The following is a 225,085-nucleotide window of genomic DNA, read 5'->3' as shown; positions in this document are numbered from 1 at the left end:
CCGCATAACCTGGGCTATACCCTGGTGGGCGCGGCCATGCTGTGGATCGGCTGGTTTGGCTTCAACGCCGGTTCCGCCGCGGCGGCCAACGGCACCGCGGGCATGGCGATGCTGGTAACTCAAATCGCTACAGCAGCTGCGGCCCTGGGCTGGATGTTTGCCGAGTGGATCACCCACGGCAAGCCCAGCGCACTGGGTATCGCCTCGGGCGTGGTCGCCGGCCTCGTCGCCGTGACGCCAGCGGCGGGCACCGTGGGCCCGATGGGCGCCCTGGTGATTGGCCTGGTCGCCGGTGTGGTGTGCTTCTTCTGCGCGACCAGCCTCAAGCGCAAGCTGGGTTATGACGACTCCCTGGACGCTTTCGGCGTGCACGGTATCGGCGGCATCGTCGGTGCGATCCTTACCGGTGTGTTCGCTGCCCCGGCGCTGGGCGGCTTCGGCACCGTGACGGACATCGCAGCCCAAGTCTGGATCCAGTGCAAAGGTGTGGGCTTTACCGTGATCTACACGGCGATCGTGACCTACGTCATCCTCAAGGTGCTCGACATGGTCATGGGCCTGCGTGTCACCGAGGAAGAAGAGGCGGTTGGCCTCGACCTGGCGCAACATAACGAGCGCGGCTACAACTTGTAACCAGGCGAAAAAAACATGCCCGGCTTGCCGGGCATTTTTTTGCCTGGCGTTTGTCTGTGGCTAAAGGTGCATGGGTTTTTTATCGACTTTGTGATGGGATCCACACAGCACTTTTAAGGATGCAAATGTCTTACAGGCATGAAGGCGTATTCGGCACTTTGTTTTTTCCCAGAGCGCGCTAGAATGCGCGCCGATGGGCGGAGAACTGTATGTGGCAACAGACCCTGATTACCCTGCGGGCCAAGCCCCGGGGCTTTCACTTGGTAACGGACGAGTTGCTTGCCGGCTTGCCTGAATTGAAGGCGTGCCGTGTGGGCCTGTTGCATTTGTGGCTGCAGCACACCTCGGCCTCGTTGACCGTCAACGAGAATGCCGACCCGGCGGTTCGCCGTGACTTCGAGCGTTTTTTCAACCTGCTGGTGCCACAAGGTCGCGCAGGGTTTGAACATAACGACGAAGGTCCGGATGATCTGCCGGCGCACTTCAAGGCCAGTCTGCTGGGCTGCCAGCTGAGTTTGCCGGTCAAGGCCGGCCGCTTGGCGATAGGGACCTGGCAAGGTGTTTATCTGGGCGAGCACCGTGATCATGGCGGTGCTCGTAAAGTCCTCGCCACCTTGCACGGTGAAGGGGCATAAGCCACTGGTTATCTGGTGGATGTTGATTTTTTTCCGGCGACCTCGACAGAGGGTGAAGCTGGGCTATAACTAATCTGCTTTTCGCAAGTCATGAGGTAGAACATGAGCGACGATGATCTGGAACAAGACGACCTCGAAGTAGGCGATGAAGACGACACCGAAGAAGGTCTTGAAGTAGCGGCCGAAGACGTTGCTGAGGATGTCGATGACAGTGTTGGCGATGACGCGGCTCCCAAAGCCAAAGGCAAAGCCAAGGCGGCTGTTTCGGTAGACGAGTTGCCGAGCGTTGAAGCCAAGAACAAAGAGCGCGATGCCCTGGCCCGTGCGATGGAAGAATTCCTCGCTAAAGGCGGCAAAGTGCAGGAAGTCGAGGCCAACGTGGTGGCTGATCCACCGAAGAAGCCGGATAACAAGTACGGAAGCCGACCTATCTGAGGTCTGCCTCCTGCTTGTAAGAAAAAGCCCGCCGTCGCTGCGGGCTTTTTCATGCCTGCCATTTACCAGTTCGCTGCAATACCTTGTGGGAGCCGGCTTGCCTGCGATAGCGGTGTATCTGCGAGCCCTGTGTTGATTGGCCCACCGCTATCGCAGGCAAGCCAGCTCCCACATTGGGGGGCAGTGTTAACCCCAGCGACTCAGCAAGGGCGGCAACTCCGTCAGGCTGCGAATCTGCGCATCCGGGCGCTTGTCACCCTCCCAGGCCTTGCCCGTGGGGTTGAACCACACTGCCCGCAGTCCCGCCTGCTGCGCGCCGGCGATGTCATCCCCAGGATGATCGCCCACATGCACTGCCGCGCTGGCGTCCACACCGCCACGTTGCAGTGCTTCATGAAACAGCCGTGCGTCCGGCTTGGCGATGCCGATATCTTCAGCGCGCAGGGCAAAGTGAAAGTAGTCCGCCAGGCCCACACGCTGCACATCGGCATTGCCATTGGTGATCACGCCGAGCAGGAAGTGCTGGCGCAGCGCCTTGAGCATCGGCTCGGCTTCCGGAAACACGGTGAGTTGGTGGCGTGCGTGGATGAACGCTTCGAAGCAGACATCCGCCATCTCTGTGGCCTCAGGTTGGGGATAACCGGCCTCCTCGAACGCATGCATCAACACGCGGTGGCGCAGCAGGCTGATACGGTGTTTGAGTTCGGGATGACGCTGCAGCACCTGCTGGCGCAGGCTGGCAAAATGCTCAAGGGGCAGGTCGCCGACCTTGGACGCGTGGGTCGCCAGCCATTCACGCATCGACGCTTCGGCGCTGATGATGACAGGTACGTTGTCCCAGAGGGTGTCGTCCAGGTCGAAGGTGATCAGCTTGATACTCATGATTCGCCGCCCTTGATGCGTTTGGCCCGTGGATGGGCGCTGTCGTACACCGTTGCCAGGTGCTGGAAGTCGAGGTGGGTGTAGATTTGCGTGGTCTTGATATCCGAGTGCCCGAGCAGCTCCTGCACGGCGCGCAGGTCCTGGGAGGATTCGAGCAGGTGGCTGGCAAAGGAATGACGCAACATGTGCGGGTGCAGATTCTGCCCCAGCTCGCGCTCGCCGGCAGCTTTGACCCGCAGTTGAATCGCCCGCGGCCCCAGGCGCCGGCCTTGCTGGCTGACAAACACGGCATCGTCTGTCGGGTTGGTCAGAAGGCGTAGCGGCAGCCATAGCTGCAAGGCTTCGCGGGCTTTCCTGCCCACGGGCAGTACGCGCGTCTTGCTGCCTTTGCCGAGCACTTGCACCAGGCCATCGGCGAGGTCCAGTTGATCCAGGTTCAGGCCCGTCAACTCCGACAGGCGCAGGCCCGAGGAATAGAACAGCTCGAGGATTGCCTGGTCGCGATGGGCCAGGAAGTCATCCTCGACGGCACCGTCGAGCAATTGCAGGGCGCGGTCTGTGTCCAGGGTCTTGGGCAGGCGCCGTTCGCCTTTGGGCGGTGACAGGCCATTGGCCGGGTCGTGGTCGCACAGCCCTTCGCGATTGAGGTAGTGATAGAGGCCGCGCACCGCCGACAGCAGGCGAGACAGGCTGCGGGAAGATTGGCCCTGCTGGTGCAACCGGGCAATCAGGCTACGCAGGGCCTGGATGTCCAGAGCCTTCCAGCTGCTGACGTGCTGCTTTTCGCAATAGGCCAGGACCTTGTTCAAGTCCCGCCGATAAGCTTCCAGCGTGTGGGACGACACCTGGCGCTCATTGCGCAGGTGAGCGCAGTAAGCGTCCAGTTGCCGCTCCATGATCAGCGCACCGCGCGCAGGGTGGTGGTGTGGCGTGGCAGGACGCGGCCCAGCACTTCGGCGATATAGGTCAGGAACAACGTGCCCACCGAGCTTTTGTAGTGCGCCGGGTCGCGGCTGGCGATGGCCAGTACCCCGTGCAAGCCTTGATGGCTGAGGGCGATGACAGCCGTAGAGCCGATCTGCTTGCGCTGTTCGGCGCCAAACAGGAAGTCCAGCTCATGCTCGCGCAAGGTGCCGCTGACGGTCTTGCCTTCGGACAGCAGGCCGCCGATGGCCGTCTGCGCTTCGCCACCTGTGACCCAGCGGCCCACCGGCATCGGGTTGTCGCTGAACAGGATCAGGCTGACGAAGGGCACCTGGAAATCCTCACGCAGGCTGTCTTCCACGGCGATCACCGTTTCTTCCAGGCTGGTGGCATCCATCAGGGTCAGAATCAGGCGGCGGGTCTTGTCGAACAAGCGGTCGTTGTCGCGGGCCACGTCCATCAGATGCGAGAGCCGGTGGCGCATTTCAATATTACGCTCGCGCAGGATCTTCATCTGCCGCTCCACCAGCGATACGGTATCGCCGCGCTGGTGAGGGATGCGCAGGGCCGGCAGCAGTTCTTCGTGCTCGACGAAGAAGTCCGGGTTAGCCTCAAGGTACGCCGCGACAGCAGCGGCCTCCAGGCTTTCACTCGGAGTAGCGTGTGCGGGTACTTGAGGCTTATCGGTCATTAGCTTGGCTCACTCATAGACGGACCTGTCCTTCGTATACGCGCGAGGCCGGCCCGGTCATCATCACCGGGTGGCCAGGGCCTGCCCATTCGATGGACAAACGTCCGCCGGGCAGGTCGATCAACAGCGGCGAATCCATCCACCCCTGGCTGATCGCAGCCACGGCAGCGGCGCAAGCACCGGTGCCGCAAGCCTGGGTTTCGCCGACGCCGCGTTCCCATACGCGCAATTGCGCACGGTTGCGGTCGATCACCTGCAGGAAGCCCACATTGGCCCTTGCCGGAAAGCGCGGGTGATGTTCGATCTTCGGCCCCAGTTCGTGCACGGGGGCGTTATTGATGTCGGTGACCCGCAGCACTGCATGAGGGTTGCCCATGGACACGGCGGCGATGTCGACGGTCTTGCCGTCTACATCCAGTGCATAACTGGTGGCCTGCTCGCTGGCCTGGAACGGAATATCCGCCGGCACCAGGCGTGGGGCGCCCATGTTGACGCTGATCTGGCCATCGTTGCGGATGTCCAGTTCGATCACGCCGCCTTTGGTTTCGACGCGAATCTGGCGTTTGGCAGTCAGACGCTTGTCGAGCACAAAGCGCGCAAAGCAGCGCGCGCCGTTGCCGCACTGTTCCACTTCGGAACCGTCGGAGTTGAAGATCCGGTAGCGGAAATCCACCTCCGGGTTGCTCGGCGCCTCGACCAGCAGCAACTGGTCGAAACCGATCCCGGTGTGGCGATCACCCCACTGTTTGGCGTGCTTGGGCAGGATGTGCGCGTGCTGGCTGACCAGGTCGAGGACCATGAAATCATTACCCAGCCCGTGCATCTTGGTAAAACGCAGCAGCATGGCTTACTCCGGCAGCAGGCTTTCGCCAGCATACAACTCGGCTACCGTCTCGCGGCGACGCACTTCAAATGCTTGATCACCGTCCACCAGCACCTCGGCGGTACGCCCGCGGGTGTTGTAGTTGGAACTCATGACAAACCCGTAGGCACCGGCCGAATGCACGGCCAGCAGATCACCTTCCTCAAGCGCCAACTCACGATCCTTGGCGAGGAAGTCGCCGGTCTCGCAGATGGGCCCGACGATGTCATAGGCGCGGGCTTCGCTTGTGCGCGGCGTCACGGCGGTGACATCCATCCAGGCCTGGTACAGCGCCGGGCGGATCAGGTCGTTCATCGCCGCATCGACGATGGCGAAATCCTTGTGTTCGGTATGCTTGAGGTACTCGACCTGGGTCAGCAACACGCCAGCGTTGGCGACGATGTAGCGGCCCGGCTCGAACATCAGCGTCAGGTCGCGGCCTTCGATGCGTTCGCGCACGGCCTGGATATAGTCGGCAATCAGTGGCGGCTCTTCATCGCGATAACGCACGCCCACGCCACCACCGAGGTCGATGTGGTGCAGGTAGATGCCGCACTCGCCGAGGCGGTCGATCAAGGCCAGCAGGCGGTCGAGGGCATCCAGGAACGGTGGCAGGGTGGTCAGTTGCGAGCCGATATGGCAGTCGACGCCCAGCACTTCCAGGTTCGGCAGTTGGGCTGCGCGGATGTACACGTCCTCGGCGTCGGCGATGGCAATGCCGAACTTGTTCTCTTTGAGACCGGTGGAGATGTACGGGTGGGTGCCGGCGTCGACATCCGGGTTGACGCGCAGGGAGATCGGCGCGCGAACGCCCATTTCGGCGGCAACGACTTGCAGGCGCTCCAGTTCGTCGGTGGATTCGACGTTGAAGCAATGCACGCCGACTTCCAGGGCGCGGCGCATGTCTTCGCGGCTCTTGCCGACGCCGGAGAAGACGATTTTGTCCGCCTGGCCACCGGCGGCCAGTACGCGTTCCAGCTCGCCACGGGACACGATGTCAAAACCAGCGCCAAGACGCGCCAGGACATTGAGTACACCCAGGTTGGAGTTGGCCTTGACTGCGTAGCACACCAGGTGCGGCACGCCGTCGAGGGCGTCGGTGAACGAGCGGTATTGGGCTTCGATATGCGCACGCGAGTACACATAGGTCGGGGTGCCGAAGCGCTGGGCAATCGCGGACAAGGCCACGCCTTCCGCGAACAGCTCGCCGTCCCGGTAGTTAAAAGCGTCCATAAGTTTCCCTTAACTTAGTAGGTGTCGTGCTTATGGGCTTTTGACGGCTTTTGCGACGATTGCGCCTGTTCGTTTGGATCTTTGCTGTCATCCGGCAGGTACAACGGGCCTTTCTGGCCACAGGCACTAACGAGGCAAGCGACCGCGACGAGCGCAGCAAGGGAAGAGATCAGGCGCTTCATGGCGAAATCCTTGAATATGCATTAATTGCGCCCGAGTATACCGACCACCCGCCAGCTTGCCTATGCGCCGCAACACCCGTCCGGCGGGGGTTTGCCGAGACAGTAGGGAAGCAGGCTACGATGCCTGGGGATATTTCGTACCGTCATCCGTGATCAAATCAGTATCCTTTGCAATCGGCGAGGCTCGCCCGTATCGTGCGGCGCTTGAGCAAAACCAGACACTTTTGAGGTTGCCACAATGAGTTTGACCGAAGCCCGTTTTCACGACCTGGTGGATGCCACCCAGGAGAAGCTGGAAGATATTTTCGACGACAGCGACCTGGATGTGGATCTGGAAAACTCGGCCGGTGTGCTGACCGTCAAGTTCGAGACTGGCCCGCAATTGATCTTCAGTCGCCAGGAGCCTCTGCGTCAGCTGTGGCTGGCGGCGCGCTCCGGTGGCGTTCACTTCGACTACGATGAAGAAAGCGGCAAATGGCAGTGCGACAAGAGTGAAGAGTTGCTGGGTGAGATGCTCACCCGACTGGTCCAGGAATACACCGGCGTCGAGCTGGATTTCGACGAGGTCTGATGGTGAGTGAGCCTGCAACCGTACGCCCGCCCAAGCCGCTGTTTAGCAATGTCAGCCCGGCAGTGCCGTCACCTTGTATCAGTTTGTGTCGCCTGGACGAGCAGAAAGTCTGCCTGGGCTGCTTCCGCCACGTGGAAGACATCCGGGAATGGCGCTCTGCCGACGATGCGCGGCGCCGGGTGATCTGCGCCGAGGCTGAACAGCGCAAGGCGAGCGCCTGACGGCGTCTTGTTTATTTGTGTCGCTGTGGTAGTGTCCGGATACACCTCCATTCATCGAGGTCCGTGAGAACCCCGCCTTTTCCTGGCGGGGTTTTGCTTTTTTGTGCAGAAAAAAGGAGTCTGCCTGAATCATGACCACCGCACCGTCCATCATTCTTACCCGTCTTGACGTGCAGCGTCTGGAGCAACTGATCGACCGCTTGGGCGACGAGTTTCCCGGCGCCCGAGCGTTGCAAGCCGAACTCGACCGCGCCGAAGACGTGGTTGGTCACGATGAAGTGCCTGCGGGTGTCGTGACCATGAACTCCAGCGTGCATTGCCGTGAGCAAAGCAGCGGCAAGGACTATCACCTGACGCTGGTCTACCCCAAGCACGCGAACGCCGACGAAGGCAAGATTTCGATCATGGCACCCGTGGGCAGCGCATTGCTCGGCCTGCAAGTGGGCCAGCACATCGACTGGCCGGCGCCAGGCGGCAAGACCTTGAAGCTGGAATTGCTCAGCGTCGAAGGCCAGCCCAAAGATGGCGGCGCCTTCCCGCTCTAAACCTGATTCAAGGCCGCATTGAGTGACTGTTCCAGTTCGGCTTTATAGCGCAGGTACAGATTGCTTGGGCTTTGCACATCACCGAGCAGCCCCGACAGATCCAGATCAGTGATATAGCAGCGGTAACGCTCGGTTTCCCGACGTTGCCCGACGATCTCCCGGGCGACCACCGTAAACAGCTGGTCGCCAAATTCCAGTTCGCAAAACTCCCGCTGATTGCAGTACAGGGTGATCCCTACGTGGCCTGGCGTGCCTTTGCCGATAATGGCCTGCACGTCATAAAACGCCTTGTTGGCCGGGTCTTGCGGGGCCGGCCTTGGCTCAACGCCCCGCGCACGGCCGCTGCCCGATGGCAACAGTTGGTAATACAGGATCTGTATCTCGCCCGCGGGTTGCTGGGTGTCCAGGGACGATAGTGCTTCGCGGCGATACAGGATCGATTGCAAAAAGCGCTGCAACGGCGCCAACAGGCTTTGCTCATCATGAAATGGCAAGCGCTGTTGCCAGAGCGCGTTGAATTCGTCGAGCACGTAGACGTCGGCGAAGCCTTCATTAACGCGGTAGAACACCTGCACACATTCGGCTTGGCCCATGGGCAGCAGCAGCGCCAGGTCGTGGTCTTCCAAGGCCATGGCGTCCAGGTGCCACGGGTTATAGCTGACCAGCTCCTCGCTGAGGTAGGCGATCAGCGCGTCCTGGGTCGGCAGTGACACATGGGTGGCCTGGCCCGGTACCAGTTCCATGACGTGATAATGCTGCTGCACCTGGAGCAGGTAGCGATGATTGCCCTGGCCGAGCAGCAGATGCTGCGCGGTGTCGAATACCTCTTCCACCCGCTGGGCAATGAACTGTGCCCGGTTGTGACAAAAACAACGCACTCGCAGGCGTGGCAGATGGTTCGAGGGCAGTTGGTTGAGGTAGTCGCGCAGGCAGTCGAGCAGGGCGTGGGGGCCGTCATAGCGGCTGACCATCACTTCGTTCCAGCTGTTGAGCGTGACCTGGTCCAGGGTCAGCACCAGATTGTCGCGCACGCCGGCATAGCTCAGGGAGTCGGTGCGCTCTGTGGTCATCAGGATATTCAGGTCGCGATGATGTTTGAGCGGGTCAACCCCAACGTTGATCAACAGCAGCACCTCTTCCGGCACTGCCGGGCGCAGCAAGCGGCTCTCATCGACACTGGACAGGGGCAGGGCGATGGTCTGTTGCAGGCTGCCCAATAGGTTGAACAGCTCGAACTCGGTCATGTCGCTGGTGCCGGGGTGCAGCGCCAGGCGGGTGCTGCTGTCGATCACGCCGTTGCGATGGCACCAGGTGAGCATTTCCAGCAGGTCGCGGCTGCGTTTGATCGGGGCGAAGTGTTCCCACTCCAGAGCGGTAAGGTTGCCGTTATACAGGCCCCAATGGTGCTGGCCCGGCTCCTTGCGGTTGGGCGACTGCACCAGGGTCAAAGTGTCTTCGGCCAGGTCCGGGGCGATGCCGGGGTTGATGAACTCGACCTTGCCGGCCTTGCGCTCGAACGCCGCATACAAGCGGCGGCCCAGTACATTGAGTTCGCGTTTATTGACCGCGCTGGCGGTGTGTTCGCTGCGGGTGAACTGGGTGAGGAAGCGGTAGCTGTAGTTCAACTCATTGACCAGAGCACGGCGCTCGGAGGCGACCTGGCGCACTTTCCATTGGCTGCGGCTGTCCAGCAGGGCCAGTTGGCGCGTGTCCCAGCCCCACTCATGCGCCAGGCGTTCCAGCAGCTGCCGTTGCCAACCGGCGGTGCGCTGGCCGGCGCTGAGCTTGCGGTTGACCTTCAGGTACAGGCTGCGGCGCACCAGTTCCAGGCGCTCCAGCTCGTTGCGGGCCTTGAGGTATTCCTCGATGCGGCGGTAGACCATGATGTACGGGTCCAGCTCATCCAGGTCTACCTGATGGCTGAACACCGCCTGTTTGAAGCGCAGGCTCAGGCATTGCACCTTCGGGTGTTCGCTGGCGTAGACCTCGGTCAGCAGCAGCTTGAGCACCGATTTATAGGGCGACTCGATGCCCTTGAAGAGTTGCCACAGCCCGGCGCCAATAAACTCCCCCGGAGGAATATGAGCCAGATGGCCGAGGTCGAGGGTTTCATCGGCGCGGATGAAGCGCTTGGACACCAGGGCGTGAGTAAATTCGGCGTAGCGGTTTTCTTCGTAGACCGGTACCAGCCACCAGATGGGGGTGCGCCCGGCCAGCCAGATCGCGGTGCGATAGAACTCATCCAGCAGCAGGTAGTGCTGGGTGGTGCCGCAGTCGTCGGAACTCAGTGGCGTATCGCGATCACCCAACACAAAGCGCGTCGGGTCGATCAGGAAGAAATGCGCCTCGGCGCCCATGCTCAAGGCCCAGGTTTCCAGCAGTTGGCACTTTTTGCGCAGCTCGGCCAGCTCGGTCTCGCTCAGGTCGGGAGCGTGGCATACCCACACGTCCATATCGCTTTGATCGGCCTGCGCCAGCGTGCCAAGGCTGCCCATCAGGAACAAACCGTGGATCGGCGTAGGCGGGTTGCCATGGCGCGGTTTATAGGAGAACGAGCGGGTCAGGCGTTGGGCATCGGCCAAGGCCTGGGCGTCCGGTTCGAAATTCGACAGGCCAGCCGGTGTGTTACTGGAGACATAGCCCGGCAACAGCGGATGATTGACGTGGAAAAACAGCGGCAACAAAGCCAGCACGCTTTGCTGGCGTGGCGTCAGCCCCTCGACGGCCCGGGCCATGCGGCCTTGATTGAGGGTCATGAAACGCGCGCGCAGTTGGGTCAGCACCTTACGGTCGATGCCTTCGTCCAGATCGGGGCGGATTTCATGGGTGCGGGTCATGTCGAACTCGGTGGCTCGCAGCCCGACGCGGGCGGCCATGCAGGAGTTTACAGACAGTAGCGTAGGAGTTTTAGAGGGAAGTGGCTTTTTGGCGTCAGAATTTCGTATGCCGCGCAGCAACACCCGCGGAATCCGCAGGCGGCGGACTCCATGGGCGGTATCAAGTATCAGGCGGCTTCTTTGGTGTTGGCAGTGGTCAGGATGGTCAGCAGGGTTTGGGCTTGCTCGGCAGCGTCCCGGCCAAGGCTCGTCAGGTAGCCCCCGTCCGGTTGGTCAATCAGCCCTTTGGCATGGAGGCGCTTGGCAGCGGCGATGGCAGTAGGGGCGGCAGTCTGATGGACTTTCAAGCCTTCCTTGGTGCTGTCCAAGGGGAAGAGTACAAGGATTTCCAGTTCGGCAACCAACTCAGGGGTATACGACATAAGGACTCCAGACTTTCTAAAATTTATTAGAGGCTAGCAGGCCATAAGGTGAACGCACTTTGCCGAACTGTCCAGCGTGTTGCTGCGTGCCGGGGTTATTCCTTTTCCGGCGGCAGCTCGGGCAGTGCCCGCAGTGCCGTTTCATACCACTCGGTATTGAAGGCGCGGTCATCTTCGAGCATGGCGTCGATCTCGAACGCCAGCACGTGAGCCATCAGATTCAGGATATCTTCGCGCTCGTAACCCACCAGGGTCAGTTTGTTGAACGTAGCCTTGGCCGCTGGCGGGTTATCGCTCTCGATCTGGTTCTCGATGGCTTCGATCAGCGTGGTCTCGGTGAATTCTTCTTCGTCGTTGTCGATATCGGTCGGCTCGCTCATGGCAGGCTCCTCAAGGAAAGGGCGTCAGTCTACCCCCATTCAGGTGGGTGATGCTGCTGGTCAGGGTGCCCTCGAGGATCTATAACTCTTGCAGCCAACCCCACACCCGGCCTGGAGGCTTTGCGATGCTCAAGCTTTACGGATTTTCGGTCAGCAACTACTACAACATGGTCAAGCTGGCGCTATTGGAGAAAGGACTGCCCTTCGAAGAGGTGCCTTTTTATGCTGGGCAAACTCCCGAAGCCTTGGCGGTAAGCCCCCGCGGCAAAGTGCCGGTGCTGGGTGTGAAGCAGGGGTTCATCAACGAAACCAGCGTCATTCTCGAATACCTCGAACAGACCCAGGAAGGTCCGGCGCTGTTGCCCGCCGACCCGTTTGCGCGGGCTCAGGTGCTGGCGCTGTGCCGTGAGATCGAGCTGTACATCGAACTGCCTGCGCGGGCGTGTTTCGCCGAGGCTTTTTTCGGCATGGCGGTGCCGGAGGCGATCAAGGAGAAGTCCAGGGCCGAGCTGCTGCTTGGAGTAGGTACCTTAGGCCGGCACGGGAAGTTCGCGCCTTATGTGGCGGGGGAGAGCTTCACCCTTGCGGACCTGTATTTCATGTACAGCCTGAACCTGGCCTGCGGTGTGGGCGAGAAGCTGTTTGGGCTGGATCTGCTGGAGCCGTTGCCGAAGGCGAAAGCCTTGTTGGCGCGCCTGAATGGGATGCCCAATGCGCAGAAGGTAGAGGCGGACAGGCAGGCGGCGATGCCGGCATTCATGGCGATGATTGCGGCCAAGAAATAACCAATGTGGGAGGGGGCTTGCTCCCGAAGACGGTGGGTCAGCTAAGATTTTCTTGTCTGATACACCGTCTTCGGGAGCAAGCCCCCTCCCACAATTTTAGCGGCTGGCGAGCAATTGCTGGCCGCGCACGACCGCCGCCTTGACCTGTGCCGGCGCAGTGCCGCCCACATGATTACGGGCATTCACCGAGCCTTCCAGGGTCAGCACGGCAAACACATCCTGCTCGATCTGGTCGCTGAACTGGCGCAGTTCTTCCAGGCTCATTTCCGCCAAGTCCTTGCCGGTGTCCACACCGTACTTCACGGCGTGGCCGACAATTTCGTGGCAGTCACGGAACGGCAGGCCCCGGCGCACCAGGTAGTCCGCCAGGTCGGTCGCGGTAGAGAACCCGCGCAGGGCCGCTTCACGCATGATCGTATGCTTGGGCTTGATCGCCGGAATCATGTCGGCAAAGGCACGCAACGAGTCGCGCAGGGTATCGGCGGCGTCGAAGAGCGGTTCCTTGTCTTCCTGGTTGTCCTTGTTGTAGGCCAATGGTTGGCCTTTCATCAGGGTCAGCAGGCCCATCAGTGCACCAAATACACGGCCGCTCTTGCCACGCACCAACTCTGGCACGTCGGGATTTTTCTTTTGCGGCATGATCGAACTGCCGGTGCAGAAGCGGTCCGGCAGGTCTATGAACTGGAATTGCGCGCTGGTCCATAGCACCAGCTCTTCGGAGAAGCGCGACAGATGCATCATCGCGATGCTGGCGGCGGCGCAGAATTCGATGGCGAAGTCCCGGTCCGACACGCCGTCCAGGGAGTTGCCGCCCACGGCGTCAAAGCCCAGCAGCTGTGCGGTGTACTCACGGTCAATCGGGTAAGTGGTGCCGGCCAGTGCAGCGCTGCCCAGCGGCATGCGGTTGGCACGCTTGCGGCAATCGACCAGGCGCTCGTAGTCGCGGCTGAGCATTTCGAACCAGGCCAGCAGGTGGTGGCCGAAGGTCACAGGCTGTGCGGTCTGCAGGTGAGTGAAGCCGGGCATGATGGTGTCCGATTCACGCTCGGCCTGCTCCAGCAAACCTTTTTGCAGGCGGGTGATTTCGCCCAGGATCAGGTCGATCTCATCGCGCAGCCACAGGCGGATATCGGTGGCGACCTGATCGTTACGGCTGCGACCGGTGTGCAATTTTTTGCCGGTCACGCCGATGCGATCGGTCAGGCGTGCCTCGATGTTCATGTGCACGTCTTCCAGGTCGACGCGCCAGTCGAACGTCCCTGCCTCGATCTCACCGCGGATGGTGGTCAGGCCGTCGATGATGCTGTCACGCTCGGCGTCGGTCAGCACGCCGACCTTGGCCAGCATCGTGGCGTGGGCGATGGAGCCCATGATGTCGTGGCGGTACAGGCGTTGATCGAAGGTGACGGAGGCGGTGAAGCGCGCGACGAAGGCGTCGACGGGTTCACTGAAGCGGCCGCCCCAGGACTGGTTGGTCTTGTCGGTGCTCATGGATTCGCTCGTGATCTGCTTAAAAGAGGCATGAAGGTGTGCCGGCGATCATAACAGGGTTGCCCGTGGAGGCGGTGCTGCGGGTGATCGGCAATTTTATTTGTGTAAGAGATGGCTAAGTGCCTTGCCGCCGACCGCATCCGGGACGAGACTGGGGGCAGGTACTTATTGAAACGATATTTGACGATTGAGCAATGTCGCCTCAGTGAGCGTCTACAGTTGGACTGATAGTGTGTGAATGCACCAAAGTCGGGTGATGCGGTCATAACCAGACTATCCATTAAACAGGGGGGTATTCGGATTGTTTATCAGTGAACCCTACGACGATGCCCGAAGGCAGCGGGTCTTGGGCGCTATTGAACAGGTCCGGGTAAATTTGGGTGCCATTCTCAGGGCACTTTTTGCCGCTCGCGCTAGTCTTAGCGTGGATCGCTGTGACGTCAGTCACCGCACCTGTCTACGCTATCCTTGTGCGAGACTCACGCAGGAATCCAGCGCAATATGAATGTCCTGATCGTTGATGACGAACCCCAAGCCCGCGAGCGACTGAGCCGTCTGGTCAGTGAACTCGAGGGTTATACAGTCCTTGAACCGAGCGCCACCAGCGGCGAAGAGGCGTTGACGCTGATCGACAGCCACAAGCCGGATGTAGTGCTGCTCGATATCCGCATGCCGGGCTTTGATGGCCTGCAGGTCGCCGCCCGCTTGAGCGAACGCGAATCGCCGCCCGCCGTGGTGTTGTGTGCGGCGCAGGATGAGTTTTCTGCACAAGCGCTGGAAGACAGCGGTGTCAGTTTTCTCGTCAAGCCGGCCACTGCCGAAGCCTTGCTCAAAGCCTTGAAAAAAGCCGAGCGTCCCAGCCGCGCCCAACTGGCTGCCTTGACGCAACCGGCTGCGCAAAGTGGTAACGGGCCACGCAGCCATATCAGCGCACGTACCCGCAAGGGCATCGAGCTGATCCCACTCGGCCAGGTGGTTTACTTTATTGCCGATCACAAATACGTGACCTTGCGCCACGAGACCGGTGAAGTGTTGCTTGATGAACCGCTCAAGGCGCTTGAAGACGAGTTTGGCGAGCGTTTCGTGCGCATTCATCGCAACGCGCTGGTCGCCCGTGAACGCATCGAGCGCCTGCAGCGCACGCCCCTGGGGCACTTTCAGCTATTCCTGAAGGGGCTCAATGGCGATGCGTTGATCGTCAGCCGACGCCATGTCGCTGGCGTGCGCAAGATGATGCAGCAGCTTTAGCCCAAGGGTTGCGGCGCGGTCTGCATTCCTTATCCCGGTGCGACGTGGCCAGGGAGGCCCCGCACTTGCTGATTCAAATCAAAGCGTATTTGCCTGAGCTGTTATTATCCGCCGTATCTATTCAGTACGGATTGATCCATGTCCTCTCGCGAAATCCGCATCGCCACCCGTAAAAGCGCCTTGGCCTTGTGGCAGGCCGAATACGTCAAAGCACGCCTTGAACAGGCCCATCCCGGCCTCAAGGTCTCCCTGGTGCCCATGGTCAGTCGCGGCGACAAGCTGCTGGACTCGCCATTGTCGAAAATCGGCGGCAAGGGCCTGTTCGTCAAGGAGTTGGAAACTGCGCTGCTGGACAACGAAGCCGACATCGCCGTGCATTCGATGAAAGACGTGCCCATGGACTTCCCTGAAGGCCTGGGCCTTTTTTGTATCTGCGAGCGCGAAGACCCGCGCGACGCCTTCGTTTCCAACACCTTCGCGTCCCTGGACGAATTGCCGCTGGGCAGTATCGTTGGCACCTCCAGCCTGCGTCGCCAGGCCCAGTTGCTGACGCGGCGTCCCGACCTGCAGATCCGCTTTTTGCGTGGCAACGTCAACACGCGCCTGGCCAAGCTCGACGCCGGCGAATACGACGCGATCATCCTCGCCGCTGCCGGCTTGATCCGCCTGGGCTTTGAAGACCGCATCACCTCGGCCATCAGCGTCGAAGACAGCCTGCCCGCTGGCGGGCAGGGCGCAGTCGGAATCGAATGCCGCACCGCCGACAGCGAAATTCATGCGCTGCTAAAACCTCTCGATCACGCAGACACCGAAGTGCGCGTCACCGCCGAGCGTGCCTTGAACAAACACCTCAACGGTGGCTGCCAGGTGCCCATCGCCTGCTATGCCGTACTCGAGGGTGAGAACCTGTGGCTGCGTGGCCTGGTTGGTGATCCGGACGGCGGTAACCTGCTGACCGCCGAGGTACGTGGGCCGCAACGTGATGCCACGGCCTTGGGGATTCAGGTCGCCGAAGCGTTGCTGGAAAAAGGCGCGGGTACCATTTTGCAAAAAGTCTATGGCGAGGCCGGCCCGCAGTGACCGACTGGCGAGTGCTGCTGACGCGGCCTGCCGAGGAGTCGACGGCCCTGGCGGCGTTATTAGCCCAGAGCGGTATTCACAGCAACTGCCTGCCTTTGCTGGAGACTGAAGCCTTGCCGGTGACCGCAGAGCAACACGCGGTGTTCGGCGCGCTGCCGCGCTATCGCGCCGTCATCGTGGTGAGCAAGCCGGCTGCGCGCCTGGCGTTGCTGCGGTTGGGGGGCAGTGTGCCGCCAATGCCCTGGTTCAGTGTCGGCGCGGCCACGGCCCAGATATTGGCCGATCATGGCCTCAACGTTCACTTTCCCGCCACGGGCGATGACAGCGAGGCCTTGCTTGAACTGCCCGCCTTGCGCGAGGCTATTGCAGCGCCGGGTGCCCGGGTGTTGATCCTGCGCGGCGAGGGCGGGCGTGAGTTGCTGGCAGAGCGTTTACACGAGCAAGGTGCTAGTGTCGATTACCTGGAATTGTATCGGCGTTTTCTTCCGGTGTATGAGAAGGGCGCGTTGATGCAACGCATCCAGTTGGAACGCTTGAACGGCCTGGTGGTCAGCAGTGGGCAGGGTTTTTTACACCTGCACGCGTTAGCCGGCCCCGATTGGCCAGAGGTGGCACAGCTGCCGTTGTTCGTGCCCAGCCCGCGTGTATATGAAATGGCGCGGGCCGCGGGTGCAGAAAAAGTTGTGGATTGTCGCGGCGCGAGTGCCGCGGCTTTGTTAGTGGCGTTAGGGAGCTATCCCGTTCCCACTCTCTGATACGCAAAGGACGGATACGTGAGCGAAACAGCCTTGCCTAAAGATGAAGCTCAGCCCGCGCTTGATGCGCCGGTCGAGACACCGGTCAGCGCGCCACGCCGTGGCAATGGCCTGGCAGTCGTCGCCTTGCTGTTGGGCGCTGCGGGCGTAGCCGCCGGCGGCTGGGGGATCTGGCAGGTCCGTGCCCTGCAAGCCAGCAGCCAGCACCAACTGGGCCAGGTGCAGACCCTGGATGACCAGTCCCAGAGCCTCAAGCAAGGCCAGCAACAGCTGGCCGCCCGCCTGGCGCAGTTGCCGGGTGCGGATGAGCTGGAAGAGCGTCGCCGCCTGGTCACTCAGTTGCAGGGTGATCAGCAGCGTCTCAACCAGCGTCTGGAAACCGTGTTGGGTGCCAGCCGCAAGGACTGGCGCCTGGCAGAGGCCGAGCATCTGATCCGTCTGGCCAGCTTGCGTTTGTCCGCCTTGCAAGACATCAACAGCGCCCAGTCGCTGGTGCAGGGGGCCGACGAAATTCTTCGCGAGCAAAGTGACCCAGGGGCTTTCGCTGCACGGGAGCAATTGGCCAAGAGCCTGGCCGCGCTGCGCAGCACCGAGCAACCGGACCGTACCGGCCTGTACCTGCAATTGGCTGCCTTGCGTGACCAGGTGGTGCAACTGGCGGCGATTGCCCCGGAGTATCAGCTCACGGAGCCTGCTTCCCAGGGGCGTCCCACCAGCGATACGCAGAACCAGTTGAGCCAGTGGTGGGAGCAGATCTCCCGTTATTTCCGCATCGACTTCAACCCGGATGACAACATCCGTCCCTTATTGGCAGGCCAAGGCCTGAACCAAGTGCGGCTGGCCTTGAGCCTGGCGCTGGAGCAAGCCCAATGGGCTGCGCTTAACGGCGAGGCGGCGGTGTACAGCCGCTCGTTGGGAGAAGCGCGCAGCGTATTGCAGGACAACTTCAACCAGGACAACCCGCAGAGCAAGGCGATGCTGGCGCGTATTGCCGAGCTTGAGCCCAAGGCGGTGTCGGTGGTCACGCCTGACTTGGCTGCGAGCCTGGCTGCTGTGCAGGCGTACCTTGAACGCCGTCATCAGTCTGCCGACGAAGCCAAGGCTTCGGCTGGCAAACCGGCGACCCAGGAGTAGAGCTGATGAAGCGTTTCTATGTGATCCTGGTGCTCGCGATTGCGCTCGCGCTGGCCCTGGGTGTGGGCATTTCGAAACACACCGGCTACGTGTTGATTACTTATCCTCACCTGCTGCATTACGAATCAAGCCTGTGGGCGACATTGGTGGCGGTGTTCGCCATTGGCCTGGCGATTTACCTGATCCGCGTGTTATGGAGCCTGGTCAGCACATCCGGTGGCGTGGTCAACCCCTGGTCACGACGCAACCGCAGCCGTCGTGTGCAGATCGCTATCGAGCAAGGCCAGATGGACCTCGCCGAGGGCCGCTGGGCCAGCGCCGAACGCCACCTGCACCGCGCCGCCGAAGCAGAGCGCCAACCCCTGCTGTATTACATCGGTGCCGCCCGTGCGGCCAATGAACAGGGCCGTTATGAGGAATCCGACGGCTTGCTGGAGCGTGCGTTGGAACGCCAGCCCCAGGCCGAACTGGCCATTGCACTGAGCCATGCGCAGTTGCAGATGGACCGTGGCGATACGGAAGGCGCACTGGTCACCCTTCAGGCGATGCATGAGCGTCACCCGCACAACGCGCAAGTACTGCGACAGTTGCAACGTCTGCATCAGCAGCGTGGCGATTGGTCGTCTGTGATTCGCCTGCTGCCTGAGCTGCGCAAGGACAAAGTCTTGCCCGCCAATGAGCTGGCCGAGCTGGAGCGTCGCGCCTGGGGCGAGAACCTGAGTCTGGCGGCCCAGCGTGAAGAGCAAGGCGAAGCCGGGTTGCAGTCTCTGGAGCGCGCATGGGAGCAACTGACCGCAGCCCAGCGCCAACAGCCACAACTGGTATTGGCGTATGCCGACCAACTGCGTCGATTGGGCGCAGATGCCAAGGCCGAGGAAGTGCTGCGTGGCGCCCTTAAACGCGGTTATGACAGTCACCTGATCCGGTTGTATGGCCTGCTGCGCGGCAGTGATCCTGCGCGGCAACTGAAGTTTGCCGAAGGCTGGCTCAAGGACCATCCAGGCGATGCCAGCCTGCTGCTGACGCTGGGTCGTCTGTGCCTGCAAAACAGTCTGTGGGGCAAGGCGCGGGATTATCTGGAAAGCAGCCTGCAAGTACAGCGCAATCCCGAAGCCTGCGCCGAATTGGCTCGCCTGCTGGCCCAATTGGGCGATACCGAGCGCAGCAACCAGCTGTTTCAGGAGGGCTTGGGGTTGCTCGACAATCGTCTGCTGTCCTCGCCGCTGCCAGTGCCTGCGCGAGTTTGAAGTAGGAAAGGGTGGATGGGTTGGCTAGGACCGATCTGACACCCAACCCTTCAAACCCTGCAACCCCTCGGCTTAACTGGCTTTGTTACTAATTCCTACTTGTCTTGGCTGATTTTCCTCGGGCCCGTGGCGGGATGTCCTTATGTTTTCGAGGAAAAGTCCGCTCTAGGGCGTATTGAAAGGGGTCGGGCCTTTCCTCTACCGTAGCGACCTATCTCTTGCAGTGCGGATAAACAATGTCTCTGGCCCCTTTACGCTCTTTGTTTTTCCTGGCGTTCATGGCGGGTGCGCTGACGTTGGGCGCGTCTTACTACCTTCAATACGGTGCGCTGCTACGACCTTGTTTTCTATGCCAGGTACAACGCCTGTTCCTCGCCTCTTTTGCCTTGATCAACCTGATTGCCGCGCTTCACAAACCTGGGCGTTCCGGCCTTTGTCTTTATGGGTTGGCGAGCATGGGCTGTGCGTTGCTGGGCGCCATCACCGCAGGCCGGCAAGTCCTGTTGCAGAACAGGCCGGCAAGCCAGGTGGGGGATTGCTGGCCCAGCCTGCAGGACATGCTTGAAAACCTGTCTGTCTGGCAGGCAATGCGCTCGGTGTTCAATGGCACGGTCGATTGCGTTGAAATCAACTGGACGCTGTTTGACTTGAGCCTGCCTGAGTGGAGCCTGCTGTTTTTTGTGGCGATGCTGATCCTGGGGTTCATGCAGGTGTCACGGCTGTTGTTCGGCAGGCATTTGCGCCTCGCAACACCTTGAAAACGAGACTCAGATTGTAGGAGCGGATTAAACACTTGTATGAACATTCTCTCCTGCGTACCTTGAAGCCATAGTCATGCGGGCATAATCTGGCCCGCACGCGTTATCCAAACCGCTTGTCAGACGCGGCCTTGTCCGTCTGCTGCTTCATCCTTGAAGTGTTGCGCAGGTACAGAGCTGCGGCGCCCCAATAGGGAAGAGAGATCATCATGTTGGAAAGTTGTCAGAATGCTCAGGAACGCTGGGGTGGGGTGCACAAGCTGATCGACAGCTGGTTGAAGGCACGTCACGAACTGGTTCGGGCCTTTGATGCTCTCGGCGCCAAGCCCGAAGCGTTGGGCGAGAATCGCAAGCCGTTGCAGGAGTTCTGTGAGGTGTTGGTGGACTACGTGTCTGCCGGCCATTTCGGCGTCTACGAGCAACTGACCAAGGAGGCCGAAGCCTTCGATGATCAGCGTGGCCTGGAGTTGGCTGAGACGCTTTATCCGCGCATCGATGTGATCACTGAAAAGCTGCTGGCGTTCACCGACCTGTGTGATGCCGGGAAATGTGTCGCGGAAAAATTCAAAGAGTTGGGGGCGCTGTTGCATGAGCGTTTCGAGCTGGAAGATTGCTTGATCGAAGTGCTGCACAACGCTCATAAGGAAGAACCCGCCACCCAGGCTTGAAGCTGGTGGCGAGGTAAGAAAAACGGTGCGCATGTCGCACCGTTTTTTTATGGGTCAGTGGCGAGTGCCGATTAGTTCGATCTCGAACACCAGCGGCGTATAGGGGGGGATCAACTCACCTGCGCCGTCTGCGCCATAGGCCTGGGCTGAAGGAATCACCAGACGCCATTTCGCACCCACCGGCATCTGTTGTAATGCACTGCTCCAACCGCTGATCACGCTGTTGAGGCGAAACCATTGCGGTTGCGTACTTTTGTCGAAGACAGTTCCATCAGGCAGTCGGCCCACGTATTTAACCTGCACTTCATCGCTGGCCAACGGCTTGTTGCCAGTGCCGGGTGTCAGCTCGGTGAGCAGGATCCCATCGGCCAACTGACGAACGCCGGCTGCGGCTTTTTCCCTTGAGAGAAATTGCTGCTCGGCAGCGAGTGCTTTTTCGCTTTGAGGTCGTTGGGCGTCGGCGGCGTTCTGCGTTTCGTGCTGCGCGAGGATCTGTTCGATGCGCACGTTATCCAGCGCCAGTGGCTTGCCTTGGTAGGCTTGCTTGAGTCCGTCGAGCAGGGCCTGTATCTGCAGGTCGGGGACTTCCTGGCGCAACCGTTCGCCAAGGCTTGCGCCCAGGCTATAGGCAAGATCGTGCGGGGTTGCGGCGGTGGTGTTTGACGAGGGTTGCTCGCTTGCATCGGCCACGCAGATCGCCAAGCCGAACACTAGAAAAAGGTAACGCGACATGGGCATTCTCCCGGCGAAAGTGCGACGGATTATGCCAGTGCGAGTGCGTAAAAAGTGGCACGGTTTTCCGTTATATCGATAAGAATTTTCGCACGTTGCAACGCAACGCAAAGGATACTGTCAACATGCCCTAGCGGCGGTAAGAGCAGAGGGCTAGTATGAGCCGCACCCACGTCAGCCAGGAGGTAAACCATGTCGGCCAAACAGAAGCCTGTAAATACCCCGTTGCACTTGCTCCAACAACTTTCGGGCAGCCTGCTCGAACATCTGGAAAGCGCGTGCTCCCAAGCCTTGGCTGATGCAGAAAAGCTGCTCGCCAAACTGGAAAAGCAACGCGGTAAAGCGCAAGAAAAGCTGCACAAATCCCGCACCAAACTGCAAGACGCCGCCACTGCCGGCAAGTCCAAGGCACAAGCCAAAGCCAAAGGCGCGGTCAAAGAACTTGAAGAGCTGCTGGATGCTCTCAAGGATCGCCAAGCCGAAACCCGCAGCTACATTTCCCAACTCAAAAAAGACGCTCAAGAAAGCCTGAAACTGGCCCAAGGTGTTGGCCGTGTGAAGGAAGCCGTAGCTAAAGCACTGGGTGCTCGTACGCCTGCAAAAGTAGCCGCCAAGCCAACTGCTAAAACTGCTGCCAAGCCAGCCGCTAAAACCGCTGCTGCCAAACCAGCCGCGAAGCCAGCTGCTAAAACTGCTGTCGCCAAACCAGCTGCCAAGCCAGTCGCTAAAACCGCTGCTGCCAAACCAGCCGCGAAGCCAACTGCTAGAACTGCTGCTGCCAAACCAGCTGCCAAGCCAGTCGCTAAAACCGCTGCTGCCAAACCAGCCGCGAAGCCAGCTGCTAAAACTGCTGCTGCCAAACCAGCTGCCAAGCCAGTCGCTAAAACCGCTGCTGCCAAACCAGCCGCGAAGCCAGCTGCTAAAACTGCTGCTGCCAAACCAGCTGCCAAGCCAGTCGCTAAAACCGCTGCTGCCAAACCAGCCGCGAAGCCAGCTGCTAAAACTGCTGCCGCCAAACCAGCTGCCAAGCCAGTCGCTAAAACCGCTGCTGCCAAACCAGCCGCGAAGCCAGCCGCTAAACCTGCTGCTGCCAAACCAGCTGCCAAGCCAGTCGCTAAAACCGCTGCTGCCAAACCAGCCGCGAAGCCAGCCGCTAAAACCGCTGCTGTCAAACCGGCTGCCAAGCCAGCCGCTAAACCTGCGGCTGCTAAACCAGCCGTGAAGCCAGCCGCCAAGCCAGCGCCCGCAAAGCCAGCCGCTCCAGCAGCACCCACTGCCACCCCGGCAGCAGCCACCGCTCCAACTGCATCGGCCAGCAGCACCCCTGCACCGGTAGCGCCAAGCACCACCCCAACCAGCGCTTCCTAAGTGTTGGTGGCCATGACGCGCAATTGCAGCAGCGCGTCGTGGTCAAGGTTGGCGGCTTCGGTCGCCAGGCCTTCAAGCCAGTCTTGCTGATCCACCACCTCATTGATCGGCCATGTCTGCGCCAGCGCTTCCAAGCGCGCCAGCAACGTTCTTTCGGCCTCCAGCTCCAGTGTCTTGATCTGCTCGCGTAGCGATGCCAATTGCGCATCCTGCTGGGCCAAGGCTCGCCATTGCACGCGCACTTGTCGTAGCGGTTCGACTACCTGCACCCGCCACGGATGAGCCATCCGTTGCAGTGCCTGAACGCGTTCGGGCTTGTACGCCACACCTCGTTGCTCCAGCCAAGCACCACACAACAACAGGCACACGTCTGCCCCTTGCTCCTGCAAGCGCAGGCACGCGGCCTCCACGCCTGGACGGGCATAGGTCGAAAGGGCAAAGCTCCACAGGTCAGCGCACATATTCACACCCAAGCCAGCGGCCAACGAAGCTGGTAGACTCCGCCGCCATTATGATCCGACTTCAAAGCCTAACATTACAGCGTGGCCCGCAACGTCTTCTTGAAGACGCCGAGCTGACCCTGCACGCCGGTCACAAAGCCGGCCTGATCGGTGCCAACGGCGCCGGCAAATCCACGTTGTTCGCCCTGTTGCTGGGGGAGCTGACCCCGGATTCCGGGGACTGCCTGCTGCCTGCCGACTGGCGCATTGCCCATATGCGCCAGGAGATCGACACCCTGGACCGTATCGCCATCGACTACGTGCTCGATGGCGACCTGCGCCTGCGCCAGGTGCAACACGACCTGGCTGAGGCCGAAAAAGCCCAGGACGGTGCCGCCCAGGCGCGCCTGCACTCGGAGCTGGACAGCGCCGACGGCTACACGGCCGACGCTCGCGCTCGCAAGATGCTCGCTGGCCTTGGGTTTACCAACGAACAGATGGACCGCCCGGTCGCCGACTTCTCCGGTGGCTGGCGCATGCGCCTGAACCTGGCTCAAGCGCTGATGTGCCCCTCTGACCTGCTGCTGCTCGACGAACCGACCAACCACTTGGACCTCGATGCGATCCTGTGGCTGGAAGATTTCCTCAAGAGTTACCAGGGCACCTTGCTGCTGATCTCCCACGACCGGGATTTCCTCGACGCCGTGGTCGATAACATCGCCCATGTCGAACAGAAGAAAATCACCCTTTACCGTGGCGGCTATACCGCGTTCGAACGCGCCCGCGCCGAACGCCTGGCCCAGCAGCAACAGGCCTTTGAAAAGCAACAGGCGCAACGTGCGCACATGGAAAGCTACATCGCAAGGTTCAAGGCCCAGGCTACCAAGGCCCGCCAGGCCCAGAGCCGGATCAAGGCCCTGGAACGCATGGAAGAGCTGTCGGCGGCCCACGTCGATTCGCCGTTCGACTTTGTCTTCCGTGAGTCGGTGAAGATCTCCAGCCCGCTGTTGGACCTCTCGGACGCTCGCCTTGGCTATGGCGACAAAACCATCCTTGAGAAGGTCAAGCTGCAGCTCACGCCGGGCGCACGCATCGGTTTGCTCGGCCCGAACGGCGCAGGCAAGTCGACACTGATCAAGAACCTTTCGGGTGAGCTTGAGCCGCTGGCCGGTCGCCTCACTCGTGGCGAGAACACGGTGGTGGGTTACTTCGCCCAGCATCAACTGGACTCGCTGGACGCCAAGGCAAGCCCGTTGTTGCACCTGCAACGCCTGGCGCCGACCGAGCGCGAGCAGACCCTGCGCGACTTCCTTGGCGGTTTCGACTTCCGTGGCGCGCGCATTGACGAACCTGTGCTGAATTTCTCCGGTGGCGAAAAAGCCCGACTGGCCCTGGCCCTGATCGCGTGGGATCGCCCGAACCTGTTGCTGCTCGACGAGCCGACCAACCACTTGGACCTGGAAATGCGCCTGGCGCTGACCATGGCCCTGCAGGAGTTCAGCGGTGCGGTATTGGTGGTGTCTCACGACCGTCACCTGCTCAAGAGCACCACCGACAACTTCCTGCTGGTGGCCGACGGTAAGGTCGAAGAGTTCGATGGCGACCTGGACGACTACGCGCGCTGGCTGACGGAGTACCGCCTGCGCAATGCGCCGGCCAGCAACACGCCGGTCAACCCGGACAAGACCGACAAGAAAGCCCAGCGCCAGGCCGCCGCCGCGCTGCGCCAGCAGTTGGCGCCGCACAAGCGTGAGGCCGACAAGCTGGAAGCCGAACTGGGCAAGGTGCATGAGCGCCTGGCCAAGATCGAAGCCAGCCTGGGCGACAGCGCCGTGTACGAGGCGGCGCGCAAGGACGAGCTGCGTGACCTGCTGGCCGAACAGGCCAAGCTCAAGGTGCGCGAGGGGCAGTTGGAGGAAACCTGGATGGAGGCCCTCGAATTGCTCGAAACCCTGCAAGCGGAGCTGGAGGCGCTGTCCTGATGGAGGCGTTGCAATTACCGGTACCGGTGCAATGGATCGAACCCATCTGGATCGGCGTGCAAATCCTGCTGATCCTGCTGGCTGGCTACCTGGCTCAGCGCTTCGTCGCAAAAGGCCTTACGCGCCTGGGTGAGCGCTACCCGTTCCCGCCGCAATTGCTGATGCCCCTGCGGGGCGGCTTGCGCTGGCTGATCATGGGCAGTGCGCTGATCTTTGTGCTGGGCCGCCTGGGTGTGTCTGCCACGGTGTTGTGGACGGCCCTGTCAGGCTTTGTCGCGGTGGCGGCCGTGGCGTTCTTCGCCATGTGGTCGGTGCTGTCCAACTTGCTGTGCGCGATCCTGATCTTTACCGTCGGGCCGTTTCGCCTGGGTGATATCGTCGAGCTGGTGGACACCGTCGACAAGCCGGGCGTGAAGGGCCGGGTCGTGGCGATCAACTTGCTCTACACCACGCTGATCGAAGTCGAGGAAGCCGGGACCAACAGCGCGATGGTGCAGGTGCCCAATAGTCTGTTCTTCCAGCGTTCGGTGCGACGTTGGCCCGGGTCTGGCACTAATATCCTGTAGGCGCGAGCAAGCTCGCTCCTACAGAAATCTATAGCCAGCCTTTGGTCGCTGGAGTTAGCTTAAGGCACAACCGCTAACTCCCTTACGAGGTGTGCAATGGCTCTCGATACATGGCTGGCCTTTTTCCTGGCCAGTTGGATCATCTCCCTTTCTCCTGGCGCCGGTGCCATCGCCTCGATGTCCAGCGGCCTGCAATACGGTTTTGTGCGTGGCTACTGGAACGCCATCGGTCTGCAACTGGGCCTGGCGATGCAGATTGCGGTGGTCGCCGGTGGTTTGGGTGCCATTCTGGCGGCCTCGTCTACTGCGTTCTATGCGATCAAATGGTTTGGCGTGGCCTACCTCGTGTATCTGGCCATCAAACAATGGCGTGCCCTGCCCATGGACATGACCGATGACGCCGCCGTGCGCCCGATCGGCAAACCGATGGCGATGATGTTCCGCGGCTTCCTGGTTAACGCCAGCAATCCCAAGGCGCTGGTGTTCATGCTGGCGGTGCTGCCGCAGTTCGTGAACCCGCAGGCGCCGTTGTTGATCCAGTACCTGATCCTCGGTGCCACTATGATCAGCGTCGATATGATCGTGATGGCGGGCTACACAGGGTTGGCGTCGAAAGTCTTGCGCCTGTTGCGTACGCCCAAACAACAGAAACGCGTAAACCGCACCTTTGCTGGCTTGTTTGTCGGCGCTGCCGGTTTCCTGGCGAGCCTGCATCGCGCCACGGCCTGACCAAGCGACTGGCTCAAAAATGTGGGAGCGGGCTTGCTCGCGAATACGGTATCAGTCAAAGAAAATAGTGACTGAAGCACCGCGTTCGCGAGCAAGCCCGCTCCCACATTGGTTTTAGGGTGATATGAAATAACACCTTGAGTCGAATCCATTAAAGCTCAACAATAGTGTTACTTCGTATTTCCACTTGAGATTCATTCATGACCGCCCCTTTCCGCTTTCTCGCCTGGCTGCTGTTGCCGGCGTTGCTGTCGTGCAGCTTCAATCTGTTGGCCGCGACCGCCGAGGGCGCGCCGCAAGCCCTGCATTTGCTGGACTACATTGGCGCCGACTACCCACCCACGGTGGAGGCGGGCAAGGTGGTGGATGACTCGGAATACCGTGAACAAGTGGAATTTCTCGGGGTGTTGCAGGGGCTGGTGGCGGATTTGCCAGACAAACCCGAGCGCGCCGAGCTGATAAAGGGCGTTGATGAACTGCTGGCCGCGGTCACTGCCCACCAGGATGGCGCAAGCGTTGCCCGCCAGGCCCGCCAATTGGGTGCCAAGCTGGCCGTGGCGTATGAAGTCAGCCAGGCCCCGGCCATCACGCCGGACCCGACGCGCGGCGCGCCGCTCTACGCCCAGCATTGTTCGGTGTGCCACGGCACAGCAGGGGCCGGCGATGGCCCCGCAGGCATGGGCATGACGCCACCACCCGCTAACCTGCGCGATGCCACGCGCCTGGATCGCCTGAGCCTCTACGCGATCTACAACACCCTCGGCCTGGGCGTGGAGGGCACCGACATGCCGTCGTTCGCTGACCAATTGGACGACCGCCAGCGCTGGGACCTGGCAACCTATATCGCCGGCTTCACGGCCGACCCGGCCGCCGCCAAAGGCGAGCAGACATTCAACCTTGCCGACCTGGCCCGACAGACCCCCAATGAAGTGCTCGCCGCTGACGGCCCTGGCGCTGCCGCGACGTTCCGCGCCCAGCGTGCCCAACCGCCGCAGGTTCAGCGTGGCCCTGCGCAGTTGCTCGACTACACCGCCGCCACCCTGGACAAGAGCCTCGCGGCCTTCCGCAACGGCGACCATGAGCAGGCTTACGATCTGTCCGTCGCGGCCTATCTGGAAGGCTTCGAACTGGTGGAAAGCTCCCTGGATAACGTCGATGCCAATGTGCGCAAAGACACCGAGAAGGCCCTGATGGCCTATCGGCAATCGTTGCAGGACGGCTTGCCTATCGAGCAGGTGCAGCAGCGCTTGGACTTGGCCAAAGGCAAACTCACTGAATCGGCCGGTTTGCTGGGCGGCGATGGCCTGAGCTGGTCGTTGAGCTATATCTCCGGCTTGCTGATCCTGCTGCGCGAAGGCCTGGAAGCGATTCTGGTGCTGGCAGCGATCCTCGCCTTTCTGCGTAACACCGGCCAGCAATCGGCGGTGCGCAGCGTCAACGTCGGCTGGGGCCTGGCGCTGTTGGCAGGCTTGGGTACCTGGGCTTTGGCGGCCTATGTCATTGACGTCAGCGGTGCCCAGCGTGAGTTGCTTGAAGGCTGCACGGCGTTGTTTGCCAGTGTGATGGTGCTGTGGCTCGGCGTGTGGATGCACGACCGGCGTCACGCGGCAGCCTGGCAGGACTACATCAAGAGTAGCCTGGTGGGCGGCGGTGGGCGTTTCGGTTTTGCCGTGCTGGCGTTCTTCTCGGTGTACCGCGAACTGTTCGAAGTCATCCTGTTCTACGAAACCCTGTGGCTGCAAGCCGGCCCTGCCGGGCACAACGCGGTGCTGGCCGGTGGTGCCACGGCGTTGGTGCTGCTGGTGGGCCTGGCCTGGGTGATCCTGCGCGGTTCGGCGAAGTTGCCCCTGGCGCTGTTCTTCGGCATCAACGCCGCGCTGCTGTGTGCGCTGTCGGTGGTGTTTGCCGGGCACGGTGTGAAAGCCTTGCAGGAAGCAGGCATCTTCGGCACGCGGCCGGTGGCGTTCTTTGACTTCGACTGGCTGGGCATCCACGCCGATGCGTACTCGTTGGGGGCACAGGCCGTGGCGATCCTGGCGATTGTGGTGTTGTATGGCCGTAGCCGCCTGACCGAAAAGCGCCGGGCGGCGGCGTAGCATGCGCGTGTGGATCGACGCCGACGCCTGCCCTCGGGCGGCCAAGGACCAAGTGGTGAAGTTCGCCCTCAAGCGCCAGTTTGAGGTAGTGCTGGTGGCAGGGCAAAGCCAGATCAAACCGAGCTTTGCCTGTGTGAAGCTGATCGTGGTGCCCAGCGGGCCGGATGCCGCCGATGATTACCTGGTGGAGCACGCCGTGCCCGGCGAACTGGTGATTTGCAGCGACGTGCCCTTGGCCGACCGCCTGGTGAAGAAGGGCGTGACGGCCCTTGACCCGCGTGGCAAGGAATTCAGCCCAGCGAACATGAGCGAGAGGTTGGCGGTGCGTAACCTGTTTACCGACCTGCGCGAGCAAGGCCAGATGGGCGGCGGCCCACCGCCCCACAGCGAAAAGGACAAGCAGGCGTTTGCCAATGCGCTGGACCGAATCCTTACCCGCTTGATGAAACCACTGTAGGAGCGAGCAAGCTCGCTCCTACAGAAAGAGGGCGTCAGTCGTTCTCGTGAGTCAACTCCAACACCCGATCCACCAGCTTGTTGATGCCTGACGCCACCTCGCTGATGTTCTTGCCCAGCATGTAGGCCGGCGTACTCACCAGCTTGCGCGCCTGGTCTTCGACGATGTCCTCCACGCTGCATTCGAGGTGGGTGGCGCCCATCTTGTCCAGGACTGCCGCGGTGTCGGCATCGTTGCCGATGGTACAGGTCACGCCAGGGCCGTAGATCTTGGCGGCCAGGGCCGGCGAAATGCAGATCAACCCCACCGGCTTGCCCGCTTCGGCAAAGGCTTCAGCCAGTGCCAGCACCTGGGGGTTGATGCTGCAACCGGCGCCTTCCACGGCAAAGTTCGACAGGTTCTTGGCCGCACCAAACCCGCCCGGCACGATCAGCGCGTCAAAGTCTGCGGCGTTGGCTTGGCCAATATCCTTCACGGCGCCGCGGGCAATGCGCGCCGATTCCACCAGCACATTGCGCGACTCGGGCATTTCTTCGCCCGTGAGGTGGTTGATCACGTGCAACTGCGCAACGTCGGGTGCAAAGCATTCCACTTGAGCGCCGCGCTGGTCCAGGCGCAGCAGGGTGATCACGCTTTCATGGATCTCTGCGCCGTCGTACACGCCACAGCCGGAAAGGATCACTGCAATCTTTTTGCTCATGGGCATTTCTCCTGATTCATGGCGTTAAATGTCTACTAATTTGTAACCTGTTGCCAATGGGATCTCACGTCGCTGCACCTAATCTTGATGTAACAAAAATAGACCGGACTAGCCCATGGACTTCGTGCCTTACGCAGTACCGTTTTTTATCGCCCTGATTGTGGTGGAGTTGCTGGCCGACCGTTGGCGCGGCGCGCGCAACTACCGAGTGGCGGATGCCATCAACAGCCTCAGCACCGGTGTGCTGTCCACCACCACCGGCTTGCTCACCAAGGGTGTGGGCCTGCTGACCTACGCCTTCGCCCTCAAGCACCTGGCGTTGTTCGAGTTGCCGACCCAGAGCGTCTGGACCTGGGTATTCGCTTTTGTGTTTTATGATTTCTGCTACTACTGGCTGCACCGCATGGGGCATGAACGCAACATCCTGTGGGCCGCGCATTCGGTGCATCACCAGAGCGAGGACTACAACCTCAGCACTGCCTTGCGCCAGACCAGCACCGGTTTCCTGCTGAGTTGGATCTTCTACTTGCCCCTGGCGGTGGTTGGTGTGCCGCTGGTGGTGTTTATCAGCGTAGCGTCGCTCAACCTGCTGTATCAATTCTGGGTCCATACACGCCATGTTCCCAAGCTCGGCTGGGTCGAATGGTTTTTCGTCACACCGTCCAATCATCGGGCCCACCATGCACAGAACGCTCTCTACATGGATCGCAACTACGGCGGGGTGTTCATTATTTGGGACCGGCTGTTCGGCACCTTCCAAGAGGAAGACGATAACGAGCCGGTGATTTTCGGCGTAACCACACCCCTGGCCAGTTGGAATCCGCTGTGGGCCAACCTGCAGTTTTATGCGCAGCTCTGGAGCGACGCCAGGCGTACTGAGCGTTGGTGGGACAAGCTGCGCATCTGGTTCATGCGCACCGGTTGGCGGCCGGCGGACGTCAAGGCCAAGTACCCGATGGCCAAGCCGGACCTGAGCCAGTTCCGCAAATTCGAGGTGCCGCTGGACGTGCGCCACCAGGTCTACATCGCCTTGCAGTTTGCGGCTTATGTGGGGTTTGGCAGCTATCTGATGAATGTGGGTGAGGGCTCGCCCACCTCGGCGCTGGTCCTCGGTTGGGGCGCGATGGCACTGGGATTGTTTATCCTGGGGGTTGCGCTGGAGAATCGCCCATGGGCACTGAAGGCCGAGCTGGCGCGCCTGGTGCTGAATGTTCCCTTGGTATGGCTGGCGCCGCTGGCAGGGTTGTGGCCCGCCAGCAACCTGGGCTGGCTGGGCCTGGCGAGCTACAGCCTGCTCAGCCTCATCGGCCTCTACTGTTGCAGAAGCCGGCTTACTCGGTGGGTGTCTTAGGCGTTTCGATCGGGGCTGGCTCGTTAGCCAGCCGAGCCTTGGCCTCGGCACAGGCTTGGCGGGCGATGCGGGCATTCTTGAAGCGACGGCGCAGCCACAGGCCAAAGCCCAGCACCAGCAAGGCGCCCAGTACCCACAGCTCGTATTTCTTGACGCTGCCGAGCATCCCTTCCAGCACCGCGCCAAAGTGGTAGGCCGCCGCCCCCAGTGCCGCGGCCCAGATCGCCGCGCCAATACCGTTGAGGACCAGGTAGCGCAACGGTGGGTAGCCGGACAGGCCAATCGCCACGGGCATCACCGTGCGCAAGCCGTAGACGAAGCGGAAACTCAATACCCAGATATCCGGATGCTTGCGGATATGTTCCAGCGCCTTGTCGCCCATCAATTGCCAGCGCGGCTTGCGCGCCAGCAACTTGCGGCCGTGCTTGCGCCCCATGTAGTACCAGAGCTGGTCGCCGGCGTAGCTGCCAAAAAAGGCAACGACCACCACCAGGTTGATATCCATGTAGCCACGGAACGCCAGGAAGCCTGCGAGTACAAGGATGGTCTCGCCTTCGAAGAACGTGCCGAGAAAGAGGGCAAAGTAGCCGAAGTCATGCAGAAATTGTTGAAGCATGGTCTAGGGTGCTGGCGAAATGAACGCGCAGCCTACGCCTTCACGAAGATTCATGAAAGTATCGAGATGTGTCACGAAGTGAACAATTCCTATGCAAATGACGAATGGGACTACAGGTCGCGTCGATAAGCACAACTGTCATTCATTCGTCATAATGGCCGCTTATAACTGCAACGCTCGCCCGTAAACACGGGCTCAGGAGTCTGTCGTGAGCTTTACCCCTGCCAATCGCCTGTTCCCTGCCACCCGTCTGCGTCGCAATCGTCGTGATGATTTTTCTCGTCGCCTGGTACGTGAAAATGTACTGACCACGAATGATCTGATCCTGCCGGTTTTCGTGCTCGACGGCGAAAATCGCCGGGAAGCGGTGGCGTCGATGCCGGGTGTGGAGCGTCTGACCATTGATTTGTTGCTTGAAGAAGCGGCGAATTGGGTCGAGTTGGGCATTCCGGCGCTGGCGCTGTTTCCGGTGACCCCGGCGGAACTCAAGTCCCTGGACGCCGCTGAAGCCTGGAACCCCGACGGGATTGCCCAGCGCGCCACCCGTGCCTTGCGCGAGCGCTTCCCGGAGCTTGGGGTGATCACTGACGTGGCCCTGGACCCGTTCACCACCCACGGCCAGGATGGCATTCTTGACGAAGACGGTTATGTGCAGAACGACATCACCGTCGATGCACTGGTCAAGCAGGCGTTATCACACGCGGCTGCGGGCGCCCAGGTGGTTGCACCGTCGGACATGATGGACGGGCGCATCCAGGCGATTCGCGAAGCCCTTGAGCTGGCCGGTCACGTCAATGTGCGGATCATGGCCTACTCGGCCAAATACGCCAGCGCCTACTACGGCCCATTCCGCGATGCGGTAGGCTCGGCGCTGAACCTGGGCAAGGCCAACAAGGCCTCGTATCAGATGGACCCGGCCAACAGCCAGGAAGCCCTGCACGAGGTGGCTGCCGACCTGGCCGAAGGCGCCGATATGGTGATGGTCAAGCCGGGGATGCCCTACCTTGACATTCTTTACCGGGTCAAAGAGGAATTCAAAGTGCCGACCTTTGTCTATCAGGTCAGCGGTGAATACGCCATGCACATGGCGGCCATCCAGAATGGTTGGTTGAGTGAAGGGGTGATCCTCGAATCCCTGACTGCCTTTAAACGTGCCGGCGCTGATGGCATTCTGACCTACTTCGCCGCCCGCGCCGCCCAATTGCTTAGAGAGCAACAATAGCCCTCACAGGAACACTCGATGAATACCGAAGGACTCTCAGAAGTTGCCGTAAAAGACGCTCACCCGGTGGTTGAACAAGTCGCCCAGACCCCGCCGGAGCTGGAGCCCGCACCGCCTGCGGTGGTGGCCGAAGCGCCTGCGCCGGCGCCGGTGGCCGTGGTCACCAACCTGGATGACAGCAGCCTGTACATCCACCGCGAGTTGTCACAACTGCAATTCAACATCCGCGTGCTTGAGCAGGCGCTGGATGAGTCCTACCCCTTGCTGGAGCGGCTGAAATTCCTGCTGATCTTCTCCAGTAACCTGGACGAGTTCTTCGAGATCCGTGTTGCCGGCCTCAAGAAGCAGATCACCTTTGCCCGTGAACAAGCCGGTGCCGATGGCCTGCAACCGCACCAGGCCCTGGCGCGTATCAGTGAGCTGGTGCACGGCCATGTAGACCGCCAGTATGCGATCCTCAACGACATCCTGCTGCCGGAGCTGGAAAAGCACCAAGTCCGCTTCATTCGTCGTCGTCACTGGACCGCCAAGATCAAGACCTGGGTGCGCCGTTACTTCCGGGACGAGATTTCGCCGATCATCACGCCTATCGGCCTCGACCCGACGCACCCGTTCCCCTTGCTGGTGAACAAGAGCCTCAACTTCATCGTCGAACTCGAAGGTATCGACGCTTTCGGCCGCGATTCGGGCCTGGCGATCATCCCGGCGCCGCGTCTGTTGCCTCGGATCATCAAGGTACCGGAAGAGGTAGGGGGCGCTGGCGACAACTATGTATTCCTGTCATCGATGATTCACGCGCACGCCGACGACCTGTTCCAGGGCATGAAGGTCAAGGGCTGCTACCAGTTCCGCCTGACCCGTAACGCCGACCTGGCGCTGGACTCCGAAGACGTTGAAGACCTGGCACGTGCCCTGCGCGGCGAACTGTTCTCACGGCGCTATGGCGATGCGGTGCGCCTGGAAGTGGCGGACACCTGCCCGAAACATCTGTCGGACTACCTGCTCAAGCAGTTCAACTTGGCAGAATCGGAGCTGTACCAGGTCAACGGCCCTGTGAACCTCACGCGCCTGTTCAGCATTACCGGCCTGGACAGCCACCCGGAGCTGCAATACAAGCCGTTCACGCCGCAGATCCCGAAACTTTTGCAAAACAGCGAGAACATCTTCAGCGTGGTGAGCAAGCAGGACATCCTGCTGCTGCACCCTTTCGAGTCGTTCACCCCGGTGGTCGACCTGCTGCGCCAGGCTGCCAAGGACCCGCACGTCCTGGCCGTGCGCCAGACCCTGTACCGCAGCGGCGCGAACTCGGAAATCGTCGATGCGCTGGTGGATGCGGCGCGTAATGGCAAAGAAGTCACTGCGGTGATCGAGTTGCGTGCGCGTTTCGACGAAGAGTCCAACCTGCAACTGGCCAGCCGTCTGCAAGCGGCCGGTGCGGTGGTGATCTACGGCGTGGTCGGCTTCAAGACCCACGCCAAGATGATGCTGATCCTGCGCCGTGAAGCCGGTGAGATCGTGCGCTACGCCCACTTGGGTACCGGTAACTATCACGCCGGCAACGCCAAGCTCTACACCGACTACAGCTTGCTGACGTCCGACGACGCGCTGTGCGAAGACGTCGGCAAGTTGTTCAGCCAGTTGATCGGCATGGGCAAGACCCTACGCATGAAGAAGCTGTTGCACGCGCCGTTCACGCTCAAGAAGGGCATGCTCGACATGATTGCCCGCGAGACCCAGTTTGCCCTCGATGGCAAGCCGGCGCACATCATCGCCAAGTTCAACTCGCTGACCGATCCGAAGATCATCCGTGCTCTGTACAAGGCCAGCCAGTCCGGTGTGCGCATCGACCTGGTGGTACGTGGCATGTGCTGCCTGCGCCCCGGCATTGTGGGCGTGTCGCATAACATCCATGTGCGCTCGATCATCGGCCGCTTCCTGGAGCACACCCGCGTGTTCTACTTCCTTAACGGCGGCGAAGAACAGATGTTCCTCTCCAGTGCCGACTGGATGGAGCGCAACCTCGACAAGCGCGTGGAGACCTGCTTCCCGGTGGAAGGCAAGAAGCTGATCATGCGGGTCAAGAAGGAGCTGGAAAGCTACCTCACCGACAACACCCACAGCTGGAGCCTGCAGTCGGACGGGCGTTATGTACGCAACACCCCGACCGGCAACCAGAACCCGCGCAGCGCGCAGGCGACATTATTGGAGAAGTTGGGTAGCCCGATTCTGACGGTGAACTAGCCCAGGCATACGCAACTCCATGTGGGAGCGGGCTTGCTCGCGAATGCGGTGTGTCAGTCAATGCATCTGGTGACTGATCCACTGCATTCGCGGGCAAGCCCGCTCCCACATTTGTTTTGCAGTGGGCTTTAGCGCAGGTTCAGGCTGAACCCCACCCGTGTCAGCCATTCCGCTTCCTGGGCGAAGTCCGCCTGGGTCAGCTGATTTTCATCCAGCCAGCCTTTGGGGAACATCACTTCCAGGCTATCGCCATCGGCGTGCAGTTTGACCTGGGGCATTTCCTGGGTGCCGCGGATGTGGTGGAACAGGATCGCAAAGCGCAGCAGCGCGCACAGGCGGATCAGCTTGATGCCGTCTTTACCGAATTCGGCAAACTTGTCCTTGGGAATATTACGGCGATGGCCGCGTACCAGCAGCGCGAGCATCTGTTGGTCTTCCCGGGAGAAACCGGCCAGGTCCGAGTGTTCGATCAGGTAGGCGCCGTGCTTGTGATAATGGTAGTGGGCGATGTCCAGGCCGACTTCATGCACCTTGGCTGCCCAGCCGAGTAACTCGCGCCAGACGCCGTCTTCCAGGTCCCAGTCCTCGGCCACCTGGTCGAACGCGTGCAGGGCTTTGCGCTCCACGCGTGCGGCTTGTTCCAGGTCAACGTGATAACGCTCCATCAGCGAGCTGAGGGTGCGCTCGCGCACGTCTTCGTGGTGGTGCCGGCCCAGCAGGTCGTAGAGCACGCCTTCGCGCAGGGCGCCGTCACAGTGGTCCATGCGTTGCAGTTCGAGGGCGTCGAAGATGGCTTCGAGAATTGCCAGGCCCGCAGGGAAAATCGCACGGCGGTCGGGCTTGATGCCATCGAAGTCGATTTTCTCTGCATCCCCCAGCTTGAACAACTTGCGCTTGAGCCACGCCAAGCCCTCGGCGTTCACCTCGCCGGTGCCATGGCCACCGGCTTTCAAGGCCAGGCCGATGGCACGGATGGTGCCGGACGAGCCGATGGCTTCATCCCAGGTCAGTCGGTGCAAGGCGTGTTCGATGCTCATGATTTCCAGACGCGCTGCGGTGTAGGCCTGGGCATAGCGCGCCGGAGTGATCTTGCCATCCTTGAAATAACGCTGGGTGAAACTCACGCATCCCATCTGCAGGCTTTCACGCAGCAGCGGTTCGAAACGCTGGCCGATGATGAACTCGGTGCTACCGCCGCCAATGTCTGCCACCAGGCGTTTGCCGGGCGTATCGGCCAGTGTGTGTGACACGCCGAGGTAGATCAGGCGAGCCTCTTCACGGCCCGAGATGACCTCCACCGGATGCCCGAGGATTTCCTCGGCGCGATGGATGAACTCGTTGCGGTTGCGGGCCTCGCGCAAGGCATTGGTGCCAACGATACGCACTGCGCCAGGGGGCATGCCGTTGATCAGTTGCGCAAAACGCTTGAGGCAATCGAGGCCGCGCTGCATGGATTCTTCATTGAGCTTGCGCTCGTCGTCGATCCCGGCGGCCAGTTGCACTTTTTCGCCGAGCCGCTCAAGGATGCGGATCTCACCGTTCTGGGCCTTGGCCACGACCATATGAAAGCTGTTGGAGCCCAGGTCGATGGCGGCGATCAAGGACAGATTCTTGGCTTGGGATTGCGGCATGGTTTGAGGATCTCGGTCGATAACCTTGCCATCGTGCCACGATCGACCGCTGACGCCAACGCGTTGTGCTTCGGTAATTGGACCGATGCTGTCTGTAGGGAAATCTCTGGGAAGTGTAGGGCAGCTTCGCAAGCTTTAAACGAATAGGTAATCCGATACCGTGAGGCGTTTTAACTGTATGTCGTCGTAAGTTGTGTATGACATTGCTTACAGTGATCGGGGCTGTAGATCATGCGATTTCAGTCAGAGGACTACTTTGCTGATCGATTAAAACCGTTGCCTAATTTAATACGGCCCACAGCAAATACCGTGTTGTCTGATTTTTTTGCCAGGCACCAAGGCGCCAGACTGTCATTCGGCAATTCTGCCTGGGTGTTATTTATTTATAGTTTTGTGTTACGGAAGATAAAGCGTTGAGCGACGGAGTCGCTAAAACCAAAATAAAGAACGCCTGTTAATTCCTAATGACAGGACGAGCATGAAAAAAATTATTGGATTAACCGTCGGTATGGTGTGCCTGGCTGCAACCCTCAATGCCCAGGCAACCACCAGTGCGCAGTTGGTCGTCAGGGGCACCATTACACCTGCTGCCTGCAACCTCAGCCTGGCGGGCAGTGGCATCATCGACTACGGCACGATTCGCTCGGGCGAATTGTCCCAAACAGCGTTTAACCCGCGCGAAGAGAGGACCACTTCGCTGGTGATCAATTGCGGCACCACGCCTGCCAGGTTCGGGCTCACGTTTACCGACCTGCAAGCGGGCAGCAAGGTGACGGGCATCCTCGGCGCGGGCTTCACCGAAGCACAGAACTATGGTTTGGGTATGGTAGGCGCCCGGCGTACCGGTGGCTATTCGGTGACTCTCAAGGACCTCAGGTCCTCCGGCACAACGCTGTTTCCGATCATGCGCAGCGGCCTGGGGGCCTGGTACAACAGCGATGGCAAAGTGGCCCAGTCGCCGAGCCAGTACTCTTGGCGTAATGGCACGACGATTACCCCTGCCGCTATCAGCCAATTGACCGGTACGCTCGCGGTGAAAGCGGTAATCAACAAGGCTCGGGATCTGGATTTAAGCCGCGACATTTCCATTGATGGGCGCGCCACGCTTGTATTGAGTTACATCTAAATAACTGAAAGCAGCCGATCAAGAAACTAACCCTTTCTTATTGGCTGTTTTTCTATGGCTGCGCGATTGCCAATCGTCAATGGCATGAGTTGAGGGGAATACTGAGTGCGTGGTTTTTTAATAAGTTGTGTATGGCTGTGGCATCTTTTTTTTAGTGCTGTTGCCACCGCCGACGGTATGTTGCCGGAAACAACAGTGGTGGTGCTTTATGAAGAGGACGGCGAAGCCACCCTGAGTATCAAGAACACCGATGCGGGGCCCGCGCTGCTGCATTCCGTGGTTGAGAATGTGCCTGAAGACCTGGAGCCGCTACTGATTGTCACACCGCCAGTTACCCGTGTGGAGGCAGGCGACACCCAGCTGGTGCGTTTTATCAGCACCCTGAAACAGCCGCTCAAGACCCAGCGGCTCAAGCGCGTGTCGTTTGAGGGCATCCCCCAGGCGCGGGCTGCGGGTGGTGCAACCATTGGCATCACCCTGCGGCAGAATTTGCCGCTGATCCTGCACCCCCAAGGCCTGCCGCGACACCATACGCCGTGGGAATTGTTGACGTGGAAGCGCGTCGGGGACCGGCTCAGCGTCCACAACGACAGCGCCTATGTGGTGCGCCTGGCGCCAGATGTGCAACTGCTGCCACAAGGCACACTGGCGACATTGCCGCGCACTTACATCTTGCCGGGTGAGGCATTGGTGGCGAAGGGCGAAGGTACTCTGGGCAATGTGGCTCAAGTAGAGATCCAGCCCGCCACGGTCTACGGGTTTTCGGTAGACAGCTACCGAGCGCCGGTCATCACCGATGAAGGTTGATCGGTTCATGAGGGTTCCTTCGAGGCGCGACATTGCCGGTACTGCCTGGCCTGGTCGATCCACGTTATCCATCGGCTTTGCGGCGCTCTGGAGTCTGCCTGGTATGGCGACCGCGCTGGAACTCGGGGAAGGGTTTGACCTGGCGGCCCTCACAGCCCACGGCATAGACCCCAAGGTTGCCGATTACTTTCGCAGTGCGGCGCGCTTTCGCGAAGGTGTCCAGGTGGTGGGGTTGCGGGTCAATGGCAACCCGCTTGGGCGGGTGGATGCCCGGTTTGGTTCGCAGGGTGAGTTGTGTTTCACCCCAGGTTTACTTGAGAAGGCCGGGCTGGTTAAACCCGGCACAATCCTGCAGCCCGGCGCCAGGCCCGACCAGGCCTGCCATGACTTTCTCGGCGCATTCCCGGCGACGATGGTGCGGCTGCGCCCCGGCAACGACGAAGTGGTGCTGGTGGTGCCGACCCAGGCCTTGCGCGAACCCCAGTGGGAAAGCGGGAATTTTTCCCACGGCGGCGCGGCAGCGTTGTTCAACTATGACGTGCTGGGTTACGACAGCCATTTGCGCAGTGGGCCCAGCCGGTTCGTGTCGGCTTATACAGAGGCGGGCTTCAACCTCGACGACTGGATTGTCCGCAGCCGCCAGTTCTATGTGTCTGACAACGGCCAGACCCGTACCGAACACTTGCACGCTTATGCCCAGCGGGATATCGCCGGGTTGCAGTCGACGTTCCAGGCAGGCCAGATCTCCAGCAATAACCCGTTGTTTGGCGGGATCCAACTGTCGGGCGTGCAGTTCTCCCCCGATGGGCAGGCCAGAACACCCGCAGGCGGCAATAACGCAGTGGTCGAGGGGTTGGCCCAAAGCCAATCGCGGGTCGAAATACGCCAGTCCGGTGTGTTGGTCCACAGTACGTTGGTGCCTGAAGGACCGTTCCGGCTGACGGGCTTGCCCCTGCTTAACACCACCAGCGACCTTGAGGTCAGTGTGATTGACGTGCGGGGTGCCAAGCGCAGTTTCGTGGTGCCGGCGGCATCGTTCGCGGGGGCTACCCCGGCGGCGCCTGGATACTATTTGTCGGTGGGCGAGTTGCGCAGAACGGCGGGTGAGGAAGGGCCTTCACCGGTGATCGCCATGGGCAGTGGTACCTGGGGGCTGGGGAGCCACTCGTCTGCGGGTTTTGGCTTGTTGAGTACCGATGACTATTGGGCGGCAGGGGGCACCCTGAGCAGCGTGTTTTTCCAGCGGGTTTCTGTCAACGCACGCCATAACCTGTCCCGGGACAGCCAGAAAGCCGTGTCCGGCTCACGCAGCAGCCTGTCACTGAGCAGCCCGGTCGGGGCCAATATCGACGTCAACCTCAGCGCCACTACCCAGACGCGTGGTTACCGTGAAGTCACTGAAGTGGGCCAGTCGCTCAGGGCCGATGATCTCGATTCCCACTTTAAAAACCAGTACACCGCGGGCGTGAGCTGGGCCGACCCCACGCTGGGCGTATTTTCTTTGAATTACACCCGCAGCGCTCAGTTTGGCGGGCAAACCAGCGAGCATGTGTTTGCCTCATGGAACAAGTCGTTTGGCCATGCCGATGTGGCGCTGATCGCTGATTCACAGGTAGGGGGTTCACGGGCTGGCCGTGACGCCACCTATACAGGCAGCCGGCGTGATCGTGCCGTGGATAACGATGTGTCCCTGCGGTTGCAGGTCAGCGTGCCGCTGGGCGGCGATCGCCGTGTGAGCAGCTACACCAGCCGCCGTGGGGAGCAATTTACCGCTGGCACTGCACTGAGCGAGCGGGTCAACGAGTATGTGAACTACGAAGTGGGAGTTGAGCGTGACATGCGGGCCAGGGAGCAATCGTTGCGTGGGCAAGTGGACTTGTTGCCACGCTATACGCGATTGGGCCTGGGCGTTAGTCGTGACCCGCTGGGCACCAGCTACACCGGCCAATGGCAGGGTGGTGCGGTGGCTCACGAAGGCGGGCTGACCTTTTCGCCCTACAGCGTGCAGGACACGTTCGGCATCGTCTCGGTCGGCGATATCGGCTCGGCGAAAGTCGAGACGCCACAAGGCCCGGTATGGACCGACTTCAGCGGCCAGGCGGTAATCGCCGGCTTGCCGGCCTACACCAACAGCCGCGTCCAGGTGCAGACCCCTTCCTTGCCCAAACGGGTGGACCTGAAAAACGGCACCCAGGTCCTTGCGGCAGGCCGAGGCTCGTTCAATAACGTGGATTTTGACGTGGTGAAAGTACGCCGGATGCTGGTAACCGCCAACGATCAGCACGGCCGACCATTGCCTCAGGGCGCCTCGGTCTTGGGCAAGGGCAATCGCTTCATCACCAGTGTGGTGGGCGAGGGCATGATTTTCCTCAACGACGTCTCCGAGTCGCAAAGCCTGAAAGTTTCATTGCCGGACTCTTCCACTTGCCTGTTGCACATCGACCCCGAGGCCAAGCCTGACAATGACAAATTCTATGAAGCGGTATCGGCTGTGTGCCAGGGTAGTTAAGCGTGCAAGCCTGCCCTTGGCCCTGTTATGCATGTTGCTGGCAGCACTTGATGCGCAAGCTGAAAACTGTCGGCTATCGCTGAGCCAGTCGCGCATCGACTATGGGCCGATATACCGGGATGCAGTGGTTGAAAATGCCGCTGTGGTGCTGGCTACCCGCACGTTCAGCATGACCGTGCTCTGCGCGGAGCCGGCGGCAATGGCCCTGCGTTTTGTCGCAGCGCCTGCCGATGGGCAAGGGTTTCGGTTTGGTCGTGAGGGGCGTTTGCGCTTGCGTCTCAAGCATGCCCAGGTCGACGGGCGAGCAGTCGGCTGGTCGTCTGCTCAAGCACCTGATGAGTCGGCCAGCGGCCAGTTGTTACCCGGCCAGGCCTTGATTGCGCGAGTCTCAGGTGTGCCGGTGACAGGGCGCAGGCTCACCGCCCAGGTCGATATCGACACCGAACTGCCCTTCGACGCGTTGATGGTACGCACGCAGGCCCACCTTGAAGGGCAGGGCCGTTTCGAACTGGTTAGCCCGGCTGTTCCACCGAGCCAATGAAGTTAGCCAGCTCGGCCGTTTTCGGGTTGGCGAACAATACCTTCGGGTCACCGGTTTCATGTACCTTGCCCTGGTGCATGAACACGAGCTTGTCGCCGACCTCACGGGCAAAACGCATTTCGTGAGTCACCATGATCAGGGTCATGCCGTCCTGAGCCAGTTGGCGCACCACGCTCAGCACTTCATTGACCAGTTCGGGGTCCAGGGCTGAAGTGATCTCGTCGCACAGCAGCACCTTGGGCGACATGGCCAGGGCGCGGGCAATGGCGACGCGCTGTTGCTGGCCGCCGGACAGGCGATCGGGAAAGGCGTCGAATTTTTCGCCCAGCCCGACCCGGTCCAGCATCTGCCTGGCCAGTTGGGCGGCCTTGGCCTTGGGCACTTTCTGCACCACTTGCGGCGCCAGCATCACGTTCTCGCCCACGGTCAGGTGCGGGAACAGATTGAATTGCTGGAACACCATGCCGACCTTCTGCCGCAGGCTGCGCAGGTCGGCGCGGGCCGCGTCGAGGTATTCGCCATCGACTTCGATTACACCGTCGTTGATCGACTCCAGGCCATTGAGGGTGCGCAGCAAGGTGGACTTGCCCGAGCCGCTGCGGCCGATGATCGCGACCACCTGGCCTTCGTCCACCGTCAAGTCGATGCCCTTGAGTACGTGGTGATCGCCGTAATACTTATGCAGGGCAGAAATTCTAAGCAGAGGCATGCAGTCTCCTTTCCAGGTAGCGCGCACTGAGGGACAAGGGGTAACAGAGCAAAAAGTAACCGAGGGCCACCAGGCCGTAGACCATGAAGGGTTCAAAGGTGGCGTTGGCGAGCATGCCGCCCGTCTTGGTCAGTTCGGTGAAGCCGATGATCGAGGTCACGGCGGTGCCTTTGACCACCTGCACCGAAAAGCCCACCGTCGGCGCGACAGCAATGCGCAGCGCCTGGGGCAGGATCACATAGCGCAGTTGTTCAAGCGGGTTGAGGGCCAGGCTGGCCGAGGCTTCCCATTGGCCGTGGGCAATGGAATCGACGCAACCGCGCCATATTTCAGCCAGGTAGGCACTGGTAAACAGGGTCAAGGCAATTGCCGCTGCCAGCCAGGGCGATATGTCCACGCCAAGCAGGGCAACGCCGAAAAACACCAGGAACAGCTGCATCAGCAGTGGCGTGCCCTGGAACAGTTCGATATAGGTGCGGGCCATATTGCGTGAGAACGCTTTGCGGCTGATGCGCAGGGTCATCACCAATAAGCCGATCAGGCCGCCGCCCACAAACGCCACCAATGACAGCAACAGCGTCCATTGCAGGCCGGTCAGCAGGTTGCGCACAATGTCCCAGAACGAAAAATCACTCATCGGCTGTTCCTCATGACAAACCGTCGGCCGATCCAGTTGAGCAATTGGCGAATCATCAGCGCCATGCACAGGTACACCAGGGTGGTCAGGGCATAGGTTTCAAAGGCACGGAAATTACGCGACTGGATAAAGTTGGCGGCAAAGCTCAATTCTTCAGTCGCAATCTGCGAACACACCGCCGAACCGAGCATCACGATGATGATCTGGCTGCTCAGGGCGGGCCACACCTTGCCCAGGGCCGGCAGCAGCACCACATGGCGAAACGCTTCAAAGCGCGTCATTGCCAGTGCCGCGGCCGCCTCCAGTTGCCCCCGTGGGATGGCCTGGATGCCGGCACGGATGATCTCGGTGGAGTAGGCCCCCAGGTTGATCACCATCGCCAGCACGGCGGCTTGCCACTCGGTAATTTTCAACCCGAGGGATGGCAGGCCGAAGAAGATGAAGAACAGTTGCACCAGGAACGGCGTGTTGCGGATCAACTCGACATACACACCAAAGACCCACGCAAACGGTTGGATCTTCCACGCCCGTACCACGGCGCCGACAGTGCCCAGGGCCACGCCGAGGATGGCGCCAATGGCCGTCAGCTCAAGGGTGAACAGCGCGCCACGCAGGAGCAGGTCGGTATTGGCCAGCACCGGCACAAAGTCGAATTGATAGGCCATCTTTGAGCTCCGCGTCAGAGGTCGGCAGGCAGCGGTTCTTTGAGCCACTGCATCGCGTTTTTCCCAAGGCTGCCGTCAGCCTTGGCTGCCACCAGGATCTGGTTGACCTTTTCCAGCAGCGCCGGCTCGTTCTTGTTCACGCCTACGTACACCGGCGAATCCTTGAGTTTCACCTTCAGTGCCGGTACGCGCTTGGGGTTGCGTTCGCTGATGGCCACCATGACCACGTTGCCACTGGCGATCAGGTCGACCTGGCCGGCCAGGTAGGCGGCGATGGTGGAGTTGTTGTCTTCAAAACGCTTGATCGTGGCTTCCTTGGGCGCTACCGCGGTCAGCTCGATGTCTTCGATGGCGCCACGGGTCACGCTGATGGTCTTGCCCTTGAGGTCGTCGAGGCTGGCGATGGCGGCATCAGGCGGCCCAAACACGGCAAGGTAGAACGGCGCGTAGGCGTTGGAGAAGTCGATGACCTTTGCGCGCTCGGGGTTCTTGCCCAGGCTGGAAATAACCAGGTCGACTTTGCCAGTGGTGAGGAACGGTATGCGGTTGGTGCTGTTGACCGGCGTCAGTTCCAGCTTGACCTTGAGTTGGTCGGCCAGCAGCTTGGCGGTGTCGATGTCCAGGCCCCGGGGTTGCATGTCAGGGCCGACCGAACCAAACGGCGGGAAGTCCTGGGGGACGGCAACCTTCAGGGTGCCACGGGCGACGATGTCATCCAGACCACTCGCCTGGGCGGGTGCCTGGCTCAGCATCAGGCTGGCAAACAGGGCAGTGAGCAGGGCGCTGTAGCGCTTGGTCATGGCAACTCTCCGAAAAAGGCGAAGGAATTTTCTGAGTTTGCCCAGTGCACAGCCCATGCCAGCACCGTTCGGATCGTCTGCAAGGCTGATGTTTGTTGAGGTGCAGTGGTCTTACTGGTCTGAACAGTGGTCAGGTTTCCCGCACCCTTTTCGAGCGTTTGCAAAAAGCCGCGAGCGCCTTTGGGGCGTGGCTTGCAGCCAGCTATGAATAGTTTTACAACGGGTCACACACGCTATCGGGAACCCTGAGCTTTTTATGAATTCCATTGCCCAAGCCGTACCGGAAGCGGCCTTGCAGGCCATCCGCAAACTGATCAAGGAGCAAGGCTTTGGGCCGGGCGACGCGCTGCCATCCCAGCGCGACCTGGCCCTGCAATTGGGGGTGAGCCGGGCGTCGTTGCGTGAGGCGCTGTCGTCCCTCAGCGCTTTGGGCGTGGTCAACGTGCAGCCGGGCAAGGGCGTGTTCGTGCAGGACGTGCAAGAGGCACCGGGGTTCGCCTGGCCCTTCGCGGCGCAGGCCACGCCGCCGGATATCTTCCAACTGCGCTACGCCTTGGAGGGGTTTGCGGCGGGGTTGGCAGCAGTGACACTGACCCTCGATGCACTGGACAGCCTGCAAGACAACGTCCAAGCCATGCGCAAAGTGCTCAAGGCGGGCGACTTCGAAGCGGCCGCCCGCCTGGACTTCGAATTTCATCAGCGTATTCTGCTGGCCAGCGGTAACCAGGCCATGGTGAGCATCCTGAGCGCCAGCGCCGAGGTGTTTCTGGAAAGTCAGAAGCTACCGTTCATCCGGCCGGAACGGGCCATGGAAACCTGGCAGGAACATCGCAGAATCCTGCGCGCCCTGGCCCGCCGCAACAGTACGGCGGCGCAGAAAACCATGCAGGAACATATACGTAATGCAGCGTTGCGCACGGGCATTGCGTTCATGACGCCCGCCACGCCGTGACAGAGTCATACCCACGCTCATTCAACCTCATAGCAAGACTCAATCAGACGCGGCTTCCTGAACAGGGGAAGGGCGGCTATGATGGGCAACGTTTTTTTTGCTTACAATCCGGAGACATCCATGAGCAGCGATCTTATCAAGCACGTCACCGACGCGACCTTTGAAGCCGAAGTCCTCAAGGCTGACGGCCCGGTGCTGGTTGACTACTGGGCTGAATGGTGCGGCCCTTGCAAAATGATCGCTCCGGTCCTGGACGACATTGCAACCACCTACGCAGGCAAGCTGACCATTGCCAAGCTGAACATTGACGAGAACCAGGACACCCCGGCCAAGCATGGCGTGCGTGGTATCCCGACCCTGATGCTGTTCAAGAACGGCAATGTCGAAGCGACTAAAGTGGGTGCTCTGTCGAAGTCCCAGTTGCAAGCTTTCCTCGACGCGAGCCTCTAAGCGTCGTCAAAAAAGCCCCGCAAATTGCGGGGCTTTTTCGTAAAACAGGGCTAGACGCTCCGAAATCCAGGTGGTACATTCGGCCCCGCAGTGGTTTCTCCACTGCCCCCTGCAAGCCGTCGCCGACGCATTCCTTTTCGATTAGTACGCGATCCTGTCGCCTTCTCTGCGGCGCGGCCTCATTAAGCCAAAAGCTTAATTTCCCCCCTCCATAAATGATTACGTCATTCCTATATGAATCTGACTGAACTCAAGCAAAAGCCGATTACCGACCTGCTCCAACTGGCCGAAGAAATGGGCATAGAAAATATGGCCCGTTCGCGCAAGCAGGACGTGATTTTCTCCCTGCTCAAGAAGCACGCGAAAAGCGGCGAGGAAATCTCCGGTGATGGCGTGCTGGAGATTCTCCAGGACGGCTTCGGCTTCCTCCGCTCTGCAGATGCGTCCTATCTCGCCGGCCCAGATGATATCTACGTCTCGCCGAGCCAGATCCGTCGCTTCAACTTGCGCACCGGTGACACCATCGTTGGCAAGATCCGTCCTCCGAAGGAAGGCGAGCGTTACTTCGCCCTGCTCAAGGTCGACACGATCAACTTCGATCGCCCCGAGAATGCGAAAAACAAGATTCTCTTCGAGAACCTGACGCCGCTGTTCCCGACCGTGCGCATGAAGATGGAAGCCGGTAACGGCTCCACCGAAGACTTGACCGGTCGTGTGATTGACCTCTGCGCTCCAATCGGCAAAGGCCAGCGTGGCCTGATCGTCGCACCGCCGAAAGCCGGTAAAACGATCATGCTGCAGAACATTGCAGCGAACATCGCACGTAACAACCCTGAAGTTCACCTGATCGTACTGTTGATCGATGAGCGTCCGGAAGAAGTGACCGAGATGCAGCGCACCGTGCGCGGCGAAGTGGTTGCCTCGACGTTCGATGAGCCGCCAACCCGCCACGTGCAGGTTGCCGAAATGGTGATCGAAAAGGCCAAGCGCCTGGTCGAACACAAGAAAGACGTGGTGATCCTGCTCGACTCCATCACTCGTCTGGCCCGCGCCTACAACACCGTGATCCCGAGCTCCGGCAAGGTGCTGACCGGTGGTGTCGATGCCCACGCCCTGGAAAAACCAAAGCGTTTCTTCGGCGCTGCGCGCAACATCGAAGAAGGCGGCTCGCTGACCATTATCGCCACCGCGCTGGTTGAAACCGGCTCGAAGATGGACGAAGTGATCTACGAAGAGTTCAAGGGTACCGGCAACATGGAACTGCCTTTGGACCGTCGCATCGCTGAAAAGCGTGTGTTCCCTGCGATCAACATCAACCGCTCCGGCACCCGCCGCGAAGAGCTGCTGACCGCAGACGACGAACTGCAGCGTATGTGGATCCTGCGCAAGCTGCTGCACCCGATGGACGAAGTCGCTGCCATCGAGTTTCTGATCGACAAGCTGAAAACCACCAAGACCAACGACGAGTTCTTCCTGTCGATGAAACGCAAGTAATACAGCGTTTCAGGTCCAAAAAAATGGCGCCCTTAATGGGGCGCCATTTTTTTTGCGTCGAGATTCTGCGATTTTTGTGGCATAAGTATCCGTTAAGTAACAAAAATTGACGCGTGACTTCGCTCATCCCTTTCGTCGCAGACTGACCACATTCTTATGACCACCCTTGCTTACCGCAGAGACATCGATGGCCTGCGTGCCATCGCTGTCCTTGCAGTCGTGTTGTTCCACTTTGGTGTCCCTGGCATTACTGGCGGTTTTGTTGGCGTTGACGTCTTTTTCGTCATCTCGGGCTTCCTGATTACGTCAATTATCTGGCGTGAGCGTCAAGCCGGACGCTTCAGCTTCATCGACTTCTGGGCTCGCCGTGCCCGGCGTATCTTGCCGGCCCTGTTTGTGATGATCGCGGCGACACTGGCAGTGGGTTGGTTTCTGTTGGCGCCCAAGGACTATGAAGAGTTGGGGCGGTCTGCGCATTATCAGGTGACCTTTACCTCGAACCTGTTGTTCTCGCGCCAGCACGGCTATTTCGATGCTTCATCAGACATCAAACCCCTGTTGCATACCTGGTCATTGGCGGTAGAAGAGCAGTTCTATATTTTCTTCCCATTGCTGTTGACCTTGCTTTCCAGCCGTTTGAAGCACTGGCGCCTGGCATTGTTCGCGGTGCTGCTGGCGTCGTTTGGCATGAGCGTCTGGGCGGTTCAGCATGAGCCACAGAAAGCTTTCTTCCTGTTGCATCTGCGGGCCTGGGAGCTACTGGCCGGTGCGATGCTGGCGGTGCAGCCCAAGCGTGAGTGGCGCGCGTCGCGGGCCTTGGCGCAAGGGATCAGCCTGGCTTCCCTGGCATTGATCCTCATCGCTGTGCTGGGCTACGACGCGAAAACGCCGTTCCCAGGCGCGACTGCGTTGTTGCCTGTGCTGGGTGTGGTCGGGTTGATCTGGGCCAACGGCCAGCAACAGACTTGGGTCGCTCGCCTGTTGGGCACGCGGATCATGGTGGGTATCGGGCTGATCTCTTATTCCTGGTACCTCTGGCACTGGCCGGTATTCGTGTACGCCAACTACGCCGCGGTGGATGGCTTGAGCGCGCTGGAACTGGGGGGGCTGATGCTGCTTTCGCTGGTGCTGGGCTATCTGTCCTGGCGCTTCGTGGAAACGCCGTTCCGGGAAAAACGTTTGCTGGCTTCGCGTAAGGCGATTCTGGCGTCAGCCATGGTCGGCATTCTGGGGCTGGGCTTCACTGGCCTTGCGATACGCGAAGCTGACGGCGTGCCTTCGCGCTTGTCCGAACAGGCGTTGCGTTTTGCCCAGGCCAAGAAGTGGAGCCCTGACCTGCTGGCGTGCATGGCCGACAAAGATACGCCCGATGAACGCTTGTTCTGCCATTTCGGCCCGAAAGACCAATCGGTTTCGGCGTTGGTATGGGGTGACAGTCACGCTACCGCGCTGATACCGGCACTCAAAGAGGGCGCTGATCGTCACGATATCAGCCTGGTCGAAGCCAGTTTTGCCGGCTGTATTCCCCTCGATGGCCTGGAAAATATTGCCCGCTGCGCGCATTTCAACCGGCGCGTCGAGAAGGCCATGGCCGAGCAGACGTTCAGCGATGTGGTGTTGGCCGCCCGCTGGAGCCTGTATGTGTATGGGCAAATGTCCGGTGACAAGGAGTATGCACTCAAAGATCCTGGCACCGGCCAGTATGTGCGTGCCGTCGCCGAACAACGCTTTGCCCAGGGCCTGCGCGAGCGCATTCGGGACTTGCGCGCTGCCGGCCACAAGGTCTGGTTGGTCAAGGAAGTGCCGCTGCAGGAAATCATCGTGCCTTACCGTCTCAGCCGCCTGGCCATGATGAACCGGCCCGTGGACGGTGAAGGGCTCGCCGTGGCCGAGCATGTGAAGCGCCAGGCCTTTATCACGCAATTGTTTGATGAATTGGCGGCTGCCGACAGCGGTGTCGCGGTGCTGGACCCCGCGCCATTACTGTGCGGCGCCGATGGGTTGTGCCGGGTCGAACTCAATGGCCGCGCGTTGTATACCGACGATAACCATCTTTCGGACGTCGGCGCGCGACACATCGAAGCCTTCCTGGAACCGTTGTTCAGTTCGTTGCAATCACGTGGATTGACGGCCAATTAAGCTGCCAGCCGCCCTCAGAGCAGGTAGGATGTACGCCTATTTTACGGGTGGCATGGTTAATGAAATTCAAGGATCTTCGGGATTTCGTGCAGCAACTTGAGCAGCGCGGAGAGTTGAAACGTATCCAGATGCCGATTTCTCCGGTGCTGGAAATGACTGAGATTTGCGACCGCACCTTGCGCAACAAGGGCCCGGCGCTGTTGTTCGAAAACCCGACCGGCTTTGATATCCCGGTGCTGGGCAACCTGTTCGGTACTCCCGAGCGCGTGGCCTTTGGCATGGGCGCCGAGTCCGTCAGCGAGCTGCGCGAGATCGGCAAGCTGCTGGCCTTTCTCAAGGAGCCCGAGCCGCCCAAGGGCTTGAAGGACGCCTGGTCCAAACTGCCGATCTTCCGCAAAATCATCGCCATGGCCCCCAAGGTGGTCAAGGACGCGGTGTGCCAGGAAGTGGTCATTGAAGGCGATGATGTCGACCTGGCCATGCTCCCGGTGCAAACCTGCTGGCCCGGCGACGTCGGCCCGTTGATCACCTGGGGCTTGACTGTCACCAAGGGCCCGAACAAGGATCGCCAGAACCTCGGTATCTACCGTCAGCAAGTCATTGGCCGTAACAAAGTGATCATGCGCTGGCTCAGCCACCGTGGCGGCGCCCTCGACTTCCGTGAGTGGTGCGAGAAGCATCCGGGCAAGCCGTTCCCGGTGTCCGTGGCCCTGGGTGCCGACCCGGCGACTATTCTCGGTGCCGTCACTCCCGTACCTGACAGCCTCTCCGAGTACGCCTTCGCCGGCTTGTTGCGCGGTAATCGCACGGAGCTGGTGAAGTGCCGCGGTAACGACCTGCAAGTGCCGGCCACCGCCGAGATCATTCTTGAAGGCGTGATTCACCCTGGTGAAATGGCCGATGAAGGCCCGTACGGCGACCACACCGGTTACTACAACGAAGTCGACAGCTTTCCGGTGTTCACCGTCGAGCGCATCACCCATCGGGTCAAGCCGATCTACCACAGTACCTACACAGGCCGTCCGCCCGATGAGCCGGCCATCCTCGGTGTGGCGCTCAACGAAGTGTTCGTGCCGATCCTGCAAAAGCAATTCCCTGAGATCACCGACTTCTACCTGCCGCCCGAGGGCTGTTCGTATCGCATGGCCATCGTCACCATGAAGAAGTCGTATCCGGGGCATGCCAAGCGGGTAATGCTCGGTGTGTGGTCGTTTTTGCGACAGTTCATGTACACCAAGTTCGTTATCGTCACCGACGACGACATCAATGCCCGGGACTGGAACGACGTGATCTGGGCCATCACCACGCGCATGGATCCCAAGCGCGACACGGTGATGATCGACAACACGCCTATCGACTACCTCGACTTCGCGTCGCCGGTATCGGGCCTTGGCTCAAAGATGGGCCTGGATGCCACGCACAAATGGCCGGGCGAAACCACGCGTGAGTGGGGCCGGGTGATCGTCAAGGATGAAGCCGTCACGGCGCGGGTCGATGCGATCTGGAAAGAATTGGGAATAGATTGATGCGTGTAACCCTGCAACCTTCCGGTGCTGTGCTGGAACTGGCCCCTGGCGAGCGAATCCTCGAGGGCGCCCGTCGCCTGGGCTATGAGTGCCCTCAGGCCTGTCGCAATGGCGTGTGCCATGTCTGCGCGGCGTTGCTGGTGGAGGGCCGGGTACGCCAAGCCGGGGAAGTGCGCGATCATGGTGAGTTCTACACCTGCATCGCCGAGCCCCTGGAAGACTGCATTGTGTTGTGGGATGGCGTACTGGCGCCAGGAGAGTTGCCGTTGCGCAAATTGTCATGCCAATTGATCGAGTGCGTGGAAGTCGGCGGCGATGTCTGGCGTGTGCGCCTGCGCGCCCCGGCCGGTAAGGCGGTGCGTTACCACGCCGGGCAATACTTGATGCTCGAACGGGAGAACGGCGAAAAGTCGGCGTTTTCTCTGGCTTCTGCGCCCCATGCCGGGCGTGAGTTGGAGCTGCATGTGCTGGTGCGCGAAGACAGTGCGCGCAACCTGATCGAACAATTGCAGCGCAACCAGATGGCTCGTGTGGAACTGCCGTTCGGTGACACCCACCTGGCCGAGTTGCCGGACGGGCCGCTGGTGCTGATGGCCGCCGGTACCGGTATGGCGCAGATGCACAGCCTGATCGAGCACTGCCGCGCTTCGGGCTTCAAGCACCCGGTGCACCTGTATTGGGGCGTACGGCGCCCGGAAGATTTCTACCAGATCGAGCACTGGAATCAGTGGCTGCAATTGCCCAATCTGTTCCTGCACAAAGTGGTCAGCGACCTGTGTGGCTGGGAAGGGCGCTGCGGTTTGCTGCATGAAGTGGTGTGCGAAGACATTGCCGACCTCAACACGGTACATGTCTACGCCAGCGGCTCACCGGCGATGATTTATGGCACCTTGGATGCATTGGTCGACGCCGGTATGGATGCTCACCGGATGCGCGCTGACGTGTTTGCCTACGCCCCAAGGCCCTAACACCTTGCGCTGAATAATGTGGGAGCAGGCAAGCCAGCTCCCACCCGCGACCGTGCTGTGTCAGAAGCGCACTCCAGTCGTCACCATTGCCGCGTTGAACCCGAGCAATACCAGCTCAGCCGCCACCGGCCCGTAATGCGTTCCCACCGATGGAATGATCACTGGCGCTACGCCAAAACGATTCAATGGGATCTTGTCGCGATACTCGCCGCGATAGCCCTGGATCAGCCCGCCGGTCAACTTCGCATACACCGGATAGTCGGCCATGTCATAGCGCTTGCCCGCATAGGCGTAGTACGAGCGTTGGCGGAACGAGTTGCGAAAGGTCACCCCGCCATACACCAGGCCCGACGCCTCATTGCGCTCCAGGCCGATCAAGTCCTGCTTGTTGTTGTGTTGCGGGTCGGGTGCAAAGTGCCGGGTGTAGATGCTGGTCTGGGCGTACCAGAAGCCTTTGTCGTCAGTGACCGTTGGCGTTTCGCTAGCCAGTGCTGTGGTGGCCTGGGCAAGCAATAGCAGGCCAGGCAATCGGAATTTTTTCATGGGCGACCTCGGTAGTCGATTTGATGAGCGGCTAAGTGGGTCGTTATAGGCGCGTCAGTTTGACGGCTTGGCACCCGCCCAGGCTGAACCGGGGCTGAAAGTACCGGGATTAGCCGCGTGGATCCTGACGAATGGGCGAGCGTGCTTATGCTTTTGCTTATTCTTTTAAGGTATTTATTCTGGGTGATGAATATCTTTAAGCTATATCGCAACGGACTACCGACTTCATCGACCATAACCAGATACTGACCGCCACCGCCCGCCAGCCGGATCGATCGTACGAACTTCGCGCATTGCAGTTCTATTTTTGATTCAAAGGGGAGCGGTATGGGCAGCTACAGGAAACACGCGCTATACACGGCGATTTTGTCGGCAAATTTGCTGACCGTTGTGGGATTCAATCCAGTTCTGGCAGACGAAACTTCTGCGGTTGATGCACCTAAACTCGACACCGTGATCGTCACCGGCACCCGCGCCCAAGAGCGCACCGCCAGTGCATCGCTGTCGCCAATCGACGTAATCTCCGGTGAAACCCTGCGCAGCACCGGCTCCGATGAGCTGGGTGCCGTATTAGCGCGCCTGATTCCGTCGATCAACTTCCCCCGACCAGGCCTGGTGGACGGCGCCGAACTCGTGCGTCCGGCGCAGTTGCGCGGCTTGTCGCCGGACCAGGTATTGGTACTGGTCAACGGCAAGCGTCGCCATACCAGTGCCTTCGTCAATCTGGGCGGTGCGGTTGGGCGCGGTTCGGCTCCGGCAGACTTGAATGCCATCTCGCTGTCGGCGGTGGACCATATCGAGGTGCTGCGCGACGGCGCTTCTGCCCGTTACGGCTCCGATGCGATCGCCGGGGTGATCAACGTGATCCTCAAGCACGCCGACCATGGCGGCTCGGTTTCCAGCAAGTTTGGCGAGTACAAAAAGGGTGACGGCATCCAGCGTAATGTCAGCGGTAATGCGGGCCTGGCATTGGGCGACAATGGCTTTATCAACCTGTCTGCCGAAGGCGCCGACAACGATTACACCAACCGCGCCGGCAACGACTACCGCCCCGGCAGCATCGGCTCTACTACTTACGGCCAGCGTGTGTTCCGCCAAGGTGAGCCGGCCACCAATGAAGGCAAATTCCAGTTCAACTCGGAGTATGCCTTCAACGATGCCGCCGAGTTCTACACCTTCGGTGGCTACAGCAAGCGGCGCGGTGAAACGGCAGCCTTCTACCGGGCAAGCAACGCGTCCAACAACATCAAGGCGCTCAACCCCAACGGCTACCTGCCACTGATCAAAGGCAACCTGGAAGACACCTCGCTGGTGGTGGGCTTGCGCGGCCTGCTGGCCTACGACTGGCATTACGACTTGTCGGCCAACTACGGCAAGAACCAGTACGAACTGGGGACTGAAACCATCAACACCTCACTGGGCCTGGCGACGCCGCGTAAATTCAATAACGGCACACTGAGCAACGATCAGAAGCAAGTCAGCCTGGACCTGTCCCGTGAATTCGATGTGGGCTTTCTGCCGTATCCAGTCTCTGTGGCGTTCGGCGGTGAGTACCTGCATCAGGGCTATGAAATCGAGGCGGGCGAGCCCGCGTCCTATTACCAGACCGGCAGCTCCGGCCTGGGTGGTTTCCGCGATGCCGATGCCGGTACCAGCACGCGGCATAACTGGGCGCAGTACCTGGACCTGGAAACCAACTTCACCGAAAAGCTCAGCGCCTCGGCTGCCGTGCGCCATGAGGATTACAGTGACTTTGGTTCCAACGTCAGCGGCTCGCTGTCGGCCCGCTATGACTTCACCCCCCAGGTGGCCGTGCGCGGCAGCATCTCCAACGGTTTCCGTGCGCCGTCCCTGGCCCAGCAGAATTTTGCCTACACCTCATCGCAGTTGATCGGTAGCACCATCCAGGAAGCCGGCACCTTCCCGGCCAACAGTCAGGTCGCGCGCCTGCTGGGTGCCGAAGACCTCAAGGCCGAAAAGTCGCGCAACTACAGCCTCGGCCTGGTGCTCGAGCCGGCCGATGACCTGACCGTCACGCTCGATGTGTACCGCATCGACATCCGCGACCGCATCAGCCTGTCGTCCAACCTCAATCTCAACCCGGCCACGGTGGCCTACCTGCAAGCCAATGGCGTCGGCAATATCAACTACACCACGGCCCGTTACTTTACCAACGCCACGGACACCAGCACCGATGGCGTCGATCTGGTAGCCAACTATCGCTACCAGCTCGATAACGGCATTCGCTGGAACAGTACCGTGGGCTACAACTACAACCACACCAAAGTCACCGACGTGAAAGCCAACCCCGCGATTCTCGACAGCCTGGGGGCCAACCTGGTGCGGGTGGACCGCCGCGAGCGTATCGGTTTGCTGGGCGATACCACGCCCCAGCACAAGCTGAGCCTGGGCAATGACTTCACCTTCGGTAATTGGGCGCTGCACACTAACCTGGTGCGCTATGGTGAGTTCACCAGTTATCAGACGGACAAGGTCAACGATCAGACCTTCAAGGCCGCCTGGGTGCTGGACCTGTCAGCGGATTACAAGTTGAAGAACTGGACCTTCACCCTGGGTGGCGACAACGTCACCGATAAGTACCCGGAGAAGGTTAACGCCTTCGCCAGCAGCGGCGGCAACCTCGCCTACAGCACTTTTTCGCCGTACGGTTACAGCGGCGCGTTCTATTACGGTAAAGTCGCTTACAACTGGTAACACACAGGAGGCGCACCGCTTTTCGCCATGACCGCCATTGAAACCGATCTTCTGCAATTGGCTTACCCTCCGCGGCTCGATCTGGGGCCGCAACTCACTCACGAACAATTGATGAGCTCGATGCAAGCCACCATGGCTCGGCACAAGGGTGGGCCGGTGTGGCTGTTTGCGTATGGTTCGCTGATCTGGCGCCCTGAATGCTCGTCGACCGAGCGGGTGCGTGCACGGGTTCACGGTTATCACCGTGGCTTGTATTTGTGGTCACACGAGCATCGCGGTACGCCGGAGCTGCCGGGGCTGGTGTTTGGGTTGGATCGCGGTGGTTCCTGCAGCGGGTTTGCCTACCGCTTGCCGGAGGACCAGTTGGAGGCCTCGCTTTACGCCCTGTGGCAGCGTGAGATGCCTTACCCCTCGTACCGGCCGCACTGGCTCAGTTGCCGATTGGAAGATGGCAGCACCGTCCAGGCGTTGGGGTTTGTGTTGGAGCGGCATTTGCCCAGCTATGCCGGCAACTTGCCCGATATCGTGCTTAATCATGTACTGCAAAGCGCTTGCGGGCGTTACGGTACGACTCGCGATTATGTCGAGCAGACCGTGAACGCCCTGCGTAGCCACGCCATGCCAGATAAAAACCTGGAGGCGCGGCTCAAGCGTTGTGCCAAGGATTGCCTGGGCGGTTAACGCGCCGAGCTGACACTGTTGGTGTGCCACAGCGTAGGGATCAGGAACGCGATCGCCAGTACGCAGGCGCTGATCAGCAGTACAAAGCCGCCGTCCCAGCCGAAATGGTCAACCGTATAGCCCATGGCGGCACTTGCCGCTACCGAACCGCCCAGGTAACCGAACAAGCCGGTGAAGCCCGCTGCGGTACCGGCGGCCTTCTTCGGAGCCAGTTCCAGTGCCTGCAGGCCGATCAGCATCACCGGGCCGTAGATCAGGAAGCCGATGGAGAACAGCGCAATCATGTCGATCATCGGGTTGCCCGGCGGGTTGAGCCAGTAAACCAGGGTTGCCACTGTCACCAGGGCCATGAACACGATGCCGGTCAGGCCGCGGTTGCCACGGAAGATCTTGTCCGACATCCAGCCGCATAGCAGCGTACCCGGGATACCTGCCCACTCGTAGAAGAAGTACGCCCAGGACGACTTATCGACCGTGAAGTGCTTGGCTTCTTTCAAGTAGGTCGGCGCCCAGTCCAGTACGCCGTAACGCAACAGATAGACGAACACGTTGGCGAAGGCGATGTACCAGAGCATTTTGTTGCGCAGCACGTACTTGACGAAGATTTCCTTGGCGCTGAATTCGTCTTCGTGGCTGGCGTCGTAACCTTCCGGATAGTCGTTCTTGTACTGCTCGATAGGCGGCAGGCCCACCGATTGCGGGGTGTCGCGCATGGTGATGAAGGCAAACGCCGCCACCGCCAGGGCCACGGTGGCCGGCACGTAGAACGCCGCATGCCAGTCGTTGAACCACGCCATGCCGAGCAGGAACAGCGGGCCGATCAAGCCACCCCCGACGTTATGCGCCACGTTCCACACGGACACCACGCCGCCGCGTTCTTTCTGCGACCACCAGTGCACCATGGTCCGCCCACTTGGCGGCCAGCCCATGCCCTGGGCCCAGCCGTTGATGAACAGCAAAATGAACATCATGGTCACGCTGGAGGTTGCCCAAGGCGCGAAACCGAAAATGAACATCACCCCCGCCGAAACCAGCAGGCCGAAGGGCAGGAAGTAACGTGGGTTGGAGCGGTCGGACACCAGGCCCATCAGGAACTTGGACAAGCCGTAGGCAATCGCGATCGCCGACATTGCCAGGCCCAGTTCACCACGGGTGTAACCCTCGTCGATCAGGTAGGGCATGGCCAGGGAGAAGTTTTTACGCAGCAGGTAGTAGCCGGCGTAACCAAAGAAAATACCCGCGAAGATCTGCCAGCGCAGCCGTCGGTAGGTACTGTCTATTTTTTCTTCAGGCAGGGGCGCCTGGTGTGCGGCAGGACGAAAGAAAGCAAACATTCAAGAGCTCCAAATTTCTTGTTTTGACTGCGGATGCGAATGTTACAGTTTCGTTACCGAAAATAGCATCGCCTCTTATCCGCAAACACAGGAAACGAGAGCAATTGCATGTTCTTTTACGAACATGTCGCCTATAGATAAGTGATGGTCGTGGTTAGGTCCTAAGACCGCGAAGTAACTACTGTGGGAGCTGGCTTGCCTGCGATAGCGGTGGGTCAGCTTCGTCTGTAGCAGCTGACCCACCGCTATCGCAGGCAAGCCAGCTCCCACATGGATTGCATTTCAGGTGTGTTATCGGGTTTGGACAACTATTTTACCCACCGCCTTGCGCTGTCCCAGATCATTGATCGCCTGGGCGGCCTGTTCCAGCGGATACACCTGCGACACCAACGGCTTGAGCTTGCCCTCGCCATACCAGGTGAACAGCTGCTGGAAATTCGCTGCATTGTCCTGCGGTTGGCGCTGGGCAAACGAACCCCAGAACACCCCGACCACCGCTGCGCCCTTGAGCAACGCCAGGTTCACCGGCAGTTCAGGAATACGCCCGCTGGCGAAACCCACCACCAACAGGCGCCCATTCCAGGCGATCGAACGAATGGCCTGGTCAAACAGGTCACCCCCCACCGGGTCGTAAATCACGTCAGCGCCATTGCCATCGGTCAGGCGCTTGACCTCATCCTTGAGGCTGGCTTCGCTGTAGTTGATCAGCTCATCGGCGCCGGCCGCCTTGGCCACTGCGAGCTTGTCGGCGCTGCTGGCGGCGGCAATCACCCGGGCGCCCATGGCCTTGCCGATCTCCACGGCGGCCAGGCCCACGCCGCCGGACGCGCCAAGCACCAGCAGGGTCTCGCCAGGTTGCAGGTTGGCGCGTTGTTTCAGCGCATGCATGGAGGTGCCGTAGGTCATGCTGAAGGCGGCGGCGGTGTTGAAATCCATGCTCGGCGGGATCGGCAGCACGTTATAGCCGGGCACCGCGACCTGCTCGGCAAAGCTGCCCCAGCCGGTCAGCGCCATCACACGGTCCCCGACTTTCAGATGGCTGACTTTCTCACCCACTTCACTGACCACGCCTGCCGCTTCACCACCGGGTGAGAACGGAAAGGGCGGCTTGAACTGGTATTTGCCTTCGATGATCAGCGTGTCCGGGAAATTCACCCCGGCCGCGTGCACGTCCAACAGGATTTCGTTCTTCTTGATCGCGGGGCTGGCGATCTCTTCCAGCACCAGGGTTTCGGCGGGGCCGAAGGCTTTGCACAGCACAGCTTTCATCGGACTATTCCTTTTGGCGTCGTGGCCGATAAGTGTAGGAGGGTACGCCCGTGGGTCAACGAGCATGCCCGCGCCTGATAAGCCCCCATAAGCTTGTGCTCAGCCTTGCTAGCGTTATGCTACCCGGCAACCGAATTCGAGGAATGAACTGTGAAAGCGTGGATCCTGTTGATGCTGGCCCTGACCTTGCCGATGGCAGCCCAGGCCGAAGAGGCCAAAGAGGGCGAGGCGCCGAAGGTCAGCTATATCAGCCTGAGCCCGCCGTTCGTGGGCAATTACGGCCTGGATGGCACCGCCAAGCTCAAGGTCTACAAGGCCGACATTGCACTGCGCGTGACGGGTGATGAGGCGGCGAAGTTGGTCAAGGCCAACGACCCGTTGATTCGCAACCAACTGGTGGCGCTGTTTACCCAGCAGACCAACGAGACCATGAGCAGTGTGGAAGGCAAGGAAAAGCTGCGTCAGGAAGCGTTGAAGCAAACGCAGCAGGTGATGAATGATGAAACCGGCAAGCCAGTGGTAGAAGACCTGCTGTTCAACAACCTGATCATCCAGTAAGTCGCTGCGCGACTATCGCGGGCAAGCCCGCTCCCAGAGGGGTTCGCATTTCCAGTGTGGGAGCGGGCTTGCCCGCGAAGAGGCCCTGACAGGCACCGCAAGAAGCCAGTTTCAATTAAAGCAACTGGAGGACCGCTGCCCACTGCTCCGGTGTGACCGCCATGACCGAAAGCCGACTGCCCTTTTGCACCAGCGGCATTTCAGCCAGTGCAGTTTGCTGTTTTAGATAGCCGAGCCCCAGCACCTTGGAGAAGGTTTGCACATGTGCGACATCGATCGCGCTCCACGGGTTTTTCTCCGGGGTGGCCTTGGCGTCGAAATAGTGGCTTTCTGGTTCCAGCGCAGTGGGGTCCGGATAGGCGGCCCGGATGATTTTGCCGATGCCGGCAATCCCTGGCTCCGGGCAACTGGAGTGATAGAAAAAAAACTCGTCGCCCACGGCCATGGCGCGCAAAAAGTTGCGCGCCTGATAGTTGCGTACCCCGTCCCAGCGCGCTTCGCCGAGCTTTTCCAGGCCGTTGATGGAGAGTTCGTCGGGCTCGGATTTCATCAGCCAGTAGGCCATGGTTGGGCTCCTGAAAAAGGCATTGGGTAAGTTGTCGGGCAATTGCATGACAAACCGACAGTCGGTTGGCGTCAAGGTTTGCGTGTTGGTTCACGTTACCGCAGAATGCGCGCTTTTAAGCTTGACGCAGCTGCAACGGACTACTATGGAACGTTGTTGTCATCGTGTACGAGGTGCCTGAAAGGGGGGCAATCGATGCAACGTAAGCCGGATTTACTATGGATTTTGGTTATTTTGTTTGGTCTGGGCGTCGTGACCACCGGTTATGCCCAGAGCCTGTGGTCGAACAAGACCGATGCACCGGTTGAACTGGCTCAGCAGCAGCCACAACCGTTCAAGCGTTAACTCAAGCATTCACCAAGGCGCCGCTGTTTCCAGCGGCGTTTGTGCGACATACCACTGCTTATCAGTCACCGTCCCCGCCAACGGCACATCCCAGCTTGCCTGCGCCAGGCGTTCGACTTTCTGGCATTCATGGGCCAGCCCCAGCAGCGTTGGCTTGCGCCAGCTCTGGCGGCGGGCAAGATAGGCCAGGCTGCGATCGTAGAACCCGCCGCCCATGCCCAGGCGCCCACCCAAATCATCGAACCCCACCAACGGCAACAATACCAGGTCCAGCGCCCAGACTTGGCGCTGGTGATGGGCATTGACCCGTGGCTCAAGGATGCGAAAGCGGTTGGGCAACAACCTATCCCCAGGGCGTACGCGCTGGAACACCATCTTGGTGCGCGGCCAGGCGCTGAGCACCGGCAGGTAAGTGGCTTTGCCGCGACGCTGGGCCGCACGCAGCAGCAGGCGCGGATCGATTTCACCGTCCGTGGGCAGATATAAAGAGATATGTTTGGCCCGGCGAAACAGCGGGTGCTGTGCCAGTTGCCGGTACAGACCCTGAGCGGCCTGGCGCTGCTCGCTTGGCGTGAGCGCGCGGCGGGCCTTGCGCAACATGCGTCGAAGTTGCGGACGGGAAAGCGGCGCAGGTTCGGTCATGATTTTTCGGCTCATAAAACAATGCCAGTCCGGGGACTGGCATTGAGTTTGGGAATTCAGGCTCCCCGACAGAGCCGCTGTCGACTTAGCCCTTGAACCCGAAAGTTCAAGGTGGAAGAAGCAGTAGGCTTTAAGGCTTTCCGTCTAGCGGACATGCACACCAGCCCAACGTGCAACTTCCAGGGTAGTGCGAATCGGCTCAGGGACATCGCCGACTGGCAAACACGCCAGGGAGTGGGGCGAGTATACCTTAAACCTGCTCGGCAATCAGCCCTTGGGTGTGTCTGAATCGGTGGAAAGCACCAGATCCACGCGATCGAGCAGGTCACGCACCTGCTCGCGCGTCGAGCCGCTGGCCTGTACGTCAGGGCGCTCCTGCTTATGCAGCAGGTCATGGGTGATATTCAGCGCGGCCATCACGGCGATGCGGTCGGCGCCGATCACTTTGCCGCTGCTGCGGATTTCGCGCATCTTGCCGTCCAGGTAGCGGGCAGCGCTCACCAGGTTGCTGCGTTCTTCCTGGGGGCAGATGATCGAATATTCTTTGTCGAGGATCTGCACGGTAACGCTATTGCTTGAACTCATGAGTCTTGCTCCAGGGCCTTCAGGCGCGAAATCATCGATTCGACCTTACGCCGGGCGATTTCGTTTTTTTCAATGAGGTGAGCGCGTTCCTCGCGCCAGGTCTTTTCCTGAGCTAATAGGAGTCCGTTTTGACTCTTAAGTTGCTCGACCCGATCAATTAGCAGTTCGAGTCTGGCCATCAGCGCTTGCAGGTCGGTGTCTTCCATTGGGTTCCACTGGATTTGTCTGATGAATGGCAACTGCAGGATAAACGATCTGACGCCCTCGATAGTCTTGGTGCGTCTGCCGGTGCTAGGATACAGCGCTCCATTCTAGACATTGCGCCGTCTGGCGCCTAGCTCACCATGCCCATTCAGAACTCCCCGTACGATGCTTTTTCCAAACTGCTGAGCGCCAGCGGCCATCCATGCTCGCCTGCTGAACTGCACGGCGTGCTGTTGGGCCGCAGTTGCACCGGTGTCGGCTTTGATGCCGATAACTGGCTGGCCGATGTGGCCGAGCTGCTGGAAACCGAACCCACCGACAATGTGCGCAACGCATTGATCGGCCTGCAAGAAATGGTCAAGGGCGAACTGACCGGTGATGACGTCACCGTGGTCCTGCTGCTGCCCACCGACGACGCCCCGCTGGCCGATCGCGCTGCCGCGCTGGGCCAATGGTGCCAGGGTTTCCTCCACGGTTTCGGCGTGAATGCCGGCGGCCTGGAGCTGAGCACCGACGCCAAGGAAGTGCTGCAGGACCTGGCGGCCATCTCCCAGGTGCAAGATGCCCTGGAAGAATCCGAAGACGGCGAAGGCGACTACATGGAAGTCATGGAGTACCTGCGCGTCGCGCCGCTGCTGCTGTTCACCGAGACCCGCAAGTCCGCTGAGCCCGCTGCTCCCAAGCCGTCGTTGCACTGAGAAAGGACACCCATCTGCCCATGATCCATATCCCCAAAGCGGAATACACCCGGCGCCGCAAAGCGCTCATGGCGCAGATGGAACCCAACAGCATCGCGATCCTGCCGGCCGCCGCCGTGGCCATCCGCAACCGCGATGTCGAGCATGTTTACCGCCAGGACAGCGATTTTCAGTACCTGAGCGGTTTCCCCGAGCCCGAAGCGGTGATCGTGCTGATGCCCGGTCGCCAGCACGGCGAGTACGTGCTGTTCTGCCGCGAGCGCAATGCCGAGCGCGAATTGTGGGACGGCCTGCGTGCGGGCACCGAGGGCGCGATTCGCGACTTTGGCGCGGATGACGCCTTCCCCATTACCGATATCGACGACATCCTGCCCGGCCTGATCGAAGGTCGCGACCGCGTGTACTCGGCCATGGGCAGCAATGCCGAGTTCGACCGGCACGTGATGGAGTGGATCAACGTGATCCGTTCCAAAGCGCACCTGGGCGCCCAGCCGCCGAACGAATTCGTTGCCCTGGATCATTTGCTCCACGATATGCGCCTGTATAAATCGGCGGCAGAAGTGAAGGTGATGCGCGAGGCGGCGCGAATTTCCTGTGCGGCCCATGTGCGGGCGATGCAGGCCAGCCGTGCCGGCCTGCATGAGTTCAGCCTGGAAGCCGAGCTGGATTACGAGTTTCGCAAAGGCGGTGCGAAGATGCCGGCCTATGGCTCCATCGTCGCTGCTGGGCGCAACAGCTGCATCCTGCATTACCAGCAGAATGACGCGGTGCTCAAGGACGGCGACCTGGTGCTGATCGACGCCGGGTGTGAGATCGATTGCTACGCCAGCGATATCACCCGTACCTGGCCGGTCAACGGCAAGTTTTCGCCCGAGCAGAAGGCGATCTACGAGATTGTGCTGGCCTCCCAGGAAGCCGCCTTCAAGCAGATCGCGCCGAACAAACATTGGAACCAGGCCCACGAGGCGACCGTGCAGGTCATCACCGCCGGCCTGGTGAAGCTGGGGTTGTTGCAAGGTGACGTTGACGAACTGATCGCCAGCGAAGCCTACCGCGCCTTCTACATGCACCGTGCCGGCCACTGGCTGGGCATGGATGTGCATGATGTGGGCGAGTACAAAGTGGGCGGTGAATGGCGCGTGCTGGAAGTGGGCATGGCCTTGACCGTGGAGCCGGGTATCTATATTTCCCCAGACAACCAGACAGTGGCAAAGAAATGGCGTGGCATTGGCGTGCGCATCGAGGACGACGTGGTAGTGACCAAGCAAGGCTGTGAAATCCTGACCGGCGGTGTGCCCAAGACCGTTGCCGAGATCGAAGCGTTGATGGCGGCTGCCCGATGAGCCGGGTCAACCTGGCGATTGTCGGCGGCGGCCTGGTGGGGGCCAGCCTGGCCCTGGCATTGCAAGCCGGGGCCAAGGCGCGGGGTTGGAAGATCGTGCTGATCGAACCCTTTGCACCGGGCGACAGCTACCAGCCGAGCTACGATGCGCGCTCTTCCGCGCTGTCGTTTGGCGCGCGCCAGATTTACCAGCGTCTGGGCCTGTGGCAGGCCATTTCCCGACGGGCGGAGCCGATCAAGCAGATCCATGTATCGGACCGTGGGCGCTTCTCCACCGCGCGTTTGTCCGCGATGGAGGAGGGCGTGCCAGCCCTGGGTTATGTGGTGGAAAACGCCTGGCTCGGCCAATGCCTGTGGCAAGGCTTGGACAAGGACGTAGTGAGCTGGCGTTGCCCGGCAGAAGTCACGCGCATGGAGCCTCTGCCCGATGGCTATCGCCTGATCCTCAACGATGAAACCGTGCTGGAATGCGACCTTGCGGTACTGGCCGATGGCGGCCGTTCCGGCTTGCGTGAGCAGCTGGGCATCGGCGTGAAAACCCGGCCCTACAACCAGAGCGCGCTGATCGCCAACATCACGCCGAGCGAAGCGCACAATGGCGAGGCGTTCGAGCGCTTTACCGATGAAGGCCCCATGGCCTTGCTGCCGCTGCCGGACAACCGTTGCGCGCTGGTCTGGACCCGCATCGGCATGGACGCCCAGCGCTTGGCCAGCCTCGACGAGCGTAGCTTCCTGAGCGAACTTCAGGGTGTGTTCGGGTATCGCCTGGGCACCCTCAAGCAAGTGGGCGCCCGCCACCTGTACCCGTTGACCCTGGTGGAAGCCGAAGAGCAAGTGCGTTCGCACCTGGTGGTCCTCGGCAATGCCGCCCACAGCCTGCACCCGATTGCCGGGCAGGGGTTCAACCTGTCCCTGCGCGATGCCAATGCCTTGGCCGAAGCCCTGTTGGCCGGGCCTGCTGTGCCGGGTGACCTGGCGACCTTGCAAGGCTATCGCGAGCGCCAGCGCCTGGACCAGCAACTCACCGTAGGCTTCTCCGACCAGGTCACGCGCCTGTTTGGCAGTGCCCAACCGTTGATGGCGCTGGGCCGCAATATGGGCTTGCTTGGCCTCGACCTGTTACCACCGGCCAAACGCTGGTTCGCCCGTCAGGCCATGGGCCTGGGTACGCGTTCCGATGCGTAAGTGGCTAACCCAACGCGTGGGCAAGGCGCGGCTGTTGCGCTGGTTCCTCACCCTGTACCCGCCGTACCTCGGCGCCGGGGTGCGGGTGCAGGCATTGAGTGCCGATTTCCGACATGCCAAGGTGCGCATGGGCCTGGGTTGGTACAACCGCAATTACGTCGGTACGCAATTTGGCGGCAGCCTGTATTCGATGGTCGATCCGTTCTACATGTTGCTGTTGATCGAGAACCTGGGCCGCGACTACATCGTGTGGGACAAGGCTGCGAGTATCGACTTCATCTCGCCGGGCAAAGGCCCGGTGTATGCCGAATTCTCCATCGACGACGCTTTGCTCGATCAGATCCGGCGCCAGACTGAAGGTGGCGAGAAATATCTGCCCCACCTCAAAGTCGAGATTCATGACGGCTCCGGCACTCTGGTGGCGCGGGTCGACAAAACCCTTTATGTGCGGCGCAAGCCGCCAGCGAGACAGGCTTGAATATGGACATGCGCGCAGATGTGCTGATTGTCGGGGCCGGAATGGTCGGAAGCGCCCTGGCGCTGGCGTTGCAGGGCAGTGGCTTGCAAGTACTGCTGCTCGACGGCAGCCCGTTGAGCGTCAAGCCATTTGACCCGGCTGCGGCGTTTGAACCGCGGGTGAGCGCGTTGTCGGCGGCCAGCCAGCGCATTCTTGAGCGCCTGGGCGTGTGGGACGGTATCGTAGAGCGGCGTGCCAGCCCCTATGGCGAAATGCAGGTATGGGACGGCAGCGGCACCGGGCAGATCCACTTCTCGGCGGCCAGTGTGCATGCCGAGGTGCTTGGGCATATCGTCGAGAACCGCGTGGTGCAGGATGCCTTGCTCGATCGCCTGCATGACTGCGACCTCGGCCTGCTGGCCAGTGCGCGCCTGGAACAGATGCGCCGCTCCGGCGATGACTGGTTGCTGACCCTGGCCGACGGCCGCAAGCTGCGCGCGCCGCTGGTGGTGGCTGCCGACGGTGCCAACTCCGCCGTACGCCGCCTGACCGGTACACCTACCCGTGAATGGGATTACCTGCATAACGCCATCGTCACCAGCGTGCGCAGCAGTCAGCCGCACCAGCGTACCGCGTGGCAACGCTTCACCGACACCGGTCCGCTGGCGTTCCTGCCGCTGGTGCGCGATGGGCAGGAAGACTGGTGTTCGATAGTCTGGTCGACCACGCCCGCCGAATCCGAGCGTTTGATGGCGCTGGATGACGAAGGCTTCTGCCGTGAGCTGGAGCGTGCTTTCGAGGGGCGCCTGGGCACCGTGCTCAGTGCTGACCCGCGTGTGTGCGTACCGTTGCGCCAGCGCCATGCCAAACGCTATGTGGCCGAAGGCCTGGCATTGATCGGCGACGCCGCTCACGTCATCCACCCGTTGGCGGGGCAGGGCGTCAACCTGGGTTTCCTCGATGCAGCCGTGCTGGCCGAAGTGCTGTTGGCGGCGACCGAGCGCGGCGAGCGCCTGGCCGATGTGAAAGTGCTGAGCCGTTACGAGCGGCGCCGCATGCCCCATAACCTGGCGCTGATGGCGGCGATGGAAGGCTTTGAGCGCTTGTTCCAGGCCGATCAACTGCCGCTGCGCTGGTTGCGCAACGCGGGTTTGAAAATCGTCGACCAGATGCCCGAAGCCAAAGCCGTGTTTGTGCGCCAGGCACTCGGATTGACTGGCGATCTCCCCGAACTCGCCAAACCCTGAACTGACAATACAACCCTCTGTGGGAGCCGGGCTTGCCCGCGATGAGGCCGTCAGCTCCGGCGCATATTCTGGCTGTGCAACATCTGGTAACGCCTCCACCAAGCGTTACCAAATGTGAGTCCTTATCATTTGCCCTCCATTTGCAAATGAGAGACCGCACCCATGTTGGCACCCAAGCGCCTCCTGACTGCCCTGGCACTCACCCTGATCGGCAGCACCACCGTGCAGGCGGCCGACGAAGTCGTGGTCTACTCCTCGCGTATCGACGAACTGATCAAGCCTGTGTTCGACGCCTACACCAAAAAGACCGGCGTACAGGTCAAGTTCATCACCGACAAGGAAGCCCCGTTGATGCAGCGCATCAAGGCCGAGGGCGAGAACGCCACCGCCGACCTGCTGCTCACCGTTGACGCCGGCAACCTCTGGCAGGCCGAGCAGATGGGCATCCTGCAACCGTTCACCTCTCCTGTGATCGACAAGAATATTCCTCTGCAATACCGCTCATCGGCCCACGCCTGGACCGGTTTGAGCCTGCGGGCGCGAACGATCGCCTATTCCACCGACCGGGTAAAACCGGGCGACCTGACCACCTACGAAGCCCTGGCCGACAAGCAGTGGGAAGGCCGCCTGTGCCTGCGCACGGCGAAAAAAGTTTACAACCAGTCGCTGACCGCCACGTTGATCGAGACCCATGGCGCGGCCAAGACCGAAGAAATCATCAAGGGTTGGGTGAATAACCTCTCCACCGACGTGTTCTCCGATGACATCGCCGTGCTGGAGGCCATCAACGCCGGGCAATGCGACGTGGGTATCGTCAACACCTATTACTACGGTCGCCTGCACAAGCAGAAGCCAGACCTGGCAGTGAAGTTGTTCTGGCCGAACCAGGGCGACCGCGGCGTGCATGTGAACCTCTCCGGCATCGGCCTGACCCAGCACGCACCACACCCGGAAGCGGCCAAGGCGCTGGTGGAGTGGATGACCACGCCTGAGGCGCAGAAGATCTTCGCCGACGTCAACCAGGAGTTCCCGGCCAACCCGGCGGTACCGCCATCGGCGGAAGTGGCGACCTGGGGCAAGTTCGTGGCCGATACCTTGCCAGTGGAAGTGGCAGGCAAGCGCCAGGCCGAAGCGATTCGCCTGATGGATCGCGCTGGCTGGAACTGAAGCTGCGCCGCTCGACTGTGGGAGCTGGCTTGCCCGCGATTGCATCACGTCGGTATCACTGATACACCGGGGTGCTTGTATCGCAGGCAAGCCAGCTCCCACATTGGTTAGTGGCCGCTTCAACATCTTTATTTTTCTGAGAGCTTTTCCTTGGCCCACCCCGCCCAACGTCGCTGGTACCTGCCGGTTTTCAGCGTCGCCGCCTTGGTGCTGTTGCCGCTGAGCGTGCTGCTGCTGTCCTGGCAAAGCATCGACCCGCAGATCTGGTCGCACCTCTGGGACACTCAGATGCCCCGCTTGCTGGGCAACACCTTGACCCTGGTGCTCGGTGTCGGCCTGGGCGTGACGCTGCTGGGCGTCAGCCTGGCCTGGCTGACCAGCCTGTGCGAGTTCCCCGGGCGGCGCTGGCTCGACTGGGCACTGATGTTGCCCTTTGCAATCCCTGCCTATGTGCTGGCCTTCGTGTTTGTGGGCCTGCTGGATTTCGCCGGCCCGGTGCAAACCCTGCTGCGCGAGTGGTTCGGCACCGGGTTGCGCTTGCCGCGGGTACGCTCTACCAGCGGCGTGGTCATCGTGTTGGTGCTGGTGTTCTATCCCTATGTCTACCTGCTGGCGCGCAGCGCGTTCCTGGCTCAGGGCAAAGGCTTGATGGAAGCGGCGCGGGTGCTGGGGCAATCGCCATGGCAAGCGTTCTGGCGTGTGGCATTGCCAATGGCGCGGCCAGCGATTGGTGCTGGTGTGGCCTTGGCGTTGATGGAGACACTCGCGGATTTTGGCGCGGTCTCGGTGTTCAATTTCGACACCTTCACCACCGCTATCTATAAAACCTGGTACGGCTTTTTCAGCCTGTCCAGTGCCGCGCAACTGGCGAGTCTGCTGCTGCTGGTAGTGATGTTGGTGCTGTATGGCGAGCGACGTGCGCGCGGGGCCAGTCGACCGAGCAATGAGCGCCCGCGGGGCAAGGCGTTGTACCACTTGCGCGGGTTCAAAGCCGTGGCGGCCAGTGCGTGGTGCGGCCTGGTCTTCGCCTGTGCGTTCGTGATTCCGATGCTGCAACTGGTGGCGTGGTTCTGGCAGCGTGGCCGCTTCGACCTAGATGAACGTTACACCGGGCTGATCGTGCATACCCTCTACCTGGGCGGTATCGCAGCCCTGATCACCGTCAGCGTCGCGCTGATACTGGCCTTTGCCAACCGTCTGGCGCCCACCCGGGCGATTCGCTCTGGTATCAGCCTGGCCAATGTCGGCTATGCCTTGCCAGGCTCGGTGCTGGCGGTGTCGATCATGCTGGCGTTCAGCTATCTGGACCGCGAGCTGGTGGTGCCGCTCTCCGGCTGGCTGGGCGGGGCGGGCAAGCCTTTGCTGCTGGGCAGCCTGTCGGCACTGGTGCTGGCGTACCTGGTGCGGTTCCTGGCGGTGGCCTACGGGCCGCTGGAAAACAGCCTGGCGCGAATCCGACCGTCTTTGCCCGAAGCGGCACGCAGCCTTGGGGTGAGCGGCCCACGACTGTTTTGCAAAGTGTATCTGCCGTTATTGCTGCCGGGCGCGTTGAGCGCAGCGCTGCTGGTGTTCGTGGATGTGCTCAAGGAAATGCCGGCCACCTTGCTGATGCGCCCGTTTGGCTGGGACACCCTGGCGGTCCGCATCTTTGAAATGACCAGTGAAGGCGAATGGGCACGGGCGTCTTTGCCGGCGCTGACCCTTGTGCTGGTCGGCTTGTTGCCGGTCATCGGGCTGATTCGTCGCTCGGCTCGGCAAATCGGTTAGGTGCCAGTCCTACGGCTTGAGGCTACAATGCGCGGCATTCGGTGCGCTCCGTCTTTCGGATCGACCTGCTGTATGTGGCTGCGGGCCTTGTAGTACAAGGTGTTCGGCGCACGTGGCAGCTCTGCGCGCCTTCGCCAAGCCCGGAAGGAGAAACCCATGGGACAGCGTACGCCTCTGTATGACCTGCATCTCGCCCTCGGCGCGAAAATGGTCGATTTTGGCGGTTGGGATATGCCTTTGCATTACGGCTCGCAAGTTGAAGAACACCACCAGGTGCGACGCGACTGCGGGGTCTTCGATGTATCTCATATGACCGTGATCGATGTCACCGGCCCCCAGGCCAAGGAATGGCTCCAGTACCTGCTGGCCAATGATGTCGACCGACTGCACGGCTGTGGCCGTGCGTTATACAGCGCCATGCTCAACGAGCAGGGCGGGGTGGTGGACGACATGATCGTCTACCGCACCGAAACCGGTTACCGCCTGGTGGTCAACGCCGCCACGCGCGATCAGGACATGGCCTGGATGCAGGCGCAACTGGGCAGCTACTCAGTGCAACTGCATGAGCGCTCCGAGTTGGCCATGCTCGCCATCCAAGGCCCCCACGCCCGGCAGAAAATCGCCGAACTGGTGACCCAGTCCCGTGGCATCCTGATCCATCAGCTCAAACCGTTCGAAGGCCGGGCCGATGGCGACTGGTATATCGCCCGCACCGGCTATACCGGCGAAGACGGCCTCGAAATCGTGCTGCCGGCCGATCAGGCACCGGGCTTTTTCAACGACCTGGTGGGCGCTGGCATTTCCCCCATCGGCCTCGGTGCGCGCGATACCTTGCGCCTGGAGGCCGGCATGAACCTGTATGGCCAGGATATTCACCAGGCCGTCTCGCCGCTGGCGGCCAACATGGCCTGGAGCATCGCCTGGGAACCTGTCGAGCGTAACTTCATTGGCCGCGCTGCGCTGGAAGCAGAAAAAGCAGCCGGCGTGCAGTTCAAACTGGTCGGGCTCGTCCTTGAAGAGCGTGGTGTGCTGCGTGCTCACCAAGTGGTTCGTATCGCCAATGTTGGCGAAGGAGAGATCACCAGTGGTAGTTTCTCGCCTACGCTAAGCAAATCCATTGCGCTGGCGCGTGTGCCGACGGCGACTGCCGACCGGGCCGAAGTGGAAATCCGCGGCAAGTGGTATCCGGTTCGAGTGGTCAAGCCGACCTTCGTGCGTCATGGCAAAACCCTGATCTAACCAATTCCGGCAGGCCAATGGCCGCTGACATTTCATCTTGAGGACACAGACTATGAGCAATATCCCTGCCGACCTGCGTTTTGCCGAAAGTCACGAATGGGCCCGTCTGGAAGCTGACGGCACCGTGACCGTCGGGATCTCCGACCATGCACAGGAAGCTTTGGGTGATGTGGTGTTTGTTGAACTGACCGAAGTGGGCAAGGTGTTTGCCGCTCAAGACCAGGCGGGCGTGGTGGAGTCGGTCAAGGCCGCTTCGGATATCTACTCGCCGATTGCGGGCGAAGTACTTGCCGTCAACGAAGAATTGGGTGGCAGTCCTGAGCTGTTGAACTCTGACCCGTACGGCGCCTGGATCTTCAAGCTCAAGCCAAGCGACAAGGCCGAGCTGGACAAACTGCTGGATGCCGCCGGCTACAAAGCCGCGATCGGCGAATAAACGCAACAGCTGCAACAGCACACCTCAATGTGGGAGCTGGCTTGCCTGCGATTGGATCACCCGGGTATCACCGATACACCGAGGTGCCAGCATCGCAGGCAAGCCAGCTCCCACAGTTGATTTGTTGTGATCAGCCTTTTTTCAGTACGGCTTTAACCGCCGCTACAGCCCGCTCCACATCCGCCTCTGTCATCGCCGTGAACATCGGCAACGACACGATCAAACGCCCAACACGTTCGGCCACCGGGAACATGCCTTCCTTGAAACCCTGTGCCCGATAGAGGCTCAGCAGGTGGATCGGCGGGTAGTGATAGCCGATACCCACGCCGTGGGCCTGCATCTGCTCCATGAACGTCGCACGGGCTGGCAGGCCATCCTGGCGCTCCGGCAATACCAGTTGGAACAGGTGCCAGTTGCTGTTTTCGAAGTCGGCCGGCGGCAGTTGCGCGCCGTATTGGGCTTCGAAATTGCTGCCGAAGCATTTGAAGTAGTGCCGTGCCAGGTTCTGACGATGGGCGGTGATTTTCTCGATGTGCGCAAATTGCCCCAGGCCGATGGCGGCGGCAATGTCGGTCATGTTGAACTTGCCACCCAGCACATCCACATCCAGGCCATCGAAGCCGCTGCGGGTGACGCCTTGCAGGCGGTACTTCTCTGCCAGACGGGCCTCCTCGGCATTGTTCAACACCAGGCAGCCGCCTTCGGACGACGTGATGTTCTTGTTCGCCTGGAAGCTGAAGGACACGAAGTCGCCAGTTGCGCCGATGCGTTCTCCATCCCAGCTGGACCCCAGGGCCTGGGCAGCATCTTCGACAATGCGCAGGTTGTACTTGTTGGCCAGCGCGTAGAGCATCGGCATATCCAGGGGCAAGCCGGCCAGGTAGACCGGGATGATCGCCTTGGTGCGCGGAGTAATGGCGGCTTCCACCTGGGCCAGGTCGATATTGCGCGTCACCGGGTCGATGTCGGCGAAGACGGGAGTGGCACCCACTTCGAGAATCACGTTGGCCGTGGCAACCCAGGAGATTGGCGTGGTGATGACTTCATCCCCAGGCCCGATCCCGGCGATGCGCAAGGCGATCTCCATGGTGCAGGTGCCCGAGTTGAAGGTGCGCACCGGACGTCCGCCAAAATAGTCTGACAACTGTGCTTCGAACGCCTGCACCTTTGGCCCGCTGGTGATCCAGCCGGAACGCAGAACATCGCCGACCGCCGCGATGGTGGCTTCATCAATGGTCGGTTTGGAAAACGGCAGGAAGGGCTGTTGGCTCATGACGAAGAAGGCATCCGTTTCAGGTAGGCAATGAAAAATAGACGTGTCAGTAGGGCATGGTTGCACGCTGAGACTGAATATAGCCTGTCATCCATGAACGATTCGTCATGCAGCAGGCAAAAAAATGCCGCTTGAAAAAGCGGCATTTTTTATGAGGGCAGTTGTTACTCGGTTACAGCATTCTTCGCCAGGATGGCGTTAGCCAGTTCCATGTCGGTGGCTTGGAGGCCAGGGTTGTCGGCGCGGACCTTCTGCATGGCCGCTTCCAGGTACGGGCCGCGAATGCCGCCGTCGCTGGCGACGAAGCTGCCTGCGTCGTCCTGGGCGGCGACCACCAGCTTGTGGTCCTTGAACGTCAGGTAAGTCGAGCCAGTGGTGGCGCCCGACGAGATGACATTACGCCAGAAGCTATCGGCCATGGCTGAGCCGACAGGTAGGGAAAGCACAGCGAGGGTTGCGACAGCATATTTGAGACGCATGATGGGTGACTCCGGTGGGTTATCTGTACGTTTTGATTGTAGTTAACCCGATCCAGTTCCATCACTGACTAAACAGTTTCAACCTTCAAAATCACCCCATCCTGCCCAACCACGCGGACTTGAGCGCCCACGGGGGCGTCGGCACCGGTGACCATCCACACGCCATCGCCGACTTTGACCTTGCCGCGGCCATCCACTATGGCTTGATGCACCACGAAAGTGCGCCCGACCAACTCTGAACCGCGCTCGTTCAACCCCGGTTGATCGCTGGCCTTGGCACTGCTGCGTTGGCGTTTCCACCAGTACACGGCGGTCAGTATCGACAACACCGCAAACAGCAGCAGTTGCCATTCCAGCCCCAGCGGCGGGAACAGGAACTTGATCACGCCCACGGCTGCGGCGGCGATGCCCATCCAGAGCAGGTAGCCTCCGGCACCGAACACCTCGAGAATCAACAGCACGGTGCCTAGGGCTAACCAGTCCCAAAACGACAAATGCAGCAAAAAGTCCCACATGGTGTTGGCCTCAGCCTTTCTGGTTGCCGAAGGTTGCCTTGACGATTTCGCCGATACCGCCCACGGCGCCAATCACCTGGCTGGCTTCCAGCGGCATCAGGATGACCTTGCTGTTGTTGGCAGACGCAAGCTTGCCCAGGGCGTCGATGTATTTTTGCGCGACGAAGTAGTTCACCGCCTGCACGTTGCCCGACGCAATGGCTTCGGACACCACTTGTGTCGCCCGCGCTTCGGCTTCGGCCTGGCGCTCGCGGGCCTCGGACTCCAGGAACGCTGCCTGGCGGCTGCCTTCGGCTTCAAGGATTTGCGCCTGCTTTTTGCCTTCCGCTGTCAGGATCGCCGACGCCCGCAGGCCTTCGGCTTCGAGGATCTGTGCGCGCTTGATCCGTTCGGCTTTCATTTGGCCGGACATGGCGGCCATCAGGTCGGCAGGCGGGCTGATATCCTTGATCTCGATACGGGTGATCTTGATGCCCCATGGCGCAGTGGCTTCATCCACGGTGCGCAGGAGTTTTTCGTTGATGCCGTCGCGCTGGCTCAGCATGGCGTCCAGTTCCATGGAGCCGAGTACGGTACGGATATTGGTCTGCAGCAGGTTGCGGATAGCATGTTCGAGGTTGTTGACCTCATAGGCGGCCTGGGCGGTGTTGACCACCTGGAAGAAGCACACGGCATCGATCTGCACGGTGGCATTGTCGGCGGTGATGACTTCTTGAGGCGGGATATCCAGCACGCTTTCCATCACGTTGATCTTGCGACCGATGCGGTCCATGACCGGGATGATGATATTCAGGCCGGGCTTGAGGGTGTTGGTGTAGCGGCCGAAACGCTCGACGGTCCATTGGTAGCCCTGGGGCACCACTTTGAACCCCATGAACAGGATGGCGATGGCCAAGCCCACGAAAAGAAGCAGTACGGTTCCGATCTGCATAGCGATTCCCTATCTGAAGGTGTCAGTGAATGACATTAGGCCGATTGTAACGGTCTGGTCACGGATAAGGACGGTTTCATGGCCCAACAAACAAAGGATTTGTTTCTGAATCCCCTGGCGTGACCCGCAACACCTCCGTCATCGTGGTCAGCCCGGCCTTCACTTTCTCGATGCCGGCCATGCGCAGGCTGCTCATGCCCTGCGCCAGTGCCCCACGGCGCAGGGCTTGTACGTCCGCGCCTGGAGTGACCAGCGCCTGGAGTGCCGGGCCCATGAGCATGATTTCATACAGTCCGGCCCGGCCTCGATAACCGCTGTCACGGCAGTGTGCACAGCCGACAGCTTCGTAGCCGCCATCGTCCTCCAGGCCCGCGGGGTGCTTGCAGTGGCTGCACAGAAGCCGCACCAGGCGCTGCGCCATCACACCTATGAGCGTGGCTTTGATCAAATAGTGAGCAATGCCCAGTTCCTGCAGACGGCTGATGGCACTGGGTGCATCGTTGGTGTGCAGGGTCGAGAGCACCAGGTGCCCGGTCAGCGCGGCCTGGATAGCCATCTCTGCGGTTTCCTGGTCGCGGATTTCGCCGATCATGATGATGTCCGGGTCCTGGCGCAGCAGGGCGCGGATGCCGCTGGCGAAGGTGAGGTCGATGTTGTGCTGGACCTGCATCTGGTTGAAGGCCGGCTCGACCATTTCAATCGGGTCTTCCACCGTGCACAGGTTGACCTCGCGGGTCGCCAGTTGCCTGAGAGTGGTGTAGAGGGTGCTGGTCTTGCCTGAGCCGGTCGGGCCTGTGACGAGGATGATGCCGTGGGTGCGTCGCGTCATGGCGTGCCAGCGTTGCTGGTCGGCGCTGGACAAACCCAACTGGTCGAAATCCTTGAGCAGCACCTGTGGGTCGAAAATTCGCATCACCAGTTTTTCGCCGAATGCCGTGGGCAGGGTGGAAAGCCGCAGTTCCACTTCGACACCCGCAGGGTTCCTGGTCTTGACGCGGCCATCCTGGGGCTTGCGTTTTTCGGCCACGTTCATTCGCCCCAGGCTTTTCAGGCGGCTGACCACGGCCATGGTGACCTGCGGGGGAAATTGATAGACGTCATGCAGCAGCCCATCAATGCGAAAGCGCACCCGACCCTGGTCGCGGCAGGGCTCGATATGGATGTCGCTGGCTCGTTGGCCAAAGGCGTATTGCAGCAGCCAGTCGACGATGTTGACGATATGCGCGTCGTTGGCGTCCGGCTCCTTGTCGCTGGCGCCGAGGCTGAGCAAGTCGACATTGCCAGGCGTCGTCATTTTTTGATCCGCACCGCTGACGGACTTGGCCAAGCGGTAAAACTCGTTGATACAGCGCTGAATATCCTGAGGGTTGGCAACCACGCGCTTGATCGTGCGTTTGAGTACCTGGGACAGCCCGGCTTCCCAAGTGGTGATATGGGGTTGGGCACTGGCGACCGTCACGCTGTGGGCATCCACCGCGACTGCAAGAATGCCGTGGCGCTGAGCAAAGGCGTGGGACATCAAGGGCACCACGGCCGCCACATCAATCTTCAATGGGTCGATGCGCAGGTAAGGCTGGCCGACCTGCCGGGCCAGCCATTGAATCAAGGTCTCCAGACAAGGGCCCTGGGCTGCGATGCATTCCAAGGGATGCTGGCTGCCGGACGCTGGCGCTACCTTTTGCGCCGCCTGCGCCGTGATCAACCCTTGCTCGACCAGCGCCGGCAACAATTGCTGCAGTTCCAAGAGGTGATCGTGAGCGGCGACGGGCATGCAGGTTTTCCTGGGGCGTGGGGGTAATCCCAGGCTAGCCAGCCGCTGAAGATCCTGCTGGCGCGTGTGTTGCCGGTTTTTACTGCGCCATCGCCGCCAGCGCTTGAGGCCGCTCGGAATCAGCCGACCACAGCTCCAGGGTGCAGACGCTGATCAGGTTTCGAATCTTTTCACCGATCACCTGGGCGCGGTGCCAGCTCAGGCCGGTCATCACGATATCGATGCTCAGCAGGTCGGCTTCCCGGTTCATGCTGACCTGGGTGGGCGTGAGCAATTGCAGCGCGAAGTAGTTCAGCACCCGGCACAGCACGTCCGGTTCAGCCTCGGCGACGATGCGATAGTGCGCCTGGCAGTGGCTGCTATTGGCGGCCCACGCATCGACGCGGGTGGCGGGGTAGGCGGTTTCGACGGCATGCATGCTGACTCTCCAGTTTAGACTGGAGAAATTTTTACATTCGCCTCGGGAGATTTCTTATCTAAAATAAGCCCGTTTGGCGATAAATCGACCAGAACAATTCAAGATAAGCCTATTCAGGGGTGCGTTTATGCACAGTGAGTTGGACGCCTACGACCGCCGTATCCTGGCCTTGCTGCAAGAGGATGCCTCGCTCTCCAGTGCACAGATTGCCGAACAGGTCGGCCTGTCGCAGTCGCCATGCTGGCGGCGTATTCAGCGGCTCAAGGAGGAGGGGGTGATCCGCGGCCAGGTCACCCTGCTGGACCGCAAGAAAATCGGGCTCAATACGCAGATTTTCGCCGAGGTCAAACTCAACGCCCACGGTCGCTCCAATTTCACTGAGTTCACCGAGGCGATTCGCGGTTTTCCGGAAGTGTTGGAGTGCTACGTGCTGATGGGGGCGGTGGATTTTCTGCTGCGTATCGTCACCTCGGATATCGAGGCGTACGAGCGGTTTTTCTTCGAGAAGTTGTCGATGGTGCCGGGGATCCAGGAGGTCAACTCGATTGTGGCGCTGTCGGAGATCAAGTCCACCACCAGCCTGCCAGTCTTGCGCTGACAGGGAGGGCCTCATCGCGGGCAAGCCCGCTCCCACAGCAAATGTGGGAGCGGGCTTGCCCGCGATAGCGGTATTACAGGCGCAGAAGGGTCTTCCAGGCACGATTCTGATACACCGCAATCGCCTGATGCATACGCGCATCCAGGGATTCATCGGTAATCGGCTGGTTGGCCAGGTGCGCCAGCTTGTTCAGTTCGCCGTACAATCGGTCCAGCTCAGGAATGTCCACCACATGGCGCGCATGGTGCAGCCAGGCCTGGATGCGTTCGATACGCGGCAGTTGCTCGGCCAGATCTTCCGGCTGTTGCTGGTAGCGCTGCAGTTGCAGGGCGACGGCGTCGTCGGCCAGCAGGCGTGGCAGCCAGTTGGTGATTTGCGCAGCGCCCTGGCGGTTGCCACGCACATTACGCTCGGCCGTCCAGGTGCGGGCCAGCAGCCAGCGCGAGAGGTTGAGTGAGAACAGGCCCCAGCGCACGTCTTGCAGCTCTTCGATGAACTGTTCCGGCGCGGCTTTGCGAATGTCTTCATCGTCGTCACCGGCCTGGACCAGCGGGCGCCAGTCTTCCAGCAACGCATCCAGGGCGCTGCGCAGTTCGCTGGTGGATTGGCGCGGCGCGGCCTGACCGAGGCTGCCGATCAGGGCGCGCAACTCGCCGAGGTTCTCGACCCAGTCCTGCAGCAGGCGCCAGTGGCCATTGAAGCGGTATTGCTCAGCCAGGCGCTGGCTGCTGCCCAGCAGGTGCCACAGGATCGCGGCGAAGGCGTCGTCCAATGGCATTTCGGCGTGGATCTGTGGCGCCGGCAGGCTCAGGGAGTAGCTGCTGGCGTCATACAGGCGATAGCCGCGTTCGGCCTTGCTGATGTCGCACGGCATCAGGGCCAGGGTTGCGGCCAGCTCGGCGGCCAGTTCCAGCAGGGCCGCCGGTTCGCCTTCGCGCAGTTCCAGTTCCAGCTCGCAGATTTCTTCTTTCTGCTTGCCGACCACCACATGGCCCAGGTCCAGGGCGGCTTCGATCACCACCTTGGCCTTGCCACGGCCCCAGGCGATCTCGGCGCGTTCACGCACGAAGTCGGTGGTGAAGATCGGCTTGAGGGTCTTTTTGTCCAGCTCGGCCAGTTGCTCGGGCCAGCACTCGCCATCGAGTTTCTTCACGTCGAGCTTGGCTTTGGGCAGGTCCCAGTTGTATTCGTTGCGTTCCGACAGGCCGGCGACGCTTTGGCCGCGGGTCTTGAGGGTCTGGATGATGTCGTCACCGTCCTTGCGCAGGCGCAGGGCAACCTTGGCCTGGGCCAGGTCACGCTCGGGGGTGTCGAAGTACTGGTTCATCAACTCACGGCGTTCCCAGCCACTTTTGTTGCGTTTTTTCAGTAACGGGTGCTCACGCAGCGCGGCGAGTGTTTCGCGGCTGACGCGTAGCTTGATTTCGGTTTCTTTCTGCATGGCCGGAAAATCCAGGATCGGGAGCGCAGCCGGGGAAAAGTGTGGCTGCCAAGGTCGTGCAGTGTACAGGACTGAGCCCGGCAACGTGCCGCAACGGTTTATTGTGTCGCGCAGATGCCTCTATAGTGAGGTTCATCCGGGAAGTTGGGAGACCGCGCATGCCGTTACCGTCCATGAAAGAGCAGTTCGCCGCCTTGATCGCCGCGCCGTCGGTGAGCTGCACCCAGGCGTCTCTCGACCAGAGCAACCGCCCGGTGATCGACCTGCTCGCCGCTTGGCTGGGCGACCTGGGCTTTGCCATCGATATCCAACCAGTCAGCCCCGGCAAGTTCAACCTGTTGGCCAGTTTCGGCAGCGGCCCCGGTGGCTTGGTGTTGGCGGGGCATAGCGATACCGTGCCGTATGACGCGGCGCTGTGGAAGACCGACCCGCTCAAGCTGACGGAAGTCGATGGTCGCTGGGTAGGGCTGGGCAGTTGTGACATGAAGGGGTTCTTCGCACTGGTTATCGACGCGGTGTTGCCGCTGCTGGACCAACCCTTCAAGCAACCGCTGTTGATCCTTGCCACCTGTGATGAGGAAAGCTCTATGTCCGGTGCCCGTGCGCTGGCCGAGGCGGGGCGCCCATTAGGTCGTGCAGCTGTGATCGGCGAGCCGACCGGGCTCAAGCCTATCCGCTTGCACAAAGGCGTGATGATGGAGCGCATCGACATCCTCGGGCGCAGCGGCCACTCGTCGGACCCCAGCCTGGGCCACAGCGCCCTGGAAGCCATGCATGACGCCATCGGCGAACTGCGCGGCCTGCGCCTGGCGTGGCAGCGCGAGTACCGCAACGCGCAATTCAGCGTGCCGCAGCCGACGATGAACTTCGGCTGCATTCACGGCGGCGACAACCCCAATCGCATCTGCGGCCAATGCTCCCTGGAGTTCGACCTGCGCCCCCTGCCGGGCATGGACCCCGAGGTGCTGCGCGCCGCGATTCGCCAGAAGCTCGAACCCGTGGCCGAGCGGCATAAGGTCAAGATCGACTACGCGCCGTTGTTCCCCGAAGTGCCACCCTTTGAGCAGCCCGAAGACGCCGAGTTGGTGCGGGTGGCGGAGCGTTTGACCGGTCATCGTGCCGAAGCAGTAGCGTTCGGCACCGAAGCGCCTTATCTTCAGCGCCTTGGTTGCGAAACCCTGGTGCTCGGCCCTGGCGACATTGCCTGCGCCCACCAGCCTGGCGAGTACCTTGAAATGTCACGCTTGACGCCTACAGTGCGTCTATTGCGGGAACTGATCGAACACTACTGCCTGAAACCTGCATAAATTAACCCCTGCCCATTCGTACATAAGGAGAGTGAGCGTGTCGCCAAGCCTGTTCCGACGATAACCATCAGCCGCTGTGCGCTTTCACGATCGATCCTTTATTTGGCTGCTTTTTATTACAGGCCCAGGTGTTATGCCCGAATACGTCAACTGGCTTCGTCACGCTTCGCCCTACATCAACGCCCACCGCGACTGCACCTTTGTAGTCATGCTGCCCGGCGATGGTGTGGACCACCCCAACTTCGGCAATATCGTCCACGACCTGGTGCTGCTTCACAGCCTGGGTGTGCGCCTGGTGCTGGTGCATGGCTCGCGCCCGCAAATCGAAACCCGCCTTCAAGCACGCGGCCTTACCCCGGCTTACCACGAAGGCTTGCGCATCACCGATGCTGCGACGCTGGAGTGTGTGATCGACGCGGTGGGCCATCTGCGTATTGCCATCGAGGCGCGCTTGTCCATGGACATGGCGTCCTCGCCGATGCAGGGCTCGCGCCTGCGCGTGGCCAGCGGCAACCTGGTCACCGCACGGCCAATCGGCGTGCTTGAAGGCGTGGACTACCACCACACCGGCGAAGTGCGCCGGGTCGACCGCAAGGGCATCAACCGCCTGTTGGATGAGCGCTCTATCGTGCTGCTGTCGCCGTTGGGGTATTCGCCCACCGGCGAGATCTTCAACCTGGCCTGCGAAGACGTCGCCACCCGCGCCGCCATCGACCTGGGCGCCGACAAATTGCTGCTGTTCGGCGCCGATCCCGGTCTGATCGATGAGAACGGCCGCCTGGTGCGTGAATTGCGCCCACAACAAGTACCCGCGCACCTGCAACGCCTGGGCAGTAACTATCAAGCCGAACTGCTCGATGCCGCTGCCGAAGCCTGCCGGGGTGGAGTAGGGCGCAGCCATATCGTCAGCTACGCCGAAGATGGCGCCTTGCTTACCGAACTGTTCACCCGCGATGGTGGCGGTACGCTGGTGGCCCAGGAACAATTCGAACTGGTGCGCGAAGCGGCGATTGAAGACGTCGGCGGCTTGCTGGACCTGATCAGCCCGCTGGAAGAGCAGGGCATTCTGGTGCGCCGTTCGCGGGAAGTGCTGGAGCGTGAGATCGAACAGTTCAGCGTGGTCGAGCGCGAAGGCATGATCATCGCCTGCGCGGCGCTGTATCAGATCGCGGATTCGGATGCGGGGGAGTTGGCGTGCCTGGCAGTGAACCCGGAGTACCGCCACGGCGCGCGAGGCGATGTGTTGCTCGAACGCATCCAGACCCGGGCACGCGCCCAGGGCTTGAAAACCCTCTTTGTACTCACCACCCGTACGGCCCACTGGTTCCGCGAACGCGGTTTTGTGCCGAGCAGCGTGGACCGCCTGCCGTCGGCGCGGGCGTCGCTGTACAACTATCAGCGCAACTCGAAGATTTTCGAGAAGGCCCTGTAAAAGAATACTGCTCTGTGTGGGAGCTGGCTTGCCTGCGATAGCGGCGCCTCGGTTTAACTGCAGGACCGAGTTGCTGGTATCGCGGGCAAGCCAGCTCCCACCAAAGACTGTATTTATTGTGGGATGAATTTGTCGGTCACATAGGCCGAATAATCCGGCAGCACCGTCTCCACCTTCCCCTGTTCCTTCAGGAACTTCGCCGTCTCCCCAATCGCCTTCGCCGTGCCGCCCTTGAGCAGCGCAGCGGTTTGTTGTGCCTGCGCATCCGGAAACGTCGTACCGGCCAACAGTTCCGGAATGTCGTCGGCATTTGAACCTGTCAATTTGGCGATTTTCTGCACTGGCTCGGAATCCACCGTCCAGCTGTCTTTGTGGGCGGCATAGTCGGCAAAGGCATCCAGGGTAACTTTGGCGAACTTGGCCACTACCTCAGGATGTTTTTGCGCAAAATCCTTGCGCGCCACCCACACCTCAAACGTCGGTGCGCCCCATTGGCCCACCTGCGCCGCGTCTGTCAGGGTTTTTCCGGTCTTGCGGATTTCGCCCAGGGCCGGTGACCACACAAAAGCCCCATCAATATCGCCACGCTTCCAGGCGGCGGCGATTTCGGCCGGTTGCAGGTTCACCACTTTGACTTGTTTGGTGTCCAGCCCCCAGTGTTTCAGCGCGCCGAGCAGGCTGTAATGGGAGGTGGAGACGAAGGGCGTGGCGATGGTTTTACCAATCAAGTCCTGGGGGTTGTCGATGCCACTGCCGTTGCGCACCACCAGGGCTTCAGAAGCGTTGATCTGTGCCGATACGATAAACGCCACAATCGGCAGGTTGCGCGAGGCCGCCGCCGCGAGCGGGCTGGAGCCGAGGTTGCCGATTTGTACATCACCGGAAGCGATGGCCGTGACTACCTCTGGCCCGCTGTTGAAGCGGCGCCAGGCGATTTTTTCGCCGATGGCTTTTTCGTACAGACCGTCGGCCTGGGGAACCTTGCTGGGATCGATGCCGGTCTGGTAGCCCACCGTCAGGTCGGCGGCGTTGACACCAAAAGAAAGTAATAGCGATACAAAAACTGTAACAAATTGACGGGAGGATGTGCGTTTGGCCATGATGGCGTCGCCTTTTTGATCGTGAGTGACGTATGCAACCGTACGGCAACACTAATCGATCTAAAAAAGCACCATTAAATACCCTTTAGGAATTAGCTTATGGAGCGGCGCGTCTATCCTGACCGACCAGCTTCACGGAAAGTCTTATTCCTGGATCGTATGAAAAAGAATGAAATAATTCTTTTTGGGTGTATGAAAAACTCATTACCCTGCAGGGACCAAATCAACTGCGATTAGACGAAGGTAGTAGACACACAAGGTTACGATTGACTTGGTGGTCACTATCTGGCGCTAATCGCGCATCTGTGGATCGAGGGCGTCAGACCCGAGACCAAAGAAATACAAAAATTAGAAATGAGAGGAGCGGTACATGAAGAAGTCCACCTTGGCTGTGGCTGTAACGTTGGGCGCAATCGCCCAGCAAGCAGGCGCTGCCGGTTTCATCGAAGACAGCAAGGCCACACTGGGCCTGCGTAACTTCTACATCAACACCGATAACCGCGAAGGCACGGCCAACCCGAGCAAGAACGAAGAATGGGGCCAAGGCTTCGATCTGCGTTTCATCTCCGGTTACACCCAAGGCACTGTTGGCTTCGGTCTCGACGCTATCGGCCTGTTGGGTGTTCGCCTGGATTCCGGCGGCGGCACCAACGGTGCGACTGCCAGCTCTTACGGCGGCACTATCTTCCCGAGCAAGTCCAATGGCGAAGCCGTTGATAACTACTCGAGCCTGGGCCTGACCGCCAAGGCCAAGATCTCCCAGACCGAACTGAAGCTGGGTACCTTGCAGCCCAAGCTGCCGGTCATCGTCACCAACGATGGTCGTATGCTGCCGCAGACCTTCCAGGGTGGCCAGATCACCTCCAGCGACATCAAGGACCTGACCCTGGTCGCCGGCCAGATCGAAAAAGCCAAGGGCCGTAACTCCAGCAACAACGAAAGCCTGTCCATCTCCGGCGCCAACAGCCGTGGTGTGAACTGGCGTTCGAGCAACAAGTTCTACTACGCCGGTGGCGACTACAAGATCACCAAGGATCTGACCGCCCAGTACTACTACGGCAACCTGGAAGATTTCTACAAGCAACACTTCCTGGGCCTGACCCACAACTGGGCCATTGGTCCAGGCGTGCTGAAGTCTGACCTGCGCTACTTCAACAGCTCCGACGATGGTAACAACGGCAACCAGTCCGCTTACTTCTCGACGGGCAACTACAGCGGCGTGAACTCCGGCCGTGGCAAAGTCGACAACAACCTGTACAGCGGCCTGTTCCTGTACTCGGTTGCCGGCCACACCTTCGGTGGCGGTTACCAGGTCAGCAACGGCAGCAGCGACTTCCCTTGGCTGAACCAGGGTGACGGCTCGTCGGCTTACATCACCACCGACATGCAGATCCAGAAGTTCGCCCGTGCCGGCGAGCGCACCTGGCAAGCTCGCTACTCCTACGACTTCGCCAAGGTGGGCGTACCTGGCCTGACCGCGGGTGTGGTTTACCTGAAAGGTGATCATATCGACACCGTCGCCAGCAACCGTACCGAGTTCACCGGCCAGTCCGAGTGGGAACGTGACATCACTGTTGCCTACGTCGTACCGGAAGGTCCGCTGAAAAACGTCGGCGTGGCGTGGAAAAACGCTATGTGGCGCAGCGACATCGCCAACGCACGTAACCAGGACGAAAACCGCCTGATCGTCAGCTACTCGATCCCGCTGTTGTAAGACTGTAAAACCTTGCCCGGCGCAATGCCGGGCAAGGTGTCTTGCTGTTCAAGTCGGGCTCAACCCCCGCAAGCCCTTCCTGAATCCCTCTTTTTTGCAGCGTCTCAAGGCCTTCTCGAACCTTGTAAGCGATGTTGGCCTCAGGCCGTTCCCAAGTCCAATGAACTGATTTTTAATATTCCTTTATCGTCTAGATAAATCGATATTTATTCTTTTTAAATCAGCAAAAATCCATGCACAGTGGGCTCCATAAGCACTCATCAGGAGCCACACCATGAGCCTAAGACTGGGCGACATCGCCCCCGACTTCGAACAGGATTCCAGCGCCGGCAAGATTCGCTTCCACGAATGGCTGGGCGACAGCTGGGGTGTGCTGTTTTCCCACCCGGCGGACTTCACGCCGGTGTGCACCACCGAACTGGGTTTCACCGCCAAGCTCAAGGACGAATTCGCCAAGCGTGGGGTCAAGGCCATCGCCCTGTCGGTAGACCCAGTGGACTCGCACCACAAGTGGATCGAAGACATCAACGAGACCCAGAACACCGTGGTCAACTTCCCGATCCTGGCCGACGCCGACCGCAAGGTCTCGGACCTCTACGACCTGATCCACCCGAATGCCAGCGATACCCTCACCGTGCGCTCCTTATTCGTGATCGACCCGAACAAGAAGATCCGCCTGACCATCACCTACCCGGCCAGTACCGGGCGTAACTTCCATGAAATCCTGCGGGTGATCGACTCGCTGCAACTGACCGACAACCACAAGGTGGCGACGCCGGCCAACTGGCAGGATGGGGATGAAGTGGTGATCGTGCCGTCACTCAAGGACGAGGAAGAGATCAAGAAACGCTTTCCCAAGGGCTATCGCGCGGTGAAGCCGTACCTGCGTCTTACCCCACAACCCAATCGTTAAGGCTGATATCGCCATCGCGGGCAAACCCGGCTCCCACAGTTGACCGCATTCCCCTGTGGGAGCCGGGCTTGCCCGCGATGGCGGCCTGATGAACAGCACAGGCTTCAAGTTGCAAACCGTCTCACACAGCAGGGGTTTTCAGGCCGTTTCGACGGCCTTTTTTTTCGCCTGGCGATTGGTTAAACGCTTATGTATTTATGGAATAAACAAATGAATAAATAAGATTTATAGATATATAAATTGGCTGATAAGGTCTATCCCATCTTGGCGCCATCGCCGCACAGCGAACCGCCGACACTTGCTCAAGGAATCTCCTGCATGCTGGTCGTAACACTTGGAGGCAGTCCCAGCCAGCGTTCCCGCTCTGGGGTCTTGCTGGATAAAACCCGTCAGTGGCTGCAACAGCAGGGCGTGGAAGTGGTGAGTTACCAGATACGGGACTTCCCGGCTGAAGACTTGCTGCACGCACGCTTCGACAGCCCCAAGGTCATCGACCTGCTGCAACAAGTCGCCAATGCTGACGGGCTGGTGATCGCCACGCCGGTGTACAAGGCGTCGTTTTCCGGGGCGTTGAAAACCGTACTGGACCTGCTGCCGGAGCGTGCGCTGGCCCATAAGGTGGTGCTGCCGATGGCGACCGGCGGCAGCATCGCCCACATGCTGGCGGTGGACTACGCCCTGAAGCCGGTGCTGTCGGCCCTCAAGGCGCAGGAATTGCTCCACGGTATTTTTGCCGAAGACAGCCAGATCGCCTATGGCGAAGGCAGTGTTCAGGCGCAACTGGTGCCGGTACTTGAACAGCGTCTGCACGAAGCCCTGGAGCAGCTCTACAGCGCCATGGCGCGACGGCCAAAACCTTTGGACCCTGACGTATTGAATGAACGTTTGTTGAGTGCTCGCTGGAGCATCTGAGCCTCACCCCGAAAAGCTGGAAACCCTCACCTTACTCAGCCGACAACGGCCAAGCAGGTGCAGCCAAAACCCTAATCGCACAGTTGGAGAGAGCGCCATGCGCACTGTCATCTTGCGTCGTGGTCTGGTCGCACTCTTTGCTGCGGCTGTGTCCTTCGGCGCCATCGTTAAAGCCCAAGCCGCCGAGACCTTGCGGATCGGTTATCAGAAGTACGGCACCCTGGTGCTGCTCAAGGCCAAGGGCACCCTGGAAAAACGCCTGGCCGACCAAGGCGTGCAGGTGCAGTGGACCGAGTTCCCCGGTGGCCCGCAATTGCTCGAGGGCCTGAACGTCGGCTCCATCGACTTCGGCGTTACCGGCGAAACCCCACCGGTGTTTGCCCAGGCGGCTGGCGCCGATCTGCTCTACGTCGCCTACGAACCACCCGCGCCTACCAGCGAAGCGATCCTGGTGCCCAAGGACTCGCCGATCAAATCGGTGGCCGAGCTCAAGGGTAAAAAGGTCGTGCTCAACAAAGGCTCCAACGTGCACTACCTGCTGGTGCGTGCCCTGGAAGATGCCGGCCTCAACTACACCGACGTAAAGACCGTGTTCCTGCCCCCCGCCGATGCCCGTGCCGCATTCGAGCGTGGCAGCGTGGACGCCTGGGTAATCTGGGACCCGTACCAGGCCGCCGCCGAGAAGCAACTGCAAGCGCGCACCCTGCGAGACGGCACCGCAATTGCCGACAACCATCAGTTTTACCTGGCCACCAAATCCTACGCCGAACAGCACCCGCAAGTGATCAAGGCGTTGGTGGAAGAGGTGCGTGCGGTAGGCGAATGGTCCAAGGCCAACCCGCAGGAAGTGACTGAGCAGGTCGCCCCACTGCTCGGCCTGCCGGCAGATATCACCCTCACATCGGTGAAACGCCAGGGCTACGGCGCGCTGTTCCTGACCCCGGAAGTGGTCGCCGCCCAGCAGAAAATCGCAGACACCTTCTACCAACTCAAATTGATCCCCAAGCCCTTGAGCATCAAGGACGTGATCTGGACGCCACCCGCCGCGGTTGCCAAAGCGCCGTAATCCGACTTCATTCAGGAGACAACTCCATGAGCCTCAATATTTTCTGGTTCCTGCCCACCCACGGCGACGGTCATTACCTTGGCACCGCCGAAGGCGCCCGCGCTGTCGACCACGGTTACCTGCAACAAGTGGCCCAGGCTGCCGACCGCCTGGGTTTCGGCGGGGTGTTGATCCCTACGGGCCGCTCTTGCGAAGACTCGTGGTTGGTGGCCGCCTCGCTGATCCCCGTGACCCAGCGCTTGAAATTCCTGGTTGCCCTGCGCCCTGGGATCATCTCCCCGACCGTGGCCGCGCGTCAGGCCGCGACCCTGGATCGCCTGTCTGGTGGCCGTGCGCTGTTCAACCTGGTCACCGGTGGCGATCCGGAAGAACTGGCTGGCGACGGATTGTTCTTGAGCCATGAAGAACGCTACCAGGCGTCGGTGGAATTCACCCGCATCTGGCGCCGTGTGCTGGAAGGCGAGACCGTGGACTACGACGGCGAGCACATCAGCGTCAAAGGCGCCAAATTGCTCTACCCACCGATCCAGCAGCCACGCCCGCCGCTGTATTTCGGCGGTTCCTCCGAGGCCGCCCAGGACTTGGCGGCCGAACAGGTGGAGATGGTGCTGACCTGGGGCGAGCCGCCGGCAGCCGTTGCGGAAAAGATCGCGCAGGTACGCGCCAAGGCTGCAAAACTGGGACGCACGGTGCGCTTTGGCATTCGTTTGCATGTGATCGTGCGCGAAACCAACGACGAAGCCTGGAAAGCCGCCGACAAACTGATCTCCCACCTGGACGACGAGACCATCGCCCGCGCCCAGGCGTCCTTGGCGCGCTTCGATTCGGTGGGCCAGCAACGCATGGCAGCCTTGCATGGTGGTAGCCGTGACAACCTGGAAGTCAGCCCCAACCTGTGGGCCGGCGTCGGCCTGGTACGTGGCGGCGCAGGGACGGCGCTGGTGGGCGATGGCCCCACGGTTGCGGCACGGGTCAAGGAGTACGCGGACCTGGGTATCGATACCTTTATCTTCTCCGGTTATCCACACCTGGAAGAGTCGTATCGGGTCGCCGAGCTGTTGTTCCCGCACCTGGATATCGAACGTCCCGAGCTGCCCAAAAGCGCCGGCTACGTCAGCCCGTTTGGCGAGATGGTTGCCAACGACATCCTTCCCAAAGCTGCGTCACAGAGCTGAGGCGCCGTTATGGACTTAGAAAAAATCAGCCATCGCGTGGCGCCCTGGGTGCTGCCGATCTTATTGCTGGCGGTGTGGCAGTTGTCGGTGTCGGCGGGTTGGTTGTCGACGCGCATTCTGCCAGCGCCGAGTGCAGTGATCGAAGCCGGGGTGAACCTGGTGGTCAGCGGCGAAATCTGGACGCACCTGGCCATCAGCGGCTGGCGCGCCGGCCTGGGCTTTGTGATCGGAGGCAGCATCGGTCTGGCCCTGGGCTTTATCACCGGCTTGTCGAAGTGGGGCGAGCGCTTGCTCGACAGCTCCGTGCAGATGATCCGCAACGTGCCGCACCTGGCGCTGATTCCGCTGGTGATCCTGTGGTTCGGCATTGATGAGACCGCGAAAATTTTCCTGGTGGCCCTGGGTACCTTGTTCCCGATCTACCTGAACACTTACCACGGCATCCGCAATGTCGACCCGGCACTGGTGGAGATGTCGCGCAGCTATGGCTTGTCCGGTTTCAGCCTGTTCTGGCAAGTGATTCTGCCGGGCGCGCTGCCGTCGATCCTGGTGGGGGTGCGCTTCGCCCTGGGCTTCATGTGGCTGACGCTGATCGTGGCGGAAACCATTTCGGCAAGTTCCGGCATCGGTTACCTCGCGATGAATGCCCGTGAATTCCTGCAAACCGACGTGGTGGTGCTGGCCATCGTCATGTACGCCATCCTCGGCAAACTGGCCGACCTGGCAGCCCGTGGGCTGGAACGTGTGTGGCTGCGCTGGCACCCGGCGTACCAAGTCAAAGGAGGTGCAGCATGACGGCTCAACAACCTCCGCGTCTGTTGAAGGGCATCCCGCTGGCAGTGCGCAAATTGCGCAAGGCCTTTGGTACCCGCCAAGTGCTCAAAGAGATCGACCTGCATATTCCTGCGGGGCAGTTCGTGGCCGTGGTCGGTCGCAGTGGTTGCGGCAAAAGTACCTTGCTGCGCCTGCTGGCGGGGCTGGACAAAGCCAGTGGCGGCGAGCTGCTGGCCGGCTCCGCGCCACTGCACGAAGCGATTGAAGATACGCGGTTGATGTTCCAGGAAGCGCGTTTGCTGCCCTGGAAAAAGATCATCGATAACGTCGGCCTGGGCCTCAAGGGCGACTGGCGGCCCAAAGCGCTGGATGCGCTGGAAGCGGTTGGCCTGGCCGAGCGCGCCAATGAATGGCCGGCGGCGTTGTCCGGTGGCCAGAAACAGCGCGTGGCACTCGCCCGGGCGTTGATCCATCAGCCGCGCCTGTTGCTGCTCGATGAGCCGCTGGGCGCACTGGATGCCCTGACCCGCATCGAGATGCAGCAACTGATCGAAAACCTGTGGCGCAAGCACGGTTTCACGGTGTTGCTGGTGACCCACGACGTCAGCGAAGCCGTGGCGATTGCCGACCGCGTGATTCTGATTGAAAACGGCGAAATCGGCCTCGACCTGAACATCGACCTGCCACGCCCACGGGCCCGTGGCTCACACCGCCTGGCCGCGCTGGAAGCCGAAGTGCTCAACCGCGTGCTGTCGCTACCCGGTTCCCCACCGGAACCCGAACCTGTTTCACCGCTGCCGACGCAATTGCGTTGGGCTCAATAACTCACACAGGAAAAACACCATGACTATTAAAGCCATCAACGTGCGTAACCAGTTCAAAGGCACCATCAAGGAAATCGTGGTTGGCGACGTGCTGTCGGAAATTGACGTGCAGACCGCGTCCGGCATTGTCACCTCGGTGATCACCACCCGTTCGGTCAAGGAGTTGGAGCTGGTGATCGGCAGTGAAGTGATTGCCTTTGTGAAATCCACTGAGGTGTCGATTGCCAAGTTGTGATAACGCCACTGATCGTTCCCACGCTCTGCGTGGGAATGCCGCCTGGGGCGCTCCGCGTCCCGCTGTGCCAAAGGTGACGCAGAGCGCCACGGGATATATTCCCACGCAGAGCGTGGGAACGATCAGCGCTTGGGCAGATAGGCCGGCAAATAAAGCCCCACATACGCGTCAAACACCCGCATCCCTTCCTCCTCCATGCGCGGCGTAATCAGCCCATGCTGATGCACCGAACGCGCGTACACGCGGTCGCTCAACTCCAATGCCAGGGCAAACACGTCCACATCGCCCGGTAGCGTTGGCACTTCAAAGTGGCGATTGAACACCGCCAGCATCAAGTCGCCCAATTCCAGATCATGCTGGCGGTCGGCCTGGGTCACTTCGGCCAACCCGTGCTGAGCGAGGATCAACTGGCGCGCCGCGGCATCGTTGCTGTAGATGCTGAGCATGCGTTGTTCAACGATGTAGGACAGGTCGCGCCAATGCTTGAGCGATTCATGCTCGATGGGCGCCTGGATGGCGGCGCGAAAGGCTGCGTGAACGTCAGCGGTCAACGCCTCCAGCAACGCCGGCACACTGGCGAAAAAGTGGTACACCGATGACGGTGGTATCTGTGCTCGTTCGGCCACGCTGTAGATCGACAAACTGGCCACACCTCCGGCGGCCAGCAAGGTGCGGGCGGCTTCAAGGATCGCATCGATCCGGGCCTGGCTGCGGGCGCGGGGTTTGCGAGGGGCGGCGGGGCGGGTGGTCATGGATGTCTCCTACAAGGCAGCGGGCATTGTATGAGCAGGAAGGTGTGTTGTCTGCCAGGCCGCTATCGCAGCGATGCGGCGACCCGACAAGCCAGCTCCCACAATGGAACGCATTTGAAGGTTGGAACGCGATCAAATGTGGGAGCTGGCTTGCCTGCGATGAGGCGAACCCGGTTTCCAAAATAAACTCATAAAAAAACGCCACTGACCAAAATCAGCGGCGTTCTTTTATTGCAGCAACCGCTTACACGGTATGCAGGTACCAGTTGTACTCAAGGTCGGAGATGGAGTGTTCAAACTCCTCCAGCTCACTTTCCTTACAGGCGACGAAGATATCGATGTATTTAGGATCGATGTACTTGGCCATTACCTCGCTGTCGTCCAACTCACGCAGGGCATCGCGCAGGTTATTCGGCAGGCTCTGCTCGTTCTGCTCGTAGCTGTTGCCTTCCACCGGAGCGTTCGGCTCGATCTTGTTGGTCAGGCCGTGGTGCACGCCCGCCAATACCGAGGCCATCAGCAGGTAAGGGTTGGCATCGGCGCCAGCCACACGGTGTTCGATACGCACGGCATCGGACGAGCCGGTGGGTACGCGAATCGCCACGGTGCGGTTATCCAGGCCCCAGCACGGCGAGTTCGGCACGTAGAACTGTGCGCCGAAACGACGGTAGGAGTTGACGTTGGGGCACAGGAACGCCATTTGGGCGGGCAGGGTCTCCAGCACACCGCCGATCGCGTGACGCAATGCGGCGTTCTGCTCGGGATCCTCGCTGGCAAAGATGTTCTTGCCGTCCTTGTCCAGAATGGAGATGTGCACGTGCAAACCGTTGCCTGCCTGGCCTGGGTAAGGCTTGGCCATGAAGGTGGTGTCCATCTCATGGTCGTAGGCGATGTTCTTGATCAGGCGCTTGAGCAGTACCGCGTAATCACAGGCCTTGATCGGGTCGGCAACGTGATGCAGGTTCACTTCGAACTGCGCCGGGGCACTTTCCTTGACGATGGCGTCCGCTGGGATGCCTTGCTCCTTGGCACCTTCCAGAATGTCCTGGAGGCAGTCGACGTATTCGTCGAGGTCGTCGATCAGGTAGACCTGTGTCGAGTGCGGGCGTTTGCCGGAGATCGGTGAGCGGGGCGGTTGTGGCCGGCCGTTCACGTTCTCCTGGTCGATCAGGTAGAACTCAAGCTCGAAGGCGGCGCAGATGGTCAGACCGAGGTCGTCAAACTTGGTAACAACTTGGCGGAGCACTTCGCGCGGATCGGCGAAGAAAGGTTCACCTTCAAGTTCGTGCATGGTCATCAGCAGTTGCGCGGTAGGGCGCTTTTGCCAGGGTTCATTGCACAGGGTGTCGGGGATTGGATAACAGATTCGGTCAGCATCACCGATGTCCAGGCCCAGGCCGGTGCTTTCCACCGTAGAGCCGTTGATATCCAGGGCAAATAAAGAGGCAGGCAGGTTAATGCCCTTCTCGTAAACCTTGTGGAGGCTGGTGCGTTCGATGCGCTTACCGCGCACCACACCATTCATATCCGCAATTAGAAGGTCTACGTACAGAACCTCAGGATGATCCTTAAGGAACGCGTTCGCTTCGTTAAGCTGAACGGCACGCGGGGGTACCGACATGATGCAACACCTTTGTTGTTAAAAATATCAATCATTGATCTTTTCTGGTTTCAGTCAACCCGAACGGCCTGCCGAAGTCAAGCGAGGCATTTTTTGCCCTAAAAAAGCGCCATGGAGCCTTTTTTGCGGGGTTTTGGGGCGGTTTTTTGGGTTTTAGGGGCTTGGGACCTGCAGGCTTGAGCGGGCCGTGTAGGATTTTTTACGGGGGTGTTGTGTAAAAAAATGAACAAGGCTAAGCTCGATTCAAACCCATAACAGCAATAATACCGGGGTGCTTCATGTTTCACCTGCCGCCAATCGGCGTCTGCGCCTGCTCCAGCCAGGCTTTGTCCGCAGCTCGTTCGCCCCGTGTGAATGCCCAGGCACCGGCCAATATTCTTGACGGCCCGGCCGATCTCCTTTTTGCCATCTCCGACGCCACTGAGCGACCCTCATCCGCCGTGCCGATCATAATTGCGCACAACTTTGGCCTGAGGAATGCAACCTGCGGGCAAATGGCAGGTAAGCTCCTACCCTGAATGAAAAAACGACGCGGATGCTGCGTCAACCAACGCCTGGCCTTTAATGGATGCCAGGAAACCCAGCCCAGAGGCATTTATGAGTAACAACCTCGACCAGCTCACCGATTGGTTGAAAGACCACAAGATCACAGAAGTCGAATGCATGATTGGCGACCTCACCGGTATTACCCGAGGCAAGATCTCGCCGACCAACAAGTTCATTGCCGAAAAAGGCATGCGCCTGCCCGAGAGCGTTCTGTTGCAGACCGTGACCGGCGATTATGTCGAAGACGACATCTATTACGAATTGCTCGACCCGGCCGACATCGACATGATCTGCCGCCCCGACCAGAACGCGGTATTCCTGGTGCCCTGGGCCATCGAACCGACCGCCCAGGTGATCCACGACACCTACGACAAGCAAGGCAACCCGATCGAGCTGTCGCCGCGCAACGTGCTCAAGAAAGTCCTCAAACTCTACTCCGACCGCGGCTGGCAGCCCATCGTGGCGCCGGAGATGGAGTTCTACCTGACCAAGCGCTGCGAAGACCCGGACTTCCCGCTGCAACCGCCGATTGGCCGCTCCGGCCGCCCGGAAACCGGTCGCCAGTCCTTTTCTATAGAAGCAGCCAACGAATTCGACCCGCTGTTTGAAGACGTCTACGACTGGTGCGAACTGCAGGAGCTGGACCTCGACACCCTGATCCACGAGGACGGCACCGCGCAGATGGAAATCAACTTCCGTCACGGCGATGCCCTGTCCCTGGCCGACCAGATCCTGGTGTTCAAGCGCACCATGCGTGAAGCCGCGCTCAAGCACGACGTGGCCGCCACCTTCATGGCCAAGCCCATGACCGGCGAGCCCGGCAGCGCGATGCACCTGCACCAGAGCATCATCGACATTGCCACCGGCAAGAACGTCTTCTCCAATGAAGACGGGACCATGAGCCAGCTGTTCCTCAACCACATCGGCGGCCTGCAGAAGTTCATCCCTGAATTGCTGCCTTTATTCGCCCCCAACGTGAACTCGTTCCGCCGCTTCCTGCCCGATACCTCGGCGCCGGTGAACGTGGAATGGGGCGAAGAAAACCGCACCGTCGGCCTGCGCGTACCGGATGCCGGCCCGCAGAACCGCCGCGTGGAAAACCGCCTGCCGGGCGCCGACGCCAACCCGTACCTGGCGATTGCCGCCAGCCTGTTGTGCGGCTACATCGGCATGGTCGAAGGCCATAACCCGAGCGCGCCGGTGGTGGGCCGTGGTTATGAGCGGCGCAACCTGCGCCTGCCGTTGACCATCGAAGACGCTCTGGAACGCATGGAAAACAGCAAGACCATCGAGAAATACCTGGGGCAAAAATTCATCACGGGCTACGTCGCGGTCAAGCGGGCCGAGCATGAAAACTTCAAGCGCGTGATCAGTTCGTGGGAGCGGGAATTCTTGCTCTTCGCCGTCTGATGCGCCGGGCGCGCCTTTTAAATGGCGCGCCTTCACTGAAAAGTCTAGGAGATTGGTATGTCCAGCAACAACCCGCAAACCCGTGAATGGCAAGCCTTGAGCAATGATCACCACCTGGCGCCGTTCAGCGACTTCAAGCAATTGAAAGAGAAAGGCCCAAGGATCATCACCAAAGCCCACGGTGTTTACCTGTGGGACAGCGAAGGCAACAAGATCCTCGACGGCATGGCCGGCCTGTGGTGCGTGGCGATCGGTTACGGTCGCGATGAACTGGCCGATGCCGCCGCCAAGCAGATGAAAGAACTGCCGTACTACAACCTGTTCTTCCAGACCGCACACCCGCCGGTATTGGAGTTGGCCAAGGTCATTTCCGATGTCGCGCCGGCAGGCATGAATCACGTGTTCTTCACCGGCTCCGGCTCCGAAGGCAACGACACCATGTTGCGCATGGTCCGCCACTACTGGGCGATCAAGGGCCAGCCCAACAAGAAAACCATCATTGCCCGCAAGAATGGCTACCACGGCTCTACCGTGGCCGGCGCCAGCCTGGGCGGCATGACCTATATGCACGAGCAGGGCGACTTGCCGATCCCGGGCATTACCCACATCGCGCAGCCGTACTGGTTTGGCGAAGGCGGCGACATGAGCCCCGAAGAATTCGGTGTGTGGGCCGCAAACCAGTTGGAAGAGAAAATCCTGGAGCTGGGCGTGGACAACGTCGGCGCCTTTATTGCCGAGCCGATCCAGGGCGCCGGTGGCGTGATCGTGCCGCCTGCCACGTACTGGCCGCGCATCAAGGAAATCCTCGCCAAGTACGACATCCTGTTTGTCGCCGACGAAGTAATCTGCGGCTTCGGCCGTACCGGTGAGTGGTTCGGTAGCGATTTCTACGACCTCAAGCCGCACATGATGACCATCGCCAAGGGCCTGACCTCGGGCTACGTGCCCATGGGCGGCCTGATCGTGCGTGACGAAGTGGTGGCGGTGCTCAACGAAGGGGGCGATTTCAACCACGGCTTTACCTACTCCGGCCACCCGGTGGCCGCGGCCGTGGCGCTGGAAAACATCCGCATCCTGCGCGATGAAAAAATCGTTAACCGTGTGCACGACGAAACGGCACCGTATTTGCAGAAACGTCTGAGGGAACTGGGCGATCATCCGCTGGTGGGTGAAGTACGCGGCGTCGGTATGCTCGGTGCGATCGAGCTGGTGCAGGACAAGGCGACGCGCAAGCGTCACGAAGGCAAAGGCGCCGGCATGATCTGCCGAACCTTCTGCTTTGAAAATGGCCTGATCATGCGCGCCGTGGGCGACACTATGATCATTTCGCCGCCACTGGTCATCAGCAATGCTGAAATCGACGAGCTGGTCACCAAGGCCCGCCATTGCCTGGACCTGACTTTGGCTGCCTTGCAGGGCTAAGTGCTAGGCTCAGTGCGCGGTGCACTGGGCAGTTAAAAAGGCAGGGGCTTTGGTTGAAAGCCAGCCCCTGAACTTGCCAGACTGTCGCCCTGTTTTGTTGCCCTTCGGTTGGGCCGTAAAACATACAACGCTTGTGGCCCAAAAAAGAAAAAATTGGAGCATCACCAAATGAAGGCATTAGGTTTGAAGAACGCTGGCAAGACTCTCCTCGCCTTGTCCCTGATGGGCGCAATGGCGGGCGCGGCCCAGGCAGACAATAAAGTGCTGCACGTTTACAACTGGTCCGACTACATTGCACCGGACACCATCGCCAACTTTGAAAAAGAGTCGGGCATCAAAGTGGTGTACGACGTTTTTGACAGCAACGAAACCCTGGAAGCCAAGTTGCTGGCAGGCAAGTCCGGCTACGACATCGTCGTGCCGTCGAACAGCTTCCTCGCCAAGCAGATCAAGGCCGGTGTCTACCAGGAGCTGGACAAGTCCAAGCTGTCCAACTACGGCAACCTGAACAAATCCCTGCTCAAGGCTGTATCGGTCAGCGACCCGGACAACAAGCACGCCTTCCCGTACATGTGGGGCTCGATGGGCATCGGCTACAACCCGGAGAAGATCAAGGCCGCACTGGGCGTGGACAAGATCGACTCGTGGGACGTACTGATGAAGCCGGAAAACATCGCCAAGCTGAAAAGCTGCGGCGTGAGCTTCCTCGATTCGCCAACCGAAATGCTGCCGGTAGCGCTGCATTACCTGGGCCTGCCGACCGACACTACGAAGAAGGCTGATCTGAAACAGGCCGAAGACCTGTTCATGAAAATCCGTCCTTCGATCGGCTACTTCCACTCCTCCAAGTACATCTCCGACCTGGCCAACGGCAACATCTGCGTGGCTGTGGGCTACTCGGGTGACATCGAACAGGCCAAAACCCGTGCGGCTGAAGCCGGTGGCAAGGTCAAGATCGCCTATGACATTCCCAAGGAAGGTGCTGGCAGCTTCTTCGACATGGTCGCCATTCCCAAGGATGCCGAAAACGTCGAGGCTGCCTACGCATTCATGAACTACCTGCTCAAGCCAGACGTCATGGCCGCGATCACCAACAGTGTGCGTTTCCCGAACGGTAACGAGAAAGCCACTGCCCTGGTCGATAAAGACATCACCAGCGACCCGGGTATTTATCCGTCGGCCGAAGTGCAATCCAAGCTCTACGCCATTGCCGACATGCCGGCGGCAACTCAGCGTGAAATGACCCGTAGCTGGACCAAGATCAAATCGGGCAAGTAAGCCTTAAAACCTGTGGGAGGGGGCTTGCCCCCGATGACGGAGTGTCAGTCGGCGATTCTCTCGGATGGTACATCGCCATCGGGGGCAAGCCCCCTCCCACAAATTAGATCAAAGAAAGTTTTGCCGGATCGGTTTATCGACGGTAAGTTGCGCGCCGGTTTTGTTGCCGGGCAACAACTTCAAGGCCCCAACTATTCAAGAGGACCTCCACTTGCCAATTTCTTTATTTCGCAAAGCCATGCTGGTGGGTGCAGGTATCACGCTGGCTGCCAGCGTACAGGCCGCACCGACGGTGCATATTTATAACTGGTCGGACTACATCGGCCCCGACACCCTGGCCAACTTCGAAAAGGCCAGCGGTATCAAGCCTGTGTATGACGTGTTTGACTCCAACGAAACCCTGGAAGGCAAGTTGCTCGCCGGGCGCACCGGCTACGACGTGGTGGTGCCGTCCAACCATTTCCTGGGCAAGCAGATCAAGGCCGGGGCATTCCAGAAGCTCGACAAGTCACTGCTGACAAACTACGCCAACCTCGACCCGGTGCTGCTCAAGCGCCTGGAAAAGAACGACCCGGGCAACCAGTACGCGGTGCCGTACCTGTGGGGCACCAATGGCATTGGCTACAACGTCGACAAGGTCAAGGAAGTGCTGGGGGTCGACAAGATCGACTCCTGGGCCGTGTTGTTCGAACCGGAAAACATGAAGAAGTTGGCCACTTGCGGCGTGTCGTTCATGGACTCGGCCGATGAAATGCTGCCCGCAGTACTCAACTACATGGGCCTGGACCCCAACAGCACCAACCCGGCCGACTACAAGAAGGCCGAGGAAAAACTGCTGAAAGTGCGGCCCTACGTGACCTACTTCCATTCCTCCAAATACATTTCGGACCTGGCCAACGGCAACATCTGCGTGGCGGCCGGTTTCTCCGGCGATGTGTTCCAGGCCAAGGCCCGTGCGGCGGAGGCGGGCAAAGGCGTGAACATCGCCTACACGATTCCCAAAGAAGGCGGCAACCTGTGGTTCGACGTGCTGGCGATTCCCAAGGATGCCAGCAACGTCAAGGAAGCCCATGCCTTCATCAACTATTTGCTGCAGCCTGAGGTGATCGCTCAGGTCAGCGATCAAGTCGGTTACGCCAACCCTAACCCAGGGGCGGACAAACTGATGGAGCAATCGATACGCACCGACGCAGCGGTTTACCCACCGCAGGCGGTTCTCGAGCGGACATTCGTCAACTTTGAGCTACCCCCGAAAGTGCAGCGTTTAATGACCCGTAGCTGGACCAAGGTCAAGACGGGCAAGTAAGGCTAAAACTATCCAAGGCTGGCCCGCATTGGGCCGGCTGCACAGTTTTTTTTGGGAGTTTCGTAAATGGCAGTTGCCTCCGGCGCCTATAAGAAAGCCCTCGAGGGCGACCAGACACCGAAAAAGGTGTTGGTCAAAATCGACCGGGTCACGAAGAAGTTCGACGAGACGATTGCCGTGGACGATGTGTCCCTGGAAATCAAGAAAGGCGAGATCTTCGCCTTGCTCGGCGGTTCGGGTTCGGGCAAATCCACCTTGCTGCGCATGCTTGCAGGTTTCGAGCGCCCAACCGAAGGTCGCATCTACCTCGACGGTGTGGACATCACCGACATGCCGCCCTACGAGCGGCCGATCAACATGATGTTCCAGTCCTACGCCTTGTTCCCGCACATGACCGTGGCGCAGAACATCGCCTTCGGCCTGCAACAGGACAAGATCCCCAAGGCTGAAGTCGACGCACGCGTGGCCGAGATGCTCAAGCTGGTGCAGATGAGCCAGTACGCCAAGCGCAAGCCGCACCAATTGTCCGGCGGCCAGCGCCAGCGTGTGGCCTTGGCCCGCTCCCTGGCCAAGCGCCCGAAACTGCTGCTGCTCGATGAGCCGATGGGCGCCCTGGACAAGAAGCTGCGCTCGCAGATGCAACTGGAGTTGGTGGAAATCATCGAGCGCGTCGGCGTGACCTGCGTGATGGTGACCCACGACCAGGAAGAAGCCATGACCATGGCCGAACGCATCGCGATCATGCACCTGGGCTGGATCGCCCAGATCGGCAGCCCCATCGATATCTACGAAACGCCCACCAGCCGCCTGGTGTGCGAGTTCATTGGCAACGTCAACATTTTCGACACCCAGGTGGTGGACGACGCTGAAGGCCACGCGGTGCTCAAGTGCCCGGACCTGGACCGCGACATCTACGTGGGCTACGGCATCGCCACCTCGGTGGAAGACAAGTCGGTGACCTACGCGATTCGCCCGGAAAAGCTGCTGGTGACTACTGAAATGCCAACCTGCGAGCACAACTGGTCCAGCGGCAAGGTGCACGACATCGCCTACCTGGGCGGCCACTCGGTGTTCTACGTGGAGCTGCCGAGCGGCAAGCTGGTGCAGTCTTTCGTCGCCAACGCCGAACGCCGTGGCCAGCGCCCAACCTGGGGTGACCAGGTGTACGTGTGGTGGGAAGACGACAGCGGCGTGGTACTTCGCTCATGAACATGAAGAAATTCAAGCGGCGCTTGGATCGCATCGTGCCCAATGGCAAGCAGGTGGTCATCGGGATTCCTTTCCTCTGGCTGTTCCTGTTTTTCGCACTGCCGTTTTTCATCGTGCTGAAAATCAGCTTTGCCGAAGCCGATGTGGCGATCCCGCCCTATACCGAGATCTATACCTACGTTGAGCAAAAGCTGGAGGTGGTGCTGAACCTGGCCAACTACAGCTTGCTGGCGGGCGACGAGTTGTACATCGCCGCCTACCTGGGCTCGCTGAAGATGGCGTTTTTCAGCACGCTGCTGTGCCTGCTGATCGGCTACCCGATGGCCTACGCCATTGCCACCGCGCGCAAAGAGATGCAGACCGTGCTGGTGCTGCTGATCATGATGCCCACCTGGACCGCGATCCTGATCCGGGTGTATGCGTGGATGGGCATCCTCAGCAACAACGGCCTGCTCAATGGCTTCCTGATGTCCATGGGCTTGATCAACGAGCCGCTGCAGATCCTCAACACCAACATCGCGGTGTACATCGGCGTGGTCTATTCGTACCTGCCGTTCATGATCCTGCCCCTATACGCCAACCTCGTGAAGCACGACCAGAGCCTGCTGGAAGCCGCTTCGGACCTCGGTTCGAGCACCTTCAACAGCTTCTGGAAAATCACCGTGCCGCTGTCCAAGAACGGCATCATCGCCGGTTGCATGCTGGTGTTTATCCCGGTGGTGGGCGAGTTCGTGATTCCTGAACTGCTCGGCGGCCCGGAAACCCTGATGATCGGTAAGGTGTTGTGGCAAGAGTTCTTCAACAACCGTGACTGGCCGGTGGCGTCTGCCCTGGCGGTGGTGATGCTGGCGATCCTGATCGTGCCGATCATCCTGTTCAACCGCAGCCAGGCCAAAGAGCTGGAGGGCAAGATATGAAGCGCTTTCGTTTCTCCAGCTTCATGCTGGTCGCAGGCCTGTTGTTCATCTACCTGCCAATGTTGATCCTGGTGATCTACTCGTTCAACGAATCCAAGCTGGTGACAGTGTGGGGCGGTTGGTCGATCAAGTGGTACGTGGGCCTGTTGGACAACACCCAGTTGATGGGCTCGGTGGCCCGCTCCCTGGAAATTGCCTGCTACACGGCGGTGGCGGCGGTGGCGTTGGGTACCCTGGCGGCCTTCGTGCTGACGCGCATCAGCCAGTTCAAGGGCCGCACGCTGTTCGGTGGCCTGGTGACGGCACCGTTGGTGATGCCCGAAGTGATCACCGGTCTGTCGCTGTTGCTGCTATTCGTGGCCATGGCGCAGATGATCGGCTGGCCCCAGGAACGTGGCATCGTCACCATCTGGATCGCCCACACCACCTTCTGTGCGGCGTATGTGGCGGTGGTGGTGTCGGCGCGCTTGCGTGAGCTGGACCTGTCGATCGAAGAGGCGGCGATGGACTTGGGCGCACGGCCGTGGAAGGTGTTCTTCCTGATCACCATCCCGATGATCGCGCCATCGCTGGCAGCGGGCGGCATGATGTCGTTCGCGCTATCGCTGGACGACCTGGTACTGGCCAGCTTCGTGTCGGGCCCTGGTTCCACCACCTTGCCGATGGAAGTGTTCTCGGCGGTGCGTCTGGGGGTTAAACCCGAGATCAACGCCGTGGCGAGCCTGATTCTGTTGGCGGTGTCGCTGGTGACCTTCCTGGTGTGGTTCTTCAGCCGTCGGGCCGAAGAGCATCGCAAGAAGGCTATTCAGCAAGCGATTGAAGAAGCCGCAGCGGATGGCTGGCAGCAGCCGGACAAGCGCCGGGCGCCAGCGCCGGTCTGACTGCCGGAGCAGGGTGAAAATGTGGGAGCTGGCTTGCCTGCGATGGCGGTGTATCAGTCACTTATAAGGTGCTGACTCACCGTCATCGCAGGCAAGCCAGCTCCCACAGTAGTTTTGCGGTGCTTATAACATCGGGTTTCAGTCAGCCCACGGCGACGTGCGGATCACCTGCACAAAATTCATCGGCTTGAACCCCGGCTCCTGGTCCACCAGCACGTCGGTCTTAACATTGCCAAACGTGGTCTGCGGGCGATGGCGCAAGCCGTCGGCGAACGCGCAGATGATGCACTCCTTGAACCCTTCACCCCGTGGATGCGCGTGCACCACCGCTTCGCGCTGCGCGCTGCTGAACGCGGCGTAGTCCATGCCCAGCACATCCATCTCCACCCCGGCGGTCACCAGCGCTACGGTGGGACGCAAGTGTTTCGGCACGCCCGGCGTGGTGTGCAGGGCGATGGACAACCACACTTGTTCGATATCGTCATCGCTCAACCCATAGGGCTTGAGAAATGCGGCGGCGGCGTTGGCGCCGTCCACTTCAAAACGCTCGTCGTCACTGCGGTGGCCTTCCACCAGCCCCAGGTCATGGAACATCGCGCCGACGTAGAGCAACTCCGGGTCGTAGGCCAATTGCTTGCGCTCACCGCTCAAGGCGCCGAACAGGAAGACGCGGCGCGAATGGTGGTAGAGCAGGTCCGATTCGACGTCACGGATGTATTCGGTGGTGGCTCTGGCCAAGGCGCTGTCAGGGATCTGGATACCGGCTATGGTGGTGCTCATGGTGGATCTCCTCTGGAAAGATTCCAGTCTGGTCCCATGACCCTGAAGCGGCTATCGCCACAGGGAGGCGATCCCGGCCAATGTGCCGCCACATCGTGCCAAGCATGTAGGCGATCCCCTGTGGGAGCTGGCTTGCCTGCGATAGCATCACCTCGGTGTACCTGAGGTACCGAGTCGTCTGCATCGCAGGCAAGCCAGCTCCCACAAGGGGGTCGCGTTTATCCAGTTGGAAAAAGGTGTTTGTGACCATGGGCAAAACCGTCGCCATCCTGATCTTCCCCGGTGTCCAGTCGCTGGACGTGACCGGGCCGATGGATGTGTTCTGCGAGGCCAACCGCTTCCTGGCGCCCGAGGATCACTATCGGCTGGAAGTACTCGGCTTTGGCCACGGCGCCATGGCGGCCTCCAACGGTTTGTCACTGCAGGCGCACAAGCACTACAGCGAAGCCCGGCAACCCTATGACCTGTTGCTGGTCGCCGGCGGCCCGCAGTTACCCTTCGAGGATTTCGGCTTCGAGTTTGACGCTTGGCTGCGCGCGGCCGCCGCGAAGGCGCAGCGCTTTGGCTCGATCTGCAATGGCGCCTTCATGCTGGCCCGTGCAGGCTTGCTGGACGGCAAGACCGTCACGACCCATTGGAACGATGCCGCCAGCCTGGCGCGCCTGTGCCCCTCGGCCCAGGTCGAAGCCGACCGCCTCTATGTGCAGGACGGCAAGCTCTACACCTCCGCCGGGGTCACGGCAGGTATCGACCTGTCGTTGTACTTGCTGGCCCAGGATCACGGCCCGGAAGTGGCCCTGAGCGTGGCCAAGCGCCTGGTGGTGTTCACCCAGCGCTCGGGCGGGCAATCGCAGTTCAGCCCGTTCCTCACGCCCCATGCCGAAACCACCTCGGCGGTGGCGCTGGTGCAGCTGTACGTGCTGGCCAACCTGACGGGAGACTTGACCATTGCCGACCTGGCCAAGGCGGCCAATATGAGTGCGCGCAATTTCTCCCGGGTGTTTGCGCGTGAAGCGCGGATTACGCCAGCGGAATTTGTCGAGAGGGCGCGCGTGGATGCAGCGCGGGTGATGCTTGAAAGCAGCCACGCACCGCTTAAGACCGTGGCCTATCAATGCGGCTTTCGCGACGCCCAGCACATGCGCAGTGTGTTCAACCGCCGGCTGGGCGTCACGCCGCAACAGTTCAGGCTTAACTTTGCGGCGCCGGTTTGAGCGTGCGTGATCGTTCCCACGCTCTGCGTGGTAACGCCTCTTGGGACGCTCTGCGTCCCGTTTCTAAGGGCCGACGCGGAGCGTCCATGGCTGCATTCCCACGCGGAGCGTGGGAACGATCATCGGGCGGGCAGCAGTTTCAAGGTGCCGCGGGTATTGGCCGTCACTTCCTCCTCACTGAAGTGCGCCTGCTCATACCTGCCCTCGATATAGCTCTGCGCCTGGTCGCCATAGTGCGTATCAAAGGGCACACCGCTTTGCCCCACCGGGTTGATGGTGAGGGCGTGGGCCGGGTCGGCGAAGTCGATCAGGCGTCGTGTCGACGGGCCGTAGGTTACCGGCCACGGTGCTGGGCCAATCGGAGAGGTCTGGTTGTTCGGAACCTCATGGCTGCCCGGTGCCGGGAACGGGCCGACGTTGAAGATTTTATCCAGCGGTTTTTGCAGGCCCAGCGGGTGACCGTGGGTCAGGGTGTGCGCCTTGCCCCACTGCCACTGCGCCGGGTCATCGCCGAACGTCGCCTTGAGGTGGGTCAGGCTGTTGTCCCAGGCGAGCTTGACGGTGTCGGCCCGATTGCCGTTCCACCAGGGTGAGTCTGCCGATGCGGCCAGGCGTGGCAAGGCGGCGTCGATCACGCGGGTGCCGAGCAGGGTCTTGAACAAGGCATCGCCGAGTTTGGGGTGAAAGGTCGCGTCGCTAAGGTTGAACAGCAACTGGTTGAACAGCGTGGCACTGGTGGAGTCCAGCGGGTAGTCACCCTTCCAGTTGGCAAGCTGTTCCACCAGTTTGAGTTGCGCCGGGTCCTTGACCACCTCGCGCAGCACCGGCAACAGCGGCGCCAGCAGGCGTGGGCCGTAGGCGGTGGTGGTGCCCAGTTGCAGGGCCTGGCTGTTGGTCACATCCCACTTCACGCTTGTGTCGCTCAACTGCGCGTTCAACTGCTGGCCGCGGTCAGCCAGGTTGTAATAGCCGGGAATCGGCATGCCGGTGGGCGATGCCGGCTGGGCATTGGCGGACACCACATAGCCGCGCGACGGATTTTCTTCCTGGGGGTTGGCACTGAAGGGGTAGAAACCCAGCTTGTCGGCCTGGGTAGTACTGCCGTCGAGGATGAACGCAGGGTTAACGCCGGCCGGGCGGATCGGCAACTGCGCCGCTGCCCACCAACCGATATCGCCCTTGGCATTGGCCCACACGATGTTCAGGCCCGGTGCCGAGACCTTGGCGGCTGCGGCACGTGCCTTGGCCAGGGTGTCGGCACGGTTGAGCTGGTAGAAACCATCCAGGATCGGGTTTTCACTGTCGAGGAACGCCCACCACATGGCAATCGGTGTGCTGCCGGCGTTCTCACCGAGCACGTCGTTGATGATCGGGCCGTGGGGCGAGCGGCGCAGGGTGAGGGTCACCGGCGCCTGGCCCTTGACCTGGATCTGCTGCTCGCTGCTGCTCATGTCCACCCATTGGTCGTGGTACCAGACTTGGTTGGGGTTGTCCGGGTTGACCTTCTCGGCGATCAGGTCGAGATCGTCATTCTGGAACATGGTCAGGCTCCAGCCGAAGTCCAGGTTGTGCCCCAGAAACGCCACCGGTACCAGCGCGTTGTGGTAGCCGTACAACTCGAAGCCTGGCGCCGACAGCTGCGCCTCGTACCAGACCGAAGGCACCGAGAAACGGATATGAGGGTCACCCGCCAGCAACGGTTTGCCGCTTTGGGTATGGCTGCCGCTGACGGCCCAGGCATTGCTGCCTTCGAACTGCGGCAGGCCGTTGTCGGCCAGGGCCTGTTCGCTCAGGGCGGCGATGGCGCCAAGGGTCTGCCAATCGCTGGCGGCCAGGTTGAGAGCGCCCTTGGGTTGCCAGTCGAGATCGAAGACGTTCAAGTAGGCGCTGCCCAGTCGGTCGCGCACATAGGTCAGTACCGGCTCGGTGCGAAAGGCTGCGGCAAAGCTGTAGGCCATGTACCCGGCGACGCTGATGCTGTCTTCGGCGGTAAACGGGCGCTTGGCGATGCCCAGCACATCGAACTCCATGGGGCTGGCGTGGCTGTCCTGATACTGGTTGATCCCGTCCAGGTAGGCTTGCAGGGCCTTGGACGAGGCCGAGTCAGGGTCCATGTGCTCCACATAGCTCAAGGCACGCTCGCGAATGCGCAGGCTGCGAAACAGTTTGTCGGTCTCCAGCAGCTTGGGCCCCAGTACCTCGGCCAGTTCGCCACGGGCCAGGCGCCGCATGATCTCCATCTGGAACAACCGGTCCTGGGCATGCACATAGCCCAGGGCGCGGTACAGATCGGCCTCATTCTCGGCGCGGATATGCGGTACGCCACGGTCGTCGTAGCGCACCGTGACCGATCCTTGCAGGTGCGCCAGCGTCACCGTGCCCTGGCGCGTGGGTTGTTTGCTGTAGACGTACCAACCGGCGCCCAGGGCGACCAGCACAATCAGCACCGCAAAAACCTGCAGGACGCGCTTCATGAACATTCCTTACCAAAGTGGACGGGCTACAGATCCTTAGGCCACGAACAATAGCAGCCTACCGCGAGGGTGTGAGTGGCATTCACTTCGCGTCCGGTTCCAAGCGCCTTGAGGATCGGCTCGATAAAACTGTTGCTGGCGTTGCACGTCAGGCCTTCGCTGTAGGGGCCGAAATACGCCAGCTTGCCGGTGCGATCCCAAATGCCCACGGCCGGGCTGGCGGGGATATGGTCCGCGCCGGGCAGGGCATCGAGGACTTTCATGTGGCGCAGGTTCTCGGGCAACTGGCCGTGGCTGCCGGGTTTTTGCAGGGCATAGAACTCCACCCCTTGGGGCGCGTACTGCTCGATCAACTCGCCCAGGTGCTGCTGGTTACCGACATTGCACGGGCAGGCCGGGTCCCAGAAGTGCACCAGGCGAATCGGGCCCGGGCCACTGAGGGCGGCGGGCAGTTGCAGCGCATCGCCGGAAAATACCGCGGTGTGTTCGCTGAAGGCACGCAGGTAGCGGCCTTGGAACCAGTCATAGGCCGCCCACAGCACCCCGGCGCAGATAACCAGGATCAGGCTGGCGAACAGGGCGTTACGGTAGGGCGGTCGCATTGGATGTATCCTCGCAGGTCGCGTAGCTTGCCATGCTTGTCCTGACAGATGAATATCGCAGCTCGATATTCATCTTCACCGCAAGTCTGGAAGCCTTTATGCCCGTCACCTTTGACCCTGATCATCTGCGCGAAAGCTTGCGCCCCCTGGTGGATGCGCAGCCGCTGTCAGCCGAGGCGAGGGTTTACCAGCGTTTCTACGGGCTCGACCTGGCCGCACGCCAGGTGCCGGCGGTGAGTCGCCTGGGGCGCTTGCAGGTGGATGGGTTCGAGGTGGTGGCCCAGGTCTGGTGGCCGCCAGCACCGGTCGCGACCATGTTCCTGTTCCACGGTTTCTACGATCACATGGGGCTGTATCGCCATGTGGTGGATTGGGCCTTGGACCAGGGCTTCGTGGTGATCGCCTGCGACCTGCCGGGCCATGGCTTGTCCAGCGGCGTGCGCGCCAGCATCGATGACTTTGCGGTGTACCAGAGCGTGGTGCAGGCCTTGTTCGTCGAGGCCAAGGCGCTGCAATTGCCGCAACCCTGGCACCTGTTCGGGCAAAGCACCGGCGGCGCCATCGTGGTGGACCATCTGCTCCACCACGGCGCCCAGAGTCCGGCCCAGGGCAAGACTTTCCTGCTGTCGCCTTTGGTGCGGCCGCGTGCCTGGGGTTGGTCCCAGGTCAGCTATTACCTGCTGCGCCCGTTCGTCAAAGGCATCGCCCGGCGTTTCAGCGATAACTCCAACGACCCTGCGTTCAAGCCGTTCCTGGAAGCCGACCCGCTACAGCCTCGCCAGCTGCCTACCGCCTGGGTGGGGTCGCTGGCGCGCTGGATCAAACGCATCGAAGCCGCACCACGCAGCCCCCGGCGCCCGGTGATCGTGCAGGGTGAGGAAGATATGACGGTGGACTGGCAGTACAATTTGCAGGTGTTGCGAGGTAAGTTCGACCGGCCTGAGGTGTTGATGCTCAAGCGGGGTCGGCATCACTTGGCCAATGAAATTCCGCAGATTCGCGAAGCATATTTTAACTTCCTCACGGATCACCTGAAATAACGCGGTTCAAATGTGGGAGCTGGCTTGCCTGCGATAGCGGTGTCACTGACAGATCGCAATCGCAGGCCAGCTCCCACAGGGTTTACTGCGTCAGGCTTGAGGTGCTTTGGCCGACAGCCAGCCCTGCGCGAATGGCCGCCAGTGCAGCCTGGTAATACGCCTTGCCCTCCGGCGACTCGGCAAAGGTGGCGAACTCTTCCAGCTCAGGGTCGGACAAATCCCGATAGACATACAGCAAGGTATTGTTCAAATCCTTGTCGATCTGCTGCATCAACCGCTCGCGCTGGCCATTCAACATTCCTTGCGCCTGGCCACCGCCGAGCAGGCCGGGGATCATCTGGCTCAAGCTGTCGGCCGCCACGCCTGCAATCGCCAGGCTGACCTCGGCACCGGCCTCGCGGGCGGGCAGGGCCTGGGCCAGGTGGCCGATGATCAGGCTGCGGGTGGCATCGGCTTCGAGTTTGGGCAGACCCTGTGCGTTTTTCGCCAGTTGATCGCGGCGCGTGGCCAGCAACTCAGCGGCGACGATCTTGCGGCCCAGGGGCGACTGGAAAAACGCCAGGGCAGGTTTCGGGTCGGGCAAGTGCTTGCGCAGTTGCGCCTCGGCACGCTGGTCCATGGCCTGGGCGGCAAAGCGTTTATTGCTGTTGTCCACCAGCGCCTGGTACACCACCGGCGGCAGGCTATTGCGGTAGCGCTGCTGGGCGGCACTGAGGGCGTCATTGAAGTGCGCACGTTGTTCGGCCCAGCCGGCGACCTTGTACAACTGGTCATGGCCGTCTGCCCAGGCGGGCAAAACGCAGAACATCAACACAGAAAAAAACAAACGACGCATAAGGACTCCTGTCAGTCGGCCACTATTGTCCGTGTCGGGCGTAGGATTTGTCGAGAAGTCCTATCGGTCACCTGACTAAAGTGCATTCAGACGCTCAACGGCGCTGTCGGATTTTCAGGCGTATGGATACTATGCGCGCCATGCAAATACCCCTCGATCACCCGCTGCTGCAACGCATCGTCGACGACTTGGCCGAAAAAGGCTGGTCGCAGCAAAATGGCTTCCTGCCCCAGGCTCTGACCCTGGAGCTGGCGGCTGAGTGCCGTAAACGTGCGGCGCAGGGTGAGCTGGCGCCCGCAGCGGTAGGGCGTGGGCCGGCCCAGGAGATTCGCGAAGGCATTCGCGGCGACCATATCCAGTGGTTGGAGGAGGGGGACGCGCCAATCTGCGACACCTACATGGGCGTCATGGACGGCCTGCGCCTGGCGATGAATCGCAGCCTGTTCCTGGGCCTGGAAGATTTCGAAAGCCACTTCGCGATGTACCCGCCGGGCGCGTTTTACCTCAAGCATGTAGACCGTTTTCGCGACGATGACCGGCGCATGGTCTCGGCGGTGATCTACTTGAATGACGCCTGGCTGCCCGAGCATGGCGGCCAACTGCGCATGTACCTCAAGGGCGGTGTCGAATACGACGTGGTGCCCACCGGGGGCTGCCTGGTGGTATTCCTGTCGGGCGAAGTGCCTCACGAAGTCCTGCCCGCTACGCGCGAACGCCTGTCCTTGACGGGCTGGTTTCGCCGGCGGGGCAACGAGCCGTTTTAAACATGGAAAAGATTCTGGTCAGCCGCTGCCTGCTCGGGCACAAGGTGCGCTATGACGGCGGGGCCAGCGGCCCATTCGACCCACTGGCAGCGTGGCAAGCTGACGGCCGCGTGGTTGCCATCTGCCCGGAAGTGGCGGGGGGCTTGCCCACACCGCGCCCGCCGGCCGAAATCCCAGGCGGGCAGGGGATCGACGTGTGGGAAGGCCGCGCCCAGGTGCTGACGGCCGAGGGCGAAGACTTCACCAGCGCCTTTCTCGACGGTGCCCGCCAAGCCTTGGCGCTGGTGCAACGCCATCACATCCGCATCGCCATTCTCAAGGCCAGCAGCCCATCCTGCGGCAATCTGTTGACCTATGACGGCACCTTCAGCGGGGTGAAGGTCAGTGGCGAAGGCGTCACGGCGGCGCTGCTCAAGCGCCATGGTGTGCAGGTGTTCAGTGAGTTGGAGTTGCCACAGGCGGCAATTGCCCTCACGCAGCTTTAAGAAGTTTAAACAGATCAAGTGTGGGAGCTGGCTTGCCTGCGATAGCGGTGTATCAGCACCTTATGTGTAACTGACAGACCGCTATCGCAGGCAAGCCAGCTCCCACATTTTATTGCGCCTTGAGCCATTTCTGCGACAGCGCCTTCAACCGGCCATCGTCCTTAACCCGCTTCAACGCCCCGTTCAAACTGGTCTTGAACGCCGGGTTGCCCTTCTGGAACGGGATCGCCAATGCCGGCTTCTGGTGGTAAGGCTCACTGAAATCGAAACGATCCTCAAGCTCGGCAGTCATAGCCATATGGTTAATGGCCACGTCGTACTTGCCGGTTTCCACACCGGACAGCAGGTCCGCGTTATCGGTGGTAATAAACGAGGAGCGCACCTCCATCTCCTTGGCCAGCAGTTCACCCAGCTCCACTTCAAAGCCGGCGAGTTTGTCGCCCTCTTTGAAATTGTACGGCGGGGTGTTGGCTTCCAGGGCGATGCGCAGTTCACCGCGATCGTTGACGTCGTCAATCAGTTCGGCATGAGCCAAGGGGCTCAGAAGAGGAAGCAACAGCAACAGGCCAGGCGAAAAGCGCATGGTCACTCCTAAAGAATTCGTACAGGCGAGGCGCCGTTCAGCAACGTTTTGTTATGGTGTCGGGTGCCTTGGACCGCAATTTATCGCGAAGTTGTCATAACCCTACAGATTTCACCGAAAAACTGGAGAAGCGAATGAAAGCCCTTTTGTCCCGTGCAACGATTGCCAGCCTTTTGCTGGGTACCTCGATGTTGGCCAGTGCCGCAGACCTTCCTCGTACACCTGCGCCTGAAGGTGCCGAAGTGTTCATCGTCTCGCCGAAAGATGGCGCCACCGTTGATAAAACCTTCACCGTCAAATTCGGCGTCAAGAAGCTGGACCTGGAACCGATCGACAAACAAGTGCCTAACGCCGGGCACCACCACCTGTTGGTAGACCAGAAGGTGGAGTCGCTCAACGCCAATGAGGCGATCCCGGCCACGCCTACTTCGATTCACTTCGGCAAGGCGCAGACCGAAACCGAGCTGACCCTGACGCCAGGCAAGCACACCCTGCAACTGGTGGCCGGCGACAACGTGCATCGCCAGTTCGAACCCACAGTCGCCTCGAAAGTGATCACCATTAACGTCAAATAAGCGTTATTCGGGCAAAAAAATGGGAGACCCCTGCGGGTCTCCCATTTTTTATCCAGCGCTTGAAGCCTTAGAACAACACGCGGCTACGAATAGTGCCGTTGATGTGCTGCAGCTTCTCTTGCGCCAGGTCCGAGTACTCGGCGTCGACGTCGATCACCACGTAGCCGACCTTCTCGTTGGTCTGCAGGAACTGACCGGAGATGTTGATGCCGTTTTCCGCGAAGACCTTGTTGATCTCCATCATCACGCCAGGGATGTTCTGGTGGATGTGCAGCAGACGGTGCTTGCCCGGGTGAGCCGGCAGGGCCACTTCCGGGAAGTTGACCGACGATACCGAGGTACCGTTGTCGCTGTACTTGACCAGTTTTTCCGAGACTTCCAGGCCGATGTTGGCTTGGGCTTCAGCGGTGGAGCCGCCGATGTGCGGGGTCAGGATCACGTTGTCCAGGCCACGCAGCGGGCTTTCGAAGATGTCATCGTTGGAGCGCGGCTCCACCGGGAACACGTCGATGGCAGCGCCGATCAGGTGCTTGTCCTTGATCGCGTCGGCCAGGGCATCCAGCTCGACCACGGTGCCGCGAGCGGCGTTGATCAGGATCCCGCCTTTCTTGATCGCGCGGATTTCCTTCTCACCGATCATCCACTGGGTCTCGGCCGTTTCCGGAACGTGCAGGGTGACGATGTCGGACATGCCCAGCAGCTCGGTCAGGCTGGCCACTTGGGTGGCGTTGCCCAATGGCAGCTTGGTCAGGGTGTCGTAGAAGAACACCTGCATGCCCAGGCCTTCAGCCAACACCGACAGTTGCGTGCCGATCGAGCCGTAGCCGACGATACCCAGCTTCTTGCCGCGGATTTCGAAGGAGTTGGCCGCGCTCTTGATCCAGCCGCCACGGTGGCAGGAAGCGTTCTTCTCAGGGATACCGCGCAGCAGCAGGATGGCCTCGGCCAGCACCAGCTCCGCCACGGAGCGGGTGTTGGAGTACGGTGCGTTGAACACCGCGATGCCGCGCTCGCGCGCTGCATTGAGGTCGACCTGGTTGGTGCCGATGCAGAAACAGCCGACAGCCACGAGTTTCTTGGCGTGGTCGAAGATCTCTTCGGTCAGCTGAGTGCGGGAGCGAATGCCGATAAAGTGCGCGTCGGCGATCTTTTCCTTGAGCTGGGCTTCCGGCAGAGAACTGGTGATGTACTCAATGCTGGTGTACCCGGCGGCTTTCAGAACGTCGACAGCCGATGGGTGGACGCCTTCCAGAAGAAGGAACTTGATCTTGCTCTTATCGAGAGAAGTCTTGCTCATCTGCGTAAACCTGTATCCCGGAGAAAATTGGCAGGGAGTCGAGCAGCGCAAGCTGACCCGGACGGCAGGAAAGCCGTCACCGCAGAAACGCCCTTTGGGTCTGTCCTGCGGGGGCGGTATGCTAGCATACGCACCCCGCTAAACACCTATTCCTGCGACGTGAAGCGTTCTCAGGATGACCATGAATTGTTCGAGAGTTCTGTCGATGACCCATCCTGCCCTGATTGATGAGCTAAAGACCCTGGTTGAGCCCGGCAAAGTGCTGACCGACGCCGACTCCCTGGAGGCTTACGGCAAGGATTGGACCAAGCACTTCGCTCCCGCACCTAGCGCCATCGTGTTCCCCAAGACCACCGAGCAGGTACAGGCCATCGTGCGGTGGGCCAATGAGCACAAGGTGGCGCTGGTGCCCTCGGGCGGGCGCACCGGTCTGTCGGCTGCTGCCGTTGCCGCCAATGGCGAAGTGGTGGTGTCGTTCGACTATATGAACCAGATCCTCGACGTGAACCTCACCGACCGCACCGCCGTGTGCCAGCCGGGTGTGGTGACCAAGCAACTGCAGAACGTCGCTGAAGAAAACGGCCTGTATTATCCGGTGGACTTCGCCTCGTCCGGTTCCAGCCAGATTGGCGGCAATATCGGCACCAATGCCGGCGGGATCAAAGTAATTCGCTACGGTATGACCCGCAACTGGGTGGCCGGCATGAAGGTCGTCACCGGCAAAGGCGATGTGCTGGAGCTGAACCGCGACCTGATCAAAAACGCCACCGGCTACGACATGCGCCAGCTGTTTATCGGCGCCGAAGGCACCCTGGGCTTTGTGGTCGAAGCCACCATGCGCCTGGACCGTGCGCCAAAGAACCTCACGGCAATGGTGCTCGGCACGACTGATTTCGACTCGATCATGCCGGTGCTGCACGCCTTCCAGAGCAAACTGGACCTGACCGCCTTCGAATTCTTCTCGGACAAAGCCCTGGCCAAAGTCCTTGGTCGTGGCGACGTGCCGGCGCCGTTCGAAACCGAGTGCCCGTTCTACGCCCTGCTGGAATTCGAAGCCACCACCGAAGAAGTCGCCAACCACGCCCTGGAAACGTTCGAACATTGCGTGGAGCAGGGCTGGGTGCTGGATGGCGTGATGAGCCAGAGCGAAACCCAGCTGCACAACCTGTGGAAACTGCGCGAGTACATCTCCGAAACCATTTCCCACTGGACGCCGTACAAGAACGACATCTCGGTGACCGTGTCGAAAGTGCCAGCGTTCCTGAGCGAAATTGACGCGATCGTCGGTGAACACTACCCGGACTTCGAAATCGTCTGGTTCGGCCATATCGGTGACGGCAACCTGCACCTGAACATCCTCAAGCCGGAAAACCTGAGCAAGGATGAGTTTTTCGCCAAGTGCGCCACCGTTAACAAGTGGGTATTCGAGACCGTCGCCAAGTACAACGGCTCGATCTCCGCCGAACACGGCGTGGGCATGACCAAGCGCGATTACCTGACCTACAGCCGTTCACCGGTTGAAATCGAATACATGAAGGCCGTCAAAGCCGTGTTCGACCCTAACGGGATCATGAACCCCGGCAAGATCTTCGCTGTTTAACCGCACCTGAAGGAGTCGTTCCATGAGCTACCAGCACAAGTATGTCGACGGCACCAACATCCACTTCCCGGTGGGTAAAGTGGTGTGCATCGGGCGTAACTACGCCGAACACGCCAAGGAACTGGACAACCCGGTACCCACCGAGCCGCTGCTGTTCATCAAGCCGGGCAGCTGCGTGGTGCCGTTGGAAGGTGGCTTTGCCATTCCGACCGAGCGTGGTTCGGTGCACTACGAAGCGGAAATCGCCGTATTGATCGGCAAGCCTTTGTCCGCCAAGCCGAGCCGGGAAGAAGTGCTGGACGCCATCTCCGGCTTCGCTCCGGCCCTGGACCTGACCCTGCGCGACAAACAGGCCGAGCTCAAAGCCAAGGGCTTGCCGTGGGAAATCGCCAAGTCTTTCGATGGCGCGGCGGTGATTGCCCCCTTCGTGGTCAGCAGTACCTTTGCGGACGTGACCGATATCGGCATTCGCCTGAGCATCAACGGCGAATTGCGCCAGGACGGCAACAGCGCGCAGATGCTTAACCCGATTGTGCCGATGATTCAGTACATGGCGGGTTGCTTCTCCCTCCAAGCGGGCGACGTGATCCTGACCGGCACCCCGGCGGGCGTTGGCCCATTGAATGTGGGGGATGAAGTGGTGTTGGAGCTGGCGGGTGTCAATCGCTTCGAAAGCGTTGTGCGCTAAATCACTGCCAAACTGCGATCAAACTGTGGGAGCGGGCTTGCCCGCGATGGCGGTGTGACAGTCACTGAATAGTTGACTGAACGCCCTTAATCGCGGGCAAGCCCGCTCCCACAGTTGTTTGTGTACATCTGCAGGATCCAGCGTTTTGCATTTTTTTCACACACTATCCGGATAATTCCCTGCTCTTGCGCGCGGGTCCTTGAATCCTGTGCTATCCCCTACAGCTGACTTTCCGGAAAAGCGCTCAATGGTCGTGCCTCTGCCCACTTCGAAAACCTCGCTTCGCTCTCGCTTGTCCATGCGCTGGTATTCCTGGGTATTTTTGGCTGGTGCCATTTTGTATGGCATCGCCTGGGCCATGCACTGGGATGATCGCGGCCTGCTGTGGGTGCTGGAGCGTTTCGAGAGTTCGGCCGAACGCCGGGAAAGTGTGTGGCTGCCGGACTATCACGCGGTGATCGACGCCAAGTTGCTGCCCGGTATGGAGAAGGACGAGGCATCAGACCTGTCCTATAACCCGCAGACCAAAACCCTGTTTTCAGTGATGGGCAAGAATCCCTTCCTGGTCGAACTGAGCCTGCAAGGCGATGTGTTGCGCAAAATGCCGCTCAACGGTTGGAACAATCCGGAAGGCGTGGCAGTGATGGAAAACGGCTTGATGGCGGTGGTCGATGAACGCGATCACAGCCTGACCGTGGTCAAGGTCGACGCCGGCACTACGGCGCTGAACAAGGCCGATTTCCCCAGTTATGACCTGGGCCCGTCCAAAGATCAGAACAAAGCCTTTGAGGCCGTTACCTGGGACAAGCGCAACCAGCAGTTGGTGCTGGGCGAAGAACGTCCCCCGGCCCTGTTCACCTGGAAAAGCGATGGCAATACGCTGACCGGCGACAAGCAAAAACTGGCCAGCACCGAACTGGATGTGCGCAACCTGTCGGCCCTGTCCATCGACCCACGTACCGGACATTTGCTGGTGCTGTCGGCCGATTCCCACCTGCTGCTGGAACTGGATGAAACGGGCGAGCAAGTCAGCTTCATGACCTTGCTTGGCGGCTTCAATGGCCTGAAAGACACGATCCCCCGTGCCGAAGGCGTGACCATGGACGAGAGCGGCAACCTGTACATGGTCAGTGAGCCAAACCTGTTCTATCGCTTTGAAAAGCAGAAATAACTGACGAATTACGTCAGAGTTTTCTTTATAAACGGCATTCGCCAGGCAGTCCGGTGCGTTTAAGTTTAAATTCAGGTGACCTTGATATCTATTCGCCAGTTTTTTCTCTGAGCCCGCCCCGATGCGTCGACTTGCCCGCCCTAAACCTGCTGTTTTTATCCTGCTGTTGCTCGCCCTGGTCACTGCCGGGCTGGTGGCACAGCAGTTCCGTCTGTTCGAACGCGCCTGGTTCAACTGGCAGGTGTGGTACCAGCCTGCGGATGAGCGCGCCATTGGCCTGGCGGATTATCGCGTCACCCTCGAAGGCCAGGTGATCGAAGGGCTCGACGACGATGTCTCGGCCCTGACCTACGACCCCGTGCGCAAAAGCCTGTTTACTGTCACCAATAAAAACGCCGAACTGGTCGAGTTGTCGCTGGAGGGCAAGATCCTGCGGCGCATTCCGCTGGTGGGCTTTGGCGATGCCGAAGCGGTGGAATTTATCAGCGACAACATCTACGTCATCAGCGATGAGCTCCAGCAGCGCTTGATCAAAGTGCATGTGGACGATGACACCAAGTTCCTCGACGCCGCCGATGCGGAGCAAATGACCCTGGGCGTGCACGTCGGCGGCAACAAGGGCTTTGAAGGGTTGGCCTACGACTCGGTGGGCAAGCGCTTGTTCGTGGCCAAGGAACGCGACCCCATGCTGATCTACGAGGTGCACGGGTTTCCCCATTTCAAGCCGGAAAAAACCTATTCGGTACATGTGATCAACAACCCCAAGCGCGATGCCGGCCTGTTTGTGCGCGACCTGTCGAGCCTGCAATACGACGAGCGCAGTGGCCATCTGTTGGCGCTGTCGGATGAGTCGTTCCTGGTCTTGGAGCTGGATATTGATGGTCGCCCTCTAAGCAGTCTGTCGTTGCTTAAAGGGCGCCATGGCCTGAGCAAGCGCGTGCCCCAGGCCGAAGGGATCGCCATGGATGACGACGGCACGCTGTACATGGTCAGCGAGCCCAACCTGTTTTACGTGTTCAAGAAACCCTGATCAGAACATCCATTGCACACCCAGCGAATAACCGGTCTGGCTGCCTTCAGCATGCCCGAGGCGGCCATTGACCTCGGCAAACACGCCCAACTGTGGGGTGATCGCCAGTTGGCTGCCCAGTTGTGCGCGAGCGAAGCTCTTATCCACTGAGCCCAGCCTGGCGGTGCGGGCCTGGCCATCGGCGCGTGCGGTGAGTTGCAGGTCGTCCAGGCGGCCGTCGGCCAATTCCTTGACCCAGGCGATGTCGCCGTAGGGCATCAGGTTCAGGCCATAGGGCAGGGCAACAGCGCCGCGCACGCGCCAGCCGAGGCTGGCTTCCAGGGAGTCGAAAGACTGCTCTTCGTACTCCAGGGCCGTGCGCAGGTTCTGCTTTTCGTGGAACTTGTCGATGCGGTAATGGCTGTAGTCCAGGCCGGCGAACGGCCCGCTCTTGATCGCGCCAAAGTCAAAGTCATAGCCACCCAGCACCCGTGCGCCCAACGCCAGGGCATCGGTATCGCCCGTCAGTTGCTGGTTGAGCAGGATCGGCCCGCCATTGGCCTGGATGACCAGGTTGCGCTTGGAGTCGAAGCGCGTGTGGCCCACGCTCAGGTCACCGGCCAGCCAGCGTGGCCCGCCATCGTTGAGCAGTGCATAGACGGCTGCCTGCCAGGTGTCGCTGTCGAGCTTGCCGCGATGCTCCAGTTTGTCGCGCCCATTGAGGTAGCTGAGGCTGGCGCCGATATTCAGGCTTGAAGTCAGTTGGTAGTCGCCGAGGGCATGCAGGCCCACGCGCCGGGCTTCGGGGTTGGGGGCCGTGTCGAAGCCGCTGTCCGGGTTGTATTCGCCATCCACGCCGATCTCGCCATCGAAGCTGCCGACCCCGCGGCTGCCCGCTTGCAGGGTCAGCCAACGGCGATCATGCAGGCGCACCAGGGCCTGATGCTGGCGCTGCAGGTTGTCTTGCATATTGCGCGCAACGGCACCGCCAGAAGCGGTCGAGGCCATCAGGTCGGCGTTGGTCAGTTCCAGCACCAGGCGGCTGAGCAGGCGTGAATAGTCGCGCAGGCGCTGGTCGATGCGCGCCTGGCCGAATGCATCGGTCAGCACGGCTTTGTTGTCTTCGTTCGGGTCGTGCCAGGTCGAGCCGCCGGGGATTTTCGGGTTGTCGGTCTGGGTGTAGCCGTCCAGGTCGCCCAGTTCCCAGTTGGTGGCCTCTATATAAAGGATCGGGATATTCAGCGGTTCAAACGCTTCACCATCGCTGCAGCAGCCGGTGCCCTTCGGGTACTGCGGGTCCAGGCCGGGGTTGCTGAATAAGGGGATGTTCAATTCCCTGGCGATCTGGAAGGTGTGCTCGCGCAAGGAGGCCAAGGCCGGGTTGGCGGTGCTGTTCTGGCCGGCGTGGGCGTACATCATGTCGCCGGTGATCAGGCTGTCGAGGTTGATCATCGCGAGCATGTTGGCGCGCTGGCTGGTGTTGAGTGAGTCGACAAAGGCCCGGGAGCCGCGCAGGCCTTCTTCTTCGGCGCCGAACCCCACTACCTGCAGGCCGTTTTCCAGTGACAGGCCGCTGAGGTTCTTCGCCACCTCGGTCAGCACGCTGGCGCCGGAACCGTTGTCATCCAGGCCTTGCAGGGTCGGGCGGCCGAAGTAAGTGTCGAAATGCGCGCCAATCACCACGTACTGGGCCTTGGTACCAGCGGCAGAGGCCACCACGTTTTGCGAAGCCCGGCTGCCGTTGTTCCAGGTGAAGTCCTGGCGGCTGATGCTATAGGCCGTGCCCATCTGGCTCTGCATCCAGTCGGCTGCCCCGGCAAAATTTGCCGTGCCGCGATATCGGCCAGGGTAGTCGTTGATCAGTTTTTCCAGGGTGGTGTTGGCGTGCTGGCCGTAATCGTAGGCCTGGGTAGGCGTGGACAGCAGGGCACCGGCAACGCTGATGGCGAGGGCTAGGGGCTTTATCACAAGGTCTTCCTTGAGGTGATGGGAATGTGCAAGCCCAGACCCTTTGCACAATGCGCGCCTCATTCCATGGGCGGCTGCGAATTGGCGCATTGTTAAACGCGTGGGTCGCGTGGCTGTAATTTGTAACGGATTGGATACCAGGCTGGGCAGGGGATGCCGTGACAGAGCGCACGGTTTTGGCGAGGAGTGCTGCGAAAAGTAGCGTTTTTGTTACATCGCTCTAGAGTCGAGCGCTAACACATGTGGGAGCTGGCTTGCCTGCGATGGCATCGCCTCGGTATCCATTGATACACCGAGTCGTCTGCATCGCGGGCAAGCCCGGCTCCCACAGGGTCAGGCCTTGAGGGTTTTCACGCCTTCCGGGGTACCCAGCAGCAATACATCCGCCGGGCGCGCCGCGAACAGGCCGTTGGTGACCACGCCCACAATGGCGTTGATCTGCGTCTCAAGCTCCACCGGGTTGGTGATCTGCATATTGAACACGTCGAGGATGATGTTGCCGTTGTCGGTCAACACACCTTCGCGGTACACCGGGTCGCCGCCCAGTTTCACCAGCTCGCGGGCCACGTGGCTGCGGGCCATGGGGATGACTTCCACCGGCAGTGGGAACGTGCCCAGCACCGGCACCAGCTTGCTCGCGTCGGCGATGCAAATGAAGGTCTTGGCCACGGCCGCGACAATCTTCTCGCGGGTCAGGGCCGCGCCGCCGCCTTTGATCAGGTTCAGGTGCTCGTCGCTTTCATCGGCGCCGTCGACGTAGAACTCCAGGTCGCTCACGGTGTTGAGCTCGTACACCGGAATGCCATGGCCCTTGAGGCGGGCGGCGGTGGCTTCGGAACTGGCCACGGCGCCGTCGAACGCGCCCTTGTGCTGGGCCAGTGCGTCGATAAAGCAGTTGGCGGTGGAACCGGTGCCGACACCGACGATGCTCTTGTCGTCGAGTTTAGGAAGGATTAAATCGACAGCGGCCTGGGCCACTGCCTGTTTGAGTTGATCCTGGGTCATGCGGGCTCCGGAACGGGCGGGGAATTAACGAGGGCGGCGAGTATAACCCAACAAAACCTCGGGATTCGTGTGGTCGCCCGGCCAAACGCTGGGTTAGACTCCTTGGCCCTGCCCAACCCGTGAAGTAGATGCCTGCCGATGCTTGAACACTACGTCAAAAAAATCCTCACCTCGCGTGTTTACGACATCGCCGTGGAAACCCCCTTGCAGACTGCCCGCCAGCTCTCCGAGCGGCTGGGTAACAAGATTTGGCTCAAGCGCGAAGACTTGCAGCCGGTGTTCTCGTTCAAGATTCGCGGCGCCTACAACAAGCTGACCCAGCTCAGTGCCGAAGAACGTGCACGCGGCGTCGTCACCGCGTCGGCCGGCAACCATGCCCAGGGCCTGGCCCTGGCGGCCAAGGTGCTGGGGGTGAAAGCCACCATCGTGATGCCCAAGACCACCCCGGAGATCAAGGTCGAAGGCGTGCGCTCCCGGGGCGGCAAAGTGGTGCTGCACGGTGATTCCTTTCCGGAAGCCCTGGCCTACTCGCTCAAGCTGGTCGACGAAAAAGGCTACGTGTACATCCACCCCTACGATGATCCGCACACCATTGCCGGGCAGGGCACCGTGGCGATGGAAATCCTGCGCCAGCACCCAGGGCCTCTGGACGCGATTTTCGTACCGGTGGGCGGCGGCGGTCTGATCGCCGGGATTGCGGCGTATGTGAAATACCTGCGCCCGGAGATCAAGATCATCGGCGTGGAACCGGACGACTCCAACTGCCTGCAAGCCGCCATGGCGGCGGGCGAGCGTGTGGTATTGCCGACCGTGGGCATCTTCGCCGACGGCGTGGCGGTGGCGCAGATCGGCCAGCACACCTTCGACATTTGCAAAGACTACGTGGATGAAGTGATCACCGTCAGCACCGATGAAATCTGTGCGGCGATCAAGGACATCTACGATGACACCCGCTCCATCACCGAGCCGGCGGGTGCGCTGGGCGTGGCCGGGATCAAAAAGTACGTCGAGACCCGCGGTGTCAGCGGCCAGACCTTTGTCGCCATCGACTCGGGTGCCAACGTCAACTTCGACCGTTTGCGCCATGTGGCCGAGCGCGCCGAACTGGGTGAAGGTCGTGAGGCCATCATCGCCGTGACCATCCCCGAGCGGCCGGGCAGCTTCAAGGCCTTCTGCGAAGCGGTGGGCAAACGCCAGATCACCGAATTCAACTACCGCTACCACTCCGGCAGCGAAGCGCACATTTTCGTCGGCGTGCAGACCCACCCGGAAAACGACCCGCGCAGCGCGTTGGTGGCCAGCCTGACCAGCCAGGGTTTCCCGGTGCTGGACCTCACCGAGAACGAACTGGCCAAGTTGCACATTCGCCATATGGTCGGCGGGCATGCGGCCAAAGTCAGCGACGAGTTGGTGTTTCGCTTCGAATTCCCGGAGCGGCCGGGGGCGTTGTTCAACTTCCTCAACAAACTCGGCGGGCGCTGGAATATCTCGATGTTCCACTACCGCAACCACGGCGCGGCTGACGGCCGAGTGGTGGCGGGCTTGCAGGTACCGGCGGACGAGCGTCACCTGGTTCCCGCGGCCTTGGCGCAAATCGGTTACCCGTACTGGGATGAAAGCGAAAACCCGGCTTACCAGCTGTTCCTCGGTTGAGCGACTACGCTGACTGAGCGGCCTATAAGGAATAGAGACCATGGAAACGCTGACCACCCTCAAGGTGATCCACATCACCGCCACCGTATTGCTGCTGCTCAGCGGCCTGGGCCTGGCGGTATTGGCGTGGCGTAAACGCAGCGCCGGCCCGGCCGCGACCGTGCAGCGCCCCTGGGCATTTGTATGGCTGCTGATGGGGATTTGCCTGGTGAGCATGCCCTTCACCGGCTGGTGGCTGGTGCACCTGCTCGGCTGGCCATTGGGGCAAACCTGGATCTTGGGCTCCAGCATCCTCTACACCGTGGCGGCGCTGGCCTGGTTCTGGCTGGTGGCGCGGCTCAATCGGCTGCGCAAGGGCGAGGGCGGGAGCCTGAATTTCACCCTGGTGCTGGCGGTGGTCAGCCTGGTGGGGTTTGTGGCGATTGCCGGGCTTATGGGCGCCAAGCCGGTTTAAAGCGTTAGACCGCGTCGCGTTCATCGCAGGCAAGCCAGCTCCCACAGGGGAATGCATTCCAAATGTGGGAGCTGGCTTGCCTGCGATAGCGTCATCAGCTGCGCAGCGTAATCACCGGCCAACCACGCTTTTCAGCCTCGGCGCGCAAATTCTGATCCGGATCCACTGCCACCGGGTGCGTCACCTGCTCCAGCAACGGCAAATCATTCATCGAATCGCTGTAGAAGTAGCTGTCTTCCAGGCTATGCCCGGTTTCTTCCAACCAGCGGTTCAAACGCGTCACCTTGCCCTCGCGAAAGCACGGCACATCGGTACTGCGCCCGGTATAGCGGCCATCCACCATTTCGCATTCGGTGGCGATCAGGGTCTCGACGCCCAGGCGGGCGGCAATCGGCGCGGTGACGAAGCGGTTGGTGGCGGTGATGATCACCAGCTTGTCACCGGCGGCGCGGTGCCTGGCCAGCAGTTCAACGGCCTTCGGGAGCATGATGGGCTCGATGCAGTCGCGCATGTAGTCGTTGTGCCACGCGTCCAGCTGGGCCATCTCGGTGCGGCCGAGGATTTCCAGGCAGAAGTTCAAGTAGGCGGCGTTATCCAGCCGGCCGGCCAGGTAGTCCTGGTAGAACTCGTCGTTGCGGGCCTTGTAGGCTACCGCGTCGAGAATTCCGCGTTCACACAGGTAATCGCCCCAGGCGTGATCGCTGTCACCGCCCAGAAGGGTATTGTCCAAGTCGAATAAAGCCAGGCGCATTGCAGTTACTCGCTGAAAAGTCTGTAAAAAGGCGTCCAGAATACGGTCTTTTCACAAGAGTGCACATAAGGTAAGAAGCCTCGTTGCCGCTGGAACAACCTTTGTGGAACAATGCGGCGACATGCGTTTGCGAGGTTGTTGCCGTGATCGACCCCGATGGTTTCCGTCCTAATGTCGGCATTATTCTGACGAATGATGCCGGACAGGTGCTATGGGCTCGCCGAATCAACCAAGATGCCTGGCAGTTTCCTCAAGGTGGAATCAACCCCGACGAAACCCCTGAAGACGCCTTGTACCGTGAGTTGAACGAAGAAGTCGGCCTTGAGCGCGAAGATGTACAAATTCTGGCCTGTACCCGTGGCTGGTTGCGCTATCGTTTGCCGCAACGCCTGGTGCGTACCCACAGCCAACCGCTGTGCATCGGCCAGAAGCAGAAATGGTTTCTTTTGCGCCTGATCTCCAACGAGCAGCGGGTGCGGATGGATTTGACCGGTAAACCGGAGTTCGATGGCTGGCGCTGGGTCAGCTATTGGTATCCGTTGGGCCAGGTGGTGACATTCAAGCGCGAGGTTTATCGTCGCGCTCTCAAAGAGCTTGCCCCGCGCCTTTTAGCGCGCGACTGACGACGGAGTTCGACCCCGAGCCATGCTCAATACGCTGCGCAAGATCGTCCAGGAAGTTAACTCCGCCAAGGATCTCAAGGCGGCGTTGGGGATTATTGTGTTGCGCGTCAAGGAAGCCATGGGCAGCCAGGTCTGCTCGGTTTACCTGCTGGACCCCGAGACCAACCGTTTTGTGCTGATGGCCACGGAGGGCTTGAACAAGCGCTCCATCGGCAAGGTCAGCATGGCGCCCAATGAAGGTCTGGTGGGCCTGGTGGGGACGCGTGAAGAACCCCTGAACCTCGAGAACGCGGCCGATCACCCGCGTTATCGCTACTTTGCCGAAACCGGCGAAGAGCGCTACGCCTCGTTCCTTGGTGCGCCGATCATTCACCACCGCCGCGTTGTCGGCGTGTTGGTTATCCAGCAAAAAGAGCGTCGCCAGTTCGACGAAGGCGAAGAAGCCTTCCTGGTGACCATGAGCGCGCAACTGGCCGGGGTTATCGCCCACGCCGAAGCGACCGGCTCGATTCGCGGCCTGGGGCGCCAGGGCAAGGGTATCCAGGAAGCCAAGTTCGTCGGCGTACCGGGTTCGCCAGGCGCTGCGGTGGGTACCGCGGTGGTCATGCTGCCGCCCGCCGACCTCGATGTGGTGCCGGACAAGACCGTCAGTGACATCGACGCCGAAATCAAACTGTTCAAGACCGCCCTCGAAGGCGTGCGCGCCGACATGCGCAACCTGTCGACCAAGCTGGCCACCCAGCTGCGCCCCGAAGAGCGTGCGCTGTTTGACGTGTACCAGATGATGCTCGACGACGCGTCCCTGGGTAACGAAGTCAAGACTGTGATCAAGACCGGCCAGTGGGCCCAGGGCGCGTTACGCCAGGTGGTCACCGATCACGTCAACCGTTTCGAAATGATGGACGACGCCTACCTGCGCGAGCGCGCATCGGATGTGCGCGACCTGGGGCGACGTCTGTTGGCGTACCTGCAGGAAGACCGCAGCACCAACATGGTCTTCCCCGATAACACCATCCTGGTCAGTGAAGAGTTGACCGCCACCCAGCTTGGCGAAGTGCCTGAAGGCAAGCTGGTGGGCTTGGTTTCGGTATTGGGTTCGGGTAACTCCCACGTGGCGATCCTGGCCCGGGCCATGGGTATCCCGACGGTGATGGGCCTGGTGGACCTGCCGTACTCCAAGGTCGATGGCATCGACATGATCGTCGATGGGCATCGCGGCGAGGTGTTCACCAACCCCAGCGACGTGCTGCGCAAGCAATACGCCGAGGTGGTGGAAGAAGAGAAGCAACTGGCCCAGGGCCTGGATTCGCTGCGCGAGCTGCCGTGTGTGACCCCCGATGGCCACCGGGTACCGCTGCTGGTCAACACTGGCCTGCTGGCGGATGTAGCCCGTGCGCAACAGCGCGGCGCCGAAGGGGTGGGGCTGTACCGCACCGAAGTGCCGTTCATGATCAACCAGCGTTTCCCGAGCGAGAAGGAGCAGCTGGCGATTTATCGCGAGCAACTGCAAGCCTTCCACCCGTTACCGGTGACGATGCGCAGCCTGGATATTGGCGGCGACAAGTCACTGTCCTATTTCCCCATCAAGGAAGACAACCCCTTCCTTGGCTGGCGCGGTATTCGCGTTACCCTCGACCATCCCGAAATCTTCCTCGTCCAGACCCGCGCCATGCTCAAGGCCAGCGAGGGCTTGAACAACCTGCGCATCCTGCTGCCGATGATCTCCGGCACCCATGAGCTGGAAGAAGCCCTGCACCTGATCCACCGCGCGTGGGGCGAAGTGCGCGATGAAGGCGCCGATGTGCCGATGCCGCCGATTGGCGTGATGATCGAAATACCGGCGGCGGTGTACCAGGCCAAGGAACTGGCGCGGCAGGTGGACTTCCTGTCGGTAGGCTCCAACGACCTGACCCAGTACCTGCTGGCCGTGGACCGTAACAACCCACGGGTGGCCGACCTCTACGACTACCTGCACCCGGCGGTGCTGCAAGCGCTGCAACACGTGGTGCGCGACGCCCATGCCGAAGGCAAGCCGGTGAGTATCTGCGGCGAAATGGCCGGCGACCCGGCGGCGGCGGTGCTGTTGATGGCGATGGGCTTTGACAGCCTGTCGATGAACGCCACCAACTTGCCGAAAGTGAAGTGGATGCTGCGCCAGGTGGAATTGAGCAGGGCCAAGGATTTGCTCGCCGAGTTGATGACCATCGACAACCCGCAAGTTATCCACAGCTCGCTGCAATTGGCGCTGAAAAACCTGGGGTTGACCCGGATGATCAACCCGGCCTCGGCCAAAACCCTGTAGGAGCGAGCTTCTAGCAGATCGTTCCCGCGCTCTGCGTGGGAATGCAGCCCTGGACGCTCCGCGTCGGCTTTTAGAGCGTGACGCAGAGCGTCACAAGAGGCGTTCCCACGCAGAGCGTGGGAACGATGAAAGATCGAGGCACCTTCATCGCAGGCAAGCCAGCTCCCACCTGTGGAATGCATTCACCTGTGGGAGCTGGCTTGCCTGCGATAGCGGTGGTCCATGCAGCGCTAAAACATCAGGTCCACCTCACCCAGCCGCCCCCCGTGCGGGCCAAAGCTGCGCTCCAGCATCCGCCGCGTCCCATCGGCATTCACGATCAGCGCTGTGCTCGCCCGTGTCCCATAACTGGGGCTGGCGATAAACACGCTCGACAGCAGGCTTTCGGTCGCCAGGCCTACGCCGGTGTCCGGCAACTCAGCAAACGGGGCAGTCTGCGGGTCGCTGAGAATTCCCAGCAGTGCCTCAGGCTCAGGGTTTTCCAGCACGGCGCTGAACGCTGCTTTGGCCTTCACTAGCTTCGGCCAGGGCGTATCCAGCCCGGCATTGGATAACCCGTACACCCCCGCCTTCAACCGCGTCGGCTCGGTATCATTGGCGTTGTAGTGCCACAGCTCATCCCGCGTGCCCACCAGCAGGTTGAACCCGGCATATTCAATCGAGCGGCCGTTCACATCGGCCAAATAATCGTCGATCGGCAGCGAACCGCTGAGAAACCGCGCAACCAGTTCGCCGCGAGACTTGCGTGCCGGTGGCTGGTGCGGGTCGCGGATGTTGGTCAAGGCGGCAAAGCGCCCATCCGCGTTCACCCCCAGCCAGGTGCCCCCGGCCTCCTGATCGCGACCGGCATAAACCTGGGGCACATCCGCCCACTGGGCCAGCGGCAGGCTGGGGCGGGCGTAGAACTCATCGCGGTTGGCCGCGACGATCAGTGGCTGGGCATGGCCCGGTCGCCAGGCGAAAACAATCAGGCACATCGGGTGACCCCTTTTGTGTTTTTGCCACTCTACCCACAGACGCGCCGGTGTTCCATCGTCTCGAAGTTGGGCCGTGCACCTCTGATCCGTTAACATGCCGGGCTATTTGGCGTGTATGTGAACTTCTTAATTTGATCTCGCCGCTGTAACGCAGGCTTAATCGCACATCGGCATGGTCCGGTGCGTCATGACTAAATGTTTTAACGAGGAGTCGCAATGCTGCCTTACCCGCAGATCGACCCGGTGGCCCTGGCCATCGGTCCGCTGAAAATCCATTGGTACGGGTTGATGTACCTGATCGGCATCGGCGGCGCCTGGCTGTTGGCTTCCCGGCGCCTGAACCGTTTCGACCCGACCTGGACCAAGGAGAAGCTCTCCGACATGGTGTTCTGGATGTCGATGGGGGTGATCGTCGGCGGGCGCCTGGGGTATGTGCTGTTCTACGACCTGTCTGCGTATCTCGCCAACCCGACCCTGATCTTCGAAGTGTGGAAGGGCGGCATGGCGTTCCACGGCGGGTTTATCGGCGTGATGATCGCCGCCTGGTGGTTTGGCCGGCGCAATGGCAAGTCGTTCTTCCAGCTGATGGACTTCGTCGCCCCCTTCGTGCCGATCGGCCTGGGTGCCGGGCGCATTGGTAACTTTATCAACGCCGAGCTGTGGGGCAAGCCGACCGACGTGCCGTGGGCGATGGTGTTCCCGCCGTTCAGCGACCCGGCGCAACTGCCGCGCCACCCGTCGCAGCTGTACCAGTTCGCATTGGAAGGTGTGGCGCTGTTCCTTATTCTCTATATCTTCTCGCGCAAGCCACGCCCAACCATGGCCGTGTCGGGCATGTTCGCGCTGTTCTACGGGATTTTCCGCTTTATCGTCGAATTCGTACGGGTACCGGATGCGCAGTTGGGCTACCTGGCATGGGGCTGGCTGACCATGGGTCAGGTGCTTAGCTTGCCAATGATCCTGGCGGGCCTGGGCATGCTGTGGTGGGCGTACAATCGCCCGCAGCCGCTGAAGAACGCCGCGCTTTAAATTCGAATGCCAAGACCAGGAGGTCTTGGCTTCAACGATACGGGTAAAAACATGAAGCAATATCTCGAACTGCTGCAGGACGTCGTGACCAATGGCCTGACCAAGGGCGACCGCACGGGCACCGGCACCAAGGCTGTGTTTGCGCGTCAGTATCGGCATAACCTGGCCGACGGCTTCCCGCTGCTGACCACCAAGAAGCTGCACTTCAAAAGCATCGCCAACGAACTGATCTGGATGTTGAGCGGCAACACCAACATCAAGTGGCTCAACGAAAATGGCGTGAAGATCTGGGATGAGTGGGCCACCGAAGACGGCGACCTGGGTCCCGTGTACGGCGAGCAGTGGACCGCCTGGCCGACCAAGGACGGCGGCACGATCAACCAGATCGACTACATGGTGCACACGCTCAAGACCAACCCCAACAGCCGCCGCATCCTGTTCCACGGCTGGAACGTCGAATACCTGCCGGACGAAACCCAGAGCCCGCAGGAAAACGCGCGTAACGGCAAGCAAGCCCTGCCGCCGTGCCATTTGCTGTACCAGGCGTTCGTGCATGACGGCCATCTGTCGATGCAGCTGTATATCCGCAGCTCCGACGTATTCCTGGGGCTGCCGTACAACACTGCCGCGCTGGCGTTGCTGACCCACATGCTGGCCCAGCAGTGCGACCTGATCCCCCACGAGATCATCGTCACCACGGGCGACACCCACGCCTACAGCAACCACATGGAACAGATCCAGACCCAGTTGGCGCGTACGCCGAAAAAACTGCCGGAACTGGTGATCAAGCGCAAGCCTGCGTCGATCTACGACTACAAGTTCGAAGATTTTGAGATTGTGGGCTACGACGCCGACCCAAGCATCAAGGCCGACGTAGCTATCTAAAGCCTTACTCGGTGAAAAACTGTGGGAGCTGGCTTGCCTGCGATAGCGCAGTGTCAGGCGACATCAATGTCGCGGGCCCGCCGCTATCGCAGGCAAGCCAGCTCCCACATGGGTTTGGTGTTCGCTTGAGTTAATGGCCGTGGCTTCTGCCCACATGCGAAGGCTCGGCCTCGCTGGCCGCAATCCCGCCGCTGACTTCCAACTGCTGCAAGATCCCGCACTGGTTCCCACCGCCGCAACGTTGGCGCAGGTCCAGCAGTTGTTCCTGCAAGGCCAACAACCCGTCGATCCGCGCTTTCACATGGTGGATATGCTCGTCGATCAAGGCATTCACGCTTTCGCATTGGTCCTGGGGGCTGTCGCGCAGACCCAGCAGGCTGCGGATTTCTTCGAGGGTCATGTCCAGGCTGCGGCAGTTGCGAATAAAGGTCAGCCGCTCGGTGTGCGCCTGGGTGTACACGCGGTAGTTGCCGTCGGTGCGTGCCGGGGGCGGCAGCAGGTTTTCCTTCTCGTAATAACGGATGGTTTCCACCGGGCAATCGGTGAGTTTGGCCAGTTCGCCGATCTTCATCGCAGCAATCTCCAAATGGGCGCTTGACCCTATAGTGGCTACAGGGTCTTTACTTGGCAACAGGCACCTTTACGGACGCGACCTGATGAGCCACTCCATTCATACCCCGCACAAGCACGACCACAAGCATGATCACGATCACGATCACGGCCATGATCACGATCACGATCACGGCCATGATCACAAACATGACCATGGGCCCGCCAAACTCACGCCTGTGGATAACCACGGCCATTCCGGCTCCTGCTGCTCCGGCGCTGCCGGGCCTGCCATCGTGACCCTGAGTGAGGCGCCCACCGCCGGCTCGCGCCTGAGCACCTTCCGCATCGAAGCCATGGACTGCCCTACCGAGCAGACGCTGATCCAGAACAAGCTGGGCAAGCTCGCTGGCGTGCAGCAACTGGAATTCAACCTGATCAACCGCATCCTCGGCGTCACCCATGACCTGCCGAACACCGCGCCGATCATTGAGGCAATCAAGTCCATCGGCATGCAGGCCGACCCTATCGAAGAAGGCAGCCCCGCTGCCGCGCCGCCCGCCAAGAAACATTGGTGGCCGCTGGCGGTGTCGGGCGTAGGTGCCCTGGGGGCCGAGGTGCTGCACTTCACCGGTGTGGCGCCCACCTGGGTAATCGCGCTGGTGGCGTTGGTGTCGATTCTCAGCGGCGGCCTTACCACCTACAAGAAGGGCTGGATTGCCCTGAAGAACTTCAACCTCAATATCAATGCCTTGATGAGCATCGCGGTGACGGGCGCGATCCTGATTGGCCAGTGGCCCGAAGCGGCGATGGTGATGTTCCTGTTCACCGTGGCCGAGTTGATCGAGGCCAAGTCCCTGGACCGTGCGCGCAACGCCATCAGCGGCCTGATGCAGATGACTCCGGAACAGGCCACGGTGCGCCAGGCTGACGGTTCCTGGCTGGAACAGGAGGTCAAAAGCATTGATCTTGGGGCGATTGTGCGGGTAAAGCCTGGCGAGCGCATCGGGCTCGACGGGGAAGTCACGGCCGGCCAGTCCACCATCGACCAGGCACCGATCACCGGGGAAAGCCTGCCGATAGAAAAAACCGTGGGCGATAAAGTGTTTGCCGGCACCATCAACCAGGCCGGCGCCCTGGAGTACAAGGTCACCGCCGCGGCCAACAACTCCACGCTGGCGCGGATCATTCACGCCGTGGAACAGGCCCAAGGGGCACGGGCGCCAACCCAGCGCTTTGTTGACAGTTTCTCCAAGGTCTACACCCCGGCTGTCTTCCTGTTTGCCCTCGGTGTGGCGGTGATTCCGCCGCTGTTCATGGCGGGCGTGTGGTTTGACTGGATCTACCGCGCCCTCGTGCTGCTGGTGGTGGCCTGCCCTTGTGCCTTGGTGATCTCCACCCCGGTGACCATTGTCAGCGGCCTGGCGGCAGCGGCGCGCAAAGGCATCCTGATCAAGGGCGGCGTGTACCTGGAGGGCGGCTACAAGCTCGACTACCTGGCCCTCGACAAGACCGGCACCATCACCCACGGCAAACCGGTGCAAACCGACTACCTGCCGCTGTTCCCGAACATCGAAGACAGCGCGCCGGCCCTGGCGGCCAGCTTGGCATCGCGCTCCGATCACCCGGTGTCCCTGGCGATTGCCAACGCAGCTGTGGATAAAAACCTGTCGACTCACGCTGTGGATAACTTCGAGGCCCTGGCCGGGCGCGGTGTGCGGGGTGATATCAACGGCCAGACCTATCACCTGGGTAACCACCGCCTGGTGGAAGACCTGGGCTTGTGCTCAGAGGCGTTGGAAGAAAAACTCTTCGCCCTGGAAAAACAAGGCAAGTCTGTGGTGTTGCTGTTGGACAAGTCTGGCCCGCTGGCGCTGTTTGCCGTGGCCGACACGGTCAAGGAGAGCAGCCGCGAAGCCATTCAGCAGTTGCACGACCTGGGCATCAAGACCCTGATGCTCACCGGCGACAACACCCACACTGCCAAGGCCATTGCGGCCCAGGTGGGTATCGACCAGGCCCAGGGCGACCTGTTGCCCACCGACAAACTGCAAGCCATCGAAACCCTCTACGGCCAGGGCCGTCGGGTGGGCATGGTCGGTGACGGTATCAACGACGCCCCGGCCCTGGCCCGTGCCGAGATCGGCTTCGCCATGGCCGCGGCGGGCACCGACACCGCTATCGAGACCGCCGACGTGGCGCTGATGGACGATGATTTGCGCAAGATTCCGGCTTTCATTCGGTTGTCGCGGCAAACGTCGAGTATCCTCAAGCAGAACATCGCCCTGGCGCTGGTGATCAAGGCGATCTTCCTGGCCGTCACGTTCATGGGCATGGCGACCATGTGGATGGCGGTCTTCGCCGACATGGGCGTGAGCCTGCTGGTGGTGTTCAATGGCCTGCGCCTGGTGCGCAAATAGCGGATGAGAGGGTGGTGTGCTGAGTGCTGAGTTAAAGGCGTTTTTCATGGTCGCCCGCCTGGGCAGCATTACCCAGGCGGCGAAGAAACTCGGCTTGAGCCAGCCCACGGTGACCACCCAGATTCGCAACCTCGAAGGCCACTACGGCGTCGAGTTGTTCTACCGTGGCGGCCGCCGCCTCACCGTCAGCGACGAAGGCGCGCGGCTGTTGCCGATGGTCAAGGCGCTGTTGCAGCAGGAAGCGGATATCGAGTTTTTCCTGCGCAACAACGGCCAGGTCCAGGGTGCGCTGAGAATTGCAGCAACGGCGCCGTATTACATCCTCGATCTGGTCAAAGCTTTTCGTGAGCGACTGCCCCAGGTGGAAGTCTCGGTGGAAATCGGCAATTCCCAACAGGTGCTTGAGGCGTTGGACGATTACCGCGTCGATGTCGCGGCCTCATCGCAATTGCTGGAAGATGCCCGTCTGATCCGCCGCGTGCTGGGCACGGACCCGCTGGTGCTGGCGGTGCACCGCAATCACCCGTTGGCCAAGCTCGATCACGTACCGTTGAGCGCGCTTATCGGGCACACCTTGCTGATGCGTGAAGCGGGCTCCACCACCCGCCGGCTGACGGAAGAGATGTTGAAGAACGCCGGCGTGGGGTACGGGCCGTTGCTGGAGATTGGCAGCCGTGAGTCGATTCGCGAGGCGGTGCTGCGCAACATCGGCATTAGCATCATCGCCCGCCAGGAAGTGCCCCATGACCCGCAGTTGCGCGTGCTGACCATCGAGGATGCACCGCAGATTCCGGAGTATCTGTATTGCCTCAAGGAGCGCAAAGGTGCGCGCCTGCCGGCGGCGTTTCTTGGTTTGGCTCAGGAAATGTCACCCCTCTGAACATGGATGGCGGCTTTTAAATGGCCATCGCAGGCAAGCCAGCTCCCACATTTTGATGTGTGAACCTATTCAAGTGTGGGAGCTGGCTTGCCTGCGATAGCGGACCATGAGTCACCCATCTCCTTGAGTCCTACACAAATCCACCAATACCACTATCACCTCCTTTTGCCTTCCTGCCACACCCGCTACGCATTCCCTCCCTAGCATGGCCTTCATCCGTTCGATGAGGTGCCACCATGCACACAGCCCTGACCCAACCCGGCGCACCGATGAAAGTGCGCGCAATCCAGAAACGCTTTGGCGCCTTCACCGCGCTGGACAACGTCTCCCTGGACGTCGCCGCCGGCGAGCTGGTGTGCCTGCTGGGCCCTTCCGGTTGCGGCAAGACCACACTGCTGCGTTGCATCGCCGGCCTGGAGCGCCAGGACAGCGGTGAGCTTTACCTGGGCGAGCGGGACGTGTCCCTGCTGCCACCCCAGGCGCGGGACTACGGCATCCTGTTCCAGTCCTATGCGTTGTTTCCCAACCTCAGCGTTGAAGCGAACATCGGCTACGGCCTTACGGGCAGCGGCCGCGATGAAGTGCGCAAGCGGGTCGCGCAGATGCTTGAGCTGGTGGGCCTGGTGGGCAGCGAAAAGAAGTACCCCGGCCAACTCTCCGGCGGCCAGCAACAGCGCGTCGCCCTGGCCCGCGCACTGGCGCCGGCGCCGTCGTTATTGTTATTGGATGAGCCGATGTCGGCCCTCGATGCCCGCGTGCGCGAGCACCTGTGCACCGAACTGCGCCAACTGCAGCGGCGCCTGGGCATCACCACCTTGATGGTGACCCACAACCAGGACGAAGCCATGTTGATGGCCGACCGCATTGCCGTGATGAACAACGGTAAGGTCGAGCAGTACGCCACGCCCCAGGAAATCTACGACCGCCCGGCCACGCCGTTCGTGGCGGAGTTTGTCGGCCAGGGCAACTGGTTGCCGTTCAGCCGTAACAGCGCCAGCCATGCCCAGGTGGGTGGGTTGAACATGCGCCTGGCTGAGGACGCGGGTGTCGCCCGATCGGGCCGCTTGTTCTGCCGCCCGGAAGCGATCTGCGTCAACCCACCGGTGCATGAAGAAAACCTGTTCCCGGCCAAGGTTCGCGAGATCACCTTCCTCGGCAACCGCTGCCGCATGAGCTTTGAGCTGGAGCAGTTGCCAGGCCATCCGTTGCTGGCTGAACTGGCGCCGGAAGCCATGCCGCGCCTGGGTGCACAGGATATCTGGGTGGCGTTGCCGCCGCGCAGCCTGCAGGTGTTTGCCTGAGATGGGGGCGGTGATGACATTGCCGGTACCGCGCCAGGTGTCCCGCGCCGAGTGGGGCGACCGCCTCTTTGTGGTCGGCGGCAAATGGCTCTGGCTGGGCCTGTTGGTGGTGGCGGTGCTGTTGCCGCTGTTGGCGATCTTCTGGCGCGGCTTCAGCAGCGAAGCCGGGCAGGGCGGTGGGCTGGTGGCAGCACGCGAACTACTGAGTAGCGCCAACTTCCACTGGTTGCTGGGTAATAGCCTGAAAGTTTCCCTCAGCGTGGCGGCCATCGTCGTGCCGCTGGCCTACTTGTTTGCCTATGCCCTGCAACGCACGCTGATCCCCGGCAAGTCCATCTGGCGCGGCCTGTCCTTGCTGCCGTTGATGGCGCCGTCGATGTTGCCGGGCATTGCCCTGGTCTATTTGTTCGGCAACCAGGGCCTGCTGCGCGGCTTGTTCTCGGAGAATATCTATGGGTTCTGGGGCATTGTGCTCGGTGAGGTGATCTACACCTTTCCCCATGCCTTGATGATTTTGCTGTCGGCGTTGTCCCTGGCGGATGCGCGTTTGTTCGACGCCGCTTCGAGCATGGGCGCCAGCCCGGCCCGGGCGTTTCGCAGCATTACCTGGCCGGCCACGCGCCAGGCGGTGTTCGCCGCGTTTTGCCTGGTGTTCACCCTGACCATCACCGACTTCGGGGTACCGGTGGTGGTGGGCGGCGATTACCAGGTGCTGGCGCTGGAGGCCTACAAGGCGGTGGTGGGCCAGCAACAGTTCGGACGCGGCGCGTTGATCGGCATGGTGTTGCTGCTGCCGGCGCTGTTCAGCTTTGGCGTGGATGCCTGGTTGCGTCGTCGGCATGGCGACGCGATGAGCGGCCGCGCCCAGGTGTTCCAGCCGGCGCCATCGCGGCTGCGCGACGGGTGCTACCTGGCCATCGTGCTGCTGATCTGCGCGGCGTTGCTGCTGGTGTTCGGCATGGCGGTGTATTCCTCGCTAGTGAAATTCTGGCCGTACAACCTGTCGCTGTCGCTCAAGCACTACCAGTTTGAAGACACCGCCGGAGGCGGCTGGCTGGCCTATCGCAACAGCCTGACCATGGCGCTGTGCACCGCGTTGATCGGCAGCGTGCTGATTTTCACCGGCGCCTACCTGATGGAAAAGACCAAGGGCCAGAAGAACCTCAACCTGGCGCTGCGCATGCTCAGCTTCGTGCCGATGGCCGTGCCGGGCCTGGTCCTGGGGCTGGGCTACGTGTTCTTCTTCAACCTCAACGGCAACCCGCTGCATGTGTTGTACGGCAGCATGGCGTTGCTGGTGGTGTGCACCATTGCGCACTACCTGACCACCGCGCAGATGACTGCAACCACCGCCTTGCGCCAGTTGGACGCCGAGTTCGAAGCCGCCGCGTTGTCCCTCAAGGCACCGTTGTACCGCCATTATCTGCGCGTCACGGTGCCGATCTGTCTGCCGGCGCTGCTGGACATCCTGCGCTACCTGTTTGTCTCGGCGATGACCACCGTGTCCGCCGCGATTTTCCTCTACAGCCCCGACACCATCCTCGCCGCCGTCGCCGTGCTGAACATGGACGACGCCGGCAATGTGGGCGGTGCGGCGGCCATGTCGACCCTGATCTTGTTCACTTCGGCCAGCGTCTCGCTGCTGCTGGCGTGGGCCTCACGTGGCGCGCTGCGCCGCTCCCAAGCCTGGCGCCAGCGCGCACCTGGCCAATAAAACATCCCTGAAGGAGGTGCTCCATGTTCAAGCCCCTGGCGCTGGTCGCTGCAGTCCTCACGGCATTCAGCCTGAATGCTTTGGCCAAGACCGAGTTGACGGTGTACACGGCCCTTGAAGCCGAGCAATTGAAGACCTACAAAAAAGCTTTCGAACAGGCCAACCCCGACGTCGAGATCAAGTGGGTGCGCGACTCCACCGGCATCATCACCGCCAAACTGCTGGCCGAGAAAGACCGCCCCCAGGCTGACGTGGTGTGGGGCCTGGCCGCCTCCAGCCTGGCGATCCTCGATCAGCAAGGCATGCTCGACAACTACGCGCCCAAGGACTTGGACAAGATCGGCAAAAACTACCGCGACGCCGCCAACCCTCCGGCCTGGGTCGGCATGGACGTGTGGGCCGCCACCCTCTGCTTCAACACCGTCGAAGCCGAGAAGCAGGGCCTCACCAAACCGGTGAGCTGGCAGGACCTGACCAAGCCTGAATACAAGGGCAAGATCGTGATGCCTAACCCGGCGTCTTCAGGCACCGGCTTCCTGGATGTCAGCGCCTGGCTCCAGACCTTCGGCGAGAAGCAAGGCTGGCAGTACATGGACGACTTGCACCAGAACATCGGCCAGTACGTTCACTCCGGCTCCAAGCCGTGCAAGTTGGCGGCGTCCGGTGAGTTTCCGATTGGTATTTCCTTCGAATACCCGGCGGTTCAGCTCAAGCGCCAGGGCGCGCCGCTGGACATCATCCTGCCCAAGGAAGGCCTGGGCTGGGACATCGAAGCCACCGCCGTGATCAAAGGCACGGCCCATGCCGAGGCGGCGAAAAAACTCGCTGACTTCTCCGCCAGCACCGCGGCGATGGATCTGTACAAGGACAACTTCGCCGTGCTCGCCCAACCGGGAATCGCCAAGCCACAGACCGAATTGCCGGCCGACTATGAGCAACGGTTGATCAAGAACGACTTTGTCTGGGCTTCCAAGAACCGTGACAGCATCTTGGCCGAATGGCGTAAGCGTTATGACGGCAAGTCGGAAAAACAGTAACCGATCGTTCCCACGCTCCGCGTGGTAACGCCGCTCTGGACGCTCCGCGTCCGCTTTTAAAGGTCGTGACGCGGAGCGTCACCGGATGAATTCCCACGCGGAGCGCGGGAACCAGAGGACAGTATGAGTAGTGATCTGTTAGTCGTCGGCGCCGGCATCCTCGGTCTCTCCCACGCCTATGCCGCCGCCAGGCGCGGCCTCAAGGTCAAGGTGTTCGAGCGAAGCGCCACGCCATTGGGCGCCTCAGTGCGCAACTTCGGCCAGGCGCTGGTCACCGGTCAACCACCAGGGCCAATGCTCGACCTGGCGCGGGAAAGCCGCGAAATATGGGGCCAGTGGGCGCAAGCGGCGGGCCTGGCGCTCAAACGCAATGGCTCGTACCTGTTCGCCCGCACCGAAGCCGAAGAGCATCTGCTCGAAGCCTTCTGCGCCGGGCGCGCGCGGGAGCACGGCTACAACGTCGAGCTGCTGCAGGGCGCTGTCATGAACGACCTGTACGCCGGCCAGTTCCGCCATCACCGCGCCGCACTGCATGGCAAGGACGACCAGCAACTGTATTCCCGCGAGGCCATCCCGGCGCTGATCCATTACCTGAGCCAGGCGCTTAACGTGGAGTTTCACTTCTCTACCCTGGTGCGCGAGGTTGAACCGGGCCAGTTGCACAGCACGGCAGGCCGCTTTCGCGGCGAGCAGATCATTGTTTGCTCCGGCCACGACTATCAAACCCTGCTGGCCGACGCCATCGCCGCGCTCAACCCGCAAACCTGTCGCCTGCAAATGCTGCGCGCCCGGCCAGTGCTCAACCTGAACCTGCAACATGCCTTGCTCACCGGCTTGAGCTGCGTGCACTACGGCGCCTTTGCCGACCTGCCGGAAGCGGCCGCCGTGCAGGCGCAGATCTTGCGCGAAACGCCGTACCTGCACGAGCACGGCATTCACCTGTTGATCAGCCCTACGCCCCATGGCGAGTTGATCATCGGTGACTCCCACCATTACGACAGCGATCCGTCGCCCTTCAACGCCGAGCAGGTGGATGACTGGCTGATCGAACTGGCGCAACAGACCTTGGGTTGCAAGGTCCAGGTGGTGGAGCGCTGGCAGGGCGTCTACGGTTCGCGCGGGCCTGGGCCGTTTTCGTTTGTGCAGGCGGCACCTGGCGTCAGCGCTGCCTTGATGCACACCGGCGTAGGGATGAGCGTGGGGCCGGCGATGGCCGAGCGTAATATCAGCACACTGTGGGGCGCGACGCGATGAGCCCGGAACAGGCGATTGCCCAGGTGTTTGGCTTGTACGAGCAACATGGCACGGCTGACTACATCGGCGAGCCGGTGTCGCAAATCGAGCACATGTCCCAGGCCGCGCAATTGGCCATGGCCGAAGGTTTTGACGACGAGGTGGTGCTGGCGGCGTTTTTCCACGACCTCGGCCATCTCTGCGGCCAGGGCGGCGCGAACATGGGCGGTTATGGCGTGGTCAGCCACGAGCGGCTGGGCGCCGATTACCTGCGCCGGGCAGGCTTCAGCGAACGCCTGGCCAGGCTGGTGGAATACCACGTCCAGGCCAAGCGTTACCTGACCTTCAGCCAACCGGACTATTTCGCCCGCTTGAGCGAAGCCAGCCGTCGCACTCTGGCTTACCAAGGCGGCGTCATGAGCGCAGAAGAGGCTCGGACCTTTGAGCAAGACCCGTTGTATGCCGTGAGCTTGCGTATGCGCCACTGGGACGAGCAGGCCAAGCAAATGCAGGTGCCGGTGCTGGACCTTCAGGTGCTTAAGGCCAAGGCCCGGCAGGTGCTGATGACTGCTTAGGTCTCGTCGAGGCGCATGGCAAGGGCTTCGACCTGTTCTTGACGCTCGGCCTGGCTTAGTTTGGCGTGGGGATTGAGGGACGACCATTGCGGATAGGCGCGGGCCTTGTTCAAGGCGTCAGGCAGTTTGCCCTCGCGCCAGGTTTTGTCCTGGGGCGTGTCGACCTTGATGCTGTGCATTGCCGCATGGCCGCGCAGGTTCAGGGCCTTGAGCAACTGGCGCTGGCGCAGGGCGAGCAGGCGCAGCACGCTGTCATCGACGGTGAGTTCGCGTTGGCCCTTGATCTTGCCCATCAGGCGGCTGCCGTAGCTGCGCGCGGTTTGCAGCGCACCGCCGGCAATCGCGCCCGCCAGGGCAGCAGCGCCCAGCGTCAGGCCGCCGACCAGGAGGTCCACGCCCGCACCGGCGGCTGCGCCGGCGGCGATCCCGCCACCCACCCGCACGCCCAGTTGCTTGAGGGTTTCGGGGTTGAACAGGTCGTCGCCCCAGCGCCCATCCAGTAGCGGCAGGTCGCTGGCCGCCGCGTCCTGTGGGCGAAAGCCGTACAGCTTGAGCAGGGCATCAACACACTTTTGTTCCCGTTGGCGCACCGCTTTGCGCAAATCGCCGATGGCTTGCTGTTCATCTTCGGTGACGACATTGCGACGGCAGGCCGCGCAGTCGATCAACAGTTCGGCGATCAAGCGGGCGGCGCTTTGCTGGCGGGCCTGGCGCTGGGCTTCTTGATCGAGGATCAGGCGTTCCAACTGCGGCCGTGAGTTTTCCAGCAGCAGGGCCAGGCTTTCATACAGCCGGCGTTCGCCGTCTTCGGGCGGTGCCACGCTGTCGAAACGCACCAGCGCATGCAGGCCGAGGCGGGCCAGGGCTTCGCGCCAGTCCGGTTCACGGTGGTCGCTGCTGCTGACAAAGTTGAGCACCGGCAACAACGGCTTGCCGCAACTGGCCAGCACTTGCAGTTCGTCGCGGTACTTGGCCAGCACCGGCTCGCGAGCGTCGATCACGTACAGGCCGGCATCGGAGGCCAGCAACTGGCGCAGCACCTTGGCTTCCTGTTCGAAACGCTGGCGCGCCTCGCTGCCTTCCAGGAAACGCGCCAGCCGCGCAGGGCCATCCAGGCGTTCGCCGGGGCGGTCGAGGCGTTCCAGGTAATCGAGCAGGGCGATGGCGTCTTCCAGGCCGGGAGTGTCGTACAGCTCCAGCAAAGCTTCGCCATCTACCGATAGGCGTGCACCTTCCACGTGCCGCGTGGTGCTGGGGCGATGGGACACTTCGCCAAAGCCGACATCGCGGGTGAGGGTGCGCAACAATGAGGTTTTGCCCACGTTGGTATGGCCGACCACGGCGAGTTTCAGCGGTTTAGTCATGACCTGTCTCCAGCCAAGTGAGCGGCGCGCAATCGGCAAACGACACTTCAAGCTGTTGCAACGCGGCATGCCAGTCGCCCAGGCGCTCGGCGTCCAGCGCCTGGCCCGGTGGTGCCTGCAGCAGCCATACGCGGGTGTCGGTGGCGCTGCGTGCCAGCTCGGCGATCAGCGCCAGGCTGCCACGGTCGGGCGAGCGGCGCGGGTCACAGGCGATGGCCAGGCGCGCGGGTGGGAAACGGCTGAGTTGCTCCAGCAGTTTGTGGCGTGATTCGCGGCTGTCGAGGATGCCGGCGTTCTTGACGTTGGCAGGCAGTTTAGGGGGCCAAGGGTGCTGGTCGTCGAGTTCGATGGCGACCAGCAAGGCGCCATCACTCTGCAGCTCACTTGCGCCGCCGCTGATCGGGTGCAGGTGTTCGGGCGCCACATCGTTGACCCCCAGGCGCTCGCTGCTGGGCATCAGGCGTTCGCGCAGTTGGGCGTAGCCGGGCAGGTTGAGGTCCAGGCGCAACGCTGCGCGCCCGCGTTTCCATCGCCACAGGCACAGCAAGGCAAGGATCAACCGCGGCAGCAGGCCGTAGACCAGCAACACGCCCACCAGCCAGGCCGCCCAGGCCTGGCGGGCGCTTTCGATATTCAGCGCGGAGTCGCCGCTGGCGCGGATCATCTCCACGGTGGGCACATTGAAACCGAGCAGCGCCGGGAGTGTGCCAAGGGCCTGGGTCACAGCGACAAAGGTATCGGCGCCGAGAATGGTGGTTTCCCACACAAACCCGTAGCGGCGGGTGGCGAGCAGGGTCAGCAGGATCACCAGGGCGCTGAGCAAGGCCAGCAACCACAAGCTGTTGACCAGCACACCCACCGCCCAGCGATTGAGTTTTTGCCGTTGCAGCAACAGCAACAATGCTGGGGCCAGTTGCGCGGCCTTGGCGTCACGCGCCAGTTTCTCGCTGAGCCACAACCACAGCCGGCCAAGGCTGGCGCTGTGTTCACCGGCAAACAGCAGGCCCAGGGCCCAACTGATCAGCAAGATCAGGTTCAGGCCGAGCAGGCTGCCCAAGGCCCAAAACACATTCACCGGAGCCAGGCCATTGCCCAGCGCGGCGAACGCCAAACCGGTGCCGCTGATGACGGCGACCGCCGCCAGTAACCCCAGGGCCAGGCGTGCGCCTTGCAGCCAGCGGCTGAGCGCGGCGGCCAAGCCATCGCGCTCGGCCAGGTGCAGCGCACGCTGCTGGATGCGCGTGGCCAGGTCGCCCCCGGCGGTGCGGGCCAGGCGGTTGGCTTCCAAGTCTTCCAGGGGGCCGGCGTGTTCTTCCCGCAGGCGCACGGTTTCTGTCAGCCAAAGTCTGTGCAGCGGGTTCAGTGCAGTCACGCGCCGTCCTGTCGAGTTGATAAGGTTGGAGCATAACCGCTGGCTCGCCGCTCTGGTATTCTCGTCGCCATGAAAAAAACTCTCCCTTTAAGCCTGATCGCAGCCCTCGGTGAAAACCGTGTGATCGGCGTCGACAACAGCATGCCCTGGCATTTGCCGGGGGATTTCAAATATTTCAAAGCCACCACCCTTGGCAAGCCGATCATCATGGGGCGCAAGACCTGGGACTCCCTGGGCCGACCGCTGCCGGGGCGCTTGAACCTGGTGGTCAGCCGTCAGACCGATCTTGTGCTGGAAGGTGCGCAAGTGTTTCCGTCACTGGACGCAGCGGTAGAGCGGGCTGAGGAGTGGGCCAAGGCGCAAGGCGTGGACGAGCTGATGCTGATCGGCGGCGCGCAGTTGTATGCGCAGGGGCTGGAACAGGCCGATCGCTTGTACCTGACCCGCGTGGCGCTGAGCCCGAAAGGGGATGCGTGGTTTCCAGAGTTTGATATGAACCAGTGGAAGCTGGTGTCGAATGTCGAGAATCCGGCTGAAGGTGATAAGCCGGCCTACAACTTCGAAGTGTGGGAAAAAGCCTAAAAGCATCGCAGGCAAGCCAGCGCCCACAGTTTGATGTGTGAATACATTCAAATGTGGGAGCTGGCTTGCCTGCGATAGCGGTCTATCAGACCTGCGCTAACTCGGCATGCTCATCGGCATCCAGCAAGGCCTTATCCGTCTGCCCCATGATCTGGCTGGTAATCGCCCCCGCCGTCATCGAACCATTGACGTTCAACGCCGTGCGGCCCATGTCGATCAGCGGTTCCACGGAAATCAACAGCGCCACCAGTGACACCGGCAAGCCCATGGCGGGCAGCACGATCAGCGCGGCAAAGGTCGCACCGCCGCCTACGCCGGCAACGCCCGCCGAACTCAAGGTCACAATGGCTACCAGGGTTGCGATCCACAGCGGGTCCAGCGGGTTGATGCCCACGGTCGGCGCGACCATCACCGCCAACATGGCAGGGTAAAGACCGGCGCAACCGTTCTGGCCGATGGTCGCGCCAAACGAGGCGGCGAAACCGGCGATGGATTGCGGAATGCCCAGGCGACGGGTCTGCGCTTCAATGCTCAGCGGGATGCTTGCAGCGCTGGAGCGGCTGGTAAAGGCAAAGGTCAGTACCGGCCACACCTTGCGGAAGAAGCGTAGCGGGTTGATCCCGGCCAGGGACAGCAGCAGGCCATGCACCACGAACATCAGGCCCAGGGCCAGGTACGACACCACCACGAAACTGCCCAGCTTGATGATGTCTTGCAGGTTGGAACCAGCGACCACTTTGGTCATCAGCGCCAGCACGCCGTAGGGGGTCAGCTTCATCACCAGGCGCACCAGGCGCATCACCCAGGCTTGCAGGGTGTCGATGGCGTTAAGGACTTTCTGGCCTTTTTCCACGTCGTCCTTGAGCAGTTGCAGCGCGGCAACTCCAAGGAACGCGGCGAAAATCACCACGCTGATGATCGACGTCGGCTTGGCCCGGGCCAGGTCGGCGAACGGGTTGGCCGGCACGAACGACAGCAGCAACTGCGGGATATTCAGGTCGGCAACCTTGCCAGCGTAATCACTCTGGATCACTTGCAGGCGCGCCATTTCCTGGGTGCCGGCCACCAGGCCTTCGGCGGTGAGGCCGAACAGGTTGGTCAGGCCGATGCCGATCAGCGCCGCGATGGCCGTGGTGAACAGCAGCGTGCCGATGGTCAGGAAGCTGATCTTGCCCAGGGACGAGGCGTTGTGCAGGCGCGCCACGGCACTGAGGATCGAGGCGAACACCAGCGGGATCACGATCATTTGCAGCAGCTGCACATAGCCGTTGCCGACCAGGTCAAACCAGCCGATGGAGGCTTTGAGCACCGGGTTGCCGTCGCCATAGATCGTGTGCAACGCCGCGCCGAACAGCACGCCCAGCACCAGGGCGAACAGCACCTTCTTGGCCAGGCTCCAGTTAGTACGGCGAGTTTGTGCCAGGCCCAGCAACAGGGCCACGAACACCAATAAATTGAGAATCAGGGGCAGATTCATTGAAGCTCCGTTGAGAAGGCAGCCAATCGCGTGAGCCTGCGATTGCTAACCGGGAAGCCTAACAGCTTGAAATATATTGATTTAATACCAATATGGAATGGCGACTGTCGTTTTTGGAATAAGCGTTTGACGCCCAGGCGTATGCCCTTGGCGCAATCGCGACGTCAGCGGTCGCGCTCGGGCGATAACTGTCATACGGATTTGTTAGCGTCGATGTCTTTCACTTGAGGGAGACAACGCCTATGAAGCTCGCGCCGAAACTATTGGTATCCGCCGCCTTTTGCCTCGGGCTCGCCAGCCAGGCGTTTGCCGCCACCGAGTTGAAACACTGGCCGGCACCTGCCGCCAAACAACTCAACGAAATGATCGCCGCCAATGCCAACAAGGGTAACTACGCGGTGTTCGACATGGACAACACCAGCTACCGCTATGACCTTGAAGAGTCGCTGCTGCCGTTCATGGAAAACAAGGGCCTGATCACCCGCGAAACCATGGACCCTTCGCTCAAGCTTATCCCCTTCAAAGACACCGCCGACCATAAGGAAAGTCTGTTCAGCTACTACTATCGCCTGTGCGAAGTCGACGACATGGTCTGCTACCCCTGGGTTGCGCAGATTTTTTCCGGCTTTACCCTCAAGGAGCTCAAAGTGCAGGTCGACGAGCTGATGGCCTCCGGCAAGCCCGTGCCGGTCAGCTATTTCGAAGGCGACGTGGTGAAAAAATCCGAGGTACAGCCGCCGAAAGTCTTCACCGGCCAGGCCGAGCTGTACAACAAACTGATGGAAAACGGCATCGAGGTCTATGTGATGACCGCCGCGTCCGAGGAGCTGGTGCGCATGGTCGCGGCTGATCCGAAGTACGGCTACAACGTCAAACCCGAGAACGTCATCGGCGTGACCACGATGCTCAAGGACCGCAAGACCGGCGAGCTGACCACCGCACGCAAACAGATCACTGCCGGCAAGTATGACGAGAAGAGCAACCTCGGCCTGGAACTGACTCCCTACCTGTGGACCCCGGCGACCTGGATGGCCGGTAAGCACGCGGCGATCCTCACCTACATCGACGAATGGAAAAAACCAGTGATTGTCGGCGGTGACACACCGACCAGCGATGGCTACATGCTGTTCCACGATGTGGACGTGGCCAAGGGCGGCATCCACCTGTGGATCAACCGCAAAGACAAGTACATGACCCAACTCAACGGCATGATCGCCAAGCACGCGGCGGCGCAAGCCAAGGAAGGGTTGCCGGTGACGGCGGACAAGAACTGGGTGATCGTGAAACCGGAGGAGATTCAGTAAAGAGCCTTAAGTCGAAGTGCAGTCACTGTGGGAGCTGGCTTGCCTGCGATGCAGACACCTCGGTACTTCATGTACTCCGAGGTGATGCAATCGCAGGCAAGCCAGCTCCCACATTTGATCTCCAATGTCTTGGGGAATTTCTGCAGACAAAAAAAGCCCCGCACCTGGCGGGGCTTTTTTATGCGCGGGGCTTACAGGCCGTCGAGCATGGCTTTGTTGCGCACCGCACCCTTGTCGGCGCTGGTGGCCAACAACGCGTAGGCCTTCAACGCGGTGGTGACTTTGCGCGGGCGCTTCTCCACCGGCTTCCAGCCTTTCTTGTCCTGCTCAACCCGGCGTGCTGCCAGTTCTTCATCGCTGATCAACAGGTTGATCGAGCGGTTCGGAATGTCGATCAGCACCTTGTCGCCATCCTGCACCAGGCCAATCGCGCCGCCGGCAGCGGCTTCCGGGGAAGCGTGGCCGATGGACAGGCCCGACGTGCCGCCGGAGAAACGGCCGTCGGTCAGCAGGGCGCAGGCTTTGCCCAGGCCTTTGGATTTCAGATAGGACGTGGGGTAAAGCATCTCCTGCATACCCGGGCCGCCTTTAGGGCCTTCGTAGCGGATGATCACGATGTCGCCTTCCTTGACTTCGTCCGCGAGGATGCCGCGTACCGAGCTGTCCTGGCTTTCGTAGATCTTGGCGCGGCCTTCGAAAACGTGGATGGATTCATCCACACCTGCCGTTTTCACCACACAGCCGTCGAGGGCGATGTTGCCGTACAGCACGGCCAGGCCGCCTTCTTGCGAGTAGGCGTGCTCGACACTGCGGATGCAGCCGTTTTCACGGTCGTCGTCCAGGGTGTCCCAGCGGGTCGACTGGCTGAACGCGGTCTGGGTGGGGATACCGGCCGGGCCGGCCTTGAAGAAGGTGTGCACGGCTTCGTCGTCAGTCTGGGTGATGTCCCATTTGGCGATGCCTTCGGCGATGGACTTGCTGTGCACGGTTGGCAGGTCGGTGTGCAGCAGGCCGCCACGGGCCAGGGAGCCGAGGATTGAGAAGATCCCGCCGGCGCGGTGCACGTCTTCCATGTGGTACTTCTGGATGTTCGGCGCGACCTTGCACAGCTGTGGCACGTGACGGGACAGGCGGTCGATGTCGCGCAGGTCAAAGTCGATCTCGGCTTCCTGGGCGGCAGCCAGCAAATGCAGAATGGTGTTGGTGGAACCGCCCATGGCGATGTCCAGGGTCATGGCGTTTTCGAACGCCTTGAAGTTGGCGATATTGCGCGGCAACACCGACTCATCGTTCTCGCCGTAGTAGCGCTTGCACAGCTCGACGATGGTACGGCCGGCCTGCAGGAACAACTGCTCGCGGTCGCTGTGAGTGGCCAATGTGGAACCGTTGCCCGGCAAGGCGAGGCCCAGGGCTTCCACCAGGCAGTTCATCGAGTTGGCGGTGAACATGCCGGAGCACGAACCGCAGGTCGGGCAGGCGCTGCGCTCGTATTCGGCGACCTTCTCGTCAGAAGCGCTGGAATCGGCGGCGATTACCATGGCGTCGACGAGGTCGAGGCCGTGGGAGGCGAGTTTGGTCTTGCCGGCTTCCATCGGCCCGCCGGAGACGAAGATCACCGGGATGTTCAGGCGCAAGGCAGCCATCAACATGCCGGGGGTGATCTTGTCGCAGTTGGAGATGCACACAATGGCGTCGGCGCAGTGGGCGTTGACCATGTACTCCACGGAGTCAGCGATGATCTCGCGGCTCGGCAGGGAATACAGCATGCCGTCATGGCCCATGGCGATGCCGTCGTCCACGGCGATGGTGTTGAATTCTTTAGCCACGCCACCGGCGCGTTCGATCTCGCGGGCGACCAGTTGGCCCAGGTCCTTGAGATGGACATGGCCCGGCACGAACTGGGTGAACGAGTTGGCAATCGCGATGATCGGCTTCTTGAAGTCGTCATCTTTCATCCCCGTGGCACGCCACAGTGCGCGCGCGCCGGCCATGTTGCGGCCGTGGGTGGATGTTTTCGAGCGGTAATCAGGCATTGGAGCACTCCGGGCGGCTAATCAAGTACTAAAGGGGAGTGAGCTTCTAATTGACGACTGGAACACTCAGAAAATGGCCGTGTGTCCGGAAGTTGCCACTCGCGTCGCGGGATCGCCGCGTGCTTGGGCCTCGAGCTCATAAACCCGCCGGGGGATGACTGGCGATGAATAGGGCCGATTCTACACCGCTGGCGGCTGGAGGGAATGGGCGCAACCTTGAAGTTAGCCGCTACAGGACGTGCGGGTGCCGCCGTGCCCATGAGTTCAACGCAAGGGCGGCAAGGCTCAGGATCAGAAAACACAAGCCAAGCGCAGTACTCAACTGGTGGGTAAAGGTGCTGATAAACGCACTGATACAGCCGCCAGCAATGAACAGCACTGCCGCAACGGCGGAAGCTGCGGCTCCCGCATTGTCTGGAAACAGGCTCATGGCCTTGGAGTTGGAAATGGGCCGGGTGATGGTGGTGCCCGCCGTGCAGAGCAGCATGGGCACCAACACTGTCGGGGTTGATAAGCCGAACAGGTAGGCCAACAGCAGCATGACCACGCCAGAGATAGCGATCAGAACCAGCCCGACTGCCATCTGGGTAGCCGCCGCCAGCCGTTTGTGCAGGACGCCGGCACAGAGGCCTCCCACTACGTAGGCGGCGCCGTAGAGAAGCAAGGTCAATGAGTACTCATGGGGTGACAGCTTTAACTGGTCCATGAAAATGAGCGGTGACACAACGATGAATGAGAAATGACAGGCGAAGGTGATCGAGGAGATCGTGGCGTAGCTGGCGAAATGTCTGTTGGCGAAAACCTTGGCGTAGGCCCTGAAAATACCCCGCTCGCTTGGCGCGGTTGGAGGGAAGCCGCCATGCAGTAATCGGTGAGCCATAATCCACGTTGCAGCACAGAGGGCGATAAACGCGTAGAAGCTGGCTTTCCATCCCCAGTGCAATTGCAGCCATGCGCCCAGCATTGGGGAAATCGAGATGAAAATGCCTCCGGCCGTGGCCATTGCTATGCGCAACCGCTCCTGTTCCCTGCCGAAAAAAAGGTCCTGCACCAGCGCTTGGGACAGTATGAAACCACCGCAGCCTATGGCCTGAATGACTCGAAAGAACAGGAATTGGGGCGTGTTTCTGGCGGCCAGACACCCGACTGCACCCAGGATGGCTACTACCATACTGGCCAGGAGTAGCTTCTTGCGACCGATTCTGTCGGACAGCGGGCCGATCAGCAGCATTGAGCAGGAAAATCCAATGGCGAACAGGCTGACGGATCGAGCGATATGGGTGGTCGAGGTATGGAAGTGTTCAGCCAGGGCGGGAAAGGAGGGCAGTACGACGTCAAGGGGGAAGACGCCCAGCAAAGTCATGGTCATCAGCCAGAAAACCAAGAGCGGTTTTTCAGCCTGTGTAATTGCCTTCGACATACGCGAGCCTCGGTTCCATGAGAGGGGCGAGGATCGAGTCTGCGCTACGGAAAGTCAAAGCCTGGGGCAGTACGACATTTCCTAAAAACCTGTAGGAACCCGCAAGTCCCTACAGGGGAACAGCATCAGCTATTGGGTAGCAACCGGCAGGTAATGCTCTTGATGTAGCGCGTCTCGACAATCGCCGGGTGCACCGGGTGGTCCGGGCCTTGGCCGCCGCGTTCGAGCATCTGGATGTTGCGGTCCAGATGGCGGGCGCTGGTGAGCAGGATGTTTTGCAGGTCGTCTTCCGGCAGGTGCATGGAGCACGAGGCGCTGACGAGGATGCCGTCTTTGCTGAGCAGGCGCATGGCTTGCTCGTTGAGGCGGCGGTAGGCGCCTTCGCCGTTTTTCATGTCTTTTTTGCGCTTGATGAAGGCCGGTGGGTCGGCGACGATCACGTCGAAGCGCTCTTCGCTGGCTTTCAGTTCTTTCAACGCCTCAAAGACGTCGCCTTCGATGCAGGTCATCTTCTCGGCAAAGCCGTTCAGCGCGGCGTTGCGCTCTACGCCGTCGAGGGCGAAGGCCGAAGCGTCGACGCAGAACACTTCACTGGCGCCAAAGGCTGCAGCTTGCACGCCCCAGCCGCCGATGTAGCTGTACAGGTCCAGTACACGCTTGCCCTTGGCATACGGGGCCAGGCGGGCGCGGTTCATGCGGTGGTCGTAGAACCAGCCGGTTTTCTGGCCCTGGATCACCGGGGCTTCGAACTTGACGCCGTTCTCTTCCAGCGCCACCCACTCCGGCACCAGGCCGAATACGGTTTCGACGTAGCGGTTGAGGCCTTCGGCGTCGCGCGCGGCGGAGTCGTTCTTGAACAGGATGCCGCTGGGCTTGAGCACTTGGGTCAGCGCGGCGATCACATCTTCTTTATGCGCTTCCATGGTCGCCGAGGCGATCTGTACCACCAGGATGTCGCCGAAACGGTCGACCACCAGGCCCGGCAGCAGGTCGGAATCACCGTAGACCAGGCGGTAGAACGGCTTGTCGAACAGGCGGTCACGCAGGGACAGCGCGACGTTGAGGCGGTGCACCAGCAGCGACTTGTCCAGCGGCAGCTTGATGTCGCGCGACAGCAGGCGGGCGCAGATCAGGTTGTTCGGGCTCATGGCCACGATGCCCAGGGTCTTGCCGCCGGCCGCTTCCAGGATAGCCTGGTCGCCTGCCTGGAAGCCGTGGAGTGGGGTGGCGGCCACGTCGATTTCGTTGCTGTAGACCCACAGGTGGCCGTTGCGCAAACGACGATCGGCGTTGGCTTTGAGACGCAGGCTTGGCAGGGACATGACGTCGCTCCGGAAAAAAGAGCGGGAGTATACCCTTTGCGCACTCTTTCATGTGGGAGCTGGCTTGCCTGCGATGCGGGCGGCGCGGTGTATCAGACGTACGGTGGTGATGCTATCGCAGGCAAGCCAGCTCCCACATTCGATCGGGTTTCACTTGGGTTTTTGGGTGTCGGCCACATCGGCATAAGGGGTAGAATTCGCGCCTAGCCCAGAGTGTGTACTTATGTCCCAAGAGCTTTCCCCCGAGCAGATCCAACAGGCCCTGCAAGGCATCAGCGTGCCGCCTCAACCGCAAATCATGGTGGATTTGCAGATGGAGCAGTACATGCCCGACCCGGACCTGGAAGTGATTGCGCGGCTGATCTCCCAGGACCCGGGCTTGTCCGGCGCGCTGCTCAAGATCGTCAATTCGCCGTATTACGGCCTGAGCAACAAAATCGCTTCGATCCAGCGTGCGGTGAACCTGCTGGGCAGCCGTTCGATCATCAATTTGATCAACGCGCAGTCGATCAAGGGTGAGATGTGCGACGACACCATCGTCACCCTCAACCGCTTCTGGGACACCGCCCAGGATGTGGCCATGACCTGCCTCACCCTGGCCAAGCGCACCGGTTCCCAGGCCGTGGACGAAGCCTATGCCTTGGGCCTGTTCCATGATTGTGGCGTGCCGCTGATGCTCAAGCGCTTCCCCAATTACATGGCGGTGCTGGAAGATGCCTACGCCAATGCCGCCCCGGATTGCCGCGTGGTCGACACCGAAAACAAAGCGTTCCACACCAACCATGCGGTAGTCGGCTACTACACCGCCAAGTCCTGGCGCCTGCCGGAGCATGTCACCGACGCCATCGCCAATCACCATAACGCCCTGGCGATTTTCAGCGATGAGACGTCGCGCAACCCACAGCTCAAGAACCTGCTGGCCATTTTGAAGATGGCCGAGCATATCTGTTCGTCCTATCGCGTACTGGGCAATCAGCCAGTGGATCATGAGTGGAACGCCATCGGCCATCTGGTGCTGGATTACGTGGGCCTGTCGGACTACGACTTCGAGAGCCTGAAGTTGTCGATCCGCGAACTGGGCGCGCACTGACCCGTCATTCAAGAGGTACATATGCCCGAGTTACCAGAAGTCGAAACCACCCGACGCGGCATTGCCCCGCACCTGGAAGGCCAGCGCGTCAGCCGCGTGGTAGTGCGTGAGCGGCGCCTGCGCTGGCCGATTCCGGAAGACCTGGATGTGCGCCTGTCAGGGCAGCGCATCGTGCTGGTGGAGCGCCGGGCCAAATACCTGTTGATCAATGCCGAAGTGGGCACCTTGATCAGCCACCTGGGCATGTCGGGCAACTTGCGCCTGGTGGAAGTCGGCATGCCCGCGGCCAAGCATGAGCACGTGGATATCGAGCTGGAATCGGGCATGGCCCTGCGCTACACCGACCCGCGGCGCTTCGGTGCGATGCTCTGGAGCCACGACCCGCACAACCATGAGCTGCTGATGCGGCTGGGGCCGGAGCCGTTGACCGACCTGTTTGATGGCGAGCGCTTGTTCCAGCTGTCTCGCGGTAAGTCCATGGCGGTGAAACCGTTCATCATGGACAACGCGGTGGTGGTGGGCGTGGGCAATATCTATGCGACCGAGGCGCTGTTTGCAGCTGGGATTGACCCACGCCGCGCCGCCGGGGGTATTTCACGCGGGCGTTATCTGAAGCTGGCGATTGAAATCAAGCGGGTGCTGGCTGCTGCCATCGAGCGGGGCGGCACCACGTTGCGGGACTTTATCGGCGGCGATGGGCAGCCGGGGTATTTCCAGCAGGAACTGTTCGTGTATGGCCGGGGCGGCGAGGCATGCAAGGTCTGCGGCACTGAGCTGCGCAATGTGGTGCTGGGGCAGCGGGCGAGTGTGTTTTGCCCCAGGTGTCAGAGCTGATTGCTGGGTGAAGGCTGATATTGCTATCGCAGGCAAGCCAGCTCCGACATTTGAATGTATTCATATATCCAAGTGTGGGAGCTGGCTTGCCTGCGATGAGGCCCTTAGGGGCAATGAAGAGGTTTAGGCCTTACCGGTAATCTTGCGGTACTTCTCCATCAACTGCTCTTCCGTCTCAGGGTGTGCCTCGTCCAGCGGAATGCAATCCACCGGGCATACCTGCTGGCACTGCGGTTCGTCGTAGTGACCGACGCACTGGGTGCACAGGTTAGGGTCGATCACGTAGATCTCTTCGCCCTGGGAAATGGCAGCGTTCGGGCACTCGGGTTCGCAGACGTCGCAGTTGATGCAATCGTCGGTGATGATCAGGGACATGGAAACTCCTGCCAGGGCACTCTGCCAAGGCATCTGAAAACTAATGCGCGCAATTGTGCCGCATTGGCGCCCGCAGTGCGAGCAGGCACCGACCGAGCAGCCTTACTTCTTGAAGCGCAGCGTCAGCGCATCGGCCACGGCTGGATGCACGAATTTGGTGATATCTCCGCCCAAAGCGGCGATTTCACGAACCAACGTCGAGGAAATGAACGAATAACGCTCCGACGGCGTCAGGAACAGGCTTTCCACGTCCGGCGCCAATTGGCGGTTCATGTTGGCCAGCTGGAATTCGTATTCGAAGTCCGACACCGCACGCAGGCCACGCAGGAACACATTGGCGTTCTGCTCCTTGGCGAAATGCGCCAGCAATGTCGAAAAGCCCACTACTTCCACATTCGGCAGGTGCTTGGTGACCTCTTGCGCCAGCTCCACACGTTGTTCCAGGGGAAACAGCGGGTTTTTCTTGGGGCTGGCCGCGACCGCGATGATCACATGGTCGAACAGGCGAGAGGCGCGTTCGACCAGATCGCCATGGCCTTTGGTAATCGGGTCGAAGGTACCTGGGTACAACACTCGGTTCATCGCGTCGTCCTGGCGGAGTCCGTTGGGGAACCGGATGGTATCGCAGCATTACCGGTGGGCCAAGTCGACTTATGTAGATAGATACCGTGAATACCCTGTCTTTTCATGCCGTTTTCAGACGTTCGGCCAATGCGCTCGCCAGTTGCGCGGTCAGTCCGTACACCGACAATTGCGGGTTGGCGCCAATGCTGGTGGGGAACAGCGAGCCATCGTGGATCGACAGGTTGCGCAACTGATGATGGCGACCCAGGCTGTCGGCAACGGCATTTTTTGGGTCTTCACCCATGGCGCAACCGCCCATCACGTGAGCGCTGCCCAGGGTGGTGCGATGCAGTTCCAGGTTCAGACCGTCGATCACGCTGCGGGCTTCGGCCAAGTTGTTCACAAAGCGCGCGTCGTGATGCAGGGGCTTGACCGATTTGGCCCCCGCCGCGAACTGAATCTCGGCCATGCTGTGGAAGGCCCGGCGCAGGCCGTCCCAGGCGTAGGGCGAGACCTGATAGTCGAGCACTGGGGTGCCGTCACCGCGTAACTCCACCGTGCCGCCTGGGCTGTCGGGGTGAAAGCCGTCGCGCAGCAGGGCGAGCATGGCGTGAGTGTGGGGTAATTGGTTCATGTCCAGGGCGTTCTGGTTGCCATAGCCACCAAACAGGGTGCTCGCCAGGCCTGGATGCAGGGGCGGTGCTTCCAGTTTGTAGGACATTTTGCCGGTAGTGCCGTCCTGCCATTGGAAGTGGTCGGAGTAGATGGATTGCGGCGCACCGTAGAAGGGGTTGATCACCTCGTCGAACAGCCCGGCGGAGAAGTTGACCAGGTGCAGGAAGGTGCGCTTGCCCAGCCGCGAGTGTGGGTCGGGCACGTCGGAGCGCATCAGCAGGGCCGGGCTGTTGATGCCGCCGCCCGCCAGCACATAGTGCTTGGCTTTCACGCTGATCTTGCGCCCGGTGGGCGCTACGCAGCGTTCGTCCATGGCCACGCATTCGAGGCTGCTGATGGTGTCGCCGCTGTATTTCAGTCGTTCGGCGCGGGCCAGGTAAAGCAGTTCGCCACCCTTTTCCAGGGTGGACGGGATGGTGGTCACCAGCATTGACTGCTTGGCGTTGACCGGGCAGCCCATGCCGCAATACCCCAGGTTGAAGCAACCGCGCACATTGCGCGGGATCACATGCCAGCTGTAGCCGAGCTTTTCGCAGCCTTTGCGGATCACATCGTTGTTGGCATTCGGCGGCAGCGCCCACGGCGCGATGCCCAGGCGCTGCTCCATTTTTTCGAACCAGGGCGCCATTTCGGCGCTGCTGTGGCCTTTGACCGCATATTCGCTGGCCCAATGCGCGAGGGTAGCGTCAGGGGTGCGAAAGCTGGAGGTCCAGTTGATCAAGGTGGTACCGCCTACGGCCCGGCCCTGCAGGATGGTGATAGCGCCGTCCTTACTCATCCGCCCGATGCCTTCCTGGTAAAGGCTGGCGTAGGCTTCGTCTTCCAGCAGTTTGAAATCACTACTGGTCTTGAGCGGGCCTTCTTCGATCAGCAACACTTTGTAGCCGGCGGCGCTGAGGATTTCAGCCGTGGTACCGCCCCCGGCGCCGCTGCCGATGATGGCGACATCCGCTTCCAGGGTCAGGTCGTTATCCAGGGCGGCGCCATTGTGGGTTTTCCAGCCACGGGCCAGGCCGTCGCGGAACAGATCGGGTACGGGCATAGGTGTGCTCTCTTATTCTTGTCGGAAGATGCAATCTTGGGGGATTGCCCAGGCTAGATCTTGGGCGGGCCGGGGTAGCCGCAATGGGCCCAGGACTCGGGCCGGAAGTACCAGGCCATGATCACTAGCTTGAGCAACGAGCCCTGGCCCATGCGCAAAAGGTTCAGGTAGCTGTTTTCCCAGCGGTGCAGGAAATTGCGGATCTGTTCGCTGCTGGCGTTTTCCCAACTGCCCCAGATACCGGTCAGCGGGCCGCGGGTAATGCCCATGCCCAGTACGTCGAATAATTGCTGGGTGAGCTTGAACATCTCGGGGGACAAGTGCTGCAGGCTGTAATCGAGCTTTTTCAGGGTGCCCTCAATACCGGCAAGCACTTGTTCAGCACTGGCCGCGCCTTCTAGCAGCACCGGGATTACCGCCCGCAAGAACGGCAAGTCGCTGGTGCGCAACATCGCAAAGCCGCTGGCCGGCGTACTGCTGGAGCAACCGCTGAGGCTGGCGCCCAACCCGGCGGTGGCGAGGAAGGCGCTGGCACACAGGCCGATTTTCAAAACGCCGCGCCGTGACAGTGCGGGTGAATCAGTCAGGCTGGGGTTCATTGTTTTTATAGTCCCGAAGGTGGCGGTTATCAGCGGATAAACAGCTTCTGGATCAGCTTCTGGATCGACTTGCCATAAGGCGGGTAGATCAACTTCGCTGCGTTCAGGCGCTGTTTGACCAGCACACCCTTGGCCTTGCTGAACGTCAGGAAACCTTCGTGACCGTGGTAATGGCCCATGCCTGACGGGCCGATGCCACCGAACGGCATATCGTCCTGAGCGACGTGCAGCAAGGTGTCGTTCAGGCACACGCCACCGGAGTGGGTTTCGTGGAGCACCCGCGCTTGTTCGCCTTTGTTGTAGCCGAAGTAATACAAGGCCAGTGGTCGAGGTCGCTGGTTGATGTAGGCAAAGGCTTGGTCAAGGCCGCGATACGGCACGATGGGCAGGAGCGGGCCGAAGATTTCGTCCTGCATCACGGTCATGTCGTCGCTGACATTCAACAGCAGGCTGTGGACCATTCGCCGCGCCTGGCCCTGCTCGTACAGCGGGATCAAGGTGGCGCCTTTGTCGGTGGCGTCCTTGGCGTAGGCATTGAGCCGGGCCAGTTGGCGTTCGTTGATGATGGCGGTGTAGTCCGGGTTGTCGACCAGCGTCGGATAAAACCCGCGCACGGCTTTGGAATAGGCCTCGACAAAGCCTTCCACGCGATCTTCCGGTACTAGCACATAATCTGGCGCCACGCAGGTTTGCCCGGCGTTCAAGGTTTTGCCGAAGGCGATGCGTTCGGCGGCGTCCTTGAGTGGCACATCGGCCGAGACAATGGCTGGCGATTTGCCGCCTAGCTCCAGAGTCACCGGCGTGAGGTTTTCGGCCGCCGCACGCATCACGTGCTTGCCTATGCTGGTAGCGCCGGTGAACAGCAGGTGATCGAAGCGCAACTTGGAAAACGCCATGCCCACGTCAGCTTCGCCCAGCACGACGCACACCAGGTCCTCGGGGAAGATCTTGGCCAGCAACGCCTTGAGCAGCTCACCGGTGGCCGGCGTGGACTCGCTGAGCTTGAGCATCACTCGGTTACCGGCCGCCAATGCCCCAACCAGCGGGCCGATGGCCAGGTAAAGCGGGTAGTTCCACGGCACGATGACGCCGACGACGCCCAGTGGCTGGTAAATGACTTTGGCTGAGGCGGGCTGGAAGGCAATGCCTACAGCGCGGCGGGAAGGTTTCATCCAGCCCTTGAGGTGTTTGCTCGCGTAGTGAATGCCATGCAGGCTAGGCATCAATTCGGCAAACAGGGTTTCGTCGGCGCTGCGATGGCTGAAATCCTGGCTGATCGCATAGATCAGCGCCTGGCGTTCGTCGCTCAGCAGATCCCGCAAAGCCTTGAGCCATTGCTGGCGCTGCCCGGCCGGCGGCATCGGGTTGGCGACGAAGGCGCGGCGTTGGGCGTTGAACAGGTTCTGGAGCTGATCCAGCGCCTGGGAATCTTGCAGGTAGGCAACGTTGGCAGACATGGCGCGGCACCGATTGTTATTGGTCTGCCTGGATTTTTAGAGTTATTGCTCTAAATTGTCAAATAACATTGCAGTAACATCCAGATTTATCCTGGCCGGGTTAGGCCGTAAGATGCCCCATCCCGTGTATAGAAGCTGATCCCCTATGGCACCACGAGTAAAGACCAGCGAGCGCATTGTGCAAACCAGCCTGGAGCTTTTTAACCAGCAGGGCGAGCGCAGTGTCAGTACCAACCACATTGCCGCCCACATGGAAATTTCCCCGGGCAACCTGTACTACCACTTCCCTAACAAGCAGGCGATCATCGCCGTGCTGTTCCGCGAATATGAAGCGCTGGTAGACAGTTTCCTGCGCCCACCACAGGGACGCACGATGGTGGTGGAGGATAAACGCTTTTATCTGCAAGCCGTATTGGCCGGCATGTGGCGTTATCGCTTCCTGCACCGCGACCTCGAACACCTGCTGGAGAGCGACCCGGAACTGGCGACCGGCTACCGGCGGTTTTCCCAGCGTTGCCTGATCCAGGGCGGCGCGATCTACCAAGGCTTTGTCGATGCCGGCATTCTCAATATGGACCCGGTGCAAACCGAAGCCCTGACCCTGAATGCGTGGATCATCCTCACCTCGTGGGTGCGCTTTTTGTGTACCACCAATGAAAAATCCACCCACCTGAGCGCCGAGGCGATCAAGCGCGGGGTGTACCAGGTGCTGGTGCTGGAGGCGGGGTTCGTTACGCCACAGGCTAAAGAGGCGGTGGATGCCTTGTTCAAAGAGTTTTACGTGCCGTTGAATCAGGCACTGGAAGAAGTGAAGTAAGACCTTTCCCCTTTGTATGCACAGGAGTCAGTCATGCCGCTTGCCCAACTGATCAGCCCCCCGCAATTGGCCGAGCGCCAACAGTCGAGCGGGTGGGTGATCCTGGATTGCCGCTTTGCCCTGGAAGACCCGGACTACGGCTTGTGCAGTTACGCCGAAGGGCATATCGAGGGCGCGCAATACGCCGACCTTGAGCGCCACCTGAGCGGCCCGGTGACCAAGGGCGTGACCGGTCGTCATCCTTTGCCGGCGGCGGACACGTTCGCCAGGCAACTGCGGGCCTGGGGCATCAGTGCCGACACCGATGTGGTGCTGTATGACGACGGCCCCGGTGCCTACGCCGCCCGTGCCTGGTGGCTGTTGGCCTGGCTGGGCAAGCGTGATGGCGTGTTTATTCTGGATGGTGGCCTCAAGGCCTGGCATGCCGCCGGTTTCCCCTTGAGCCTGGACGCGCCTGTGGTTGCGCCAGGTACCTTCGACGGTACGCCGGATAATCGTCTGTTGCTGGATGCCGAACACCTGCAAAAACGCCTGGGCCAACCTGGCCTGACCTTGATCGACGCCCGCGCCCAGCCGCGCTTTCGTGGCGAAGTGGAGCCCATCGATCCGATTGCCGGGCATATCCCTGGTGCGCAATGTGCGGCGTTCAGTGAAAACCTGGGCAGTGATGGTCGTTTCTTGCCGGCTGATCAGCTCAAGCAACGCTTTGCCGCGCAGTTGCAAGGGCGCCCGGCTCAGGAGCTGGTGGCGTATTGCGGGTCTGGGGTGACGGCGTGCCATAACCTGTTTGCGTTGAGCCTGGCGGGGTACCCGTTGGGCAAGTTGTATGCGGGGTCGTGGAGTGAGTGGATTACCGATCCAGCCCGGGAAATTGCGCAGGGCGATTAAACGATAGGTGTGAGCACTTCATCAAAGTGTGGGAGCTGGCTTGCCTGCGATAGCAGAGTGTCAGCCACCTCAACGTTGGCTGGCCCACCGCTATCGCAGGCAAGCCAGCTCCCACACTATTGACCGTATTGGGTCTGGAGCCATTGCGGGATCCGGCGCTCCAAATAGTAACCAGGGCGCTTCAGCGAACCCTCCACAAACCCCACATGCCCGCCCTTGGCCAGCAACTCGAACTCAGTACAGTCCGACAGTTCACGCGCATCAGGCAAGCTGTGCGCAAACACAAAAGGGTCATCGGCCGCCTGGATAATCAACGTAGGCGTACGGATATCGCCCAGGTAATAGCGGCTCGATGCGCGGCGATAATAGTCTTCAGCACTGATGAAACCATGCAGCGGCGCGGTTACCCGCCCGTCGAAGTCCCAGAATGTGCGCATCTTTTCCAGGGAACCAAGGGCCTCCAGGGTTTTGAGCCCATCCTCACGACCGTCCTGCAGGAACTGGCGTTGCTTGACGCGGATGTACGCCAGCATCTCGCGCATGAAGTGCTTCTGATACACCCGCGAGAATCCCAGGCCGATGCGATCGGCGCATTGATCCAGGCGAAACGGCACCGATACCGCCGCCGCGCCCTGCAGACCCGAGGCCTTGCCGGTTTCCCCCAGATGCTTGAGCAACACATTGCCACCCAGGGAATAACCCACCGCATACAAGGGCGCCAACGGCCGCTTGGCGCGCAGATGAGCAATCGCCGCCGCCAGGTCTTCGCTGGCGCCGGAGTGATAACTGCGAGCCAGCAGGTTGGGCTCGCCCGAGCAGCCGCGCCAGTTCAACGCGGCACTGGCCCAGCCTTGGGCCGCGAGGACTTTTTGCAGGCCGGCCACATAGGGTGAATTGGACGAACCGGTCAGCCCATGCAGCACCAGCACCAAGGGCGCTTGCACGTCATGGGGGCCATGCCAGTCGAGATCGAGGAAGTCGCCATCCTCCAGCCACAGGCGCTCACGCTGACGCTCGATGTGGGTGGTCGGCCGCCACAGCGGCCCCCACAGTGTCTGCAAGTGGGGGTTGCCGAGGCCGAAGGCGGGTTTGAATAAATCGGAAGAGGGGGTCATGAAACTCTCGGTAGCCAGTGAGCTCGCCGTGGCAAGCTCCCCAGCCACAGGTTAAGCGGCGTTTTCGACCAAACGATGCCACAACGCGTAATACACCCGCCCGGACTTCTGCTCCCGGTGCAGGCGCCAGCCACTTGGCAGGCCGAGCGTGGAGGGCGCGGTCTCGCTCTCAGTGTAGATCCAGGCATCCGGTGCCAGCCACTGGCGTTCTTCCAGCAGAGTGCAGACGACCGGTAGCAGGTTCTGGTTGAACGGTGGGTCGAGGAACACTACGTCGTATTCAGTCGCCGCCTGGGTTTCCAGGTAGCGCAGCGCGTCGGCCGTCTGCACCTGGCCGGTGGTGCAACGCAGCGTGCCCAGGTGCTCCTTGAGGCTGGACACCGCCACATTGCTGGCGTCCAGCGCCTGGCCCTGGGCCGCGCCACGGGACAGCGCCTCCAGGAACAGCGCGCCGCTGCCGGCGAACGGGTCCAGCACTTTGGCCCCGCCTATGTACGGCGCGAGCCAGTTGAACAGGGTTTCACGCACGCGATCAGGCGTCGGGCGCAGGCCCACAACGTCGGGGAAGCTCAGCTTGCGGCTGCCCCATTCACCGCCAATGATGCGCAGTTGGCCCACACCGTTATGCACGTTGTGGACAGGTTTTTTCGGGCGAGATGAACTGGCCATTAATGCTCCGGAACCCCGAGCGGCTGCTCGGCAGGTTTATCAGTGGGGGGCGGTAGTGGCTTTTGCGCAATCGTCGGGCCGGCGGTCACGATGACCATCTTGTCGGCGCTCAAGTGTTTGTTCATTGCAGCCTTGACCTGATCGACGGTCAGGGCCTGGGATTGTTTCATGAAATCTTCCAGATAGCTCAGCGGCAGGTTGTAGAAACCCATGGCACCCAACTGCCCGACGATATCGGCGTTGCTGGCGGTGGACAGCGGGAAGCTGCCGGCCAGCTCGCGCTTGGCGTCATCCAGTTCCTTTTGCGTCGGGCCGGTCTTGAGGTAGTCAGCCAATACGTCCTCCACCAGGCGCAAGGTGCCACCGCTCATTTCGGCGCGGGTCTGCAGGTTGATCATGAACGGGCCGCGCACCTGCATCGGTGAGAAACCGGAATACACGCCGTAGGTCAGGCCGCGCTTTTCACGCACTTCGCTCATCAAGCGAGTGCCGAAGCCACCGCCGCCGAGGATCTGGTTACCCAGGGACAAGGCTGCGTAATCCGGGTCGGCACGGTCGATGCCCAACTGCGCAAACAGCAGGTGGGTTTGCTTGGACGGGAACTCGATACGGCTCAGGCCGGCTTTTGGCTCGGTCGGCTGGGCGATCTTGGCCATCGCCGGGCCCTTGGGCAGCGAGGCGGACACCTTGGCCGTCATGGCTTCGGCTTCGGCGCGGGTCAGGTCGCCCACTACTGCAATTACCGCGTTACCCGCCGCATAGGCCTTGGCGTGGAACGCCTGCAACTGCGCCAGGGTAATCTTCGGCACGCTCTCGGGGGTGCCTTCGCTCGGGTGCGCGTAAGGGTGGTCGCCGTACAGGCGCTTGAACAGCTCGATGCTCGCCAGTTTGCCGGGGTTCTGCTTCTGGTACTCGAAACCGGCCAGGATCTGGTTCTTGATGCGTGCCAGCGAGTCTGCCGGGAATGTCGGCTGGCCGATCACCTGGTTGAACAGTGACAGGGCGGCGTCGCGCTTGGCGCTGTCGCTCAGGCTGCGCAGGGTCACCAGCGCCATGTCGCGGTAGGCGCCGTTGCCAAAGTCGGCCCCCAGGCCTTCGAACCCGCTGGCGATCTGGCTGACATCCTTGCCCGGCACGCCTTCGTTGAGCATGGCGTTGGTCATCAGTGCCAGGCCTGGCACGTCGCCATCCTGGCTGCTGCCGGCGGCGAACAGCAGGCGCATGTCGAACATCGGCAGTTCATGGGCTTCGACGAACAGCACCTTGGCGCCTTCGGTGGTGGTCCAGGTTTGTACGTCGAGCTTGCGGTTGGTCGGTGCCTTGCCATCCAGTTCCGCCAGGGATTGCAGGGTGCTGGCCGTTTGAGCCTTGTCCAGGGCCTGGCTGGCGACCGACTCGCTGGGGCGCAAGAAGTAAACGGCGCTGGCCGCCATCAGGGTGACGGCGATCAGGCCGGGCAGGATCAGGCGGCTGTTTTTGCGATCACTCATGAGCGGTCTCCTCAGGCAAAACATGGGCGACGCTCAGACGTTCGCGGGTGAAATAAGTGCGTGCGGCCTTCTGGATGTCTTCCGGGGTCACGCTTTGCAGGTCGGCAAGCTCGGTGTCCATGAGTTTCCAGGACAGGCCGACCGTTTCCAGGGAGCCGATGGCCGTGGCCTGGCTGGTGATGGAGTCACGCTGGTACACCAGGCCGGCAATCACCTGGGCACGGATGCGCTCCAGTTCTTCGGCGGTCGGCGGCTTGGCCTTCAACTCATCGAGCAGGCGCCACAGGCCGGCTTCGGCCTGGGCCACGGTTTTCTTCTTCTGCTGGTTCGGCGTGGCCGAGAGGGTAAACAGGCTGTCGCCACGGGTATAGGCGTCGTAGTTGGTGGAAGCCGCGGACACCAGTTCCTCACCGCGTTCCAGTTGCTCGGAGATCCGTGCACTGTAGCCGCCGTCCAGCAGGGCCGAGATCAGGCGCAGGGCCTGCACCGAACGTTTGTCTTCAGCGGTGGCCAGGCCGGGCACGTTGAAGCCCAGGATCACACTCGGAAGTTGGGTCTGCACGTGCAGGGTCAGCAGGCGCTCGCCGGGCTCGGCCAGTTCCATCGGGATTTTTGCCGGCGGCACGTCACGCTTGGGGATCGGGCCGAAGTAACGTTGGGCGAGGTTTTTCACCTCGTCCGGGGTCACGTCGCCGACCACCACCAGGGTGGCGTTGTTCGGCACGTACCAGGATTGGTACCAGTGGCGCAGTTCCTCGACCTTCATGCGGTCCAGGTCGGCCATCCAGCCAATGGTCGGCGTGTGGTAGCCACTGGCCGGGAACGCCATGGCCTTGAAGCGCTCGAACGCCTTGGACATGGGGTTATCGTCGGTGCGCAGGCGGCGTTCTTCTTTGATTACCTCGATTTCACGGCTGAACTCGTCGGCCGGCAGGCGCAGGCTGGCCATGCGGTCGGCTTCCAGCTCAAAGGCTACGCCCAGGCGGTCACGGGCCAATACCTGGTAATACGCGGTGTAGTCGTCGCTGGTGAACGCATTTTCTTCGGCGCCCAGGTCGCGCAGGATCAGCGAGGCTTCGCCGGGGCCGACCTTGGCGCTGCCCTTGAACATCATGTGTTCCAGGGCGTGGGACAAACCGGTCTGGCCCGGGGTTTCGTAGCTTGAGCCAACCTTGTACCAGACCTGGGAAACCACCACCGGCGCGCGATGATCTTCGCGCACGACCACTTTAAGGCCGTTATCGAGGGTGAATTCATGGGTGGGTTGTGGATCGGCAGCCAAAGCTGAGAGAGGCAGACAAACTGTGCTGAACAGCAGGCCTGCGGCGCGGCGGGCTAGAGCATTCATTCGTTTTTAAACCTGTTGGGCTGCCCGCTTGGTCTTAGCGTCGGCGGGCGAGGAGGTGCTAGGATACTGGTCCGACTTAAGGACGGCCACTGCGGCTGTCTTGTGAAGGCCCTATTTAGGCCTTACAAAATGTTGCGCATGAACGAGCTGGCTAAAAAACAGTCTGTTACGCATCGAATTTTATTTACCGGCGCGCCCTGTGGCGCGTCGCTACCTTGAGATAGCCGTCTCCATGTTTGGTTCCAACGACGACAAGAAGACCCCAGCTGCGGCTGGCGAGAAGAAAGGCCTGTTCGGATGGCTGCGCAAAAAGCCGCAGGAAACCGTCGTCGAACAGCCACAGGTTCACGCTGAACCGACCCCTGAACCCGTAATAGAAGCCGAACCGGTTGCCGAGACGCCAGTTCCGGTGGTGTTACCGATGGCTGAGCCGGTGTTGCAGCCGGTCGTTGAGGCCGAGCCGGAACCTGAGCCTGAGCACAAGCCCTGGTTAGAGCTGCCGGTGGCCGAAGAACCCGTGGCATTGGTTGAGGATGTTCAGGCCGAGCACGTCGTGCCGCCGATTCCTGCAGTGGTTGAGCCGGCGCCGGTAGAGGCTGTGGCTGAAATACCGCCCGTCGTTGAAGTGCCTGCACCGGTTGTCGCTGCACCTGCCGCTATCGAGCCAGAGCCTGCCGTCGTCACCACCGAAACCAGCAAAACCGGATTCTTTGCACGCCTCAAGCAGGGCCTGAGCAAGACCAGCGCCAGTATTGGCGAAGGCATGGCCAGCCTGTTCCTGGGCAAGAAAGTCATTGATGACGAGCTGCTCGAAGACATCGAGACCCGCCTGCTCACCGCCGACGTGGGCGTCGAAGCCACCGCCGTGATCATCCAGAGCCTGACGCAGAAGGTCGCGCGCAAGCAGTTGACCGACGCCGATGCGCTGTACAAATCCCTGCAGGCTGAGCTGGCCGCCATGCTCAAACCGGTTGAAGCGCCGCTGGTGATCACGCCGAAAAAGCCGTTCGTCATCCTCGTTGTAGGGGTTAATGGCGCTGGCAAGACCACCACCATCGGCAAGCTGGCCAAGAAGCTGCAAGGTGAAGGCAAGAAAGTCATGCTCGCCGCCGGTGACACCTTCCGTGCCGCCGCCGTCGAGCAGTTGCAGGTGTGGGGCGAGCGCAACAAGATCCCGGTGATCGCCCAGCACACCGGCGCCGACTCGGCTTCGGTGATCTTCGATGCCGTGCAGGCCGCCAAGGCCCGTAACATTGACGTGCTGATCGCCGACACCGCCGGTCGCCTGCACACCAAAGACAACTTGATGGAAGAACTGAAGAAAGTGCGCCGCGTGATCGGCAAGCTTGACGCCGATGCACCCCACGAAGTCTTGCTGGTGCTCGACGCCGGTACCGGCCAGAACGCCATCAGCCAGGCCAAGCAATTCAACCAGACGGTGCAACTGACCGGCCTGGCATTGACTAAGCTCGACGGCACGGCCAAGGGCGGTGTGATTTTCGCCCTGGCCAAACAGTTCGGGTTACCGATTCGCTATATCGGCGTCGGTGAAGGCATCGACGACCTGCGCACCTTTGAAGCCGAACCCTTTGTACAGGCACTGTTTGCCGAGCGGGAGCGTTCATGATTCGATTCGAACAGGTCGGTAAACGCTATGCCAACGGGCATGTGGGCTTGCATGAGCTGAGCTTTCGAGTGCGTCGCGGCGAATTCTTGTTTGTCACCGGCCATTCGGGCGCGGGCAAAAGTACGCTGTTGCGCCTGCTGCTGGCCATGGAACGCCCGACCACAGGCAAGTTGCTGCTGGCGGGCCAGGACCTGGCTACCATCAGCAATGCGCAAATTCCGTTTCTGCGCCGCCAGATCGGCGTGGTGTTCCAGAACCACCAGTTGCTGTTCGACCGTACGGTGTTCAACAACGTGGCCCTGCCGTTGCAGATCCTCGGGTTGTCCAAGGCCGAGATCGTCAAGCGCGTGGACTCGGCCCTGGAGCGCGTGGCGTTGTCGGACAAGACCGACCTTTACCCGGGGGATCTGTCCACCGGTCAGCAACAGCGCGTCGGTATTGCCCGCGCCATCGTGCACCGCCCGGCCTTGCTGCTGGCGGACGAACCCACCGGTAACCTCGACCCGCGCCTGGCGGCCGAGATCATGGGGGTGTTCGAAGACATCAACCGCCTGGGCACCAGCGTCTTGATCGCCAGCCACGACCTGGCCCTGATTGCCCGTATGCGCCATCGCATGCTGACCCTGCAACGCGGCCGCCTGATCGGCGACGGGGAGGCTGGCGTATGAGTGCTACACGCAGCCCTAAAGTATCCGAACGGGTGGCTCCGAAGCCGGCCGACCCGCAACCGAAAAAGAAAAAACACGACGAAGACGACGGCCCGGACTTCGGCACCCTGGTGCACGCCTGGATCGAAAGCCACCGCGCCAGCCTGCTGGACAGCCTGCGTCGCCTGGGCAAGCAGCCGATCGGCAGCTTTTTCACCTGCCTGGTCATGGCCGTGGCCTTGAGCCTGCCGATGGGCTTGTCGCTGTTGCTTAATAACGTGGAGCGCCTGGGCGGTTCCTGGCAGCGGGCGGCGCAGATTTCGCTGTACCTGAACCTGGACACCAGCAGCAAGGAAGGCGAAGCGCTGCGTGACGACATCAAGAACATCCCGGGGGTAGCCGAGGCCGAGTACATCAGCCGCGACCAGGCTCTCGAAGAGTTCCAGCAGCAATCGGGCCTGGGCGAGGCGCTCAAGGAGCTGCCGCAGAACCCGCTGCCGGGCGTGGTGCTGGTAACCCCGAACGAGGTCGACAAACCGGCGCTGGAAGCCCTGCGACAAAAACTCGCAGAGATGCCGAAGGTGCAACAGGCCCAACTTGATCTAGTCTGGGTAGAGCGCCTGGCCGCGATCCTCAAGCTGGGCGACCGCTTTGTGTTCGGCCTGACGGTGTTATTAGTGTCTGCATTACTTTTGGTGATAGGTAATACCATTCGTCTTCATATTGAAAACCGTCGCACCGAGATAGAAGTGATTAAACTGGTGGGCGGCACAGACAGCTATGTGCGTCGGCCTTTCCTGTACATGGGCGCGCTGTATGGCCTGGGTGCGGGGGTCTTGTCCTGGGGCGTACTGGCGTTTGGCCTGGATTGGTTGAACGACGCGGTTGTTGGTCTGGCCGGGCTCTACGGCAGTGATTTCGCGCTGGCCGGTGTGCCGGTAGCCGATGGTCTGAGTCTCTTGCTTGGCGCGGTGTTGTTGGGGTATATCGGTGCGTGGATTGCGGTGGCACGGCATTTACGTGAGCTGGCACCGAAGTAGTTAATGCCAGATTAATGTGGTTTCGTTTGTATTGACCGTATCAGCGGTTTAGGGAACTTGTCCTACGGTTCCCAGGTCAATTTTCGCAGTGCTGAACTGCACGAGTTATGTGAGTCGGAGGTTTTTTCGTATGACCACTTCTTTGCAACCTGCTTATGCCTTGGTCCCGGGTGCGAACCTGGAAGCCTATGTGCACACGGTCAACAGCATTCCATTGCTGACGCCCGAGCAGGAGCGTGAACTGGCCGAGAGTCTCTACTATGAGCAGGATTTGGGGGCGGCTCGGCAGATGGTGCTCGCCCACCTGCGTTTTGTCGTACATATCGCCCGTAGCTATAGCGGCTACGGTCTGGCCCAGGCCGACCTGATTCAGGAAGGCAACGTAGGCCTGATGAAGGCTGTGAAGCGTTTCAACCCTGAAATGGGCGTGCGCCTGGTGTCGTTTGCCGTGCACTGGATCAAGGCGGAAATCCACGAGTTCATCCTGCGCAACTGGCGCATCGTGAAAGTGGCCACCACCAAGGCCCAGCGCAAGCTGTTCTTCAACCTGCGCAGCCAGAAAAAACGCCTGGCGTGGCTGAACAACGAAGAAGTCCACCGCGTGGCCGAAAGCCTCGGTGTGGAGCCTCGTGAAGTGCGCGAGATGGAAAGCCGCCTGACCGGCCATGACATGGCCTTCGACCCAGCCGCCGAAGCGGATGACGACAGCGCCTTCCAATCGCCGGCCAACTATCTGGAAGACCACCGGTACGATCCGGCGCGTCAACTGGAGGACGCCGACTGGAGCGACAACTCCAACCACAACCTGCACGAAGCGCTGGAAGTGCTGGACGACCGCAGCCGTGACATTCTCTACCAGCGTTGGCTGGCAGAAGAAAAAGCCACGCTGCACGACCTGGCGCAAAAGTACAACGTGTCGGCAGAGCGGATTCGTCAGCTTGAGAAAAGCGCGATGAACAAGCTGAAGTTGTCGATCGCCGCTTAAAACGCAGCGAACAAAAAATGCCCCGGTCGAAAGATCGGGGCATTTTTGTATGTGTTCGAAAAGTCTCAAGTACAACTCGGTTTAATGTGGGAGCTGGCTTGCCTGCGATGAGGCCGTGTCAGATGAAGCATGGGTTACTGACCCACCGCTATCGCAGGCAAGCCAGCTCCCACAGGTCTCGTATTGTGTCAGTCGGACCAGGGTGCCTTTCGAGAGTTGTTCAGCTCCACCAGGTAACCCTCCCCACCCAACTGGCTCATCTGCTGGCGAATCCACGCCGCTCGCCGTGCCACATAGGCGGTCGGATGACTGGCACTCCACACCCGTGGATTGGGCAACACCGCCGCCAGGTAACTGGCCTGCTGCCGCGAAAGCCCCTTGGCACTCACGCCAAAATGGTGCCGCGCCGCCGCTTCTGCGCCAAACACACCTTCATCCCATTCCACACTGTTGAGGTACACCTCAAGAATCCGCTGCTTGGGCCATAACACTTCGATCAAACCGGTAAACCACGCCTCCAGGCCTTTGCGCAAATAGCTGCGCCCGGCCCACAGGAACAGGTTTTTCGACACCTGTTGGCTCAAGGTGCTGGCACCGCGAATCGAGCCGCCGCGTTCGTTGTGCAGAATCGCCGCCTGGATCGCGCCGAAATCAAAACCCCAATGTTGCGGGAAGCGCTGGTCTTCACCGGCCATCACCGCCACTTTAAGGTCGTCGGAGATTTCATCCCACGGCACCCAGCTGCGTTGCAGGTCGATAGGCTCACCGTCAACCCAGGACTCGACCTTGCGCTCCACCATCAGCGCAGTGAACGGTGGCGGCACCACACGAAACAGCAGCACCAGCAACACACTGCCGATGGCAAACCATTTCACGACGTTGAGAAAGCGTTTGAAGAGGACACGCAGCATAGAGATGGCTTGGCCGAACCCGTTGAGCGGGCCATTATACAGACCCTGCCCGATGAGTCTGACTGGAGTTCCCCATGCTGCGTAGCTTTCTGATGCTGGCTGCCTTTTTCGGCTTTACCGGCGTTGCGCTGGGCGCTTTCGCCGCCCACGGCCTGAAAAACCGCCTGAGCGCCGACTACCTGGCGATCTTCCATACCGGCGTGACCTACCAGTTGGTGCATGCCCTGGCACTGTTCGGCGTGGCCTTGCTGGCGGCGCATATTCCGGGCCGGTTGGTCACCTGGGCGGGTATTTCGTTTACCGTCGGTATCCTGCTGTTCTCGGGCAGCCTGTATGTGCTGACGATGACCGGCATCAGTAAACTGGGGATCATCACGCCGTTTGGCGGGCTGGCGTTCCTGCTCGGCTGGTTCTTCCTGGGCCTGGCGGCGTGGCGTTTGCAGCTTTGACCGCTTGACGCTTGGAGCTGACCTTCAGGTTCCAATCGCGCTAGAATGCGGGCCCCTAAAAACGATGGCGGCCCGTGGCATGCGCATTCAGTTGAACGGCGAACCCTTTGAACTGCCCGACGGCGAAACCGTTGCGGCCCTGCTGACCCGTCTGGACCTGACCGGGCGTCGCGTCGCAGTGGAGCTCAACCTGGATATCGTCCCGCGTAGCCAGCACGCCGAGACTGTGCTCACCGAAGGTGACCAGATCGAAGTGGTCCACGCCATCGGCGGCGGCTAGCCCGCCACGGCCGCAACGCATTCTGCAGAACCTCATCCAACCAGAGGATTTCCCATGAGCATCGTTCGTAGCGACAAGCCTTTCGTCCTGGCCGGTCGTACCTACCAGTCCCGTCTGCTGGTCGGCACCGGCAAGTACCGCGACATGGAAGAAACCCGCCTGGCCATCGAAGCCTCGGGTGCCGAGATCGTCACCTTCGCCGTACGCCGCACCAACCTCGGCCAGATCGAGGGCGAGCCGAACCTGCTCGAAGTGCTGTCGCCGGAGCGCTACACCTTTTTGCCAAACACTGCTGGCTGCTACGACGCCATCGAAGCCGTGCGCACCTGCCGCCTGGCCCGTGAGCTGCTCGACGGCCACAACCTGGTGAAGCTGGAAGTGCTGGCCGACCAGAAAACCCTGTTCCCCAATGTGATCGAAACCCTCAAGGCCGCCGAGACCTTGGTCAAGGAAGGCTTCGACGTGATGGTCTACACCAGCGATGACCCGATCATCGCCCGTCAGTTGGCAGAAATCGGCTGCATCGCGGTGATGCCGCTGGCTGGTCTGATCGGTTCCGGCCTGGGGATCTGCAATCCGTATAACCTGCAGATCATCCTCGAAGAAGCCAAGATCCCGGTATTGGTGGATGCGGGTGTGGGCACTGCCTCCGACGCGACCATCGCCATGGAACTGGGCTGCGACGCGGTGCTGATGAACTCGGCCATTGCCCATGCCCAGCAACCAATCATGATGGCCCAAGCCATGAACCACGCCATCGTCGCGGGCCGCCTGGCCTACCTCGCCGGGCGCATGCCGAAAAAACTCTATGCCAGCGCCTCTTCGCCGCTGGATGGTCTGATCAAGTAAGAGCTATTGATGACTGAATCAAACGAAACGCCGAACACCGTGGAAGAGGGCGACGAGTCCAAGCACCGCCGCATCAAGAGTTTTGTGATGCGCGCCGGCCGCATGACCGAAGGCCAGCAAAAGGGCCTGGAACAGGGCACGCCGCTGTTCGTACTGCCCCTGGCCGATGCGCCGGTGGACTATGACCAAGTGTTCGGCCGTTCGGCCCCGCGCTCCCTGGAAATCGGTTTCGGCATGGGCCATTCCCTGCTGGAAATGGCCGCAGCCGCGCCGGAGCAGGATTTCATCGGTGTGGAAGTGCACCGCCCAGGCGTCGGCGCACTGCTCAACGGTGTGCTGACCCAAGGCCTGAAAAACCTGCGGGTCTACGACTGCGACGCGATTGAGGTGCTCAACCGCTGCATCGCCGACAACAGCCTCGACCGCCTGATGCTGTTCTTCCCCGACCCATGGCACAAGGCTCGTCACCACAAGCGCCGTATCGTCCAGGCCTCCTTCGCGGAGCTGGTGCGCAGCAAGCTGAAAGTGGGCGGCATCCTGCACATGGCCACCGACTGGGAACCGTACGCGGAATACATGCTGGAAGTGATGAACGTCGCACCTGGCTACCGCAACCTGGCCGAAGACGGCAAATGCGTGCCACGCCCGGCCGAGCGGCCGATCACCAAGTTCGAACGCCGTGGCGAGCGGTTGGGGCATGGGGTGTGGGATTTGAAGTTCGAGAAGCTGGCTTAAACAGTCATCCGCTTGAAACGCAATCAAATGTGGGAGCTGGCTTGCCTGCGATAACATCACCTCGGTATCACTGATACACCTAGGTGTCTGTATCGCAGGCAAGCCAGCTCCCACATGTGTTTTGTAGTGCCTGCTGGGTCAGCGGCGGTCTGCTACCACGCCAATCAACACCAGCACCACGATCAACACCGGCGCCAGGCTGTAGTTATTGAACTGGCTCAATCCCCGCACAATCCACGGCGTAGCGTAGATCAACGCCGCACCACTGCCGATCAGGCACAGCAGGGCCATCAAGGGTACGCGCAAGGCGCCGGCGATGCTGCCCAGGCGTGCTTCGACCCAGCCCTTGATGTCGGCGCCGAACAGCACCAGCAAACAGCCCACAAGGGCCAACGAGATTTCCGACAGGTTGCTACGGCTCCAGCGGGATACGGTGGCGAGCAGGTCGAGTACCAGATCCATTCGATTTCCTTAAGAGCTATCAGCTCAAAAACTTCTGCAACAGGTCATTGAGAAAGAGTTGCCCGCGGTCGGTGGCCGCCAGGCGTGACGGTTCGACCTGCATTAATCCACTTTGTTCTGCGTCGCGGCGGCCTTCGTCGAGGCTCGCCAGGTCAAGGCCGGTGCGCTCGGCGTAGAGCTTGGCATCAACCCCTTCGGTGAGGCGCAGCGCGTTCATCAGGAACTCGAACGGCAGTTCATCGTTGGTCAGTTCTTTCGCGCCGGCCTGGAAGCTTTTGGCCGGGTTGAGGTAGTCCTTCGGTGCACGGGTTTTCCAGGTGCGGATGATGCGCCCGTCCGGGTGGCTGAGCTTGCCGTGGGCGCCGGCGCCTATGCCGATAAAGTCGCCAAAGCTCCAGTAATTGAGGTTATGCCGCGCCGGCCGCCCCGGTTGGGCGTAGGCCGAGACTTCATATTGTGCGTAACCGTGTTCGGCGAGCAGTGCCTGGCCGGCTTCCTGGATATCCCACAGCGTGTCGTCTTCCGGCAGCGCGGGTGGCTGGTTCCAGAACACGGTATTGGGTTCCAGGGTCAGTTGGTACCAGGACAGGTGCGTGGGCTTGAGTGCAATGGCCTGGCGCAGGTCGCCCAAGGCGTCCTCCAGGGACTGGTTGGGCAAGCCGTGCATCAAATCCAGGTTGAAATTATCGAACCCAGCCTGACGCGCCATACCGGCTGCGCGCACGGCTTCATCGCCATTGTGGATGCGGCCCAGAGCTTCAAGCTTCTCTTGCTGGAAGCTCTGGATGCCGATGGACAGGCGATTGATCCCCAGCTTGCGGTACGCCACGAACTTCTCTTGTTCGAACGTCCCGGGGTTGGCTTCCAGGGTGATCTCGATATCGTCGGTAAACGGGATACGCGTTTGAACGCCCTTGAGCAGGCGGCCCAGTGCAGCAGCGCTGAACAGGCTGGGCGTGCCGCCGCCAAAGAAGATCGAACTCAGTTTACGGCCATACACGGCGTGCAGGTCTTGGTCCAGGTCGGCCAGCAGGGCGTCCACGTACTCTTCTTCCGGCAGCACTTTGCTGGCGGTGTGGGAGTTGAAGTCGCAATACGGGCATTTGCGCACGCACCACGGGATATGGATGTACAGCGCCAGGGGCGGCAGATGGGGCAGGGCCGCCCGTGGTGTTTGCGCGCCACCGTGGATCAGCGGCTGCGCAGAGGTGTTCTGGGTCATTTCAAGCCCAGGCGCTGGCGCAGCAACGCCATGGCGCGGGCGCGGTGGCTGATCTGGTTCTTGTCGGCCGGGCTCAGTTCGGCGCTGGAGACATTGCGCTCCGGCACCCAGAACAGCGGGTCATAGCCAAACCCATGCTCACCGCTGGCGGCTTGCAGGATGCGCCCGTGCCACAGGCCTTCACACAGAATCGGCAACGGGTCATCGGCATGCCGCACCAGGGCCAGCACGCAGACGAACTGCGCACCACGCTCGGCCTCCGGCACGTCCTTGAGGGCGTCGAGCAGCTTGGCGTTGTTGGCTGCGTCGCCCTTGCCGTCGGCGTAACGGGCGGAGTAGATACCAGGGGCGCCGCCGAGGAAGTCCACGGCCAGGCCCGAATCATCCGCCAGGGCCGGCAGGCCAGAGATACGCGCAGCATTGCGGGCCTTGAGGATGGCATTCTCGACGAACGACAGGCCGGTCTCTTCCGGTTCGACCTGGCTGAACTCGCCAATCGAACGCAGGTGCACAGACTCACCGAGCATGGCTTGCAGTTCTTTGAGTTTGCCGGCGTTGTGGCTGGCGAGTACGAGTTGGGTAAGGTTCATCATTCGGCCGGGAACAGTTCTTGGTTGAATTGGAAACCGTGGGCCTTGCCGCCGGTTTCAACGTTGATGGTGAAGGTCTTGTATTCCCGTTGCGTCACGGTGTAGGGCGCGAGGTAGCTGATGCCGCCTTTTTCTTCGATCTGCTTGAACGTCAGGATCTCGCTTTTGCCGCCGAGGTCCTTGATAGTGCCGGTGACTTGCGCGGCCACTGGGCTTACGCCCTTGATCACGGTGACGTTGATCAACCCCTTCTCCTTGCTGCGCACCACGCCGACTTTCTGGGCGGTCTCGGGTGGCAGGAAGCTTGAAGTAAAGGTGTTGTAATGAACGGTGATATCGCCGAAGTCTTTTTTGCGATTAGCGTCGATAGCGTCGGCGGCCATGGCGCTGGCGCCCAGGCATGCGGTCAATAGAAAAATAGCCAAACGACTCATGAACGTCCCTCTTGAAGATGATTAGACGGCAACTTTGTGGTCGGTCAGGCCAGGGCTGCTGACCCGGTAGATACCAATTTCGCCCAACAGGTTGGGCCATAGCTTACTCGCCCAGCCGTGGCGGTGCTGTTGATCGACGGCAAGGCGGTTGATCACCTTGGCTTCACGCTCGCCACACAGGGCTTCGAAGTCTTCGAAGGTGCAGAAGTGGATGTTCGGCGTGTTGTACCAGGTGTACGGCAGGAAGTCGGAGACCGGCATGCGCCCCTTGGTGGCCAGGTACCAGCGGCAGCGCCAGTGGCCAAAGTTGGGAAAGGTGATGATGCATTGGCGGCCCACGCGCAGCATTTCGTCGAGGATGCGGTCCGGGTAGTGCACCGCTTGCAGGGCTTGGGTCATCACCACGATATCGAAGCTGTTGCTGGCAAAGTTGCCCAGGCCCTTGTCCAGGTCCTGCTCGATCACGTTGATGCCCTTGGCCACGCACTGGGCGATGTTGTCCGGGTCGTTTTCCAGGCCGTAGCCGGTGACTTGCTTGTGGTCGCGCAGCCAGCTCAGCAGTTCGCCGTCGCCGCAGCCCAGGTCGAGCACGCGGCTGCCGGCGGGGATCCAGTCTTGGATGATTTCCAGGTCGGCTCTCATGGCGTTCTCACAAGCGAAATACGGTTCATGTAGTTACTGAACGCCTGCAGGTAGCGTGGGATCGGAATCAGGAAGGCGTCGTGGCCTTGCGGTGCATCGATCTCCAGGTAGCAGACGTCTTTCTTGGCGGCCATCAGGGCATCCACCAGCTCACGGGAGCGCGCTGGCGAAAAGCGCCAGTCGGTGGTGAACGACATCACGCAGAACTTGGCCGTGGCGTGCTCGAAGGTTTTTGCCAGGTCGTCATCGTGGTTGGCGGCCGGGTCGAAGTAGTCCAGAGCCTTGGTCATCAGTAGGTAGGTGTTGGCGTCAAAGCGCCCCGAGAATTCCTCGCCCTGATAACGCAGGTAGCTTTCCACCTGGAACTCGACGCTGTGGAAGTCGTAGTTGAGCTTCTCGCTCTTGAGGCCACGGCCGAATTTCTCGCCCATGGAATCGTCGGACAGGTAGGTAATGTGGCCGACCATCCGCGCCAGCATCAGGCCGCGCTTGGGGATCACGCCCGCTTCCTGGAACGAACCGCCGTGGAACTCGGGGTCGGTGAGGATCGCCTGGCGCGCCACTTCGTTGAAGGCGATGTTCTGCGCCGACAACTTGGGCGCCGAGGCGATGGCCAGGCAATGACGCACGCGGTCCGGGTAGGTGATGGTCCATTGCAGGGCCTGCATGCCGCCCAGGCTGCCGCCAATCACGGCGGCCCACTGGCTGATGCCCAGCAGGTCGGCCAGGCGTGCCTGGCTGTGCACCCAGTCTTCCACGGTCAGCACTGGGAAGTCGGCGCCGAACGGTTTGCCGGTTTCCGGGTTGAGGCTGCTGGGGCCGGTGGAGCCGTTGCAGCCGCCGAGGTTGTTCAGGCTGACCACAAAGAACTTATTGGTGTCGATGGGCTTGCCGGGGCCGATGCAACTGTCCCACCAGCCGGGCTTGCGGTCGTCAACGCTATGGAAGCCGGCGGCGTGATGATGGCCGGATAAGGCATGGCAGATCAGCACGGCGTTGTTCGCCGTGGCGTTCAGTTGGCCATAGGTTTCGTAGATCAGGTCGTAGGCTGGCAACGAACGGCCGCAGGCCAGGGCCAGGGGTTCGCTGAAATGCGCCACTTGTGGCACGACCAGTCCAACAGAATCGGGGGGGAAGGCAGCTGGCATCGACCCTGCTCTCGTTTAAATGAGGCGTAAGTCTAAAGAGCGGGGACCCTAGCGGCAAGCAATGGTCGGGGGTTAGCGTGATCGTTCCCACGCTCCGCGTGGGAATGCTTCTTGGGACGCTCTGCGTCCTGCACTGGTGACGCGGAGCGTCACGGGCTGCATTCCCACGCAGAGCGTGGGAATGATCAGCACAAGCCATGCTATCGCAGACAAGCCAGCTCCCACACAAGCCAACTCCCATAGGGGCTACGGCATTCAGATCAGGCCAAACAACTCTTTTGGCATGTAAGCAAAGTAGGCCAGGCGCGGAATCACCCAGCTTTGCAGCAACTGAATCACGATAAACGCGAAGATCGGCGAGATATCCAGGCCACCCAGGTTCGGAATCAGGCGACGGAAGGGTGCCAGCACGGGCTCGGTGATCTGAGCCACCAATTCGGCACCTGGGCTACGGCTGCCCGGTGCGACCCAGGAGAGGATCACGCTGATGATCATCGACCAGAAAATGATCTTCAGGAACAGCGAGAAAATCCCGATCAGGCCCCATGGCAACAGCAGGACGGTGAAGGCCTGGTAGCCATTGAGCATCAGGATCACCACGAACAGCAGGATTTGCAGCAGCAACGCCAGCACCAGCGACGACATGTCCAGGCCGAACAGGCTCGGGATCACTCGGCGCAGCGGCTTGAGCAGTGGTTGGGTGGCCTTCACCACGAACTGGCACAGCGGGTTGTAGAAGTTTGCACGCACCAGTTGCAGGATAAAGCGCATCAGCACGATCAGCAGGTACAAGCTGCCCAGGGTCTGGATGATGAAAATGGCAGCGTCATTGATTCCGAGCATGTTTGATTACCTTGGTAAGGGACGACTATTTGCCCAGTTGCTCAGCCATCTCGGCTGAACGATGTGCGGCGGCACCCAGTGCTGTTTCCACCAGGGCTTCAAAGCCCCCGGCCTGGAACGACTCGATAGCCGCTTGTGTGGTGCCACCTGGCGAGGTGACGCGACGGCGCAGTTCGGCGGCATCCACCTCGCTGCCGACCGCCATTTTCGCGGCGCCCAGGGCGGTTTGCTCCGCCAGTTGCTCGGCCACGTCGTGGGGCAGGCCCAGCTTGACACCGGCGGCGGTCATGGCCTCGATCAGCAGGAAGAAGTAGGCCGGGCCACTACCGGAAACGGCGGTAACCGCATCCAGTTGCTGTTCCTGCTCCAGCCACACGGCGATGCCCACCGCAGACAGCAGTTCCTGGGCCTGGTCACGTTGCTGCGCGGTGACTTCGCCGGTGGCATACAAACCGCTGACGCCCTGGCGCAGCAGCGCCGGGGTGTTGGGCATGCAGCGCACGATGGGCTGGGCGCCGAGCCAGTTGGTCATGCTGGCGCAGGTGATGCCAGCGGCAATCGACACCACCAATTGGTGAGGTTGCAGACTCGGGCGCAGGCTCTCGCACACAGCCTTCATGGCCTGGGGCTTGACCGCCAGCACGATCACATCGACGCCGTGGATGGCCTCGGCATTATCAGCGAAGGTCTGGATGCCGTGTTCGGCGCTGACGCGCTCGCGGGTCTCGGCGCCCGGGTCGCTGGCGCGGATCTGCTCGGCGTCCAGGCCCTTGGCCCGCAGGCCACCGATCAGGCTGGCCGCCATGTTACCGGCGCCGATAAAGGCAATACGCGTGTTGCTCATGACAGGTCCTTATTTTCGAGGGATGTCAGCCATTTCACGGCTGGCCGTAGTCGCGGGCGCCAAACAGCGCGGTACCGATCCGCACCCAGGTGGCGCCTTGGGCAATGGCCGACTCAAGGTCGTGGCTCATGCCCATGGAAAGTGTGTCCAGCGCCAGGTTCAAGCTGGCTTGCAGGTCGCGCACCGTGGCAAACGCCGCATCCTGCTCTGCCCGATCTTCAGTCGGCTCGGGAATCGCCATCAAGCCCCGCAGCTTCAAGCGCGGCAGGGCGCTGATCGCCGTGGCCAGGGCCGGCAGGTCGGCGGGTGTGCAGCCGGACTTGCTGGCTTCGCCACTGACATTGACCTGAATGCAGATATTGAGCGGCGGCAGGTCGGCCGGGCGTTGTTCGGACAGGCGTTGTGCGATTTTCAGGCGGTCCACGGAATGCACCCAAGCGAAGTGCTCGGCGATAGCGCGAGTCTTGTTCGATTGAATGGGGCCGATGAAGTGCCAACTCAAGGGCAGGTCGGTTAAATCCGCCTGTTTGCCCAGGGCTTCCTGCAGGTAGTTTTCGCCAAAGTCGCGCAGCCCGGCGGCATAGGCTTCGCGCACTGCCTGCGCGGGTTTGGTCTTGCTCACGGCCAGCAGGTGGATGCTGCTTGCGTCACGTTGCACGGCGTCGGCTGCGGCGCGGATGCGCTGGCTAACCAGGCCGATGTTGTCTGCTATCGTCGACATTCAAGATGCGCCCGTGGATATGGAGTCCGCGGCATTCTACTGGAAATGGAAAGCCCTATGGATATCACGCAATTGCTGACGGCCAGCGTAAGCCGAGGCGCCTCAGACCTGCATCTGTCAGCTGGCCTGGCACCGATGCTGCGCATTGATGGCGAGGTTTGGCCGCTGGATGGGCCAGCGCTGAACGCTACCCAAGTGGTCGACTTATTGAGCCCGTTGCTGAATAAACATCAACAAAAGGATTTCGAAACATCTCTTGAAACGGATTTTGTCTTCGAATTGCCAGGCGTCGCCCGGTTCCGGGCGAACGTGTTCCGCCAGGATCGCGGCGTGGGTGCAGTGTTCCGGGCTATTGCGACTGAGGTCCAGAGCCTGGAGGCGCTGGGATTGGGCGAGGTGTTCCAGCGTATCGCCCGCCTTCCTCGCGGCCTGGTGCTGGTGACCGGGCCCACCGGTTCTGGCAAGTCCACGACCCTGGCGGCGATGATCGACGACCTCAACCGGCATCGACGCCAGCATATCCTCACGCTGGAAGACCCCATCGAGTTTATCCACAGGCCGAAACTGGCGCTGGTCAACCAGCGCCAGGTGCATCGTGACACCCACAGTTTCTCGGTGGCCCTGCGTTCAGCCCTGCGAGAAGACCCGGATGTGATCCTGGTGGGTGAATTGCGCGATCTGGAAACCATCCGCCTTGCGCTGACGGCGGCAGAGACCGGGCACCTGGTGTTCGGCACTCTGCACACCTCGTCGGCGGCAAAGACGATAGACCGGCTGGTGGACGTCTTCCCGGCCGGGGAAAAGGCCATGGTCCGCTCGATGCTGTCGGAGTCGTTGCAGGCGGTGGTCTCTCAGGTGTTGGTGAAGAAGGTGGGCGGTGGGCGTGTGGCCGCCCATGAAATCATGCTGGGTACGCCGGCGATTCGTAACTTGATCCGTGAGGACAAGGTGGCGCAGATGGTTTCGGCAATTCAGACCGGTGGGGCGTTGGGGATGAAGACCCTGGATATGAGTTTGAAGGCGTTGGTGGGCGCGGGCCTGGTCAGTCGGGAAGAGGCGCGGGAGAAGGCGAGGGTGCCGGCAGATATCTAAAACGCACAGATACACAATGTGGGAGCTGGCTTGCCTGCGATAGCGGACTGTCAGGCACTCTGTCTGCCAACTGACACACCGTCATCGCAGGCAAGCCAGCTCCCACATTTGATTGCATTTCAAAGGGGGAGCTTCAGTGGTGCCTGGCTTAGCGCTGCACGATCCGCAGGTTGCTGTTCTGCTCTTTAGGCAGTACCCGCTTGGCAATCACGTAGTTCTTGTCCCAGAACGGCTTTTTCAGCGTGTCGATGCTCACCGACTTGCCACGGCGCGGTGCGTGAATAAAGCGGTCATTGCCCAGGTAGATGGCAACGTGGTTCACCTGGCGGCTCTTCAACTTGAAGAACAACAGATCGCCCGGCTTCAGGTCTTTGCGGTCAACCTTCAACCCATGGCCGGCCGCCATGGCGTTGGAGGTGCGTGGCAGGTCCACCGCTTTTACATCGTTAAATGCATATTTCACCAGCCCGCTGCAGTCGAACCCTTTACTTGGGCTGCTGCCGCCCCAACGATAAGGTGTACCGAGCACGTTGACGGCACGGCTCAAGACGTTGCTGCTTTGCTTGGTGTTCACGGCCAGCTGGGTGGAAAGCACTTTGCCGTGGGCCTTGCTCAGTTGAGTCGGGCGGCTGACGGTCGGCTTTGCCGCTTTGGCAGTGCTGGGCGTGCTATGGACTTTAGGGGTGAAACCGTTAACGTTCGGAAGTCGTTGCTCACGATTGGTGGCGTGGGCGGCCAGTGGCATTAATAGGCAAATGGTTAGCCATGTCTTGAAAAATGGTCGCATTAGGCGTGGCTCTTATGGGTTTGCGCGCAACTTTATAACAGCTTTTTGTGCTGTTCTCAGGCCGTTTGTCGACTGAACCTTGGGGTCAAATTCAGGAAAAACGCGACGATTCGCCGCAATTGTCCTACACAAGGCAGGCGGTACAAGGCTTTGAGGGCAGGAAGATACCATTTACCGTACGTCGGGCGCCCGTAAAAAAGTCACAAAGAAAATGAAAAAATTTATCTATCGACGCAAAAGAGGTCCTTCATGAACACCTATCAACAGGTTGGTCAGCAGCACGACACCCACAGTAAGGCGATTGGTTACCTACTGTGGATTTTCGGTTTTACCGGGGCTCATCGCTTCTATTACGGCAAGCCGGTGACCGGTACGATCTGGTTTTTCACCTTTGGCTTGCTGGGTATTGGCTGGCTGATCGACTTGTTCCTGATCCCGGCCATGGACCGTGAAGCCGACCTGCGTTTTACCGCTGGGCCCATTGAATACAACGTGGCCTGGATTCTGTTGGCGTTCCTGGGGGTGTTTGGTGTGCACCGTATGTATCAGGGCAAATGGATCACCGGCCTGATCTACCTGCTGACCGGCGGTTTGTTCCTGATCGGGGTGCTCTATGACTTCTGGACGCTGAACACGCAGATCTCGATCCGCAATGCCGAGCGCAACAGCGGGCGCTGAGCACTGATCGTTCCCACGCAGAGCGTGGGAACGAGCTTGCGCGTCAAGCCTGGTAGCTGATCCGCCCATCCATCAAGGTGTACCGCACCGTCGCTGGCAGGCTGTGGCCGATGAACGGGCAGTTTTCGCCCTTGGACAACCAACGCTCACCAGCCACCGTCGAGCTTGCCAGGTCGAACAGCACCAGGTCCGCCGGTGAACCCACCGCCAACTGGCCCGCTGGCAAGCGCAGGGCCTCGGCCGGGCCGGCGCTCAGGCGCGACAGTAGTGTCGGCAAGTCCAGCAAGCCGTCTTCTACAAGCGTCATCGCCAGTGGCAACAACAACTCCACGCTGCTGATGCCCGGCTCGGTCGCGCCAAACGGTGCCAGCTTGGCGTCTCGCTCGTGAGGTTGGTGATGGCTGGAAATCGCCGACACCACACCCGACTTCACCGCCGCACGCAAACCGTCACGGTCTGCCTTGGTGCGCAGCGGGGGCTGTACGTGGTAAAGGCTGGAGAAGTCGATCAGCGCCTCATCCGTCAGGATCAGCTGGTACAGGGCGACATCCGCAGTTACCCGCAAGCCACGGGCCTGGGCCTGGGCGATCAGAGCCACGCCCCGGGCGCTGGTCAACTGGCTGAAATGCGCACGCACGCCGCTTTGTTCCACCAGCAACAGGTCACGGGCGAGGGCCACGGTTTCTGCGGTTTCCGGAATGCCCGGCAGGCCGAGGAAGCTCGCCACTGCGCCTTCATGGGCCAGGCCGCCTTCGGCCAGGTCGTGGTCTTGGGAATGGAAGATCACCGTCAAGTCGAACGTGGCCGCGTATTCCAGGGCGCGGCACAAGGTGCGCGTGCTGCGAAAGCTTTCCAGGCCATTGCCGAAGGCCACGCAACCGGCGTCACGCAGGGCGATCAATTCGGCGAGTTGTTCGCCATCCAGGCCCTTGCTCAAGGCGCCAATGGGAAACACTTTGCAATTGCCGGCTTCGCGGGCGCGGTCGAGGATCAGCTCGGTCACAGCAGAAGTGTCCAGTACCGGCTTGGTATTGGGCGGGCAACACAGGCTGGTCACGCCACCGGCTGCCGCGGCCTGGGTTTCGCTGGCGATGTTGCCTTTGCGACTGTAGCCCGGTTCACGCAGGGCGACATTCAAGTCCACCAGCCCAGGTGCGGCCACCAGGCCCTTGGCGTCAATGCTCTGGCCGGCGTTGAAGCCGGCGGGGGCGGCGCCGATGGCGACGATCTTGCCGGCGTCCAGGTGTAGATCGGTAACTTGGTCCAGGCCGCTGGCCGGGTCGATGACTCGGGCGCCGAGAATGCTGAGCTTCACTGGGCCTGCTCCTGCTCGAATTGACGTTGCGCGGTTTGTCCGCTCATGGCCATGGACAGCACGGCCATGCGCACGGCGATGCCGTAGGTCACTTGGTTGAGAATCACCGATTGTGGGCCGTCGGCCACCGCCGACTCAATTTCCACGCCGCGGTTGATTGGCCCCGGGTGCATCACGATGGCATCCGGCTTGGCCTTGGCCAGGCGTGCGGTGGTCAGGCCGAACAGGCGGTAGAACTCACCTTCGCTGGGCAACAAGCCCCCGGCCATGCGCTCGCGTTGCAGGCGCAGCATGATCACCACGTCCACATCCTTGAGGCCTTCGGCCATGTCGGTGTAGACCTTCACGCCATACTGTTCGATGCCGATGGGCAATAGGGTCTTGGGCGCGATCACGCGGATATCCGGGCAACCCAGGGCCTTGAGAGCCAGCATGTTCGAACGTGCCACCCGCGAATGCAGGATGTCGCCGACGATGGCTACCGAGAGGTTTTCAAAGCTGCCCTTGTGCCGACGAATGGTGAGCATGTCGAGCATGCCCTGGGTCGGGTGCGCGTGACGGCCGTCGCCGCCATTGATGATCGCCACGTTCGGGCACACATGCTCGGCGATGAAATGCGCAGCGCCGGAGTCGCCGTGGCGTACCACGAACATGTCGGCGGCCATGGCTTCCAGGTTGCGCAAGGTATCGAGCAGGGTTTCGCCCTTGCTCGCCGACGAGGTGGACACGTTCAGCGTGATCACATCGGCCGACAGCCGCTGGGCCGCCAGTTCAAAGGTGGTGCGGGTGCGGGTGGAGTTTTCGAAGAACACGTTGCAGATGGTTTTGCCGCGCAACAGCGGGACTTTCTTCACTGCCCGGCCACCGACTTCCAGGAACGAGTCGGCGGTGTCGAGGATTTCGGTGAGCAGTTCGCGGGGCAAACCGTCGAGGGACAAGAAGTGTTGCAACTGGCCCTGAGCATTGAGCTGCAGCGGGCGCTTGGCATCTAGAGGCGTCATCGCGGGGACTCTTTACAAGGCGGTTTAAAGGGCAAGGTCTTGCAGTTCGAGTTCGAGCGGCGTAGGACCGGACAATTTTACCCGCTGCTGGGGTGCAAGCGACAGGGTTGCACCCACGACGTCCGGGCTGATCGGCAGTTCGCCAGCATCCAGGTCCAGCAGGCACACCAGGGTCACGCTGGCAGGGCGGCCATAGTCGAACAATTCGTTCATGGCGGCGCGGATGGTGCGGCCGCTCATCAGCACGTCGTCGATCAATACCAGGTGCTGGCCTTCGATCTCGAAGGGCAGGGCCGATGGGCGCACTTGTGGATGCAGGCCGTTCTGGCTGAAGTCGTCGCGGTAGAAGGACACGTCCAGGGTGCCCAGAGGCGAATCGCTGCCCAGTGCTTCCAGCAATGCCTGGGCTACCCACACGCCACCGGTGCGTATGCCGATAAAACGCGGTTCGCTGATGGCACGGTGTTCCAGGTGCGCCTTGAGGCGTATCGCCATCTGGCTGATCAGTTCGGCAGGGTTCGGCAAGCTCATGGTGGCTCCTTATCAAGTGTGTAGGAGCGAGCTTGCTCGCGAAAAACTCATGGGCACCGCGTTCATCCAGTCTTCTCGCGGTATCGTTAACGTTCTTCGCGGGCAAGCCCGCTCCCACAGGATCGCGGCGGGTCAGGATTCAAATAAAGCGGTGTTTTCATCCAGCCAGCCCTGCAACAGCAAGGCCGCGGCGATGGCGTCTACCGGGTTGTCGCGGTAACTGCCCTTTTGCCCGCCACGGTCGCGGCGCTCCCCCTTGGCTTCGAAGGTGGTGAGGCGTTCGTCGTGGGTATAGAAGGGCAGGTTGTAGCGGCCATTGAGGCGGCGCGCGAACTTCTCGGCGCGCAGGCACATGTCACTGGGGGTGCCATCCATGTTCAGGGGCAGGCCGACCACCACTGCGTCAGGCTTCCACTCTTTAATCAGGGCTTCGACCTGGTTCCAGTCCGGCACGCCGTTCTGGGCCTTGAGGGTGCACAGTTCGCGGGCCTGGCCGGTGATGACCTGGCCAACCGCTACGCCGATCTGTTTGGTGCCGTAGTCAAAACCGAGGATCAGACGCAAGGCCATCAGGCGTGCCCCGCCTGGCTGGTCAGCAGGCTGAGGTTGACCCGCAGCTTCGCTGCTGCCGCTTCCAGGCGCAATTCGCTGGCGGTGTTGAACAAAATGTCAGCGTCGAACGGGCAGGTCAGCCAGGCATTGCTGGCCAGTTCGGCCTCCAGTTGCCCGGCTTCCCAACCGGCGTAGCCCAGGGTGATCACACTCTGCTCGGGGCCGATGCCGTCGGCGATGGCGAACAGCACATCCTGGGATGTGGACAGTGACACCCCATCAAGGTCTACCGTGGCCTGGAACGTCGGCCCGGTGGGGTGCAGTACAAAACCGCGATCGGTCTGCACCGGCCCGCCGAAGTAGATCGGTACGCCCTGGCAGCGCGCTGGCGGGTCGATTTCCGGGCGCAGTTGCTCAAGGATATCGGCCAGGTTCAGCTCCTGCGGGCGGTTGACCACCAACCCCATGGCACCATTGGCCGTGTGCTCGACGATGTAGGTCAAGGTCTGCGCAAAGTTCGGGTCGGCCATATGGGGCATGGCGATCAGGAATTGGTGCTTGAGGTAAGTCGGGCTGACGTTTTTCATGTCCGCTAGTGTGGCGTTGGAGGGACGAACTGACAAGTGCGGGCGCGAGCCTGGTCGCTGATCGTTCCCACGCTCCGCGTGGGAACGCATCCCGGGGCGCTCCGCGTCCCAAGAGCAGACGCAGAGCGTCCATGGCGGCATTCCCACGCGGAGCGTGGGAACGATCTGTGCGATCAGTTGCTGGACAACCGGTCGCCCTTGGCGAACCGCCAGGTGCGGATGATTTCCAGGCGGTCCACGTCGTTCAAGTCGCCGCTGAACGGCGCAAAGGGCGCGGCCAGGCGCACGATGCGTTGCGCGGCCTGGTCCAGCAGCGGCTGGCCGGAGGACTCCAGCACCTGCACTTCATACAGCGAGCCGTCACGGTTGATCGACACCAGCAAGCGCAAGTTGCCATAAATCTGCTGGCGCCGTGCCTCGTCCGGGTAGTTGAGGTTGCCGATGCGTTCGACCTTCTTGCGCCACTCGTCCTTATACCAGGCGCCTTTGTCGCGCATGGTCGAGGCCGCGTTCAGGCGGTAGATGCGCGGGCGCTTGGCATACAGCTGTTGTTCATGGGCCAGTTCGGCTTCGAGGCTGGAAATTTCGTCGGACAGCGTCGAACTGTCGAACGTCGGCGCAGGTTTCACTGGCTCGGGCTTGGGTTCGGTCTTGGCCTTTTCGCGCTGGGTCGGGGCTTTTTGCGGCTTGGGCGCGACGGTGGCTACCGCAGCCTTGGGCGTGGCCTGCTTGACCTCGGGCTTTGGCGCCGGCGGTGGGGTGACCTTCTTGACCTGGTTGTCGTGGAAGGGCGCCACTTCGGTGGTCTTGGGCACGGCTTTCTTGTCGAGGGTGCCGCTGCCTTGCTGGTTTTCCTGGGCGAGAAAGTCAGCCTTTTCGGGCTTCTTTTCGCTCTTGAACGTAGCAAGTGTGATTTCCAGGGTCTTGGTGATCTGCTTGGGTTCCACCAGGGTGAACCCCACGCCCAGGAGCAGGGCGAGGTGAATCAGCGCAGCGAGAAACAGGGTAAAACCGAGACGATCAGCCGGGCGCACGCCGCTATGGGTGAATTCGGGGGGCAGATCGGACGGGAGTGTCATGACAAGAAAACCAACATCGCGCGTTTCACAGGTTGCGCATGATAACGCAATGTTGGTATGTGTCCGGCTGTTCTATGTCACTTGGCTTTTAGCTTGCGCTCAATGGCGGCCATCAGCATTTCGCCGATGTTCGTACCAAATGCATTGTCGATCTCGCGAATACAGGTCGGGCTGGTGACGTTGATTTCAGTGAGGTTCTCACCAATTACGTCCAGTCCGACAAACAGCAGGCCTTTTTCCCGCAGGGTCGGACCGACTTGAGCGGCGATCCAGCGGTCCTTGTCCGATAACGGCCGCGCTTCACCGCGACCACCGGCGGCCAGGTTGCCACGGGTCTCGCCGGCTGCCGGGATGCGCGCCAGGCAGTAATCCACCGGCTCGCCGTCGATCATCAGGATGCGCTTGTCACCGTCCTTGATCGCCGGCAGGTAGGCCTGGCCCATGATCTGCTGGGTGCCGAGGGCGGTCAGGGTTTCGAGGATCACCGACAGGTTCGGGTCGCCGGCGCGGTGACGGAAGATCGAGGTGCCGCCCATGCCGTCCAGCGGCTTGAGGATCACGTCGCCATGCTTGGCGGCGAATTCACGCAGTACATCGGCGCGGCGGCTGACCACGGTCGGTGGTGTGCACTGCGGGAACAGGGTGGCGAACAGCTTTTCATTGCAGTCACGCAGGCTTTGCGGCTTGTTGACGATCAACACGCCGGCCCGTTCGGCTTGCTCCAGCAGGTAGGTGGAGTACACAAATTCCATGTCGAACGGCGGATCCTTGCGCATCAGGATCACGTCGAGGTCGCTAAGGGGGCTGTCGATTTCGTCAGAAAGCTCGAACCACTTCTCGGGGTTGGCGAACACCTGCAGCGGGCGCATGCGTGCGCGGGCCTCGCCTTCACCCTGGTAAAGGTCGCGCTGCTCCATATAGAACAAGGTCCAGCCGCGGGCCTGGGCGGCCAGGAGCATGGCCAGCGAACTGTCCTTTTTATAGGAAATGCTGGCGATAGGGTCCATGACAATGCCGACGCGAACGCTCATGGGGGATTTCCTCTAGCAAATTGGGGCGCATAAAAGTGGCGTCAGAGTGGCGCTGCGGCTGTTGTGGGTCAAGGAAAAACCACTGGGTGGGTGCCTCGATAGATTGCGCTTGGAGACTGTGCTAAAAAGGCTGGCACGGCGCAGCAGCCCTTGAATTCCAAGGCTTGCGGCGTTCATCCTGTGCAACATCAGGCAGTACACACCGAAAACCGATTCGCTGTGGCGATGGTAGAGCAGATATGGAACAGCATTCCAACGCCTTGAAGGTGATGGTGATCGACGATTCGAAAACGATCCGCCGCACCGCCGAGACGCTGTTGAAGAACATGGGGTGCGAGGTCATCACGGCGATCGACGGTTTCGACGCCCTGGCTCGTATTGTCGATCATCACCCGCACATTATCTTTGTCGACATCATGATGCCGCGCCTGGATGGCTACCAGACCTGCGCCCTGGTGAAGAACAACCCGGCGTTCAAGTCGATCCCGGTGATCATGCTGTCCTCCAAGGACGGCCTGTTCGACAAGGCCAAGGGGCGCATCGTGGGTGTCGATCAATTTTTGACCAAGCCTTTCAGCAAGGAAGAACTGCTGGGGGCGATCAAGGCCTATGTGCCTGGGTTCGCCGCAGTAGAACAAGCACACTGACGCCGCCTCACGAGGGCCGGCGCCGACCAATGTAGCGGGGAAAACCATGGCACGTGTTTTGATCGTCGACGATTCGCCGACTGAAATGTACAAACTCACCGGCATGCTGGAAAAGCATGGCCACCAGGTGCTCAAGGCCGAAAACGGCGCGGACGGCGTGGCCCTGGCCCGCCAGGAAAAGCCCGACGCGGTGCTGATGGATATCGTGATGCCCGGCCTCAACGGCTTCCAGGCCACGCGCCAGTTGTCCAAGGAGCCAGAAACCAACGGTATCCCGATTATCATCATCACCACCAAGGACCAGGAAACCGACAAGATCTGGGGCGCACGCCAGGGCGCCAAGGATTACCTGACCAAGCCTGTGGATGAAGAGACCCTGATTGCCACCCTGAACAAGGTGCTGGCCGGCTAAGGCTTGCGATCATGACCGAGTCGCAAACCGCCTTTGAGCTGTTGCTGGACATCGACCGCCGCTGCCGCTTGCTGGCCGCGGACCTGCCGTCCCAGGAAACGCGCCTGCAACGCTGGAGCGGCATCGCCTTCCGCGTAGGGCCAAACGCCTACGTGGCGCCCATGGGCGAAGTCGCCGAGGTGTTGCATGAGCCGCGCTGCACCTTGATGCCGGGGGTCAAACCCTGGGTCAAGGGCGTGGCCAACCTGCGCGGGCGCTTGCTGCCGGTGATGGACCTGGGCGGTTTCCTGGGCCTTGAGTTGTCCAGGGCGCGCAAGCAACGGCGGGTGCTGGTGGTGGAGTTCAACGACCTGTTTGTCGGGCTGCTGGTAGACGAGGTGGTAGGCATGCAGCATTTCCCATTGGACGCCTGGGTGGCGAGCACCGCCTCGAGCGCCCCGTTTATCCAGGGCCAGTTCGACGGCGAGCCGCAATGGCAAGTCTTCAGCCCCTTCGCCCTGGCCCAGGCCCCTGGCTTCATGGATGTTGCCGCATGAGTACCGCTACCACGCCCAAACCTCAGGCCGCTTCGCGCAGCCGTTCGCAGATCATCGTGCTGTTTATCGCCTTGATCGTGTTCATCATGTTGCTGTTCGCCAACTTCGCGTACCTCAACACCCAGTCCACCTACGATAAACAGTACATCGGCCACGCCGGTGAGCTGCGCGTGCTGTCCCAGCGCATTGCCAAGAACGCCACCGAGGCCGCTGCGGGGAAAGCGGCGGCGTTCAAGCTGCTGGGCGATGCGCGCAACGATTTTGCCCAGCGCTGGGGTTACCTGAAAAAAGGTGACCCGCAAACTGGCTTGCCGGCGGCGCCCAGTGCGGTGCGCGCCGAAATGCGGGCGGTGCAGACCGACTGGGAGGCGCTGCTCAAAAACACCGACGCCATCCTGGCCAGCGAGCAGACCGTATTGTCGTTGCACCAGGTGGCGGCGACCCTGGCCGAAACCGTGCCGCAACTGCAGATCGAGTCGGAAAAGGTCGTGGATATCCTGCTGCAACGCGGCGCCCCGGCCAGCCAAGTTGCCTTGGCCCAACGCCAGTCGCTGCTGGCCGAACGTATCCTGGGGGCGGTCAACACGGTGCTGGCGGGGGATGAAACCGCCGTGCAGGCCGCCGATGCCTTTGGCCGCGATGCCAACCGTTTTGGCGTGGTGCTCAATGGCATGCTCAACGGCAACCCGGGCCTGCGTATCACCCAGGTCGAAGACCCGGACGCCCGTGCGCGGCTGGCGGACATCGCCGAGCTGTTCGAATTTGTCTCCGGCTCCGTGGATGAAATTCTCGAGACCTCGCCACAGTTGTTCCAGGTGCGCGCCTCGGCGAGCAATATTTTCAACCTGTCGCAAACCTTGCTCGATGAAGCCTCGCACCTGGCCACGGGTTTTGAAAACCTCGCCAGCGGGCGCAGCTTCGACACCATCGGTGGTTACGTGCTGGGCTTGCTGGCGCTGGCCTCGATCATCCTGATCGGCCTGGTCATGGTGCGCGAGACCAACCGCCAACTGCATGAAACCGCGCAGAAGAACGAGCGCAACCAGAACGCGATCATGCGCCTGCTGGATGAAATCGAAGACCTGGCCGACGGCGACCTTACCGTCACCGCCTCGGTCACCGAAGACTTCACTGGCACCATCGCAGACTCCATCAACTATTCCGTGGACCAACTGCGCGACCTGGTCGCCACCATCAACCTCACTGCCGGGCAGGTCGCCGGTGCGGTGCAGGACACCCAGGCCACCGCTATGCACCTGGCCCAGGCATCGGAGCATCAGGCCCAGCAGATTGCCGAAGCGTCCACGGCGATCAACCAGATGGCGCAGTCCATTGACCAGGTATCGGCCAACGCGGCCGAATCCTCGGCGGTAGCTGAACGTTCGGTAGAGATCGCCAACAAAGGCAACGAGGTGGTGCACAACACCATCCACGGCATGGACAACATTCGCGAGCAGATCCAGGACACCGCCAAGCGCATCAAGCGTTTGGGCGAGTCGTCCCAGGAAATTGGCGACATCATCAGCCTGATCGACGATATCGCCGACCAGACCAATATCCTCGCCCTCAATGCCGCGATCCAGGCCAGCATGGCCGGTGACGCCGGGCGCGGTTTTGCGGTGGTGGCCGATGAAGTGCAACGGTTGGCCGAACGCTCCTCGGCGGCCACCCGGCAGATCGAAACCCTGGTGCGCACCATCCAGGCCGACACCAACGAAGCGGTGATCTCCATGGAACAGACCACCACGGAAGTGGTGCGCGGCGCGCGCCTGGCCCAGGACGCCGGGGTGGCGCTGGAAGAGATCGAAGGCGTGTCCAAAACCCTGGCGGCGCTGATCCAGAGTATTTCCAACGCGGCGCAGCAACAGACCTCATCGGCGGGGCAGATTTCCCTGACCATGAACGTGATCCAGCAGATCACCACCCAGACGTCGTCGGGTTCCACCGCCACCGCCGAAAGCATTGGTAACCTGGCGAAGATGGCCAGCCAGTTGCGCAGGTCGGTATCGGGTTTCACCTTGCCGCCGCCCAAGCAGGTCGATGATTGAAATACGACCTGAAGAACACCACAGTCCAACTGTGGGAGCTGGCTTGCCTGCGATAGCGGTCTGTCAGATACAGATATAGTGCTGACCCACCGCTATCGCAGGCAAGCCAGCTCCCACATCGGATCTCCATTGTTTGTGAGATACCAGCAACTCATGAATTCTAAGCGGAGCAGTTATGGTTGATCGGCACGACTACGTGGCCCTCGAATGGGTCAAGGGCGATATTGCCGAAACCCTGAAACAGGCCCGGTCGGCGCTGGACGCGTACGTTGAAACCCTTGACGACGACGCCCTCAACCAATGCCTGGCCGGTATCCACCAGGTGCATGGCGCGCTGCAAATGGTCGAGTTCTACGGCGCGGCGCTGCTGGCCGAAGAGATCGAAGAACTGGCCCTTGCGCTCCAGGCCGGGCACGTCGGCCAGCGCGATGAAAGTATCCGCCTGCTGCAACAAGCCCTCGGCCAATTGCCGCTGTACCTCGACCGCGTGCACAGTGCCCGCCGCGACCTGCCACTGGTGGTGCTGCCGCTGCTCAACGACCTGCGCAGCGCCCGTGGTGAAAGCCTGCTATCGGAAACCAGCCTGTTCAGCCCGCAACTGCTGTCGATCGAGCCGTTGCCTGAGCAAGCCCTGGCCCAACGGGCCACGCCGGATCTGCATGAGCAGTTGCGCCAATGGCGCCACCTGCTGCAACAAGCCCTCGCCGGGTTGCTGCGTGAAGACCACGGCCCCAGCAACCTGGAAGACATGGCGCGGGTGTTCGCACGCCTTGAAGCGCTGTGCCAGGGTGCGCCGCTGCTGCCGTTGTGGCAGGTCACCTCGGCGCTGGTCGAAGGCATGCTCACCGGCGTGGTCGCCAACAGCCCGGCGCTGCGCAGCCTGCTCAAGGCCAGCGACAAGCAACTCAAGCGCTTGCTGGTTCAAGGCATCAATGGCATCAACCAGCCGGCGCCGGACGACTTGCTCAAGAGCCTGCTGTTCTACGTCGCCAAAGTCACCCGGCCGACGCCGCGCATGCAAAGCCTGAAGGAACGCTACGGCTTGGACGAAGCCTTGCCCGACAGCGCCGTGGTCGACGCTGAACGTGCACGGCTGGCCGGGCCGGATCGCAATGCCATGGGCTCGGTGCTCGGCGCGTTGTGTGAGGAGCTGGTGCGGGTCAAGGAGCGCCTGGATCTGTTCGTGCGCAGTGATCGCCAGCACACCCAGGACCTCGACCCCTTGCTGGCGCCGCTGCGGCAGATCGCCGATACCCTTGCGGTACTGGGTTTCGGCCAGCCGCGCAAAGTGATCATCGACCAACTCGCTGTGGTGTTGAGCCTGGTCCAGGGGCAGCGCGAACCCAATGACGCGGTGTTGATGGATGTGGCCGGCGCGTTGTTGTATGTCGAAGCGACGTTGGCCGGGATGATCGGCACCGTCGAACCGCAAAGCCGTGAAGACAGCCGCTTGCCCACCACCGACCTGACCCAGATCCATCAGTTGGTGATTCGTGAGTCGTGCCAGTGCCTGCGCCAAGCCAAGGAACTGGTGATCGACTGCATTGAGGCTGATTGGGATCGTCAGCGCCTGGAGTCCTTGCCCGAGCTGCTGAGCCAGGTACGTGGTGCCCTGGCGATGATTCCCTTGCCGCGTGCGGCGAGCCTGATGCGCGGTTGCACCGATTACGTCGATGAGCAGTTGATGGTCAATGAAGCCGCCCCTTCGGCGACACAACTGGCGCATTTTGCCGAGGTGGTCAGTAGCCTGGAGTACTACCTCGAACGCATGCTTCAAGACCCTGACGCGGCAGGGGAAAAAGTGCTGGAGTTGGCCACCCAGGGCTTGAATGCATTGGGCTACCTGCCGGTGGAAAAACCCTGGCGCCAGGCCCTGGTCGCGCCCGAGGGGGCACTGTCCTCCGAGGCCGTATCAAACCAATCCCAATTCGATGCCTTGGCCAGCCCTGCATCACGTCTCAACCCTCCGGCCTTGCAGCGTCCAGGCAGCCTGTTGCCGCCGCCGGCCGGCGAGGAACCGATTGACGATGAATTGCGCGAAGTCTTCCTTGAAGAAACCGATGAAGTCCTCGACGTGCTGCATCGCTACCTGCCCGACAGCGCGGACAAAGCCGCCCAGGGCGAAATGCGCCGGGCTTTCCATACCCTCAAGGGCAGCGGCCGCATGGTGCGCGCCTTGGTGCTGGCCGAGCTGGCCTGGGCCGTGGAGAACCTGCTCAATCGCGTGCTGGAACGCAGCTTAGTCCTTGGCCCTGAGGTGCAGCAGGTGTTGGATGAGACCGTGGCCCTGCTGCCGGAGCTGATCGCCGATTTTGCCAGCGACGATCAACGCCAGCGCGATGAAGCCGACGCCTTGGCCGCCAGTGCCCATGCCCTGGCCAGTGGCGCTGCAACGTCGACCACCGAGCCCCATGACCCAATGCTGCTGGAGATCTTCCGCAACGAAGCCCAGGGCCATCTGGACAGCCTCGGCCACTTCCTGCAACAGGCCGCCGAGCAGGTGCCGCTGCAGGTCAGCGATGAACTGCAACGCGCCTTGCACACCCTCAAGGGCAGCGCCTACATGGCTGGCGTGTTGCCCATCGCCGAGCTGGCGCGCCCGCTGGATCACCTCACCCGTGAGTACAAGGCCCACCGCCTGCCGCTGGACAAGGACGAAGTGGCGTTGTTGCTTGAGGCACAGGGGCTGTTCCAGCGCGGGGTGCGTGACCTGGACAACAATCCCCTGGCACCGATCCACGGAGCGGCCAGCGTGATCAGCCGCACCCAACACCTGCTGGAGCATCAACTTGCCGCCTTGCTCGACGCGCCCACGACCGGCCTGCGCGTCAAGCGTGACCCGCACTTGATCACCAACTTCCTGGCCCAGGGCATGGACATCCTGCTCGACGCCGAAAGCCTGCTGCGCCGCTGGCAGCAGCACCCCGGCGACCGTCAGGAGCTCACGGCATTGCTGGACGAGCTGACTACGTTGGGCGAGGGCGCTCACCTTGCCGACCTGCACCCTATCGACGCGTTGTGCGAGGCCTTGCTCGACCTGTATGGCGCGGTAGAAGAAAGCAGCCTGGCGGTCAGCGCCCGGTTCTTCCACGAGGCCGAACAGGCCCACGACGCGCTGATCAACATGCTCGACCAGTTGGCCGCCGGCCAGGAAATCAGCCCCGCGCCCGCACGTCTGCAGGCGTTGCGCGAGTTGCTGGACGAAGCCTTGGACCCGTCCGCCACGGGCCTGATCAAAAGCGACGGCAGCCGCGCCCTGAGTATCTCCGAGTTGGGCGCGGCTACTGCGCAGTTGGATCACGCCACCGCGATGGACGACGAGATTGTCGAGATCTTTCTTGAAGAGGCCGTAGACATCCTCGACAGCGCCGGGCAGTCGCTCAAGCGCTGGTTGCTGGAACCCGAAAACGCCGCGCCCTTGTCCTCGTTGCAGCGGGACCTGCACACCCTCAAGGGCGGCGCACGCATGGCCGAAATCGACCCGGTGGGCGACTTGGCCCATGAGCTCGAATGCGTTTATGAGGGGCTGGTGGATCGCCGCTACAGTTATTCCGTGGAGCTGTCCCAGGCACTGATGGCCAGCCACGAACGCTTGGCCCAACAGTTGGACGAACTGCAACAGCAGCAACCCTTGAGTGACGGCGTCGAGCTGGTCGAAAGGTTGCGGGAGTTGCGCCAGGCCAGCAGCCCGGCAGCGCCGGCTGCGGTGGCAGCCGCCTCGGGTGCCGACCCGGAATTGCTGGATATCTTCCTCGAAGAAGCCACCGATATCCTCGACAGCTCAGGCAGCGCGTTAGTGCGCTGGCAGGGCGAGCCGGGCAATCGCCAAGAAGTGGAAACCCTGCTGCGGGACCTGCACACCCTCAAGGGCGGTGCGCGTATGGTCGAGATCGGGCCAATCGGCGATCTGGCCCATGAGCTGGAATTTCTTTACGAAGGGCTGTCCGCCGGTTTGCTCGCGCCGACCCCTGAGTTGTTCGCACTGCTGCAAGGCTGCCATGACCGCCTGGCGCAGATGATCGACGCCGTGGCCGAGGGTCTGCCGGTGGGTTCGGTGGATAAACTCATCGAGCGCATCAAGAGCCTGGTGCACCCCAGTGATGAGCCGGTCACACCGGTGGCGCTGCCGGCTGGCAAGGCCGAAGCGGTCGCCGATCCGGCTGCCGACATGGTGAAAATCTCTGCCGACTTGCTCGATGACCTGGTCAACCTCGCCGGCGAAACCTCGATCTTCCGTGGGCGGATCGAGCAGCAAGTCAAGGATGCGCGCATTGCCTTGAGTGAGATGGAAACCACCATCGAGCGCATGCGCGACCAGCTGCGCCGGCTCGACAGCGAAACCCAGGGCCGCCTCCTGAGCCGCCAGCAAGCCGAGGCCGAACGCCTGGGCTACGAAGAATTCGATCCGCTGGAAATGGACCGCCATTCGCAGCTGCAACAGCTGGCCCGTGCGCTGTCCGAATCTGCCTCCGACCTGCTCGACCTCAAGGACACCCTTGAGCGCCGCAACCAGGATGCCCACAACCTGCTGCAGCAACAGGCGCGTATCAACACCGAGTTGCAGGAAGGCCTGATGCGCACGCGCATGGTGCCTTTCGAGCGCATGTTGCCACGCCTCAAGCGCATCGTGCGGCAAGTGGCGGGCGAGTTGGGCAAGAACGTGGAGTTTATCGTCGGCAATGCCGAAGGCGAGATGGACCGCAATGTGCTGGAGCGCATGGCGGCACCCTTGGAGCATATGCTGCGCAACGCCGTCGACCACGGCCTGGAGTCGCGCGAAGTGCGGCTGGCGGCGGGCAAACCGGAGAAGGGCCGCATCACCCTGGACCTGACCCACGAAGGCGGCGACATCGTCTTCGACATGCGCGACGACGGCGCCGGCGTGCCCCTCGAAGCGGTGCGACGCAAGGCGATCAAGCGCGGCCTGCTCGCGCCCCATCAAGAGATCAGCGACCGTGACGTGTTGCAGTTCATCCTGCAGCCGGGCTTTTCCACCGCCGAAAAAATCACCCAGATTTCCGGGCGCGGCGTGGGCATGGACGTGGTGCATGAAGAAGTGCGCCAGCTCGGCGGCTCCATGGTGATCGACTCGACGCCGGGCATGGGCGTGCATTTTCGCATTCGCCTGCCGTTTACCGTGTCGGTCAATCGTGCGCTGATGGTGCACTGCGCGGACGACCAATACGCGATCCCGCTCAACACCATCGAAGGCCTGGTGCGCGTGCTGCCCCACGAGTTGGCGGGGCACTACCAGCAAGACCCGGCGCACTATGAATATGGCGGCCAGCGCTACGAGTTGTTCTACCTCGGCGACCTGCTGCACACCGCCAGCCGCCCGAAACTGCTGGGCCAGTACCAGCCTGTGCCGGTGCTGCTGGTGCATTGCAATGAACGCCGCGTGGCGGTGCACGTGGATGCCATGGCCGGTACCCGCGAGATCGTGGTCAAGGGCTTGGGGCCGCAATTCTCCGGGGTGCAGGGCGTGACCGGCGCGACCATCCTGGGCGACGGCCATGTGGTGCTGATCATCGACCTGCTGGCGCACATCCGCGCTCGGCAACCGGCCTTGCCGGCCCAGGCAGTGGATGCGCCGCTGGTCCTCAACGACCCACTGAAAAAACGCCCGCTGCTGGTGCTGGTGGTGGACGACTCGGTCACCGTGCGCAAAGTCACCAGCCGCCTGCTGGAGCGCAACGGCATGAACGTGCTCACCGCCAAGGACGGTATCGACGCCCTCGCCATCCTGGAAGAACACACCCCGGACCTGATGCTGCTCGACATCGAAATGCCGCGCATGGACGGCTTCGAAGTGGCCATTCAGATACGCAACGACCCACGCCTGATGCGCTTGCCGATCATCATGATCACCTCACGCACCGGCCAGAAACACCGCGACCGCGCCATGGCCATTGGCGTCAACGACTACCTCGGCAAGCCGTACCAAGAGTCGGTGCTGCTGGAGAGCATCGCCTACTGGAGCAAGTCCCATGCTTGAGCACCGCACCAGCCAACTCACCGGCCTGCTGCTGCCCCTGGCCGACCGCCACCTGGTGCTGCCCAACGTCGCCGTCGCCGAGCTGATCGACTTCCAGCGCGGCGAACCGGCCAGCGATGCGCCGCCGTGGTATCTGCGGCAGGTCACGTGGCGCGATCGACAGATTCCGCTGATCAGCTTTGAAGCGGCCTGCGGCGAAGCCAGCATGACGGGCGAACGCTCGCGCATCGTGGTGTTGAATGCACTGGGCGGGCGGCCGACCTTGAAGTTCATTGCTCTAGTGATCCAGGGTATTCCCCGTTCGTACAAGCTCGATAGCGAATTGAGCTACGTGGACGTGCCCCTGTGCCCGCTGGAACTGGCGGCGGTGCAAGTGGGCGAGCAGGTGGCGAAGGTGCCGGACTTGATGGGGCTTGAAGCGCTGCTGGTAGAGTCCGGCCTGGCCTGATCCTGAGCCCTATGAAGATCTACTGTGGGAGCTGGCTTGAACTGGTCAAGTAATCTTGGACACCGATTAAGGTTCACGCCGCCAACCTTTCCTTCGCGACCGGCGACCGGTAGTCGTTGTAGCTGTGAGGCCTGCTGATGTTGTAGCGCGAGACATAGCGCTGCACGTCTGCCCGGGCCTCATGTTCCAGTTTGTAGCCCGTTTCAGGAACCCACTCTGATTTCAAACTACCAAAGAAACGCTCCATGGGGGCGTTGTCCCAGCACTCGCCTTTACGGCTCATACTTTGTCTAAATCCGTGTTTCACAAGCTCGTTTCGGAATTTATGACTGGTGTACTGACAACCTTGGTCTGAATGAAACAACACATCCTGGGGGCGGCCGCGTAGCTCAACCGCCATGCGTAGCGCTTCGCAGGTCAGATTGGCATCAGAAATCATCGAGAACGACCAACCCACGATCCTCCGAGCGTACAAATCCAGAACGGCGGCGAAGTACATCCATCGCTTGCCGACCTTGATGTAAGTTACGTCGCCACACCACACCTGGTTAACCGCCGTTACATCAAATTTTCGCTTGAGCACGTGCGGCGCAACCAATGCCTCAACGCCCGGCGACTTGTACTTATGGCGCCTGCGCTGACGACTAGCGATGCCAGCTTCGCGCATCAAACTGCGAGCCATATAACGTCCGATACGATGCCCTTTGGCTTTTAGCTCCTTGGACAAAGTACGTGCGCCGGCCGACTCTCTGGACGCCCTGTGGTGCTTGACCAGCGCGGCTTTGAGCTTGTCCCGTTCAGGATTTGCTCTGCCCTGGCGCTGGCGCCAGGCGTAGAAACTACTACGGTTGATCCCAAACGCCCGGCAACACCTTTTAACGCCGTATTGCTCGTCCAGCTCATCGATCAGCGTGAATGATCTTTGGCGTCCAAAAGCAGGAGAGCACTGGCCTTTTTTAGGATTTCAATGTCCAGGTCTTTCTCCCTGAGTAGGGCTTTGAGCCTCTGGATTTCTCGCTGATCAGCGGTAATCGCCTTGGCCCCTACCGGGGTCGAACCCAGGCGTTCTTTCTGCACTTGATCGACCCAGCGGCGTAGAGCAGTGGGGCCGATATCTAGGCTGGCACAGACCTCAGTAACCGGCTGGCCTTCATCCAGCACCATGCTGGCAGCCTTGAGCTTGAACTCACTCGAATAAGATTTACGCATATCCAAACACCTCAGATTTGGGCGCTATCATAACGCCCGATTGAAGTGTCCAAAATCATTAGGCCAGTTCAGCTTGCCTGCGATAGCGGTGTTTCTGTCACTGCATCAAGCACTGACCCACCGCCATCGCAGGCAAGCCAGCTCCCACACTGAGCTGCGCTCATTTCCAGGTTTCAATCAATCCGCGCAAACCGTTCAATCACTGGCTGCTCCCGATGCTCGGCCTGCCATAAGTCGTAGGCACTTTGCATCGACAACCATAACTGGGCTTTACTCACGCCAGCCCGTTCCAACCGAACGGCAAGGTCCGGGCTGACCGGGGCGTGGCCATGCAGGATCCTTGAAAAAGTCTCACGGGCGAAACCAAGGCGTCGCGCCATCTCGGTAATGGTGATACCCAAGGCTGGGATAACGTCCTCAAGTAAAATTTCACCTGGGTGAGGTGGGTTGTGCATCGGCATGTTGGTGCGTCCTTCGACTATGGGCATTCAACCGCGAAGGCTAGAAGGACCAGTTCCAAGCAACAACCCCAAAACGCTGTATGAAACTTCCTGCATGCCCTTCGACATAAAAGGCTTCGGATTTTTCCTGCAAGATTTTGGGCCGTGCATGAACTAGTGGTGAGAGGTCCGCACGCCTAGTCTTCGTCCCGTCATCGCAAAAAACGCTGACACGGACGTGCAGGTCCGGTTACATGTCGGCGCACCAACGCCCATAGCCATTCAACGGGCGTTTTTTATGCCTGCTGTACTCGTTATGGCGGCTGTGCGTGGGAGATTCTTCGGAGTCTGCCGGGGTCCGATATGCCCGGTCTTGCACACCTGCGTACAGCTGCCACCTTGAGTCGCGTGCAAGCGGAAGAGGGTAGCTCCATCACATATCGGAGCTGTAAGTCATGGTCAAACCTACGCCCAATCCACCCCTTTTCACCGTAAACCCCCACCAAGACAACGAAACCCTGCTGGTCAATGCCAGCGAAACCCTGTCCTCGCTCAATGCGCTCACCTGCAACCTGGCCTTCGACCTGGACACTTCCCAGCGCGCCATCATGCTGGGGATCCAGCAAATGGCCGAGTTGGGGCAGTTGCTGATCGATAGCGCATTGGAGCAAGTCAGCCCGTCCCCAGCTTCTTGAAACGGCCCCAATCAGGGACCGCTATCTAACCAACACCACCGACCCATGTGGGAGCTGGCTTGCCTGCGATAGCGGCCTGTCAGTCAACATCTCAGTAGCTGACCTACAGCTATCGCAGGCAAGCCAGCTCCCACAGTTTGATCTTCGTTACTCCAGGCGTAACGGTTCGTCCTCCAGCTTGATTGATGCCTTTGCGCTTCACTCCTAAGGTTAGCCCCACGACAGCAACCCCCCGTGGAGCGACCATGACAACAACCATCACCCCCGACTCGCGCTGGACGCGGCGGCGCGACGAGAAGCAGCGGCGGCTCGGGCTGGTCAAACAGTATGCAGACGGGGCGGTGTTGCCCAGTGACAAGATCGTCGAGGCCCTTGAAGCCCTGATCCTCCCCGGCGACCGCGTGGTGCTGGAGGGCAACAACCAGAAGCAGGCCGATTTTCTCTCGCGCTCCCTGGCCAAGGCCGACCCGGCCAAGCTCCACGATTTGCACATGATCATGCCCAGCGTCGGGCGTTCCGAGCACTTGGACCTGTTTGAAAAGGGCATCGCTCGCAAGCTCGATTTCTCCTTCGCCGGCACCCAATCCCTGCGCATCAGCCAGTTGCTGGAAGACGGCCTGCTGGAAATCGGCGCGATCCACACCTACATCGAACTTTACGCCCGGCTGGTGGTGGACCTGATCCCCAACGTGGTGCTTTCTGCCGGCTTCATGGCTGACCGCGCCGGCAATATCTACACCGGCGCCAGCACCGAAGACACCCCGGCGCTGATCGAACCCGCTGCCTTCAGCGATGGCATCGTCATCGTGCAGGTCAACCAGTTGGTGGACGACGTTACCGACTTGCCTCGCGTCGACATTCCCGCCAGTTGGGTGGATTTCGTGGTGGTGGCCGATAAGCCGTTCTACATCGAGCCGCTGTTCACCCGCGACCCACGCCATATCAAGCCGGTGCATGTGTTGATGGCGATGATGGCGATCCGTGGCATCTACGAAAAACACAATGTGCAGTCGCTCAACCATGGCATCGGCTTCAACACTGCTGCCATCGAATTGATCCTGCCCACCTACGGCGAATCCCTGGGTCTGAAAGGCAAGATCTGCCGCAACTGGACACTCAACCCGCACCCCACATTGATCCCGGCGATTGAAAGCGGTTGGGTGGAGAGTGTGCATTGCTTCGGCACCGAACTGGGCATGGAAAACTACATTGCCGCACGCCCGGATGTGTTCTTCACCGGCCGCGATGGCTCCATGCGCTCCAACCGCATGTTCTGCCAACTCGCCGGCCAATACGCCGTGGACCTGTTTATCGGCGCCACCCTGCAAGTGGATGGCGACGGGCATTCCAGCACCGTGACCCGTGGCCGCCTCGCCGGTTTCGGTGGCGCGCCGAACATGGGCCACGACCCACGGGGCCGCCGTCATGGCACACCGGCCTGGCTGGATATGCGCCACGACGATGCGCCTGAGGCCTTGCTTGAACGCGGCAAAAAACTCGTGGTGCAAATGGTCGAGACCTTCCAGGAAGGCGGCAAACCGACCTTTGTCGACACCTTGGACGCAGTGGAAGTGGCCCGCAAAAGCGGCATGCCCCTGGCGCCCATCATGATCTACGGCGACGACGTCACCCACTTGCTCACCGAAGAAGGCATCGCCTACCTGTACAAGGCGCGCTCCCTGGAAGAACGCCAGGCAATGATCGCCGCCGTCGCCGGGGTGACCGCCATCGGTATGCGCCACAACCCCAAGGACACTGCGCGTATGCGCCGCGAAGGCTTGATTGCCTTGCCCGAAGATTTGGGTATTCGCCGCACCGACGCCACCCGCGAGTTGTTGGCCGCCAAGAGCGTGGCCGACCTGGTGGACTGGTCTGGTGGCCTCTACAACCCGCCCGCCAAATTCAGGAGCTGGTAAATGCGCGCGCTCAAACAGCATGAACTGAGCCTGGCCGATCGCCTGGCGGATATGGCCGTGGATGCGCTGATCGACGAAGCGGATTTGTCGCCCAAACCCGCTCTGGTAGACCGGCGCGGCAACGGCGCCCACAGCGATTTGCACCTGGGGCTGATGCACGCCTCGGCGCTGTCGCTGTGGCCGATGTTCAAGGAAATGGCCGAGGCCGCGCTCGACATCGGCGAAGTCGGCCTGCCCCTGCGCGAGGCGCTCGGGCGTATTGGCCGGGAAGGCGAGCAGGCCATGCTCGCCACCACCCAGGGCGTGAACACCCATCGCGGTGCGATCTGGGCGCTGGGGTTGCTCACCGCTGCGGTGGCCTTGGAACCGCGTGCCATAACCCTGACCGCCGCCAAGCTGGCCCTGCTCAACGACCGCTTCGCCCCGCAGCCCATGAGCCATGGGGCCCAGGTTGCGCAGCGCTACGGCGCACGCGGTGCCCGTGAAGAAGCCCAGCTCGGCTTCCCTTCGGTGATTCAACGCGGCCTGCCGCAACTGCACAAGAGCCGCCGCGAAAACGCCGGTGAGCAGAACGCCCGCCTGGATGCTTTGCTGGCGATCATGACGGACCTGGCAGACACCTGCGTGCTTTACCGCGCCGGTACCGAAGGCCTGGCCACCATGCAACAGGGCGCCCAAGCCGTGCTCGACGCCGGTGGCAGTGCAACCCTGGCCGGACGCCGCCAACTGCATGAGCTGGACCTGCAACTGCTGGCCTTGAATGCCTCCCCCGGCGGCGCCGCCGACCTGTTGGCCGCCTGCCTGTTTATCGACCGCCTCGACGGAGCGTTGTGATGGAAACCTTATCCTTTGAATTCCCCGCCGGGCAGCCCCCCAAAGGCCGTGCGCTGGTGGGTTGCGTCGGCTCGGGCGACCTGGAAGTGCTGCTGGAGCCGGGCACGCCCGGCACCTTGACCATCCAGGTGCAAACCTCGGTCAATGGCGCGCAGCAACGCTGGCAGCACCTGTTCGAACGCATCTTCCAGGAGCAGACGCCGCCGGCCCTGAACATTGATATCCACGACTTCGGTGCCACGCCCGGTGTGGTGCGCTTGCGCCTGGAGCAAGGTTTCGAGGAGATCGGCCATGACTGACCTACTCGCTAAACACAGCTTTGTGGAACTCGGTGCCCGCCAGCGCGCCAAGGCGCTGTTGGATGCAGGCACCTTCCGCGAGTTGATCGACCCGTTCCAGCGGGTCATGTCGCCGTGGCTCAGCCGCCAAGGCGTGGTGTCCCAGGCCGATGACGGTGTGGTGATCGCCAAGGGCAGCATCGGCGCCAAGCCTGTAGTGATTGCCGCGATCGAAGGCAATTTCCAGGGCGGCAGCCTGGGTGAAGTTGGCGGCGCAAAAATCGCGGGCGCCTTGGAGCTGGCCGCCGAAGACAACCGCAACGGCATCCCCACCTGCGCCGTGTTGCTGTTGGAAACCGGTGGGGTGCGCTTGCAGGAAGCCAACCTGGGCCTGGCCGCCATTGCCGACATTCACGCGGCGATTGTCGACCTGCGCCAGTACCAGCCAGTGATCGGTGTGGTGGCCGGCAGTGTCGGTTGCTTTGGGGGCATGTCCATCGCGGCTGGCTTGTGCAGCTACCTGGTGGTCACTCGCGAAGCACGCCTGGGCTTGAATGGCCCGCAGGTGATCGAGCAGGAGGCGGGCCTGGAGGAATACGACTCCCGTGACCGCCCCTTTATCTGGAGCCTTACCGGTGGCGAGCAGCGTTTCAACAGCGGCTTGGCCGACCGTTATGTGGCGGACGATGTGGCGCAGATCCAGCAGACCGTCAGCACACTGTTGCAGCAAGGTGTACCCGCACAACCGCGTAGCCGGCGCGCTGATTTTTACCTGGCACGCCTGGCCGAACTGGACGCGAGCGCGCAAATCGAGCCGGCGACTGTTCGCGCGCTGTATGAGGGAGAACGCTCATGAGAGGCTTGCAGTGGTTCAACGCGTTGAGCGCCAACGCAACGCCGGTGGAAGGTTTGCCGGGCTCATTGAAAGTGGCGGATGGAGTATTGGGTGAACAGGCGGTGCGCTATATCGCCGTGGTTCCCGACCCGCACAACCGCTTCCCCCGCGCCCGCAATGGCGAAGTCGGCCTGCTGGAAGGCTGGGGCTTGGCCAAGGCGGTGGACGAAGCCATCGCCCGGGGTGACAAGCGTCCTATCATCGCTATCGTCGACGTACCCAGCCAAGCTTATGGCCGTCGCGAAGAGGCCCTTGGCATTCATCAGGCCCTGGCCGCCGCGGCTGACAGCTACGCTCGCGCTCGGCTTGCCGGCCACCCGGTGATCGCCCTGCTGGTGGGCAAGGCCATGTCGGGCGCGTTCCTCGCCCACGGCTACCAGGCCAATCGCCTGATTGCCCTGCGCGACCCCGGCGTGATGGTGCATGCCATGGGCAAAGCCTCGGCCGCCCGGGTGACCTTGCGCAGCGTCGAAGAATTGGAAACCCTGGCCGCCAGCGTGCCGCCGATGGCCTATGACATCGACAGCTATGCCAGCCTGGGATTGCTGTGGGAGACGTTGTCAGTCACCCGGATTGAACAACCCACGGCGGATGACGTGGCGCGGGTCAGCGATTGCCTGGTGCAGGCGGTCAAGGATATCGGCAGTACCGACTTGAGTTCACGCCTCGGCGCCACCAACCGAGCCGCCTCCAGCCATGTGCGCCAGCTGTTGCGGGAGCAATGGTGAACGCCCACGATTTGCTCTGGGGTATGACCCTGGCGCATCTGCCTGCCGATGCCCCGGTCTGGGTGCGGGACGCGATCCGTGCCGGGCATCCGGTGGTGGTGCGGCGTGCCATCGCCGAGCCGGGCCATGTGGCGGTCGGTGTGCGTGGGCGTTTGCGTGAGCAGCGTTTTGCCGCCCGGATGCCTGTGGCGGCGGTGCATCGGCGGGTGGTGCCGCAAGCCTTGCGCGAGGTGCTCTCACCACGGGATTTACCGGCGCTGCGGGCCCTCGATCAACTGCGGCCGGTGCTGGCGCAGCAAGACTGGGGCGTCAGCGGCAGTGCCGGGTTTGAATTGGCCAGTGGCATTGAAGCGCTGCATGCCAACAGTGACCTGGATTTGATTCTGTGCACGCCCAATCCTTTAGGTCGTAGCGAGGCGCAAGCGTTGTTGGCGATCCTGGACACCGCGCCCTGCGCCGTCGACCTGCAACTGCAAACCCCGTTCGGCGCCGTCGCCTTGCGCGAATGGGCCGGGCCCTCACGCCGTGTACTGCTCAAGACCGTCAGCGGTGCGCACCTTGTGCTCGACCCTTGGCAGACCGTGACATGAGCAGCCTTCTGGTGTTTCCGGGGCAGGGCGCCCAACGCAGCGGCATGCTCCAGGGGTTGCCGGCCGACATTCTGCAAGAGGCCAGTGATGCCCTGGGTGAAGACGTTCGTCTGCTCGACTCGGCGCAGGCGCTGGAATCGACGCGGGCTGTGCAACTGTGCCTGTTGATCGCCGGCGTGGCCCATGCCCGGCAATTGGCGTGCACGCCGGATTATGTGGCGGGCCTGTCCATCGGCGCCTACCCGGCTGCGGTGATCGCCGGCTCCCTGGGTTTTGCTGATGCGATAAAACTGGTCAGCCTGCGTGGCGAGTTGATGCAGCAGGCTTATCCACAGGGCTATGGCATGACGGCGCTGATCGGCCCTGATCTCTCCAGTGTCGAAGCGCTGCTGGCGGATATCCACAACGCGCAAACGCCGGTGTACCTGGCCAATATCAATGCCGATAACCAGACCGTCATCGCCGGCAGCAACGAGGGGATGAAGCGGGTTGCCGAGCGCATCAAAGGCAACGGTGTCGCCAAGCGCTTGGCGGTCAGCGTGCCGTCTCACTGCCCGTTGCTGGAGCAACCCGCCCAGGCTCTGTTCCAAGCCTTCGTCCCACTCAAGGCGCCGCGCATCACTTACCTGAGCAGCACCCGCGCGCGACCTATCCACAACCCCGAACAACTGCGTGACGACCTGGCCTTCAATATGTGCCGCGTTGTCGATTGGCGCGGCACGGTGCAGAGCGCCTACGAGCGCGGTGTGCGACTGCAAATCGAACTGCCTCCGGGCGCGGTGCTCACCGGTCTGTCACGCCGTGTTTTTGAACAAGGCACGGTGATCGCCTGCGAAGGCGCCCGCCTGGACACCTTGCAGGCCCTGCTGCAAGAGGAGGAGCGCCGCCACCGATAACGCAGTACCCAAGGCTTTCGAAGCACAAAAACAACAATTTCGAACGAGCACTTTGAGGACAACAACCATGATTATCTACGGTGTGGCTTTTTTGGCGTTCTGCACGTTGGCAGGGCTGTTGGTGGGTGAACTGCTGGGCAAGCTGTTGGGTATCCCGGCCAACGTCGGCGGGGTGGGTATTGCCATGCTGCTGTTGATCGGCCTGGGCAGCTACCTGAGCAAACGCGGCCTGTTTACCGGCAAGTCAGAGCAAGGCGTGAGTTTCTGGGCGGCGGTGTATATCCCGATTGTGGTGGCGATGGCTGCCCAGCAAAACGTGTATGGCGCCATCAGCGGTGGGCCTATGGCGATTCTGGCCGGGACCCTCGCGGTGGTGCTCGGCTTTGCCCTGGTGCCCGTGCTGGTGCGTATCGGTAACCGCGAGCCGGTTGCTCCTGTTCCCACCAAAGAAGCCGGGTGATCGCCATGTACGAATCGATGATGAAAGTGATCACCGGCTACGGCTTGATCAGTGGTTTTGCCGTGATCGGCCTGACCATGTGGGTGTCTTATTGGATCTCCGATACCTTCACCAAGGGCCGCCTGCATGGTTCGGCTATTGCCATTCTGCTGGGGTTGGCGCTGTCGTATGTGGGCGGTGCGTTTACCGGTGGTTCCAAGGGCGTGGTGGATATTCCATTGTTGTCAGGCATCGGCCTGCTCGGTGGTGCGATGTTGCGGGACTTTGCCATTGTCGCCACGGCGTTTGGTGTGAGTGTCGATGAGCTCAAACGCGCCGGCTACGTGGGTGTACTGGCGCTGTTTGTCGGCGTGGGCTCGTCGTTCGTTGCAGGGGTCGGGGTGGCGATGGCGTTCGGGTACACCGATGCGGTGAGCCTCACCACCATCGGTGCCGGGGCCGTGACCTATATCGTCGGCCCGGTGACCGGTGCGGCGATTGGGGCCAGCTCCGAGGTGATGGCGCTGTCCATTGCCGCGGGGTTGATCAAGGCCATTCTGGTGATGGTGATGACGCCGTTCGTAGCGCCGCTGATCGGGCTGAACAACCCACGCAGTGCGGTGATCTTCGGTGGCTTGATGGGCACCTCCAGCGGTGTGGCGGGCGGCCTGGCGGCGACTGATCCGAAGCTGGTGCCTTATGGGTGTCTGACGGCGGCGTTCTATACGGCGCTGGGGTGTTTGTTGGGGCCGTCGTTGTTGTTTTTGCTGATGCGTGGGTTGGTGGGCTGACGGGGGATGATTGTTCCCACGCTCCGCGTGGGAACGCCTCTTGTGACGCTCTGCGTCACGGTCAAAAAGCGGACGCGGAGCGTCCTAAGCTGCGCTCCCACGCAGAGCGTGGGAGCAATCGTCCTCAGCTTTGGCGATTGGCATACATCCGACACTCTGCCAACAACGCCAGCAGGTTCGGGTCGCGCTCCTTGGCTTTCAAAAACACCACACCGATCTGCTGCTGCAACCGATACCTGGGCTGCAGCGGTATCAGCTTCACGCGGTTCTCATACACCGCTGCGATACGTCCTGGCAGCAGCGCATAACCCACCCCTGAACTGACCATGCTCAGCAAGGTGAAGATGTCGTTTACCTGCATCGCCACCTTCGGTTCGAACCCTGCCTGTTTAAACACCCGGTTGCCGTCCTGATGGGTGGCGAAGCCCTGGGTGAGGGTGATGAAGGTGGCATCCCGTACATCGGCCAGGTCGATTTCCTGATTGCGGTCCAAGGGGGAGTCGGCCGGCGTGGCAAGGAAGATGTCATCGCTGAACAGCGCGATCTGCTCACAATCCGAATCGGTGGCGTGATCGTCCAGGGAGATGAGGATCGCATCGACCTCCATGTTCTTGAGCTTGTAGAGCAGGTCGAAGTTGGAGCCCAGGATCAGGTCGATATTGAGTTCGCTGCGCCTGATTTTCAGACCCATGATCAACTGCGGCACGGTCTTGACCGTCAGCGAATACAGCGAGCCGAGCTTGAAGCGTTCGGCCGAGAACCCGGCGGCTTCGCGGGTCAGGCGCACGCTGTCGACCACGTCGGCCACCAGTTTTTGCGCACGCTCTTCGAGCACGTAGGCGCTTTCCAGCGGGGTGAGGTTGCGCCCCTCGTGTTTGAACAGCGGGCAGCGCAGGGCACTTTCCAGGGAGTGAATGGCGCGGTGCACGCTGACATTGCTGGTTTGCAACTCGGCGGCCGCGCGGGCCAGGTTGCCGGTGCGCATGAACGCCAGGAAGATCTCCAGCTTCTTGAGGGTGAATTCTTCGTCGATCAGCATGGCCTTGGGCTCTTGTTCGATTGCGCTCGATTGTGCCTGCAAACGCGGCCCTCGTCGCTGGAACGTCACACGCCGCTTGCACTCTGATACGCAAGGCTGGAGGCTTGCCGACAGTCGTCAACGGTGAGGGGAGGTCAACGATAGATGTATCACGGGGAACGGTTCAACGCCTGGAGCCATTTGCTCGGTGCAGTCGCGGCGTGTATTGGCGCCGTGTGGATGTTGGTGGTGGCGAGCCTGGACGGCAGCCCCTGGAAAATCGTCAGCGTGGCGATTTATGGTTTTACCCTGATGGTGCTGTACAGCGCGTCGACGGTGTACCACAGCGTGCGGGGGCGGCGAAAAGAGATCATGCAGAAGGTCGATCACTTCTCGATCTACCTGTTGATCGCCGGCAGCTACACACCGTTCTGCCTGGTAAGCCTGCGCGGGCCGTGGGGCTGGACGCTGTTCGGGATCGTGTGGGGGCTGGCGGTGATTGGCATCCTGCAAGAGATCAAGCCGCGCTCGGAGGCGCGGATTCTGTCCATCGTGATCTACGCGGTAATGGGCTGGATCGTGCTGGTGGCGGTCAAGCCGCTGATCGCGGCGCTGGGCACGGCAGGGTTTATCTGGTTGGCCGCGGGTGGGGTGTTGTACACCGTGGGCATCATCTTTTTTGCCCTGGAAGATCGCCTGCGTCATTCCCATGGCATCTGGCATTTGTTTGTGATTGGCGGCAGCCTCCTGCATTTTGTGGCGATCATGCATTACGTGCTGTGAATGCTGGTGGCTGCTCTTTAAAGGCGCTCGAGCAACTCACAGGCACGATTGCCGAAAATCTGCAGCAGCTTGGCCAGCATATGCGGCGGTGGCTCATCGCCGCGGGTCAGGGCGTAGAGGGTGATCGGCAGGGGGGGCGTGAGGGTGCGGATACAGGTGGTTGCCGTCGATGCGCCGAGGGCGGTAAAGGGGTCGATCACCGTCAAGCCGGCGCCGGACTCTACCATCGCCCGGGCCAGGGAATAGGTTTGCACCGAGATGGTCACCCGTGGCGGTGGATCAACGTTCTCCAGGTAGCTGTCCAGCTTGGTCGCCAGCGGATCGGCACTGGAGAGCCCGATCAATGGCGCGCCCGCCAGTTCGCTCAGCGGCAATGGCCGGTTGATTTCAGCCGCCGACCAATAGCCCTTGGACGCCAATGCAACCAGCACGCCATTGGCCAGCACCTGTGTGGTCAACCCCGGATGTCCGGAAAAATTGAGGGTCAGCGCCAGGTCGATTTCGCGCATTAACAGCTTCTGGACCAGCTCACGGCTATGGTCGCTGGACAGCTCGCAAGCCATGTCGGGGTATTCGCGCTTCCATTCCAGAATCGCTGGAGGCAGCAGCGACAGGGCCAGCGCGGGTATCGCACCAATGCGTACGCTTTGCCCTGGGGCGCGGCGCAGGCTCTTGGCCAGGCGCCGTACACCTTGCAAGCTCTCGGTGACTTTCTCGACTTCGCGTTCCAGCGCCAGGGCTTCCGGCGTGGGTTGCAATTTGCCGCGTACACGCAGAAACAGCGCAAAGCCCAGCTGCAATTCGGCGTGCTGCAACACTTTGGTCACCGCCGGTTGCGAGACGTGCAGCAACTGCGCGGCGGCACTGATCGAGCCAGTCTGGCGAATGGCCTGGAAGATTTCGATATGACGCAAGCGCATGGCAGGTCCATAACCTTTGTTTATAGGTGACCCATCTTTATTCATTGTCGGTGGCCTGTCACCTGCGCCTACGCTTGGCCTTCAGTTAATCAACGGTCGGGGGCTGGGATGGCGAGGCAGGTTTGCATCATCGGTGGTGGGGTCATCGGCCTGGCCAGTGCTTACGCACTGGTGCGGGCAGGCCACGAGGTCACGGTGATAGACGCCCGTGACACCCTGGGGAGCGAAACCAGTTTCGCCAACGGTGGGCAGCTGTCCTATCGCTATGTTGCACCGCTGGCCGACGCGGGCGTGCCGCTGCAGGCGATGGGGTGGCTGTTGCGTGGGGACTCTCCGCTCAAGCTGCGCCCTCGCCTCGACCCCCGGCAATGGCGCTGGATGGCTGCATTCGTCGGCGCATGCCGGGGCTCGGTGAACAAGCGCAACGCTGCCCACTTGCTGCGGCTGGCGAGCCTGAGCCAAGGCACCTTGCAGCAATGGCGTGTCGACGATCGGCTGGACGGCTTCGACTGGCGGTGCAACGGCAAGCTGGTGACTTTCCGGAATGCCGGGACCTTCGAGCGTGCGCGTGCAAACGTCACAGACATCCTGCAGCAGCAGGTACTGTCGATGGCCGACTGCCAACGCCTGGAACCTTCCTTGGCGGCGCGGGATTTTGTCGGAGGCATCTATACGCCCAGTGAAGAAGTTGCGGACTGTCATGCCTTTTGCCAACGCCTGGCCGCCAGGTTGGAAGCGTCCGGGCGTTGCACATTTTTGCTGGGGCGCAAGGTTACCGGGGTTCGTCACGCCGACGGTGCGGTGCAGGCCATCGAGTTGGGCCATGAAGTGATGCCGGTCGATCAACTGGTATTGGCTGCCGGGCATCGCAGTGCCGAGCTGGCATTGCCGCGCTTGTCGCTGGCGCTGTATCCGCTCAAGGGCTACAGCCTGAGCGTGCCGATCGGCGAGCAGCACAAAGCACCGAACGTAAGCATCACCGACTACGACCGCAAGATCGTCTATGCACGCATAGGTGAGCAACTGCGGATCGCGGCCATGGTGGATATTGTCGGCTTTGATGCGCGTCTTGAGCCCAAGCGCCTGGCGTTGATAAAGCGTCAGGCGCTGGAAACGTTTCCTTTGGCCGGTGACTACGCCCAGGCGGTCGAATGGGCCGGTATGCGCCCGGCAACACCGACGGGCGTGCCATTGATCGGTGCCAGCGCCTACCGCAACCTGTGGCTGAATCTGGGGCATGGCGCACTGGGCTTCACCCTGGCCTGCGGCAGCGGCCAACTGCTGGCCGAGCTGATCGACCAGCGCCCCCCTTCCATTGATATGCAGGGCCTGACGCCCCGCGCCGCTTGAGGATGCAGTCATGACCATTACCCGAATCAATAGCAACGAACGACTCAGCGGCGCCGTGACGTTCAAGGACCTGGTGTTCCTTTCGGGCCAGGTACCGGGCGACGGCCTGGATGTGGCTACTCAGACCCGGCAAGTGCTGGCCAGGATCGACGCGCTGTTGGCCGAGGCGGGCAGCGATAAGGATCACTTACTCAACGCCACGATTTACCTGAAGGACATCGGTGCCGGTTTTGCACCGATGAATGATGTCTGGTCCGCATGGCTCTCGCCAGGCATGGCGCCCACGCGCACTACCTTGCAAGCAGAGCTGGCGCGGCCGAGTGTGCTGGTGGAAATCAGCGTGATTGCAATACGTAAATAACCTCAAAGACCAACGGAGAATAACAATGAAAAAGATCCTGTTGACCGGCTGCGCCCTGGGCCTTTTGTGGGGCGCGCAGGCGCATGCAACCGAAGCGCCGCTGGCGGGCACTTTGAGCAAGATCGCCAGCGCCAAGTCCATCACCCTGGGCTACCGCGATGCGTCGGTGCCGTTTTCCTACGTGGGGGATAGCAGTGGTAAACCGATGGGCTACTCGGTGGACCTGGCAAACAAGATTGTCGAGCGTATCCAGCAGAAAACCTCAGTGGGCGACCTCAAGGTGAAATACAACCTGGTGACGTCCCAAACCCGCATCCCGCTGGTGCAGAACGGCACTGTCGACCTGGAGTGCGGCTCCACTGGCGTGACGGCTGAGCGGCAGAAGCAGGTGGCATTCTCCTACGGGTTTATCTACGTAAAGGGCCAGTTGCTCACGGCCAAGGACAGCGGGATCAAAGGCTTTGCCGACCTTGCGGGCAAGAATGTGGTGACCACTGCCGGTACCACCAATGAGCGCTTTCTCAAAAGTTATAACGCTGAACACAAAGCCAATATGTTCGTGATCAGCGCCAAGGACCATGGCGAAGCGTTCAAGATGCTCGAGACTGGCCGGGCCGTAGCGTTTTATATGGACGACGCGTTGCTCTACGGCGAGCGCGCCAAGGCCAAGGACCCGCATCATTGGGTGGTGGTGGGCGAGGAGCAATCACGGGAGATATACAGCTGCATGGTGCGCAAGGATGACCCGCAGTTTCTCGCGGTGGTCAACGAAACCCTGGGCGAGCTGTACCGCTCGGGAGAGATCAACGGGATTTACCAGCGCTGGTTCGAGCAGCCGATTCCGCCCAAGGGCTTGAACCTGGAGTTCCCGATGACCAGCGAGTTGAAAGCGATCATCGCCAAGCCGGTGAGTGACCCAGTGGAGTAAGCCTTGGGTAACCCGATAAAACTGTAGGAGCTGGCTTGCCTGCGATAGCGGTCTGTCAGTTGTAAATTAACTGCCTGAAACACCGTTATCGCAGGCAAGCCAGCTCCCACAGTTGATTGGGTTTACAGGGTGAGGTTAGAAGTCGCCCCAGAGTTGTTGGGCGACGGAGAGTGCGACGACGGGGGCGGTCTCGGTACGCAACACCCGCGGGCCGAGGCGAGCGGCGTGGTAGCCGGCGTCTTGGGCGGTCGCGACTTCATTATCGGTGAGCCCCCCTTCGGGACCGATCAAGAACGCCAGGCTCGATGGCTTGGCGTGGCTGATCATCGGCTCTGCCACCGGGTGCAGCACCAGCTTCAAGTCCGCCTCGGTTTGCTTGAGCCAGTCTGCCAGCAAGAGCGGAGGGTGAATCACCGGCACCGTTGAGCGCCCACATTGCTCGCACGCGCTGATTGCCACCTGGCGCCAGTGCAGCAAGCGCTTGTCGGCGCGTTCGTCCTTGAGGCGTACCTCGCAGCGGTCGCTGAAGATCGGTGTGATCGCGTTGACGCCCAATTCAGTGGCCTTCTGGATCGCCCAGTCCATGCGCTCGCCCCGGGACAGGCCCTGGCCGAGGTGAATATGCAGGGGCGATTCGGCTTGGCCGGCAAAGCTATCGGTGAGTTGCACGGTGACGCGTTTTTTACCGACTTCCAGCAAGGTGCCACTAAACTCCTGGCCAGAGCCGTCGAACAGTTGCACGGCATCGCCTTCACCCATGCGCAACACACGGCTGATGTAATGCGCCTGGGCTTCGGGCAGTTCGTGATCGCCGAGGCTCAGCGGGGTGTCGGTGAAAAAGCGGGACAGTCTCATTTCTGTTCTCTGAAGAAGTTTATGTAGGCGCAGCGGCGCGCCTGGAATGCCTTCGCGAGCAAGCTCGCTCCTACAAGGATTTAGGCAATCAACCCGGATCACGGAAGCCTGGATGGAAATCTTTCGGCACCGCCACACTGACCTTGCTGTTGGTGGCGATATCGATCCCCTCGCTGGCCACCTCGGCCAGAAAGTCGATCTGCTCGGGGGTAATTACATAAGGCGGCAGGAAATACACCACGCTGCCCAACGGCCGCAGCAGCGCACCGCGCTCCAGCGCGTGCTCGAAGACCTTCAGGCCACGGCGCTCCTGCCACGGGTAGGCGGCCTTGGTGGCTTTGTCCTGCACCATCTCGATGGCCAGCACCATGCCGGTCTGGCGCACTTCCGACACGTGAGGATGGTCCACCAGGTGCGCGGTGGCGGTGGCCATACGCTGGGCCAGGGCCTTGTTGTTCTCGATGACGTTGTCTTCTTCAAAGATATCCAGCGTTGCCAACGCCGCCGCACAGGCCAGCGGGTTGCCGGTGTAGCTGTGGGAGTGCAGGAAGGCGCGCAGTGTGGGGTAGTCATCGTAGAACGCGCTGTAGACGTCTTCCGTGGTAACCACCGCGGCCAGCGGCAGGTAACCGCCGGTAAGGGCCTTGGACAAGCACAGGAAGTCCGGGCGGATGCCGGCTTGTTCACAGGCAAACATACTGCCGGTGCGGCCGAAGCCCACGGCGATTTCGTCGTGGATCAGGTGCACGCCGTAGCGGTCGCAGGCTTCGCGCAGCAGCTTGAGGTACACCGGGTGGTACATGCGCATGCCACCGGCGCCCTGGATCAGCGGTTCGACAATGACGGCGGCAACGGTGTCGTGATGGTCGGCCAGGGTCTGTTCCATCGCCAGGAACATGGTGCGCGAGTGTTCTTCCCAGCTCATGCCTTCGGGGCGCAGGTAGCAGTCCGGGCTCGGCACCTTGATAGTGTCGAGCAGCAGCGCCTTGTAGGTCTCGGTAAACAACGGCACGTCGCCCACCGACATCGCGGCGATGGTTTCGCCGTGGTAGCTGTTGGTGAGGGTGACGAAGCGCTTTTTGTTCGGCTGGCCGCGGTTGAGCCAGTAGTGGAAGCTCATCTTCAGCGCCACTTCGATGCAGGACGAACCGTTATCGGCGTAGAAGCAGCGGGTCAGCCCTTCGGGCGTCATCGCGACCAGGCGTTCGGACAGCTCGATCACCGGTTGATGGCTGAAACCGGCGAGGATCACGTGCTCCAGCTGATCGACCTGATCCTTGATACGCTGGTTGATCCGTGGGTTGGCGTGGCCGAATACGTTGACCCACCAGGAACTGACGGCATCGAGGTAGCGCTTGCCTTCGAAGTCTTCCAGCCATACGCCTTCACCGCGCTTGATGGGCACCAGCGGCAGTTGCTGGTGGTCTTTCATCTGGGTGCAGGGATGCCACAGCACCGCGAGGTCGCGTTGCATCCACTGGTTGTTCAAGCCCATCGGTGATCTCCTCGAAGCGGTCCTGCGGCGGGCACAGGCGAAACAATCGCGCAAGCCTATGCAATGGTGGCTCGGGTCACAAGCCATTGTGGGGAAATTCGCAGTAAATGCAGGACGGTCTGTCACGTTTCCCAGGGATAGTCTTAATCCCTTGTTAATTTATGATGCCTAGCCTCTTTATCGTATTTCTCGATATTTCAAAGCAAAATTTTCCGCTTTAATTCGATAGGTAAAGCGCTAGTCTTGGGCACAGTTCTTACGGGATTAAGTACATGCAGCTACGTAATTCGCCGGCCCGCTATGGTTGGGTCAGCATGGTTCTGCACTGGGGCGTAGCCCTGGTGGTGTTCGGTTTATTTGCCCTGGGCTTGTGGATGGTCGGTCTCGATTACTACAGCGCCTGGCGCAAAGATGCGCCCGACTTGCACAAGAGCATTGGCATCACGCTGTTCGCCATTATGCTGGTGCGGATCGTCTGGCGCCTGGTCAGCCCGCCGCCCCCACCGCTGGCCACCTATAGCCGCATGACGCGGATCGGCGCCGCGTTTGGGCACGCGTTCCTTTATGTCGGGCTGTTTGCCGTGATGATTGCCGGTTACCTGATTTCCACCGCAGACGGTGTCGGTATCCCGGTGTTTGGCCTGTTTGAAATTCCTGCCGTGGTTTCCGGTCTACCGGACCAGGCAGATACCGCGGGTTGGGTGCACCTGTACCTGGCCTGGGTGTTGGTGGTCTTCGCCGGCTTGCACGGCGTGGCGGCACTGAAACACCATTTTATCGATCGTGATGCGACCCTTGCGCGAATGCTGGGACGCAAAGCCTGATGTTCAACCTCGACTCACAAGGAATAGAAAGCATGTTGAAAAAAACACTCGCTGCGCTGGCAATCGGTTCTGCCCTGCTGTCCGCAGGTTCGGCGATGGCCGCTGACTACGTAATCGACAAGGAAGGCCAGCACGCCTTCGTCGACTTCAAAATCAGCCACCTGGGCTACAGCTACATCACCGGTACCTTCAAGGACCTGGATGGCAAGTTCAGCTTTGACGCCGCCAAGCCCGAAGATGCCAAGATTGAAGTCAACGTGCGTACTGCCAGCGTGTTCTCCAACCACGCCGAGCGCGACAAGCACGTCAACAGCAAGGACTTCCTGGAGTCGGGTAAATTCCCTGATGCCAAGTTCGTTTCCACCAGCGTCAAGCCAACTGGCAAAAATGCTGATGGCAAGCTGACTGCTGATGTGACCGGGGACCTGACCTTCCACGGCGTGACCAAGCCGATCCTGGTCAAAGCCACGTTCCTGGGCGAAGGCAAGGATCCATGGGGCGGCTACCGTGCCGGTTTCGAAGGCACCACCAACATCAGCCGCAAGGAATTCAACAAGGACGGCATGGACGTAGGTCCACAGTCTGACAACGTGCAGTTGTACATCACGTTTGAAGGTGTGAAAGCGAAGTAATGCTTCGTATGTAGGAGCGAGCTTGCTCGCGAAGGCCGCAAGGACACCGCGTTAAACCAGGATGCCCGCGTTATCGTTGACGACCTTCGCGAGCTAGCTCCTACAGGCAAAAAAACCCGTATCTCACGATACGGGTTTTTTTTATGCTTCGCGGTTGCGAGTCAGCAGCGCTGGTTTCTCACCACGAGGGCGGCCTGGCAGTTGATCCAACTGCTCAGGTGTCGGGAAGCGATCCGCTTTCGACTCCTTGTGGATGATCTTCGGCGCCGGGCCACCCCGTGGGTTTTGTACTGCAGGCTCGGACGAGCGAGGCTGATCGTCACGGGCAGGGCGGCGGTTGTTGCTGCGTGAATCTTCGCGACGTGCCTGGCCGTCACGCGGTGCGCCATTACGCGGGCCGCTGCGCTTGGCAGGCGGGGTGCCAGTGGTGCCGCCGCTGCTGTTGCGCGGGGCGTTCTGGCGACCGCCCTGTGGCTGGCCGCTACGTGGAGCGCCTGCGCCCTGGGCCGGAGCCCCTGGACGACGGCCACGGCCCTGGGCCGGTTTGGCCTGGGGCACGTAGTCGACGCGGTTACCGAAGTTATCGATATCGTCGTCAAGGAACTCGTCCGGGGCGCGGTCGGCCGCGGCGCGTGGTGGCTGGCTCGGCTGGCGCTGTTCGCGGGCCGGGGTGCCTTCACGGGGCTTCTGCTCACGAGCCGGGCGTTCGCCACGGCTGCTGCTCGCGGTTTTTTCCTTGCCCTTGTCCTTGCCTTTGTCGCGACGACCACCGCCACCACCGCCGCCGTTCGGGCCATCGCCCTTCGGACCACGTGGGTTGCGCGGGTTGCGCACGTCTGGACGCTCGCGCGCTTCTGGCTTCTCGGCCTCCACGGCGCTGGCATCAAAGCCCATCAGGTCGCCATCGGCGATTTTCTGCTTGGTCATGCGTTCGATGCTTTTCAGCAGCTTTTCTTCATCCGGCGCGACCAACGAAATGGCCTCGCCCGAACGACCGGCACGGCCGGTACGGCCGATACGGTGCACATAGTCTTCATCGACGTTTGGCAGCTCGAAGTTGACCACGTGTGGCAATTGGTCGATATCCAGGCCGCGTGCGGCGATATCGGTGGCCACCAGGATACGCACGCTGCCGGCCTTGAAGTCGGCCAGGGCTTTGGTGCGTGCGTTCTGGCTCTTGTTGCCGTGGATGGCGACGGCGGTGAGGCCGTGCTTGTCCAGGTACTCTGCCAGGCGGTTGGCGCCGTGCTTGGTACGGGTGAACACCAGCACCTGTTCCCACGCGCCGTGGGTGATCAGGTGCGCCAGCAGCGAGCGCTTGTGGCTGGCGGCCAGGCGGAACACGCGTTGCTCGATACGCTCGACCGTGGTGTTCGGCGGCGTGACTTCGATGCGTTCCGGGTTATGCAGCAGCTTGCCGGCCAGGGCGGTGATGTCCTGGGAGAACGTTGCCGAGAACAGCAGGTTCTGCCGTTTGGCCGGTAGGCGGGCGAGGACTTTTTTCACGTCATGGACAAAGCCCATGTCGAGCATGCGGTCGGCTTCGTCCAGCACGAGGATTTCCACGTGGGACAAATCGACGCTGCCTTGGCCGCACAGGTCGAGCAAGCGACCCGGGCAGGCTACGAGCACGTCGACACCACGGGACATGGCCTGAACCTGTGGGTTCATGCCGACGCCGCCGAAGATGCAGGCGCTGACGAACTTCAAGTCGCGGGCATACAGCTTGAAGCTGTCGTGCACTTGGGCTGCGAGTTCGCGGGTTGGGGTCAGGACCAGTACGCGCGGTTGGCGCGGGCCGTGACGTTGGGATTTGTCCGGGTGACCATTGGGAAACAACCGCTCCAGGATCGGGAGGGCGAAACCGCCGGTTTTACCAGTACCTGTCTGAGCCGCAACCATCAGGTCGCGACCTTGCAACACGGCGGGAATGGCCCGCTGTTGCACCGGAGTAGGCTCGGTATAGCCCGCTGCCTCGATGGCGCGGACTAAAGCCTCGGAGAGACCGAGGGAAGCAAAGGACATGAGTAATCCTGTTTTAGTTAGGGCTTGGCCCAAAGGGATAATCTTGCCGGGCGTGAATGGCGCTTAGGGGAGCGCAACCCCGTCCGGTCCTGCTGTGTCTGGCGGGCACTCCATCGGCTCGCGCGGGCTGCAAAGCTGCGCAGTAGCTGGGTTGGGTGCCGTTTTCAAGACCCGAGCGGCCGGGCGTAAGCCTGGCGGAAAGGCCGCAGTATAACAGAGCAATCACCGCGCGCTGCTTTCCTGCTGCTCAACGGCGTGTTCGGGGGCTGGTATGGGGGCTGTTTGCTCGTGCATCCGCCCATATTTGGCGCTCAATGTGGCATAGGCGGGCTCTTGCTTGAAGCGCTTGAGCTCGGCGGCAAAGCGTTGCACCAGCAGGTCCATGCCTGCGCCACGGCGTACCGCAAGAAATTGCTGCTGGCGGCTGACCACCACCGATGCCTGGCTGACTTTACCTTCCAGGCCCAGGGCCTTGAGCACGTGGTGCCCCACGCGCCGGTCAGTCACCACCATATCGACGCGCCCCAGCATGAGTTTGCCAAAGTTGGCTTCATGGCTGGGGGCGGGTTCGCGCTGGAAGGTGTTGGCCTCACTGAACGCGTCGCCATAAAGGTAACCAGGTGAAACGCCAACCGTCAGGCCGCGCAGGTCGTCGAGCGTGGCGGCGGGGTGAGGGCGTTCGTTGGCATAGAACAAAACGAATTCGACTTCCGACAACGGCTCGCTGGGATAGAGCAGCAACGCGTCGCGCTCCTGGCTGTGAAAGATATCCAGCGCGCCGTCGGCGTGGCCCTGGTCGAGCATCGCCAGGCAGCGCTTCCAGGGCAGGAACTGCCATTGCACCTCCACCCCCAGGCGCTGGAACACGATCAGGGTGGTTTCATAATCCAGGCCGGCCATGGTGCCGTTGTCTTCGTAGACATAGGGCGCCCAGGGTTCGGTGACAATGCGCAGTTTCTCGCCATGAGCGGCCAGGCTCAGGCAAGAAAAAAACACAGCGGTCAACAGCTTGAAGAGGACGGGCATAGCCTGAGGTTACGACGCTCCCCGAAGAAAGAGAAGCTCTGGCACGCGCATTGGCGGGCGGTCTTACTTCGCGGGAGCGTTCAGCAGGTGTTCGTGGATCGCGGCGCGGCGCTCGCCCAGAATCAGGCGCACCAGGGGGTTGGCAAACCAGTGTTCCAACTGGTGTGCATCAAGCGGGCGCTTCTGGCGTTCTTCCTGGTTTTGTCGGGCCTTGTCCCACCAGACCGGACCGCAGGCCTGGTCGAACTCGTTTTCGTGTTCGTAGCAGCCGTAAAGGATTTCGCGGATGAATTGTTGCTGGTGCTTGGGCAGCAGCAGGGTGATCAGCTTGTACATCAAGCGTTGCAAACGCGGCGGGCGCGGCAGGTGCGAGGAGACCTGACGCGTATCGGCCAGGGCCTGCGCACTGGTGGGGGCGCTCGCGTGCTTGGCGATCCACGCCTTGACCTTGGCCCGGAACAGCTGTTTGCGGCTCCAGTAATGGTGGATCAGGTCCGGGCACTCGCGCACCTTTACGGTACGGTAGGCGGCGATCGACAGGCAGAACTCTTCCAGGGTGTAGGCGCCTTGGGCATGGGGGAACAGTTCATCCATCAACTCGATGGAGCGGTCGAGGATGTGCGCATCCTGTTGGGTCAGGCCCATGACGCCGGAGTTGAGGGTCATCATGTCATCGTCGGCCACGCCCATGTCCAGCAGGCGCTGACGCAGGGCGGTGTAGAGGATGCTTTCGTGGTTGTCGCCGTACTTGGTGTAAAAGGCGTTGCACAGCAGGGTGCCGGGCTCTACGCGTTCGAACAGGGCCATGGGCGAATGATGGAAGAAGGTGTCAGTGTCGATCAGCAGCGCCACGGGGGATTCTTGCAGGACTTGGCGCAGCACCACGTGCTTGGTGCGAAAGTGATAACCGTGGGGCTCGCTCCAGCGTTTGCGGGTGGCTTCGTCCAGTGGGCGCACGCGCACCGGCAGCAAGCGATAGGGCTCGGGGTTGTCGCTGAATACCTGGATGTCGATGTTCGCATCCGGTGTGTCCTGCAGGAACGCCAGTGCGCTGGCGATGCTGAATACCGCTTCCTGATGGTAGGTGTCGGCGCCGAAGACCAGGTAAACCAGTTGCGGGCGGGACGTCGGGGGCACTGTATTCATGGACTGCGGGGTTCCGTGGGTAACGTAAAACGACAAAGGCCCTCGTCAGAACGAGGGCCTTGGTACAACCGGTCAAGCGTTAACGTGGCAGCTTGAGGTTGTTCCAGATGGCAAGGCTGGGTTCAGCCTGGTTCAGGGTATAGAAATGCAACCCTGGCGCACCACCTTGCAACAATTGCTCACACATCTCGGTGATAACCTGCTCGCCGAACGCCTGGATGCTTTTGACGTCATCGCCATAGGCTTCCAGTTGCTTGCGCACCCAGCGTGGGATCTCGGCGCCGCAGGCGTCGGAGAAGCGCGCCAACTTGCTGTAATTGGTGATCGGCATGATGCCCGGCACGATTGGGATGTTCACGCCCATCGCCCGTACTCGCTCGACAAAGTAGAAGTAGCTGTCGGCGTTGAAGAAATACTGGGTGATTGCGCTGTCGGCACCGGCATTGGCCTTGCGCACGAAATTCTGCAAATCGTCTTCGAAATTGCGCGCCTGGGGGTGCATCTCCGGGTAAGCGGCTACTTCGACATGGAAGTGATCGCCACTTTCTTCGCGGATGAAGCTCACCAGGTCGTTGGCGTAGCGCAGCTCACCGCTGGCCATGCCCATACCCGATGGCAGGTCGCCACGCAGGGCAACGATGCGCTTGATGCCGGCGGCTTTGTATTGGGTCAGCAGGCTACGCAGGTCGGCCTTGCTGTCGCCCACGCAGGACAGATGCGGAGCGGCGGGAACTTTGACTTCACTTTCCAGCTGCAACACGGTGTTGATCGTGCGATCACGGGTCGAACCGCCAGCGCCGTAGGTGCAGGAGAAGAAGTCAGGGTTGAAGCTGGCCAACTGCTTGGCAGTGGCCATCAGTTTTTCATGTCCAGCATCGGTCTTGGTCGGGAAGAACTCGAAGCTGTAGCGACGGTCTTGGGACATGGTAATACCCTTGGAAACTCGAAAGCCTGGAAGGCATACGCAATCGATGCGGGTGCCTGGCTTTCTGTGGGAGCTGGCTTGCCTGCGATAGCATCAGCTCGGTGTTACTGGAACACCGAGGCGTCTGCATCGCGGGCAAGCCCGGCTCCCACAGAAGAGCCGGCGCCAGCAAGGCCGATCAGTAGCGGTAAGCGTGCGGCTTGAACGGACCTTCAACCGTCACGCCGATGTAGTCGGCCTGGGTCTTGGTCAGTTGAGTCACGACGCCGCCGAAGCCGCGGACCATTTCCAGGGCCACTTCTTCGTCGAGTTTCTTGGGCAGTACTTCCACGGTCAGGCGCTCGGCTTTCTGGGCGGGCGACAGGTCGGCGTACTTCTGTTCGAACAGGAAGATCTGCGCCAGCACCTGGTTGGCGAACGAGCCATCCATGATGCGGCTTGGGTGACCAGTGGCGTTGCCCAGGTTCACCAGGCGGCCTTCGGCCAGCAGGATCAGGTAGTCGTCGTTCTGTGGGTCGAAATCACCAGCGCCGGTACGGTGAACCTTGTGTACCTGCGGCTTCACTTCTTCCCATGCCCAGTTCTTACGCATGAAAGCTGTGTCGATTTCATTGTCGAAGTGGCCGATGTTGCAGACAACGGCGCGCTTCTTCAGGGCCTTGAGCATGTTCGCATCGCACACATTCACGTTACCGGTGGTGGTGACGATCAGGTCGATCTTGCCCAGCAGGGCTGCGTCGATGCAGGCGGAGGTGCCGTCGTTCTGGCCGTTGATGAACGGCGAAACCACTTCGAAACCGTCCATGCAGGCTTGCATGGCGCAGATCGGGTCAACTTCGGAGACCTTGACGATCATGCCTTCCTGACGCAGGGACTGGGACGAACCCTTGCCCACGTCACCGTAGCCGATCACCAGGGCTTGCTTGCCCGACAGCAGGTGGTCGGTGCCGCGCTTGATCGCATCGTTCAGGCTGTGACGGCAGCCGTACTTGTTGTCGTTCTTGCTCTTGGTCACCGAGTCGTTGACGTTGATGGCCGGGATTTTCAGCTCGCCCTTGGCCAGCATGTCCAGCAGGCGGTGTACGCCGGTGGTGGTCTCTTCGGTCACGCCGTGGACACGGTCGAGGATCTGCGGGTATTTCTTGTGCAGCAACTCGGTGAGGTCGCCGCCGTCGTCCAGGATCATGTTGGCATCCCAAGGCGCGCCATCTTTGAGGATGGTTTGCTCCAGGCACCACTCGTACTCTTCTTCAGTCTCGCCTTTCCAGGCGAATACCGGGATACCGGCAGCAGCGATAGCGGCAGCGGCCTGGTCCTGAGTCGAGAAGATGTTGCACGACGACCAACGCACTTCGGCACCCAGGGCAACCAGGGTTTCGATCAGCACGGCAGTCTGGATGGTCATGTGGATGCAGCCGAGAATCTTGGCGCCCTTGAGCGGCTGCTCAGCGGCGTACTTGCGACGCAGGCCCATCAGGGCCGGCATTTCGGATTCGGCGATAAAGGTTTCGCGACGGCCCCAGGCAGCGAGGGACATATCGGCGACTTTGTAGTCATTGAAATCAGCAGGCGTCATTACAGCGCTCATAGAGAGCCTCCATTCGTAGTGTGCGAATGGGCGCCGTTGTGCGTTTAGTATCAGGCCAAGGCAACCAGGCCGGACAACGCCCCATCCGAGCCTGACAGGTTTAACCTGCTGCAGCGCCCCTCGGACAGGTGGCGGGAGAACGGTATCAATCGAAGATGACCGTTTTGAAACGGAGGCGATTATAGCCGTGTATGTGGCACTTCCCAAGCCTTTCTGTCGGTGGCAATGAAGATCGCGCATGGGGTTGATAGGCAATGGCTCATAGAGCTTGGGCCTGGGCTCTGCCATGATGTTGCCCATCATTTCGCAAGACGCTTTGGAGTGACCATGAACTTCCACACCCGCAAATGGGTAAAACCCGAAGACCTCAACCCCAACGGCACTCTGTTCGGCGGTAGCTTGCTGCGCTGGATCGACGAAGAAGCGGCCATCTACGCGATTGTCCAGCTCGGCAACCAGCGCGTGGTCACCAAGTACATCTCGGAAATCAACTTTGTCAGCGCTTCACGCCAGGGCGACATCATCGAACTGGGCATCACTGCCACCGAGTTCGGCCGCACCTCCATCACCCTGACCTGTGAAGTGCGCAACAAGATCACGCGCAAAAGCATCCTGACCGTGGAAAAAATGGTCTTCGTCAACCTGGGCGAAGACGGTTTGCCGGCGCCCCACGGCCGTACCGAAATCAAGTACGTGAAGGACCAGTTCAAGGACGACAGTCTTCCCGAGTAACAACCCCGCGGCCTGATTTGCTTTACCAAATCATTCCGCGTGGATCTATCTGAGGCTCTCTCATCACTCAGGCCTACATCCTGTAGAGAGAGCCTTGTGTATGAAAGTCTCCAGTTCTGTTGTAGAGAATCACCCCCCATCGCCGCAAATCAGCGACCAGGGCGCCAAGGTGCCCTTGGTCAAAGGTGTGGGCGAGCGCAACCTGAGTATTTATCGTCACAGCGATGGGCGTGTGGAGGTGGTGGTGTCACCGCCGCCGCCCGCTCACCTGGTGCTCAGTGGTGGTGGCGCCAAGGGCATCGCCTTTCCAGGCATGGTGCAAGCGCTTGAAGAGGCCGACAAACTCAAAGGCGTAAAAGTGGTTTCCGGCTCATCTGCCGGTGCGATTTGCGCAGCACTGCTCGCCAGCGGCATGGATGCCAAGGCCTTTACGCAACTGTCGAATCACCTAGACCTGCCCCGCTTGCTCAACAGCAAAGACCCGGTCACGGCTTGGTTGCAGGAAGCCAGTTCCGAGCTCGGCAAGCTCGTCAGAAGTCTGCCCGGGCCGGTTGGAAATATCTCTCAACTGCTGCTGACGTTGCTGCCGCGCCTACAAACCGAGGGGCAGCCGCTGGAGGACTTGATCCGCAACGAATCGCGTCAATCGATTCTCGCCCATATCGCCGGTATGCCCCCAGCCAACCGCCCCCCGGAAGTTACAGCAATTGCCGAACGGCTCAGCGCTGGTGGTGGGGCGACTTTTCGCGACTTGGAAGTGTTGAGCCGGCATATTCCGGCGATCAAGCAACTGAACATCACCGGCACGGGCATGTTCGATGGCCGCCCGCAGTTGGTGGTGTTCAATGCCAACCTGACACCGGATATGGATATCGGCCGCGCCGCGCTTATTTCGGGCGCCCTGCCTGGGCTGTTCAAGAGCCCCACCGAGCAGGGTCACGGGTTCCAGGCGGCGTCGCAGGTCACGGCGTTTCAGGACGGCGGGTTGCTGCTCAATACCCCTGCGCCAGGTGTCATCGAGCGCTCGTTCCCGGAAAGCCCCCTGGGCAAGGACGAAGCGCTGATCGTCAAGTTCGAGTCTGACAAGGCATCAGCGCCGCCCAGGAGCGGTGGCTTTTTCAGCTTTCTGGCCGACACGTTCACCGGCACGCCACACACCGCCGCTGAAAGCTACCAGAATGACCGGCTCCAGGCGTTCTCGGAACAAACGGTCACGTTGCCGCTGAACTCGGACAAAGGCGACTTTCGCGGCCTGCTCGGTGGTACCGTCAACTTCACCATGACCCCCGAGCAGAAACAGCATTTGCAGGCCCAGGCTCGCCAGGCGGTGTCAGGGCATCTGCAACAGCGTGAGCTGGAGCGTGAGCGCCATGAGTTCCCCTCGCTGAACGATGCCGTGATGGCGATGGATGATCAAATGCTCGCCAGCGTGCAAGTTGACCTGCAAAACGATGCGGCCGGCGCCGAGGCGTTGCGCTTTCGCAAAGACACACAGCAGGCGTTACAGGCGTTGGACACTGCGATTGCCGAGGCGAATCAAACCAGCACGTCGCTGGTGATCACGCCGAAATTAGCCTCGGCGCTGCGCAATCTGGATGCGCTCGCCCGTAGACCCGAGGATATCGAGTGGCTGGGCAAGCGCCTGAATGCGCCAGGCCAGCGTAATTTCCAGCAACTGCTGCAGGTGGGCACCAAGCAGGCGTCGAACAATGGCTCAGGCCTGTCCAAAGTGTTGACCAGCGCCGTCGCGGAAATGCAAAAACGCGATATCGGCGTGAAGGCAGAGAATTTTATCCGCGAAGTCATTTACCCCTCGCTATACCGTCCTGGCCAACCGGCTGCCAACGTTGAGTTATTGCAACGTGCGGTGCGGGATTTGGGCGAGGCGACGACGCCAGCGGAGTTCAACCGTGTGCTTGATGGCATCGTCAAACATTACCGGGCGCGCAATAAACCCTGGAGTAAACCCTTCAGCTCTACCACCGTGGAGCAGGCCAAGGCCTGGCGTATTCCGGTTTAGTTGCGGTGCCACTGAACAGCCATCGTCGCGGCGTGTCGTAGCTACAGGCACCCCTTGGACTCAGGTACATCATGGCCACTCAAGCAGACGGCAAGACCCCCAACCTGTCGCAGGAAGAGCAGCAAAACGTTGACGAGAACCAGCCGCCTCGCGCGGCTGTATTACACGAAATTATCCGCACCCAGGGCGATCAGGAGCTAGAGCGCAGTGTGGCAGCGTTGTGGTGGTCGGCGCTGGCCGCTGGCCTGACCATGGGCTTGTCGCTAATGGGCATGGGCCTGCTCAATTCACGCCTGCCGGACGGTGATGAATTCAAGGTCATTGCCAGCTTTGGCTATTGCGCAGGCTTTCTCGCGGTGATTCTTGCTCGTCAGCAGTTGTTTACCGAAAACACCCTGACCGCCGTGCTGCCGGTGATGAGCAAACCGACTCTGGCCAACGCCGGGCGCTTGTTACGGCTGTGGACGGTGGTGCTGGTGGGCAACCTGTGCGGCACCTTGCTGGTGGCCTACGTGATGCTGCACCTACCGATCTTCGATACCAAGACCGACCTGGCCTTCCTCGAGATCGGGCGCAAGGTCATGGAGAACGACCCCGCGCAGATGTTCGCCAAGGGCATCGTCTCCGGTTGGATGATCGCCACCATGGTCTGGATGATTCCGTCGATGGAGAGTGCCAAGCTGTGGATTATCATCCTGATCACCTACTTCATGGCACTGGGCGACTTCACCCATATCGTCGTCGGTTCAGCGGAAGTGTCCTACCTGGTGTTTGCCGGCGAGTTGCCGTGGAAGGATTTCTGGCTGGTCTTCGCCGGGCCGACCCTAGCCGGCAACATCATCGGGGGTAGCTTCATCTTTGCGTTGATCAGCCATGCGCAGGTTCGCAGCGAGGCGTCCATGCCTGCTGTTGCTCAATCTCACACACAGGCGAAGCCCCGTCAGGATAAGGGCAAAGTCTGACAGTACCCTGGCTGACGCGTCAGGCCTTGAAGGGCACGCTGGGAGGTTCGCAGGCCAGCGTGCTGTCGGGTGCCTTGAGCTGACCTTCCCAGCGAGCAATTACCAGCGGGGCCAATGCGTTGCCCAGTACATTCAGGGCTGTGACGGGCATATCCATCAGACGATAGATGCCCGCGATGATTGCCACACCCTCCACGGGAAGCCCGGCCGCGGTCAACGTCGCGGTCAGGATGATAAACATGAAGCCTGGCACGCCCGCCGCGCCCTTTGATGTCAGCACCATGATCAAGACCAGCATGCCTTGATCCGCCAGGCTCAAGTCGATGCCATACGCTTGGGCGATGAACAGCGTGCCGAGTGCGGCAAACAGCGATGCACCATCCAGATTGAACGAGTACCCCAGTGGGATCACCATGCTGGTAATGGGCCGTGGCGCGCCATAGCGCTCCATCTTCTCGATCAGTTGAGGCATGACCGTCGCCGAGGCGGCACTGCTGAAGGCCAGCAGCAGTTCACTGCGTATTTCCCGCACCAGGTGAAAAAAGCCGACGCCGGCCAAGCGTGCCACTGCACCCAATACACACAGGGCAAATAAGAGCACCGCGACATAGGTCGTGCCGATCAGTTTGGCCAGCGGCAACAACGCACTGAGGCCAAAGCTGGCGACGGTGACCGCGATCAGGCCGAAAATACCTATCGGCGAGTAATGCATGACCAAGTGGGTGACTTTGAACATGGTGTCGGAGACGCCTTGCATCACATTGATCAAGGGCGCTTTGCGCTCCTCGGGCAACAACGACAAGGCACAACCGAACAGGATCGCGAAGAACAGCACCGACAGCAGTTTGCCCTGTGACATGGCCAGGATGATGTTATCCGGCACGATCGCCAGCAGTACCTGGCCCAGGTTCTGTGGGGTACCACTGGAGGCCAGTCCCGTCGCCGGTGCCTGCAGCGTGCTGCCGAATTCGGCGCCCGAGCCGGGCTGCACCACATTGCCAACCAACAGCCCGAAGACGATGGCAATGCTGGTG

At 61.0% G+C, this 225,085-nt stretch carries 220 protein-coding genes, 1 other RNA gene and 1 riboswitch (2 of these 222 only partly in view); of the genes, 127 read left to right on the top strand and 94 right to left on the bottom strand.

Translation table 11 applies throughout. The annotated features are described in order from the left end of the window. The 3 genes from RHM69_RS20060 to sutA all read left to right on the top strand — a co-directional run. On the top strand, nt 1-633 hold the final stretch of the coding sequence (locus tag RHM69_RS20060) for an ammonium transporter (protein ID WP_020302863.1). The gene continues 705 nt to the left of window position 1, outside the view; only the last 633 of its 1,338 coding nucleotides appear in the window; its start codon lies off the left edge, out of view; the stop codon is at nt 631-633. Nucleotides 634-842: 209 nt separating this feature from the next. After that, nucleotides 843-1,268: a secondary thiamine-phosphate synthase enzyme YjbQ gene (locus RHM69_RS20055; protein ID WP_003195429.1), complete on the top strand. Its 426-nt coding sequence runs from the start codon at nt 843-845 to the stop codon at nt 1,266-1,268. A 102-nt stretch (nt 1,269-1,370) separates the two neighbouring features. Continuing rightward, nucleotides 1,371-1,703 (top strand): transcriptional regulator SutA, encoded by a 333-nt coding sequence (gene sutA, locus RHM69_RS20050; RefSeq protein WP_073843438.1) that lies wholly within the window; start codon nt 1,371-1,373, stop codon nt 1,701-1,703. Nucleotides 1,704-1,889: 186 nt separating this feature from the next. Here the strand turns inward: sutA and RHM69_RS20045 are convergent, their stop codons facing one another. From RHM69_RS20045 to lptM, 6 genes are read right to left on the bottom strand one after another with little or no spacing between them, the layout of a single operon-like run. Next, entirely contained in the window at nt 1,890-2,585 is a 696-nt protein-coding gene (locus tag RHM69_RS20045; protein ID WP_073452481.1) for an HAD family hydrolase, read from the bottom strand. Next, on the bottom strand, nt 2,582-3,481 hold the full coding sequence (xerC, locus tag RHM69_RS20040; protein ID WP_102665827.1) for a tyrosine recombinase XerC: 900 nt from the start codon (nt 3,479-3,481) through the stop codon (nt 2,582-2,584). Before xerC ends, RHM69_RS20045 begins: the two co-directional genes overlap by 4 nt. Nucleotides 3,482-3,483: 2 nt before the next feature. Beyond that, a complete protein-coding gene (locus RHM69_RS20035; RefSeq protein WP_014720458.1) occupies nt 3,484-4,200 on the bottom strand; it encodes a DUF484 family protein in 717 nt (238 codons plus the stop codon). A 13-nt stretch (nt 4,201-4,213) separates the two neighbouring features. Beyond that, nucleotides 4,214-5,044 carry a diaminopimelate epimerase gene (gene dapF / locus RHM69_RS20030; protein WP_014720457.1) on the bottom strand — a complete coding sequence of 277 codons (831 nt, stop codon included), beginning with the start codon at nt 5,042-5,044 and terminating at the stop codon, nt 4,214-4,216. A 3-nt stretch (nt 5,045-5,047) separates the two neighbouring features. Beyond that, nucleotides 5,048-6,295: a diaminopimelate decarboxylase gene (gene lysA, locus RHM69_RS20025; protein ID WP_003195418.1), complete on the bottom strand. Its 1,248-nt coding sequence runs from the start codon at nt 6,293-6,295 to the stop codon at nt 5,048-5,050. A gap of 14 nt (nt 6,296-6,309) precedes the next feature. Further along, entirely contained in the window at nt 6,310-6,477 is a 168-nt protein-coding gene (gene lptM, locus RHM69_RS20020; RefSeq protein WP_003195417.1) for an LPS translocon maturation chaperone LptM, read from the bottom strand. Nucleotides 6,478-6,715: 238 nt separating this feature from the next. Here lptM and cyaY point away from each other — a divergent pair, with 238 nt between their 5' ends. The 3 genes from cyaY to rnk all read left to right on the top strand — a co-directional run bounded on the left by cyaY (nt 6,716) and on the right by rnk (nt 7,814). Beyond that, nucleotides 6,716-7,048, top strand: coding sequence for an iron donor protein CyaY (gene cyaY, locus RHM69_RS20015; RefSeq protein WP_014720455.1), 333 nt, complete (start codon nt 6,716-6,718; stop codon nt 7,046-7,048). A gap of 2 nt (nt 7,049-7,050) precedes the next feature. Next, complete coding sequence (locus RHM69_RS20010) at nt 7,051-7,269, top strand: DUF1289 domain-containing protein (protein ID WP_032873896.1); 219 nt, start codon at nt 7,051-7,053, stop codon at nt 7,267-7,269. 131 nt (nt 7,270-7,400) lie between these two features. Then, nucleotides 7,401-7,814: a nucleoside diphosphate kinase regulator gene (gene rnk, locus RHM69_RS20005; RefSeq protein ID WP_014720453.1), complete on the top strand. Its 414-nt coding sequence runs from the start codon at nt 7,401-7,403 to the stop codon at nt 7,812-7,814. On the opposite strand, the gene RHM69_RS20000 is transcribed toward rnk, so the two are convergent. The 3 genes from RHM69_RS20000 to RHM69_RS19990 form a co-directional block, all read right to left on the bottom strand. Beyond that, on the bottom strand, nt 7,811-10,651 hold the full coding sequence (locus RHM69_RS20000) for a class I adenylate cyclase (RefSeq protein WP_200599390.1): 2,841 nt from the start codon (nt 10,649-10,651) through the stop codon (nt 7,811-7,813). The genes rnk and RHM69_RS20000 overlap by 4 nt on opposite strands. A gap of 167 nt (nt 10,652-10,818) precedes the next feature. Beyond that, nucleotides 10,819-11,073 (bottom strand): TIGR02647 family protein, encoded by a 255-nt coding sequence (locus RHM69_RS19995; RefSeq protein ID WP_014720451.1) that lies wholly within the window; start codon nt 11,071-11,073, stop codon nt 10,819-10,821. A 95-nt stretch (nt 11,074-11,168) separates the two neighbouring features. After that, nucleotides 11,169-11,453: a hypothetical protein gene (locus RHM69_RS19990; RefSeq protein WP_014720450.1), complete on the bottom strand. Its 285-nt coding sequence runs from the start codon at nt 11,451-11,453 to the stop codon at nt 11,169-11,171. A 125-nt stretch (nt 11,454-11,578) separates the two neighbouring features. Between RHM69_RS19990 and RHM69_RS19985 the strand changes: the two genes are divergently transcribed. After that, nucleotides 11,579-12,238: a glutathione S-transferase family protein gene (locus tag RHM69_RS19985; protein WP_014720449.1), complete on the top strand. Its 660-nt coding sequence runs from the start codon at nt 11,579-11,581 to the stop codon at nt 12,236-12,238. Nucleotides 12,239-12,334: 96 nt separating this feature from the next. Here RHM69_RS19985 and argH read toward each other — a convergent pair whose 3' ends face one another. Beyond that, the gene (gene argH / locus RHM69_RS19980) at nt 12,335-13,729 is read right to left on the bottom strand and encodes an argininosuccinate lyase (RefSeq protein WP_014720448.1); all 1,395 of its coding nucleotides are present in this window, start codon (nt 13,727-13,729) and stop codon (nt 12,335-12,337) included. Nucleotides 13,730-14,230: 501 nt separating this feature from the next. Between argH and RHM69_RS19975 the strand changes: the two genes are divergently transcribed. From RHM69_RS19975 to RHM69_RS19945, 7 genes are all read left to right on the top strand, one after another. Next, nucleotides 14,231-14,977: a LytR/AlgR family response regulator transcription factor gene (locus tag RHM69_RS19975; RefSeq protein WP_003195394.1), complete on the top strand. Its 747-nt coding sequence runs from the start codon at nt 14,231-14,233 to the stop codon at nt 14,975-14,977. Nucleotides 14,978-15,115: 138 nt separating this feature from the next. After that, the gene (gene hemC, locus RHM69_RS19970) at nt 15,116-16,057 is read left to right on the top strand and encodes a hydroxymethylbilane synthase (RefSeq protein WP_019819816.1); all 942 of its coding nucleotides are present in this window, start codon (nt 15,116-15,118) and stop codon (nt 16,055-16,057) included. Beyond that, on the top strand, nt 16,054-16,812 hold the full coding sequence (locus tag RHM69_RS19965; RefSeq protein ID WP_200599382.1) for a uroporphyrinogen-III synthase: 759 nt from the start codon (nt 16,054-16,056) through the stop codon (nt 16,810-16,812). The genes hemC and RHM69_RS19965 overlap by 4 nt, the downstream gene beginning before the upstream one ends. An 18-nt stretch (nt 16,813-16,830) precedes the next feature. Beyond that, nucleotides 16,831-17,946, top strand: a complete 1,116-nt coding sequence (locus RHM69_RS19960; protein ID WP_014720445.1) for a uroporphyrinogen-III C-methyltransferase — start codon at nt 16,831-16,833, stop codon at nt 17,944-17,946. 5 nt (nt 17,947-17,951) lie between these two features. Continuing rightward, entirely contained in the window at nt 17,952-19,193 is a 1,242-nt protein-coding gene (locus RHM69_RS19955) for a heme biosynthesis protein HemY (RefSeq protein ID WP_032901898.1), read from the top strand. A 236-nt stretch (nt 19,194-19,429) separates the two neighbouring features. Further along, nucleotides 19,430-19,951 carry a disulfide bond formation protein B gene (locus RHM69_RS19950; RefSeq protein ID WP_014720443.1) on the top strand — a complete coding sequence of 174 codons (522 nt, stop codon included), beginning with the start codon at nt 19,430-19,432 and terminating at the stop codon, nt 19,949-19,951. A 209-nt stretch (nt 19,952-20,160) separates the two neighbouring features. Next, nucleotides 20,161-20,619: an Rsd/AlgQ family anti-sigma factor gene (locus RHM69_RS19945; protein ID WP_014720442.1), complete on the top strand. Its 459-nt coding sequence runs from the start codon at nt 20,161-20,163 to the stop codon at nt 20,617-20,619. A gap of 54 nt (nt 20,620-20,673) precedes the next feature. Here the strand turns inward: RHM69_RS19945 and RHM69_RS19940 are convergent, their stop codons facing one another. Beyond that, nucleotides 20,674-21,351: an FKBP-type peptidyl-prolyl cis-trans isomerase gene (locus RHM69_RS19940; protein WP_200599384.1), complete on the bottom strand. Its 678-nt coding sequence runs from the start codon at nt 21,349-21,351 to the stop codon at nt 20,674-20,676. Nucleotides 21,352-21,543: 192 nt separating this feature from the next. On the opposite strand from RHM69_RS19940, the gene RHM69_RS19935 reads away from it, so the two are divergent. Beyond that, the gene (locus RHM69_RS19935; protein ID WP_322255309.1) at nt 21,544-22,719 is read left to right on the top strand and encodes an AlgP family protein; all 1,176 of its coding nucleotides are present in this window, start codon (nt 21,544-21,546) and stop codon (nt 22,717-22,719) included. On the opposite strand, the gene RHM69_RS19930 is transcribed toward RHM69_RS19935, so the two are convergent. Further along, complete coding sequence (locus RHM69_RS19930; RefSeq protein ID WP_200599509.1) at nt 22,716-23,180, bottom strand: TIGR02444 family protein; 465 nt, start codon at nt 23,178-23,180, stop codon at nt 22,716-22,718. The two genes, RHM69_RS19935 and RHM69_RS19930, sit on opposite strands and share 4 nt — an antisense overlap. A gap of 50 nt (nt 23,181-23,230) precedes the next feature. Between RHM69_RS19930 and abc-f the strand changes: the two genes are divergently transcribed. The 5 genes from abc-f (at nt 23,231) to RHM69_RS19905 (ending at nt 28,989) form a co-directional block, all read left to right on the top strand. After that, nucleotides 23,231-25,141 carry a ribosomal protection-like ABC-F family protein gene (abc-f, locus tag RHM69_RS19925; RefSeq protein ID WP_014720438.1) on the top strand — a complete coding sequence of 637 codons (1,911 nt, stop codon included), beginning with the start codon at nt 23,231-23,233 and terminating at the stop codon, nt 25,139-25,141. Continuing rightward, complete coding sequence (locus RHM69_RS19920; protein WP_003195372.1) at nt 25,141-25,707, top strand: mechanosensitive ion channel family protein; 567 nt, start codon at nt 25,141-25,143, stop codon at nt 25,705-25,707. The genes abc-f and RHM69_RS19920 overlap by 1 nt, the downstream gene beginning before the upstream one ends. Before the next feature lie 96 nt (nt 25,708-25,803). Continuing rightward, on the top strand, nt 25,804-26,436 hold the full coding sequence (locus tag RHM69_RS19915; RefSeq protein ID WP_005792425.1) for a LysE family transporter: 633 nt from the start codon (nt 25,804-25,806) through the stop codon (nt 26,434-26,436). Between the two features lie 200 nt (nt 26,437-26,636). Continuing rightward, on the top strand, nt 26,637-28,532 hold the full coding sequence (locus RHM69_RS19910; protein ID WP_137270694.1) for an FTR1 family protein: 1,896 nt from the start codon (nt 26,637-26,639) through the stop codon (nt 28,530-28,532). A 1-nt stretch (nt 28,533) separates the two neighbouring features. Beyond that, nucleotides 28,534-28,989: a YaiI/YqxD family protein gene (locus RHM69_RS19905; RefSeq protein ID WP_014720436.1), complete on the top strand. Its 456-nt coding sequence runs from the start codon at nt 28,534-28,536 to the stop codon at nt 28,987-28,989. A gap of 34 nt (nt 28,990-29,023) precedes the next feature. On the opposite strand, the gene elbB is transcribed toward RHM69_RS19905, so the two are convergent. Beyond that, nucleotides 29,024-29,689 (bottom strand): isoprenoid biosynthesis glyoxalase ElbB, encoded by a 666-nt coding sequence (elbB, locus tag RHM69_RS19900; RefSeq protein ID WP_014720435.1) that lies wholly within the window; start codon nt 29,687-29,689, stop codon nt 29,024-29,026. Nucleotides 29,690-29,804: 115 nt separating this feature from the next. On the opposite strand from elbB, the gene RHM69_RS19895 reads away from it, so the two are divergent. Then, the gene (locus RHM69_RS19895; RefSeq protein WP_200599431.1) at nt 29,805-31,040 is read left to right on the top strand and encodes a sterol desaturase family protein; all 1,236 of its coding nucleotides are present in this window, start codon (nt 29,805-29,807) and stop codon (nt 31,038-31,040) included. Here the strand turns inward: RHM69_RS19895 and RHM69_RS19890 are convergent. Further along, nucleotides 31,021-31,656: a DedA family protein gene (locus tag RHM69_RS19890; RefSeq protein ID WP_014720433.1), complete on the bottom strand. Its 636-nt coding sequence runs from the start codon at nt 31,654-31,656 to the stop codon at nt 31,021-31,023. The genes RHM69_RS19895 and RHM69_RS19890 overlap by 20 nt on opposite strands. Before the next feature lie 208 nt (nt 31,657-31,864). Between RHM69_RS19890 and hemB the strand changes: the two genes are divergently transcribed. Continuing rightward, nucleotides 31,865-32,878: a porphobilinogen synthase gene (hemB, locus tag RHM69_RS19885; RefSeq protein WP_019819828.1), complete on the top strand. Its 1,014-nt coding sequence runs from the start codon at nt 31,865-31,867 to the stop codon at nt 32,876-32,878. An 18-nt stretch (nt 32,879-32,896) separates the two neighbouring features. Then, complete coding sequence (gene ppk1, locus RHM69_RS19880) at nt 32,897-35,119, top strand: polyphosphate kinase 1 (RefSeq protein WP_014720431.1); 2,223 nt, start codon at nt 32,897-32,899, stop codon at nt 35,117-35,119. A gap of 128 nt (nt 35,120-35,247) precedes the next feature. Here ppk1 and ppx read toward each other — a convergent pair whose 3' ends face one another. Continuing rightward, nucleotides 35,248-36,750: an exopolyphosphatase gene (ppx, locus tag RHM69_RS19875; RefSeq protein ID WP_003195352.1), complete on the bottom strand. Its 1,503-nt coding sequence runs from the start codon at nt 36,748-36,750 to the stop codon at nt 35,248-35,250. 478 nt (nt 36,751-37,228) lie between these two features. Between ppx and RHM69_RS19870 the strand changes: the two genes are divergently transcribed. The 4 genes from RHM69_RS19870 to RHM69_RS19855 all read left to right on the top strand — a co-directional run bounded on the left by RHM69_RS19870 (nt 37,229) and on the right by RHM69_RS19855 (nt 41,733). After that, nucleotides 37,229-37,876: a DUF1120 domain-containing protein gene (locus RHM69_RS19870; RefSeq protein ID WP_014720430.1), complete on the top strand. Its 648-nt coding sequence runs from the start codon at nt 37,229-37,231 to the stop codon at nt 37,874-37,876. 120 nt (nt 37,877-37,996) lie between these two features. Then, the gene (locus tag RHM69_RS19865; RefSeq protein WP_093114399.1) at nt 37,997-38,683 is read left to right on the top strand and encodes a fimbria/pilus chaperone family protein; all 687 of its coding nucleotides are present in this window, start codon (nt 37,997-37,999) and stop codon (nt 38,681-38,683) included. A gap of 7 nt (nt 38,684-38,690) precedes the next feature. Then, a complete protein-coding gene (locus tag RHM69_RS19860) occupies nt 38,691-41,192 on the top strand; it encodes a fimbria/pilus outer membrane usher protein (RefSeq protein WP_200599438.1) in 2,502 nt (833 codons plus the stop codon). A gap of 31 nt (nt 41,193-41,223) precedes the next feature. Beyond that, nucleotides 41,224-41,733 (top strand): hypothetical protein, encoded by a 510-nt coding sequence (locus tag RHM69_RS19855; RefSeq protein WP_050587221.1) that lies wholly within the window; start codon nt 41,224-41,226, stop codon nt 41,731-41,733. On the opposite strand, the gene RHM69_RS19850 is transcribed toward RHM69_RS19855, so the two are convergent. Genes RHM69_RS19850 through RHM69_RS19835 form a run of 4 tightly spaced genes read right to left on the bottom strand, consistent with a single transcriptional unit; the run spans nt 41,705 to nt 44,544 of the window. Continuing rightward, complete coding sequence (locus RHM69_RS19850; RefSeq protein ID WP_032902243.1) at nt 41,705-42,442, bottom strand: amino acid ABC transporter ATP-binding protein; 738 nt, start codon at nt 42,440-42,442, stop codon at nt 41,705-41,707. The genes RHM69_RS19855 and RHM69_RS19850 overlap by 29 nt on opposite strands. Continuing rightward, the gene (locus RHM69_RS19845) at nt 42,429-43,079 is read right to left on the bottom strand and encodes an amino acid ABC transporter permease (protein WP_020301810.1); all 651 of its coding nucleotides are present in this window, start codon (nt 43,077-43,079) and stop codon (nt 42,429-42,431) included. Before RHM69_RS19845 ends, RHM69_RS19850 begins: the two co-directional genes overlap by 14 nt. After that, entirely contained in the window at nt 43,076-43,744 is a 669-nt protein-coding gene (locus tag RHM69_RS19840) for an amino acid ABC transporter permease (protein ID WP_014720424.1), read from the bottom strand. The genes RHM69_RS19845 and RHM69_RS19840 overlap by 4 nt, the downstream gene beginning before the upstream one ends. A gap of 14 nt (nt 43,745-43,758) precedes the next feature. Continuing rightward, a complete protein-coding gene (locus tag RHM69_RS19835; protein ID WP_014720423.1) occupies nt 43,759-44,544 on the bottom strand; it encodes a transporter substrate-binding domain-containing protein in 786 nt (261 codons plus the stop codon). 256 nt (nt 44,545-44,800) lie between these two features. Here RHM69_RS19835 and RHM69_RS19830 point away from each other — a divergent pair, with 256 nt between their 5' ends. From RHM69_RS19830 to RHM69_RS19805, 6 genes are all read left to right on the top strand, one after another. Continuing rightward, complete coding sequence (locus RHM69_RS19830) at nt 44,801-45,496, top strand: FadR/GntR family transcriptional regulator (protein WP_014720422.1); 696 nt, start codon at nt 44,801-44,803, stop codon at nt 45,494-45,496. Nucleotides 45,497-45,616: 120 nt separating this feature from the next. After that, on the top strand, nt 45,617-45,946 hold the full coding sequence (gene trxA / locus RHM69_RS19825) for a thioredoxin TrxA (RefSeq protein WP_014720421.1): 330 nt from the start codon (nt 45,617-45,619) through the stop codon (nt 45,944-45,946). Nucleotides 45,947-46,180: 234 nt separating this feature from the next. Beyond that, on the top strand, nt 46,181-47,440 hold the full coding sequence (gene rho, locus RHM69_RS19820) for a transcription termination factor Rho (protein ID WP_003176825.1): 1,260 nt from the start codon (nt 46,181-46,183) through the stop codon (nt 47,438-47,440). Between the two features lie 156 nt (nt 47,441-47,596). After that, nucleotides 47,597-49,579: an acyltransferase family protein gene (locus tag RHM69_RS19815; RefSeq protein WP_200599440.1), complete on the top strand. Its 1,983-nt coding sequence runs from the start codon at nt 47,597-47,599 to the stop codon at nt 49,577-49,579. Between the two features lie 59 nt (nt 49,580-49,638). Beyond that, complete coding sequence (ubiD, locus tag RHM69_RS19810) at nt 49,639-51,105, top strand: 4-hydroxy-3-polyprenylbenzoate decarboxylase (protein WP_003195329.1); 1,467 nt, start codon at nt 49,639-49,641, stop codon at nt 51,103-51,105. Continuing rightward, nucleotides 51,105-52,073, top strand: a complete 969-nt coding sequence (locus RHM69_RS19805; RefSeq protein ID WP_060766870.1) for a CDP-6-deoxy-delta-3,4-glucoseen reductase — start codon at nt 51,105-51,107, stop codon at nt 52,071-52,073. Before ubiD ends, RHM69_RS19805 begins: the two co-directional genes overlap by 1 nt. A gap of 60 nt (nt 52,074-52,133) precedes the next feature. Here RHM69_RS19805 and RHM69_RS19800 read toward each other — a convergent pair whose 3' ends face one another. Beyond that, nucleotides 52,134-52,616, bottom strand: coding sequence for a hypothetical protein (locus RHM69_RS19800; RefSeq protein WP_014720418.1), 483 nt, complete (start codon nt 52,614-52,616; stop codon nt 52,134-52,136). Between the two features lie 327 nt (nt 52,617-52,943). On the opposite strand from RHM69_RS19800, the gene RHM69_RS19795 reads away from it, so the two are divergent. Beyond that, nucleotides 52,944-55,331 carry a TonB-dependent receptor plug domain-containing protein gene (locus RHM69_RS19795; protein ID WP_200599442.1) on the top strand — a complete coding sequence of 796 codons (2,388 nt, stop codon included), beginning with the start codon at nt 52,944-52,946 and terminating at the stop codon, nt 55,329-55,331. A 27-nt stretch (nt 55,332-55,358) separates the two neighbouring features. Further along, entirely contained in the window at nt 55,359-56,012 is a 654-nt protein-coding gene (locus RHM69_RS19790; protein WP_014720416.1) for a gamma-glutamylcyclotransferase, read from the top strand. Here the strand turns inward: RHM69_RS19790 and glpT are convergent. Both glpT and RHM69_RS19780 read right to left on the bottom strand, forming a co-directional pair. After that, nucleotides 56,009-57,346, bottom strand: a complete 1,338-nt coding sequence (glpT, locus tag RHM69_RS19785; RefSeq protein ID WP_014720415.1) for a glycerol-3-phosphate transporter — start codon at nt 57,344-57,346, stop codon at nt 56,009-56,011. The genes RHM69_RS19790 and glpT overlap by 4 nt on opposite strands. A gap of 291 nt (nt 57,347-57,637) precedes the next feature. Beyond that, the gene (locus RHM69_RS19780) at nt 57,638-58,615 is read right to left on the bottom strand and encodes an NADPH:quinone oxidoreductase family protein (RefSeq protein ID WP_019817790.1); all 978 of its coding nucleotides are present in this window, start codon (nt 58,613-58,615) and stop codon (nt 57,638-57,640) included. A 150-nt stretch (nt 58,616-58,765) separates the two neighbouring features. On the opposite strand from RHM69_RS19780, the gene RHM69_RS19775 reads away from it, so the two are divergent. Next, nucleotides 58,766-59,173, top strand: a complete 408-nt coding sequence (locus RHM69_RS19775) for a flagellar basal body-associated protein FliL (RefSeq protein ID WP_014720413.1) — start codon at nt 58,766-58,768, stop codon at nt 59,171-59,173. Nucleotides 59,174-59,288: 115 nt separating this feature from the next. On the opposite strand, the gene RHM69_RS19770 is transcribed toward RHM69_RS19775, so the two are convergent. Continuing rightward, nucleotides 59,289-59,738, bottom strand: a complete 450-nt coding sequence (locus tag RHM69_RS19770) for an EVE domain-containing protein (RefSeq protein WP_014720412.1) — start codon at nt 59,736-59,738, stop codon at nt 59,289-59,291. Nucleotides 59,739-59,933: 195 nt separating this feature from the next. Here RHM69_RS19770 and RHM69_RS19765 point away from each other — a divergent pair, with 195 nt between their 5' ends. Further along, entirely contained in the window at nt 59,934-60,083 is a 150-nt protein-coding gene (locus tag RHM69_RS19765; RefSeq protein WP_010207387.1) for a hypothetical protein, read from the top strand. 9 nt (nt 60,084-60,092) lie between these two features. Here the strand turns inward: RHM69_RS19765 and RHM69_RS19760 are convergent, their stop codons facing one another. The 4 genes from RHM69_RS19760 to RHM69_RS19745 form a co-directional block, all read right to left on the bottom strand. Further along, entirely contained in the window at nt 60,093-60,725 is a 633-nt protein-coding gene (locus tag RHM69_RS19760; protein WP_020301815.1) for a 5-formyltetrahydrofolate cyclo-ligase, read from the bottom strand. A gap of 58 nt (nt 60,726-60,783) precedes the next feature. After that, nucleotides 60,784-60,962, bottom strand: a non-coding RNA gene (ssrS, locus tag RHM69_RS19755) — 6S RNA. 30 nt (nt 60,963-60,992) lie between these two features. Then, nucleotides 60,993-61,310, bottom strand: a complete 318-nt coding sequence (locus tag RHM69_RS19750) for a cell division protein ZapA (protein WP_014720410.1) — start codon at nt 61,308-61,310, stop codon at nt 60,993-60,995. Beyond that, on the bottom strand, nt 61,307-61,516 hold the full coding sequence (locus tag RHM69_RS19745) for a TIGR02449 family protein (RefSeq protein WP_003177365.1): 210 nt from the start codon (nt 61,514-61,516) through the stop codon (nt 61,307-61,309). Before RHM69_RS19745 ends, RHM69_RS19750 begins: the two co-directional genes overlap by 4 nt. Before the next feature lie 138 nt (nt 61,517-61,654). Between RHM69_RS19745 and RHM69_RS19740 the strand changes: the two genes are divergently transcribed. The 9 genes from RHM69_RS19740 to gcvH all read left to right on the top strand — a co-directional run bounded on the left by RHM69_RS19740 (nt 61,655) and on the right by gcvH (nt 71,052). Continuing rightward, a complete protein-coding gene (locus tag RHM69_RS19740) occupies nt 61,655-62,212 on the top strand; it encodes a YecA family protein (protein WP_014720409.1) in 558 nt (185 codons plus the stop codon). 20 nt (nt 62,213-62,232) lie between these two features. Further along, nucleotides 62,233-63,555, top strand: coding sequence for a Xaa-Pro aminopeptidase (gene pepP, locus RHM69_RS19735; RefSeq protein WP_014720408.1), 1,323 nt, complete (start codon nt 62,233-62,235; stop codon nt 63,553-63,555). Next, a complete protein-coding gene (gene ubiH / locus RHM69_RS19730) occupies nt 63,552-64,739 on the top strand; it encodes a 2-octaprenyl-6-methoxyphenyl hydroxylase (RefSeq protein WP_014720407.1) in 1,188 nt (395 codons plus the stop codon). The genes pepP and ubiH overlap by 4 nt, the downstream gene beginning before the upstream one ends. Continuing rightward, nucleotides 64,732-65,217, top strand: coding sequence for a DUF4442 domain-containing protein (locus RHM69_RS19725; protein ID WP_019817788.1), 486 nt, complete (start codon nt 64,732-64,734; stop codon nt 65,215-65,217). Before ubiH ends, RHM69_RS19725 begins: the two co-directional genes overlap by 8 nt. An 8-nt stretch (nt 65,218-65,225) precedes the next feature. Continuing rightward, nucleotides 65,226-66,443, top strand: coding sequence for a 2-octaprenyl-3-methyl-6-methoxy-1,4-benzoquinol hydroxylase (locus tag RHM69_RS19720; RefSeq protein WP_193385115.1), 1,218 nt, complete (start codon nt 65,226-65,228; stop codon nt 66,441-66,443). Between the two features lie 162 nt (nt 66,444-66,605). Further along, nucleotides 66,606-67,610 carry an extracellular solute-binding protein gene (locus tag RHM69_RS19715; protein WP_014720404.1) on the top strand — a complete coding sequence of 335 codons (1,005 nt, stop codon included), beginning with the start codon at nt 66,606-66,608 and terminating at the stop codon, nt 67,608-67,610. 150 nt (nt 67,611-67,760) lie between these two features. Further along, nucleotides 67,761-69,377: an ABC transporter permease gene (locus tag RHM69_RS19710; RefSeq protein WP_130174993.1), complete on the top strand. Its 1,617-nt coding sequence runs from the start codon at nt 67,761-67,763 to the stop codon at nt 69,375-69,377. A gap of 156 nt (nt 69,378-69,533) precedes the next feature. Then, a complete protein-coding gene (gene gcvT, locus RHM69_RS19705) occupies nt 69,534-70,616 on the top strand; it encodes a glycine cleavage system aminomethyltransferase GcvT (protein WP_003195295.1) in 1,083 nt (360 codons plus the stop codon). Between the two features lie 52 nt (nt 70,617-70,668). Beyond that, entirely contained in the window at nt 70,669-71,052 is a 384-nt protein-coding gene (gcvH, locus tag RHM69_RS19700) for a glycine cleavage system protein GcvH (RefSeq protein WP_020301818.1), read from the top strand. Nucleotides 71,053-71,182: 130 nt separating this feature from the next. Here gcvH and RHM69_RS19695 read toward each other — a convergent pair whose 3' ends face one another. The 6 genes from RHM69_RS19695 to RHM69_RS19670 form a co-directional block, all read right to left on the bottom strand. Next, nucleotides 71,183-72,325: a DegT/DnrJ/EryC1/StrS family aminotransferase gene (locus RHM69_RS19695; RefSeq protein ID WP_038451935.1), complete on the bottom strand. Its 1,143-nt coding sequence runs from the start codon at nt 72,323-72,325 to the stop codon at nt 71,183-71,185. A gap of 164 nt (nt 72,326-72,489) precedes the next feature. Next, nucleotides 72,490-72,804, bottom strand: coding sequence for a DUF2388 domain-containing protein (locus tag RHM69_RS19690; RefSeq protein WP_003176799.1), 315 nt, complete (start codon nt 72,802-72,804; stop codon nt 72,490-72,492). A gap of 68 nt (nt 72,805-72,872) precedes the next feature. Further along, nucleotides 72,873-73,319 (bottom strand): NfeD family protein, encoded by a 447-nt coding sequence (locus RHM69_RS19685; protein ID WP_014720400.1) that lies wholly within the window; start codon nt 73,317-73,319, stop codon nt 72,873-72,875. A 10-nt stretch (nt 73,320-73,329) separates the two neighbouring features. Continuing rightward, nucleotides 73,330-74,250: an SPFH domain-containing protein gene (locus tag RHM69_RS19680; protein WP_003195285.1), complete on the bottom strand. Its 921-nt coding sequence runs from the start codon at nt 74,248-74,250 to the stop codon at nt 73,330-73,332. Between the two features lie 76 nt (nt 74,251-74,326). After that, nucleotides 74,327-76,021, bottom strand: coding sequence for a GspE/PulE family protein (locus tag RHM69_RS19675; RefSeq protein WP_200599451.1), 1,695 nt, complete (start codon nt 76,019-76,021; stop codon nt 74,327-74,329). A gap of 79 nt (nt 76,022-76,100) precedes the next feature. Next, complete coding sequence (locus tag RHM69_RS19670) at nt 76,101-76,439, bottom strand: hypothetical protein (RefSeq protein WP_014720398.1); 339 nt, start codon at nt 76,437-76,439, stop codon at nt 76,101-76,103. Between the two features lie 127 nt (nt 76,440-76,566). Here RHM69_RS19670 and RHM69_RS19665 point away from each other — a divergent pair, with 127 nt between their 5' ends. Continuing rightward, nucleotides 76,567-77,037, top strand: coding sequence for an Lrp/AsnC family transcriptional regulator (locus RHM69_RS19665; protein ID WP_003195279.1), 471 nt, complete (start codon nt 76,567-76,569; stop codon nt 77,035-77,037). Between the two features lie 73 nt (nt 77,038-77,110). Here RHM69_RS19665 and RHM69_RS19660 read toward each other — a convergent pair whose 3' ends face one another. Beyond that, nucleotides 77,111-78,478 (bottom strand): inorganic triphosphatase, encoded by a 1,368-nt coding sequence (locus tag RHM69_RS19660; RefSeq protein ID WP_020301821.1) that lies wholly within the window; start codon nt 78,476-78,478, stop codon nt 77,111-77,113. Between the two features lie 158 nt (nt 78,479-78,636). Here RHM69_RS19660 and argE point away from each other — a divergent pair, with 158 nt between their 5' ends. Then, nucleotides 78,637-79,785: an acetylornithine deacetylase gene (argE, locus tag RHM69_RS19655; protein ID WP_014720396.1), complete on the top strand. Its 1,149-nt coding sequence runs from the start codon at nt 78,637-78,639 to the stop codon at nt 79,783-79,785. Nucleotides 79,786-79,918: 133 nt separating this feature from the next. Then, nucleotides 79,919-81,217, top strand: a complete 1,299-nt coding sequence (gene argA / locus RHM69_RS19650; RefSeq protein WP_014720395.1) for an amino-acid N-acetyltransferase — start codon at nt 79,919-79,921, stop codon at nt 81,215-81,217. Between the two features lie 113 nt (nt 81,218-81,330). Here the strand turns inward: argA and tauA are convergent, their stop codons facing one another. Further along, nucleotides 81,331-82,317 carry a taurine ABC transporter substrate-binding protein gene (gene tauA, locus RHM69_RS19645; protein WP_200599453.1) on the bottom strand — a complete coding sequence of 329 codons (987 nt, stop codon included), beginning with the start codon at nt 82,315-82,317 and terminating at the stop codon, nt 81,331-81,333. A gap of 370 nt (nt 82,318-82,687) precedes the next feature. Between tauA and RHM69_RS19640 the strand changes: the two genes are divergently transcribed. The 8 genes from RHM69_RS19640 to RHM69_RS19605 all read left to right on the top strand — a co-directional run bounded on the left by RHM69_RS19640 (nt 82,688) and on the right by RHM69_RS19605 (nt 89,930). Beyond that, a complete protein-coding gene (locus RHM69_RS19640) occupies nt 82,688-84,031 on the top strand; it encodes an OprD family porin (protein WP_014720393.1) in 1,344 nt (447 codons plus the stop codon). Between the two features lie 274 nt (nt 84,032-84,305). After that, nucleotides 84,306-84,944, top strand: a complete 639-nt coding sequence (locus RHM69_RS19635; protein ID WP_003195267.1) for a peroxiredoxin — start codon at nt 84,306-84,308, stop codon at nt 84,942-84,944. Between the two features lie 318 nt (nt 84,945-85,262). Continuing rightward, nucleotides 85,263-85,856 carry an NADPH-dependent FMN reductase gene (gene ssuE / locus RHM69_RS19630; RefSeq protein ID WP_020301824.1) on the top strand — a complete coding sequence of 198 codons (594 nt, stop codon included), beginning with the start codon at nt 85,263-85,265 and terminating at the stop codon, nt 85,854-85,856. A 97-nt stretch (nt 85,857-85,953) separates the two neighbouring features. After that, nucleotides 85,954-86,922 carry a sulfonate ABC transporter substrate-binding protein gene (locus RHM69_RS19625; RefSeq protein ID WP_200599455.1) on the top strand — a complete coding sequence of 323 codons (969 nt, stop codon included), beginning with the start codon at nt 85,954-85,956 and terminating at the stop codon, nt 86,920-86,922. A gap of 26 nt (nt 86,923-86,948) precedes the next feature. Further along, a complete protein-coding gene (gene ssuD / locus RHM69_RS19620; RefSeq protein WP_003195260.1) occupies nt 86,949-88,097 on the top strand; it encodes an FMNH2-dependent alkanesulfonate monooxygenase in 1,149 nt (382 codons plus the stop codon). A gap of 9 nt (nt 88,098-88,106) precedes the next feature. Beyond that, the gene (gene ssuC / locus RHM69_RS19615) at nt 88,107-88,892 is read left to right on the top strand and encodes an aliphatic sulfonate ABC transporter permease SsuC (RefSeq protein ID WP_003195258.1); all 786 of its coding nucleotides are present in this window, start codon (nt 88,107-88,109) and stop codon (nt 88,890-88,892) included. Next, the gene (gene ssuB, locus RHM69_RS19610; protein ID WP_014720389.1) at nt 88,889-89,695 is read left to right on the top strand and encodes an aliphatic sulfonates ABC transporter ATP-binding protein; all 807 of its coding nucleotides are present in this window, start codon (nt 88,889-88,891) and stop codon (nt 89,693-89,695) included. Before ssuC ends, ssuB begins: the two co-directional genes overlap by 4 nt. A 19-nt stretch (nt 89,696-89,714) precedes the next feature. After that, the gene (locus RHM69_RS19605; protein WP_003176783.1) at nt 89,715-89,930 is read left to right on the top strand and encodes a TOBE domain-containing protein; all 216 of its coding nucleotides are present in this window, start codon (nt 89,715-89,717) and stop codon (nt 89,928-89,930) included. A gap of 122 nt (nt 89,931-90,052) precedes the next feature. Here the strand turns inward: RHM69_RS19605 and RHM69_RS19600 are convergent, their stop codons facing one another. After that, on the bottom strand, nt 90,053-90,682 hold the full coding sequence (locus tag RHM69_RS19600; protein ID WP_200599457.1) for a TetR/AcrR family transcriptional regulator: 630 nt from the start codon (nt 90,680-90,682) through the stop codon (nt 90,053-90,055). A gap of 244 nt (nt 90,683-90,926) precedes the next feature. Beyond that, the gene (locus RHM69_RS19595) at nt 90,927-92,303 is read right to left on the bottom strand and encodes a glutamine synthetase family protein (protein ID WP_003195252.1); all 1,377 of its coding nucleotides are present in this window, start codon (nt 92,301-92,303) and stop codon (nt 90,927-90,929) included. Nucleotides 92,304-92,900: 597 nt separating this feature from the next. On the opposite strand from RHM69_RS19595, the gene RHM69_RS19590 reads away from it, so the two are divergent. The 7 genes from RHM69_RS19590 to RHM69_RS19560 all read left to right on the top strand — a co-directional run bounded on the left by RHM69_RS19590 (nt 92,901) and on the right by RHM69_RS19560 (nt 101,272). Further along, nucleotides 92,901-94,259 carry a glutamine synthetase family protein gene (locus RHM69_RS19590; RefSeq protein WP_003195249.1) on the top strand — a complete coding sequence of 453 codons (1,359 nt, stop codon included), beginning with the start codon at nt 92,901-92,903 and terminating at the stop codon, nt 94,257-94,259. A gap of 57 nt (nt 94,260-94,316) precedes the next feature. Then, complete coding sequence (locus RHM69_RS19585) at nt 94,317-95,681, top strand: aspartate aminotransferase family protein (protein WP_200599459.1); 1,365 nt, start codon at nt 94,317-94,319, stop codon at nt 95,679-95,681. 183 nt (nt 95,682-95,864) lie between these two features. Next, complete coding sequence (locus tag RHM69_RS19580) at nt 95,865-96,959, top strand: polyamine ABC transporter substrate-binding protein (RefSeq protein ID WP_200599511.1); 1,095 nt, start codon at nt 95,865-95,867, stop codon at nt 96,957-96,959. 211 nt (nt 96,960-97,170) lie between these two features. Beyond that, nucleotides 97,171-98,265 (top strand): polyamine ABC transporter substrate-binding protein, encoded by a 1,095-nt coding sequence (locus RHM69_RS19575; protein ID WP_014720384.1) that lies wholly within the window; start codon nt 97,171-97,173, stop codon nt 98,263-98,265. Nucleotides 98,266-98,331: 66 nt separating this feature from the next. Next, entirely contained in the window at nt 98,332-99,474 is a 1,143-nt protein-coding gene (locus RHM69_RS19570) for an ABC transporter ATP-binding protein (RefSeq protein WP_003195240.1), read from the top strand. Next, nucleotides 99,471-100,391: an ABC transporter permease subunit gene (locus RHM69_RS19565; protein WP_003195238.1), complete on the top strand. Its 921-nt coding sequence runs from the start codon at nt 99,471-99,473 to the stop codon at nt 100,389-100,391. The genes RHM69_RS19570 and RHM69_RS19565 overlap by 4 nt, the downstream gene beginning before the upstream one ends. Then, nucleotides 100,388-101,272 (top strand): ABC transporter permease subunit, encoded by an 885-nt coding sequence (locus RHM69_RS19560; protein WP_003195236.1) that lies wholly within the window; start codon nt 100,388-100,390, stop codon nt 101,270-101,272. Before RHM69_RS19565 ends, RHM69_RS19560 begins: the two co-directional genes overlap by 4 nt. A 138-nt stretch (nt 101,273-101,410) precedes the next feature. Here RHM69_RS19560 and RHM69_RS19555 read toward each other — a convergent pair whose 3' ends face one another. Beyond that, nucleotides 101,411-102,052 (bottom strand): HD domain-containing protein, encoded by a 642-nt coding sequence (locus RHM69_RS19555; RefSeq protein WP_200599461.1) that lies wholly within the window; start codon nt 102,050-102,052, stop codon nt 101,411-101,413. Between the two features lie 248 nt (nt 102,053-102,300). Between RHM69_RS19555 and RHM69_RS19550 the strand changes: the two genes are divergently transcribed. Then, nucleotides 102,301-103,266 carry a GlxA family transcriptional regulator gene (locus RHM69_RS19550; RefSeq protein WP_014720381.1) on the top strand — a complete coding sequence of 322 codons (966 nt, stop codon included), beginning with the start codon at nt 102,301-102,303 and terminating at the stop codon, nt 103,264-103,266. Between the two features lie 119 nt (nt 103,267-103,385). Here RHM69_RS19550 and RHM69_RS19545 read toward each other — a convergent pair whose 3' ends face one another. Both RHM69_RS19545 and RHM69_RS19540 read right to left on the bottom strand, forming a co-directional pair. Beyond that, nucleotides 103,386-105,740 carry a penicillin acylase family protein gene (locus RHM69_RS19545; RefSeq protein WP_014720380.1) on the bottom strand — a complete coding sequence of 785 codons (2,355 nt, stop codon included), beginning with the start codon at nt 105,738-105,740 and terminating at the stop codon, nt 103,386-103,388. A gap of 26 nt (nt 105,741-105,766) precedes the next feature. After that, entirely contained in the window at nt 105,767-106,342 is a 576-nt protein-coding gene (locus RHM69_RS19540; protein ID WP_200599463.1) for a DUF6436 domain-containing protein, read from the bottom strand. A 98-nt stretch (nt 106,343-106,440) separates the two neighbouring features. On the opposite strand from RHM69_RS19540, the gene RHM69_RS19535 reads away from it, so the two are divergent. Then, nucleotides 106,441-107,382: an alpha/beta hydrolase gene (locus RHM69_RS19535; protein ID WP_200599465.1), complete on the top strand. Its 942-nt coding sequence runs from the start codon at nt 106,441-106,443 to the stop codon at nt 107,380-107,382. Between the two features lie 82 nt (nt 107,383-107,464). Here the strand turns inward: RHM69_RS19535 and RHM69_RS19530 are convergent, their stop codons facing one another. Continuing rightward, complete coding sequence (locus tag RHM69_RS19530) at nt 107,465-108,217, bottom strand: DUF2059 domain-containing protein (protein ID WP_003195224.1); 753 nt, start codon at nt 108,215-108,217, stop codon at nt 107,465-107,467. A gap of 131 nt (nt 108,218-108,348) precedes the next feature. Between RHM69_RS19530 and RHM69_RS19525 the strand changes: the two genes are divergently transcribed. Then, nucleotides 108,349-108,981 carry a 2OG-Fe(II) oxygenase gene (locus RHM69_RS19525; RefSeq protein WP_003195222.1) on the top strand — a complete coding sequence of 211 codons (633 nt, stop codon included), beginning with the start codon at nt 108,349-108,351 and terminating at the stop codon, nt 108,979-108,981. Between the two features lie 2 nt (nt 108,982-108,983). Then, complete coding sequence (locus tag RHM69_RS19520) at nt 108,984-109,466, top strand: DUF523 domain-containing protein (protein ID WP_014720375.1); 483 nt, start codon at nt 108,984-108,986, stop codon at nt 109,464-109,466. 109 nt (nt 109,467-109,575) lie between these two features. Here the strand turns inward: RHM69_RS19520 and RHM69_RS19515 are convergent, their stop codons facing one another. Further along, nucleotides 109,576-110,049, bottom strand: a complete 474-nt coding sequence (locus RHM69_RS19515) for a transporter substrate-binding domain-containing protein (RefSeq protein WP_020301833.1) — start codon at nt 110,047-110,049, stop codon at nt 109,576-109,578. Between the two features lie 134 nt (nt 110,050-110,183). Between RHM69_RS19515 and RHM69_RS19510 the strand changes: the two genes are divergently transcribed. Then, nucleotides 110,184-110,624, top strand: coding sequence for a DUF4399 domain-containing protein (locus RHM69_RS19510; RefSeq protein WP_014720373.1), 441 nt, complete (start codon nt 110,184-110,186; stop codon nt 110,622-110,624). Nucleotides 110,625-110,691: 67 nt separating this feature from the next. On the opposite strand, the gene serA is transcribed toward RHM69_RS19510, so the two are convergent. Beyond that, nucleotides 110,692-111,921 carry a phosphoglycerate dehydrogenase gene (gene serA, locus RHM69_RS19505; protein ID WP_003195214.1) on the bottom strand — a complete coding sequence of 410 codons (1,230 nt, stop codon included), beginning with the start codon at nt 111,919-111,921 and terminating at the stop codon, nt 110,692-110,694. Between the two features lie 205 nt (nt 111,922-112,126). Between serA and RHM69_RS19500 the strand changes: the two genes are divergently transcribed. The 4 genes from RHM69_RS19500 to RHM69_RS19485 all read left to right on the top strand — a co-directional run bounded on the left by RHM69_RS19500 (nt 112,127) and on the right by RHM69_RS19485 (nt 116,410). Continuing rightward, nucleotides 112,127-113,521: an FAD-binding oxidoreductase gene (locus tag RHM69_RS19500; protein ID WP_005792341.1), complete on the top strand. Its 1,395-nt coding sequence runs from the start codon at nt 112,127-112,129 to the stop codon at nt 113,519-113,521. A gap of 22 nt (nt 113,522-113,543) precedes the next feature. Beyond that, nucleotides 113,544-114,209, top strand: coding sequence for a fumarylacetoacetate hydrolase family protein (locus RHM69_RS19495; protein ID WP_014720371.1), 666 nt, complete (start codon nt 113,544-113,546; stop codon nt 114,207-114,209). A 247-nt stretch (nt 114,210-114,456) separates the two neighbouring features. Beyond that, a complete protein-coding gene (locus RHM69_RS19490) occupies nt 114,457-115,380 on the top strand; it encodes an SdiA-regulated domain-containing protein (protein WP_014720370.1) in 924 nt (307 codons plus the stop codon). 121 nt (nt 115,381-115,501) lie between these two features. Beyond that, nucleotides 115,502-116,410, top strand: a complete 909-nt coding sequence (locus RHM69_RS19485; RefSeq protein WP_200599467.1) for an SdiA-regulated domain-containing protein — start codon at nt 115,502-115,504, stop codon at nt 116,408-116,410. Here the strand turns inward: RHM69_RS19485 and RHM69_RS19480 are convergent, their stop codons facing one another. Both RHM69_RS19480 and rpiA read right to left on the bottom strand, forming a co-directional pair. After that, nucleotides 116,411-118,357 (bottom strand): autotransporter domain-containing protein, encoded by a 1,947-nt coding sequence (locus RHM69_RS19480; protein WP_200599476.1) that lies wholly within the window; start codon nt 118,355-118,357, stop codon nt 116,411-116,413. 333 nt (nt 118,358-118,690) lie between these two features. Next, nucleotides 118,691-119,362: a ribose-5-phosphate isomerase RpiA gene (gene rpiA, locus RHM69_RS19475; protein WP_003195201.1), complete on the bottom strand. Its 672-nt coding sequence runs from the start codon at nt 119,360-119,362 to the stop codon at nt 118,691-118,693. 138 nt (nt 119,363-119,500) lie between these two features. On the opposite strand from rpiA, the gene ilvA reads away from it, so the two are divergent. After that, nucleotides 119,501-121,015 (top strand): threonine ammonia-lyase, biosynthetic, encoded by a 1,515-nt coding sequence (ilvA, locus tag RHM69_RS19470; RefSeq protein WP_058410116.1) that lies wholly within the window; start codon nt 119,501-119,503, stop codon nt 121,013-121,015. Nucleotides 121,016-121,055: 40 nt separating this feature from the next. Continuing rightward, complete coding sequence (locus tag RHM69_RS19465; RefSeq protein WP_014720366.1) at nt 121,056-121,469, top strand: DUF2269 family protein; 414 nt, start codon at nt 121,056-121,058, stop codon at nt 121,467-121,469. Nucleotides 121,470-121,563: 94 nt separating this feature from the next. Here RHM69_RS19465 and RHM69_RS19460 read toward each other — a convergent pair whose 3' ends face one another. Next, nucleotides 121,564-122,220, bottom strand: a complete 657-nt coding sequence (locus tag RHM69_RS19460; RefSeq protein ID WP_073451826.1) for an HAD family hydrolase — start codon at nt 122,218-122,220, stop codon at nt 121,564-121,566. Nucleotides 122,221-122,363: 143 nt separating this feature from the next. Between RHM69_RS19460 and RHM69_RS19455 the strand changes: the two genes are divergently transcribed. Together RHM69_RS19455 and ptsP are read left to right on the top strand one after the other, a co-directional pair. After that, nucleotides 122,364-122,843, top strand: coding sequence for an RNA pyrophosphohydrolase (locus tag RHM69_RS19455; RefSeq protein WP_003176750.1), 480 nt, complete (start codon nt 122,364-122,366; stop codon nt 122,841-122,843). Between the two features lie 22 nt (nt 122,844-122,865). Beyond that, on the top strand, nt 122,866-125,145 hold the full coding sequence (gene ptsP, locus RHM69_RS19450; RefSeq protein WP_014720364.1) for a phosphoenolpyruvate--protein phosphotransferase: 2,280 nt from the start codon (nt 122,866-122,868) through the stop codon (nt 125,143-125,145). A 230-nt stretch (nt 125,146-125,375) separates the two neighbouring features. On the opposite strand, the gene RHM69_RS19445 is transcribed toward ptsP, so the two are convergent. After that, nucleotides 125,376-126,122 carry an NRDE family protein gene (locus RHM69_RS19445; RefSeq protein WP_200599485.1) on the bottom strand — a complete coding sequence of 249 codons (747 nt, stop codon included), beginning with the start codon at nt 126,120-126,122 and terminating at the stop codon, nt 125,376-125,378. Between the two features lie 216 nt (nt 126,123-126,338). Here RHM69_RS19445 and lgt point away from each other — a divergent pair, with 216 nt between their 5' ends. Together lgt and RHM69_RS19435 are read left to right on the top strand one after the other, a co-directional pair. Continuing rightward, nucleotides 126,339-127,151: a prolipoprotein diacylglyceryl transferase gene (lgt, locus tag RHM69_RS19440; RefSeq protein WP_003195189.1), complete on the top strand. Its 813-nt coding sequence runs from the start codon at nt 126,339-126,341 to the stop codon at nt 127,149-127,151. A 51-nt stretch (nt 127,152-127,202) separates the two neighbouring features. Then, nucleotides 127,203-128,036, top strand: coding sequence for a thymidylate synthase (locus RHM69_RS19435; protein ID WP_014720362.1), 834 nt, complete (start codon nt 127,203-127,205; stop codon nt 128,034-128,036). A 130-nt stretch (nt 128,037-128,166) separates the two neighbouring features. Here RHM69_RS19435 and cadR read toward each other — a convergent pair whose 3' ends face one another. Then, complete coding sequence (gene cadR / locus RHM69_RS19430; RefSeq protein WP_003195185.1) at nt 128,167-128,607, bottom strand: Cd(II)/Pb(II)-responsive transcriptional regulator; 441 nt, start codon at nt 128,605-128,607, stop codon at nt 128,167-128,169. 85 nt (nt 128,608-128,692) lie between these two features. Between cadR and RHM69_RS19425 the strand changes: the two genes are divergently transcribed. From RHM69_RS19425 to RHM69_RS19395, 7 genes are all read left to right on the top strand, one after another. After that, nucleotides 128,693-131,005 carry a heavy metal translocating P-type ATPase gene (locus RHM69_RS19425; protein ID WP_200599487.1) on the top strand — a complete coding sequence of 771 codons (2,313 nt, stop codon included), beginning with the start codon at nt 128,693-128,695 and terminating at the stop codon, nt 131,003-131,005. Between the two features lie 16 nt (nt 131,006-131,021). Continuing rightward, on the top strand, nt 131,022-131,885 hold the full coding sequence (locus RHM69_RS19420; protein ID WP_058410822.1) for a LysR family transcriptional regulator: 864 nt from the start codon (nt 131,022-131,024) through the stop codon (nt 131,883-131,885). A 236-nt stretch (nt 131,886-132,121) separates the two neighbouring features. After that, nucleotides 132,122-133,186, top strand: a complete 1,065-nt coding sequence (locus RHM69_RS19415; RefSeq protein ID WP_166406120.1) for a putative 2-aminoethylphosphonate ABC transporter ATP-binding protein — start codon at nt 132,122-132,124, stop codon at nt 133,184-133,186. Between the two features lies 1 nt (nt 133,187). Continuing rightward, entirely contained in the window at nt 133,188-134,900 is a 1,713-nt protein-coding gene (locus RHM69_RS19410) for a putative 2-aminoethylphosphonate ABC transporter permease subunit (RefSeq protein ID WP_032902266.1), read from the top strand. A 23-nt stretch (nt 134,901-134,923) separates the two neighbouring features. Next, on the top strand, nt 134,924-135,937 hold the full coding sequence (locus tag RHM69_RS19405; RefSeq protein ID WP_073843836.1) for a putative 2-aminoethylphosphonate ABC transporter substrate-binding protein: 1,014 nt from the start codon (nt 134,924-134,926) through the stop codon (nt 135,935-135,937). A gap of 123 nt (nt 135,938-136,060) precedes the next feature. Further along, nucleotides 136,061-137,191 (top strand): TIGR03364 family FAD-dependent oxidoreductase, encoded by a 1,131-nt coding sequence (locus RHM69_RS19400; RefSeq protein ID WP_032902267.1) that lies wholly within the window; start codon nt 136,061-136,063, stop codon nt 137,189-137,191. Further along, nucleotides 137,188-137,745, top strand: a complete 558-nt coding sequence (locus tag RHM69_RS19395; protein ID WP_200599489.1) for a phosphonate degradation HD-domain oxygenase — start codon at nt 137,188-137,190, stop codon at nt 137,743-137,745. The genes RHM69_RS19400 and RHM69_RS19395 overlap by 4 nt, the downstream gene beginning before the upstream one ends. On the opposite strand, the gene RHM69_RS19390 is transcribed toward RHM69_RS19395, so the two are convergent. Together RHM69_RS19390 and RHM69_RS19385 are read right to left on the bottom strand one after the other, a co-directional pair. Further along, nucleotides 137,742-139,109 carry a DUF3482 domain-containing protein gene (locus RHM69_RS19390; RefSeq protein ID WP_073451818.1) on the bottom strand — a complete coding sequence of 456 codons (1,368 nt, stop codon included), beginning with the start codon at nt 139,107-139,109 and terminating at the stop codon, nt 137,742-137,744. The two genes, RHM69_RS19395 and RHM69_RS19390, sit on opposite strands and share 4 nt — an antisense overlap. Next, a complete protein-coding gene (locus tag RHM69_RS19385) occupies nt 139,102-140,481 on the bottom strand; it encodes a DUF2868 domain-containing protein (protein ID WP_200599491.1) in 1,380 nt (459 codons plus the stop codon). The genes RHM69_RS19390 and RHM69_RS19385 overlap by 8 nt, the downstream gene beginning before the upstream one ends. Before the next feature lie 69 nt (nt 140,482-140,550). Between RHM69_RS19385 and RHM69_RS19380 the strand changes: the two genes are divergently transcribed. Then, nucleotides 140,551-141,063 carry a dihydrofolate reductase gene (locus RHM69_RS19380; protein ID WP_168223895.1) on the top strand — a complete coding sequence of 171 codons (513 nt, stop codon included), beginning with the start codon at nt 140,551-140,553 and terminating at the stop codon, nt 141,061-141,063. 85 nt (nt 141,064-141,148) lie between these two features. Here the strand turns inward: RHM69_RS19380 and RHM69_RS19375 are convergent, their stop codons facing one another. Then, on the bottom strand, nt 141,149-142,540 hold the full coding sequence (locus tag RHM69_RS19375) for an L-cystine transporter (protein ID WP_014720352.1): 1,392 nt from the start codon (nt 142,538-142,540) through the stop codon (nt 141,149-141,151). Between the two features lie 242 nt (nt 142,541-142,782). On the opposite strand from RHM69_RS19375, the gene RHM69_RS19370 reads away from it, so the two are divergent. Further along, nucleotides 142,783-143,844 carry a hypothetical protein gene (locus RHM69_RS19370; RefSeq protein ID WP_014720351.1) on the top strand — a complete coding sequence of 354 codons (1,062 nt, stop codon included), beginning with the start codon at nt 142,783-142,785 and terminating at the stop codon, nt 143,842-143,844. A gap of 191 nt (nt 143,845-144,035) precedes the next feature. Here RHM69_RS19370 and ilvD read toward each other — a convergent pair whose 3' ends face one another. The 3 genes from ilvD to RHM69_RS19355 all read right to left on the bottom strand — a co-directional run bounded on the left by ilvD (nt 144,036) and on the right by RHM69_RS19355 (nt 148,619). After that, nucleotides 144,036-145,877 (bottom strand): dihydroxy-acid dehydratase, encoded by a 1,842-nt coding sequence (gene ilvD, locus RHM69_RS19365; RefSeq protein ID WP_003195159.1) that lies wholly within the window; start codon nt 145,875-145,877, stop codon nt 144,036-144,038. A 229-nt stretch (nt 145,878-146,106) separates the two neighbouring features. Next, the gene (locus RHM69_RS19360) at nt 146,107-147,297 is read right to left on the bottom strand and encodes an MFS transporter (RefSeq protein ID WP_200599493.1); all 1,191 of its coding nucleotides are present in this window, start codon (nt 147,295-147,297) and stop codon (nt 146,107-146,109) included. 125 nt (nt 147,298-147,422) lie between these two features. Beyond that, on the bottom strand, nt 147,423-148,619 hold the full coding sequence (locus RHM69_RS19355; RefSeq protein ID WP_005792302.1) for a class I SAM-dependent rRNA methyltransferase: 1,197 nt from the start codon (nt 148,617-148,619) through the stop codon (nt 147,423-147,425). Nucleotides 148,620-148,896: 277 nt separating this feature from the next. Between RHM69_RS19355 and RHM69_RS19350 the strand changes: the two genes are divergently transcribed. Together RHM69_RS19350 and mutM are read left to right on the top strand one after the other, a co-directional pair. Continuing rightward, nucleotides 148,897-149,709 (top strand): HDOD domain-containing protein, encoded by an 813-nt coding sequence (locus RHM69_RS19350; RefSeq protein WP_177324614.1) that lies wholly within the window; start codon nt 148,897-148,899, stop codon nt 149,707-149,709. 21 nt (nt 149,710-149,730) lie between these two features. Next, on the top strand, nt 149,731-150,543 hold the full coding sequence (mutM, locus tag RHM69_RS19345; RefSeq protein WP_014720348.1) for a bifunctional DNA-formamidopyrimidine glycosylase/DNA-(apurinic or apyrimidinic site) lyase: 813 nt from the start codon (nt 149,731-149,733) through the stop codon (nt 150,541-150,543). Nucleotides 150,544-150,666: 123 nt separating this feature from the next. Here mutM and RHM69_RS19340 read toward each other — a convergent pair whose 3' ends face one another. From RHM69_RS19340 to RHM69_RS19320, 5 genes are all read right to left on the bottom strand, one after another. Next, the gene (locus RHM69_RS19340; RefSeq protein ID WP_003195146.1) at nt 150,667-150,918 is read right to left on the bottom strand and encodes a YfhL family 4Fe-4S dicluster ferredoxin; all 252 of its coding nucleotides are present in this window, start codon (nt 150,916-150,918) and stop codon (nt 150,667-150,669) included. Nucleotides 150,919-151,020: 102 nt separating this feature from the next. Then, nucleotides 151,021-151,500, bottom strand: coding sequence for a pantetheine-phosphate adenylyltransferase (coaD, locus tag RHM69_RS19335; protein ID WP_003195136.1), 480 nt, complete (start codon nt 151,498-151,500; stop codon nt 151,021-151,023). Between the two features lie 103 nt (nt 151,501-151,603). Beyond that, complete coding sequence (locus tag RHM69_RS19330; RefSeq protein ID WP_200599495.1) at nt 151,604-153,199, bottom strand: GMC family oxidoreductase; 1,596 nt, start codon at nt 153,197-153,199, stop codon at nt 151,604-151,606. A gap of 53 nt (nt 153,200-153,252) precedes the next feature. After that, nucleotides 153,253-153,798, bottom strand: coding sequence for a hypothetical protein (locus tag RHM69_RS19325; RefSeq protein ID WP_020301931.1), 546 nt, complete (start codon nt 153,796-153,798; stop codon nt 153,253-153,255). A gap of 29 nt (nt 153,799-153,827) precedes the next feature. Beyond that, entirely contained in the window at nt 153,828-155,255 is a 1,428-nt protein-coding gene (locus RHM69_RS19320; protein WP_019817763.1) for a coniferyl aldehyde dehydrogenase, read from the bottom strand. Nucleotides 155,256-155,400: 145 nt separating this feature from the next. Here RHM69_RS19320 and RHM69_RS19315 point away from each other — a divergent pair, with 145 nt between their 5' ends. Together RHM69_RS19315 and RHM69_RS19310 are read left to right on the top strand one after the other, a co-directional pair. Then, nucleotides 155,401-156,072, top strand: a complete 672-nt coding sequence (locus RHM69_RS19315; protein ID WP_005792294.1) for a TetR/AcrR family transcriptional regulator — start codon at nt 155,401-155,403, stop codon at nt 156,070-156,072. A 33-nt stretch (nt 156,073-156,105) separates the two neighbouring features. Further along, nucleotides 156,106-156,960 (top strand): sulfurtransferase, encoded by an 855-nt coding sequence (locus tag RHM69_RS19310; RefSeq protein WP_014720344.1) that lies wholly within the window; start codon nt 156,106-156,108, stop codon nt 156,958-156,960. 116 nt (nt 156,961-157,076) lie between these two features. Here the strand turns inward: RHM69_RS19310 and RHM69_RS19305 are convergent, their stop codons facing one another. Genes RHM69_RS19305 through RHM69_RS19290 form a run of 4 tightly spaced genes read right to left on the bottom strand, consistent with a single transcriptional unit; the run spans nt 157,077 to nt 161,582 of the window. Then, entirely contained in the window at nt 157,077-158,075 is a 999-nt protein-coding gene (locus RHM69_RS19305) for a hydrolase (RefSeq protein ID WP_102665889.1), read from the bottom strand. 51 nt (nt 158,076-158,126) lie between these two features. Beyond that, nucleotides 158,127-158,744, bottom strand: coding sequence for a 16S rRNA (guanine(966)-N(2))-methyltransferase RsmD (rsmD, locus tag RHM69_RS19300; protein WP_200599497.1), 618 nt, complete (start codon nt 158,742-158,744; stop codon nt 158,127-158,129). After that, nucleotides 158,744-160,234, bottom strand: coding sequence for a M16 family metallopeptidase (locus tag RHM69_RS19295; protein WP_019817760.1), 1,491 nt, complete (start codon nt 160,232-160,234; stop codon nt 158,744-158,746). Before RHM69_RS19295 ends, rsmD begins: the two co-directional genes overlap by 1 nt. After that, the gene (locus RHM69_RS19290) at nt 160,227-161,582 is read right to left on the bottom strand and encodes a M16 family metallopeptidase (RefSeq protein WP_014720340.1); all 1,356 of its coding nucleotides are present in this window, start codon (nt 161,580-161,582) and stop codon (nt 160,227-160,229) included. Before RHM69_RS19290 ends, RHM69_RS19295 begins: the two co-directional genes overlap by 8 nt. A 232-nt stretch (nt 161,583-161,814) precedes the next feature. Between RHM69_RS19290 and ftsY the strand changes: the two genes are divergently transcribed. The 4 genes from ftsY to rpoH all read left to right on the top strand — a co-directional run bounded on the left by ftsY (nt 161,815) and on the right by rpoH (nt 165,881). Next, on the top strand, nt 161,815-163,209 hold the full coding sequence (ftsY, locus tag RHM69_RS19285; RefSeq protein ID WP_200599499.1) for a signal recognition particle-docking protein FtsY: 1,395 nt from the start codon (nt 161,815-161,817) through the stop codon (nt 163,207-163,209). Further along, nucleotides 163,206-163,877: a cell division ATP-binding protein FtsE gene (gene ftsE, locus RHM69_RS19280; protein WP_003234627.1), complete on the top strand. Its 672-nt coding sequence runs from the start codon at nt 163,206-163,208 to the stop codon at nt 163,875-163,877. The genes ftsY and ftsE overlap by 4 nt, the downstream gene beginning before the upstream one ends. Further along, nucleotides 163,874-164,896 carry a permease-like cell division protein FtsX gene (gene ftsX, locus RHM69_RS19275; protein WP_161905433.1) on the top strand — a complete coding sequence of 341 codons (1,023 nt, stop codon included), beginning with the start codon at nt 163,874-163,876 and terminating at the stop codon, nt 164,894-164,896. The genes ftsE and ftsX overlap by 4 nt, the downstream gene beginning before the upstream one ends. Before the next feature lie 130 nt (nt 164,897-165,026). Further along, entirely contained in the window at nt 165,027-165,881 is an 855-nt protein-coding gene (gene rpoH, locus RHM69_RS19270) for an RNA polymerase sigma factor RpoH (protein ID WP_003176698.1), read from the top strand. Between the two features lie 188 nt (nt 165,882-166,069). On the opposite strand, the gene mtgA is transcribed toward rpoH, so the two are convergent. After that, the gene (gene mtgA / locus RHM69_RS19265) at nt 166,070-166,792 is read right to left on the bottom strand and encodes a monofunctional biosynthetic peptidoglycan transglycosylase (RefSeq protein ID WP_014720337.1); all 723 of its coding nucleotides are present in this window, start codon (nt 166,790-166,792) and stop codon (nt 166,070-166,072) included. A 74-nt stretch (nt 166,793-166,866) separates the two neighbouring features. Between mtgA and RHM69_RS19260 the strand changes: the two genes are divergently transcribed. The 4 genes from RHM69_RS19260 (at nt 166,867) to trmB (ending at nt 169,105) form a co-directional block, all read left to right on the top strand. Then, nucleotides 166,867-167,241: a DUF423 domain-containing protein gene (locus tag RHM69_RS19260; protein WP_014720336.1), complete on the top strand. Its 375-nt coding sequence runs from the start codon at nt 166,867-166,869 to the stop codon at nt 167,239-167,241. A 79-nt stretch (nt 167,242-167,320) separates the two neighbouring features. Further along, complete coding sequence (gene thiS, locus RHM69_RS19255; protein WP_019817757.1) at nt 167,321-167,521, top strand: sulfur carrier protein ThiS; 201 nt, start codon at nt 167,321-167,323, stop codon at nt 167,519-167,521. A gap of 54 nt (nt 167,522-167,575) precedes the next feature. Further along, entirely contained in the window at nt 167,576-168,370 is a 795-nt protein-coding gene (locus RHM69_RS19250) for a thiazole synthase (RefSeq protein ID WP_014720334.1), read from the top strand. Nucleotides 168,371-168,379: 9 nt separating this feature from the next. Then, on the top strand, nt 168,380-169,105 hold the full coding sequence (gene trmB / locus RHM69_RS19245) for a tRNA (guanosine(46)-N7)-methyltransferase TrmB (RefSeq protein WP_003195101.1): 726 nt from the start codon (nt 168,380-168,382) through the stop codon (nt 169,103-169,105). Nucleotides 169,106-169,243: 138 nt separating this feature from the next. On the opposite strand, the gene RHM69_RS19240 is transcribed toward trmB, so the two are convergent. The 9 genes from RHM69_RS19240 to RHM69_RS19200 form a co-directional block, all read right to left on the bottom strand. Further along, nucleotides 169,244-169,567: a DUF3392 domain-containing protein gene (locus RHM69_RS19240; protein ID WP_003195099.1), complete on the bottom strand. Its 324-nt coding sequence runs from the start codon at nt 169,565-169,567 to the stop codon at nt 169,244-169,246. Between the two features lie 19 nt (nt 169,568-169,586). Then, nucleotides 169,587-170,789 (bottom strand): radical SAM family heme chaperone HemW, encoded by a 1,203-nt coding sequence (hemW, locus tag RHM69_RS19235; protein WP_032902275.1) that lies wholly within the window; start codon nt 170,787-170,789, stop codon nt 169,587-169,589. After that, nucleotides 170,786-171,382, bottom strand: a complete 597-nt coding sequence (gene rdgB / locus RHM69_RS19230; RefSeq protein ID WP_003195095.1) for an RdgB/HAM1 family non-canonical purine NTP pyrophosphatase — start codon at nt 171,380-171,382, stop codon at nt 170,786-170,788. The genes hemW and rdgB overlap by 4 nt, the downstream gene beginning before the upstream one ends. Next, complete coding sequence (locus tag RHM69_RS19225) at nt 171,379-171,813, bottom strand: DUF4426 domain-containing protein (RefSeq protein WP_200599501.1); 435 nt, start codon at nt 171,811-171,813, stop codon at nt 171,379-171,381. Before RHM69_RS19225 ends, rdgB begins: the two co-directional genes overlap by 4 nt. 21 nt (nt 171,814-171,834) lie before the next feature. Beyond that, nucleotides 171,835-172,455 (bottom strand): methionine biosynthesis protein MetW, encoded by a 621-nt coding sequence (metW, locus tag RHM69_RS19220; protein ID WP_003195091.1) that lies wholly within the window; start codon nt 172,453-172,455, stop codon nt 171,835-171,837. Next, entirely contained in the window at nt 172,452-173,603 is a 1,152-nt protein-coding gene (gene metX, locus RHM69_RS19215; protein ID WP_200599503.1) for a homoserine O-succinyltransferase MetX, read from the bottom strand. The genes metW and metX overlap by 4 nt, the downstream gene beginning before the upstream one ends. A 255-nt stretch (nt 173,604-173,858) precedes the next feature. Beyond that, nucleotides 173,859-174,446, bottom strand: coding sequence for a YggT family protein (locus RHM69_RS19210; protein WP_003195087.1), 588 nt, complete (start codon nt 174,444-174,446; stop codon nt 173,859-173,861). A 25-nt stretch (nt 174,447-174,471) separates the two neighbouring features. After that, a complete protein-coding gene (gene proC, locus RHM69_RS19205) occupies nt 174,472-175,290 on the bottom strand; it encodes a pyrroline-5-carboxylate reductase (protein ID WP_032902278.1) in 819 nt (272 codons plus the stop codon). Between the two features lie 34 nt (nt 175,291-175,324). Then, entirely contained in the window at nt 175,325-176,011 is a 687-nt protein-coding gene (locus RHM69_RS19200; protein WP_014720328.1) for a YggS family pyridoxal phosphate-dependent enzyme, read from the bottom strand. Nucleotides 176,012-176,068: 57 nt separating this feature from the next. On the opposite strand from RHM69_RS19200, the gene RHM69_RS19195 reads away from it, so the two are divergent. Then, nucleotides 176,069-177,103, top strand: coding sequence for a type IV pilus twitching motility protein PilT (locus RHM69_RS19195; RefSeq protein WP_200599505.1), 1,035 nt, complete (start codon nt 176,069-176,071; stop codon nt 177,101-177,103). A 148-nt stretch (nt 177,104-177,251) separates the two neighbouring features. Here the strand turns inward: RHM69_RS19195 and RHM69_RS19190 are convergent, their stop codons facing one another. Continuing rightward, on the bottom strand, nt 177,252-177,890 hold the full coding sequence (locus RHM69_RS19190) for a C40 family peptidase (protein ID WP_003195078.1): 639 nt from the start codon (nt 177,888-177,890) through the stop codon (nt 177,252-177,254). A gap of 249 nt (nt 177,891-178,139) precedes the next feature. Here RHM69_RS19190 and RHM69_RS19185 point away from each other — a divergent pair, with 249 nt between their 5' ends. Then, entirely contained in the window at nt 178,140-178,568 is a 429-nt protein-coding gene (locus tag RHM69_RS19185) for an NINE protein (protein WP_020301920.1), read from the top strand. A 43-nt stretch (nt 178,569-178,611) separates the two neighbouring features. On the opposite strand, the gene RHM69_RS19180 is transcribed toward RHM69_RS19185, so the two are convergent. The 7 genes from RHM69_RS19180 to gshB form a co-directional block, all read right to left on the bottom strand. Beyond that, entirely contained in the window at nt 178,612-179,883 is a 1,272-nt protein-coding gene (locus RHM69_RS19180; RefSeq protein ID WP_038451845.1) for a dihydroorotase, read from the bottom strand. Then, nucleotides 179,880-180,884 (bottom strand): aspartate carbamoyltransferase catalytic subunit, encoded by a 1,005-nt coding sequence (locus tag RHM69_RS19175; RefSeq protein WP_014720325.1) that lies wholly within the window; start codon nt 180,882-180,884, stop codon nt 179,880-179,882. The genes RHM69_RS19180 and RHM69_RS19175 overlap by 4 nt, the downstream gene beginning before the upstream one ends. A 24-nt stretch (nt 180,885-180,908) precedes the next feature. Continuing rightward, nucleotides 180,909-181,415: a bifunctional pyr operon transcriptional regulator/uracil phosphoribosyltransferase PyrR gene (pyrR, locus tag RHM69_RS19170; RefSeq protein WP_019817751.1), complete on the bottom strand. Its 507-nt coding sequence runs from the start codon at nt 181,413-181,415 to the stop codon at nt 180,909-180,911. 132 nt (nt 181,416-181,547) lie between these two features. Then, complete coding sequence (gene ruvX / locus RHM69_RS19165; RefSeq protein ID WP_003195067.1) at nt 181,548-181,985, bottom strand: Holliday junction resolvase RuvX; 438 nt, start codon at nt 181,983-181,985, stop codon at nt 181,548-181,550. Next, nucleotides 181,985-182,554 carry a YqgE/AlgH family protein gene (locus RHM69_RS19160; RefSeq protein WP_019817750.1) on the bottom strand — a complete coding sequence of 190 codons (570 nt, stop codon included), beginning with the start codon at nt 182,552-182,554 and terminating at the stop codon, nt 181,985-181,987. Before RHM69_RS19160 ends, ruvX begins: the two co-directional genes overlap by 1 nt. Before the next feature lie 173 nt (nt 182,555-182,727). Further along, nucleotides 182,728-183,633, bottom strand: coding sequence for an energy transducer TonB (locus RHM69_RS19155; RefSeq protein WP_014720322.1), 906 nt, complete (start codon nt 183,631-183,633; stop codon nt 182,728-182,730). Between the two features lie 77 nt (nt 183,634-183,710). Beyond that, entirely contained in the window at nt 183,711-184,664 is a 954-nt protein-coding gene (gshB, locus tag RHM69_RS19150; RefSeq protein WP_020301918.1) for a glutathione synthase, read from the bottom strand. A gap of 239 nt (nt 184,665-184,903) precedes the next feature. Between gshB and pilG the strand changes: the two genes are divergently transcribed. The 6 genes from pilG (at nt 184,904) to RHM69_RS19120 (ending at nt 194,750) form a co-directional block, all read left to right on the top strand. After that, on the top strand, nt 184,904-185,311 hold the full coding sequence (gene pilG, locus RHM69_RS19145) for a twitching motility response regulator PilG (RefSeq protein ID WP_014720321.1): 408 nt from the start codon (nt 184,904-184,906) through the stop codon (nt 185,309-185,311). 46 nt (nt 185,312-185,357) lie between these two features. After that, entirely contained in the window at nt 185,358-185,723 is a 366-nt protein-coding gene (gene pilH, locus RHM69_RS19140; protein ID WP_014720320.1) for a twitching motility response regulator PilH, read from the top strand. An 11-nt stretch (nt 185,724-185,734) separates the two neighbouring features. Further along, nucleotides 185,735-186,259, top strand: coding sequence for a chemotaxis protein CheW (locus RHM69_RS19135; protein WP_020301917.1), 525 nt, complete (start codon nt 185,735-185,737; stop codon nt 186,257-186,259). After that, on the top strand, nt 186,256-188,307 hold the full coding sequence (locus RHM69_RS19130; protein ID WP_014720318.1) for a methyl-accepting chemotaxis protein: 2,052 nt from the start codon (nt 186,256-186,258) through the stop codon (nt 188,305-188,307). Before RHM69_RS19135 ends, RHM69_RS19130 begins: the two co-directional genes overlap by 4 nt. Nucleotides 188,308-188,482: 175 nt before the next feature. Beyond that, entirely contained in the window at nt 188,483-194,302 is a 5,820-nt protein-coding gene (locus RHM69_RS19125) for an Hpt domain-containing protein (RefSeq protein ID WP_200599507.1), read from the top strand. Next, nucleotides 194,295-194,750 (top strand): chemotaxis protein CheW, encoded by a 456-nt coding sequence (locus RHM69_RS19120; RefSeq protein WP_003195048.1) that lies wholly within the window; start codon nt 194,295-194,297, stop codon nt 194,748-194,750. Before RHM69_RS19125 ends, RHM69_RS19120 begins: the two co-directional genes overlap by 8 nt. A 73-nt stretch (nt 194,751-194,823) precedes the next feature. Here RHM69_RS19120 and RHM69_RS19115 read toward each other — a convergent pair whose 3' ends face one another. From RHM69_RS19115 to RHM69_RS19110, 3 genes are all read right to left on the bottom strand, one after another. Beyond that, nucleotides 194,824-195,648, bottom strand: coding sequence for an IS3 family transposase (locus RHM69_RS19115; RefSeq protein WP_370706148.1), 825 nt, complete (start codon nt 195,646-195,648; stop codon nt 194,824-194,826). An 8-nt stretch (nt 195,649-195,656) separates the two neighbouring features. Beyond that, nucleotides 195,657-195,959: a transposase gene (locus tag RHM69_RS31140; protein WP_014717988.1), complete on the bottom strand. Its 303-nt coding sequence runs from the start codon at nt 195,957-195,959 to the stop codon at nt 195,657-195,659. 173 nt (nt 195,960-196,132) lie between these two features. Next, complete coding sequence (locus RHM69_RS19110) at nt 196,133-196,420, bottom strand: HigA family addiction module antitoxin (protein ID WP_005792245.1); 288 nt, start codon at nt 196,418-196,420, stop codon at nt 196,133-196,135. A 434-nt stretch (nt 196,421-196,854) separates the two neighbouring features. On the opposite strand from RHM69_RS19110, the gene RHM69_RS19105 reads away from it, so the two are divergent. The 10 genes from RHM69_RS19105 to madM all read left to right on the top strand — a co-directional run bounded on the left by RHM69_RS19105 (nt 196,855) and on the right by madM (nt 204,461). After that, complete coding sequence (locus tag RHM69_RS19105) at nt 196,855-197,094, top strand: DUF6124 family protein (protein WP_019817747.1); 240 nt, start codon at nt 196,855-196,857, stop codon at nt 197,092-197,094. 245 nt (nt 197,095-197,339) lie between these two features. After that, a complete protein-coding gene (gene mdcA / locus RHM69_RS19100) occupies nt 197,340-199,010 on the top strand; it encodes a malonate decarboxylase subunit alpha (protein WP_019817746.1) in 1,671 nt (556 codons plus the stop codon). After that, nucleotides 199,011-199,844, top strand: coding sequence for a triphosphoribosyl-dephospho-CoA synthase (locus RHM69_RS19095; RefSeq protein ID WP_032902286.1), 834 nt, complete (start codon nt 199,011-199,013; stop codon nt 199,842-199,844). It abuts the gene before it with no gap. After that, complete coding sequence (locus RHM69_RS19090; protein WP_014720312.1) at nt 199,844-200,143, top strand: malonate decarboxylase subunit delta; 300 nt, start codon at nt 199,844-199,846, stop codon at nt 200,141-200,143. The genes RHM69_RS19095 and RHM69_RS19090 overlap by 1 nt, the downstream gene beginning before the upstream one ends. After that, nucleotides 200,136-200,978, top strand: coding sequence for a biotin-independent malonate decarboxylase subunit beta (locus tag RHM69_RS19085; RefSeq protein WP_014720311.1), 843 nt, complete (start codon nt 200,136-200,138; stop codon nt 200,976-200,978). The genes RHM69_RS19090 and RHM69_RS19085 overlap by 8 nt, the downstream gene beginning before the upstream one ends. After that, nucleotides 200,975-201,745, top strand: coding sequence for a biotin-independent malonate decarboxylase subunit gamma (gene mdcE, locus RHM69_RS19080; protein WP_003195030.1), 771 nt, complete (start codon nt 200,975-200,977; stop codon nt 201,743-201,745). Before RHM69_RS19085 ends, mdcE begins: the two co-directional genes overlap by 4 nt. Beyond that, nucleotides 201,739-202,335 (top strand): malonate decarboxylase holo-ACP synthase, encoded by a 597-nt coding sequence (locus RHM69_RS19075; protein ID WP_200600287.1) that lies wholly within the window; start codon nt 201,739-201,741, stop codon nt 202,333-202,335. Before mdcE ends, RHM69_RS19075 begins: the two co-directional genes overlap by 7 nt. Further along, a complete protein-coding gene (mdcH, locus tag RHM69_RS19070) occupies nt 202,332-203,231 on the top strand; it encodes a malonate decarboxylase subunit epsilon (protein ID WP_058410813.1) in 900 nt (299 codons plus the stop codon). Before RHM69_RS19075 ends, mdcH begins: the two co-directional genes overlap by 4 nt. 67 nt (nt 203,232-203,298) lie before the next feature. Further along, nucleotides 203,299-203,691 carry a malonate transporter subunit MadL gene (gene madL, locus RHM69_RS19065; RefSeq protein WP_019817741.1) on the top strand — a complete coding sequence of 131 codons (393 nt, stop codon included), beginning with the start codon at nt 203,299-203,301 and terminating at the stop codon, nt 203,689-203,691. 5 nt (nt 203,692-203,696) lie between these two features. Beyond that, on the top strand, nt 203,697-204,461 hold the full coding sequence (madM, locus tag RHM69_RS19060; protein ID WP_003195023.1) for a malonate transporter subunit MadM: 765 nt from the start codon (nt 203,697-203,699) through the stop codon (nt 204,459-204,461). 124 nt (nt 204,462-204,585) lie between these two features. Here madM and RHM69_RS19055 read toward each other — a convergent pair whose 3' ends face one another. Beyond that, nucleotides 204,586-205,500 carry a LysR substrate-binding domain-containing protein gene (locus RHM69_RS19055; protein WP_060766828.1) on the bottom strand — a complete coding sequence of 305 codons (915 nt, stop codon included), beginning with the start codon at nt 205,498-205,500 and terminating at the stop codon, nt 204,586-204,588. A 144-nt stretch (nt 205,501-205,644) separates the two neighbouring features. On the opposite strand from RHM69_RS19055, the gene trhA reads away from it, so the two are divergent. Beyond that, nucleotides 205,645-206,262, top strand: coding sequence for a PAQR family membrane homeostasis protein TrhA (trhA, locus tag RHM69_RS19050; protein ID WP_020301905.1), 618 nt, complete (start codon nt 205,645-205,647; stop codon nt 206,260-206,262). Between the two features lie 17 nt (nt 206,263-206,279). On the opposite strand, the gene RHM69_RS19045 is transcribed toward trhA, so the two are convergent. Continuing rightward, nucleotides 206,280-207,182 carry a LysR family transcriptional regulator gene (locus RHM69_RS19045; RefSeq protein WP_014720305.1) on the bottom strand — a complete coding sequence of 301 codons (903 nt, stop codon included), beginning with the start codon at nt 207,180-207,182 and terminating at the stop codon, nt 206,280-206,282. 108 nt (nt 207,183-207,290) lie between these two features. On the opposite strand from RHM69_RS19045, the gene RHM69_RS19040 reads away from it, so the two are divergent. The 3 genes from RHM69_RS19040 to RHM69_RS19030 are packed head-to-tail and all read left to right on the top strand — an operon-like array spanning nt 207,291 to nt 209,821. Further along, nucleotides 207,291-208,532 carry a D-amino acid dehydrogenase gene (locus RHM69_RS19040; RefSeq protein ID WP_014720304.1) on the top strand — a complete coding sequence of 414 codons (1,242 nt, stop codon included), beginning with the start codon at nt 207,291-207,293 and terminating at the stop codon, nt 208,530-208,532. A gap of 10 nt (nt 208,533-208,542) precedes the next feature. Beyond that, nucleotides 208,543-208,893 (top strand): RidA family protein, encoded by a 351-nt coding sequence (locus RHM69_RS19035; RefSeq protein WP_020301903.1) that lies wholly within the window; start codon nt 208,543-208,545, stop codon nt 208,891-208,893. A 25-nt stretch (nt 208,894-208,918) separates the two neighbouring features. Continuing rightward, nucleotides 208,919-209,821: a transporter substrate-binding domain-containing protein gene (locus RHM69_RS19030; protein ID WP_200600289.1), complete on the top strand. Its 903-nt coding sequence runs from the start codon at nt 208,919-208,921 to the stop codon at nt 209,819-209,821. A gap of 135 nt (nt 209,822-209,956) precedes the next feature. On the opposite strand, the gene RHM69_RS19025 is transcribed toward RHM69_RS19030, so the two are convergent. Together RHM69_RS19025 and RHM69_RS19020 are read right to left on the bottom strand one after the other, a co-directional pair. Then, on the bottom strand, nt 209,957-210,676 hold the full coding sequence (locus tag RHM69_RS19025) for a 16S rRNA (uracil(1498)-N(3))-methyltransferase (RefSeq protein ID WP_014720301.1): 720 nt from the start codon (nt 210,674-210,676) through the stop codon (nt 209,957-209,959). An 88-nt stretch (nt 210,677-210,764) separates the two neighbouring features. Next, on the bottom strand, nt 210,765-212,171 hold the full coding sequence (locus tag RHM69_RS19020; protein WP_019817735.1) for an adenosylmethionine--8-amino-7-oxononanoate transaminase: 1,407 nt from the start codon (nt 212,169-212,171) through the stop codon (nt 210,765-210,767). 272 nt (nt 212,172-212,443) lie between these two features. Between RHM69_RS19020 and RHM69_RS19015 the strand changes: the two genes are divergently transcribed. Continuing rightward, nucleotides 212,444-212,995 carry a cytochrome b gene (locus tag RHM69_RS19015; RefSeq protein WP_019817734.1) on the top strand — a complete coding sequence of 184 codons (552 nt, stop codon included), beginning with the start codon at nt 212,444-212,446 and terminating at the stop codon, nt 212,993-212,995. Between the two features lie 32 nt (nt 212,996-213,027). Continuing rightward, nucleotides 213,028-213,627 carry a YceI family protein gene (locus RHM69_RS19010; protein ID WP_014720298.1) on the top strand — a complete coding sequence of 200 codons (600 nt, stop codon included), beginning with the start codon at nt 213,028-213,030 and terminating at the stop codon, nt 213,625-213,627. A 141-nt stretch (nt 213,628-213,768) separates the two neighbouring features. On the opposite strand, the gene RHM69_RS19005 is transcribed toward RHM69_RS19010, so the two are convergent. From RHM69_RS19005 to ahcY, 5 genes are all read right to left on the bottom strand, one after another. Continuing rightward, nucleotides 213,769-215,652 (bottom strand): DEAD/DEAH box helicase, encoded by a 1,884-nt coding sequence (locus tag RHM69_RS19005; RefSeq protein WP_014720297.1) that lies wholly within the window; start codon nt 215,650-215,652, stop codon nt 213,769-213,771. 222 nt (nt 215,653-215,874) lie between these two features. Next, nucleotides 215,875-216,678 (bottom strand): substrate-binding periplasmic protein, encoded by an 804-nt coding sequence (locus tag RHM69_RS19000; protein ID WP_200600291.1) that lies wholly within the window; start codon nt 216,676-216,678, stop codon nt 215,875-215,877. A 63-nt stretch (nt 216,679-216,741) separates the two neighbouring features. Further along, nucleotides 216,742-217,824 carry a hypothetical protein gene (locus tag RHM69_RS18995; protein ID WP_019817436.1) on the bottom strand — a complete coding sequence of 361 codons (1,083 nt, stop codon included), beginning with the start codon at nt 217,822-217,824 and terminating at the stop codon, nt 216,742-216,744. A gap of 79 nt (nt 217,825-217,903) precedes the next feature. Further along, entirely contained in the window at nt 217,904-218,749 is an 846-nt protein-coding gene (gene metF, locus RHM69_RS18990; protein WP_014720294.1) for a methylenetetrahydrofolate reductase [NAD(P)H], read from the bottom strand. A gap of 178 nt (nt 218,750-218,927) precedes the next feature. Further along, on the bottom strand, nt 218,928-220,337 hold the full coding sequence (gene ahcY / locus RHM69_RS18985) for an adenosylhomocysteinase (protein WP_003194990.1): 1,410 nt from the start codon (nt 220,335-220,337) through the stop codon (nt 218,928-218,930). A 21-nt stretch (nt 220,338-220,358) separates the two neighbouring features. Continuing rightward, nucleotides 220,359-220,465, bottom strand: a riboswitch (S-adenosyl-L-homocysteine riboswitch). 199 nt (nt 220,466-220,664) lie between these two features. On the opposite strand from ahcY, the gene RHM69_RS18980 reads away from it, so the two are divergent. The 3 genes from RHM69_RS18980 (at nt 220,665) to RHM69_RS18970 (ending at nt 224,051) form a co-directional block, all read left to right on the top strand. Then, nucleotides 220,665-221,069, top strand: coding sequence for an acyl-CoA thioesterase (locus RHM69_RS18980; protein ID WP_003194988.1), 405 nt, complete (start codon nt 220,665-220,667; stop codon nt 221,067-221,069). A gap of 100 nt (nt 221,070-221,169) precedes the next feature. After that, entirely contained in the window at nt 221,170-223,089 is a 1,920-nt protein-coding gene (locus RHM69_RS18975) for a patatin-like phospholipase family protein (protein ID WP_200600293.1), read from the top strand. Nucleotides 223,090-223,160: 71 nt separating this feature from the next. Then, entirely contained in the window at nt 223,161-224,051 is an 891-nt protein-coding gene (locus RHM69_RS18970) for a formate/nitrite transporter family protein (protein ID WP_014720292.1), read from the top strand. Nucleotides 224,052-224,070: 19 nt separating this feature from the next. Here RHM69_RS18970 and RHM69_RS18965 read toward each other — a convergent pair whose 3' ends face one another. Next, nucleotides 224,071-225,085: the 3' portion of a cation:dicarboxylate symporter family transporter gene (locus RHM69_RS18965; RefSeq protein ID WP_234452099.1), read on the bottom strand. The gene runs 275 nt beyond the window's last position; only the last 1,015 of its 1,290 coding nucleotides appear in the window; its start codon lies beyond the right edge, outside the window; its stop codon occupies nt 224,071-224,073.

This window comes from Pseudomonas sp. CCI1.1 (assembly GCF_034348165.1).
In the GTDB taxonomy this organism is placed as follows: Bacteria; Pseudomonadota; Gammaproteobacteria; order Pseudomonadales; family Pseudomonadaceae; genus Aquipseudomonas; species Aquipseudomonas paracarnis.
This window is presented reverse-complemented; position numbering and strand designations above follow the sequence as displayed.

Coding starts and splice junctions, on each gene's coding strand:
- RHM69_RS20055 (WP_003195429.1), top strand. CDS start 843: ATGTGGCAACAGACCCTGATTACCCTGCGGGCCAAGCCCCGGGGCTTT.
- sutA (WP_073843438.1), top strand. CDS start 1,371: ATGAGCGACGATGATCTGGAACAAGACGACCTCGAAGTAGGCGATGAA.
- RHM69_RS20045 (WP_073452481.1), bottom strand. CDS start 2,585: ATGAGTATCAAGCTGATCACCTTCGACCTGGACGACACCCTCTGGGAC.
- xerC (WP_102665827.1), bottom strand. CDS start 3,481: ATGGAGCGGCAACTGGACGCTTACTGCGCTCACCTGCGCAATGAGCGC.
- RHM69_RS20035 (WP_014720458.1), bottom strand. CDS start 4,200: ATGACCGATAAGCCTCAAGTACCCGCACACGCTACTCCGAGTGAAAGC.
- dapF (WP_014720457.1), bottom strand. CDS start 5,044: ATGCTGCTGCGTTTTACCAAGATGCACGGGCTGGGTAATGATTTCATG.
- lysA (WP_003195418.1), bottom strand. CDS start 6,295: ATGGACGCTTTTAACTACCGGGACGGCGAGCTGTTCGCGGAAGGCGTG.
- lptM (WP_003195417.1), bottom strand. CDS start 6,477: ATGAAGCGCCTGATCTCTTCCCTTGCTGCGCTCGTCGCGGTCGCTTGC.
- cyaY (WP_014720455.1), top strand. CDS start 6,716: ATGAGTTTGACCGAAGCCCGTTTTCACGACCTGGTGGATGCCACCCAG.
- rnk (WP_014720453.1), top strand. CDS start 7,401: ATGACCACCGCACCGTCCATCATTCTTACCCGTCTTGACGTGCAGCGT.
- RHM69_RS20000 (WP_200599390.1), bottom strand. CDS start 10,651: ATGACCCGCACCCATGAAATCCGCCCCGATCTGGACGAAGGCATCGAC.
- RHM69_RS19995 (WP_014720451.1), bottom strand. CDS start 11,073: ATGTCGTATACCCCTGAGTTGGTTGCCGAACTGGAAATCCTTGTACTC.
- RHM69_RS19990 (WP_014720450.1), bottom strand. CDS start 11,453: ATGAGCGAGCCGACCGATATCGACAACGACGAAGAAGAATTCACCGAG.
- RHM69_RS19985 (WP_014720449.1), top strand. CDS start 11,579: ATGCTCAAGCTTTACGGATTTTCGGTCAGCAACTACTACAACATGGTC.
- argH (WP_014720448.1), bottom strand. CDS start 13,729: ATGAGCACCGACAAGACCAACCAGTCCTGGGGCGGCCGCTTCAGTGAA.
- RHM69_RS19975 (WP_003195394.1), top strand. CDS start 14,231: ATGAATGTCCTGATCGTTGATGACGAACCCCAAGCCCGCGAGCGACTG.
- hemC (WP_019819816.1), top strand. CDS start 15,116: ATGTCCTCTCGCGAAATCCGCATCGCCACCCGTAAAAGCGCCTTGGCC.
- RHM69_RS19955 (WP_032901898.1), top strand. CDS start 17,952: ATGAAGCGTTTCTATGTGATCCTGGTGCTCGCGATTGCGCTCGCGCTG.
- RHM69_RS19950 (WP_014720443.1), top strand. CDS start 19,430: ATGTCTCTGGCCCCTTTACGCTCTTTGTTTTTCCTGGCGTTCATGGCG.
- RHM69_RS19945 (WP_014720442.1), top strand. CDS start 20,161: ATGTTGGAAAGTTGTCAGAATGCTCAGGAACGCTGGGGTGGGGTGCAC.
- RHM69_RS19940 (WP_200599384.1), bottom strand. CDS start 21,351: ATGTCGCGTTACCTTTTTCTAGTGTTCGGCTTGGCGATCTGCGTGGCC.
- RHM69_RS19935 (WP_322255309.1), top strand. CDS start 21,544: ATGTCGGCCAAACAGAAGCCTGTAAATACCCCGTTGCACTTGCTCCAA.
- RHM69_RS19930 (WP_200599509.1), bottom strand. CDS start 23,180: ATGTGCGCTGACCTGTGGAGCTTTGCCCTTTCGACCTATGCCCGTCCA.
- abc-f (WP_014720438.1), top strand. CDS start 23,231: ATGATCCGACTTCAAAGCCTAACATTACAGCGTGGCCCGCAACGTCTT.
- RHM69_RS19920 (WP_003195372.1), top strand. CDS start 25,141: ATGGAGGCGTTGCAATTACCGGTACCGGTGCAATGGATCGAACCCATC.
- RHM69_RS19915 (WP_005792425.1), top strand. CDS start 25,804: ATGGCTCTCGATACATGGCTGGCCTTTTTCCTGGCCAGTTGGATCATC.
- RHM69_RS19910 (WP_137270694.1), top strand. CDS start 26,637: ATGACCGCCCCTTTCCGCTTTCTCGCCTGGCTGCTGTTGCCGGCGTTG.
- RHM69_RS19905 (WP_014720436.1), top strand. CDS start 28,534: ATGCGCGTGTGGATCGACGCCGACGCCTGCCCTCGGGCGGCCAAGGAC.
- elbB (WP_014720435.1), bottom strand. CDS start 29,689: ATGAGCAAAAAGATTGCAGTGATCCTTTCCGGCTGTGGCGTGTACGAC.
- RHM69_RS19895 (WP_200599431.1), top strand. CDS start 29,805: ATGGACTTCGTGCCTTACGCAGTACCGTTTTTTATCGCCCTGATTGTG.
- RHM69_RS19890 (WP_014720433.1), bottom strand. CDS start 31,656: ATGCTTCAACAATTTCTGCATGACTTCGGCTACTTTGCCCTCTTTCTC.
- ppk1 (WP_014720431.1), top strand. CDS start 32,897: ATGAATACCGAAGGACTCTCAGAAGTTGCCGTAAAAGACGCTCACCCG.
- ppx (WP_003195352.1), bottom strand. CDS start 36,750: ATGCCGCAATCCCAAGCCAAGAATCTGTCCTTGATCGCCGCCATCGAC.
- RHM69_RS19870 (WP_014720430.1), top strand. CDS start 37,229: ATGAAAAAAATTATTGGATTAACCGTCGGTATGGTGTGCCTGGCTGCA.
- RHM69_RS19860 (WP_200599438.1), top strand. CDS start 38,691: ATGAGGGTTCCTTCGAGGCGCGACATTGCCGGTACTGCCTGGCCTGGT.
- RHM69_RS19855 (WP_050587221.1), top strand. CDS start 41,224: ATGTTGCTGGCAGCACTTGATGCGCAAGCTGAAAACTGTCGGCTATCG.
- RHM69_RS19850 (WP_032902243.1), bottom strand. CDS start 42,442: ATGCCTCTGCTTAGAATTTCTGCCCTGCATAAGTATTACGGCGATCAC.
- RHM69_RS19845 (WP_020301810.1), bottom strand. CDS start 43,079: ATGAGTGATTTTTCGTTCTGGGACATTGTGCGCAACCTGCTGACCGGC.
- RHM69_RS19840 (WP_014720424.1), bottom strand. CDS start 43,744: ATGGCCTATCAATTCGACTTTGTGCCGGTGCTGGCCAATACCGACCTG.
- RHM69_RS19835 (WP_014720423.1), bottom strand. CDS start 44,544: ATGACCAAGCGCTACAGCGCCCTGCTCACTGCCCTGTTTGCCAGCCTG.
- RHM69_RS19830 (WP_014720422.1), top strand. CDS start 44,801: ATGAATTCCATTGCCCAAGCCGTACCGGAAGCGGCCTTGCAGGCCATC.
- trxA (WP_014720421.1), top strand. CDS start 45,617: ATGAGCAGCGATCTTATCAAGCACGTCACCGACGCGACCTTTGAAGCC.
- rho (WP_003176825.1), top strand. CDS start 46,181: ATGAATCTGACTGAACTCAAGCAAAAGCCGATTACCGACCTGCTCCAA.
- RHM69_RS19815 (WP_200599440.1), top strand. CDS start 47,597: ATGACCACCCTTGCTTACCGCAGAGACATCGATGGCCTGCGTGCCATC.
- ubiD (WP_003195329.1), top strand. CDS start 49,639: ATGAAATTCAAGGATCTTCGGGATTTCGTGCAGCAACTTGAGCAGCGC.
- RHM69_RS19805 (WP_060766870.1), top strand. CDS start 51,105: ATGCGTGTAACCCTGCAACCTTCCGGTGCTGTGCTGGAACTGGCCCCT.
- RHM69_RS19800 (WP_014720418.1), bottom strand. CDS start 52,616: ATGAAAAAATTCCGATTGCCTGGCCTGCTATTGCTTGCCCAGGCCACC.
- RHM69_RS19795 (WP_200599442.1), top strand. CDS start 52,944: ATGGGCAGCTACAGGAAACACGCGCTATACACGGCGATTTTGTCGGCA.
- RHM69_RS19790 (WP_014720416.1), top strand. CDS start 55,359: ATGACCGCCATTGAAACCGATCTTCTGCAATTGGCTTACCCTCCGCGG.
- glpT (WP_014720415.1), bottom strand. CDS start 57,346: ATGTTTGCTTTCTTTCGTCCTGCCGCACACCAGGCGCCCCTGCCTGAA.
- RHM69_RS19780 (WP_019817790.1), bottom strand. CDS start 58,615: ATGAAAGCTGTGCTGTGCAAAGCCTTCGGCCCCGCCGAAACCCTGGTG.
- RHM69_RS19770 (WP_014720412.1), bottom strand. CDS start 59,738: ATGGCCTACTGGCTGATGAAATCCGAGCCCGACGAACTCTCCATCAAC.
- RHM69_RS19765 (WP_010207387.1), top strand. CDS start 59,934: ATGCAACGTAAGCCGGATTTACTATGGATTTTGGTTATTTTGTTTGGT.
- RHM69_RS19760 (WP_020301815.1), bottom strand. CDS start 60,725: ATGACCGAACCTGCGCCGCTTTCCCGTCCGCAACTTCGACGCATGTTG.
- RHM69_RS19750 (WP_014720410.1), bottom strand. CDS start 61,310: ATGAGTTCAAGCAATAGCGTTACCGTGCAGATCCTCGACAAAGAATAT.
- RHM69_RS19745 (WP_003177365.1), bottom strand. CDS start 61,516: ATGGAAGACACCGACCTGCAAGCGCTGATGGCCAGACTCGAACTGCTA.
- RHM69_RS19740 (WP_014720409.1), top strand. CDS start 61,655: ATGCCCATTCAGAACTCCCCGTACGATGCTTTTTCCAAACTGCTGAGC.
- pepP (WP_014720408.1), top strand. CDS start 62,233: ATGATCCATATCCCCAAAGCGGAATACACCCGGCGCCGCAAAGCGCTC.
- ubiH (WP_014720407.1), top strand. CDS start 63,552: ATGAGCCGGGTCAACCTGGCGATTGTCGGCGGCGGCCTGGTGGGGGCC.
- RHM69_RS19725 (WP_019817788.1), top strand. CDS start 64,732: ATGCGTAAGTGGCTAACCCAACGCGTGGGCAAGGCGCGGCTGTTGCGC.
- RHM69_RS19720 (WP_193385115.1), top strand. CDS start 65,226: ATGCGCGCAGATGTGCTGATTGTCGGGGCCGGAATGGTCGGAAGCGCC.
- RHM69_RS19715 (WP_014720404.1), top strand. CDS start 66,606: ATGTTGGCACCCAAGCGCCTCCTGACTGCCCTGGCACTCACCCTGATC.
- gcvT (WP_003195295.1), top strand. CDS start 69,534: ATGGGACAGCGTACGCCTCTGTATGACCTGCATCTCGCCCTCGGCGCG.
- gcvH (WP_020301818.1), top strand. CDS start 70,669: ATGAGCAATATCCCTGCCGACCTGCGTTTTGCCGAAAGTCACGAATGG.
- RHM69_RS19695 (WP_038451935.1), bottom strand. CDS start 72,325: ATGAGCCAACAGCCCTTCCTGCCGTTTTCCAAACCGACCATTGATGAA.
- RHM69_RS19690 (WP_003176799.1), bottom strand. CDS start 72,804: ATGCGTCTCAAATATGCTGTCGCAACCCTCGCTGTGCTTTCCCTACCT.
- RHM69_RS19685 (WP_014720400.1), bottom strand. CDS start 73,319: ATGTGGGACTTTTTGCTGCATTTGTCGTTTTGGGACTGGTTAGCCCTA.
- RHM69_RS19680 (WP_003195285.1), bottom strand. CDS start 74,250: ATGCAGATCGGAACCGTACTGCTTCTTTTCGTGGGCTTGGCCATCGCC.
- RHM69_RS19675 (WP_200599451.1), bottom strand. CDS start 76,021: ATGCCCGTCGCCGCTCACGATCACCTCTTGGAACTGCAGCAATTGTTG.
- RHM69_RS19670 (WP_014720398.1), bottom strand. CDS start 76,439: ATGCATGCCGTCGAAACCGCCTACCCCGCCACCCGCGTCGATGCGTGG.
- RHM69_RS19665 (WP_003195279.1), top strand. CDS start 76,567: ATGCACAGTGAGTTGGACGCCTACGACCGCCGTATCCTGGCCTTGCTG.
- RHM69_RS19660 (WP_020301821.1), bottom strand. CDS start 78,478: ATGCAGAAAGAAACCGAAATCAAGCTACGCGTCAGCCGCGAAACACTC.
- argE (WP_014720396.1), top strand. CDS start 78,637: ATGCCGTTACCGTCCATGAAAGAGCAGTTCGCCGCCTTGATCGCCGCG.
- argA (WP_014720395.1), top strand. CDS start 79,919: ATGCCCGAATACGTCAACTGGCTTCGTCACGCTTCGCCCTACATCAAC.
- tauA (WP_200599453.1), bottom strand. CDS start 82,317: ATGGCCAAACGCACATCCTCCCGTCAATTTGTTACAGTTTTTGTATCG.
- RHM69_RS19640 (WP_014720393.1), top strand. CDS start 82,688: ATGAAGAAGTCCACCTTGGCTGTGGCTGTAACGTTGGGCGCAATCGCC.
- RHM69_RS19635 (WP_003195267.1), top strand. CDS start 84,306: ATGAGCCTAAGACTGGGCGACATCGCCCCCGACTTCGAACAGGATTCC.
- ssuE (WP_020301824.1), top strand. CDS start 85,263: ATGCTGGTCGTAACACTTGGAGGCAGTCCCAGCCAGCGTTCCCGCTCT.
- RHM69_RS19625 (WP_200599455.1), top strand. CDS start 85,954: ATGCGCACTGTCATCTTGCGTCGTGGTCTGGTCGCACTCTTTGCTGCG.
- ssuD (WP_003195260.1), top strand. CDS start 86,949: ATGAGCCTCAATATTTTCTGGTTCCTGCCCACCCACGGCGACGGTCAT.
- ssuC (WP_003195258.1), top strand. CDS start 88,107: ATGGACTTAGAAAAAATCAGCCATCGCGTGGCGCCCTGGGTGCTGCCG.
- ssuB (WP_014720389.1), top strand. CDS start 88,889: ATGACGGCTCAACAACCTCCGCGTCTGTTGAAGGGCATCCCGCTGGCA.
- RHM69_RS19605 (WP_003176783.1), top strand. CDS start 89,715: ATGACTATTAAAGCCATCAACGTGCGTAACCAGTTCAAAGGCACCATC.
- RHM69_RS19600 (WP_200599457.1), bottom strand. CDS start 90,682: ATGACCACCCGCCCCGCCGCCCCTCGCAAACCCCGCGCCCGCAGCCAG.
- RHM69_RS19595 (WP_003195252.1), bottom strand. CDS start 92,303: ATGTCGGTACCCCCGCGTGCCGTTCAGCTTAACGAAGCGAACGCGTTC.
- RHM69_RS19590 (WP_003195249.1), top strand. CDS start 92,901: ATGAGTAACAACCTCGACCAGCTCACCGATTGGTTGAAAGACCACAAG.
- RHM69_RS19585 (WP_200599459.1), top strand. CDS start 94,317: ATGTCCAGCAACAACCCGCAAACCCGTGAATGGCAAGCCTTGAGCAAT.
- RHM69_RS19570 (WP_003195240.1), top strand. CDS start 98,332: ATGGCAGTTGCCTCCGGCGCCTATAAGAAAGCCCTCGAGGGCGACCAG.
- RHM69_RS19565 (WP_003195238.1), top strand. CDS start 99,471: ATGAACATGAAGAAATTCAAGCGGCGCTTGGATCGCATCGTGCCCAAT.
- RHM69_RS19560 (WP_003195236.1), top strand. CDS start 100,388: ATGAAGCGCTTTCGTTTCTCCAGCTTCATGCTGGTCGCAGGCCTGTTG.
- RHM69_RS19555 (WP_200599461.1), bottom strand. CDS start 102,052: ATGAGCACCACCATAGCCGGTATCCAGATCCCTGACAGCGCCTTGGCC.
- RHM69_RS19550 (WP_014720381.1), top strand. CDS start 102,301: ATGGGCAAAACCGTCGCCATCCTGATCTTCCCCGGTGTCCAGTCGCTG.
- RHM69_RS19545 (WP_014720380.1), bottom strand. CDS start 105,740: ATGAAGCGCGTCCTGCAGGTTTTTGCGGTGCTGATTGTGCTGGTCGCC.
- RHM69_RS19540 (WP_200599463.1), bottom strand. CDS start 106,342: ATGCGACCGCCCTACCGTAACGCCCTGTTCGCCAGCCTGATCCTGGTT.
- RHM69_RS19535 (WP_200599465.1), top strand. CDS start 106,441: ATGCCCGTCACCTTTGACCCTGATCATCTGCGCGAAAGCTTGCGCCCC.
- RHM69_RS19530 (WP_003195224.1), bottom strand. CDS start 108,217: ATGCGTCGTTTGTTTTTTTCTGTGTTGATGTTCTGCGTTTTGCCCGCC.
- RHM69_RS19525 (WP_003195222.1), top strand. CDS start 108,349: ATGCGCGCCATGCAAATACCCCTCGATCACCCGCTGCTGCAACGCATC.
- RHM69_RS19520 (WP_014720375.1), top strand. CDS start 108,984: ATGGAAAAGATTCTGGTCAGCCGCTGCCTGCTCGGGCACAAGGTGCGC.
- RHM69_RS19515 (WP_020301833.1), bottom strand. CDS start 110,049: ATGCGCTTTTCGCCTGGCCTGTTGCTGTTGCTTCCTCTTCTGAGCCCC.
- RHM69_RS19510 (WP_014720373.1), top strand. CDS start 110,184: ATGAAAGCCCTTTTGTCCCGTGCAACGATTGCCAGCCTTTTGCTGGGT.
- serA (WP_003195214.1), bottom strand. CDS start 111,921: ATGAGCAAGACTTCTCTCGATAAGAGCAAGATCAAGTTCCTTCTTCTG.
- RHM69_RS19500 (WP_005792341.1), top strand. CDS start 112,127: ATGACCCATCCTGCCCTGATTGATGAGCTAAAGACCCTGGTTGAGCCC.
- RHM69_RS19495 (WP_014720371.1), top strand. CDS start 113,544: ATGAGCTACCAGCACAAGTATGTCGACGGCACCAACATCCACTTCCCG.
- RHM69_RS19490 (WP_014720370.1), top strand. CDS start 114,457: ATGGTCGTGCCTCTGCCCACTTCGAAAACCTCGCTTCGCTCTCGCTTG.
- RHM69_RS19485 (WP_200599467.1), top strand. CDS start 115,502: ATGCGTCGACTTGCCCGCCCTAAACCTGCTGTTTTTATCCTGCTGTTG.
- rpiA (WP_003195201.1), bottom strand. CDS start 119,362: ATGACCCAGGATCAACTCAAACAGGCAGTGGCCCAGGCCGCTGTCGAT.
- ilvA (WP_058410116.1), top strand. CDS start 119,501: ATGCTTGAACACTACGTCAAAAAAATCCTCACCTCGCGTGTTTACGAC.
- RHM69_RS19465 (WP_014720366.1), top strand. CDS start 121,056: ATGGAAACGCTGACCACCCTCAAGGTGATCCACATCACCGCCACCGTA.
- RHM69_RS19460 (WP_073451826.1), bottom strand. CDS start 122,220: ATGCGCCTGGCTTTATTCGACTTGGACAATACCCTTCTGGGCGGTGAC.
- ptsP (WP_014720364.1), top strand. CDS start 122,866: ATGCTCAATACGCTGCGCAAGATCGTCCAGGAAGTTAACTCCGCCAAG.
- RHM69_RS19445 (WP_200599485.1), bottom strand. CDS start 126,122: ATGTGCCTGATTGTTTTCGCCTGGCGACCGGGCCATGCCCAGCCACTG.
- lgt (WP_003195189.1), top strand. CDS start 126,339: ATGCTGCCTTACCCGCAGATCGACCCGGTGGCCCTGGCCATCGGTCCG.
- RHM69_RS19435 (WP_014720362.1), top strand. CDS start 127,203: ATGAAGCAATATCTCGAACTGCTGCAGGACGTCGTGACCAATGGCCTG.
- cadR (WP_003195185.1), bottom strand. CDS start 128,607: ATGAAGATCGGCGAACTGGCCAAACTCACCGATTGCCCGGTGGAAACC.
- RHM69_RS19425 (WP_200599487.1), top strand. CDS start 128,693: ATGAGCCACTCCATTCATACCCCGCACAAGCACGACCACAAGCATGAT.
- RHM69_RS19415 (WP_166406120.1), top strand. CDS start 132,122: ATGCACACAGCCCTGACCCAACCCGGCGCACCGATGAAAGTGCGCGCA.
- RHM69_RS19410 (WP_032902266.1), top strand. CDS start 133,188: ATGGGGGCGGTGATGACATTGCCGGTACCGCGCCAGGTGTCCCGCGCC.
- RHM69_RS19405 (WP_073843836.1), top strand. CDS start 134,924: ATGTTCAAGCCCCTGGCGCTGGTCGCTGCAGTCCTCACGGCATTCAGC.
- RHM69_RS19400 (WP_032902267.1), top strand. CDS start 136,061: ATGAGTAGTGATCTGTTAGTCGTCGGCGCCGGCATCCTCGGTCTCTCC.
- RHM69_RS19395 (WP_200599489.1), top strand. CDS start 137,188: ATGAGCCCGGAACAGGCGATTGCCCAGGTGTTTGGCTTGTACGAGCAA.
- RHM69_RS19390 (WP_073451818.1), bottom strand. CDS start 139,109: ATGACTAAACCGCTGAAACTCGCCGTGGTCGGCCATACCAACGTGGGC.
- RHM69_RS19380 (WP_168223895.1), top strand. CDS start 140,551: ATGAAAAAAACTCTCCCTTTAAGCCTGATCGCAGCCCTCGGTGAAAAC.
- RHM69_RS19375 (WP_014720352.1), bottom strand. CDS start 142,540: ATGAATCTGCCCCTGATTCTCAATTTATTGGTGTTCGTGGCCCTGTTG.
- RHM69_RS19370 (WP_014720351.1), top strand. CDS start 142,783: ATGAAGCTCGCGCCGAAACTATTGGTATCCGCCGCCTTTTGCCTCGGG.
- ilvD (WP_003195159.1), bottom strand. CDS start 145,877: ATGCCTGATTACCGCTCGAAAACATCCACCCACGGCCGCAACATGGCC.
- RHM69_RS19360 (WP_200599493.1), bottom strand. CDS start 147,297: ATGTCGAAGGCAATTACACAGGCTGAAAAACCGCTCTTGGTTTTCTGG.
- RHM69_RS19355 (WP_005792302.1), bottom strand. CDS start 148,619: ATGTCCCTGCCAAGCCTGCGTCTCAAAGCCAACGCCGATCGTCGTTTG.
- mutM (WP_014720348.1), top strand. CDS start 149,731: ATGCCCGAGTTACCAGAAGTCGAAACCACCCGACGCGGCATTGCCCCG.
- RHM69_RS19340 (WP_003195146.1), bottom strand. CDS start 150,918: ATGTCCCTGATCATCACCGACGATTGCATCAACTGCGACGTCTGCGAA.
- coaD (WP_003195136.1), bottom strand. CDS start 151,500: ATGAACCGAGTGTTGTACCCAGGTACCTTCGACCCGATTACCAAAGGC.
- RHM69_RS19330 (WP_200599495.1), bottom strand. CDS start 153,199: ATGCCCGTACCCGATCTGTTCCGCGACGGCCTGGCCCGTGGCTGGAAA.
- RHM69_RS19325 (WP_020301931.1), bottom strand. CDS start 153,798: ATGAACCCCAGCCTGACTGATTCACCCGCACTGTCACGGCGCGGCGTT.
- RHM69_RS19320 (WP_019817763.1), bottom strand. CDS start 155,255: ATGTCTGCCAACGTTGCCTACCTGCAAGATTCCCAGGCGCTGGATCAG.
- RHM69_RS19315 (WP_005792294.1), top strand. CDS start 155,401: ATGGCACCACGAGTAAAGACCAGCGAGCGCATTGTGCAAACCAGCCTG.
- RHM69_RS19310 (WP_014720344.1), top strand. CDS start 156,106: ATGCCGCTTGCCCAACTGATCAGCCCCCCGCAATTGGCCGAGCGCCAA.
- RHM69_RS19305 (WP_102665889.1), bottom strand. CDS start 158,075: ATGACCCCCTCTTCCGATTTATTCAAACCCGCCTTCGGCCTCGGCAAC.
- rsmD (WP_200599497.1), bottom strand. CDS start 158,744: ATGGCCAGTTCATCTCGCCCGAAAAAACCTGTCCACAACGTGCATAAC.
- RHM69_RS19295 (WP_019817760.1), bottom strand. CDS start 160,234: ATGAGTGATCGCAAAAACAGCCGCCTGATCCTGCCCGGCCTGATCGCC.
- RHM69_RS19290 (WP_014720340.1), bottom strand. CDS start 161,582: ATGAATGCTCTAGCCCGCCGCGCCGCAGGCCTGCTGTTCAGCACAGTT.
- ftsY (WP_200599499.1), top strand. CDS start 161,815: ATGTTTGGTTCCAACGACGACAAGAAGACCCCAGCTGCGGCTGGCGAG.
- ftsE (WP_003234627.1), top strand. CDS start 163,206: ATGATTCGATTCGAACAGGTCGGTAAACGCTATGCCAACGGGCATGTG.
- ftsX (WP_161905433.1), top strand. CDS start 163,874: ATGAGTGCTACACGCAGCCCTAAAGTATCCGAACGGGTGGCTCCGAAG.
- rpoH (WP_003176698.1), top strand. CDS start 165,027: ATGACCACTTCTTTGCAACCTGCTTATGCCTTGGTCCCGGGTGCGAAC.
- mtgA (WP_014720337.1), bottom strand. CDS start 166,792: ATGCTGCGTGTCCTCTTCAAACGCTTTCTCAACGTCGTGAAATGGTTT.
- RHM69_RS19260 (WP_014720336.1), top strand. CDS start 166,867: ATGCTGCGTAGCTTTCTGATGCTGGCTGCCTTTTTCGGCTTTACCGGC.
- thiS (WP_019817757.1), top strand. CDS start 167,321: ATGCGCATTCAGTTGAACGGCGAACCCTTTGAACTGCCCGACGGCGAA.
- RHM69_RS19250 (WP_014720334.1), top strand. CDS start 167,576: ATGAGCATCGTTCGTAGCGACAAGCCTTTCGTCCTGGCCGGTCGTACC.
- trmB (WP_003195101.1), top strand. CDS start 168,380: ATGACTGAATCAAACGAAACGCCGAACACCGTGGAAGAGGGCGACGAG.
- RHM69_RS19240 (WP_003195099.1), bottom strand. CDS start 169,567: ATGGATCTGGTACTCGACCTGCTCGCCACCGTATCCCGCTGGAGCCGT.
- hemW (WP_032902275.1), bottom strand. CDS start 170,789: ATGACCCAGAACACCTCTGCGCAGCCGCTGATCCACGGTGGCGCGCAA.
- rdgB (WP_003195095.1), bottom strand. CDS start 171,382: ATGATGAACCTTACCCAACTCGTACTCGCCAGCCACAACGCCGGCAAA.
- RHM69_RS19225 (WP_200599501.1), bottom strand. CDS start 171,813: ATGAGTCGTTTGGCTATTTTTCTATTGACCGCATGCCTGGGCGCCAGC.
- metW (WP_003195091.1), bottom strand. CDS start 172,455: ATGAGAGCCGACCTGGAAATCATCCAAGACTGGATCCCCGCCGGCAGC.
- metX (WP_200599503.1), bottom strand. CDS start 173,603: ATGCCAGCTGCCTTCCCCCCCGATTCTGTTGGACTGGTCGTGCCACAA.
- RHM69_RS19210 (WP_003195087.1), bottom strand. CDS start 174,446: ATGCTCGGAATCAATGACGCTGCCATTTTCATCATCCAGACCCTGGGC.
- proC (WP_032902278.1), bottom strand. CDS start 175,290: ATGAGCAACACGCGTATTGCCTTTATCGGCGCCGGTAACATGGCGGCC.
- RHM69_RS19200 (WP_014720328.1), bottom strand. CDS start 176,011: ATGTCGACGATAGCAGACAACATCGGCCTGGTTAGCCAGCGCATCCGC.
- RHM69_RS19195 (WP_200599505.1), top strand. CDS start 176,069: ATGGATATCACGCAATTGCTGACGGCCAGCGTAAGCCGAGGCGCCTCA.
- RHM69_RS19190 (WP_003195078.1), bottom strand. CDS start 177,890: ATGCGACCATTTTTCAAGACATGGCTAACCATTTGCCTATTAATGCCA.
- RHM69_RS19185 (WP_020301920.1), top strand. CDS start 178,140: ATGAACACCTATCAACAGGTTGGTCAGCAGCACGACACCCACAGTAAG.
- RHM69_RS19175 (WP_014720325.1), bottom strand. CDS start 180,884: ATGACGCCTCTAGATGCCAAGCGCCCGCTGCAGCTCAATGCTCAGGGC.
- pyrR (WP_019817751.1), bottom strand. CDS start 181,415: ATGAGCTTGCCGAACCCTGCCGAACTGATCAGCCAGATGGCGATACGC.
- ruvX (WP_003195067.1), bottom strand. CDS start 181,985: ATGGCCTTGCGTCTGATCCTCGGTTTTGACTACGGCACCAAACAGATC.
- RHM69_RS19160 (WP_019817750.1), bottom strand. CDS start 182,554: ATGAAAAACGTCAGCCCGACTTACCTCAAGCACCAATTCCTGATCGCC.
- RHM69_RS19155 (WP_014720322.1), bottom strand. CDS start 183,633: ATGACACTCCCGTCCGATCTGCCCCCCGAATTCACCCATAGCGGCGTG.
- gshB (WP_020301918.1), bottom strand. CDS start 184,664: ATGAGCGTTCGCGTCGGCATTGTCATGGACCCTATCGCCAGCATTTCC.
- pilG (WP_014720321.1), top strand. CDS start 184,904: ATGGAACAGCATTCCAACGCCTTGAAGGTGATGGTGATCGACGATTCG.
- pilH (WP_014720320.1), top strand. CDS start 185,358: ATGGCACGTGTTTTGATCGTCGACGATTCGCCGACTGAAATGTACAAA.
- RHM69_RS19135 (WP_020301917.1), top strand. CDS start 185,735: ATGACCGAGTCGCAAACCGCCTTTGAGCTGTTGCTGGACATCGACCGC.
- RHM69_RS19130 (WP_014720318.1), top strand. CDS start 186,256: ATGAGTACCGCTACCACGCCCAAACCTCAGGCCGCTTCGCGCAGCCGT.
- RHM69_RS19125 (WP_200599507.1), top strand. CDS start 188,483: ATGGTTGATCGGCACGACTACGTGGCCCTCGAATGGGTCAAGGGCGAT.
- RHM69_RS19120 (WP_003195048.1), top strand. CDS start 194,295: ATGCTTGAGCACCGCACCAGCCAACTCACCGGCCTGCTGCTGCCCCTG.
- RHM69_RS31140 (WP_014717988.1), bottom strand. CDS start 195,959: ATGCGTAAATCTTATTCGAGTGAGTTCAAGCTCAAGGCTGCCAGCATG.
- RHM69_RS19110 (WP_005792245.1), bottom strand. CDS start 196,420: ATGCCGATGCACAACCCACCTCACCCAGGTGAAATTTTACTTGAGGAC.
- RHM69_RS19105 (WP_019817747.1), top strand. CDS start 196,855: ATGGTCAAACCTACGCCCAATCCACCCCTTTTCACCGTAAACCCCCAC.
- mdcA (WP_019817746.1), top strand. CDS start 197,340: ATGACAACAACCATCACCCCCGACTCGCGCTGGACGCGGCGGCGCGAC.
- RHM69_RS19095 (WP_032902286.1), top strand. CDS start 199,011: ATGCGCGCGCTCAAACAGCATGAACTGAGCCTGGCCGATCGCCTGGCG.
- RHM69_RS19090 (WP_014720312.1), top strand. CDS start 199,844: ATGGAAACCTTATCCTTTGAATTCCCCGCCGGGCAGCCCCCCAAAGGC.
- RHM69_RS19085 (WP_014720311.1), top strand. CDS start 200,136: ATGACTGACCTACTCGCTAAACACAGCTTTGTGGAACTCGGTGCCCGC.
- mdcE (WP_003195030.1), top strand. CDS start 200,975: ATGAGAGGCTTGCAGTGGTTCAACGCGTTGAGCGCCAACGCAACGCCG.
- RHM69_RS19075 (WP_200600287.1), top strand. CDS start 201,739: ATGGTGAACGCCCACGATTTGCTCTGGGGTATGACCCTGGCGCATCTG.
- mdcH (WP_058410813.1), top strand. CDS start 202,332: ATGAGCAGCCTTCTGGTGTTTCCGGGGCAGGGCGCCCAACGCAGCGGC.
- madL (WP_019817741.1), top strand. CDS start 203,299: ATGATTATCTACGGTGTGGCTTTTTTGGCGTTCTGCACGTTGGCAGGG.
- madM (WP_003195023.1), top strand. CDS start 203,697: ATGTACGAATCGATGATGAAAGTGATCACCGGCTACGGCTTGATCAGT.
- RHM69_RS19055 (WP_060766828.1), bottom strand. CDS start 205,500: ATGCTGATCGACGAAGAATTCACCCTCAAGAAGCTGGAGATCTTCCTG.
- trhA (WP_020301905.1), top strand. CDS start 205,645: ATGTATCACGGGGAACGGTTCAACGCCTGGAGCCATTTGCTCGGTGCA.
- RHM69_RS19045 (WP_014720305.1), bottom strand. CDS start 207,182: ATGCGCTTGCGTCATATCGAAATCTTCCAGGCCATTCGCCAGACTGGC.
- RHM69_RS19040 (WP_014720304.1), top strand. CDS start 207,291: ATGGCGAGGCAGGTTTGCATCATCGGTGGTGGGGTCATCGGCCTGGCC.
- RHM69_RS19035 (WP_020301903.1), top strand. CDS start 208,543: ATGACCATTACCCGAATCAATAGCAACGAACGACTCAGCGGCGCCGTG.
- RHM69_RS19030 (WP_200600289.1), top strand. CDS start 208,919: ATGAAAAAGATCCTGTTGACCGGCTGCGCCCTGGGCCTTTTGTGGGGC.
- RHM69_RS19025 (WP_014720301.1), bottom strand. CDS start 210,676: ATGAGACTGTCCCGCTTTTTCACCGACACCCCGCTGAGCCTCGGCGAT.
- RHM69_RS19020 (WP_019817735.1), bottom strand. CDS start 212,171: ATGGGCTTGAACAACCAGTGGATGCAACGCGACCTCGCGGTGCTGTGG.
- RHM69_RS19015 (WP_019817734.1), top strand. CDS start 212,444: ATGCAGCTACGTAATTCGCCGGCCCGCTATGGTTGGGTCAGCATGGTT.
- RHM69_RS19010 (WP_014720298.1), top strand. CDS start 213,028: ATGTTGAAAAAAACACTCGCTGCGCTGGCAATCGGTTCTGCCCTGCTG.
- RHM69_RS19005 (WP_014720297.1), bottom strand. CDS start 215,652: ATGTCCTTTGCTTCCCTCGGTCTCTCCGAGGCTTTAGTCCGCGCCATC.
- RHM69_RS19000 (WP_200600291.1), bottom strand. CDS start 216,678: ATGCCCGTCCTCTTCAAGCTGTTGACCGCTGTGTTTTTTTCTTGCCTG.
- RHM69_RS18995 (WP_019817436.1), bottom strand. CDS start 217,824: ATGAATACAGTGCCCCCGACGTCCCGCCCGCAACTGGTTTACCTGGTC.
- metF (WP_014720294.1), bottom strand. CDS start 218,749: ATGTCCCAAGACCGTCGCTACAGCTTCGAGTTCTTCCCGACCAAGACC.
- ahcY (WP_003194990.1), bottom strand. CDS start 220,337: ATGAGCGCTGTAATGACGCCTGCTGATTTCAATGACTACAAAGTCGCC.
- RHM69_RS18980 (WP_003194988.1), top strand. CDS start 220,665: ATGAACTTCCACACCCGCAAATGGGTAAAACCCGAAGACCTCAACCCC.
- RHM69_RS18975 (WP_200600293.1), top strand. CDS start 221,170: ATGAAAGTCTCCAGTTCTGTTGTAGAGAATCACCCCCCATCGCCGCAA.
- RHM69_RS18970 (WP_014720292.1), top strand. CDS start 223,161: ATGGCCACTCAAGCAGACGGCAAGACCCCCAACCTGTCGCAGGAAGAG.